At 48.4% G+C, this 230,686-nt stretch carries 183 protein-coding genes, 4 tRNA genes, 1 other RNA gene and 4 pseudogenes (2 of these 192 only partly in view); 94 read left to right on the forward strand and 98 right to left on the reverse strand.

Annotated features, from left to right (window positions below; translation table 11 throughout):
* Window positions 1-336 carry the 3' portion of a 5-(carboxyamino)imidazole ribonucleotide mutase gene (purE, locus tag ACJJIV_RS14455; RefSeq protein WP_286036982.1) on the forward strand. 156 nt of this gene lie to the left of the window's left edge, so only the last 336 of its 492 coding nucleotides appear in the window; its start codon lies off the left edge, out of view; its stop codon occupies window positions 334-336.
* A 5-nt stretch (window positions 337-341) separates the two neighbouring features.
* A complete protein-coding gene (locus ACJJIV_RS14460; RefSeq protein ID WP_444889423.1) occupies window positions 342-1,442 on the forward strand; it encodes a 5-(carboxyamino)imidazole ribonucleotide synthase in 1,101 nt (366 codons plus the stop codon).
* Window positions 1,443-1,462: 20 nt separating this feature from the next.
* Here the strand turns inward: ACJJIV_RS14460 and mnhG are convergent, their stop codons facing one another.
* From mnhG to mbhE, 7 genes are read right to left on the reverse strand one after another with little or no spacing between them, the layout of a single operon-like run.
* Window positions 1,463-1,807, reverse strand: a complete 345-nt coding sequence (mnhG, locus tag ACJJIV_RS14465) for a monovalent cation/H(+) antiporter subunit G (RefSeq protein WP_252083287.1) — start codon at window positions 1,805-1,807, stop codon at window positions 1,463-1,465.
* Window positions 1,794-2,129: a cation:proton antiporter gene (locus tag ACJJIV_RS14470; RefSeq protein WP_444889424.1), complete on the reverse strand. Its 336-nt coding sequence runs from the start codon at window positions 2,127-2,129 to the stop codon at window positions 1,794-1,796. The genes mnhG and ACJJIV_RS14470 overlap by 14 nt, the downstream gene beginning before the upstream one ends.
* Complete coding sequence (locus ACJJIV_RS14475) at window positions 2,129-2,602, reverse strand: Na+/H+ antiporter subunit E (RefSeq protein WP_252083285.1); 474 nt, start codon at window positions 2,600-2,602, stop codon at window positions 2,129-2,131. Before ACJJIV_RS14475 ends, ACJJIV_RS14470 begins: the two co-directional genes overlap by 1 nt.
* A gap of 2 nt (window positions 2,603-2,604) precedes the next feature.
* The gene (locus tag ACJJIV_RS14480) at window positions 2,605-4,125 is read right to left on the reverse strand and encodes a Na+/H+ antiporter subunit D (RefSeq protein WP_444889425.1); all 1,521 of its coding nucleotides are present in this window, start codon (window positions 4,123-4,125) and stop codon (window positions 2,605-2,607) included.
* The gene (locus ACJJIV_RS14485) at window positions 4,122-4,496 is read right to left on the reverse strand and encodes a Na+/H+ antiporter subunit C (protein WP_252083283.1); all 375 of its coding nucleotides are present in this window, start codon (window positions 4,494-4,496) and stop codon (window positions 4,122-4,124) included. The genes ACJJIV_RS14480 and ACJJIV_RS14485 overlap by 4 nt, the downstream gene beginning before the upstream one ends.
* A gap of 1 nt (window position 4,497) precedes the next feature.
* A complete protein-coding gene (locus ACJJIV_RS14490) occupies window positions 4,498-4,917 on the reverse strand; it encodes a Na+/H+ antiporter subunit B (protein ID WP_252083282.1) in 420 nt (139 codons plus the stop codon).
* Window positions 4,914-7,199, reverse strand: a complete 2,286-nt coding sequence (gene mbhE / locus ACJJIV_RS14495) for a hydrogen gas-evolving membrane-bound hydrogenase subunit E (RefSeq protein WP_444889426.1) — start codon at window positions 7,197-7,199, stop codon at window positions 4,914-4,916. The genes ACJJIV_RS14490 and mbhE overlap by 4 nt, the downstream gene beginning before the upstream one ends.
* 504 nt (window positions 7,200-7,703) lie before the next feature.
* Between mbhE and ACJJIV_RS14500 the strand changes: the two genes are divergently transcribed.
* Window positions 7,704-8,846 (forward strand): flavohemoglobin expression-modulating QEGLA motif protein, encoded by a 1,143-nt coding sequence (locus ACJJIV_RS14500; protein ID WP_444889427.1) that lies wholly within the window; start codon window positions 7,704-7,706, stop codon window positions 8,844-8,846.
* 24 nt (window positions 8,847-8,870) lie between these two features.
* Here ACJJIV_RS14500 and ACJJIV_RS14505 read toward each other — a convergent pair whose 3' ends face one another.
* From ACJJIV_RS14505 to ACJJIV_RS14540, 8 genes are all read right to left on the reverse strand, one after another.
* Complete coding sequence (locus ACJJIV_RS14505) at window positions 8,871-9,566, reverse strand: pirin family protein (RefSeq protein ID WP_444889428.1); 696 nt, start codon at window positions 9,564-9,566, stop codon at window positions 8,871-8,873.
* Window positions 9,567-9,796: 230 nt separating this feature from the next.
* Window positions 9,797-10,693 (reverse strand): LysR family transcriptional regulator, encoded by an 897-nt coding sequence (locus ACJJIV_RS14510; RefSeq protein WP_444889429.1) that lies wholly within the window; start codon window positions 10,691-10,693, stop codon window positions 9,797-9,799.
* 636 nt (window positions 10,694-11,329) lie between these two features.
* Entirely contained in the window at window positions 11,330-12,301 is a 972-nt protein-coding gene (locus tag ACJJIV_RS14515; protein WP_444889430.1) for a glutathione S-transferase family protein, read from the reverse strand.
* Window positions 12,302-12,379: 78 nt separating this feature from the next.
* Window positions 12,380-12,811, reverse strand: a complete 432-nt coding sequence (locus tag ACJJIV_RS14520) for a DoxX family protein (protein WP_444889431.1) — start codon at window positions 12,809-12,811, stop codon at window positions 12,380-12,382.
* A 165-nt stretch (window positions 12,812-12,976) separates the two neighbouring features.
* Window positions 12,977-13,714, reverse strand: a complete 738-nt coding sequence (locus ACJJIV_RS14525) for an OmpW/AlkL family protein (protein ID WP_444889432.1) — start codon at window positions 13,712-13,714, stop codon at window positions 12,977-12,979.
* A gap of 291 nt (window positions 13,715-14,005) precedes the next feature.
* Window positions 14,006-17,026, reverse strand: a complete 3,021-nt coding sequence (locus ACJJIV_RS14530; protein WP_444889433.1) for a DUF2339 domain-containing protein — start codon at window positions 17,024-17,026, stop codon at window positions 14,006-14,008.
* A 219-nt stretch (window positions 17,027-17,245) separates the two neighbouring features.
* Window positions 17,246-17,809, reverse strand: a complete 564-nt coding sequence (locus ACJJIV_RS14535; RefSeq protein WP_444889434.1) for a DUF4166 domain-containing protein — start codon at window positions 17,807-17,809, stop codon at window positions 17,246-17,248.
* Between the two features lie 49 nt (window positions 17,810-17,858).
* The gene (locus ACJJIV_RS14540; RefSeq protein ID WP_444889435.1) at window positions 17,859-18,218 is read right to left on the reverse strand and encodes a hypothetical protein; all 360 of its coding nucleotides are present in this window, start codon (window positions 18,216-18,218) and stop codon (window positions 17,859-17,861) included.
* Between the two features lie 337 nt (window positions 18,219-18,555).
* Between ACJJIV_RS14540 and ACJJIV_RS14545 the strand changes: the two genes are divergently transcribed.
* Window positions 18,556-18,957 carry a thioredoxin domain-containing protein gene (locus tag ACJJIV_RS14545; protein ID WP_444889436.1) on the forward strand — a complete coding sequence of 134 codons (402 nt, stop codon included), beginning with the start codon at window positions 18,556-18,558 and terminating at the stop codon, window positions 18,955-18,957.
* Window positions 18,950-19,651 (forward strand): cytochrome c biogenesis CcdA family protein, encoded by a 702-nt coding sequence (locus ACJJIV_RS14550; RefSeq protein ID WP_444889437.1) that lies wholly within the window; start codon window positions 18,950-18,952, stop codon window positions 19,649-19,651. Before ACJJIV_RS14545 ends, ACJJIV_RS14550 begins: the two co-directional genes overlap by 8 nt.
* Window positions 19,652-19,835: 184 nt before the next feature.
* On the opposite strand, the gene ACJJIV_RS14555 is transcribed toward ACJJIV_RS14550, so the two are convergent.
* Both ACJJIV_RS14555 and ACJJIV_RS14560 read right to left on the reverse strand, forming a co-directional pair.
* Window positions 19,836-20,960 carry an alkene reductase gene (locus tag ACJJIV_RS14555; protein ID WP_444889438.1) on the reverse strand — a complete coding sequence of 375 codons (1,125 nt, stop codon included), beginning with the start codon at window positions 20,958-20,960 and terminating at the stop codon, window positions 19,836-19,838.
* A gap of 36 nt (window positions 20,961-20,996) precedes the next feature.
* The gene (locus ACJJIV_RS14560; RefSeq protein ID WP_444889439.1) at window positions 20,997-22,487 is read right to left on the reverse strand and encodes an aldehyde dehydrogenase family protein; all 1,491 of its coding nucleotides are present in this window, start codon (window positions 22,485-22,487) and stop codon (window positions 20,997-20,999) included.
* A gap of 142 nt (window positions 22,488-22,629) precedes the next feature.
* Between ACJJIV_RS14560 and ACJJIV_RS14565 the strand changes: the two genes are divergently transcribed.
* The gene (locus tag ACJJIV_RS14565) at window positions 22,630-23,529 is read left to right on the forward strand and encodes a LysR family transcriptional regulator (RefSeq protein WP_444889440.1); all 900 of its coding nucleotides are present in this window, start codon (window positions 22,630-22,632) and stop codon (window positions 23,527-23,529) included.
* A 202-nt stretch (window positions 23,530-23,731) separates the two neighbouring features.
* Here ACJJIV_RS14565 and ACJJIV_RS14570 read toward each other — a convergent pair whose 3' ends face one another.
* Window positions 23,732-24,550 (reverse strand): hypothetical protein, encoded by an 819-nt coding sequence (locus ACJJIV_RS14570; protein ID WP_444889441.1) that lies wholly within the window; start codon window positions 24,548-24,550, stop codon window positions 23,732-23,734.
* Window positions 24,551-25,000: 450 nt separating this feature from the next.
* On the opposite strand from ACJJIV_RS14570, the gene ACJJIV_RS14575 reads away from it, so the two are divergent.
* Window positions 25,001-27,823, forward strand: coding sequence for an Ig-like domain-containing protein (locus tag ACJJIV_RS14575; protein WP_444889442.1), 2,823 nt, complete (start codon window positions 25,001-25,003; stop codon window positions 27,821-27,823).
* Window positions 27,824-28,041: 218 nt separating this feature from the next.
* Here ACJJIV_RS14575 and ACJJIV_RS14580 read toward each other — a convergent pair whose 3' ends face one another.
* A complete protein-coding gene (locus ACJJIV_RS14580) occupies window positions 28,042-30,210 on the reverse strand; it encodes a winged helix-turn-helix domain-containing protein (protein ID WP_444889443.1) in 2,169 nt (722 codons plus the stop codon).
* Between the two features lie 220 nt (window positions 30,211-30,430).
* Between ACJJIV_RS14580 and ACJJIV_RS14585 the strand changes: the two genes are divergently transcribed.
* A complete protein-coding gene (locus ACJJIV_RS14585; RefSeq protein ID WP_444889444.1) occupies window positions 30,431-31,276 on the forward strand; it encodes an alpha/beta hydrolase in 846 nt (281 codons plus the stop codon).
* A 57-nt stretch (window positions 31,277-31,333) separates the two neighbouring features.
* Window positions 31,334-32,383 (forward strand): serine hydrolase domain-containing protein, encoded by a 1,050-nt coding sequence (locus ACJJIV_RS14590; protein WP_444889445.1) that lies wholly within the window; start codon window positions 31,334-31,336, stop codon window positions 32,381-32,383.
* On the opposite strand, the gene ACJJIV_RS14595 is transcribed toward ACJJIV_RS14590, so the two are convergent.
* Window positions 32,373-32,756 carry a transposase gene (locus ACJJIV_RS14595; protein WP_444889446.1) on the reverse strand — a complete coding sequence of 128 codons (384 nt, stop codon included), beginning with the start codon at window positions 32,754-32,756 and terminating at the stop codon, window positions 32,373-32,375. The genes ACJJIV_RS14590 and ACJJIV_RS14595 overlap by 11 nt on opposite strands.
* Window positions 32,757-33,865: 1,109 nt before the next feature.
* On the opposite strand from ACJJIV_RS14595, the gene ACJJIV_RS14600 reads away from it, so the two are divergent.
* The 3 genes from ACJJIV_RS14600 to ACJJIV_RS14610 all read left to right on the forward strand — a co-directional run bounded on the left by ACJJIV_RS14600 (window position 33,866) and on the right by ACJJIV_RS14610 (window position 47,313).
* Window positions 33,866-36,298, forward strand: a complete 2,433-nt coding sequence (locus ACJJIV_RS14600) for a BamB-related PQQ repeat family beta-propellar protein (protein WP_444889447.1) — start codon at window positions 33,866-33,868, stop codon at window positions 36,296-36,298.
* A 685-nt stretch (window positions 36,299-36,983) separates the two neighbouring features.
* The gene (locus ACJJIV_RS14605) at window positions 36,984-46,658 is read left to right on the forward strand and encodes an RHS repeat-associated core domain-containing protein (RefSeq protein ID WP_444889448.1); all 9,675 of its coding nucleotides are present in this window, start codon (window positions 36,984-36,986) and stop codon (window positions 46,656-46,658) included.
* Window positions 46,648-47,313, forward strand: coding sequence for a hypothetical protein (locus tag ACJJIV_RS14610; RefSeq protein WP_444889449.1), 666 nt, complete (start codon window positions 46,648-46,650; stop codon window positions 47,311-47,313). The genes ACJJIV_RS14605 and ACJJIV_RS14610 overlap by 11 nt, the downstream gene beginning before the upstream one ends.
* A gap of 802 nt (window positions 47,314-48,115) precedes the next feature.
* Here ACJJIV_RS14610 and ACJJIV_RS14615 read toward each other — a convergent pair.
* The 6 genes from ACJJIV_RS14615 to ACJJIV_RS14640 form a co-directional block, all read right to left on the reverse strand.
* A complete protein-coding gene (locus ACJJIV_RS14615; RefSeq protein WP_444889450.1) occupies window positions 48,116-49,312 on the reverse strand; it encodes a hypothetical protein in 1,197 nt (398 codons plus the stop codon).
* Window positions 49,313-49,337: 25 nt separating this feature from the next.
* Window positions 49,338-50,129 (reverse strand): hypothetical protein, encoded by a 792-nt coding sequence (locus ACJJIV_RS14620; RefSeq protein ID WP_444889451.1) that lies wholly within the window; start codon window positions 50,127-50,129, stop codon window positions 49,338-49,340.
* 438 nt (window positions 50,130-50,567) lie between these two features.
* Window positions 50,568-50,771, reverse strand: coding sequence for a hypothetical protein (locus ACJJIV_RS14625; RefSeq protein WP_444889452.1), 204 nt, complete (start codon window positions 50,769-50,771; stop codon window positions 50,568-50,570).
* Between the two features lie 365 nt (window positions 50,772-51,136).
* On the reverse strand, window positions 51,137-51,421 hold the full coding sequence (locus ACJJIV_RS14630) for a hypothetical protein (RefSeq protein WP_444889453.1): 285 nt from the start codon (window positions 51,419-51,421) through the stop codon (window positions 51,137-51,139).
* A gap of 380 nt (window positions 51,422-51,801) precedes the next feature.
* Window positions 51,802-52,395 (reverse strand): hypothetical protein, encoded by a 594-nt coding sequence (locus tag ACJJIV_RS14635; protein ID WP_444889454.1) that lies wholly within the window; start codon window positions 52,393-52,395, stop codon window positions 51,802-51,804.
* Window positions 52,396-52,500: 105 nt separating this feature from the next.
* Window positions 52,501-52,962: a tyrosine-type recombinase/integrase gene (locus tag ACJJIV_RS14640; RefSeq protein ID WP_444889455.1), complete on the reverse strand. Its 462-nt coding sequence runs from the start codon at window positions 52,960-52,962 to the stop codon at window positions 52,501-52,503.
* A gap of 342 nt (window positions 52,963-53,304) precedes the next feature.
* On the opposite strand from ACJJIV_RS14640, the gene ACJJIV_RS14645 reads away from it, so the two are divergent.
* On the forward strand, window positions 53,305-53,841 hold the full coding sequence (locus tag ACJJIV_RS14645; protein ID WP_444889456.1) for a hypothetical protein: 537 nt from the start codon (window positions 53,305-53,307) through the stop codon (window positions 53,839-53,841).
* 477 nt (window positions 53,842-54,318) lie between these two features.
* Here the strand turns inward: ACJJIV_RS14645 and ACJJIV_RS14650 are convergent, their stop codons facing one another.
* The 5 genes from ACJJIV_RS14650 to ACJJIV_RS14670 form a co-directional block, all read right to left on the reverse strand.
* A complete protein-coding gene (locus ACJJIV_RS14650; protein ID WP_252083249.1) occupies window positions 54,319-54,771 on the reverse strand; it encodes a nucleoside deaminase in 453 nt (150 codons plus the stop codon).
* Between the two features lie 601 nt (window positions 54,772-55,372).
* Window positions 55,373-55,762, reverse strand: a transfer-messenger RNA (tmRNA) gene (gene ssrA, locus ACJJIV_RS14655).
* 155 nt (window positions 55,763-55,917) lie between these two features.
* Window positions 55,918-57,264, reverse strand: a complete 1,347-nt coding sequence (locus tag ACJJIV_RS14660) for a sodium-dependent transporter (RefSeq protein ID WP_444889457.1) — start codon at window positions 57,262-57,264, stop codon at window positions 55,918-55,920.
* Between the two features lie 39 nt (window positions 57,265-57,303).
* Window positions 57,304-57,783 carry an SsrA-binding protein SmpB gene (gene smpB / locus ACJJIV_RS14665; RefSeq protein ID WP_152454820.1) on the reverse strand — a complete coding sequence of 160 codons (480 nt, stop codon included), beginning with the start codon at window positions 57,781-57,783 and terminating at the stop codon, window positions 57,304-57,306.
* Between the two features lie 15 nt (window positions 57,784-57,798).
* A complete protein-coding gene (locus ACJJIV_RS14670) occupies window positions 57,799-59,217 on the reverse strand; it encodes a sodium-dependent transporter (protein ID WP_444889458.1) in 1,419 nt (472 codons plus the stop codon).
* A gap of 193 nt (window positions 59,218-59,410) precedes the next feature.
* Between ACJJIV_RS14670 and ACJJIV_RS14675 the strand changes: the two genes are divergently transcribed.
* Together ACJJIV_RS14675 and ACJJIV_RS14680 are read left to right on the forward strand one after the other, a co-directional pair.
* Complete coding sequence (locus ACJJIV_RS14675) at window positions 59,411-59,851, forward strand: type II toxin-antitoxin system RatA family toxin (RefSeq protein WP_252083246.1); 441 nt, start codon at window positions 59,411-59,413, stop codon at window positions 59,849-59,851.
* On the forward strand, window positions 59,848-60,195 hold the full coding sequence (locus ACJJIV_RS14680; RefSeq protein ID WP_252083245.1) for an RnfH family protein: 348 nt from the start codon (window positions 59,848-59,850) through the stop codon (window positions 60,193-60,195). The genes ACJJIV_RS14675 and ACJJIV_RS14680 overlap by 4 nt, the downstream gene beginning before the upstream one ends.
* A gap of 2 nt (window positions 60,196-60,197) precedes the next feature.
* Here ACJJIV_RS14680 and ACJJIV_RS14685 read toward each other — a convergent pair whose 3' ends face one another.
* Window positions 60,198-60,542, reverse strand: coding sequence for an outer membrane protein assembly factor BamE (locus ACJJIV_RS14685; RefSeq protein ID WP_444882694.1), 345 nt, complete (start codon window positions 60,540-60,542; stop codon window positions 60,198-60,200).
* A 277-nt stretch (window positions 60,543-60,819) separates the two neighbouring features.
* Here ACJJIV_RS14685 and fur point away from each other — a divergent pair, with 277 nt between their 5' ends.
* Window positions 60,820-61,230, forward strand: a complete 411-nt coding sequence (fur, locus tag ACJJIV_RS14690) for a ferric iron uptake transcriptional regulator (protein ID WP_252083243.1) — start codon at window positions 60,820-60,822, stop codon at window positions 61,228-61,230.
* A gap of 42 nt (window positions 61,231-61,272) precedes the next feature.
* Here the strand turns inward: fur and ACJJIV_RS14695 are convergent, their stop codons facing one another.
* Together ACJJIV_RS14695 and recN are read right to left on the reverse strand one after the other, a co-directional pair.
* Window positions 61,273-61,878, reverse strand: a complete 606-nt coding sequence (locus tag ACJJIV_RS14695; protein ID WP_444882693.1) for a 1-acyl-sn-glycerol-3-phosphate acyltransferase — start codon at window positions 61,876-61,878, stop codon at window positions 61,273-61,275.
* 265 nt (window positions 61,879-62,143) lie between these two features.
* Window positions 62,144-63,814: a DNA repair protein RecN gene (recN, locus tag ACJJIV_RS14700; protein ID WP_444889459.1), complete on the reverse strand. Its 1,671-nt coding sequence runs from the start codon at window positions 63,812-63,814 to the stop codon at window positions 62,144-62,146.
* Between the two features lie 232 nt (window positions 63,815-64,046).
* Here recN and grpE point away from each other — a divergent pair, with 232 nt between their 5' ends.
* The 3 genes from grpE to dnaJ all read left to right on the forward strand — a co-directional run bounded on the left by grpE (window position 64,047) and on the right by dnaJ (window position 68,114).
* Entirely contained in the window at window positions 64,047-64,688 is a 642-nt protein-coding gene (gene grpE, locus ACJJIV_RS14705) for a nucleotide exchange factor GrpE (protein ID WP_252083240.1), read from the forward strand.
* A gap of 123 nt (window positions 64,689-64,811) precedes the next feature.
* Window positions 64,812-66,764, forward strand: coding sequence for a molecular chaperone DnaK (gene dnaK / locus ACJJIV_RS14710; RefSeq protein ID WP_444889460.1), 1,953 nt, complete (start codon window positions 64,812-64,814; stop codon window positions 66,762-66,764).
* Between the two features lie 225 nt (window positions 66,765-66,989).
* Window positions 66,990-68,114 carry a molecular chaperone DnaJ gene (dnaJ, locus tag ACJJIV_RS14715; RefSeq protein ID WP_252083238.1) on the forward strand — a complete coding sequence of 375 codons (1,125 nt, stop codon included), beginning with the start codon at window positions 66,990-66,992 and terminating at the stop codon, window positions 68,112-68,114.
* 132 nt (window positions 68,115-68,246) lie between these two features.
* Here dnaJ and ACJJIV_RS14720 read toward each other — a convergent pair whose 3' ends face one another.
* Window positions 68,247-68,702, reverse strand: a complete 456-nt coding sequence (locus ACJJIV_RS14720) for a hypothetical protein (protein WP_252083237.1) — start codon at window positions 68,700-68,702, stop codon at window positions 68,247-68,249.
* Between the two features lie 237 nt (window positions 68,703-68,939).
* Here ACJJIV_RS14720 and dapB point away from each other — a divergent pair, with 237 nt between their 5' ends.
* The 7 genes and pseudogenes from dapB to greA all read left to right on the forward strand — a co-directional run bounded on the left by dapB (window position 68,940) and on the right by greA (window position 77,497).
* A complete protein-coding gene (gene dapB / locus ACJJIV_RS14725) occupies window positions 68,940-69,755 on the forward strand; it encodes a 4-hydroxy-tetrahydrodipicolinate reductase (RefSeq protein ID WP_444889461.1) in 816 nt (271 codons plus the stop codon).
* A gap of 236 nt (window positions 69,756-69,991) precedes the next feature.
* A pseudogene (locus ACJJIV_RS14730) lies at window positions 69,992-70,276 on the forward strand (ATP-dependent zinc protease family protein); the annotation flags it as partial.
* A gap of 129 nt (window positions 70,277-70,405) precedes the next feature.
* A complete protein-coding gene (gene rimK / locus ACJJIV_RS14735) occupies window positions 70,406-71,344 on the forward strand; it encodes a 30S ribosomal protein S6--L-glutamate ligase (protein WP_252086023.1) in 939 nt (312 codons plus the stop codon).
* Window positions 71,345-71,398: 54 nt separating this feature from the next.
* On the forward strand, window positions 71,399-72,112 hold the full coding sequence (locus ACJJIV_RS14740; RefSeq protein WP_252083235.1) for a YfiR family protein: 714 nt from the start codon (window positions 71,399-71,401) through the stop codon (window positions 72,110-72,112).
* Window positions 72,113-72,445: 333 nt separating this feature from the next.
* Window positions 72,446-73,594 carry a glutamine-hydrolyzing carbamoyl-phosphate synthase small subunit gene (gene carA / locus ACJJIV_RS14745; RefSeq protein ID WP_444889462.1) on the forward strand — a complete coding sequence of 383 codons (1,149 nt, stop codon included), beginning with the start codon at window positions 72,446-72,448 and terminating at the stop codon, window positions 73,592-73,594.
* Between the two features lie 112 nt (window positions 73,595-73,706).
* Window positions 73,707-76,934, forward strand: coding sequence for a carbamoyl-phosphate synthase large subunit (gene carB, locus ACJJIV_RS14750; protein ID WP_444889463.1), 3,228 nt, complete (start codon window positions 73,707-73,709; stop codon window positions 76,932-76,934).
* 86 nt (window positions 76,935-77,020) lie between these two features.
* Window positions 77,021-77,497, forward strand: coding sequence for a transcription elongation factor GreA (greA, locus tag ACJJIV_RS14755; RefSeq protein WP_444889464.1), 477 nt, complete (start codon window positions 77,021-77,023; stop codon window positions 77,495-77,497).
* 64 nt (window positions 77,498-77,561) lie between these two features.
* Here the strand turns inward: greA and ACJJIV_RS14760 are convergent, their stop codons facing one another.
* The 9 genes from ACJJIV_RS14760 to ACJJIV_RS14800 all read right to left on the reverse strand — a co-directional run bounded on the left by ACJJIV_RS14760 (window position 77,562) and on the right by ACJJIV_RS14800 (window position 89,947).
* The gene (locus tag ACJJIV_RS14760) at window positions 77,562-78,440 is read right to left on the reverse strand and encodes a hypothetical protein (protein ID WP_444889465.1); all 879 of its coding nucleotides are present in this window, start codon (window positions 78,438-78,440) and stop codon (window positions 77,562-77,564) included.
* A 502-nt stretch (window positions 78,441-78,942) separates the two neighbouring features.
* Entirely contained in the window at window positions 78,943-79,833 is an 891-nt protein-coding gene (locus tag ACJJIV_RS14765) for a hypothetical protein (protein ID WP_444889466.1), read from the reverse strand.
* 1,945 nt (window positions 79,834-81,778) lie between these two features.
* Window positions 81,779-82,798: a hypothetical protein gene (locus ACJJIV_RS14770; RefSeq protein WP_444889467.1), complete on the reverse strand. Its 1,020-nt coding sequence runs from the start codon at window positions 82,796-82,798 to the stop codon at window positions 81,779-81,781.
* 2,109 nt (window positions 82,799-84,907) lie between these two features.
* Complete coding sequence (locus ACJJIV_RS14775) at window positions 84,908-86,320, reverse strand: beta strand repeat-containing protein (RefSeq protein ID WP_444889468.1); 1,413 nt, start codon at window positions 86,318-86,320, stop codon at window positions 84,908-84,910.
* 692 nt (window positions 86,321-87,012) lie between these two features.
* Window positions 87,013-87,564 (reverse strand): hypothetical protein, encoded by a 552-nt coding sequence (locus ACJJIV_RS14780; RefSeq protein ID WP_252083225.1) that lies wholly within the window; start codon window positions 87,562-87,564, stop codon window positions 87,013-87,015.
* A 42-nt stretch (window positions 87,565-87,606) separates the two neighbouring features.
* Entirely contained in the window at window positions 87,607-88,479 is an 873-nt protein-coding gene (locus ACJJIV_RS14785) for a CsgG/HfaB family protein (RefSeq protein ID WP_252083224.1), read from the reverse strand.
* A gap of 30 nt (window positions 88,480-88,509) precedes the next feature.
* Window positions 88,510-88,929: a curli assembly protein CsgF gene (locus tag ACJJIV_RS14790; protein WP_444889469.1), complete on the reverse strand. Its 420-nt coding sequence runs from the start codon at window positions 88,927-88,929 to the stop codon at window positions 88,510-88,512.
* The gene (locus ACJJIV_RS14795; RefSeq protein WP_444889470.1) at window positions 88,929-89,357 is read right to left on the reverse strand and encodes a CsgE family curli-type amyloid fiber assembly protein; all 429 of its coding nucleotides are present in this window, start codon (window positions 89,355-89,357) and stop codon (window positions 88,929-88,931) included. Before ACJJIV_RS14795 ends, ACJJIV_RS14790 begins: the two co-directional genes overlap by 1 nt.
* Window positions 89,354-89,947 carry a helix-turn-helix transcriptional regulator gene (locus ACJJIV_RS14800; protein WP_444889471.1) on the reverse strand — a complete coding sequence of 198 codons (594 nt, stop codon included), beginning with the start codon at window positions 89,945-89,947 and terminating at the stop codon, window positions 89,354-89,356. Before ACJJIV_RS14800 ends, ACJJIV_RS14795 begins: the two co-directional genes overlap by 4 nt.
* Before the next feature lie 802 nt (window positions 89,948-90,749).
* Here ACJJIV_RS14800 and ACJJIV_RS14805 point away from each other — a divergent pair.
* The 3 genes from ACJJIV_RS14805 (at window position 90,750) to ACJJIV_RS14815 (ending at window position 94,181) form a co-directional block, all read left to right on the forward strand.
* Window positions 90,750-92,231 carry a hypothetical protein gene (locus tag ACJJIV_RS14805; protein WP_444889472.1) on the forward strand — a complete coding sequence of 494 codons (1,482 nt, stop codon included), beginning with the start codon at window positions 90,750-90,752 and terminating at the stop codon, window positions 92,229-92,231.
* Between the two features lie 184 nt (window positions 92,232-92,415).
* Window positions 92,416-93,219, forward strand: a complete 804-nt coding sequence (locus tag ACJJIV_RS14810; RefSeq protein ID WP_444889473.1) for a glycerophosphodiester phosphodiesterase family protein — start codon at window positions 92,416-92,418, stop codon at window positions 93,217-93,219.
* 50 nt (window positions 93,220-93,269) lie between these two features.
* Window positions 93,270-94,181, forward strand: a complete 912-nt coding sequence (locus ACJJIV_RS14815; RefSeq protein ID WP_444882671.1) for an MBL fold metallo-hydrolase — start codon at window positions 93,270-93,272, stop codon at window positions 94,179-94,181.
* Between the two features lie 105 nt (window positions 94,182-94,286).
* Here the strand turns inward: ACJJIV_RS14815 and ACJJIV_RS14820 are convergent, their stop codons facing one another.
* Window positions 94,287-97,397 carry an efflux RND transporter permease subunit gene (locus ACJJIV_RS14820; RefSeq protein ID WP_444889474.1) on the reverse strand — a complete coding sequence of 1,037 codons (3,111 nt, stop codon included), beginning with the start codon at window positions 97,395-97,397 and terminating at the stop codon, window positions 94,287-94,289.
* 111 nt (window positions 97,398-97,508) lie between these two features.
* Window positions 97,509-98,627 carry an efflux RND transporter periplasmic adaptor subunit gene (locus tag ACJJIV_RS14825; RefSeq protein WP_444889475.1) on the reverse strand — a complete coding sequence of 373 codons (1,119 nt, stop codon included), beginning with the start codon at window positions 98,625-98,627 and terminating at the stop codon, window positions 97,509-97,511.
* Window positions 98,628-98,761: 134 nt separating this feature from the next.
* Between ACJJIV_RS14825 and ACJJIV_RS14830 the strand changes: the two genes are divergently transcribed.
* A complete protein-coding gene (locus ACJJIV_RS14830) occupies window positions 98,762-99,394 on the forward strand; it encodes a TetR/AcrR family transcriptional regulator (protein ID WP_252083215.1) in 633 nt (210 codons plus the stop codon).
* Window positions 99,395-99,398: 4 nt separating this feature from the next.
* Here ACJJIV_RS14830 and ACJJIV_RS14835 read toward each other — a convergent pair whose 3' ends face one another.
* The 5 genes from ACJJIV_RS14835 to ACJJIV_RS14855 all read right to left on the reverse strand — a co-directional run bounded on the left by ACJJIV_RS14835 (window position 99,399) and on the right by ACJJIV_RS14855 (window position 103,033).
* Window positions 99,399-99,824, reverse strand: a complete 426-nt coding sequence (locus ACJJIV_RS14835; RefSeq protein ID WP_444889476.1) for a GFA family protein — start codon at window positions 99,822-99,824, stop codon at window positions 99,399-99,401.
* Window positions 99,825-99,841: 17 nt separating this feature from the next.
* Window positions 99,842-100,603 (reverse strand): ABC transporter permease, encoded by a 762-nt coding sequence (locus ACJJIV_RS14840; RefSeq protein ID WP_252083213.1) that lies wholly within the window; start codon window positions 100,601-100,603, stop codon window positions 99,842-99,844.
* Window positions 100,603-101,565 carry an ABC transporter ATP-binding protein gene (locus tag ACJJIV_RS14845; protein WP_444882667.1) on the reverse strand — a complete coding sequence of 321 codons (963 nt, stop codon included), beginning with the start codon at window positions 101,563-101,565 and terminating at the stop codon, window positions 100,603-100,605. Before ACJJIV_RS14845 ends, ACJJIV_RS14840 begins: the two co-directional genes overlap by 1 nt.
* Window positions 101,566-101,627: 62 nt before the next feature.
* A complete protein-coding gene (locus ACJJIV_RS14850) occupies window positions 101,628-102,857 on the reverse strand; it encodes an MFS transporter (protein ID WP_444889477.1) in 1,230 nt (409 codons plus the stop codon).
* Entirely contained in the window at window positions 102,854-103,033 is a 180-nt protein-coding gene (locus tag ACJJIV_RS14855) for a hypothetical protein (RefSeq protein ID WP_444889478.1), read from the reverse strand. The genes ACJJIV_RS14850 and ACJJIV_RS14855 overlap by 4 nt, the downstream gene beginning before the upstream one ends.
* An 86-nt stretch (window positions 103,034-103,119) precedes the next feature.
* On the opposite strand from ACJJIV_RS14855, the gene soxR reads away from it, so the two are divergent.
* Window positions 103,120-103,608 carry a redox-sensitive transcriptional activator SoxR gene (soxR, locus tag ACJJIV_RS14860; protein ID WP_444889479.1) on the forward strand — a complete coding sequence of 163 codons (489 nt, stop codon included), beginning with the start codon at window positions 103,120-103,122 and terminating at the stop codon, window positions 103,606-103,608.
* Window positions 103,609-103,660: 52 nt separating this feature from the next.
* Here the strand turns inward: soxR and ACJJIV_RS14865 are convergent, their stop codons facing one another.
* From ACJJIV_RS14865 to ACJJIV_RS14905, 9 genes are all read right to left on the reverse strand, one after another.
* Window positions 103,661-104,386 (reverse strand): dienelactone hydrolase family protein, encoded by a 726-nt coding sequence (locus ACJJIV_RS14865; protein ID WP_444889480.1) that lies wholly within the window; start codon window positions 104,384-104,386, stop codon window positions 103,661-103,663.
* Window positions 104,387-104,420: 34 nt separating this feature from the next.
* Window positions 104,421-104,834, reverse strand: a complete 414-nt coding sequence (locus ACJJIV_RS14870) for a VOC family protein (protein ID WP_444889481.1) — start codon at window positions 104,832-104,834, stop codon at window positions 104,421-104,423.
* A gap of 275 nt (window positions 104,835-105,109) precedes the next feature.
* On the reverse strand, window positions 105,110-107,872 hold the full coding sequence (locus tag ACJJIV_RS14875) for a nitrate reductase (protein WP_444889482.1): 2,763 nt from the start codon (window positions 107,870-107,872) through the stop codon (window positions 105,110-105,112).
* A 12-nt stretch (window positions 107,873-107,884) separates the two neighbouring features.
* Window positions 107,885-108,313, reverse strand: a complete 429-nt coding sequence (gene nirD / locus ACJJIV_RS14880; RefSeq protein ID WP_252083207.1) for a nitrite reductase small subunit NirD — start codon at window positions 108,311-108,313, stop codon at window positions 107,885-107,887.
* A 78-nt stretch (window positions 108,314-108,391) separates the two neighbouring features.
* Window positions 108,392-110,929 (reverse strand): nitrite reductase large subunit NirB, encoded by a 2,538-nt coding sequence (nirB, locus tag ACJJIV_RS14885; RefSeq protein WP_444889483.1) that lies wholly within the window; start codon window positions 110,927-110,929, stop codon window positions 108,392-108,394.
* 331 nt (window positions 110,930-111,260) lie between these two features.
* Entirely contained in the window at window positions 111,261-113,039 is a 1,779-nt protein-coding gene (locus ACJJIV_RS14890; protein WP_444889484.1) for a bifunctional protein-serine/threonine kinase/phosphatase, read from the reverse strand.
* The gene (locus ACJJIV_RS14895; protein WP_252083204.1) at window positions 113,029-114,492 is read right to left on the reverse strand and encodes a NarK family nitrate/nitrite MFS transporter; all 1,464 of its coding nucleotides are present in this window, start codon (window positions 114,490-114,492) and stop codon (window positions 113,029-113,031) included. The genes ACJJIV_RS14890 and ACJJIV_RS14895 overlap by 11 nt, the downstream gene beginning before the upstream one ends.
* 180 nt (window positions 114,493-114,672) lie before the next feature.
* Window positions 114,673-115,737, reverse strand: a complete 1,065-nt coding sequence (locus ACJJIV_RS14900) for a CmpA/NrtA family ABC transporter substrate-binding protein (RefSeq protein ID WP_444889485.1) — start codon at window positions 115,735-115,737, stop codon at window positions 114,673-114,675.
* 7 nt (window positions 115,738-115,744) lie between these two features.
* Window positions 115,745-116,332, reverse strand: a complete 588-nt coding sequence (locus ACJJIV_RS14905) for an ANTAR domain-containing response regulator (RefSeq protein ID WP_444887113.1) — start codon at window positions 116,330-116,332, stop codon at window positions 115,745-115,747.
* A 705-nt stretch (window positions 116,333-117,037) separates the two neighbouring features.
* On the opposite strand from ACJJIV_RS14905, the gene ACJJIV_RS14910 reads away from it, so the two are divergent.
* The 4 genes from ACJJIV_RS14910 to ACJJIV_RS14925 all read left to right on the forward strand — a co-directional run bounded on the left by ACJJIV_RS14910 (window position 117,038) and on the right by ACJJIV_RS14925 (window position 122,219).
* Window positions 117,038-118,588: a Re/Si-specific NAD(P)(+) transhydrogenase subunit alpha gene (locus ACJJIV_RS14910; protein ID WP_444889486.1), complete on the forward strand. Its 1,551-nt coding sequence runs from the start codon at window positions 117,038-117,040 to the stop codon at window positions 118,586-118,588.
* A gap of 15 nt (window positions 118,589-118,603) precedes the next feature.
* Complete coding sequence (gene pntB, locus ACJJIV_RS14915) at window positions 118,604-119,995, forward strand: Re/Si-specific NAD(P)(+) transhydrogenase subunit beta (protein WP_444882653.1); 1,392 nt, start codon at window positions 118,604-118,606, stop codon at window positions 119,993-119,995.
* A gap of 210 nt (window positions 119,996-120,205) precedes the next feature.
* Complete coding sequence (locus ACJJIV_RS14920) at window positions 120,206-121,837, forward strand: S41 family peptidase (protein ID WP_444889487.1); 1,632 nt, start codon at window positions 120,206-120,208, stop codon at window positions 121,835-121,837.
* Window position 121,838: 1 nt separating this feature from the next.
* A complete protein-coding gene (locus tag ACJJIV_RS14925; protein ID WP_444889488.1) occupies window positions 121,839-122,219 on the forward strand; it encodes a hypothetical protein in 381 nt (126 codons plus the stop codon).
* 44 nt (window positions 122,220-122,263) lie between these two features.
* Here ACJJIV_RS14925 and yhbY read toward each other — a convergent pair whose 3' ends face one another.
* Entirely contained in the window at window positions 122,264-122,566 is a 303-nt protein-coding gene (gene yhbY / locus ACJJIV_RS14930; RefSeq protein WP_252083197.1) for a ribosome assembly RNA-binding protein YhbY, read from the reverse strand.
* A 143-nt stretch (window positions 122,567-122,709) separates the two neighbouring features.
* Here yhbY and rlmE point away from each other — a divergent pair, with 143 nt between their 5' ends.
* From rlmE to ACJJIV_RS14995, 13 genes are all read left to right on the forward strand, one after another.
* Window positions 122,710-123,333 (forward strand): 23S rRNA (uridine(2552)-2'-O)-methyltransferase RlmE, encoded by a 624-nt coding sequence (gene rlmE / locus ACJJIV_RS14935; protein ID WP_252083196.1) that lies wholly within the window; start codon window positions 122,710-122,712, stop codon window positions 123,331-123,333.
* A gap of 175 nt (window positions 123,334-123,508) precedes the next feature.
* Window positions 123,509-125,437 (forward strand): ATP-dependent zinc metalloprotease FtsH, encoded by a 1,929-nt coding sequence (gene ftsH / locus ACJJIV_RS14940; RefSeq protein ID WP_252083195.1) that lies wholly within the window; start codon window positions 123,509-123,511, stop codon window positions 125,435-125,437.
* A 64-nt stretch (window positions 125,438-125,501) separates the two neighbouring features.
* Complete coding sequence (folP, locus tag ACJJIV_RS14945; RefSeq protein ID WP_353505442.1) at window positions 125,502-126,380, forward strand: dihydropteroate synthase; 879 nt, start codon at window positions 125,502-125,504, stop codon at window positions 126,378-126,380.
* A gap of 93 nt (window positions 126,381-126,473) precedes the next feature.
* The gene (gene glmM / locus ACJJIV_RS14950; protein ID WP_252083194.1) at window positions 126,474-127,826 is read left to right on the forward strand and encodes a phosphoglucosamine mutase; all 1,353 of its coding nucleotides are present in this window, start codon (window positions 126,474-126,476) and stop codon (window positions 127,824-127,826) included.
* Window positions 127,827-127,952: 126 nt separating this feature from the next.
* A complete protein-coding gene (tpiA, locus tag ACJJIV_RS14955) occupies window positions 127,953-128,687 on the forward strand; it encodes a triose-phosphate isomerase (RefSeq protein WP_252083193.1) in 735 nt (244 codons plus the stop codon).
* A 68-nt stretch (window positions 128,688-128,755) separates the two neighbouring features.
* Window positions 128,756-129,196: a preprotein translocase subunit SecG gene (gene secG / locus ACJJIV_RS14960; protein WP_252083192.1), complete on the forward strand. Its 441-nt coding sequence runs from the start codon at window positions 128,756-128,758 to the stop codon at window positions 129,194-129,196.
* 8 nt (window positions 129,197-129,204) lie between these two features.
* A tRNA-Leu gene (locus tag ACJJIV_RS14965) sits at window positions 129,205-129,290 on the forward strand.
* 167 nt (window positions 129,291-129,457) lie between these two features.
* Window positions 129,458-130,696: a tyrosine-type recombinase/integrase gene (locus ACJJIV_RS14970; protein WP_444889489.1), complete on the forward strand. Its 1,239-nt coding sequence runs from the start codon at window positions 129,458-129,460 to the stop codon at window positions 130,694-130,696.
* 16 nt (window positions 130,697-130,712) lie between these two features.
* Window positions 130,713-131,723 (forward strand): DUF6387 family protein, encoded by a 1,011-nt coding sequence (locus ACJJIV_RS14975; protein ID WP_444889490.1) that lies wholly within the window; start codon window positions 130,713-130,715, stop codon window positions 131,721-131,723.
* 133 nt (window positions 131,724-131,856) lie between these two features.
* Entirely contained in the window at window positions 131,857-132,105 is a 249-nt protein-coding gene (locus ACJJIV_RS14980) for a helix-turn-helix transcriptional regulator (protein WP_444889491.1), read from the forward strand.
* On the forward strand, window positions 132,105-132,593 hold the full coding sequence (locus tag ACJJIV_RS14985; RefSeq protein WP_444889492.1) for a hypothetical protein: 489 nt from the start codon (window positions 132,105-132,107) through the stop codon (window positions 132,591-132,593). Before ACJJIV_RS14980 ends, ACJJIV_RS14985 begins: the two co-directional genes overlap by 1 nt.
* Window positions 132,583-133,023, forward strand: coding sequence for a hypothetical protein (locus ACJJIV_RS14990; protein WP_444889493.1), 441 nt, complete (start codon window positions 132,583-132,585; stop codon window positions 133,021-133,023). Before ACJJIV_RS14985 ends, ACJJIV_RS14990 begins: the two co-directional genes overlap by 11 nt.
* Window positions 133,024-133,255: 232 nt before the next feature.
* Window positions 133,256-136,084 (forward strand): DUF927 domain-containing protein, encoded by a 2,829-nt coding sequence (locus ACJJIV_RS14995; protein ID WP_444889494.1) that lies wholly within the window; start codon window positions 133,256-133,258, stop codon window positions 136,082-136,084.
* 71 nt (window positions 136,085-136,155) lie between these two features.
* On the opposite strand, the gene ACJJIV_RS15000 is transcribed toward ACJJIV_RS14995, so the two are convergent.
* Complete coding sequence (locus tag ACJJIV_RS15000) at window positions 136,156-136,407, reverse strand: phage integrase N-terminal SAM-like domain-containing protein (RefSeq protein WP_444891719.1); 252 nt, start codon at window positions 136,405-136,407, stop codon at window positions 136,156-136,158.
* Window positions 136,408-136,579: 172 nt separating this feature from the next.
* Between ACJJIV_RS15000 and ACJJIV_RS15005 the strand changes: the two genes are divergently transcribed.
* The 6 genes from ACJJIV_RS15005 to ACJJIV_RS15030 all read left to right on the forward strand — a co-directional run bounded on the left by ACJJIV_RS15005 (window position 136,580) and on the right by ACJJIV_RS15030 (window position 147,100).
* Window positions 136,580-137,335: a hypothetical protein gene (locus tag ACJJIV_RS15005; protein WP_444889495.1), complete on the forward strand. Its 756-nt coding sequence runs from the start codon at window positions 136,580-136,582 to the stop codon at window positions 137,333-137,335.
* 121 nt (window positions 137,336-137,456) lie between these two features.
* Window positions 137,457-139,013 (forward strand): transposase, encoded by a 1,557-nt coding sequence (locus ACJJIV_RS15010; protein ID WP_444889496.1) that lies wholly within the window; start codon window positions 137,457-137,459, stop codon window positions 139,011-139,013.
* Between the two features lie 1,453 nt (window positions 139,014-140,466).
* Window positions 140,467-140,949, forward strand: coding sequence for an SF0329 family protein (locus ACJJIV_RS15015; protein WP_444889497.1), 483 nt, complete (start codon window positions 140,467-140,469; stop codon window positions 140,947-140,949).
* A gap of 83 nt (window positions 140,950-141,032) precedes the next feature.
* Window positions 141,033-142,079 (forward strand): tetratricopeptide repeat protein, encoded by a 1,047-nt coding sequence (locus ACJJIV_RS15020; RefSeq protein WP_444889498.1) that lies wholly within the window; start codon window positions 141,033-141,035, stop codon window positions 142,077-142,079.
* Window positions 142,080-142,109: 30 nt separating this feature from the next.
* Window positions 142,110-143,045 carry a hypothetical protein gene (locus tag ACJJIV_RS15025; RefSeq protein ID WP_444889499.1) on the forward strand — a complete coding sequence of 312 codons (936 nt, stop codon included), beginning with the start codon at window positions 142,110-142,112 and terminating at the stop codon, window positions 143,043-143,045.
* Window positions 143,046-143,200: 155 nt separating this feature from the next.
* A complete protein-coding gene (locus ACJJIV_RS15030) occupies window positions 143,201-147,100 on the forward strand; it encodes an esterase/lipase family protein (RefSeq protein WP_444889500.1) in 3,900 nt (1,299 codons plus the stop codon).
* A gap of 61 nt (window positions 147,101-147,161) precedes the next feature.
* Here ACJJIV_RS15030 and ACJJIV_RS15035 read toward each other — a convergent pair whose 3' ends face one another.
* Together ACJJIV_RS15035 and ACJJIV_RS15040 are read right to left on the reverse strand one after the other, a co-directional pair.
* The gene (locus tag ACJJIV_RS15035; protein WP_252082793.1) at window positions 147,162-148,103 is read right to left on the reverse strand and encodes an IS110 family RNA-guided transposase; all 942 of its coding nucleotides are present in this window, start codon (window positions 148,101-148,103) and stop codon (window positions 147,162-147,164) included.
* A gap of 806 nt (window positions 148,104-148,909) precedes the next feature.
* Window positions 148,910-149,134, reverse strand: coding sequence for a hypothetical protein (locus tag ACJJIV_RS15040; RefSeq protein ID WP_444889501.1), 225 nt, complete (start codon window positions 149,132-149,134; stop codon window positions 148,910-148,912).
* Between the two features lie 134 nt (window positions 149,135-149,268).
* On the opposite strand from ACJJIV_RS15040, the gene ACJJIV_RS15045 reads away from it, so the two are divergent.
* The 4 genes from ACJJIV_RS15045 (at window position 149,269) to ACJJIV_RS15060 (ending at window position 152,846) form a co-directional block, all read left to right on the forward strand.
* Complete coding sequence (locus ACJJIV_RS15045; RefSeq protein WP_143730616.1) at window positions 149,269-149,514, forward strand: helix-turn-helix domain-containing protein; 246 nt, start codon at window positions 149,269-149,271, stop codon at window positions 149,512-149,514.
* 162 nt (window positions 149,515-149,676) lie between these two features.
* Window positions 149,677-150,192: a hypothetical protein gene (locus ACJJIV_RS15050; RefSeq protein ID WP_444889502.1), complete on the forward strand. Its 516-nt coding sequence runs from the start codon at window positions 149,677-149,679 to the stop codon at window positions 150,190-150,192.
* The gene (locus tag ACJJIV_RS15055; RefSeq protein WP_444889503.1) at window positions 150,192-150,428 is read left to right on the forward strand and encodes a hypothetical protein; all 237 of its coding nucleotides are present in this window, start codon (window positions 150,192-150,194) and stop codon (window positions 150,426-150,428) included. The genes ACJJIV_RS15050 and ACJJIV_RS15055 overlap by 1 nt, the downstream gene beginning before the upstream one ends.
* 1,911 nt (window positions 150,429-152,339) lie before the next feature.
* Window positions 152,340-152,846: a tyrosine-type recombinase/integrase gene (locus tag ACJJIV_RS15060; protein WP_444889504.1), complete on the forward strand. Its 507-nt coding sequence runs from the start codon at window positions 152,340-152,342 to the stop codon at window positions 152,844-152,846.
* A gap of 282 nt (window positions 152,847-153,128) precedes the next feature.
* Here ACJJIV_RS15060 and ACJJIV_RS15065 read toward each other — a convergent pair.
* Window positions 153,129-153,452, reverse strand: a pseudogene (locus tag ACJJIV_RS15065) (transposase); the annotation flags it as partial.
* Window positions 153,449-153,574, reverse strand: a complete 126-nt coding sequence (locus tag ACJJIV_RS15070) for a hypothetical protein (RefSeq protein WP_286036980.1) — start codon at window positions 153,572-153,574, stop codon at window positions 153,449-153,451. The pseudogene ACJJIV_RS15065 and the gene ACJJIV_RS15070, both read right to left, overlap by 4 nt.
* Before the next feature lie 639 nt (window positions 153,575-154,213).
* Between ACJJIV_RS15070 and ACJJIV_RS15075 the strand changes: the two genes are divergently transcribed.
* Window positions 154,214-154,597 (forward strand): lysozyme inhibitor LprI family protein, encoded by a 384-nt coding sequence (locus ACJJIV_RS15075; RefSeq protein WP_252083190.1) that lies wholly within the window; start codon window positions 154,214-154,216, stop codon window positions 154,595-154,597.
* A 169-nt stretch (window positions 154,598-154,766) separates the two neighbouring features.
* On the opposite strand, the pseudogene ACJJIV_RS15080 reads toward ACJJIV_RS15075, so the two are convergent.
* A pseudogene (locus ACJJIV_RS15080) lies at window positions 154,767-155,615 on the reverse strand (IS3 family transposase).
* Window positions 155,616-155,748: 133 nt separating this feature from the next.
* Complete coding sequence (locus ACJJIV_RS15085; RefSeq protein ID WP_444889505.1) at window positions 155,749-157,104, reverse strand: hypothetical protein; 1,356 nt, start codon at window positions 157,102-157,104, stop codon at window positions 155,749-155,751.
* A gap of 814 nt (window positions 157,105-157,918) precedes the next feature.
* On the opposite strand from ACJJIV_RS15085, the gene cueO reads away from it, so the two are divergent.
* Window positions 157,919-159,490: a multicopper oxidase CueO gene (gene cueO, locus ACJJIV_RS15090; protein WP_444889506.1), complete on the forward strand. Its 1,572-nt coding sequence runs from the start codon at window positions 157,919-157,921 to the stop codon at window positions 159,488-159,490.
* Between the two features lie 31 nt (window positions 159,491-159,521).
* On the opposite strand, the gene ACJJIV_RS15095 is transcribed toward cueO, so the two are convergent.
* Both ACJJIV_RS15095 and ACJJIV_RS15100 read right to left on the reverse strand, forming a co-directional pair.
* Window positions 159,522-160,583: an FAD-dependent oxidoreductase gene (locus ACJJIV_RS15095; protein ID WP_444889507.1), complete on the reverse strand. Its 1,062-nt coding sequence runs from the start codon at window positions 160,581-160,583 to the stop codon at window positions 159,522-159,524.
* 336 nt (window positions 160,584-160,919) lie between these two features.
* Entirely contained in the window at window positions 160,920-161,381 is a 462-nt protein-coding gene (locus ACJJIV_RS15100) for a helix-turn-helix domain-containing protein (RefSeq protein ID WP_444889508.1), read from the reverse strand.
* Between the two features lie 1,227 nt (window positions 161,382-162,608).
* Between ACJJIV_RS15100 and ACJJIV_RS15105 the strand changes: the two genes are divergently transcribed.
* Window positions 162,609-164,999: a chitinase gene (locus ACJJIV_RS15105; protein ID WP_444889509.1), complete on the forward strand. Its 2,391-nt coding sequence runs from the start codon at window positions 162,609-162,611 to the stop codon at window positions 164,997-164,999.
* A gap of 150 nt (window positions 165,000-165,149) precedes the next feature.
* Here ACJJIV_RS15105 and ACJJIV_RS15110 read toward each other — a convergent pair whose 3' ends face one another.
* Complete coding sequence (locus ACJJIV_RS15110) at window positions 165,150-165,545, reverse strand: nuclear transport factor 2 family protein (protein WP_444889510.1); 396 nt, start codon at window positions 165,543-165,545, stop codon at window positions 165,150-165,152.
* Window positions 165,546-166,471: 926 nt separating this feature from the next.
* Between ACJJIV_RS15110 and ACJJIV_RS15115 the strand changes: the two genes are divergently transcribed.
* The gene (locus ACJJIV_RS15115) at window positions 166,472-167,857 is read left to right on the forward strand and encodes an MFS transporter (RefSeq protein WP_444889511.1); all 1,386 of its coding nucleotides are present in this window, start codon (window positions 166,472-166,474) and stop codon (window positions 167,855-167,857) included.
* Between the two features lie 524 nt (window positions 167,858-168,381).
* Entirely contained in the window at window positions 168,382-169,542 is a 1,161-nt protein-coding gene (locus tag ACJJIV_RS15120) for an NnrS family protein (RefSeq protein ID WP_444889512.1), read from the forward strand.
* A 60-nt stretch (window positions 169,543-169,602) separates the two neighbouring features.
* On the opposite strand, the gene ACJJIV_RS15125 is transcribed toward ACJJIV_RS15120, so the two are convergent.
* Together ACJJIV_RS15125 and ACJJIV_RS15130 are read right to left on the reverse strand one after the other, a co-directional pair.
* On the reverse strand, window positions 169,603-170,025 hold the full coding sequence (locus tag ACJJIV_RS15125) for a GFA family protein (RefSeq protein WP_444883896.1): 423 nt from the start codon (window positions 170,023-170,025) through the stop codon (window positions 169,603-169,605).
* Window positions 170,026-170,100: 75 nt separating this feature from the next.
* Window positions 170,101-170,907, reverse strand: coding sequence for a PhzF family protein (locus tag ACJJIV_RS15130; protein ID WP_444889513.1), 807 nt, complete (start codon window positions 170,905-170,907; stop codon window positions 170,101-170,103).
* A gap of 167 nt (window positions 170,908-171,074) precedes the next feature.
* Between ACJJIV_RS15130 and ubiM the strand changes: the two genes are divergently transcribed.
* The 14 genes from ubiM (at window position 171,075) to ACJJIV_RS15200 (ending at window position 184,424) form a co-directional block, all read left to right on the forward strand.
* Window positions 171,075-172,241, forward strand: a complete 1,167-nt coding sequence (gene ubiM / locus ACJJIV_RS15135; RefSeq protein WP_444889514.1) for a 5-demethoxyubiquinol-8 5-hydroxylase UbiM — start codon at window positions 171,075-171,077, stop codon at window positions 172,239-172,241.
* A 274-nt stretch (window positions 172,242-172,515) separates the two neighbouring features.
* Window positions 172,516-172,592 (forward strand) — tRNA-Met (locus tag ACJJIV_RS15140).
* A gap of 39 nt (window positions 172,593-172,631) precedes the next feature.
* A tRNA-Met gene (locus tag ACJJIV_RS15145) sits at window positions 172,632-172,708 on the forward strand.
* 40 nt (window positions 172,709-172,748) lie between these two features.
* Window positions 172,749-172,825: transfer RNA gene (locus ACJJIV_RS15150), tRNA-Met, on the forward strand.
* A gap of 136 nt (window positions 172,826-172,961) precedes the next feature.
* On the forward strand, window positions 172,962-173,426 hold the full coding sequence (rimP, locus tag ACJJIV_RS15155; RefSeq protein WP_444889515.1) for a ribosome maturation factor RimP: 465 nt from the start codon (window positions 172,962-172,964) through the stop codon (window positions 173,424-173,426).
* Between the two features lie 42 nt (window positions 173,427-173,468).
* On the forward strand, window positions 173,469-174,971 hold the full coding sequence (gene nusA / locus ACJJIV_RS15160) for a transcription termination factor NusA (protein ID WP_252083178.1): 1,503 nt from the start codon (window positions 173,469-173,471) through the stop codon (window positions 174,969-174,971).
* Window positions 174,972-175,035: 64 nt separating this feature from the next.
* On the forward strand, window positions 175,036-177,909 hold the full coding sequence (gene infB, locus ACJJIV_RS15165) for a translation initiation factor IF-2 (protein WP_444889516.1): 2,874 nt from the start codon (window positions 175,036-175,038) through the stop codon (window positions 177,907-177,909).
* A gap of 90 nt (window positions 177,910-177,999) precedes the next feature.
* Complete coding sequence (rbfA, locus tag ACJJIV_RS15170) at window positions 178,000-178,395, forward strand: 30S ribosome-binding factor RbfA (protein WP_252083176.1); 396 nt, start codon at window positions 178,000-178,002, stop codon at window positions 178,393-178,395.
* A gap of 3 nt (window positions 178,396-178,398) precedes the next feature.
* On the forward strand, window positions 178,399-179,340 hold the full coding sequence (gene truB, locus ACJJIV_RS15175; protein WP_252083175.1) for a tRNA pseudouridine(55) synthase TruB: 942 nt from the start codon (window positions 178,399-178,401) through the stop codon (window positions 179,338-179,340).
* Between the two features lie 144 nt (window positions 179,341-179,484).
* Window positions 179,485-179,754, forward strand: a complete 270-nt coding sequence (gene rpsO, locus ACJJIV_RS15180) for a 30S ribosomal protein S15 (protein ID WP_252083174.1) — start codon at window positions 179,485-179,487, stop codon at window positions 179,752-179,754.
* A gap of 263 nt (window positions 179,755-180,017) precedes the next feature.
* Window positions 180,018-182,141, forward strand: a complete 2,124-nt coding sequence (gene pnp, locus ACJJIV_RS15185) for a polyribonucleotide nucleotidyltransferase (RefSeq protein ID WP_252083173.1) — start codon at window positions 180,018-180,020, stop codon at window positions 182,139-182,141.
* A gap of 139 nt (window positions 182,142-182,280) precedes the next feature.
* Complete coding sequence (locus tag ACJJIV_RS15190) at window positions 182,281-182,931, forward strand: hypothetical protein (protein ID WP_252083172.1); 651 nt, start codon at window positions 182,281-182,283, stop codon at window positions 182,929-182,931.
* Window positions 182,924-183,334: a GFA family protein gene (locus ACJJIV_RS15195; protein WP_252083171.1), complete on the forward strand. Its 411-nt coding sequence runs from the start codon at window positions 182,924-182,926 to the stop codon at window positions 183,332-183,334. The genes ACJJIV_RS15190 and ACJJIV_RS15195 overlap by 8 nt, the downstream gene beginning before the upstream one ends.
* Window positions 183,335-183,455: 121 nt before the next feature.
* Complete coding sequence (locus ACJJIV_RS15200) at window positions 183,456-184,424, forward strand: zinc transporter ZntB (RefSeq protein ID WP_444889517.1); 969 nt, start codon at window positions 183,456-183,458, stop codon at window positions 184,422-184,424.
* Window positions 184,425-184,464: 40 nt separating this feature from the next.
* On the opposite strand, the gene ACJJIV_RS15205 is transcribed toward ACJJIV_RS15200, so the two are convergent.
* The 11 genes from ACJJIV_RS15205 to dksA form a co-directional block, all read right to left on the reverse strand.
* Window positions 184,465-185,502 (reverse strand): endonuclease/exonuclease/phosphatase family protein, encoded by a 1,038-nt coding sequence (locus tag ACJJIV_RS15205; RefSeq protein WP_252083169.1) that lies wholly within the window; start codon window positions 185,500-185,502, stop codon window positions 184,465-184,467.
* Between the two features lie 432 nt (window positions 185,503-185,934).
* On the reverse strand, window positions 185,935-186,726 hold the full coding sequence (locus tag ACJJIV_RS15210) for an acyl-CoA thioesterase (protein ID WP_444887086.1): 792 nt from the start codon (window positions 186,724-186,726) through the stop codon (window positions 185,935-185,937).
* Between the two features lie 89 nt (window positions 186,727-186,815).
* Window positions 186,816-187,628 carry a 3-methyl-2-oxobutanoate hydroxymethyltransferase gene (gene panB, locus ACJJIV_RS15215; RefSeq protein WP_252083167.1) on the reverse strand — a complete coding sequence of 271 codons (813 nt, stop codon included), beginning with the start codon at window positions 187,626-187,628 and terminating at the stop codon, window positions 186,816-186,818.
* A gap of 5 nt (window positions 187,629-187,633) precedes the next feature.
* Window positions 187,634-188,320 (reverse strand): deoxynucleoside kinase, encoded by a 687-nt coding sequence (locus ACJJIV_RS15220; protein WP_252083166.1) that lies wholly within the window; start codon window positions 188,318-188,320, stop codon window positions 187,634-187,636.
* Between the two features lie 108 nt (window positions 188,321-188,428).
* Window positions 188,429-188,905: a 2-amino-4-hydroxy-6-hydroxymethyldihydropteridine diphosphokinase gene (folK, locus tag ACJJIV_RS15225; RefSeq protein ID WP_252083165.1), complete on the reverse strand. Its 477-nt coding sequence runs from the start codon at window positions 188,903-188,905 to the stop codon at window positions 188,429-188,431.
* On the reverse strand, window positions 188,905-190,284 hold the full coding sequence (gene pcnB, locus ACJJIV_RS15230; protein WP_252083164.1) for a polynucleotide adenylyltransferase PcnB: 1,380 nt from the start codon (window positions 190,282-190,284) through the stop codon (window positions 188,905-188,907). The genes folK and pcnB overlap by 1 nt, the downstream gene beginning before the upstream one ends.
* An 856-nt stretch (window positions 190,285-191,140) precedes the next feature.
* Window positions 191,141-192,532 carry a sigma-54-dependent transcriptional regulator gene (locus tag ACJJIV_RS15235; RefSeq protein ID WP_252083163.1) on the reverse strand — a complete coding sequence of 464 codons (1,392 nt, stop codon included), beginning with the start codon at window positions 192,530-192,532 and terminating at the stop codon, window positions 191,141-191,143.
* A gap of 127 nt (window positions 192,533-192,659) precedes the next feature.
* Window positions 192,660-195,620, reverse strand: coding sequence for an ATP-binding protein (locus ACJJIV_RS15240; RefSeq protein ID WP_444889518.1), 2,961 nt, complete (start codon window positions 195,618-195,620; stop codon window positions 192,660-192,662).
* Entirely contained in the window at window positions 195,610-195,786 is a 177-nt protein-coding gene (locus tag ACJJIV_RS15245; protein ID WP_252083161.1) for a hypothetical protein, read from the reverse strand. The genes ACJJIV_RS15240 and ACJJIV_RS15245 overlap by 11 nt, the downstream gene beginning before the upstream one ends.
* 86 nt (window positions 195,787-195,872) lie before the next feature.
* Complete coding sequence (gene gluQRS / locus ACJJIV_RS15250) at window positions 195,873-196,745, reverse strand: tRNA glutamyl-Q(34) synthetase GluQRS (RefSeq protein ID WP_444889519.1); 873 nt, start codon at window positions 196,743-196,745, stop codon at window positions 195,873-195,875.
* A 78-nt stretch (window positions 196,746-196,823) separates the two neighbouring features.
* Entirely contained in the window at window positions 196,824-197,261 is a 438-nt protein-coding gene (gene dksA, locus ACJJIV_RS15255; protein ID WP_152454721.1) for an RNA polymerase-binding protein DksA, read from the reverse strand.
* Window positions 197,262-197,515: 254 nt separating this feature from the next.
* On the opposite strand from dksA, the gene sfsA reads away from it, so the two are divergent.
* Entirely contained in the window at window positions 197,516-198,214 is a 699-nt protein-coding gene (gene sfsA, locus ACJJIV_RS15260) for a DNA/RNA nuclease SfsA (RefSeq protein ID WP_444889520.1), read from the forward strand.
* 49 nt (window positions 198,215-198,263) lie between these two features.
* On the opposite strand, the gene ACJJIV_RS15265 is transcribed toward sfsA, so the two are convergent.
* The 4 genes from ACJJIV_RS15265 to ACJJIV_RS15280 all read right to left on the reverse strand — a co-directional run bounded on the left by ACJJIV_RS15265 (window position 198,264) and on the right by ACJJIV_RS15280 (window position 201,260).
* Window positions 198,264-198,608 carry a Rieske (2Fe-2S) protein gene (locus tag ACJJIV_RS15265; protein ID WP_444889521.1) on the reverse strand — a complete coding sequence of 115 codons (345 nt, stop codon included), beginning with the start codon at window positions 198,606-198,608 and terminating at the stop codon, window positions 198,264-198,266.
* A 97-nt stretch (window positions 198,609-198,705) separates the two neighbouring features.
* The gene (locus tag ACJJIV_RS15270; RefSeq protein ID WP_444889522.1) at window positions 198,706-199,761 is read right to left on the reverse strand and encodes a S1C family serine protease; all 1,056 of its coding nucleotides are present in this window, start codon (window positions 199,759-199,761) and stop codon (window positions 198,706-198,708) included.
* A gap of 124 nt (window positions 199,762-199,885) precedes the next feature.
* Window positions 199,886-200,770: a protease HtpX gene (gene htpX, locus ACJJIV_RS15275; protein ID WP_252083156.1), complete on the reverse strand. Its 885-nt coding sequence runs from the start codon at window positions 200,768-200,770 to the stop codon at window positions 199,886-199,888.
* Between the two features lie 205 nt (window positions 200,771-200,975).
* Complete coding sequence (locus ACJJIV_RS15280) at window positions 200,976-201,260, reverse strand: TfoX/Sxy family protein (RefSeq protein ID WP_252083155.1); 285 nt, start codon at window positions 201,258-201,260, stop codon at window positions 200,976-200,978.
* A 243-nt stretch (window positions 201,261-201,503) separates the two neighbouring features.
* Here ACJJIV_RS15280 and ACJJIV_RS15285 point away from each other — a divergent pair, with 243 nt between their 5' ends.
* The 3 genes from ACJJIV_RS15285 (at window position 201,504) to ACJJIV_RS15295 (ending at window position 203,727) form a co-directional block, all read left to right on the forward strand.
* Window positions 201,504-202,220 (forward strand): M15 family metallopeptidase, encoded by a 717-nt coding sequence (locus ACJJIV_RS15285; protein ID WP_444883911.1) that lies wholly within the window; start codon window positions 201,504-201,506, stop codon window positions 202,218-202,220.
* A gap of 142 nt (window positions 202,221-202,362) precedes the next feature.
* A complete protein-coding gene (gene cysE, locus ACJJIV_RS15290) occupies window positions 202,363-203,187 on the forward strand; it encodes a serine O-acetyltransferase (RefSeq protein ID WP_444889523.1) in 825 nt (274 codons plus the stop codon).
* 51 nt (window positions 203,188-203,238) lie between these two features.
* Complete coding sequence (locus ACJJIV_RS15295) at window positions 203,239-203,727, forward strand: hypothetical protein (RefSeq protein ID WP_444889524.1); 489 nt, start codon at window positions 203,239-203,241, stop codon at window positions 203,725-203,727.
* Between the two features lie 121 nt (window positions 203,728-203,848).
* On the opposite strand, the gene ppa is transcribed toward ACJJIV_RS15295, so the two are convergent.
* Window positions 203,849-204,385, reverse strand: a complete 537-nt coding sequence (gene ppa, locus ACJJIV_RS15300; protein WP_020412430.1) for an inorganic diphosphatase — start codon at window positions 204,383-204,385, stop codon at window positions 203,849-203,851.
* Window positions 204,386-204,547: 162 nt separating this feature from the next.
* Between ppa and ACJJIV_RS15305 the strand changes: the two genes are divergently transcribed.
* The 6 genes from ACJJIV_RS15305 to ACJJIV_RS15330 all read left to right on the forward strand — a co-directional run bounded on the left by ACJJIV_RS15305 (window position 204,548) and on the right by ACJJIV_RS15330 (window position 211,103).
* The gene (locus ACJJIV_RS15305) at window positions 204,548-205,921 is read left to right on the forward strand and encodes a glutamine synthetase family protein (RefSeq protein ID WP_444889525.1); all 1,374 of its coding nucleotides are present in this window, start codon (window positions 204,548-204,550) and stop codon (window positions 205,919-205,921) included.
* An 81-nt stretch (window positions 205,922-206,002) separates the two neighbouring features.
* Window positions 206,003-207,391 carry an aldehyde dehydrogenase family protein gene (locus ACJJIV_RS15310; RefSeq protein WP_444889526.1) on the forward strand — a complete coding sequence of 463 codons (1,389 nt, stop codon included), beginning with the start codon at window positions 206,003-206,005 and terminating at the stop codon, window positions 207,389-207,391.
* A 24-nt stretch (window positions 207,392-207,415) separates the two neighbouring features.
* Window positions 207,416-207,877: a hypothetical protein gene (locus ACJJIV_RS15315; RefSeq protein ID WP_444889527.1), complete on the forward strand. Its 462-nt coding sequence runs from the start codon at window positions 207,416-207,418 to the stop codon at window positions 207,875-207,877.
* Between the two features lie 232 nt (window positions 207,878-208,109).
* Window positions 208,110-209,294, forward strand: coding sequence for an iron-containing alcohol dehydrogenase (locus ACJJIV_RS15320; protein WP_444889528.1), 1,185 nt, complete (start codon window positions 208,110-208,112; stop codon window positions 209,292-209,294).
* Between the two features lie 63 nt (window positions 209,295-209,357).
* Complete coding sequence (gene msrA, locus ACJJIV_RS15325; RefSeq protein ID WP_252083147.1) at window positions 209,358-209,960, forward strand: peptide-methionine (S)-S-oxide reductase MsrA; 603 nt, start codon at window positions 209,358-209,360, stop codon at window positions 209,958-209,960.
* A gap of 132 nt (window positions 209,961-210,092) precedes the next feature.
* Window positions 210,093-211,103, forward strand: coding sequence for a lipase family protein (locus tag ACJJIV_RS15330; protein WP_444889529.1), 1,011 nt, complete (start codon window positions 210,093-210,095; stop codon window positions 211,101-211,103).
* A 115-nt stretch (window positions 211,104-211,218) separates the two neighbouring features.
* Here ACJJIV_RS15330 and pdxR (ACJJIV_RS15335) read toward each other — a convergent pair whose 3' ends face one another.
* Window positions 211,219-212,700 carry a MocR-like pyridoxine biosynthesis transcription factor PdxR gene (pdxR, locus tag ACJJIV_RS15335; RefSeq protein ID WP_444889530.1) on the reverse strand — a complete coding sequence of 494 codons (1,482 nt, stop codon included), beginning with the start codon at window positions 212,698-212,700 and terminating at the stop codon, window positions 211,219-211,221.
* A gap of 345 nt (window positions 212,701-213,045) precedes the next feature.
* On the opposite strand from pdxR (ACJJIV_RS15335), the gene ACJJIV_RS15340 reads away from it, so the two are divergent.
* Window positions 213,046-215,466, forward strand: coding sequence for a ricin-type beta-trefoil lectin domain protein (locus tag ACJJIV_RS15340; RefSeq protein ID WP_444889531.1), 2,421 nt, complete (start codon window positions 213,046-213,048; stop codon window positions 215,464-215,466).
* Window positions 215,467-216,150: 684 nt separating this feature from the next.
* Here ACJJIV_RS15340 and ACJJIV_RS15345 read toward each other — a convergent pair.
* Together ACJJIV_RS15345 and ACJJIV_RS15350 are read right to left on the reverse strand one after the other, a co-directional pair.
* Window positions 216,151-216,581 (reverse strand): annotated as a pseudogene (locus tag ACJJIV_RS15345) (IS30 family transposase); the annotation flags it as partial.
* A 344-nt stretch (window positions 216,582-216,925) separates the two neighbouring features.
* Window positions 216,926-217,171 carry a hypothetical protein gene (locus ACJJIV_RS15350; RefSeq protein WP_444889532.1) on the reverse strand — a complete coding sequence of 82 codons (246 nt, stop codon included), beginning with the start codon at window positions 217,169-217,171 and terminating at the stop codon, window positions 216,926-216,928.
* Window positions 217,172-217,545: 374 nt separating this feature from the next.
* Here ACJJIV_RS15350 and ACJJIV_RS15355 point away from each other — a divergent pair, with 374 nt between their 5' ends.
* Window positions 217,546-217,923 carry a YybH family protein gene (locus ACJJIV_RS15355; RefSeq protein WP_444889533.1) on the forward strand — a complete coding sequence of 126 codons (378 nt, stop codon included), beginning with the start codon at window positions 217,546-217,548 and terminating at the stop codon, window positions 217,921-217,923.
* Between the two features lie 11 nt (window positions 217,924-217,934).
* Complete coding sequence (locus ACJJIV_RS15360) at window positions 217,935-218,846, forward strand: alpha/beta hydrolase (protein WP_444889534.1); 912 nt, start codon at window positions 217,935-217,937, stop codon at window positions 218,844-218,846.
* Between the two features lie 403 nt (window positions 218,847-219,249).
* Here ACJJIV_RS15360 and ACJJIV_RS15365 read toward each other — a convergent pair whose 3' ends face one another.
* The gene (locus ACJJIV_RS15365) at window positions 219,250-220,590 is read right to left on the reverse strand and encodes a hypothetical protein (protein ID WP_444889535.1); all 1,341 of its coding nucleotides are present in this window, start codon (window positions 220,588-220,590) and stop codon (window positions 219,250-219,252) included.
* Between the two features lie 314 nt (window positions 220,591-220,904).
* Complete coding sequence (gene pdxR, locus ACJJIV_RS15370) at window positions 220,905-222,377, reverse strand: MocR-like pyridoxine biosynthesis transcription factor PdxR (RefSeq protein ID WP_444889536.1); 1,473 nt, start codon at window positions 222,375-222,377, stop codon at window positions 220,905-220,907.
* A gap of 103 nt (window positions 222,378-222,480) precedes the next feature.
* Between pdxR (ACJJIV_RS15370) and ACJJIV_RS15375 the strand changes: the two genes are divergently transcribed.
* Window positions 222,481-223,080: a pyridoxamine 5'-phosphate oxidase family protein gene (locus ACJJIV_RS15375; RefSeq protein ID WP_444889537.1), complete on the forward strand. Its 600-nt coding sequence runs from the start codon at window positions 222,481-222,483 to the stop codon at window positions 223,078-223,080.
* On the opposite strand, the gene ACJJIV_RS15380 is transcribed toward ACJJIV_RS15375, so the two are convergent.
* Genes ACJJIV_RS15380 through ACJJIV_RS15390 form a run of 3 tightly spaced genes read right to left on the reverse strand, consistent with a single transcriptional unit; the run spans window position 223,073 to window position 225,091 of the window.
* Complete coding sequence (locus ACJJIV_RS15380) at window positions 223,073-223,543, reverse strand: GNAT family N-acetyltransferase (RefSeq protein ID WP_444889538.1); 471 nt, start codon at window positions 223,541-223,543, stop codon at window positions 223,073-223,075. The genes ACJJIV_RS15375 and ACJJIV_RS15380 overlap by 8 nt on opposite strands.
* Window positions 223,544-223,598: 55 nt before the next feature.
* Window positions 223,599-224,555, reverse strand: a complete 957-nt coding sequence (locus ACJJIV_RS15385; RefSeq protein ID WP_444889539.1) for a S41 family peptidase — start codon at window positions 224,553-224,555, stop codon at window positions 223,599-223,601.
* The gene (locus ACJJIV_RS15390; protein WP_444889540.1) at window positions 224,552-225,091 is read right to left on the reverse strand and encodes a MarR family winged helix-turn-helix transcriptional regulator; all 540 of its coding nucleotides are present in this window, start codon (window positions 225,089-225,091) and stop codon (window positions 224,552-224,554) included. Before ACJJIV_RS15390 ends, ACJJIV_RS15385 begins: the two co-directional genes overlap by 4 nt.
* Window positions 225,092-225,286: 195 nt before the next feature.
* On the opposite strand from ACJJIV_RS15390, the gene ACJJIV_RS15395 reads away from it, so the two are divergent.
* The 3 genes from ACJJIV_RS15395 (at window position 225,287) to ACJJIV_RS15405 (ending at window position 229,180) form a co-directional block, all read left to right on the forward strand.
* Window positions 225,287-228,139, forward strand: coding sequence for an ExeM/NucH family extracellular endonuclease (locus ACJJIV_RS15395; protein ID WP_444889541.1), 2,853 nt, complete (start codon window positions 225,287-225,289; stop codon window positions 228,137-228,139).
* A 265-nt stretch (window positions 228,140-228,404) separates the two neighbouring features.
* A complete protein-coding gene (locus tag ACJJIV_RS15400; RefSeq protein ID WP_444889542.1) occupies window positions 228,405-228,779 on the forward strand; it encodes a hypothetical protein in 375 nt (124 codons plus the stop codon).
* Window positions 228,780-228,814: 35 nt separating this feature from the next.
* Window positions 228,815-229,180: a VOC family protein gene (locus ACJJIV_RS15405; RefSeq protein ID WP_444887058.1), complete on the forward strand. Its 366-nt coding sequence runs from the start codon at window positions 228,815-228,817 to the stop codon at window positions 229,178-229,180.
* Between the two features lie 117 nt (window positions 229,181-229,297).
* On the opposite strand, the gene ACJJIV_RS15410 is transcribed toward ACJJIV_RS15405, so the two are convergent.
* Window positions 229,298-230,686 carry the 3' portion of a hypothetical protein gene (locus tag ACJJIV_RS15410; RefSeq protein WP_444889543.1) on the reverse strand. The gene runs 423 nt beyond the window's last position, so the window shows 1,389 of its 1,812 coding nt (coding positions 424-1,812); its start codon lies off the right edge, out of view; it ends in the stop codon at window positions 229,298-229,300.

Genomic DNA, 230,686 nt, shown 5'->3' on the forward strand with positions numbered 1-230,686 from the left:
TTTGCCAGTGAAGCCCACAAAAACGGCACCCAGGTGATTATCGCCGGAGCTGGTGGCTCTGCCCACCTGCCGGGAATGATTGCCGCTATGAGCCCGCTGCCAGTGATTGCTGTGCCTGTTGAAAGCCGTTTTATGACCGGAATGGATAGCCTTCTTTCCATCGTGCAGATGCCCAAAGGTATCGCCGTGGCTACCCAGGCGGTAGGTGCCTCTGGGGCTTATAACGCGGGCCTGATGGCGGCACAGATGCTCTCCCTGGGCGATGCTGAACTACAGGAGCGACTGATCGCTTGGCGCGAGCGTCAAACTGACCAGGTTCCGCTAACGGTGGAGTGAAGTCAGTGAGTGAAGTAACCAGACATATCGCTATTGTCGGCTGCGGGCAGCTGGCGCAGATGATGGCACAAGAGGGTAAGCCCCTCGGTATAACATTTAGTTTCCTGGCGGAGAAGGACGAGGACGCGGGTTGCGTTGAAGGTCTCGGCACAATAGTCAGGCTGGATGAGGCGGGCAGTGGCGAGGATTTATTTCAGGCACTTGGCTGCCCTGAGGTGATTACCGCCGAGCGTGAGCAGGTGGATGTGGCGCTGTTGAGAGCGTTGCAACGCTTCTGTCCCGTTTACCCAGACCCCCATGTTTTTGAGAAAGCCCAACACCGCTTGAGAGAGAAGCGGGCTCTTACTGAGAGTGGTCTTCCGGTTGCGCCTTTTATGCCGGCGCAGGGGCGCGATGAATTAATGAACGCCTTGGATAAGCTCGGTTATCCAGCGTTTATCAAGAGCTGTGAAAATGGCTATGACGGTAAGAACCAGTGGCGGGTGAAAGATGCAGCAGAGCTGCAGAAAGCCATAGAAGAGGCCAAAGATCTGCCCTGCGTGGTGGAAGCCTCGGTAGATTTTTCCTGTGAGGTTTCCCTGATCGGTGCCCGCTCTGTTTCAGGGGAAGTAAAGACTTACCCACTAACTGAGAACCTGCATCGCCAAGGTACGCTGTTATTCTCCAAGGCGCCTTATCAGGATGAGCAATTATTGGCCAGTGCCCGTGCCTATTTGCAAAAGCTGATGGATGACTGGGACTATGTGGGCGTACTCTCAGTGGAGTGCTTTGTCACCAGTGAAGGCTTGCTAGTGAATGAAATTGCGCCACGGGTCCACAACAGTGGTCACTGGACTTTAGTGGGTGCGGGCACCAGCCAATTTGCCAATCATTTGCGTGCGATATTGGATATGCCACTGGGTGACACCGACTGCCCGCGGCCCGCTGCCATGGTCAATATGCTTGGTGTGGATCGAGCGCCAACAGGCAAGAATGAGGGAGTTTGGCTCTATGGGAAGACGCTCCGTCCCGGGCGTAAGATGGGCCATGTGCTCTTAGTGGATGACAGTTCAGCAGAGCTGGCTCAGCGCTGTGAGGTGATGATTGCCGATCTCTATCAGCAGTAACTGATTCACCTGGGCAGGATCTACTTTAAGTCCCTCTTCGGGTTTTTGAAGCGGGGACTGGCGGTCCTGCCTCGCCACATAGGGGTGCCTACCCGATAGGCTGCTCGCGCAATCATATGCACCCCGATGGGCACAGTGAAGAGCAAAAATAGCAGCGCCGCCACTGCGCGTGCGGTTACCTGGGTATCGTGGAACATTGCGGCAACGCCCCCCAGTAACAATCCGCAGCACAGGGTGGCGGCTTTGCCCGAAGTGCTCATGCGAGTGTAGAAATCCGGCATCCGTAACAAACCCAAAGCCGCACTAAAACCGAATAGGCTGCCCACTAGCAAAAGGGTAGCGATAAAAACCTCATCGAATACCACTGCCACCTCCCTCTTGTAATACGGTCTTTTTTCCGCTTTTCTCGATAAAGCGGGCGAAGGCGACACTCACCAGGAAGGCTACCAGCGCCAGGGCAATGGCCGCACTCAGATAGGCTGGCTCTCCCGAGGCAATCGCCAACAGGGCGCAATAGGCCACTGCAAGAATATTCAGCACATCGAGGGCTACAACCCTGTCTGCCAGTGTTGGACCAAGAAAAATTCGCATAAAACACATGGCCAGAGCCAGCAATAAAATGAGCGATGAGACATTAATGGCTGCTATGATTAGCGGCGCGTTGATATCAACGATAGTACTGTGCATCAGGAAAACGCCTCCCGCACGCGTTTCTCAAATCCGAGATGAATTTCCTCACGAAAAATATCTGGGTCATCAACGAACATAGTGTGTACCAAAAATTCAGAGTTATCCGGAGTGATTTCCAGAACTACCGTTCCCGGTGTGAGTGATATTAAATTCGCCAGTATAAAAATCTGGGTTTGATCGGTTATTTCTAGAGGTAGCCGCACTACCTGTGGACGGCTTTGTAATTTTGGTGAGAACACCTCCAAGACTGCACGTAAACTTGAAAGTACCAGTTCTTGTAGAAAAAAACTGCCTAGGCGGATTAGACGAGGTAGACGCTGGAAGTACTTGGTTCCCTCAGGGATCTTGGGCGAAACCCGCAATGCCAGATAACCGACAAAATAACCAAAACAAAAGTTTGTCAGTGTCGCATTACCGGTAAGGGCCGACCAGCTAATGGCCAATATTAAATTGAGTAAAAATACGCGCATAATTAGTGGTTCCCCGCGTATTGTGTTTCCATCCCCAGTACCGCCTCAATGTAATCACTTGGATTCAACAATTCCCCTGCCGCGGCCAGTGAGTAGTCAATAAAAGGGCCCGGTACCAGCCCGAGCACTAGAGTGATTAGGGCCAGTAATGCCACCGGCAGCAGGCGCTGGTAGCGCTCCTGCAGGGGAATATTCCTTAAACTCTGACAATAGTCCTTCGGGTGATCCTTTAAAAAAGCTTCCGCCCAAATTTTGCTCATGGAAAACAGAGTCAGGGCCCCGGTAATTAAGGCCACAGCCACAACCCAGTAAGCGTCCAGATCTAGGCTTGCCTTCAATAACAACAGTTTGGCCCAGAAACCCGACAACGGTGGAAAACCGGCCAGGCCGAAGGCGGCGATAAAGAAAAAAACAGAAAGTAGTGGACTGGCTCGATAGAGGCCTCCAATCTGGCTTAATTCGTAACTGCCTGTCAGGCGTTTGGCAGTACCACTGATAAGAAATAAATTGGTTTTGGCGACGATATTATGAATGGTATAAAAGATCGCTCCGGCCAATGCCAGTGGCGTATCGAGTGCCAAGCCCAGTACCAAGAAGCCAATCTGGCTGATGATATGGAATGCGAGAATTTTACGAAATTCATAGTGTGCCGCTGCGCCCAATACACCGGTGAGCATGGTCAATAATGCAGTGCCCAGCAAAATAGTGTGGGGGAACTCCAGTTCACTGGGGAAAATCAGAGTGAAGGTGCGGATTAAAGCGTAAACTCCTACCTTTGTAAGCAGGCCAGCAAAAACTGCGGTCACTGTAACAGGTGGTGCATGATAAGAGGCGGGCAGCCAAAAAAATAATGGAAAAATGGCAGCTTTAATACCAAAGGCACAGATAAATAACACCGCCAGAGCAGAAACAGCAGTGGGGTTATCCACAGTGGCTAAAGAGACATGCAGCTGGGCCATGTTCAAAGTGCCTGTCAGCCCATAGGTCATACCGATAGAGGTCAGCATTAGCAATGTGGAAACTAGGTTAAGTGCTACATATTTAATTCCGCCATCCAGTTGAATACGATCTCCACCAAGCACCAGTAATGCGAAAGAGGCAATTAGCATTACCTCAAACCAGACATACAGATTAAATAAATCTCCAGTAATAAAACTACCGCAAACTCCGGCCAGTAATAATTGGAAGAAACTATGAAAGCCTAGTTTAACCCGGTATTTCCTGATATCGGAAAGGGAAAAGACCGATACACAGAATCCAACGATACCGCTAATTAGTAGCATAATGGCGCTCAGCCGATCTGCGACTAAGGTGATACCGAATGGCGCAGCCCAATCTCCCATCTGTGCCGCACGGGTGCCGCCTGTTTCCACCAAGTACAGAATGATAAAGGTCACACCGAGTAGAAGTGAGCAGCCAAAGACAGAAATAGCACCACACAGGCGCTTTCGTCCTCGCGCCGGAAAAGTGGCGAGTGCGGTAAGGATTGGTACTAAAAAGGGTAGGGCCAGTAACCAGCTCAAGGGGATTTATCCCTCTTGGGCAAAACCGGCTCGGCAATACGCATCGAATCCACATCCAGGGTGCCGAGTACTTTATAGGCCTGAGCAATCAGGGCCAGAGCAAAGGCCAGTAGGCCAAAGCCAATCACAATGGCGGTAAGGATTAATGCCTGAGGCAAGGGGTTGGAAATTGGCCCAGGAGCAACTTCCATGCCTTTTGGAATTAAGGGAGGGGCGGCGCGAGTGACGCGCCCCGCGACAAATATTGCCAAGTTGGCGGCATTACTAATGAGTATCAGCCCAAAAAGATAATGTAGTAAATTTCTGGCCAGCATCAGGTAGACACCGGTAGCGATCAGAATGCCAACAACGAGAGCGAGTGGACCTTCCATCTTAGTTGGACTCCTCCAGGGCAAAAATCAGGGTCAACACAGCACCGAGCACTGCGAAATAAACCCCGATATCAAAAATCAGTACATTGCTAATAGTGATTCCGCCAGTATTTTTACCACCTGTAATCTGCAGCCACTGTCCTGAGAATGGCGCTTCACCAGAAAAAAGGCCCAGCATTCCGGAAACTGCGGCGATGAGTACACCGCTCGCAGCCAAAGTGCTCGGGGGAATCTTTAGGGCACTCTGTGCGGACTCCATACCCCAAGCGATGGCAAATAAGGCAAATGCGGAGGCGGCGATCAACCCAGCAATAAATCCTCCTCCTGGATAATTGTGCCCACGCAGTAACATATAGATAGAGAACAATAGAATCAGAGCTACCAGTACTCGGGTTGCGGTTTGAAGTATCAGCGAATTCATTGCTTACCTCGCCGCAATTGATGGCCGAGTAGGGTGACTGCAGCCACAGCCGCAGTAAAGACCACAATAATTTCTCCAAATGTGTCCAGTGCTCGAAAGTCCACCAAAATGACGTTGACGATATTGCGGCCATGGGCTTCCGGCACCGATGCCTTCTCAAAAAACTCGGTGGTTGGGCTCTCTAGAGGTGTCTGTAGTACCGCCAGTAGGCTGAAGGTGACCAGTAGACCTAAAACCGCGCCGAGGGTGGCATCTCGTGGGCGGAACAATACCTTGCGACCGGGATTAAATACCGGTAGGCGCGGCAGTATTGCCGCAACCAATACCAGGTAAAGGGTTTCCACTAGCAGTTGGGTGATCGCCACATCCGGTGCGCCAAGAAATAAGTAGATCAGGGCAATTCCCACTCCTAGGGCTCCCAGGGCACAGATGGCAATAAGTGGCTTTCGCGCCGAGCCCGCCATATAGGCCCCTCCCACGGTCAATAGCAGGGCGGCCCATTCCTTTAGATTGAGGCGTGGCCAAGCGTATTCCATAGGAAATTGTCCACTGCGTATCAGAGCATAAGCGAGGGCCAGGGACACAGTGACAAAAATTACTGTTAGGTAACGCCGCATAATACCGTTTTGTAGTATACGGGTTTGTAGTGCGGCAAAGGCTTTGAGTAAATCCAGAGATTTATCCCACAACTGATCGGCATTGGTGGGCGCATATTTGAAATCCCAGGCCAACCAAGCACGCATGCGCCGTAAGCCCAGATACATGGTGACTCCTAAAACAAAAGTGAGAATACTCATCAGCAGGGGAATATTAATGCCGTGCCATAACTTAAGTTTAATGGTCTCTGGGATTCCCAGAACTGCGCTCAGTGCCGGTTCTACCAAGCCGCCACCAACAAGATCTGGTGCCATACCGAAAGTAAGGCCCAAGCCACTCAAAATTAACGGGCTAATCCACATGCCCAGTGGTGCTTCTTGAACATTGGATATATGTTGCGGCTTTTTTTTCCAGAACGGTTTGATCGCCACCATTCCCGCTACGGTTACCGTGACGGCATTGACAAAAACCGCCACTGTGGCAACCAGCGCCGGTTCTGAGGCCACTGCTAAAGCGCCTTCATATTTAAGCTCTTTGCCGATAAAGCCTAAAAAAGGTGGAAACCCGGCCATGGAGAGAGCCGCCGCTGAAGCCGCAATCACAGTAATATGCATTGAGTGGCCGAGCCCGCCCAGTTTGTTGAGATTGCGTGTGCCCGCCTGTTTGTCGATAATGCCCACCACCATAAATAGCGCCGCTTTGTAAAAAGAGTGCACGATAAGAAAGGTAATGGCAGCGGCCACAGCAGCCGAGGCATCGGAGCCCAGGAACATCGTCAGGGTACCTAGCGCAATCAGGGTGGTATACGCCAGGGCCAACTTCAGATCGGTTTGTCGTAGCGCCGCCAAGGCCGCTACCGCAGCCGTTGCGGCACCCGTGCAGGTTAAAATCCATTCCCAATACTCGGTATGTGCTAACACTGGATGCATACGCGCGAGCAAGTAAATACCAGCTTTTACCATGGTGGCTGAGTGAAGATAGGCACTTACTGGAGTAGGGGCGGCCATAGCATTGGGCAGCCAGAAATGAAAGGGCAGCTGTGCAGACTTACAAAAGGCGCCTATTAATATCAGTATTAAGATCGGTAAATAAAGAGGGCTTGCTCGTACAGTTTCACCGGTAGCCAATACCTGGACTAAATCGAAACTCTCTGCCAGAGAGGCGAGTAGTAGTAACCCAACGAGTAGGCACAACCCACCTAGTGTGGTGACCAGCAAGGCTTGTAAAGCAGAGCGACGTGCAATGGCGCTGGTGTTGTTATAGCTAATTAGTAGATAGCTGGAAATGGTTGTTATTTCCCAAAATACAAATAGGGTAATTAAGTCTCCTGCCAGAACCAAACCCAGCATCCCTACCATAAAAAGGTAGAGGTAAAAGTAAAATCGGCGCAAATCGATGTCGCCGCGCATATAAGCGGCAGCATAGATGGTAACAAAAATTCCAATGCCACTAATTAACAGGGCAAAAAGGAAACTCAGGCCATCAACATAAAAACGCAGGTCAATTCCCAGTACTTCAACCCAGGTAACACCAAAAGAGAATTCCTTACCGGCTGAAATATCCGGCATATGCACCATTAAGATAATGGTGAAAATAGTCGGAAGCACAGGTGAGAGTAGGGATATCCATCTCCCTGGCGTAGCCTGATCGATTTTGCGACCTTCCGTGTCGCCCACTGCGCCCATCAATACATCCCCGATTGCCTCGATCTATTTTAGGAGGGAATTGGCAATAGAGCTGGCGCGGAATCTTAGTATCGAGATTATTATGTTTCTGTCGATTGGAATGCTTTGCAATTGACACGTATCGAGTTGAATGGAAATTGCGACTAGCTGCTTCTATATATGCTTTTCAGATGAGCCTTTTAAAAAGTAATTTTCAATCAGATAGTTGGAAATAATTCTTATTAGAATTGTTTAAAAGCCTGGAGAGGGTATCCGTCAATTACAGAATCTGAGGTATTTAGGGGCTCAAGTTGAATATCTCGGTGAGTGGCGGTTTATTCGACCAAGAAATTTATCTTACTTAGAGTCAGGTGCTCTTCTTAGGGTATGACTTTGCGCCATATTGCATAAGAAGTAGGGTAATAATTTGATGGTGGAATACCTGCTATTTAGAGGCTCCCTGGGTAGTTGAGCAAGATAAGAATTTCACTAATCTCATAAATATTATGGTTGAAGGATGTAACTATGCATCAGTCACTTAACGAACATCCTGTACTAAAGGTCTTAGATAAAGATTTATTTGAGTTGGTACGTGGGGTGGAAATTCTTGCGGCAATTGAGCCAAGAAATTTTCGGGCAATGAAAGAAGAGTTTTTCTCGAAGAAGTTTTCCATTAATCCTCAGTTTGTATACCGTGAACAAAAAATGGACATATTTCAGCGCAAACGGCTGCTTTATGCCCTTCCAGTAGAATCCCTGCCAGATGAGGATCTGACTCAGCTATATAGCGATATCATCGAATCTTATGTCGATAAATTGGATCAGTTTCGCTCTGTGGGAACGGATGATTTTGTTTATAACTCCTTGCGTTACTTTGGAGAGCCCACAGATAAGGATGTAAATAATGCCAATTTTATTCTGCACTTGCCTGATGATTTGGAATCTAGTGATGATCGGTTTCTGAATGCTAATGAGATGATGCAGTATCTCAGTGACTTCGCTAATAGACTGGGCTATAGCTACGATATTTGCATCGATGATCATATGATCGCCAATGCTTTGGTGGCTGGTAGTACGATTAAAATCAACTCTCATGCCAATATTTCGGAGACTGAGGTCTCTGCGCTGGCTCACCACGAGCTGGGGGTTCACCTGGTCACCACTCTTAACGCCCGTAGCCAGACACTGAAAATTCTAGAGTTGGGTTGCCCAGTCAATACAACTACTCAGGAAGGCTTGGCTATTCTGTGTGAGTACCTGGCTGGATACCTCACTCTGCCAAGACTAAAAGTATTGGCCTTGCGGGTGGTTGCGGTGCAATCCATGTTACAAGAGAGGGATTTTAAACGTACTTTTATCCTGCTCAAAGAAAAATATCAGGTGGAGGAAAATCTGGCCTTTACGATTACTACCAGAGTCTATCGAGGTGGCGGCTTCACCAAGGATTATCTTTATCTACAAGGTTTTCATCTGATGTTAAATGCCCTGGAAAACTGTAAGGATTTTAATAACCTTATGACCGGTAAGGTATCAGTCGAATATCTGCCTCTTGTTTCTCGGTTGATTGATAAAGGCTATCTGCATGCACCACATTTTATCAGCCCTGCGATAAAAGAACCGCAGTCTATTGATCCCGTGAAGCGGTTTATTGCCCATGCGATTAAATAATTTTTTAGAGAATCTTACCTAGATTCAGTTGGCTGGTAGGTCAAACCACAGGGCCGTGATGCTATTCTTTATCGCTTTCAGTTGTACTTGTTTCTTGAATAAACCCAGGCTGTCCCCTGAGGCCAGTATAGATTTATCATTTATACTGGCCTCACCTTCAATGACATGTAAGTAGCCGGGCCGCTCATGGGTTTGTATTGTAATGCTTTCTCCGGTATTTAATTGCAAACGGTATAGACTGGTATCCTGATGTATGGAGAGTGTGTTTCCGCTTCCATCGGGGGTGATAAGCGCGGTCAGCTTATCCCGTTGTGGGATTGATTGTTGCTCGTAACTGGGTTTTATGCCTCGGCGATTCGGTTCAATCCAGATTTGCAAAAATTTAAGCTGCTCCGTTTGTGAGTGGTTGTATTCCGAGTGAGTGATACCGGTTCCCGCACTCATCCTCTGAATCTCTCCAGCTGATACGACCAAACGATTACCCTCACTGTCTCTATGTTCAATCGTACCCTGCAAAATGTAGGATATAATCTCCATATCCCGATGGCCATGAGTATCAAATCCTGCACCAGGTATGACAGTGTCATCATTGATAACACGCAGTACAGAAAACCCCATATGATTAGGGTCGTAATAATGCCCAAAAGAAAAGCTATGTCTACTGTCTAGCCAGCCAAAACAGGCTCTACCACGTGCTTGTGAGGGTCTGTAATAATACATAGCCTGATCCCTATTAATAAGATTGGTTTTGATGATAGGGCTATGATAGATAATGGTTACGAAAACAAATATTGGATAAAAACGAACAAGTAATTCGCCTTAATCGAATGAATGGCCTCCAACTGAACATTCGTCTATCCCGTCTCCCCATGCTAAAAAAGAGAAAGCGATAAAGAAATATAGATCTATGGAGAAGAAAAGAAGCAGGAAAAAATGAAGAATAAGCACTATTACTCAGAGGCTGGCATCTCCAGAGTTAGTAGGCGCAGTTCTCCAATAAATTCCCGAGCCACAGGTCCAAGCTTATCCTGGTCTTTGAAGTTTATATAAAAACTGGTGGAACGTGTCCCGCCTTTTTTTAAGCGAAGCAGTTTCAGAGTCCCATCATTGAGTGAGTCAGCCACCAGTGGCATAGGCAGCCAGGCAAACCCCATGCCCTGGGTGATTAAATCTAGAGATGCACGCAAACTACCCACCTTCCAGCGTTGCTCTGCTCCCAGCCAGCCTGAATCCCGGTTTGTTTGAATCGCCGAATCCCGCACAATAATCTGCCGATAGGATTTTAGATCTTCAAATGTTAACTCACAGTCAAACTGGAGTAGTGGATGTGCATTGTGAGCCACGGCCACAAATTTGATACGGCAGATTTCATCGTTGAGGCTGTCATCCATGGTAAAGGCCGAAAGGCCCAAGTCTACGAGTCCTTCCTGAATTAATTCGTTGGTACCGGATAAAACAGTATCCACAATATCAATATTGACCTGAGGGTAGATTCCAGACACTTTCTCTAAAGCCTGGAAGACTACCTTCTGTGGAAAGGCTCCATCTACCGCAATGCGTAACTCCGATTCCACCCCTTCACTCAGGCTATCAGCAATAGCCTCAATACGAGATACCTCTTCCAGTAGGAACTTGCCACGACGCAGCATTAATCGACCAGCTTCAGTAAGTACTACCTTACGCCCCGATACTTCAAACAGCTTAACACCGAGTGCGGCTTCCAAGTTCGTTACCGCATGGTGAATACTGGATTGGCTCTTGTGAACCACCGAGGCTGCCTGATTAAAACCGCCAGCATCTACAACGGCCTTGAACATCCGCCATTGCTCAAGGGTGGTCTTTTGCATGAGTTTTCCCTCTCCTGAGAGCCATTTCAGAAAGGCTACTTTATTCCTTGACTACACAGAATGATAGTGAAAATTATAGGCGGTACTCCTGTGAAGATTTTAAAGTAATTGTTTCTCCCGCTTGATAAGGCGCTATAGAAGGAGAAAAATGTCGGTATCTCCTTGTATTGTATTTTTACACTTGTTGTCCAGGGGAGGAGATAATGAGTGAATTAGCGGTTTTGTTTTTGAATGCATCAAAGTCAGTCGGATGAGAAAAAAGATAAGCTCTGAATTGAGTATGGTATTGCTCGTGCCACTTTTGAAACAGATATAGATAAAAATATGAATGCGCTTCTATTGATATTAAAAAAGTTAGTTGCTTTACCGTAATGGTCTTGGCTAAATCTCAACGTCTTATATTCTCTGTTCAGAGATGTATATATATTCCTTGGTATATTAATCTTTGTATTCCGTACATGGAAAATCTCGAAATTATTTTACTCAGTAATTACCACTGTGATTTGTAAACTACCGTGGCGCGATTTATCTGTGAACAGATTCACGCTTTAAGACCTCAAGGTAAAAAGGAGGCCGCGTTGCGGCCACTGTAATGATATGTGGATAAGCGTGCAGTAACGGCCTTTTGGGCTAGGCCTATCCCCGATTGTGAGGCTTGGTGTAATCGATATCCGGTCCCACTGGAACTATCTGAGTTGGATTAATCATGGTATGACTAAAATAGTAATGTCGCTTGATATGATGAAAGTTCACGGTCTCTGCAACTCCGGGCCACTGGTATAGTTCGCGTACATAATTGCTGAGATTGGGGTAATCCTCAAGACGTTGGCGATTACACTTGAAGTGTCCGTGATAGACGGAATCAAAGCGTATTAGGGTAGTAAATAACCGCCAGTCGGCCTCAGTGATTTTCTCTCCTACTAGATAGCGCTGTTGGCCTAAAATATTCTCTACCCGATCCAGGGCATCAAATAAATTTGTATAGGCTTCTTCATAGGCTTCCTGAGTGGTGGCAAAACCGCTTCGGTATACGCCGTTGTTGATGTTTTCGTAAACTAGTTCATTAATAGTCTCAATTTCCGTTTGTTTTTCCTTAGGGAAAAAGTCCTGAGTATCACCGCTAATTTCATTAAACGATTGATTAAGCATACGGATAATTTCTGAGGACTCATTACTGACAATACAATTTTGCAGCTTATCCCAAAGCACTGGCACGGTAACGCGACCAGTGTAATCAGCTTTATTATGTGTATATAACTGATGCAAGAACTGATAGCCAAATAGCGAATCACCACTGCTGTCCTCATCGGTATTAAAACTCCAGCCATGTTCAAGCATATCCGGGCTGACTACAGAAACACTGATGTGCTCCTCCAGTTTTTTTAACTTGCGGAAAATTAAGGTTCGATGGGCCCAGGGGCAAGCCAGAGATACATATAAATGGTAACGTCCGGATTCCGCCTTAAAGCCACCTCTACCACTGGGGCCTGCGCTGCCATCACGGGTAATCCAATTGCGCAGTTGAGCAGCTTCTCGCTTAAACGATCCGAGGGAATCTTTGGTGTCATACCACTGGTCTTTCCATTGGCCGTTGACTAATAGTCCCATGTTTCTCTCCTGAATCAGTGTTTGTGCTAATCGGCCCTGAGGTAGCCAAGGCGAGATAAAAGTATGTTGGCTAAATTATCAAATGGTATTTTTACGCTTATCGATGCTTAAGCGCCCGGCGCCATGAGCGGCCAGTACCAGGAAGCCGCCAGCCATGGCCATGTTTTTAAAGAACATCAAAAATTGCATCTGATCGGCTAAGTTATGGTGATACAAGGCCGCGGTTAGCAGGCTGAATGCCGCAAATGCCAGGGCGGTAAGACGAACATGGAAGCCGACGATCAATGCCAGGGCCCCGCCAATCTCAAATAAGATAACCAGTGGCATAAGGAATTCTGGCAAGCCGCCCATAGCCAAGTACTGGGCGTTACCCTCATAGTTTTGAAGCTTATTCACTCCCGCTAGTATAAAGATTGCTGCCAGGCCGATACGCCCACTGAGGTCGGCGATGTCTGCAAACAGATTCGGGTTTGTACTTTTCTGGGCTGTGGATAGAGTAGAAGTGGTCATAGGGATGCTCCTCAAAATGTGAATAAGTGGATAACACTGGGTTTTGGCTAAGTAGTCGATGTCTTTAAGGAGCAGTTTAGGGATATTTAATAGAATGAAAATTGGTATAAATAGGCTTATTCGTTCTAATAAATTGAATGAATGGGCTGTGATGTGCTGAACACCTCAGAAGTGGTAACCGATACCCAGGGAGTAAACAAATGGGTCTATATCCACATTCACCCGAATGTGAGAGCTGTCATCAGCTCCAGAGCGAAAATGGATCTTTGCCTTGGTATCAATATCCAGATACCAAATAGCCGCGTTAAACAACCAGCGACTCTCCCTGCCAAAGGCGACATCTATACCAACCTCCCCGGCAAGTCCCCAGGAGTTGTCCAGCTTGAGTCTTGCCCGTGATTCGGCTTCGAGTACTGTCTCAAAGTAGTTCTGGGCTACACGGTTGATATGCTCGCTGAAAAAATGGGTGTAATTTACTCCAACACCAATATATGGCTGCACCCAGGACTCTGTACATACCGGGTACCACTGCAACGTGAGGGTAGGAGGTAGGTGTTTGATATCCCCCAGGCGAACCCTGCCCAGAGGTTCCCCGGTATTCGGGTCTGGCAGGCCACTCACCTTAAGGTCGTGTTTGAATGGCAGTGCAGCCAACAGCTCCAGCCCCCAGTGATCGGCGAATAACCAGGTGCCTGTAAAGCTCACGGAGTAACCAGTATCCACGTAAACTCGTGTATCAGGCAGTATGGTGCCATTTAGGCGCAGATTGTCGGAATCGTCGTTGGGAGCTACAGCAGCGGCGCCAACACGAACTATAAAGTCTCCTTTTTGATATTCTGCCAAAGCTTGGTTACTAGTGAGTAAGGCGGCAAAAAGCGTTATTGCCAACTGAAGCCGTTTCATTTCTTGCTTCCCTGCGCATTTTTTCGAAATGGAGTTACGCATTCAGTGTAGTTGGCCGGCAAATGGGCGGTTTGGGTAAGGCGTTCTTTGATGTGATAAGACGTCTTTAGCTGGAATATATAGAGGGTGATCTGTGCCAGGCCTTTGTAAGTATTGCTTCAAAAGATAGAGGACATGGAGTTCTTGTATAACCCCACACAAATCATAACTAATTTAACAACCGTAAATAGTAATGGGCCTAAAAAGGCCCATTACATTATTGAGATAAGCTGATCAGTATTTTTGGTATTTTCAATTTCTGGGGGTCAGAAATTTCTGATACTGGAATGCAGCCCCCAGCATGCACAGTCCTACCAACATACAGACCACAATCTTTTGTATCAGAGAAAAGTCCTGCATATCCCAAAGAACAATTTTTAGTGCGGCAATGCCGAATAACATGAGTGAGAGCTTCAGTAACTTTTGGGTATCAGGCCTTAGAGTCTGGAACAGTAGCAATGTTGCATGCACCACCAAGGCAAATGATATCGCTGGCAGCCACATGGTTTCCAGCACTTGGGCCAGCAGCGCAATATAAGCTGGGATGGCTGTAAGGTGCAGCACCCACAGGTTAAACAGCCTGCGGCCGGGCCATACGGCTCTATTGGCGAAAAAGCGCTGATAAACCAACAGTGAAGCGATTCCCAGGGCCACCAGGTTATACAGTCCCAACACTGGCGCCTTGGCGGAATTGGCAATGACCGCTGCAACTTGCAACAAGGTAATAAACTCAAACAGGCGCAGACTCAGCATATAAAGCGGGGTCAACTGGTTGCGCAGCGGCGCTAATTGGGGTTTAAAAATATACAGACCGGCGAAGTACAGCTGGCATAGTAAAAGTGCCAGTGCAAAGTCACGGCTTAGCGCGTAGCTAATAATAAGTAGCGTTGCGGCAAGATAGTAAAAGGCCAATGGAAAGAGTGGCTTAAGTGCCCGATACAGGGCCAACCGCCAATCCTGGCCGACTGGCTTCCGCCGCAATCCCTGGCCGATCCACACCAGTGCCGCCATTGATACCAGCCCCAACAGCAACCCACTCAAGGCAAACCCTTGCCAGTTGGCGAACTCCTGCAGAGCACAACTGATTATTGCTACAAAGCTTGCGCCTGCGATCAATATGCGCAGTTCCTGTTTTAATACCTCCAGTTTCAGGCGTGTATAAAGTGCCAGGGCGATAGCGCCAGACAGCCAAACGGCGATGGGGAAGTAGTCATTGGCCTTATAAAGTACTGTTGGTAGGAAAAATATTGGCACCAGAGCGTAAAACAGCTTGCGCAAATTGAGTGCCAGAGAGAAGCCAGTGGATTGCATATCCAGGTGTTTATACAGAGCTGCAATGATCCACAAGCTAAGGAAGGCCTCTACACTAGCGATCTTTCCGTAAGGTATTTGATCGTAGAAATGCAAGTTACCCACAATCGATGCACTCGCTAGTAGTGGGATAAACAGCAGTAAGTAATGGCTGAGTCCAAACCATTCACTAAATGCTGAGCCAGTGCGCTTGCCGTGCAAGATTAAAAAGCCCATCGGTAACAAGGCAAGCAGCCACATACCCTGGGGCCAGAGGATGCCAACAGATAGCAGAAAGCTTGCGGATAAAAACACCACAAAAGCGTTATCTGCGAAAGAGGTTAAATGGTGCTCTCTAGGAGTAATCCGATCTGCGCAGTGCTGCAACAGTCGGGTTAATGCAAAGGCAGCCGCACAGAGCGCCAACCAGTTACCCCAACCAGCATCTGCGCTTAATGACAGCAACATTGGTGCGGGAACAACTCCGCCGGCTACCCAGGTCAGAGCTTGCCACAGCATGGTAACGCCAGCTGCAGATAGGGCGATGTAACCCTCGCTTCTTACACTGATAAAACCAAAACGGGCACCGAGAAAAATCAGCAACAATCCCTCTAGACACCAGACAATCCCCAATAAAGCGGGACTGCACAACGCAAGGATCGCCAAGCCTGCCAGTAATCCACCGTGTAGCAGAGCCATATTCTGTACAACACGGGCGGAAATGCTGGTGGCGTTGTAGCCAAACAGCCAGCGTGAATAAATGGCCAGAGCTATCCAGGGTAGAAGGTTCAGCAGCCACACAATGCCCAGTGCGTTACTGTTGGGTGCCAGCGACCAGCTGATGTGGATAAACAGCACCAGGTTTGCGGCAATAATAATCAGGCGCCTTCGCTCCAGCCCTTTGGACTCTATCAATTCAGCGCTTAGTCCTCGCAGAGCGTAGTGGGCAAAACCATAAAAGAAGCCGTGTAGTATTAGTAATGGCCCCCAGGTAGATGTAGCCTCATCCAGATTTGAGACGGAAAACTCCAGCATGCCTGCGCTCAGTACCATGGTTACGATCGCAAGCTGTGGCCAGCGTATTTGCCTGGACAAATGCAGCATCGCCAGGGCGAGAGCCAATAAATAGCTGAGATAAACAAGTGCGGAAGGATCAAAATGATTCGCCACCAAAGGCATGGTGGCGCCGCCCAGCAGTGTGACCATGGATACCACGCGTGTCTCAAACAATAAAGCCAGTAAGTAAGAGAGCCCCGTTGTCACCACCAACAGGCCGACCCCAACAGCAATAGGTACTAATTGATAGTAGGGCCCGGCAAAGTACCCGCAGAGGTAGAGAAGAATCACCCCAAGCGCTATCAGCCCAGAGCCGTAGTCGGCCATATGTGGCATGCGCCGGCTGAAAGTTACACCGCCAATAGTTGTGGCTGCCGCGACCACAAAGCCCAGGGTAACCTTGCCAGCCGGGCCCAAATAGTTATTGAAAGAGAACTGCAGCAAGTAAGCAAAGCCAAAGACCAGTGCCAGTATGCCGGCAGCGGTCATAAAGAATACCGGGGCCTTACCCTGGCGCTGGTAATGGCGATAAAAGTTTGCAAGGGGCTCCCACACGCGATTCAGTGGTTCCAGAGCTGGTGCCACTAGGCTAGCTAATCCCTCCTGCAACCAGGGTGTGACTACTGATACTTTTTTGTTTTCTTGTGGAATTGATTTGGATTCAGCAGACGCGGTTGTAAGGGGTATGTTTGCTGGCTGGGTTGGCTCAATGGTTTGCCGGGACTCCGAGGGGGAGCCCATAAGTAGGGCTAAATCATCCTCTAACCCAGTAGTGTTTTCTGACAAGGCATCTTTGTTTTCTGTATTGCCTCGCTTGAGTTGTGCCTCAAGGGCGGAGAGTCGCCTTTCGAAGGTCTCCAGCCGACGCCGGTTGTCACGTTCCAGAAGGGCTAGTTCAGCCCGGAGCGACAGCAGTTCACTTTCCATAACTTGCTCTTATCGTTTTGGTCGAGACTATCCCGTGTCTGTTTTTACAACAAGTCCCGGGGGAGCCTCTGAAAACCCTGTAGGCGGGTCTTGAAGACTACAGCTGCCTTGCAAAGGGCTATGGCCATTCGCTGCAAGCTGTGCCTAACACCTGCAGTCTTCAAAATCTGCAGAGATATTACGGAGTTATTCAAGGGCTCCCTAGTGAACTGCACGGGTTTAATCGATCATTTTTCCATCGTCTTTCTTTGATGTACCTGAGTAGCCAAAGATAAGGCCCAGCACCGGCAAGGAGATTTTTACTTCAAATTGGTAGGGCCCATTCACAACGGCTTTTCCAGCGGAAACCCTTGGCCTGAATATTGTTGGAATAGGAATACGAAAAAGTGATACAGATTGCTGTAGCCATTGCCAGTTGCCACCCTCTGTTGAGACCCCTAGATGTATTTTGACCGGGCCTGTGGATTCCACCCAGTAACCACCTTGTTGGTAGGTCTTTACTGGCTGGAACTCTGAGGTAACAGTATGGGTTCTAGCAAAAGTGCGGGACCAAGTCAGTTTTTCTGGGGAGTGATGGATGTCTACAGAAAAAGGCACTTTGCCAGCTGTCGTTGGAGCCCCTAGCTTGTGCGCCATTCGCCGACCAATCCAGCCGGCGACGCCGGAACCAAAACGGATATCCACTTCCCCATACAGCTTGGCACCTTGCATATACAGGTGCTGCAAAAGTGGATTCAACTCACTAAAACTGGGCCCAAACCAGTTGATGACGGCAGTATTCACTGGTTAATACTTAAAGAAATCACTAGAACTCTTTTGTTTTCTGCAGTGTTCAAGCTTTAGGGCGAACCACGGCTCGCATTGCGCAGTAAATGGTTTTATCACCATCCTTAACCAGCACTTCAGAAGACTCAGAAATCACTTGGGATAAAACGAGGTCTGAAACACTAACCACCTCCATTAGCTCTTCCTTGCAGCCTGCAATATTGGCGGCATTAGAAATGGCAGAATCGTAACTGGTTTTGTGGGAGAAACCTCTCTCTTCCTCACCGCGGCGGCTGCGTTGAATACTTTGATAAGCCTCTTTGCCCGCATCCACGGTATCGCCAATAACACGGCCCGGTTTGACTTCGAGTTGCATGCAGGAAGCGGTGGCAAGAGTAATGGCTATAAGGGCAAAAAGTTTGTTCATTTTTCGATCTGAATCCATTTGACATTGAATACTGACGTAGAGCTTTGAGACATGCTTGTTACGGTCGCAAAAATTACCCGCGGGATCTTATAGGGATATTATCAGCAATCAAGTGACTTAGTGGGTAGATAGGCCCAACAGATGGTTAAGAACAGCCAGTCAATAAGTGAAGCCTGAGATTTGTCACAGTTCTCAGATTTTCCGGAACAGGTGAGGTTGCTTATATTTAAAGCTACCGAGTGTAAGAAATTTACTAGCTAGTACGACAAATCTAGGTAAGCAGCCAAACTTGCCTATTTATTGAAATTTTCAACTCTTCACTTGGGATATCATTAGCATGAAAGTATTTCACCGCACCCTGTTCTTAGCTATCTTACTGTTCTCTATGCCTTTCGCATCAGCGGGAGATCCCTTCTCCGAAGAGCGCTTCAAAGAGCTGCAAGCTGCCAAGCAACCCGTATTGATTGATGTACGGGCAGACTGGTGCCCTACCTGCAAGAAGCAGGGCATAATTCTTGCGCAGTTCCAGAAAGATAACCCCCAGTGTGGCCTCACAATCCTTAATGTGAATTTCGACAAGCAAAAAGAGTGGGTAAAGCATTTCCGTGCGCCCAGGCAATCAACCCTGCTGCTCTATCGTGGGGACAAGCAGGTATGGTTCAGTGTTGCTGAAACACGCGCTGATGTTATTCGCCAGAATATCTTTAACTCAGTTAAGGCCTGCGGCGAAAATGCTTGAAGTCAGCGCCATCCCCCTGGCCTTGATTGCGGGCACACTTAGTATTCTCTCCCCCTGTGTTTGGCCGCTGGTGCCAATGGTGGTTGGCGCCTCCAGCAGTGCTGGGCGCTGGGGACCTTATGCGCTCGCCGTAGGGCTCAGCTTGTCATTTGCCCTGGCTGGAACTGTACTCAGTTTCCTGTTGGTTTCTTTAGGGCTGGACCCAGAGCTATTTCGCTATATTGCTGCAATCCTGCTTGTGGCCGTTGCCCTTATTCTGCTGATCAAACCCCTTTCCGACTGGGTGACTCTGCGTTTGTCGAAAGTTACCGCAGGGGCGAGCATTACTGGTGATGGCGCCTGGGCCGGACAGTTTGGTATCGGCTTTCTCACAGGAATTATCTGGTTGCCCTGCGTAGGTCCCACGCTAGGTGCAGCAATCGCGCTTGCTTCCATGGGCCAGCAACTAGGCCAGTCATTTATGGTGATGTTTTCTTTTGGGCTTGGTACCGGCGCTGCGCTACTGGTGGCAGGCGGGCTATCACGGAAAATTTATAGCCGCTTATCACCATCAGTTGGCGCTTTTGCTGTTGGTGGCAAAGTAGCACTTGGTGCCATACTTTTGTTGCTTGGGATTATGGTGTTGAGTGGCGTTGATAAAGTCCTGGAAACCTGGGCTTTGAACTGGATGCCCGAGTGGACTTTTAGTTTTTAATAATCATCTCGAAGTAAATCACTATTTAGTCGAGGTGTCCAAAGGGATTAATAGTTATTTTAGTGTCTGGAAAAACACTGAAAATTACCTCAATAATTCAATAAGTTTTACGAGTAAGTTTAAAGCCCCAATAATCTTCAATTACTGGGGCTTTTTTTATGTCCTGTTAAGGAACTGTTAAAAATTATGGCTGGTAAGAAGGGTAATCGGTATAGCCTTCATCGGTACCGCCATACATGGTTTCCGGGTCAACCTTATTAAGAGGCCAATCATTGCGAATACGTGTGGGAAGGTCCGGATTGGCAATGAAAGGGCGGCCAAAACCAAAGATATCTCCGTTACCCGCCTGCAGCACCCGCAAAGCCTTCTCTGGGGAATACTTGCCGGCATACATGATGCGCCCGCCAAAGATATCTCGTACTTCCTGGTAGAAATTCTCAGGTAAATCCGGTGCATTATCCCAATCCGCTTCTGCTAAAGATAGGTAAGCAATTCCCGCCTCGTTCAATAGTTTGATAGCTTCGATATAGGTTGTGTGTGGGTCACTCTCCACCAGGCCAAGATAAACACGGTCCTCATCGGTACTTTCAAACAGCGGAGCAAATCGAACGCCGAGACGATCATTACCTACCTCTGCTGATACCGCTGCAACAATCTCTTTGAGGAAACGCAGTCGGTTCTCCAGGCTACCGCCATACTCGTCATCGCGTTGGTTGGTATGCTCAGAAATAAACTGGTTTACAAGATAACCATTGGCACAATGCAGCTCAACACCGTCGAAGCCTGCTTCCAAAGCATTGCGTGCTGCCTGGGCATAGAGCTGCACCAGTTCTTTAACTTCTTCTGTTGTCAGTGCACGAGGCTCACTGGGTTCAGCCAAAGCACCTTGCCCTGGCCCTGTCTCAATAAATACCTTTACCGCATCTGCTCGGATTGCAGATGGCGCAACGGGAGCCCCTCCACCCGGTTGTAGTGATGTGTGGGATACACGCCCCACATGCCAAAGCTGGGCAAAAATAATACCGCCTTGATCGTGTACGGCTTTGGTCACTTTTTTCCAGCCTTCGACCTGGTCCTGTGAATAAATTCCGGGGGTCCAGGCGTAGCCCTGCCCCCTGGGTTCGATTTGCGTGCCCTCGGTGACCATAAAGCCCGCACCGGCACGCTGAGCGTAGTAGTTGGCCATTAAGTCATTAGCGATGTTACCGGGCTGTGAACTACGCGAGCGGGTAAGCGGCGGCAGAACAATACGGTTTTTCAGGGTGTAAGGGCCCAGGTTGATTTCACTGAACAGTGCTTCGTTTTTCATAACTACTTTCCTGCTAAAAGCTTATTGCAGTGAGGTTTAAAAAAGACCGTAGGGCTTTTCATTAAGGCTGATAAAGATATTCTTCTTTTGGGTGTAGGCATCAATCATCGATTTATGGGTTTCACGCCCGATACCTGATTTCTTGTAACCGCCGAACGGTGCATGGGCAGGGAGTTCGTGGTAGGTATTCACCCACATGCGGCCAGTTTCTACCGCTCGTGCAACGCGCAGTGCACGGTTGATATCCTGGGTCCATACAGCACCTGCCAAGCCGTAATCGGATTGGTTGGCCATCGCTATAACTTCCTCCTCAGAGGAGAAAGGAATCACTACCACCACAGGGCCAAAGATTTCTTCCTGTGCGACTTTCATAGCGTTGTCGGCATGGGTAATTATTGTAGGTTCAATGTAAAAACCCTTTTCCAATCCCGGTTTTTGTAGCCGCTTACCGCCGGTAAGGATCTTCGCACCTTCTTCTTTGGCAATATCTATGTAGCCAAGAATACGGTTCATTTGCGCTTCACTGATCTGGCTTCCCATCTGTGTATTAGGGTCCATCGGATCGCCGACATTTACAGATTCAAACTTGGCTTTTAATTCAGTGGTAAAACGCTCAACAATATCTTCGTGCACAAAAAGACGGGCACCAGACTCACAGACTTGTCCCTGGTTCAGCAGGATAGACAGGGCTCCGCCCTCCAGTGCTTTTTCCCAGTTTGTGTCGGGGAATACGATATTGGCTGACTTGCCACCCAGCTCCAATGTAGCTGGTACCAATTTATCAGCCGCAGCTTTGGCCACGTTATAGCCGATGCCGGTAGACCCGGTGAAGGCCAGCTTCGCGACTTTAGGGTGATCCAGTAAAGCCTGGCCCGCTTCTGGGCCTACGCCGGTGACAACGTTCACCACACCATCTGGTAATACTTCCTTGAAAATCTTGGTCAGCTCCAGCAGGGTGGATGAAGTCATCTCGGATGGCTTAATCACTACGGTGTTACCGGTTGCGATAGCGGGTGCAATCTTCCAGGCGGCCATCAGCAGAGGGTAGTTCCATGGGATTACCTGACCGACTACACCCATTGGCTCGCTGAATACCAAGCTCATGGTTTGATCATCAATCATCACCGCTTCGTCGCTGTGAGAGCGGATAACCCCTGCAAAGTAGCGAAAGTGGTCTATGGCCAGTGGGATATCAATATTTGAAGTTTCGCGAATTGGCTTACCGGTTTCCAATGCCTCAAGGTGGGCAAAAAATGCTTTCTTTTCTGCAAGCATGTCTGCAATTTTGAGCAGTGCATCCTGTCGTTCAATAGCGGAGGTAAGTTTCCAGGTGGGGAACGCCTTTTCTGCCGCAATGACAGCAGCATCGACATCACTTGAATCGGCCAGCGGTATGCGAGTCAGTAATTCGCCTGTAGCAGGATTGAGGCTGTCTATCGTACGCCCTGAGTTGCTATTAACCCATTCACCACCAATAAATAATTTATAAGATTCCTGAGGAGCAAAGCGCTTAGTGGGTCGGCTCATATCTATCTCCAGATAATTAGAAGAGTAACTACTTGGGCTATTAAATAGCCCCAGCCAGATGTGGCTGTGCCTTACGATGGTGGGAATAATAGATAGGCAAAGATACAATTAGAAACAACTACTCTTTGTCCTGGTTACAAATATGAATGGTATAAGTCGGTTAGACCTGAAACAGCTACGTATATTGGAAGCGCTACTGCAAGAGAGAAACCTATCGCGGGTAGCGGAAAAGGTAGGGTTAACTCAGCAAGCAATCAGTGAACAGCTGCGTAAGTTGAGGGAAGTATTTGATGACCGTCTGTTCATTAGGCAAGGCAACGGCATGGTGCCCACTCCTATTGCCGAACAACTGGGCGGCAGGATCAGCAGCATTTTAAAGGATGTAGAGTCACTGCTGACCCCAATAGCTTTTGACCCGGCAACCTATAAGGGGGTTTTTAGCATTAGCGCCACAGACTATGCGATTCAATCGGTACTACCCCAACTACTAGAGGTTGTCCGTAAATCTGCTCCAGAGCTTAAAGTTATTGTTAGGGATTTTGAAACAGATAACCTAAATCAATTAATGGTTGCCGGCGAGATCGATCTAGCGCTCACTTTCCCTGATTTCATCCCGGATGACCTGCCTTACAAACTGTTATTTGAAGAGCAACATGTTTGTATTGCAGGAAAAAAATCTCCTCTAAAGGGCAGGTCATTGACTTTGGCTGACGTAGCCGAGCTTCCACAATTGATTATTTCGCCTTCTCGCCCGAACTTGAGAGGGTCTCACGATGAATGGTTTGCTATGCAAGGACTAAAGCGCAATATCGTAATGTCAGTACCTTGCTTTTCAGCCGCACCAGATATTATTGCTGCCACTGACACAATTGCTTTTTACCCCTCAAGATTGCTGCCTAATAAGAAAGTGATTCCTCTTAATTTGGATACACAAACCCCAAAATTTGAAGTCATTGCAGCATGGCATAGCCGATCTAATCACAGCCAGCTCCATATGTGGGTAGTTGATCAGCTTATGAGATTGTTTAAAAGTGAGGTTTAACAATAAGTGGCAATATTCTGGAATTATCGACTCCAGGATAAGGTGTCGATTTCTCGATTTAGGGAGCAGCTCTCCGGAATGAAGAGCTGCTCACTGTAGTAGTAGATAAAAGCCTTGAGCTCTCAGTTGGCTCTAGAAAGTTCTCTACAATTTTGCGTGGGACTGGTTATAAATCGTTACTCGCTTTTCTATATAGCCACTCTCAAACAGAATTATTTGATTCTTTAAGCTCCAGCTGATTTTGTTCAGTCTTTTTGTTTTGGCCAATCAAACTGCGACGTTTGAACCAGAAAATTATGGCGCCTAATGGGAATCCTGCGGTAAGAATTAATGGAGCATGCTCACTTGCGGATACCGCCCCGCCACCAAAAAGCTGGAAACTGAGGAGTTTTACTTGGTAAGCCCCAGTGGTCCAGTTAAGCTTGATTGCCCCGACACTAAATAGGATAAATAGTATCCATAACCATTTGCGCTTTTGTAGTGGTGTTCTAATACAGACTACTAGCGTTATAAGGATAAATATTGGGGAAATAATGGTCATCGCCAGCACTAAATAGTGCAAATGGGATTTGTCGGATAAGGTAAAACGGTTCAATTCCTTTTGTGATGCCAATGTTTTATAAACATTAAGCCCTATAATGGTAGTCTTTCCCTCCGATCGCTTAATTGCTGCATTTGCCAAGGCCCAGCCACCTTCAAAGTGATACTCGAAGATGAAATTTCCAATCCAAGTGTCATTGGTGGCTTGTGCTTCTGAACCAATTAGCTCAGTGGAAAGCAGGTTCCCCTCTGGAAGGTGGCTGAGCATTTTTTCAAGTAATTCAGGTGTGAGTTCATCAGCCAGCTCTGGATCGACAAGACTTATCACATAGTCGGAATCCTTTTGCATAAATCTGCCAATATAATTTTGGGCGAAGTTTGCATCTTCCTGTGATATCAAGCTGTTCTCCGAAAGCTCGGCAGAGGTCAGTTGAGAATAGATTAATATGGTGAATACGAGGAGTTTCAGAATGCACTTCATTGTTACTTCTTAATAGTACGAGGGTTATAAAACTAATGGTTATCGCCAAATGGTAAATTCCTAGGGGCTGCCATGCAGAGGTGAGCTTTCAGCAGTACATAGTGGGTAAAGGTGATATCCAATAGGAATGTGCTCATGATAAAGCTGGTATTCAATCATGCCAACTGGCTACAGCTTAAGGGATAACTTAATTAGTGGCGGAACCTATATTCACTAAACCTGTGTCGTCACCTTCTAACGGAAATCAGTAAAGAGTTCGTTGTGATAGATAAAGTGGCACTTCTGTACAGCTTACGAAACTTACCGATCGCGAGATTACTACAGCAATATAAATCTTAAATGGCTTGATGCGTCGAAAGCATCTAAGAGGAGTAGGATTAGAGGTTACATCGCTTTTGGCATTCAAGGCATCATAAGAATTATAATGATCCTTTAAATAGGGAGCCGAATATGAAGCAGTTTTTCGGAAAAACATTGACAACAATTTTACCACTAATTTTTTTGTCAGCCTGTAGCGGAGGTGGTGGAAGCGGTTCGAGCGACGCTAGTTCGAACGATAGTGGTGCGAACAGTGGCAGCCCCAATAGTCCATCCAATCGTACGCCCGTGTTCTTATCCGCAAGCGAAATAGCCTTCCGGGAAGATGGTTCCGGTGCTCTACTCACACTATCGGCTAGTGACGCTGATGGAGACAGTATCAGTTACAGTATTATCGGTGGTGAAGATCAGTCCCGTTTTTTAATCGAGAATGGAAACCAGTTACGCTTTGGCTCTGCACCGGATTTCGAAAATCCTGCCGACTCAAATGGAGATAACGTCTACCGGGTAACGGTCGAGGCCAGCGATGGTAACGGCGGCCAATCAACCCAGGAAATTGTAATTACCGTTGTTGATGTTAATTCTGGCGCTCCAGAATTTTCTTCTGCAGCTGAGATCACAGTCAAAGAAGGTGTTAGCGGTATTTTTTACACCGCTACGGCTAAGGACCCAGATAAGGACGAGGTTACCTATTCTTTGAGCGGTGGTGCTGATGTTGCGTTGTTTTCTATTGATTCAACTAGTGGAGAGCTGCGTTTCAACACGGCCCCAGATTTTGAGTCGCCTGCGGATAGTGACGAGGATAACAATTATCAGCTGTTCATCAGTGCCGCCGATAGTGAAGGGCTCGCGAAGCAGCTTTCGTTGCAGATCGCTGTAACTAATCTACCGACACCTTCGGCTCGCATCATTTTCCCGACCGGCGGTGCCAATATGGGTGGGAAGCTTTCCAGCATCGCTCTTACTGCCAGGGTGTTCAACCTGGAAAGTGGTGAGAATGCCTCTGAGCAATTGGTTAATATCCTTCTCGATGGACAGTCACCGACTACGGACACAGCTTCTCCTTTAACCTGGTATCTTGATACTCCAATTAGTGAAGGTAGACATTCTTACGCTCTCTCAAGCCAGTTCGTCACTGGTGAAACGGTTCAAGAATCAATCATCGTCAAGAACGAGCTGTCAATCTCGTACCCAATCGGTGTGTCTTATGACAACTTTTACGGAGGCTGGTATTTCGCCGACGCCTTTTTAGGAACGATATTTGAGGTAGGCAGTGCGCGTCGAGTGATTTCTGGGCCATCGGTTGGTTCAGGCCCGACATTCGATCCGATCGATATGGAACAAAACTTCCCTGAAATACGCAGCAATCCTGCCAATGACTACTTTATCGTATTAGATGATAACGGGAGTATCTACTCTGTCCAACGCGACAGCGGTGACCGCACGCAATTGACCAAATGGGTATCGGGAGACCTCACCTCACTGACCCTGACGGGCTCTGGAGGTGAAGCTTACACCACAAGAGCAGCGGGAACTTATGGAGAGATTATTAAATTTGATCTGTCGAGCGGGGATTACTCCGTGATATCCAGCTCAAACTCATCATCCCCGACGGGTACTGGCGCCGACATGGTGTACCCGAAGGGTGTTGCATTAGATGAGGCGAATGGACAGCTGTACGTGGGTGATGATAGTACCGACTCTATTCTTAGGATAGATATTGCCAGCGGCGATAGAACGACAATAAGCGGTAATGGTATTGGTAGTGGTGAACCTGTCTACCAGCCAATGGATTTAATCGTCGATTTTGATAGTAATCAAATTTATGTCGCCAACGGTAGCGCCCAGAATATTCTACAAGTGGATATTGCAACTGGTAATCGATCAGTTGTAACTAGTTGGACTAAAGGTAAAGGGTTGCGACTTGAAAACCCTTGGTCAATTGGCCGGGGGGCTGATAGCGATCGTTTGCTGGTTTCTGGAATTCTTATCGATCCGGTGCTCATGTCCGTTGACACCATTACTGGTGATCGTGCAGAAATTTCCTCCAACCATGTCGGGACGGGACCCAGCTACAGATGGCACGATGTGAGCTATAGTCGTTCGACCGACCGGTTATTGGTGGTCTCCCAAAGTAATCACGCAGCTGCGGAAATAGATTTGCAGAACGGCAACCGTACCATTGTGTCTTACTTTGATCCGAACGACTCGCCGCGCGTGGTAGCGTCTACAATCGTTTCCGGCGCGTCAGGCCGCAACGCCTATATATTCGATGAATACTCCGATCGATTGCTCAAGATTGATCTAGAAAGCGGTGAACCCGAGGTAGTCTCTGCTTCAGATATAGGTGAGGGTCCTGAGTTCTACGGTCTCGTAGGGGCTATGGAGTTGGATGCCACTAACAATCGTATGCTTTTATTACAGGCCTCAGGGCTGATGAGCGTCGACCTTGACAGCGGTGACAGGGAAATTATCTCCGATAACTACACTGGCTCCTCGCCCTTCTTTGACTCCGTCGAGGGCTTAGCACTGGATCTCGTTAACAACCGAGCCTTTGTCAGCGATTCTCGAGTCGGTGATATCGGAGGCATCTGGCAGGTGGATCTGGCTACTGGCGACAGGAAAATTATTGCTGCGCCAGTGCACGGTGGTACCACAGACCAGATTCCTACTGACGTTGTCTTGGATCCAACTGGTAACCGTCTTCTGGTAGGTACTGAAAGTGGAAGTCTGGTAGCCATCGACCTGGATGGGTTTTCACAATCAACCCTCTCCAGCGGTAAGGGGTGTGATAGCGACTGTCGAGGTGGTGGTGTTGCAGTGGCAAGTCTTGACTCTCTGACCATTGATGCAGATGGCCGCAGAATCTTTGCCTATGACAATGGTATGTTTGGTGTCAGAGGAGTCGTTGTTATCGACTTACGTTCTGGCCAACGTGCACTAGCTTCCAAATAACGAGCAACAGGGTCCCTGCTCTAAGGGGCCCTATTTCTCTATCCTGAAATGTGGATTTTAATTTTTCGCAGAGACTATAAAGTGGTTCTCAACCAATACTGTAATTTCTACTGGGATGGCAGTATGCCTATGTCGACTTTGTAAGCTTCCAAATAATTTAATTACTTCTCTGTATTCAATATTGGGTAGCCTAAATTCTCCTAAACTTTTTTCTTGGCTTATCTATTTTTTAAAAAAAGCTCAGCCACTTCCTTTTTAGCGGCAACAACATAGGTAATCATCAGGTTCTCTTGATTAACATCGGTCAAGTAATCGATATCCCTATGCATGTTCCCCAAAATGGAAAAGTTATCGGTGTCGAGATTGTATGACCACAGCTGGTCGTCTCGATTGATTGAGTAAATCACATTATCTTTGATAACAAATCTCTTTTCGCTACCTTGATCATCCAGCTTCTCAATTAGTTGGTCTTCAGCAGGGCCGGGCTGCCAGAAGCGGTTCATATGGTCCATATAGATCAACCGGCCATCTTTAGCTCTTTGGGCCCAGCTAACTGGTTTTTCATTGATAAACCTGGTCTCAAGGCTATCTAAATCGACTTCTGCAAACTGTGTAATCCCTTTAACCGTCAAGGATAGTAACGCTGAATTATCGATACTGTCCCACTGGAAGAGCTGATCAACAGGCGCATTCAGGGGCAAGCCATCTACACGGCCATCCAAGAAAATTTTATTGAGCTTGTTATTGGCATTTACCAGAATACTTTTTCCATCGGTAGACCAATGGATACCGTCGATATTGGTATCGATTGGAAACTGAGATACCTGCCGTAAATCACTACCATCAGTCACCCACACCTGGTCTTCACCAGAGCGCCTGGAGGTAAACGCAATCAAGTTGCCATTGGGTTGGAAAATGCCGTCATCCTCCCCGGAAATCGACCGTGTGGTGCTCGGGTAAATTGTGCTGACATCTTCTTCTGAAGGTGTGGTGCTAGCCCCAGGCAGGTTTAGCGGTATCGAGGCAATATCACTATCGTATTGCCCTTTAATAACCAGTGCTCTATGTCCACCTGGATGAAAGTCTGGAGAGCTGGCAGACTGGTCCAGAGGTAACTGAATTCTACTGACCTTGCCATCATAGGTGAGAGAGAAGAGTCTTCGCCCTGTACTAAAGATTAGCTCATCCTCTCTCGGTGAAAAGTTAGGGGAAATGGCTCTGTGTTCAGATATCTCATCTGGATAGTCAATCGGATGGCTGGTTAAAAGCGCCCCCTTAGAATCCAGCATATCGATATAAAGCTGGCCATCTTGATGATAGCTGGTGACGGCTAGTAAATCGTCATCGATTGAATAATCAAAGTGAGCTAGGTTTCCCTCTTCCAGGTCATAAAGTATCTGACTGCTGTTATCACTCACTGAATATTTGATTAACCGCCAACGAGCAGACTCTTTATGCAAAATAGCGAGGTCATTGTTGTTTAACCATGCCGGATTCTTAATGGCCGAGTTTTTACAGCGCATTAATACACTTGGCTGTTGCGGACTTACTAATGCCTCTTGGAAATCCAGGCTTACCAGGTTGTAACAGGTATTCTGGGTTAGCGGTATGGTGCAGTCTTCTTCGGAAATAAATGCCAGTTTCTTGCCATCTGGTGATAGTGTATGGCGGCCATAAGTACCCCATTCTGGAGTTAACTCCGTTTCCTTCTGGGTATGAATATTCCTGGCCCAAATTTTGTTAACGCAGAGCTTATCTAAATAACGATTAAAAACAATATATTCACCATCAGGCGAATATGAGGGGCCAAATTCTTTGTGATCCGTAGCCGTTACTGCCTGTAATCGATCAAATATAAGCTGAGCGTTTTGCTTGGGTGAAGAGTAATTAAATCCAACAAATACAAGCAATACCATCCCGATAAGCGCAAATATTGGGAATCTATTTGGTTTAACTGGCTGGGTTTGATAATTCGGATTGCTTGGTTGTTTATCTATTACAGGCTCAGGGGGAGTAGGAGAGGGGGCGTCTTCTTCCGGTGCTGTCTTATCCTGTAGAATAGAACTACCATCTTGCCAAACAATATCACATTCCAGGCTATAACCCTGTTTGGCATGGGTTCTAATATAAGACTGCTGCTTGCGATCCTCCCCAAAGGCTTTTCTAAGTTGCGCAATACTTCTTTGCAGCGTATTCGGTGTGACTATTGTATCGGGCCAGACCTTAGACAGTAGCTCATCCTGGCTCACCACCTTTCGCTGATGCTTTGCCAAGTGGGTTAAGACGGCAAGAGCTTTTGGGGGGATCGTTTGCGATTGCTCATGTCGGGTGATCTGGTTTCTGGATAAATCAATAAAGAACTCACCCACCCAATATTGTGAAGCCATTGATGTATCTACCTGAGCAAAATTTGAGCTACATTTTTGCTATCGATACTAGCATAAACCCTGATTACATCTAAAGCGCGCCTTGTAACCTATTGATAAACAAGCACTTTATACCAGCAGTAGAAAGTCATCGAAAAATCAGGAGCACTTCAGGTGTTTCACAGGCTTCTTGCTTAGATTGAGCGCTTCTCCGATCACATGTAACGGTATAAATACTGATATGAAAAAGCGTTTACTTGTCGCCTTTCTCCTGTTGCTACCTATGGCTGCCCTTGAAGCAAATGAGCACAAAGCTCTGGAGTTATCCACAATCCAAGTAATACCTATTCAGGACTCCAGCAATAACAGGGAATACGAGCTGTTTATTAAGCTGCCTGAGAAATACGAGGAGAGTGATACTAAAAAGCATCCGGTTATTTACTATACAGATGCTTTATGGGCAGTTGAAATACTATCAGCCACCACAGAGTACGCACTGGAAGATGCCATTTTGGTGGGTATTAGTTGGCAGAAAGATATGACAGGTGCTGAAAAAGAATGGTCGAGTCGATATCGGGACTTTAAACCGGAAGTTCTCTCTAATAAAAAGGATAAAAAATCACACAAAGGTGAGGCCCATCAGTATCTCGCCTTTATAAGAAATGACGTTATAAAGTATATCGAAAGCAATTACCGCGCGAAGCCAGATAACCGCACTTATTTCGGTTACTCATTCGGGGGGCTCTTTGGGGTTTACGCCTTAATAAGCCAACCGGATACTTTTCAAAACTATATTATCGGTAGTCCATCAAGATTGATAGGCACTTATATGGATTTTCGTCTTGAATCAGAGCTTAACAAACCTTTGATCGATATACCCAAGCGAACAAACGTATTTATTGCTTACGGAGAATTAGAGAAGGAGCTGGGTGCTACGGTAGAGAGGTTCGTTAGGGAGTTAAAGGACCAAAAATTGGCTAACTTAACTCTGGAGCCGGTGGTTATCGAATCGGCGAATCACACTACAGCTTTCCCGAAGACTTCAGTGCGCAGTATCTATTGGCTTGCCGAGAAGCTGAAAAATTAATCGATAGCATATCGAGTCATATTAATAAAAACTTCAAAGTTAAATTAAGGATATAAGATGATTTTTAAGAAGCTAATCACAATCGGCCTATTGTACGGCATAAGCGCCACTGCAGGCGCGGGAGACTTACAGGCACCAGAAATAAATATGGCCGACTATCGTAGTGACCTCCCAAGCCTAGAGAGATCCACGCCAAAGCTAAAAAAAGCATTTATTGATACAGCTCCAACGGATAGAGAAGATGGTATCCCAGTCGGTGAGATAGATAAAATCAAAGAGAGCTTGCAACAGCTGGCCCAGGAAATAGCGGATAACCAACACACCCCCTACGATAGCCTGCTTATCGCCCAAAATAACAAACTGGTTTTTGAATCCTACTATTCCCTTGGACGTGTAAACTTGCCTTACCCGCAAGCATCTGCCACCAAGGCCTATACAGCCCTGGCAATTGGTCGGGCGATACAGTTAGGTTATTTGACCATGGCAGACTTGGACAAGCCTGTCATTTCCTTTCTAAAAGGGTTGGATCGGAAGCAGCTTGTTAAAGGCGCAGAGCTTGTTACATTGAATCATACCATGAGCATTCAGTCAGGAATTCGTATTAAAGAGGAAAAACTGAGCGCCTTACTGGAAAACAAAGAGCAGTTAACAGGGAAAAAGCTGGCTCAAATCTATTTGAGCCATAGCAAACCGATAACCTCAGAATCGCAAACCTATTTATACCAAGGCTCTGACCCAATGATTGCAATGCTGGTTCTGGATGCCGTAGTCCCTGGTTCAGCGAGTGACTTTATTAAAAAAGAGCTACTGGAAAAGATGGGGATCGACATCTATCACTGGAAGGAGGCCGTAAGCGGCGTGCCCCAGGCTGGGTCAAGAGCCATGATGACATCTCGCAGTATGGTTAAGTGGGGTACTTTGGTACTTAATAAGGGAAAATGGAATGGCCACCAGTTAATACCGGAGGCGTATATTGCCAAGGCTACTGGTAAAGTGGCTGTTCCTACAGATGATGAATTTGACTACACCAATTTCTCCTATGGTTATTTCTTCTGGCGAACCCCTCTGAAGGTTGGCAACAAGAAATACTTAGAAGCTATTTCATAACTTCTTTAAGGTAATTAACATGCATGCAATAAAGGAAAGTAACGATAAGTGGACAAATATCGCTCCCATCTAACAACCAAATGGCGGTAATTTCCCAACCAGTAAAAGTCCGCTCAACTTTCCAACAGCGAGTATACCTTCTAAGCTTTCTACCATCTTGCCTCGAGGCTTTTTTCCTATTTCTCCTGTGTGGACAGATAAGGTCGATTCCACGACTCAACAGACTATCTCTAAGAGGATCAGAGTCCGCTGCTTTATCATAAACTAAGCGATGAATCTTTCTATTTAATGGGTGTAATAACTTTACTTCTGCTGGTGAGGCCGAAGTAATGGTGCCTCCCAGTAGAATACCTTCGCCATCGACCACCACCATCCAATTTTAACCCTTGCCCCTCTTGGTTTTCCCGACCTCGAAGCCCCCTTTTTTTCTGGTGCAAAGCCGCCATCAGAAAAGATCTCCTCCCAGTTAAGCAAAGACTGTTGATCCAACGGCTCCAAGAATCTTCTCCATGCCTGTAACCAAGCTCCTTGATTTTCCCAAAACTGAAGCCTAGCAGGTACTCGGTGATGGGTAAGATTGGGGAAGATCTTTCCATCGTGCTCCTGAGCGCAAAATCCACAAGATACGCATGGTTATCAATGAGTTTGGGACCACCTTTTCCACGTTTTAGCTGGCGAAGGCAAGACTCAATCAATTTCCATTGAGCGTCGGTTAATTCTGACTTAAATCTACTTACACTTACTTGTCTTATCATTCCTTGAGGTCGAAAGAATAACTGATTTCAAATTATGAAACAGCTTCTAGTATTTTTGCTTGCAGTTAAAGGTTTTTTTGAATGTGTTAGGTGGGGTGTAAATGTGAAGTCAAAAATTTTTGGCGTTTTTTATATGAGCTCGTTAGCTAGTTATATGTGCTTTTTTATTTTGAGGTTGGTTTGACACATTTAACTCACTCCCAGTTTTATGTCAGATGTGAATGTGGGTTGTGAAGATTTTTCGGTTTTAAGTATTAGTGGTTTCGCATAATTAGGGGTCGACTAATTCTAGTATTATGAGTTTATCCTGATATTAGTTAGTCAGTTGGTTGGATAGAGGGATTAAATATGAGCTATACGAAGTCGCTATTCTTATAGATGGGAGGTGGAAAAAATTACAGGAGGTAATATTGTCATGCTTTACACATGTGGTCTGTAAGGGAGATTTTTCTAAAGGTTTGAATTTTCTGTCAAGTGTTTTTTGCTTGTGGATAGGTTAAGTATAAACGATGGTGCCATTATTATACCCTTACTTCAATAACCTTATATTTTACGCGTGTTTGTTTTTTCTCGGTTTAATTACTATATTTTTGTTGATGTTTATATGTGCGCCAAAAAGTGCTTAGGAATTGACTTTTGATGTTGCTTGAAAAGGCCAGGCGTGTGAATAATTTAAAAAATAGTCAGGGCTGTAGGGTTCTGTGAATTATAACTCTAGGAATTGATGATGCTACGAGCTCGCATAAGTGGTACGAAATTGCTTTTTTTAAGTGTACGTAGTCTTTTGGGGGTGAGTAAAATTTTGCGGTTTCTCTCTATTTTTTTTGTTTTTTTATTTGCTTCCTTCTCAAAGGTTAATGCTAAAGAATTACGTGTATATGAACACAAGATAATCGCCGACTCTCAAGAACCAAAAAATGAACAGTTTTCCTTTGAGGCTCCCATTGCAGGTAACTATGAGCTTATTGTATATCGTGATGGGTCTACCCATCATCTAGGGCAGTCTCCAAGCGGATCAATTGAAGTTAATGGCGTAGAAGTGCTTAGCTGGGAGGAAGGTGACCCTAGGTATATGATAAAAATTGGTATGGTTCCATTGTTAAAAGAAAATTCAATAGAGCTAGATATATCAGCATATGAAAATGGGATGTACATCGTACAGTTTGAGCTTGTGGATTCTATAGCTCCAACCGTTGAAGCATCAGCTAACCCAATTGCCAATGATTATGGATGGAACAATACTCCAGTTACAGTTTCATTTTCTTGTGCTGACGATATCGGTGTGCAGAGTTGCTCTGAACCAATAATCATAGCGGAAGATGGGGGCGGTCAGGCAATAGTAGGAACTGCTGTCGATTACGTTGGAAATACAAGTAGTACAGAAGTAACCATTAATCTCGATACCACTGTACCCACTATCGATAAAACAATTATACCTTCTGCAAATTCAAAGGGTTGGCATAATACCGATGTAACTTTGAGTTTTGATTGTACGGATCAGCTCAGTGGAGTAGATAAATGTAATGAGAAAATCTATGTTACGAGTGAGGGGGATAGTCAAATATTCAATGCTGTAGCCCAGGATAAGGCCGGAAATGAAACAGTATCTACCACTATATTAAGTACTGATAAAACTCCTCCGGTTATAAGTAGTCAAGCTTCCGCACAAATAAATGAAGCTGGATGGTATAAGTCTCCGGTTACGTTTACCTATAGCTGTCAAGATAATCTAAGCGGAGTGGTATCCTGTCCTGAGGAAGAAACTGTTTTCGCAGATGGACAGGGCCAGGTAATCAGTGTAGTTATTGAAGATGAAGCTGGTAATACCACTCAGTGGAACAATATTGTCAATGTTGACCAGACTGCACCAGAAGTAGCATTTGTATCACCTAGTAGTAGCGATGCACTGCTTACTGATGTTCTCCCTCAAGTCCGCCTTCTACTAAGTGATAATTTGGGTTTAGATGAGAGCAGCCTGGAGGTATTGGTTAATGGTGTAAGTATTTCTGGTTGTGAGCTAGACGGAGAAACGGCTTTATGTAGCTTGGTTTCACCTTTACCAACTTCCGCTGCCGTACCCATAGAGGCAAAAATACTTGATCTAGCGGGAAATGAGCAGCAGGTTGCTATTAATGTCAGCGTGGATACTGATGGTGACGGTATTGCTGATTATTTGGATCTTTGTACTGATACTCCTATTAACGAAGAATCTAATAACAACGGTTGTGCTTTATCACAACTGGATAGTGATAGTGATGGTGTCAGCGATAGTGAAGAGCTAAAAGTTGGTACCGACCCAAATGATGATACAAGCTACCCTAAAATTGTAATAAATCAATTTGAAGCATCTCCGTCCAGTATAAATGAGATAGGCCAGAAAATTGAACTGCGTTGGCAAGTGCAAGGGGCTGAATCAATTTCACTGGAAACAAATACGGGTATGGATCCCATTGATAATTTACCGGAAAGCGGCAGTTTAGAGTTTTCCCTATCCTTGAATACCCAATTTATATTAACGGCTAGTGGTCCAGCTGGTGAGCAAAGTAAATCAGTCGATGTAGCTATTGATACAAAATCCCCGCCAGTACTTTGGGAAAGTGACGTAAGGCCAATTCAGGATAAAATTATAAGTTCCCTATCTGTGGATGATAATGGAAATTCCTACGTTGGGGCCTTTGATGGCAAGTTTTATAAGATCGCTGCCAGTGGTCAAGTTATTTGGAAAGTTGAAGAGGTTGGTGTGGTTGTTGGTAAGGCTAGCATCCTTAATAACAAGATTCTTGTTGGATCTAATAGGGGGGGTGGTAAAGGTATGGTATACGCTTTATCCCCGGATAGCACTATTCTGTGGGCTCATGAGACTTCGGGCGCGGTGATTGCTCCACCTTTGGTAAGTGATGATAAAAGATATGTATATGTGGCGACTCTGACAGGGGAGATTTATTCTCTAGATATTAATTCTGGTGATCTTCTATGGGGTGCGACTTTGCCAAATAAGCCAGAGATAGTGTCTAAGCCAGTTATTATAAATGAAAAAATAATTCTATATACGACAGGTGGGATTCTGTTTGCACTGGAAGTATCAACTGGGATTCCCTCCTTTTCTTTTGATGATAGTAATTTGGGAAGTAGGGTGCTTTGGAGTAAAGCGTTGAAATAATTTTCAAGCGGTAAACTACTTAATAAATAATTAACCGTCTTGAGCAATGGTTATGAAAAAGAAAGTTCCTTTAGTGGTATGCATAAAATTTTTTATTGCCAGTTTTCTGATTTTGTTTTCAGTATATAGTTTAGCCGCAGATTCTATAGTGATTGACGATGGTGCAGAAAGTATTGATGGAAGTTATTCAGTTACAATTACATCACCAACAATGCCTTCACAAGCTCCTTGCCTTCAAGCCTTTAATTGCAGATGGGAGAACACAATAGAACTCTTTGAGAGCAAAAATGGAAGTGGAGAACAGCCAATTGATAGTACCATTAGAACCAAATCTAGCTATGGTAGTACGGTTGCAACTTTTGATATTCAAAGAAATGATGGGTCATATAGTTATCGGGCCGAGATTTCAAGGCGTGTTTATGCTGTACCCTTCGGAAATAATCCACCGCCTTGGCAAGTTCAGGGGGGCACAACAACAACAACAATAGCCTCTGTTATTGTTGATATTCTAGTAAGACCGGGTACGCCCGTAGTCAATAAGCCATCGGCTAATTTTGACCTTGATGGTGTTTATATAGTCGAGTGGGGACTTCCTTCTGGTGATGTTTCCTACTATAGGGTTGAAGAGCGTATTAAAGATGAAGATGGATCGATTACTAGAAATTGGTTGCAGGTGCAAGGGGAGGTGTCGGGTGAAATACGGCAATTTACTACTAATGGAGATACACGAGATCAAGGATTTACTTACGAATATAGAGTTATAGCTTGTAATAAATTGGAGTGCGGCACTGGCTGGAGTAATATAAAGACCATTCATGTACCTCTAAATGTTGCAGCTGCTGGGCAGTTCCTAGATCCAACACAAGCTATAACAATTAGGCCTGGTACGATTAGAACCCTGCGGGCTACAGCTACAGATCCTAACGGTATTAGTTCGGCAAATTTTTACTATGGCACTACCGATCTCGGCCAGGCCGATGCTGGTGCAGGGGATTGTTCTGGAGACTCCTCATGTTTTTATTTAAACCCGTCATTTAATGCAGTAGGGTCGGGTACGCTGAAATTAAAGGTTAGGGATATTTATGGTTATGTCTCGGAGATTACTGGACACACGCTAACTGTTGCTGAAAATTCTGATCCGATTGTACTGATCGATGAAGTGGCACTTCCCTCTGAAATCATTGAGGGTAACCCTTTAACTCTACGTGCTTTGGTGCAAGATCCAGACGGTAACGAGGATATTACCGAAGTAACCTTTCTGATTGATGGCGCAGAAGTTGGTAATGGAGTTTATGTTGGCGATCAAGGCCAGTTTCAGATTTGGGAGCGCCCACAGCCTTGGAATGTTCCGATACCGTCGGGAGATTCAATTATTTTTGGTGTCCGTGCCAAGGATAATGAAGGTGGTGAGGCTGAAAGTTATCTCCAACCGAAATCAGTTACTCACTTAAATCCCCCCGAGCCACCTACAAGCTTATCTGTCACAGGTATGACTCTGGAAGGAGACACCTTCCCTGTCAATAATGGAGATGCCATCACTGGTGCCAGTTTTAGCATCACTTGGAGCCCGGTCGCGGATGCCGATTATTACGTATTACAAGAAGGCGTGAATGGTAGCTTTACTGACTCAACCTGGCACAACCCCCCTGAATCTCTCTCAGTTTTGATTCCTCCATTACTTCATGGGTCCTATCAATATAGAGTGGGTGCCTGTAGATATGAAGTTGGATGCAGTGGTGATGATAATAACTGGAGTCCAGTATTTACAATTCAGTGGGTACAGTATTCACCTTTAACTCCAGAGAATTTTTCAATTACTCCAAAGCTGACCAGCTTTGATTTCACTGGCAGTCATACACTGAAATGGGATCCGGTAGTCACAGGCTACAAACCACAGGATTATCGAGTATTTGGTAAGGCTGGAGGCATTGAATCTTCTAGTCCATGGACTGAGCTAGGGCGAATCACGCATTCTGAAGACTCTGGATTTGAACCTAAATTTTCGTTACAAACTCTCGACCCGGGTACTTATAGTTATCAGGTTCAAGCTTGTAATGCCGAGCACAGCTGTAGTAACGGAGAATATGTCAGCATAGATGTGTTATCGCCGGTACTGTATAACGGTATACCTAATGGTAACACTATAAAATTACAAGGTAGTGGTATTGACCTCGATACGATAATTACTCTGACTGATCGTAAAAACGGAGATCAACAAGTCTATCCAGCCGGCAGTTCGCAAATTACTTGGCACCCCCCCACTGATCAGGATCCAGCAACATACGCCACTATTGTTCTCAGCGACTTGATGGAGATGGCTCTTTCAGACCGGGGCATCCGTGTGTCCGCCGAGAATGCAAATAGCGCGCGCGCGGGCGTTGATGTTTTTGCTAATGATAAAGTAGAGCGATTAAGCAGAATCGAGTCGGGGCCAACTGTGGGTCCCAATGGCATTATTTATGTTGGTTCGGGTAATAAAGTATTTGCCATCAATCCAGAAGATGGCTCGACTGTACCCGGCTGGCCCTTTGCTACCGAAGATTTGGTTAAAGCAACTCCTGCCGTAGATGCTATTAGTGGCCACATCTATGTGGGTTCACTTGATGACAGCCTCTATGCATTGAGTTCCTCTGGTCTGCAAAAGTGGCGCTTAGCAACTGGCGGAGACATATATGCTTCTGTGGTACAAGATGAGGATCGGAATATTTATCTCGGTAGCATGGATGGTTTTATTTACTCCGTGCAAGCCGAAAACGGTGCAATTCGTTGGACTTATAATGCCGGTGCAGGTGTTGCAGAAACGCCTGTGTTGGCGGGTAACGGTATCCTTTATTACACTACTGTTGGTAGTGATCAAGTTTATGCTCTGGGGCGTGGAATACTGGGGGTCGATCAGCTGAGTTGGGAAAGTATGGATAATTCCTTACTCAAGGATACTATTGAAGATCTCAACTGGCAGCCGGCAGATATCAACGAACCAGAATACCTGATTACCGCGAGACTGTACCGGTTACTGTTACAACCACCACTGTCATTGTCTCGGGATGTACTCACTTTTTGGACTTACGCCTTATTGAATGGAGCCAGTCCACAGGAAGTGGCCAGTGCCTTCCTGGAATCCGATACTGGAAAATCAAACTTTCCTCCACTTATAACCAATGAAGCCTTTGTGGATGCACTTTATGGCCGTGCATTTCCGGGCATGGATCAGCCCGCATTCGTATATAACGGAACTTCTTATACTCGCGGCAGTTTACTTGATGCAATGAATGGGGGCATGACCCCAGCTGAAGTGGCAATAGCATTTGCTCAGTCCGAAGCTTATGTACAAGCTACTTACTCGGTATTGCGAAATTCCTTTGATTACTTTTATACCCAGGATTATTCCTGGGCAGTTTTCGCATGTGATGATCCAGAAGGAACGCCTGAGACTACAGACTGTGATCAAGATGGTTTACCGGATTACTGGGAAATTCTCTTTTTCGGTGATATCTCGACTGAGAGTGGAGATACAGATGCAGATGGTGATGGCATTACCAATCAGCAGGCTTTCAATGCCAATATCGATCCCTGCGCTAATCTTTGCTACTACGGAGTAACTAATACTCCTCCGGAACCTGCGGGTAAACCCACGGTGCCTGCTGGTGACATCGTTAACTCCGGAAAAATTGGCAGTCTTCCTGGGCAGTTCCGTGTAAATGAATCTGGCGCAGCTACGTATCAAATTCCACTGAGCTTGCCTCCAGGTACTGCGGGAGTTTCTCCTGATTTATCACTCAATTACTCAAGCCAGAATGGTAATGGACTGCTTGGCCATGGCTGGACTCTTACGGGGCTCTCCGCCATTAGCCGCTGCCGCCAAACATTGACTCAGGATGGCCAGGCAAAACCTATCACTTGGAGTAATCAGGACCGTTTCTGTCTGGATGGCCAGAGACTACTGGTGGTATCGGGTAGCTATGGTGCTCCAGAAAGCGTCTATCAAACCGAAATAGACAGTTTTATTCGGGTGGTTGCGCGTGGTGGCTCTCTTGGTCATCCGGCCTACTTCACAGTGGAGCGTAAGGATGGATCTATTAGTTATTACGGGCGTGGCAATAAATCACAACAGCAACTTGGCTCGAATACCCTCTCCTGGAATATCAGCCGCAGGGAAGATAGCGCAGGTAACCTTATAGAATTTGCCTACGAACTAGGTGGTGGACACCGCATTCGCGAAATTTCTTATGGCTATACCGGCTCTGGCAGTAGCGCTGGTGCCAAGGTAGAGTTCGAGTATATAAACCGCACGGACACTATAAGTGGATATCTGGCTGGATATTTACTTGAAAATACCCAGTTAATGACTCGCATTAATGTCTACAACCGTATAGATAGCAATTTACAGGGAGTACATAGTTACGAATTTGATTATCTGGATGACCCCAGGGACCTGGCCAGTCGCTTGGAAAAAATTCGACTTTGTAGTTACAGTGTTTGCCAGCCATACACCAAGTTTGATTGGCGATTGCCAGTGCCTGGCAGTATTGCAAGCAGCCCGACAGATTTAGTAGTACTCAGCTCCCAATCAGATCGCACAGCCGTAGGAGCAAGACCTGCCGATATCAATGGAGACGGGCGCAAGGATATTATTTGGTTGGAACCAGACTGGGATGAAGATGGAAAAATTGATTATCAAATCTTCAAGTATGTACTTGCTAGCGAAGATGGGTTTGGGGAAGAAAAAACAATTTTACAAAATAATGCAGATGTACGTAATCCCTTCCGTTGGGAAATATTGGACTTTAACTTAGATGGCCGTGCGGACTTGGCTTACTATGCGAGCAATGTTGATCAGTGGCGTGTTGTGCTGGCTGCACCAGATGCGAGTGGTAATTGGAATCTGAGCGGTGCAGCTATAGACCTGCAAGGTTTAACCGATGAAGATCTGCGCTTTCTTGATATTAATAGTGATGGTCTCACGGATGCAGTATCGTCCAATGGTTTTTACCCATTAAAATACGATCCAGATAAATCTCCTTCATCTAATAACTATTATCACTTTGGCTCTTTTCAATCTTTTACTCTTCAAGGACTAGAAAGCTGGGATGATCAAACTTCAGGAGGTGTTGAATTTTATTTAGACCCCAATGCTGCTGGAGATTTTGATAACGATGGTCGCGTGGATCTAATTCTATGGCATACAAAGGTAGTACGTAGTGGATTTGGCTCAGTCCTGTTAAAGCAGTATAGCCGTGCCTATAAAGTAACCCTTGATGGAGATGATGATTCTGGATACTCACTAGTTAATCAAGGCAAGGTGCTGGATTACCAGCAAGAAGATAGTGATTTTAAATCTAAAAACCGCGAAGGTGATGCTACCGCTCTAGACCGTCACAATGATTTACTACATAAACTTCATATAGCCGACATCAATGGAGATGGTTTAGCTGATGTATTACTTGAAGGTAGATTAGGTAATATTGATGATGAAGTTTCAGAATATAGCTATAGCTTGAGCACTGGCCAGGGCCTTACAGAAGAGGTACAGCTTGGTAAAATGCCAGCAAAGGCGCAACTACAGTGGTTTGATTACGATAATGACGGTGCACTTGACTTAGTATGGCATGATAAAGATATAGCCAGGTTGTATGTACGTCGTTGGCGTAGCATTGATCAGCAATTTAGTGCTCCGAATTATTTTCTACAGACCACGGGTAGTGCCCATGCTGCGCACATATTTGTAGATATGAACGGTGATGGTGTTACTGATTATCTGCGTATTGAGGAGGATATGGCTTATCTTTATCCAGCGACCGACTTCCGAGTGCCGGTCAATGTTATTGAAAAGATAACCAATGGCCTGGGTGCAGAAACTGATATTAATTATGGATCATTAAGTAATAGTGGCCACTATGCTCGCTTAGCCGTGGGCTCTACCGTTGAGGATCGCTGCTTTTATGAAACAGAAGTTGATTTGAAATGGTGTGGGCAGTTTACAGTGGCAGATACCGCAAGCTTCTATGCGGCTCTGAATGATCAATGGCAGGGTGATCAGCGTCTGGGCAAGCTCTCACCGACTCTTGAATTAATGGGGCCCATGTTTGTGGTCACCCACGTTAATAGTGATGCTCCTATAGGTAATAACATCAATGCTCAGAGTAGTATTAGTTATTACTACGCACAGGCTAAAATGCAGGCTGGGGGACGTGGTCTGCTTGGCTTTGCTCAATTGCGCACCGTGGATGACCAAACAGGTGTAGAAACTACCACCTATTACGAGCAGGATTTTCCCTTTACCGGATATCCAAAGCGTACTGAAGTTAAAGTACCGAATGGTGGCAACGGTATTCTTATCAGTGAGTCCTATAACAACTGGCAGCTTAAAAATTGGCAGGGTAGCTGGGGAGATTTTGCACGCGAAAATGGTACAGCTGAATTAGGACCATTACAGCCTATCCTTGCAACAAGTGTGGAAAGATCTTATGAGATAGAGAATGAGGGTAATAGCCAGGGGGCACTACTTAAAACCGTTACTACGAATAATAGCTATGATGATTATGGCAACCCATTACAAATCAATGTGACCACTGAGGCAGCTAATGGAGATCGCTTCGTCACCGCTACCACCAATGAGTATGGTCCAGGGACATTTAGCTTCCCAAATACTAACCGTATTTTGAATGGCTTTGCTGAGTTGGGTCGCTTAACGAAAACCACGGTGGAGCACTCAAGATCAATAGCCGGGATGGGGTCGGATACTGAAACACGTATTAGTAGTTTTAACTACTACGAGTCTTCGGACCATCGAACAGGTCTACTTAAAGATGAATTCATTGAGCCTGGTGATCCAGTTTTTGAGGTGGCCACCCACTATGACTATGACAATTTTGGTAATAAAATTATTGTCGAGCAGAGTGTTGTCGATGAACCTAAACGCAGCACTCGCTTGTATTATCGCGATAATCGTGGTCGTTACCTTGATCGTGAAGAAAACAGCTTAGGCCAAATTACTTCTAAAGTACTTGCCCGAAATCAATTGGGTCTACCAACTGAAGTACAGGGAATGGCTCTGATTGGTAGTGACCATAAGAATATTCTGGAATACGATCCTTTTGGTCGACAATACCTCGACCATAGTCCCACAGGTGCGAATACCATTACTCTCCTATCGGCAGCCTCACAACATTGTCCAACCGGTAGTATGTACCAACAGAATGTTACCAAAGGGGGGGGAGCCAGCTCAATTATTTGCTTCGATAAGTTAGCGCGGGAAACACGTAGTGGCACCGTCGGCTTTGATGGGCAATGGGTTTATAGTGACACGGAATATAATGCCCGTGGTTTGGTAGAACGCAAATCAGAGCCATACAAAGCTGGAAGTGGCACAAAATACTGGACCAAGATGACTTACGATTTGATCGGTCGGTTAGTCGGTACAGATCTTCCAGGTATTAACAATAACAATGGAACCAGTTACGACCTTTATATCGACTACCAGGGCTTCACTACCGTCTCCCTTAATCCAGAGGGACAAAGCAAAACTGAAACCAAGAACGCTATTGGTGAACTGATCACAGTAGTGGATAATCTGGGTGGGCGATTGGAGTATCAGTATGATGCCCAGGGGAACCTGCGCTATGTACACAAGTTGGGGTCTCCGTCTGATCCCCATAATCTGATTACTGAAATTAAGTATGACTTGTTGGGCCGCAAGACTGAAATGCGAGATCCAGATAAGGGTTACTGGCAGTATGGGTACAATGGGTTTGGTGAGCTGATTTGGCAAAAGGATGCTAAAGGTCAGCTGACAGTTAATACATACGATCTCCTGGGCCGCCAAACTAGTCGTAAAGATTACCTCAATGATTCCTGCAATGATGTTTCTTGCATAGAAGGGGAAATAATCTGGACCTATAACAATAGTTCTGGCTGGAGTAATGTTCCCCCAGGTGCTCTTGAGTATGTCATAGACAGTATTTCCGGCTTTGCAAAAATCCATGGGTATGATCAATATGGCCGCCCCAGCGATCAGGTGACGACTTTTGATATCCTTAATACCGGGGATGATCACTATGAAAAAATCACCTACGATGCCTATAGCCGGTCCTTCCAGCAATTTGATGCTGGTGGTGACGGAACCTGGCGCTCCAGTGCTATCGAAAATCGTTATAACGACTTCGGTTACCTGAAAGAAGTTGTCGATGGTGAAAATATTAACCTGGCAGCTGCACAGAAATTCTACTCAGTGCAGGAAATGGATGAGCGGGGCAACGTTACTAGGTATCAAAATGGCAATGGAGTGGAAACCTCACGAACCTATGACCCTGCGACAGGGCGGCTTCTGCATCAAGGTGCTTTATCGGGTGGTGTATTCGAGATCCAGAATCAAACCTACGCCTGGGATAGCCTGGGGAACTTAGATTACCGCCATGACCAATCAGGAACCAAAGATTTGTTTGAGGACTTCGATTACGACGACCTCAACCGATTAAAAAGTGCTCAGGTTACCGGCCGCACTGCGCAAGCAGTACAGTACGATATCCTCGGAAATATCACCTATAAGTCTGACGTGGGTAACTACTATTATGGCGATGATTCCCGTTGTGCAAAGGCCGCTGGTCCTCACGCACTATGCCAGACCAGCCGAGACGGAATTCAAACCAATTATACTTATGATGCCAATGGAAATATGCAAACTGGTGATGGCAGAACCATTCGCTACACCACGTTCGATAAACCTAAATATATTGCCAAAGATGGCCACAGTATTGAATTCAAATATGGTCCCAGCCGCAGTCGCTATTTTCGTATAGATACTGACAATAGTGGTGGTGTGACAGAAACCCGGTATATCGGTAGTGTAGAAAAAATAACAAAGCCCAATGGCGATAGGGAAATCAAGCGCTACTTACCCGGTGGTACGCTGGTTACTATGAGTGTGGAATCCTCTGGAGGGGGTACCAGTCGAGAAACACAGTACCTTCATAAGGATCACTTAGGGTCTTTAGATGTAATTACCAATTCCCAGGGTGAAATCTCCGGGTCCTCTGTTGGTAACCAACACCTGTACAGCTTTGATGTTTGGGGTCAGCGAAGAAACGGTCTTGATTGGAGTGTGTTATTAGAGCAGGAGTTGAGTGGCTTCGATACCGGTATTACTACCCGGGGCTATACCGGTCATGAAATGTTGGATCAAGTCGGACTGATTCATATGAATGGACGGATTTATGATCCGAAACTTGGCCGTTTTTTACAGGCAGACCCATTTATACAAGCGGCAACAGACTCACAAATATTTAACCGCTACAGCTACGTACGAAATAATCCCTTAAATGCAACTGACCCCAGTGGATATTTTGTATTTACTCTGGGGGCAATGCTATATATTGCTGTAGCAGAAGGTATTAAGTGGTACGCGGTTGGGCTAATAATGGGGGCAGCGGGCTTCGTAGATGCCATGATGCAGGGGGCCAGCTTTAAGGATGCCCTTAAAGCCGGATTTATTCAGGGAGTATCTGCCGCTGCATTTGCAGCTATTGTACAAGGGGTTATCCCTGGTATTGATAGTGCTGGGGTACAAGTACTCGCCTCAGGGGTTGTTGGAGGGATAACAAGTGTGCTCCAAGGTGGAAAATTTGGGCATGGCTTTGTTAGTGCGGGTATTGGTGCAGCTGTTGCACCTGGATTAAAGCTGGAAGCAAACGGGGGTTGGGCAAATGTAGGAAAAGCAGTTGCACGGATTACTATTGCGGGTACCGTTTCGAAAGCGACGGGTGGAAAGTTTGCAAGTGGAGCAGCTTATGCTGCGTTCTCTGTCGCAATAGAGGCTTCGAACTTGAAGAGTCCTCCCAATGCTGGTCGTGGTCCAGCTAAAGATATTAATGAAGAAGAAATGATAAAAAATAGAAGGTTGGCATCTAGGATATCGCATACAGAGATTGCAGATAAAAATGGCAATATTGTAGAAGTTAGAACTGAAGGTGATATCGAAGTATCAATGTCTTGGGATTTAAGCAAGTATGGGGATACTGCTGTGGAAAGTTTAGAGAATATTTACCAAGGCTCATATGTAGATGAGAATGGAGTGAAGCATACATTGGATATTGATTTCACTCTTACTGATTCTAGAGGTGACGTACATATTAAAAGAGGGCAATGCAGCCTGGATTATGCATGTGGAACTCTTGGAGGAAGTACTATCTTTATTGATGATGTCAGTGCATTTTGGGATCCGTATGCAATACCTCATGAGTTTGGTCACAATCTTGGTTTCCACCATTTCAACCCTGGCAATAATGCATTAATGAGTTATGACAATATTGGAGTTCTTCAGAAAAAACATATCCAGTTGATTGAGAAATATTATTATGCGGAGTGATAGATCTATTAAGACCTTTCTAAAATACTTATCAATAATAGCAATTGTTATGGTTGGGCAGAGTAGCAGTGCTCTGTCTAATTTTGATAATTTGAGTTGTGGTAAGATCGACTCATATGTAAGACAAAGTTTAGAGATGAATGATGTTATTGTTGTGAGGTGTGGCGCCCTAAGCGGAAAAAATTTAGAGGTAAAAGCAGCTGTATTTCCACCAAGGAAATTAAAGGGGTCTAGAGTTTGTTATGGGAGAGTTGAAAAAAGAATTTACGACCAAAAGAAAGATGAATTTTTCTTTGGGTTGTTGGATGTTTCAGGCTATGCATTTGAATCAAATGATTGCGGCCATTTTTCTATGGCGAGTAATCTTATCTATATTGCAAATCTTATGAGCGATCAAATAATCGTTAAATTATTTGACGGAAAAAAAGAAATAAAAAACAGAGTTGGTAAGCAGGGAAGGTTTTGTGGTCAGTCAGGTATGCTAATTCTCAAAAAAGTTGAGTTGGGTGACTTGTCGGAAAGGAATGATCTAAAATACTTAATGTATTTCTCACTATCTAATGAAAAAAGCTCTAATTATAGATGTGTTGCTGTTCTTGAGATTGATGAGATTTCTGGATTTATGGTTGAAAGTGTTGAGGTGCTAATGGATTAAAAGTGAGGTGGATAAAGGAATTCTTTATCTTTAAATGATATAAAAGTTTGTTTTTTTTTGAGTGTTTATTTGTGTTAAATTATCAAAGGATTGTTCAGTGCTATAAATCTTGGTTTCGGATAATAAGTGCAATTGGTAAAGGTGTAGTAGTTCAGACTTGATCTGGCAGTTTCCGGTTTTTCAGAAAGTGCTCTGTCAGGTCAAATTCAGTTTACGTGCTTTTCCTTCGAGATTTATGCCCTGATAAGTGCGATTATTATTGTGTTATGTGAGCCATTCGCTCAGATTCTTTTGAGGCTCATCTATAGATCTTGCGGTGCAATGAAGGTTAGTGGAATTCTTGAAAAATGGTTTTATGAAAGCGCTCACAGATACTGATTGTTTGTGGACGTTTGATTTTTATCTTTATATGTTCTATCTCGTTCACACTCAGCTATAACTAATAATTTTGCCTAATTCTATCCGGGGAAAAACATATATTTATTAACTTAGGATATCGCTTAGTTTACGCGTTCATTATACTTGCCGATACTTAGTTTTGTAAGCTTGCTCAAGGCGAGAACTTTGTTATCTATTATAATATACAGTTCCCTATTTTTTGCCGATGGGAGTTCCTTTGGCAGCCCCGCAATTGCCTCTAGCAGTGATCAGCCTTCTCAGGTTGTAAATCTGGTTTCGTTCGTTCTTTCTCACTTAGTAGGTAGTAGCATGTTAAGGCCAATCGCTTGGTTGGGAGAGATGCCGAATTTGCCAGCTAAGCTCTCCCTTTCCAATTGAACTTATTATCCGAAAACAAGAAAATTTATCCAGCCCAGTGTTTATGTCCATTGCCCCAGGTGTTTTCTTTAACACCGAACACATTTCGGATATAGGAGCTGGTGTGCTTTTTGGCGTCCTTCCCCACTATATAGCCCAAAAGACCAAATCCACTAATAATTGCTATGTTCGCTGCTAAGTTTGGTGAAAGAAGATCAACAGTTTTGTGTACAGAGGCTATCGCTTTCTCCACTTTATCGAATCCGGTAGCTGCAAGAAGGCCACCTGTTATACCACCGCCGACAGTAAATTTAGATCCAACTACCATAGCTCCATCTATCGCAGCTTGTCTTGCATCGGGGTTTTTTAAATCCATTCTATTATGTTTTGATCCTAACCAGCGTATACCCGCAGCTTCACATAGCTCTTTGAGTTTTTCCTCTTTTGTGTTTTTCCCTCGGGGATTAGAAAAGAAAACGCTTTGATTCTCCAGGGTATTTTGCATAGCAACCAATCTAGAAACGCTTGGCTGCTCAATCAGGTGCTGTAGAGCTTGAGCAAATGTGCCAGCGCCTTCGCCGTGTACTAGCCAGTTGATGGTGGCATTATTTGCCTGTGCCTGTTGGATAAGTGCAGCAAGTTTTCTACTATTGGATTTGGTCGAATGATCACGGTTTTGCCAAAATAGAGAGTAGTGTTTATTCCCTATATTTAGATCCTTGGGGTTTAGGGCGGCTTTGTAGGCAGGCACTATATGTTTAATAAGTAATCGGCCTGCCTCTTCCTTATCATCAAACGAACCACTAACTGCAGCGTAATGGGCATTATTCCAACGGTGATTGTAATCCATCAATCGCAATCGCCTAGAGTCAGTTGTCCATTCTTGCGTTATTCTATCTATTCTCACCCGGTAAAGCCCCGAGCTTTGATCTGTGTTATCTAAGGTATTGTCGCTGGTGACAGCAAGGAAGTGAATGCGAACATCACCTTGCGGAGTAATCAGGTAATTAATTTTTGCTCCGTCTATCTCTAAGTTTTTAGTACTTAGACTTCTACCTCCGGGGGTCGTTGCTAAACTATAGATAGCTCTTATTAAATTGGTTTTATAGTAGTTGCCAATATACTCATTCTTAATTGTCATCCAAGTGTCGTACAATTGTGAAGATACGAATACATTGCGGTTGATATTAGGACTCTCACCGCTGTTGACAACGGCAATCCAACGAAGTGTATTGTTTTTCATAGCTTGTCCTTGCTTAATGTAAAAATTAATCCAACCAAGCTGGCGGTGGGCTACCGGGCTTGGTAATAATTATATCTTCATCAAACTCACCACCTCTGTGCCACTCTGGATAAACCCAGGGCTCAAGTTCACGTTTAGTACTAGCTTTGTCGTTGGGTCGGTGTCGTTGTACTTCAGCAAGTTGTTTTTTTATGTCTATACCAAGCTGTAAGCTAACGCTATTACAAACTGCATCGCGAATACTATTCATAGCAACTAAGCAGTGTTTAACTGGGGCATAGCCTAGATACCTAAAATTGAGCGTTAGATAGTGGGCTCTATCCAGGGGAATAAAGAAACTACTGGTAAAGTAGGTTTCATGATGGGGGTTTTTTTTTAGAACTTCTGGAGGGTTAAGGCGATGCCTCTCAAGAAAGATTGCTGTAGCCTCACCTAATTTATAGAGTTTCCAATTAACAGGAGCTTTTTGTACATGATCGTTAGGGTTGCCAGGGCCCCAGTAATATAAGCAGCGCATAACAACCTGTTCAAAGTGCTTAGGATTTAAGCAGCTCATACTGTAGGGTAGGGTGTCGTGACGATTTAAGATTAGTTTAAAATCAATAGTTCCAATGGGACGGCTGCGCCAGATAGGTCCAAAAATTTCCCAGCTTCGTTCCATTAAGCACTGCCTGGCAACACCTTCACGCTCCATGTCTTCGCAATCACTATCATCATTATAATCACTACGGTCAAAAATATTGATTTTTTCAGGATGGTTCAATTTGAATTCTGCAAAGCTATCGTGACAAGTATGGGGAGGGAGAAAAAATTCCACGCGGTTTCCTGAGAGATCAATGGAAATCTTCTCCCGCTCATTGCGATGTGGTATATAGGGGTGTCGACGGGAAGCAAACAAACGCTCTAGCATTTTGGAAGAAATCCTTTGGGTACTTGCTAAGCAATATTCTAATCGACGAATATTTTAGATACATTAAAAATCTATCATTAAATTGAGATATTAGTCACATGGAAGTGCCGGTAATGAGAAATTTTTTGTACGATCGTTTTAATAATCCCTAATTGCTACTCTTATTAAGTTATAATTAGCTGTATATAAATGTAGTTACATCGTTGAGGTGGACCAACTTTTCTACATTCTTGTTCAGTCTACCGCTCCTGATTTTACCTAAAATTGCTTAATATTTTGGACCTATGAACTCTCGTACTTACTGCTTCCTCTCCCGGCGCTCCAGGTCTTCCCGCCCGCAGTCGATTAGGTTTGCCCATTCATCGGCAAGGTAAGCCCCAATAACTGCAGCTCTTGGCAGGTGGTATTCTTTTCGCATATCTGGCTGATGCTTTGGAAGAGAGTGCGCAGCTTGTTAAGTGATTCCAGGCTGAGATTTGCGATATCGATTAAACGACCAAGGAAGTTATCTGCTTGAGGGATAGATACGACTGGGGCTTGGTTTGCCATGGCTTGGGCTCCTGATATTGGGTGAGCCGCTGCCCTTGAGGTTCCAATCTCAATTGGGTGGCTGGCTGTATGGGTTGGAACTACCGCTACAAGGGAACGGCGGGCACAAGGTCCCCCAAACAGCCCACCATAGAAGGGTGAGAATAGGTGAGGTCTCGGGGCACTAAAAACCGCATACGGGGGTAGGCGGCTTCGGGTCGTCTTGTAGTTTCGGGGTTCCAATCCCGGTTACGGATTTTGCCGCAACGCCTTCAGTATGCTTGCCTTATGTAAAGCCTTTCAATGCTAGGCATCGAATGGTCTGTCAATATTTTACATTGATGTTTGGTTGTCCAATTTTGGGTGGAGTGAATACATAATTGATGTCAACGAGAGACCACTTCTTTTAGGTCCCAGTCATCCGCCTGTTGCTTGTGTATAAACAGCACAATATGGTAGTGATTGCTCAGTACTGTATAGGCACAAACGTCTAAGTCGAATATATCCGCGAGTTCCAGACTACGATTTTCTATCCACTGCCGGCAATGCTCAAAGCACTGTCCGGTACGCTCGTCGCGTCCACACAGGAAAGCGCGGCGTACACAACGAGAAGCGCAGTGGTAGTAGGGCGTTGTGCATGGATCGATCAGGCTTGAACTTGGCGGACTCATGTCTACGTCGTGGCTGTATATATAAACAGAATTTGGTATAGGGTGATGAGATATGCAATTGTGTGGCATAGGATACTTTACCTTCTATGGGTGTCCCATTACGCCTTTTATGTGTGTTACTTCAATCGGGAGTATCGGTGCTCGAGAACTCTGTGATAGGGGCGCTGCAAATCCTGTCTGGTTCAATCTATCGAGGAACAGTTTGCCCGACGAGTGACGGTAATGCTGCTGGGCCGCCCGCGTATGGCTTTACCATAAATGTGTGCACCCCTAACACAATATTTATCTGCTCCCACTTATTTAGAAGACTCCGACAGGCATTGAGCCTGCCGGATGAAAAGCGTTCAGCGCCTAGCAAGCAGCTAATAGGGAAATCGAGACTATCTATTGCCAGTCACTCTTTTAGAACCGACGTACATTGCAAATATCCGAAGGCCGATGGAAATTAAGACAAGCATACTTGGCGCTGTATGAGCGGGCATTGCCTTTAATTGCGTGATTTCTCTTTGAAGGGTCATCGTTTGATGTGGATTGGACTGGTGCTTTGGAACCTGAATGACGTTTTTCTTAAGTAATTTATCGAACGACTCGATTTCTCCCGCAAGCATATCCAGGAGTTCCAATTCGGTCTTGCCGTCCCATGGTAGCTGTTTCCTATATGCGTCAACTGCTTTACCAAGCTTGTTCCATTCTTCTACGAGGAAGGCTTCAAGTGATGAGAGGGTCCTAAGCTTCGAGTTCATGGATTGATTGGCTCGGTAGGCGTTTTGTCCATGAGCGCCGCTCGCCATAATTCCACCAAAGTGCTGTACGTTATGTTTGGCAGTATTCAGGTTCCGGCTGATTAAGCTGAGTTGATCCAAGGTGTGGACCAGAGTCTGATCAAGTCTCGGATCTTTATCCTTAATCGCTGCCAGAGCGGTATTAACCAGTCGACTCACCTGTATCTTGGTTGCATGTTCGTTGATAGACATACTCTTTTATCCTCGTAAATCCATTGAAGAATGTGTTCCGCCTCTCTGATTTGAGATGCATGTGCCACATTCAATTTTTTCCTTGATGAATCTGCGAATTCTAAATCAAATCTGCCGAGTGTCGTGGTCGAATAGAGTACGGGCCATTGCATGGAAGCCGTGGGCGGTCATGGTTTGATTGTCATCGCCCAGTGACCTGAGTGCAGTCCTCACACCTTTATCAGACAGTGGACGGCTCTGGCCTCGAGCTGATGGGAAAACATATTTGCCATGACCAGTTAGCAACTCCAGTTCTTTCAGTTCAGCAAGAGGAATAATGTATGGTTGGCCCATTTTCATCTTTTCGCTGGGCAGTTCTATGTGCTTGGCATCCCAATTGATTACCGTCCACTCAAGTTTTCGCAACTCTCCAGGGCGGCGGAATAGGAGAGGGGATAGTTTTAGGGCCGCTCTTACTACTGGGGTGCCCTGATATTCATCTATGGCAATTAGTGGATACCCAACTTCAGTAGAGTCTGTAATTGCTGCCAGGTGCTTTTTCTTGGTGGCGGTGAGTGCGCCAGCCAAGTCTGTGGTGGAATCACAGTCGGCCCTTCCGGTATTTGTAGAATCATTATGTACGATGGTGCAAGATACGGCTGTCAGTTCCTATTCCAGACATGCCAGTAACAATGCCCTCGTAACACGGTGTACTTTATGCTGTCAGGTAAATTGGCCTCTTATGATTTTTCAGATGCACTCCAGTAACCTAAAACTTTACGAATAACTTCGAATGGCTTTGAACTAAGTTTGTCCCATTTCTTTGAAATTAGGTGGCAATAACTAAGCGCTCAGATAAGTTCATTGGCAACTTTAAAACTTCAGGATTCTGGTGCAGAAAGTGCACCTGAGCCCAACAAAAGAGGTTAGATGGAAACTGTAGACCCAACAAAAGCTTCGGGAGTAGCCCGCTCTCTTTGCAAAAATTACTTGGCCGAGGTTGAGAGTTTTTCTTCGGAATACTCATATACCGTAGAGCAATTCAGCGAACTAATAGCTGAATGCTACAAGAGAAGTGATAAATTCTCAGCTCATGGTAAGAAAGTGGAACAAGAAAAATTATCAGTAGCATTTCTTGACCTTGCTATTAGCAACCTTTTTTCATCTATGCAGCTCTTAATAATTGAGCACATAATACCTTCCGGCAATATGTATAGGCAGGCGATAGAAGCTGCTTGTCTATCTATACTGCTCTCTCATCAAGGAAAACTTACACCTAACTCAAACAAGCTTGATGACTTCTATTTTAAAGATATCTTTAAAGCAGATAAGCAGTACCAGAAACCCTATCAGTTCGCACTCCTCATAGAAAAAAACCAAACAGTTCTTGGGATAGGTGATGAATTTCTAAAGTTTTTGGGAAGTCGAAAAAAATATTCAATAAATATAGTCATGCAAGTAAGCTAACTGTAGATCTAAGCCAAACAGGTGGGAATAAATCAAGTATTTTTTTGGGTGGGGGAATCGGGCGCCCAGAGTTAAAAATATTAGAAGTAGAGCTCGGCTCCAGGTTTATCTTTGCAAAGATGATGGTATCTGTTATTGATGGCGTGTATAACAAATTCCATTAATAGTTTATAGGGGCTAGCTTTTTAGTCTATAAATTGAGTTGAAATTTTGATCCAGGTTAGTTGTGTACCTCAGGTTAGGGCCCATATCTGGTGGCTGTTGCAACCTTCACCGATTGGGCCTACTTAGCAATTATCAGGTTGACTAGTAGTGTGTCAGATTGGTACCGAGTAGAGGGCCGTGGAGCTTCTCAAGCAGAGTTGAATTTTTGAAAGCCACAGTGTAAACATCAAAAGTATCAATAAAATCTCAATCTATTCTAGTAATTTGGTTTATTGGTGGGCCATTATAAATATACTTTGTAGTTAATGGTTTCTACTGGCCAATATCTTCATGCCAGATTTCAGGATGTTGCTGAATAAATTGATTCATAAGACCAATACATTCAAGATTATTAAGAACAACCAAGCTTACACCTTCAGATTTGAGTAATGATTCATCACCTAGGAATGTTTTATTTTCACCGATAACAATATTCTTAATTCCGAATAGACGTATGGCCCCACTGCACATTGGGCAGGGTGATAAAGTCGTGTAAACAGTGCACTTTTGGTAATCGGTAGAACATAATTTTCCCATATTTTCCAGTGCGCTCATTTCAGCATGCTTGATAACACTGTTTTGCTGGACGTGCTGATTGTAACCTCTGCCGATAATTTCACCATTCAGCACTATTACACAACCGACAGGAATTCCTCCCGTTGCTAAACCTTTTCGTGCCTCATTAATGGCTTCTTGCATGTAAGCGTCATGGTTAGCTTCACTCATTACAGCTCTCTGTTTTAGGTATTAAGAATATTTTAATCAAAGAATGTAGAGCATATTATTAATACATGACTGCATTAGTGAGCTACCGACTAGAATCAGTGTAAACAGGCGCTAAGTTGAGCTATGTCGGCGATATTTGGGGGGGCTGAAAGGGGACTCAGTGAATTGGCGATATGTTTCATAACTTGATTCTTCATCGCTGTGAGTTGCTAGCATGTGTCTTCCTTACTGCTAATGATCACGCCTTTTTGCAGATGATTTAAATAACTTATTTTTAAACAGATGTTTGGATTTTAGGGGCTGATTTTAGAGACTATAGAAAGATAGGCCGGTAAATTTACGTGTCATTAAAGAGACTGGAGTGATCGGCCTAGATTTGTGAGCTGGCCGGTAACCCAGTGGTTTTTAGTTGTTTTGTTTAGTTCTATTAATGGGATTTTTGAATTGTTAGTAACCTAAATAAACGCTAATGGTGAGCTTTTTGAGACCGTTAATGTTCGCCATCAATAAGCTATGCCAAAAATTTTCGTCGGAGGAAGATTGAGTAGGGAGTCGACCAAGCAATAAAAAAGGCCAACCTTGCGGTTGGCCTTTTTCGATTTGGTGGAGATGGCGGGAGTCGAACCCGCGTCCGTCAGCACTCTGCCAGAGGCTCTACATGCTTAGCTCCGTCTATTGATTTAACCCATTACAGCCCGGCGGTCAGGACGTATAGGGCGATCCCGTAAAGTGTTTAACCGCTTGCCCACGAGTATGGCTTGCGGCGATCCAGTTCTGTATAACAGTCTACAGCGCGATACTGGAACCTTGCTGAAGACTGCTAAGGGACGAACCCTTAGTTAGTGCTTCACAAGCTGCTTACGCAGCGAGTTGGGCACCGTAGTTGTCGTCGTTGGCAACTAATAAAATACAGCTTTGGATTAACGTGATTCGCTGCCATCACGGCATGCACCCAAGGTTTCGTCACCGGCGTCGAATCCAAGTCATCCCCGATAAGAAACACTCTCGTGTGTCATCTAAGTATACCTCAAACTCGGGCATTGCAATAAATTTTTATGCGCCAGGAATTTTTGGGAACTTTGATCAGGGGCAGGGGGAAAGCGGAGTGCCCCGGCAGCGGTGGCCGCCGGGGGAGTTAGAAAAGGCTTACAGTATCGATTGGGCGAAGGCTACCAGAATCAGCAGTGGGCACACGATGCGCACATACCAGGGCCAGATCTTCCAGAACAGGGTGTGCTCAATATCTTCGTGGCCTTTCTTCAGCTCACTCAGCAGCTGGTCGCGGCGCCAGATCCAGCCGGCAAAGATACACAGCGCAATACCCAGCAGGGGCTGGCCATATTCAGTACTGATGCTGACTGCCAGTCCAAACAGGCTGTCGAAGTTGTAAATAATGGTGCTGCTGATGGCAAAGATCACCAGACCCACCCCTGGGGTGGCAATACGGCGGGGGATGCCTAGGTTCTCAATAGAGAAAGCCACCGGTACTTCCAGCATAGAGATAGAGGAGGTGAGGGAGGCGATCACCATCAGGGCAAAGAAGGCAATGGCGACGAACACGCCGGCTTCGCCCATGGTATCGAACAGTGCTGGTAACACCTGCAGGATCAGGTTGGGCCCGGCAATCAGGGCGCCGTCAGCAGCGAAGATCTGGGTGCCGGCTTCCTGGGCCACATACATGGCGGGCAAGATCAATAAGCCGGCGGTGAAGGCGATTCCCACGTCGATCAGAGTGACCAGAGCGCCGAGACGCGGCAAGCTCTCTTGCTGGCTCAGGTAAGAGCCGTAGATCAGCATGGTGCCCACACCCAGAGACAGGGAGAAGAAGGCCTGGCCCATAGCAGAGATCAGTAGCTTCGGGGTGAAGTGACTGAAGTCTGGCATCAGGTACACCTCCAGGCCGGTAAAGGCACCGGGCTGGGTGAGTACATAGGCGATTAAAAGCAGCAGCAGAATAATCAGCGAGGGCATCAACAGGGTGGACCAGCGCTCAATGCCCTTCTCCACACCACTGGCAATAATCAGCATGGTGAGACCACTGAAGATCGCAGTAAAGATCAGGTTGCGCTGGGTACTGTTTTCAGTGAGCCATTGGACGGCTTCCTGGGCGCCAAACAGGGCGGCGAAAGGCTCGGCCAGGTGGGCCACCATCCAGCCGGCCACAATAGCGTAAAAACTCAGAATCAAAGAAGCTACCAGGATGCCGCCAAAGCCGGTGAGGCCACCGAAGAAGCGGCTCACGGGGCCAATAGAAATAGCCCGCAGTGCCTGTACCATATTACGCCTCGCATAACGGCCAATGGTAAGTTCGGCCATCAGCGCCGGGTAGGCGAGGGCGAAGGCCAAAAACAGATAGGCCACTACAAAGGCGGCGCCGCCGTTGCTGGCGGCCTTGGTGGGGAAGCCCCAAATGTTGCCGAGACCAACGGCGGACCCGGCGGCGGCCATCAAAAAGCCAATATTCGAGCTGAACTGTCCTCGCGGTGCACTCATAGTAAATCCCGTAATTATTCTTCTAGTTGTCTCTGTGCACTACTTGTGCGTAGCGCGCATCAGGCGCTGCTTTTCACGGTTCCAATCCCGTTTTTTCTCGGTTTCGCGTTTGTCGTGCATAGCCTTACCCTTGGCCAGGCAGATTTCGCATTTGACCAAATGGCCTTTCCAATACAGCGCGGTGGCAACCACGGTGTGCCCCTTTTGCTCCACGGCGGCGATCAGCTTGGACAGCTCGCGCTTGGTGAGCAGCAGGCGACGGGTGCGGTCGGGCTCGGTCACATAATGGGTGGAGGCGCTGGCAAGCGGCTGGATATTGGAACCCAGCAGCCAGGCTTCGCCATTTTTAAAAATGACATAGCTGTCGGTGAGCTGGGCCTTGCCCTCACGACAGCTTTTCACTTCCCAGCCCTGCATCTCAACGCCCGCCTCAAACTTCTCCTCTATGAAGTAGTCGTGACGGGCCTTCTTGTTGAGGGCGATGGTATTGGATGTTTGCGCTTTCTTTTTCTTGGCCATGAAAACTTCTAGTGACTAGATAAAACTGTGTCCAAAAAACTTCAGGGCCACGGTGTTGATAAAGATCAACAGCAGTATCAGAGGGATAAAGGTGCCCAGGGAGAAGTTTACGTATTTTTGTGAAAAAGAGCCGGCAAAGGCGGAGTCGCCTTCCTGCAGCTCTTTGTCAAAGTTGGCTTTCTTCCATTTGTAGATCACAAACAGACACACCAGCAGGCCGTTTAAGGGCAGGATGGTGTCGTAGAAAATGATCTCTACCAGATCGAAGAAGGACTTGTTAATGCCGGCCAACTGTACAAATTCAGTGAACCAGTTGACCATGCCAAAGGAGACGGCGCAAGCGATGGCCAGTACAAACTGAACTCCGGCAACCCAGTAAATGGCTGTTTTACGCTCCATATCGCGCTCGTCGCGCAGGGTGGCGATAGGTACTTCAATAATGGAAACCAGGGAAGTGATCGCTGCTACCAGAACCAGGAAGAAGAAGATCGCAGCCACGGCACTTGCGCCGGCATAGCCGATGCTGTCCTGCAGGGCAAGGAAGATCTTCGGCAGGAACAGGAAGATCATTCCGGCAGAGGACTCGCTTAATTCGGAGGGATCAATCTGCGGGTTGAAGTGGAAAATACTCGGCAGAATCAGCAGGCCCGCAGTAAAGGCCACCATGGTATCGGTAATGGCAACGGCGCGGGAGGAACCGGGGATAGAGTCCCGCTTCTTCATATAAGAACCGTAGGTGATCATGATGCCCATACCCAGAGACAGCGAGAAGAAGGCCTGGGCCATGGCTTTGCTCACCACGTTGCCATCAATCTTGCTGAAGTCTGGCACTAGGTAATACTTCACACCGAGGATGGCGTTATCCAGGGTCAGGACAAAAATCACCAGGCCCAGCAGCATTACAAACAGCATCGGCATCAGGGTTTTTGCCGCACGCTCAATACCGTCTTTAACCCCCATAGCGAGGATGGCGTTAATAATCAGCATCAGTACCACCAGGTAAATAAATACCTTGGGTGTATTGATAAAGTGGATAAAGAAATCCTGGGTGGCGAGCAGGTTGAGATTACCGGTGACGGTTTCAATCAGGTACCCGAGTACCCACACAGTAACCACTAAATAAAATACCGCGATCATAAAAGGCGTGATCAAGGCTAGCCAGCCGGGGATACGCCACAGATGTGAACCGTTGGAGAGTTGACGATAGGCACCTACCGGGTCTTTATCGGAGCGGCGCCCCAGAGCCAATTCCGCCATCATAACCGGCAGGCAGATCAGAAAAACAAAGAGGGCATAGACCAGTAGGAAAGCACCGCCTCCGCTCTTGGTGGCCGCTACCGGGAATGCCACCAGATTGCCAATACCAACTGCGGAACCAGCTGCGGCCAGGATAAAGCCCAGCCTTGACCCAAAATGCTCTCTCACTGCGGTCATAGTACTCTCGCTATTATTTTTTATCAGATACAGCTTTCGTTTTTGTTATTCCAGCGGGGCCGGGTATGTCCCGCCGGCAAAAAATGCGATTGTTGCAGGAATTCTCTTGCTTGAGTAGCGCCGACTGGCAAAATTAGCGGCCGAACGACAATCCCAGGCGATTTCGCCTGGCGGACTGGATTTGACAACAGGAATGACTGAAATAGAGCGCAGCGCGCTGGTGATGTACAGCGCGGAACAAATGTTTGATCTGGTCAATGATGTGGCCAGCTACCCACAATTTTTACCGGGGTGTCGCGGGGCTGAAATTCTGCATCGGGACGAAGAAACCCTGGAGGCACGGTTGGATTTATCGCGCGCGGGTATTCGTCAAAGTTTTACCACGCGCAATCAACTGGTGCGCCCGACCAGCATGACCCTGACCCTGGTAGACGGTCCCTTCGAAAATTTTACCGGGCATTGGATGTTTACTCCCTTGGCTGAGAGCGCCTGTAAGGTGACTTTTTCACTGTCGTTCTCCATGAAGAGCCGTTTGATTGCCGCCGCCGCGGGTAAGCTTTTTAGTGATCTGGCCAATCAAATGGTGGCGGTAATGTGTGAGCGTGCCGAGGACATTTACGGGAAGCCGCAATGACAGAAGAAAAAATGATTTCGGTAGAGGTGGTTTACGCACTGCCCCATGAACAGCGGTTGATGCGGCTACTGGTAAAACCTGGCACTACGGCAAGGGAGGCCCTGATTCGTTCGGGTATTCCAAAAGAGTATCCGGAAGTGGACCCCGATAGTGCCAAGATGGGTATCTTTGGCCAGGTTCTGGGGAGCAAAGGATTGGCGCCGGCAGAGAGCTACGAGTTGCAGCCGGGCGATCGGGTGGAGGTTTACCGCCCGCTGATCGCCGACCCGAAAGAGGCGCGCAAACAACGCGCCGAGAAGGCCAAGCGTATGGCCGAGAAAAAGAAAGGTGCCGAAGACGCTTAGGCTTAGGGCCAGTCAGCTGGCTGCAAGTCACCGCTGGTGGATACCAGGGAGTCTTCGTCAAAATAAACGCTAAAGCGCTCCTGGCTGATATCACCCTTCTTGTCGCGAATGCGGTTAACGTAGTCCCAGCGGTTGGGATTGTAAGTGTCTTCCAGCAGCGGGGTGCCGAGAACAAACTGTACTTGGCGGCGGGTCATACCGGGTTTCAGCTGGTCGATCATCTCTTGGGTAATGATATTGCCCTGCTGTACCTCAATGCGGTGCACACCGGGAAACTTAACCAGCGTACAAGCGCCGAGAAGGGCGCAGAGGCTGGCGATGGCGATAAATTTCAGGCTAGGCGGCATTCATTGCTCCATTATGTTCTTTCACACGGCACCTCTCGTACAAATTTTAAACGGTTGCCCGGAATAGGACCCTATGCGTAGGGAAAGTTCCCTTCCTCTGCGATTTCCCTCTCTCATGGTGCCTGGGGTTCCGCTGACTCCGTTCGGCATGGGATAATACCCGAAGAGCCGGCTCGCTGACAGGCGGGAATCTGTGGTCTTATTCGGGTATAGACCTTTTCAGTGAGCTGATGCAAGTAAAGACAATTCATAAAATCCTGTCGGGAAATATTTATTCATGTCGAACGAAAACCAGGAATTGCGCAAGGCTGGCCTGAAGGTCACCCTGCCGCGGGTTAAGATTTTGCAATTGCTTGAAAGCACCAGCGAGCAGCACTTGAGTGCTGAAGATGTGTATAAGCTACTGCTGGAAGCGGGGGAAGATGTCGGTCTGGCTACCGTCTACCGGGTACTGACCCAGTTTGAGAGCGCGGGTCTGGTTGTTCGCCACAACTTCGATGGCGGCCACTCCGTATTCGAGCTGGATCGTGGTGATCATCACGACCACATGGTGTGTACCGATACCGGCAAGGTGATCGAGTTTCACAATGAGGAAATTGAGGAACTGCAGCGCCAGATCGCCGATGAGCACGGCTACGAGCTGACAGGCCACAGTTTAGTGCTGTACGTGAAGGAAAAAGAGAAGTAATCCAGTCGGGTGCGGCGTCCGCCGCACCCATCTTATGCCCGCTTACTGCTGTGGCTGACAGGGCGGCGTGTACAGCTCTGGGAATTTACCGATCTTATCCGCGTAAAACTCCCTTAATTTATTCAATTCTGCCTCCAGGTTTTCCCCCAGCTGGGCGATAGGGCCAATGCCCACTTCTTTCTTGGAGAAATTGATAAAGCCCAATACCAGCGGCACCTTGGCACTGCGTGCAATATGGTAGAAACCGGACTTCCAGCGCTCACCCAAACCGCGGGTGCCCTCCGGTGGGATGGCAATAACCAGCTCTTTGCGCAGCTTAAACTGGCGCACGGTGGCATCTACCAAGTTGTTAGCCTTGCTGCGGTCTACGGCGATACCGCCAAACCAGCGCATGGGGCCGCCCAGGGGGAACTGGAACAGTTTGTCTTTGCCCATCCACTGCGGAGTCATCTTTAATTTGAGTGCGGCGAGAATAAAGTAGTAGCCGTCCCAGTTAGTGGTGTGGGGAGCCCCGATCAATACATATTTTTTCAGTTTTAATGATTGCTGATCGCCGTTAACGCGCCAGCCGTGAAACTTCAGCAGCAGCTTGGCAACTTGGCGCAGCAGCGGCGTGATAATCGGGGTATTAAAAATCGTTCTCTGCATAAACTCGGCCGATACTACTCAAACAAAGTTAAACAAGCGGCTCAGTATATGGTGACTTCTGCCGCCAGACCCAGTCATATTTGGTCTATTTGTCCTAAAACGGCATATATCACCGGCAGGCCGGCTATTTTGCCGGATTGTTGGCGGTTATTTATTGATCTGCGAGATATGATTGCCCACCGCTCCATTGAAAGTGATGGGCTGTCCTGTTGGTCAGCTTTGAAACTCGGCTGAAGGGCTGTTCTGAGATTGCCCTGGGGGCAGCTCAAAGGGTCCTGGTCAACATCTCTTCCGCATGGGCCAGTGACTGCGGGCTGGGTTGCCCTCCGAGCATGCGTGCGATCTCTTCACGGCGCTCGCCGTTTTTCAATTCACGCAAAGCCACAAACGCCTGCTCACCATCACTGTGCTTCTCCACCAGATATTGGCGGTGGGCTCGCGCAGCCACCTGGGCCAGGTGGGTGACGCAGATCACTTGGCCGCTACAGCCATTGCGGGTCTCTCCCAGCTGGCGCAGCAGGCGGCCTACCACGTCTCCAGTGGCGCCGCCGATACCGACGTCCACTTCATCAAAGACCAGGGTGGGGGTGCGTGAAGTCTGTGCCGTGACCACCTGTACGGCGAGGCTTACCCGAGAAAGCTCACCGCCGGAGGCGATCCTGCCCAGTGGGCGCGGTGGCTGGCCGGGGTTGGTGGAAATTAAAATTTCCACTTCCTCCAGGCCGTGGCTGCAAGGCTTGTCGAGAGCTTGTAAGGCAAGTTCGACCTTGGCGTGCGGCATGGCCAAATCCACCAGTTGCCGATTGACCGATTCGGCGAGTGTGATCGCTGCCCCACGCCGTAGCTCGCTTAATTTTGCTGCGACTGCCCGAAACTCTTTTTCCAGTTTGCTGCAGGTTTCGGCGAGGCGCTCCAAGGTATCTTCCGTGCCGATATCTTCCAGTTCCTCCTGCAGTTGTCGCTGCAGGGCCGGTAGCTCACCGGGTTGTACACGGTGTCTGCGCGCCGCCTGGTAAATAGCACTGAGGCGCTCCTCAACTTCACTGAGCCGCTCAGGGTCCATCTCGAAGCGATCGATATGTCGCGACAAAGTACCGGCCGCTTCGTCGATCTGAATTCGCGCACTATCGAGCATCTGCGCCACCTCGACCAGGGCCGGCGCCTGTTCGGGCATGGCGGAAAGCAGTTGCAGGGCGCGGTGCAGTTGTTCGGCGATATCGCCCTCACCGCCGGACAGCAGCGCGGCCAGCTGATAGCTGCCGTTAAGAATATCGCCGGCATTGGCCAGCTGACGCTGCTCGCTCTCCAGGGCCTCTATCTCACCTTCGCTCAAATCCAGTTGTTCCAGCTCGCGCAGCTGGTACTGCAGTAGGTTGCGGCGCGCCTCGGCCTCCTCAACGCTGTCGGCCAGATTGCGGTAGCGGCGGTATTGGTCCTGCCAGGTCTTGTAGCGACTGCGGGTTTCGGCGGCCAGTTCCTGGGCTTGGGCGTACTCATCGAGCAGGCGGCGGTGGGTTTCCTTCTTCAGCAGGGACTGGTGCTCGTGCTGGCTGTGGATATCAATCAGTTGCTCACCCAGGGCGCGCTGCTGCAGCAGCGTCACCGGCTGGCCGTTGATATAGGCCCGTGAGCGGCCATCGGCGCCGATGGTGCGGCGCAGTATCACTTCCTGCCCGCTATCTAGCTCCTGGGATTTAAGCCAATCGCTGGCGTTGGGGTAGCCGGAGATATCGAAGGTGGCACTGATATCGGCGCGGTTGGCTCCAGCGCGTACCAGTTCGGCACTGCCGCGACCACCCAGGGCGAGCCCGAGTGCATCTAGGGTGATGGATTTGCCCGCGCCGGTCTCGCCGGTGAGGGTGCTGGTACCTGGGCCGAACTCCAACTCCAGTTGGTCCACCAGGGTGAATTGGCTGATAGACAGGTGCAGCAACATATAGAGATCGCTTCTGTGTCCTTTTCTTATGGGTGGGTCTGAATACCCAATCAGTGGTTATTTATACAGTATTCCTTTCTGGTTAGCTATAGCGTCAAGCGCAGATTCTCCAGCTATTGCGCGCTAGCGCAAAAAACCACTTGAACTGTGCGGGGATGGCCCCATATAGCCCCCAGAGCCCGCAGGACGGGCCCAACTCATTACTGACAGAGTCGACGCGACGGAGAAAGCAGTGGCCAGAGAGCGCAGCGAAGAAGATCAGATTACAGAGGGGGTGCAGCCGGAAGCACTGGCTGATGAGCACCTGACAGCGACAGACGAGGCGGCTTCCGCGGAGATTGAAGATCCCACCGCGACCGAGCGCGAGCAGGCTGAGCAAGCATTGCACGAAGAAGCCGAGAGTGCCGATGCGCTGCACGATGAAATTATCAAGCTGCAAGAGCAGTTAGTGGTGCAGAAAGACCTCGCTCTGCGCGCCCAGGCTGAAGAGCAGAATGCCCGTCGCCGCGCCCAGCAGGATGTGGATCGCGCACGCAAATTTGCAGTGGAAAAACTGCTGCAGGATTTGTTGCCGGTTGTGGACAACCTGGAGCGCGCCCTCGCCACCATTGATAGCGCTGATGAAAGCAATAAAGCATTGGTGGAAGGTATCGAGCTTACTCACAAATCTTTCGTCGACACCCTGACGAAAAATTCTGTGGAAGTTGTCGATCCAGCTGGTGAGCCCTTCGACCCAGAGTTGCACCAGGCCATGACCCAGGTGCCGAATGGGGAGGTGGAGCCGAACACGGTTCTAGAGGTATTTCAAAAAGGCTATCGCCTCAATGGTCGCCTGGTTCGCCCGGCCATGGTTGTGGTTAGTAAGGCCCCGTAACGGCAAATGCGTGAAACGGCCTTGAATTTCGCTGGCCGGCACCAATATAGCTGACATCAAGAATTATTCGCGCGCTGCATACAGAACAGAGCTGGCAGCGCGTAACAAATGAGGATTTTACAGATGGGAAAAATTATCGGCATCGACCTGGGTACCACCAACAGCTGTGTGGCGGTACTGGATGGTGACAAAGCGCGTGTAATCGAGAACGCAGAAGGCGATCGTACTACACCTTCTATTGTTGCCTTCACTGACGACAACGAAATCCTGGTAGGCCAGTCTGCCAAGCGTCAGGCGGTGACCAATCCCCAGAATACTCTGTTTGCGGTTAAGCGTTTGATCGGCCGTAAATTCAAAGACGACGTTGTACAGAAAGATATCAAGATGGTGCCTTACACCATCACTGAAGCCGACAACGGCGACGCTTGGGTAGAAGTGAAAGGCGATAAAAAAGCTCCGCCGCAGATCTCTGCCGAAGTTCTGAAGAAAATGAAAAAGACTGCAGAAGACTTCCTCGGCGAGAAAGTTGACGCTGCAGTAATTACTGTACCGGCTTACTTCAACGACTCGCAGCGCCAGGCCACTAAAGACGCCGGCCGTATCGCGGGCCTGGACGTTAAACGTATTATCAACGAGCCGACTGCTGCTGCTCTGGCCTACGGCCTGGACAAGCAGGGCGGTGACCGCACTGTAGCGGTATACGACCTGGGTGGTGGTACCTTCGATATCTCCATTATCGAAATTGCCGATGTAGATGGTGAGAAGCAGTTCGAAGTACTGTCCACCAACGGTGACACTTTCCTCGGCGGTGAGGACTTCGACCTGCGTCTAATCGAATATCTCGCAGACGAGTTTAAGAAAGACCAAGGCATCGACCTGAAAGGCGATCCCCTGGCGATGCAGCGCCTGAAAGAAGCTGCAGAAAAAGCCAAGATCGAGCTGTCCTCCAGCCAGCAGACTGAAGTCAACCTGCCGTATATCACTGCAGATGCCACCGGTCCCAAGCACTTGGTGGTTAAGCTGACCCGCGCCAAGCTGGAAAGCCTGGTAGAAGATCTGGTTACTCGTTCCTTGGAGCCGGTAAAAATTGCTCTGCAAGATGCCGACTTGTCCGCTTCTGGCGTCGACGAAGTAATTCTGGTTGGTGGTCAGACCCGCATGCCGCTGGTACAGCAGAAAGTTACCGAGTTCTTCGGTAAAGAGCCGCGCAAAGACGTTAACCCCGACGAAGCCGTTGCCATGGGTGCCGCTATCCAGGGAGCTGTTCTGTCCGGAGATGTTAAAGACGTACTGCTGCTGGACGTAACCCCGCTGACCCTGGGTATCGAAACCATGGGTGGCGTTGCAACTCCGCTGATCGACAAAAACACCACTATCCCCACTAAGAAGTCCCAGGTGTTCTCCACTGCGGAAGATAACCAGACTGCGGTAACCATTCACGTGGTACAGGGTGAGCGCAAGCAGGCTTCCCAGAACAAATCCCTGGGTCGTTTTGACCTGGCCGATATCCCGCCGTCCCCCCGCGGTGTACCGCAGATCGAAGTGACCTTCGATATCGATGCCAACGGTATCCTGCACGTACACGCGAAAGACAAGGCGACTGGTAAAGAGCAGTCCATCGTGATCAAAGCTTCCTCCGGTCTGTCCGAGGACGAGATCGATAAGATGGTTCAAGACGCAGAGGCGAATGCCGAAGCGGATAAGCAGTTCGAGGAGCTGGTGCAAACCCGCAATACCCTCGACGGTCTGATCTCTGCTACCAAGAAGACCTTGGAAGAAGCTGGCGACAAAGCCACCGCTGAAGAGAAGTCTGCAATCGAAGCGGCTATCAAAGAAGCGGAAGAGGCGGTGAAAGGCAACGACAAGGCGGCTATGGAAGCTGCCACCACCAAGCTGACCGAAGCTTCTGGCCCGGTTGCACAGAAGATGTATGCCGAGCAGGCCCAGGCCGCTGGCGCTGAAGGTGCCGCTGGTGCAGGCGCTCAACAGGGCGAGCAGCAGCAATCTTCCGCTAGCGACGATGCGGTAGATGCAGAGTTCGAAGAAGTAAAGGACGACAAGAAAGAAGGTAAGTAAGCGTTCGCTTGCATTTCCGGTGGCAGCTTTTAAAGTGGCCGCCGGAGAACTTCAGGGGCGCGGCGCCTTCTTTTTAGGCCCCGCGCCCTGTGTTGTTTCAGGTATCCATCAAAGTTTGTACAGAGTTCGTAGTTTGGTGGTGCTCCGCAATGCGGGGCTTGGTTAGTAACCGAGAAGTAGAAAGAGTTTGGCCGTTCTTGATGCCGGACCAGAGAACATAGTTTTATGTCGAAACGCGATTATTACGAAGTCCTCGGCGTCGAGCGCGGCGCTTCGGATGCAGAGCTGAAGAAAGCCTACCGCCGGGTGGCGATGAAGTTTCACCCGGACCGCAATCCCGATGATGCGGAAGCAGAAAACAAATTCAAGGAAGCCAACGAGGCCTACGAAATACTGTCCGATTCGCAGAAACGCGCGGCTTATGATCAATTTGGTCACGCCGGTGTAGAAGGGCAAATGGGTGGTGGCGGCGCCGGTGGCTTCGGCGGTTTCTCCGATATCTTCGGCGATGTATTTGGCGATATCTTCGGTGGGGGCGGTGGCGGCCGTCGGGGTGGCCCCGCGCGCGGTTCAGACCTGCGTTACGACTTGGAACTGGACCTGGAAGACGCAGTACGCGGTACCACGGTCAAGATCCGTGTGCCAACGCTCGCTTCCTGTAATACCTGCCACGGTTCAGGCGCCAAGCCAGGTTCCTCTCCGCAGACCTGTAGCACCTGTGGTGGTGCCGGTCAGGTGCGTATGCAACAGGGCTTCTTCTCTGTTCAGCAAACCTGCCCCAACTGTCGCGGTCGCGGTACCACTATCTCCGATCCCTGTGGCAGCTGCCACGGTCGCGGTCGGGTTGAAGAGACCAAGACTCTGTCCGTTAAGGTTCCGCCTGGTGTGGATACTGGCGATCGTATCCGCTTGTCCGGAGAGGGTGAAGCTGGCCCCGATGGCGGTCCCGCTGGTGATTTGTATGTACAGGTGGTGGTGAAGGAACACGAGCTGTTCCAGCGCGATGGCAAGAACTTGTATTGCGAGGTGCCCATCAGTTTTGCTGCTGCAGCACTGGGGGGCGAACTGGAAGTGCCGACCCTCGATGGTAAGGTGAAGCTAAAGATTCCCGCAGAGAGTCAAACTGGCAAGCTGTTCCGCCTGCGTGGTAAAGGTGTCACTCCGGTGCGTGGCGGCGCTACCGGCGATTTGCTGTGTCGGGTTGTCGTGGAAACACCGGTAAACCTTTCTGGTAAACAGAAAGAGTTACTGCAGGAATTTGCCAATACCCTCAGCGAAAAGAAAAATGCACCACGCCAGACCGGTTGGTTTGAAGGGGTGAAAAACTTCTTTGGGGATATGAAGCTTTAACGCTAAGCGAGCGCTCTCAATCGCTATTCGACCATCGGTAATTTAGGGTTTATATGGTTGCTTAACTGATGAACTCTTTGAAAAGGTTAAAAGTAGGAAGAATAGCGAAACTGGCCCGGTATCTCTGCCGGGTTAGTTGCCCTGGGCAGAGCGGGCCCTCAGACGGGCAGCCAGTGCCATCAATAATTCGTGTTGAATCTTACCTAACTCCCTCATCTGTTGTTTTTTTAGTATCCCTTCCAGTTCTTTGTTTACCTGCGCGCTGATCGTGGCCAATTGCGCACCGATTTCCCCGCGCTGCTTAGGCGTCAAAGTCAGTTTAGGGTTGTCCAAAATGCCATAGCGATCCAGTACGGCTTTTTTCTCTGCAAGGCTCTTTTGCAAGATGGGCAGTACTACTTTTTCCTGGCCAGGGGTGAGCTGCAGACGCAGCGTCACCCAATCTGTAATGTCGTCATATTTCTCCCAGAAGTCTGGGTTTGTGGTTTGCTGTTGTGCGGATACGGGCGCACTGCCAAAGGCCAGGGTTAAAGAAATAACCACCACCAATAAATGTGGCAGGTGGTTTGATCGAATCATTAGTCGCATGTTGGCGCTCCATTTACCCTCTGGCTTAAGCCTAGCATCGTGATTTGTCATTGCTTTCACTCAATTTCAGTTAGTTGGTAATAAAAATATGTTTTGTTATTTCCTCTATGGCTGGAAGTTTTATGGTCAGTTTGGTCCCCAAAAATGATCACTTTTTAAGACTGAGTTTTTGTAGCTGCTTTCTGGTAGGGCGAGGTAAGATTCGCAGCAATATTGGGCGTAGACAGGAGTGTTGTTGTGGCAGTAAGAGTTGCGATCACCGGGTTTGGCGGGCGTATGGGAAGGGCCTTGGCGGAGGCACTGCTTTTAAGTGATGAGGCTGAGCTCAGCGCGGCAGTTGTACGGCCGGGCTCCAGCTTGGTGGGGGCCGATGCCGGTGAAGTTGCGGGCCTCGGGCGCAACGGCATCGCCATTGTCGATAGCCTGGATAAAGCCGACTTCGATGTACTGATCGACTTTACCGCACCACAGGCAACTGTGGATAACTCTGCTTATTGTGCAGCCCATGGACACCCCATTGTTATTGGCACTACTGGCTTTGACTCTGAGCAGAAAAATCAGGTGCTGGCTAATGCGGGTAAGGTAGCGTTGTGCCTGGCCAGTAACTTTTCCACCGGTGTAAATCTGTGCTTCAAGTTATTGGAGACCGCTGCACGGGTAATGGGTGAAGATGCCGACATAGAAATTGTTGAAGCACATCACCGCCACAAAGTGGATGCGCCTTCTGGCACTGCGTTAAGCATGGGAGAAGTCGTCGCCGAGACCCTGGGGCGGGATCTAGAGAAAGTGGCGATTTATGGACGCGAGGGCCAGACAGGTGCCCGTGAGCGCGACACCATCGGTTTTGCCACTGTGCGCGGTGGCGATGTGGTCGGTGAGCACTCTGTGATGTTCCTGGCCGAAGGGGAGCGCGTAGAAATCAGTCACCGCGCCAGCAGTCGTCTTTCTTTTGCCCGCGGTGCGGTACGCGCAGCGATATGGTTGATGGGAAATAAGCAATCGGTGCGTGCGCCGGGCCACTACGATATGCGCGATGTGCTGGGGTTAAATTAATCAGATCACACAAAAAAAATCGGTAAAGGGCGGCCTTTATTCAATAGTTCTAAGGCAGTAGTTATACGGTTGATCGATAGGCGAGCCTTATTTTTATAGTGAAAGTCAATACTTCGGGTTTTCGACCCTTTAGGTAAACCAAAAATTTTTTGAGGATTTTTTGTTTGGAAAAAAAGCTGATTGTCGGCAGCGAAGAGTGGTGCGGGCTTCCCGCACTCAGCGTCCCGGCGATTAAGGTGCGTGTGGACTCCGGAGCTAAAACTTCCTGCCTACACGCATACAACATCCATACCTTTAAGCGCGATGGCGAACCCTGGGTGAGTTTTGAGGCGCATCCATTACAGCACCAGCGCCGCCCATCAGTGCGTTGTGAGGCGCGGCTTTTGGATAAGAGGCTGGTGCGTAGCTCCTCTGGAGAGAGTGAAAAGCGCCCAGTAATCCGTACCTCCATTTCTATTGGTGGCAGTGTATGGGATATCGAACTGACCCTGACCAATCGGGACAGCATGGGCTATCGCATGTTGCTGGGACGCGAAGCCATGATTGGGCGAATGCTGGTGGACCCGGCAGAGAGCTTCTGTATTGGCGATATCCCGAAAAGCCAGTTGGATGAATATTATCGGGATGAGCACCATATTGCCGGTACCGGCCTGCGCATCGGACTGCTGGCATCGAACCCGGATCTCTATAGCAACCGGCGCATTATGGAAGCGGGGGCCGAGCGCGGACATCGCATGAGTTTTCTCGATATCCGCCAGTGCTACATGAAGCTCGATCCTGACGAGCCGGAAGTGCACTACCGGGATGGCCGAATACTCAATAGCCTAGATGCGGTTATTCCCCGTATTCGCCCCAGCCAGACTTTTTACGGTTGTGCACTGACGCGGCACTTTGAGAGTCTGGATATTTTTGCCCTGAATGGCTCCGCCGCGATCAGCCAGTCGCGGGATAAGCTATTTTCCCTGCAGTTGTTACAGCAGAGTGGTTTGAGTATACCCACTTCAGGCTTTGCCAACTCGCCGGTAGATACCAATGAGTTGATTGACATGGTGGGTGGGGCACCATTGATTGTGAAGTTGCTGGAGGGAACTCAGGGGCGCGGAGTGGTGTTGGCAGAAACCCGCAAAGCTGGCGAATCGGTGATTAATGCGTTTAAGTCACTTAAAGCCAATTTGCTAGTGCAGGAGTTTATCCGTGAGGCCCAGGGCAAGGACCTGCGCCTGTTTGTGATTGATGGCCGCGTGGTGGCCTCGATCCAGCGAGAGGCGGCGCCGGGAGAGTTCCGCGCCAATATTCACCAGGGCGGCACCGCTTCGGTGGTTAAAGTCACAGCAGATGAAAAGCGTATAGCCATTAAAGCAGCTAAAGCGCTCGGGTTGAAAGTGGCTGGTGTGGATATTATTCGTTCGCGTAAAGGGCCGCTGTTGCTTGAGGTGAACTCCTCCCCCGGTCTCGAGGGTATTGAGAGTGCCACGCGCAAGGATGTGGCCGGTGCGATGATTATGTCGATCGAGAAGGCGCTCAAATGGCGCCCCGCAACAAAAACCCAGGAGGGTAGTGCCGACTTGGATAGCAGTGTACCCGAGTAATCGACGGTGAACGGGGCGCCGGCGGTGCAAAGCTCGGTGGGCTAACCTTCAAAGGTGGCCGGGCTTTTCGCTGGCGCGCCGTTCGAGCCTCGGCAGTGGTTGATTGCCCAGGTATCCGCCGATAGACACTTTCTGCCGGAACCGCGCCTTCCGCCGGCAGAAGGTGTGAACTCCAGGGTATCAATGACCGTGAAGACACTCTTTGCCAGACTTTCTATCACCCGCCCATTCCTGACGATTTCCCTGATATTGAGCCTGTTGCTTGCTCCCTTGGTACAGGCCGCAGTACACCTTTCGGATACCCCCCTGGGGCGGCGTGTCATGGTGGATTACATCGTGCACTTCGCCTACAACCTGCAGTGGCCGGTCAACGCATTTGATAATTACAGTGCCCCCTTTAAGGTGTGTTTGATGGGGGGGGATTCCCTCGGCGAGCAGCTGGCTCTGCGTTTCAAGAATCAGCGTATTGATGGGCGCCGGGTGGCACTGGAGAAAATTGGCTTCAAAGATATACTGCGCGCGCGCAAATGCCAGATTGTGGTTCTTGGCTCTATGGATCGCTCGAGCCTGCTAAAGACGCTGGTTACAGTGGAGTTCTTCCCCGTTCTTACGGTGAGCGATGCCGAGCGCTTTGCCGCAACTGGCGGCATGATTGAATTTGCCGATAAAGGCGGCGAAGTGGCGCTGCGCATGAACAAAACCATGCTGGAAAAGGCCGAGCTAAAAATGGGCAATAGCCTCTTTCGCCTCGGGCAGAAGCTGGAGTAAAGAGAAGTTTTTCGTCAGGTTTGGCGTATTTTTGCACTAGCGTCTAGAAGCGAATTCGCGTAGAATCTGCGCCCGAATTTGGGCCGGTGTCGCGAAGCTGAATCGCGCAGCGCGAGCCCACCAAAAAAAGCCGGTGGCAAGCATCGGCCAATATGTGAGAGCCGCGCGTGAATAGATTTTTAAAGCGAGATGAAGCTGCGATGTTTCATCTCGCTTTTTTATGCGCGCGCCAGTCAGGAGCCGCGTGCTCCGAAGCCCACAAACCCCGCCCGGAAGCAGTTCTGAAGATTGGAGTTCAATTTGACTAAAGCTGTCCCTACGTCGGAGGCCTTCATGCCCCACAACTTTATGCAGAGTACAACTCCCGCGCTGCTGGTGCTCGCTGATGGTAGCGTCTTTGAAGGACGCGCAATCGGTGCCCATGGCAGTTCTGTTGGCGAGGTCGTGTTCAACACATCCATGACCGGCTACCAAGAGATCCTCACCGATCCCTCCTACGCCCGCCAGATTGTGACTCTGACCTACCCACACATCGGCAACACTGGCACCAACCAGGAAGACGAAGAGTGCGCTGATATCTGGGCTGCCGGCCTGGTAATCCGCGACCTGCCGCTGCTGGCCAGCAGCTTCCGCAACGAGCAGTCCCTGGAAGACTACCTGCGCGAGCGCAATATCGTTGGTATCGCCGATATCGACACTCGTCGCCTGACCCGCCTGCTGCGCGACAAGGGTGCACAGAGCGGTTGCATCGTTGCCGGTGACAATATCGACCGCGAAGAAGCCCTGGCTAAGGCCAAGGAATTTGCCGGTCTGAAAGGGATGGACCTGGCCAAGGTAGTGAGCACCAAGGAAGCCTACCCCTTTAGCGAAGGTACCTGGGAGCTGGGGGAAGGCCACAAGGCCGCGCCGGAGCAGCCCTTCAAAGTAGTGGCTTACGACTTCGGTGTGAAGCGCAATATCCTGCGTATGCTGGTGGATCGCGGCTGTGACATCACCGTAGTACCGGCGGAGACTCCGGCTTCCGAAGTATTGGCGATGAATCCCAACGGTGTATTCCTGTCCAATGGCCCCGGTGACCCCGAGCCCTGTGAATACGCGATCACCGCTATTCGCGAAATCCTGGACGCTGGCATCCCCACCTACGGCATCTGCCTGGGCCACCAGCTGTTGGGCCTGGCGGTGGGCGGTAAAACTGCCAAGATGAAGTTCGGTCACCACGGCGGTAACCACCCGGTACAGGACCTGAACAGCACCAAGGTGATGATCACCGCGCAGAACCACGGTTTCGAAGTGGATGCCGACAGCCTGCCGAACAATGTGGAAGTTACCCACAAGTCCCTGTTCGACGGTACCTTGCAGGGTATTCACCTGAAGGACAAGCCGGCCTTCAGCTTCCAGGGACACCCGGAAGCGAGCCCCGGCCCACACGATGTGGCGCCGTTGTTCGACCACTTTATCGATTTGATGAAAGAACGCGCCTAAGGGCGTAGCCGCCCAGGGTAGGGCAATTAACCGCCGCTTTTGCGGCGGTTTTAACAAGAAACGAATGAAATTTAGCGCAGCCGGCCTTTGCCGGTAGTAGAACGGAAGAAAGATGCCAAAACGCACAGATATCCAAAGCATTCTGATTATCGGCGCAGGCCCCATCGTGATCGGCCAGGCGTGCGAATTTGACTACTCCGGCGCCCAGGCCTGTAAGGCGCTGCGCGAAGAGGGTTACCGGGTGATCCTGGTGAACTCCAACCCGGCCACCATCATGACCGACCCGTCCATGGCCGATGCCACTTACATCGAGCCGGTGGAGTGGCGTACCGTTGCCAAGATTATTGAGCAAGAGCGTCCCGACGCCATCCTGCCTACCATGGGTGGCCAGACAGCACTGAACTGCGCCCTGGACCTGGATAAGCACGGTGTCCTGAAGGAATTCAATGTCGAGCTGATCGGTGCGGACAAAGACGCTATCGAGAAAGCGGAAGACCGCGACCTGTTCGACAAGGCGATGAAGGCCATCGGCCTGGAAACTCCGCGCGCCAAGATCGTCCACTCCATGGAAGAGGCGAAGAAAGTACCGGAAGAGTTCGGCTTCCCGGTAATTATCCGCCCGTCCTTCACCATGGGTGGTTCCGGTGGTGGTGTGGCCTATAACTGGCCGGAGTTTGAAGAGATCTGTAAGCGCGGACTCGACCTCTCCCCCACCAACGAACTGTTGATTGACGAATCCCTGCTCGGCTGGAAAGAGTACGAGATGGAAGTGGTTCGCGATAAGAACGACAACTGCATCATCGTATGTTCCATCGAGAACTTCGACCCGATGGGTGTACACACCGGAGACTCCATCACCGTTGCTCCGGCGCAGACGCTGACCGACAAGGAATACCAGCTGATGCGCAACGCCTCTATCGCGGTACTGCGCGAGATCGGCGTTGAGACCGGCGGCTCCAACGTACAGTTCGGCGTTTGTCCGAAGACTGGCCGCGTGGTTGTGATCGAGATGAACCCGCGCGTATCCCGCTCCTCCGCACTGGCCTCCAAGGCCACCGGCTTCCCGATTGCCAAGGTCGCAGCCAAGCTGGCAGTGGGTTACACCCTGGACGAACTGCAAAACGATATCACCGGTGGTGCTACCCCGGCGTCCTTTGAGCCGTCCATTGATTACGTTGTCACCAAGATTCCGCGCTTCACCTTCGAGAAATTCGGTGAAGCCGATGCGCGCCTGACCACCCAGATGAAGTCTGTGGGTGAAGTGATGGCGATCGGCCGCACATTCCAGGAGTCCATGCAGAAAGCCCTGCGTGGCCTGGAAGTGGGCAGCTTCGGCCTGGAAAGTAAAATTGACCCGAGCAAAGACGGCGCTGAGACCCGTCTGCGCAGCGAACTCTCCGTGCCCGGTGCCGAGCGCATCTGGTATGTGGGCGACGCCTTCCGTATGGGCATGAGCGTCGGTGAAGTTTACGACCTGTCCGGTATCGATCCCTGGTTCCTGGTACAGATTGAAGAGCTGATCAAAATCGAAGAGCCGCTCAAGTCCCTGCCCACCTCGGCGCTGACCACTGAGCATATGCGTTTCCTGAAGCGCAAAGGCTTCTCCGATCGCCGCCTGGCGGACCTGCTGGGGGTGAGCCAGAAGACTGTGCGCGAATTCCGCCACAAGCTGGGTGTATTCCCGTCTTATAAGCGCGTGGATACCTGTGCTGCTGAGTTCAGCACCTCCACTGCGTACATGTACTCCACCTACGATGAGGAGTGCGAAGCGCAGCCGTCCGACAAGAAGAAAATCATGGTACTCGGCGGTGGCCCCAACCGTATCGGCCAGGGCATCGAGTTCGACTACTGCTGTGTACATGCCGCTCTGGCGATGCGCGAAGACGGTTACGAGACCATCATGGTCAACTGTAACCCGGAGACTGTTTCCACCGACTACGACACTTCCGACCGCCTCTACTTCGAGCCGGTAACCCTGGAAGACGTGCTGGAAATCGTTGCCAAAGAGAAGCCGGAAGGCGTGATCGTACAGTTCGGCGGCCAGACCCCGCTGAACCTGGCGCGCTACCTGGCCAACGAAGGTGTGCCGATTATTGGTACCACCCCAGAGCAGATCGACCGCGCCGAAGACCGCGAGCGCTTCCAGCAGATGATCATGCGTCTCGGCCTCAAGCAGCCGAAGAACGCTATCGTACGCTCTGTTTCCGAAGCCATCCAGGCGGCGAAAGACGTGGGCTACCCGCTGGTTGTGCGCCCGTCATACGTACTGGGCGGCCGCGCGATGGAGATCGTCTACAAAGAAGACGAGCTGCTCACTTATATGAAAGAAGCGGTACAGGTTTCCGACGAAGCGCCGGTGCTGCTGGATCACTTCCTCAACGCCGCCATTGAGGTGGATATCGATGCGGTATCCGATGGCCAGGACGTTGTGATCGGCGCCATCATGCAGCATATCGAACAGTGTGGTGTTCACTCCGGTGACTCCGCTTGCTCCCTGCCGCCTTACAGCCTGCCGGCGGATGTGCAGGACCGTATGCGCGAAGAAGTGAAAGCCATGGCTCGCGAGCTGGGCGTAGTTGGCTTGATGAACACCCAGCTGGCCTACCAGGACGGCGAGATCTACGTGATTGAGGTGAACCCGCGCGCTTCCCGTACCGTACCTTTCGTCTCCAAGTGCATCGGTACTTCACTGGCGAAAGTGGCTGCGCGCTGTCAGGCGGGTATCAGCCTGCAGGAACAGGGCTTTACCGAAGAGATCGTACCGGACTACTACTCCGTTAAAGAGTCTGTATTCCCGTTCAACAAGTTCCCGAAAGTGGACCCGATTCTCGGCCCCGAGATGAAATCCACCGGCGAAGTAATGGGCGTAGGCGCTACCTTCGCAGAGGCTTTCGACAAGGGTCTGGTTGCCGCTGGCGACCGCCTGCCGGAGTCCGGACGCGCGTTTATCTCTGTGCGCGATTTCGACAAGGCCGACGCAGTGGGCGTAGCTCGCGATCTGGTAGAGCTTGGCTTCGAAGTAATTGCCAGCCGCGGCACCGCCAAGTTCTTGCAAGAAAACGAAATTCCCGTTACAACCGTCAACAAGATGAGTGAAGGTCGCCCGCATATCGTCGATATGATTAAAAACGACGAGATTGCACTGGTGGTGAATACCACCGAAGGACGCCAGGCGATTCGCGACTCTGCGGATATCCGTCGCAGTGCTGAGAACCACCAGGTGTGTTACACCACCACCCTGGCTGCGGCACAGGCCATGGCGATGGCCATGCGTCAGGAGCAGCCGCTACAGGTTCGCCGCCTGCAAGACCTTCACCAGCGTGTGGTAAAGCTGTCTTAATCATCTAAAAACAATCTGTCATTTCCGACCGGGCCTTGTGGCAACACAGGGCCCGGTTGCGTAGTAACAATAATGGAGGTCCCACAGTGAACCGGGTACCAATGACCGTTGAAGGCGCTGAAGCGCTGCGTTCAGAGCTGGATAATCTGAAAAAAGTCGAGCGCCCTGCGGTGGTAGAGGCCATTGCCGAAGCACGCGAACACGGTGATTTGAAGGAGAATGCCGAATACCATGCGGCGCGGGAAAAGCAGGGCTTTATTGAGGGGCGTATTCAAGAGATTGAAGCCAAGCTGTCTCACGCTCAAGTGATCGATGTGAAGTCGATTGAGCCCAGCGATAAGGTGATTTTTGGCACCACGGTAACGATTATTCACCTGGATGACGATGCTGAAGTGACTTATAAAATCGTGGGTGATGACGAAGCGGATGTGAAGAAGCAAAAAATCTCAGTGAACTCGCCGATTGCCCGCGCACTGATTGGTAAGGAAGTGGGGGAGGTTGTTGTTGTGCATACGCCTTCCGGCGTAGTGGAATATGAAATCGATACTGTAGAGCATCTATAAGAGGTCTCTTAGTAAGGAAAAGGGCGGCCAAAGGCCGCCCTTTTCCTTTGGGGCAGGAGCAGTTTTACTGGCGAACGAAACTGTTGTTGTTTTGGCCATACTGAAGAACCTTGGCGGTTTCATTGTGGCCAAATTGAGCAACAAGACTGTTGTTACTAGTACCGTACTGGGCGACTTCGGCGTGGTGCTTTTCACCTATTTGCCCCACGTAGACATCATTGCTGTAGCCTACTTGGATGGTTTTACCGAAGTGGTGGCTGCCGGCTTGAGAAATATCCCCTTCGTTGTTCCAACCATCTTGGTACATATGGGCTTCATGGCCATAGCCGATTTGACGAGAATCAAGATCGTTGTGACCGCCCCCTGCCTGAATAAGGTGAGTCCTGTGAGATTTACCTGTTTGGAAGGTATCAGCATGATTCATTTCGCCAGCCTGTGAGACCATGGCTTCACTGTCATAGCTATTTACCTGAGTTACAGAAGCATAGCTATAGTCGCTATTTTGTAGAATGGTGGCATGGTTACCGCTGCCAGACAGTTGGTAAGTTCTTGCTTTATTTCCATGGCCATCCTGGAAATGGTAGGAGAAACTGTCGTATTCATCAAACTGGAAGGTTAGGCTGCTATTGTCGATGCCCATTTGCTCGCTCATAGCTGTATTGCCTGCCCCCCCTTTTTGGTAGGCATTGGCGTAATTGCTGTAGCCCTCCTGATGCTGAAGAACCGTACTGTGATGTTCATGCTCCTGAATACTAACGGCCGTATTGTATCCCCCGTGTTGCTCCTGTTTAACATAATTGTGATGACTACCTGGGCCGGCTTGATCGATATAACCCAGGTGACCCATACCATGTTGATCCTGGTAAGCGGTATTGTCATCGGCCATGGCTGCACCACTGATCACGAAAGCAATAGCGGCAGCGATTGGGGTTAAAGTCTTCATGAGTATCTCCATTACTACTTGAAAAGAGCATCGTATTTTGGGTTCAGCATTTACCGGCTGAGCGGGCGCACAGAATAATTCACCCGAGTATTTTGCAGTAAGTCGCTAGACTGTGATTAGCGGCAATACTATAAATTACTCAGATATACACTCGCTGTAAGTGCCTGTACAAAAAGGTAGAATCGAAGGGAAATCAAAGATAGGAAATAGCTGTTTCATTCTGGTTGGCATCCCTGTTACTGCTTAGGAGTCCATAAGTTCGTTCCGTCTTTATTATTGTTGCTTCAGTAGCTTAGAAAAACCATAGGATAGAAGTATTAATTGTTTAGGAGGTTAGTTTTAGCCAGGAAAGCGATAAAATAAAAAGACTTTCCTGAGTAAGGTATTTAATTTAAAGAATAAAGCCTGTAGAGGCTAGTAAAAAAGAATACTCTGCAGCGAGCATGGGTTCAAAAATACCAAAGACCGATAAAAGTCTTTGGTATAATGGGGGAAACAATATCTACTGGTTTACTACGGCGGTATTGCCGTAACCGGTTTGGGTAATATTTACTGACCCAGAGAATCCATTCTGGATAACTGTGGCCTCATTCATGCCGCCTGATTGATTGACAATAGCCAAGTGTCCACCACCCATAGCCCCGCCTCCAGATTGCATAATTGTCGCCTGGTTCATATAGCCATCTTGAGTGACGTATGCGCTGTTATACCAGGAGACCTGAACAATTGTAGTGTTATTGGTTTCACCCCTTTGGATGATATCGGCCTCATTATGCATATCGGCTTGAGTTATTTCAGCATGGTGAGATATTCCTGTTTGAGAAATAGTGGCGTAATGTCTCACCCCTTCTTGCTTGATAATTGCCTTGTGATGAGAGCCATCCTGGAATATACGGGCTTCTGAGTTGAAGCTCGCATACTGTCCAACCATAGCGCCGTGAACAGTACCGATTTGCTCTATAACAGAAATGTTGTCACTTCCAAGGTGTTGTTGAATTTCGGCTTCGTTCCCAGCGCCATTTTGACGGAGAGTAGCTTGGTTGTTTTTAGTGGCAATCTGATAAGTATTAGAGCGGTTGTCCATGCCTGACTGGTAGATCAGAGTTTCATTTCTAGATCCATCCATCTGTAGGCTGTAGGCATGATTTAATTTACCTTCTTGAACTTGGTGTATTAAGCTGTCGATTACATCAGTTTGAACAGACTTTGTATTATTTAGGCTGCCATTCTGGGAGATTTTCACATGGTTATCGGTGGCGCTATTATCTGATTGATCAATCACGGCATGATTGATATTACCAATTTGATCGAGTGTGGATGAATTCTCTGCTGCATATGTTAGTCCGCTGTAAGATATCAGTAATGCGAGCGATGCAATAGGAAACTTGCTCACTTTCAACTCCTGTTTACTGCTTTATCCATTTTGGTTCAGTGTATTTCTGGACGAGCTATGCATTCACCATTTTGAAATTAATAGCTTGTTGTTTTAACTTTAGCCTAGCTGGTATGGAAAAATGGCTGTTGGCGTAGGGAGCTTTGATTTGTGAGTATTGCTTTAAAGAAGGAGGGGGGGTTAGACTTGTAAAAAAAGCAGAGTGAAATGAGTTTGATGTCGCCTTTAAGGCTGGCTCAAATGAGGCTAAATTTTAGCTTATCCTATAGAGCAAGCATAAAGACATTGGCGTCATCAATTTGAGAGGAGGCTATGTTATTGTCGTTAGTTTATTGTGCTGTAGAAATAAGGTTTGAACCTCACAGTCTGTGTCGTATCAATTGTAGTACTGCTAACGATTTGAGTTGCAAGCGCCATATCCATGTTACTACCGGACTGGGATATGGTTAACATGTTAATATTGCTAGATTGATCAGTTGCAGCATAATTATCTATGATCTGCTGATTGGTAATGGAGCGGTTGATATTTCCTATTTTATTGATAGTCATAATATTATTCTCCGAATAATGTGTTGTCACTTACATTTTTGTTTCCAGATTGAACAACGTGAATTTGGTTTTACAGCGTTTTTGATTAGAGTGAGAGGTATTACCTGGATCTACAATTTGAAAAATTAATACGCTGCTCGTGCCGCCGTATTGGGTGGCGTTGATAGTATTTAAATTACTGATAAACTGTATAGCGGCTAAGGTAGTTCCTCCAAGAGCACCTCCTGTATGGGTGATAGCTGCTTAGTTTGTGTTTCCGTCAGTCTGATTTATGCGAGAAATGTTGGAACCTTTACTTTGAGTTATGGTTGCATAGCTTAAGTTGATGTTAGTTTGATTTATCGTTGCTAACTGCGGCGCAAAGCCACTCTGAAAAATTTCAGCTGCTGAATTGTTGGCGGATATTTTTCTTGTGGCTGTTTCATTCATATTGTCTATTTGGCGAATTACGCTAAAAGAATTGAGAGCATTATCCTGTAAGGGTTCTGCCTTATTTACATTGTCTGTCTATGACTGATAACGCTATTGTTACTGTGATTTATCTGTTGATAAGAAGATTAACAAAATCGACCATTCTGATTGAGAAAGACATTGTTTGATATCAGTACAAAGGCTATTAATACTCTAGCTTTAATCGAAGTATATTTCTTGATGGATTACTCCTAAGAGACATCAAATCCAAATTGTGGGAGAGGTGACTTACAATATGGCTATAAAAAAATTGTCATCTTTATAATGAAAAATAATTTGTATTAGCTTTAGAGTAGGGCACATCTCTCGATTTTAAGCAATAACTTCAATTTCCTTATGTTGAAAGCAGATTTCCCAGCTAAAGATCATATTCTATCCTGGGTCGTTCAGCATACATTTGCAATCCTGTATTATATACATCTTTAGATCTCTCAATGAGGGATACCTCACCAGTAATTCTGCAATCCCTTTCTGAGAGTGTGCGACTATTCTCAGTCTGTAAATCTGGCATCGTTCGTTCTCACTCAATTGGTAGTAGTTAATCAGTGTCTTTATCTTGGCCAGGAAAGATGCCGACTCTATCAGCTGAGCCCTCCCTTACCTATTACACCTATTATCAGAAATAAAGTGTAACTGTTAGATTGGTTGTAGAATTTTTAATTGTTGTGAGCAGGTTGATTGGTTTAATAGGCCTCAAGTGAAATCGCAAGTTTCTGCGATAAAAGTGAGTGTTTGTGTTTAGCTCCTGATTTTATTTCATTATAAGTTGTACTTAGTGGCGTATGGTTTTTATGTGGAAGATTGGGGTTCTTAATGTTTGGTGTTTGTCTTACGTAAAGACTAGTATTTCGCGTTATAAATTTTTTCAGTAAATTAAAAGCTGACCCAATATGGGTCAGCTTGTTTAAGGCTTTAAATGATAGTTCTAAGGGAAGATAAAGGAATTATTGTTACCAATTTGGTTTACTCCCATTATCAAGCCGCCATTTTGTACTACAGAAATAAAGTTTGAGCTTCCGTTCTGTGTTGCATAGAATTCGTTAGAGTCTCCAGTCTGGGTGATATAGTATTGATTCATGTTACCGCCAAGCTGAGATATGCTGGACACATTCATGTCACCAGTTTGAACTGTTTGAGCAATATTGTCTTGAGTTAATTGTTCTGTAAAAGCGTGGTTGTCGTCGCCAGACTGAAAATGTACAGCTAGGTTAGACTCCCAGTATTGCTCGACATGACTGTGGTTGTCATCTCCTGACTGTGCAACATTTAGTTCATTATATTTGCCAAACTGGTAAGAGAAGGAGTGATTTCCTGATCCTCCGATCTGTGAAACGAATCCAGTTTGGGCATTGCCAACCTGAGTGGCATCAATAGTGTTATAATCGCCACTCGCTTGTGTTGTTTGCATTTCATTGTTTCCTATGAAATGCCCTTCCTGGTTAACAGTAGTAACGTTTCCTGTTCCGTTAAACTGCCAAACTGTAGCAGTATTTGAGTTTTTAGTTTGGTTTATTGTGGCAAAGTTTGAGTTGACGCTATTCTGATTGATCCATGCCATCTGGCCGCCCCACCCACTCTGCGAAATTGCTGCGGATGAGCCGTTTGTTGACCATTGATTCGTAGTGGCACTGTTACTGTGAGAGGTTTGGGTGATGAAAGCGAATGAACCTGAGGCCCCATCTTGTAATGATGCAGCACTATTTGAGTCTCCGACTTGAGTGTGACTAATCATGCTACTATCGGTGTTACTCTGCTGTTGAGGGACAGAGGAATTAAAGTCGCCATTCTGATTAATAAGAATAACACTACCAGTAACAGTGGCATCTACAGCCGGAAGTGCGCTATTTCCATTACCCATTTGATTGACGATAACTGTCTGGGATAAGGCGCCACCGGCGGCAATTGCCAAGAAAATTCCTGTGGCAATTGGGGTGTACTTTTTCATTGGTTACTCCTTAGAGATATCAAGTTCTGCTAGAAAACAATTTTTTACTAAAGAAAATATCTAAACAGCATCGAAAGCAAGTGAACATTGTTTTTCCTGGTGTAGGAGAAGTTCTTCAAGATATCCACCCCAAAAAATTAAAAGAGACGCCAGGCCTCCTTGGATCCTCTGGTGAAGCATTTCTACCTCTTAAATATGAATATCAGCTTGATGCTGAGTAGAGTTTTGTAGTGAATAAGAAAAACTGCTATAGGATAAAATTCTCTATAGATTGGGAAGAAAGTGTGTTTCTAATAGATAGGAGGGTTCAACTGCCATTATCGTAGGTCTATGGTCAGATTTTTCTTGATTTTAAAAATTATCTGTAATTTACATGCGTGACACATTTTAAATTATGATCTGTGGGGAATGTAAGAGATTATTCTCAGTAAGTGTTTAAGCTTGGGTGATTGCTCATTCTTTACGTGTTTAATCGTGAATCAGAATAAATTAAAGTGACAAAAAAATAAGGTCAGACTACTACTCTGTTTTGATTGTAATTTAATTTTCCATTATGATTTATGATCTTAGGTGTTAGGTAATTATTTTGCTGCTATAGTTTTATAGCTCTGGTATTGTCTGAAAAATCCAGAGATGGGCAGGAAAAATTTTCTTTATCGAGAGTTAAATGGGGGGTGTTTTTTGGTATATCCAATAGGGGGTGGCTCTGTTCTCTTGGAGGGTTGTATTTATTTTTAGCTTGCTTATCTTTTTTAGTGATTGGTTGCCAGGTCTGTCTGTGGAAAATGAAATTATTTAGAGTTTATGAGTGTTCCTTTATTCTTCTTAATTAGAATATGGAAGGCCAGTCTAGTTAGAGGTGGCCCTGTTATGAGCGATTTAACCTGCTTTATTGCCATCCGGTAGTTGTATTATTTTGCTAAAGTTATTTTTACCTCCCACATGTGAAATTTTAGCATCATTATTTCTGCCTTTCTGGTGGACAATAGATTTGTCGCCAGGCGAAAATATCTGAGAGGCCGCAGTTAGATTGGAGCTGCCTCTTTGAATTGCTTCTATAGAGTTAAAGTTAACTGCTGACTGAAATGCGGCTATAACATAATTCCCAAAATCCAATCCTTCTTGGCTGATAGTAATAGAGTTTGCATTAAAACCTAATTGGTTAACCGTAGCTTGGTTGGGGCCACCTTTTTGGGGTACTACTTTAGTACTTTTTGAAGCTCCAAATTGAAAAATAAATATATCTTGAGTTCCAAAACAACTTTGAGTAATTTCAGTGGATGAGTTAGCGCTTTATCGTTGTACGCTTTCAGAGTAATTATTATCACCAGTCTGGGTAATAACAGAATCAAAAAAGGGAATTATGAATTGATCTACCAGTATTATTGTTGCCATGTTGTGTCTGTTTGATCGACAAGTTGTCCATACTTTTATCTTGTAAGGTATATGCGGAGTTATTATCACCAATTTGAACTTGTCTAACATGGCCGTCTGCTTCTGGGGGATTTCTATCGATACCTGTTGACATATTTCCAGTGCCCTTCTGGAAAAGGATGTAGGTGTCAGCTATGGCTCCACTGTTAGTGATGGCAATAATTACGCCAGCAGCGATTGAGGTGTGCCTGTTTACCTGTTGCTCCTTTGGGGAGTCAGGTTTGGCTAAAAACGATTTTTCGGATGAAATGTTTAGGAGAAATTAAAATTATTGAGGATTAACTTTTTCCTTAAATGGAAAACTCCTGAGGTATTAAATTGAAGTGATTATTAGGGGGGTAAGTTGTAAATTTCTTTTTTAGGCATGGCGGCCTCGTGAATATCAACTTTGCCTTAGTTAAAGTTTTGTAGAAAAAAAAGAAGCTGTCATAGGTTGTAAGTATTGATAAGCTGAGAAGAAAGTATGTTATTTTCATCAGTAAATTAATGGGAGTCAGTTTATTTGGAGTTCCGTGCTTGTAGTGCTACAATCGTTTTTTATCTTTTAAATATTCTTGTTAAGGCTGTTATCTTATAGATATTTAAGAATATTCTTTGTTACTTTTCTTTAATAAAAAAGGCGATCAAATAATGACCGCCAAATGATATTTTCTCTCTAAGGAACTACAGTAGTTACTACTGCAAAATGGTGCCGACGTTTCCTACTCCATTTTGAATAGCTAAAGCCATTTCATTAGAGCCAAATTGAGCTGTGGAGTGGAAGTTGGCGATACCAGTCTGCGTGGTTGACGCATGATGGCCGGAACCAAATTGTGCCTGCAGAGAGGCGTTCAATAAACCGTTTTGGTCAGTCAGTGAGGTATGACCAATGCCATCTTGAAGAACGGCGGAGCCATTCAAAATACCGGTTTGCACGGTTGATACTAAGTTGAGAGCGCCATCCTGAAAAACGGCGGAACCATTTAGTATGCCTGATTGCACAGTTGATACGGCGTTGAAAGCGCCATCCTGAAGAACAGCAGAGCCATTTAAAATACCGGTTTGTATAGTTGATACGGCGTTTAAAGCGCCATCTTGAAGAACAGCAGAGCCATTTAAAATGCCGGTTTGTATGGTTGATACGGCGTTGAAAGCGCCATCCTGAAGAACGGCGGAGCCATTTAGTATGCCTGCTTGCACGTTTGACACCAAATTGAAAGCGCCATCCTGAAGAACGGCAGTGCCATTAAGCAAGCCGATTTGCGTATTTGCTACACCATTGAAGGCGCCATCCTGAAAAACGGCGGAACCATTTAGTGTACCTACTTGTGTAGTAATTACACCGTTGAAGGCACCATCCTGAGCAACTGCCGTACCATTTAGTGTGCCAGCTTGCGTAGTCAATATAGAATTATTATTACCGCCTTGGAGATGCAAAGCACCATTTAAGGTTCCTATTTGCGTAGATGTTGAGTTATTTGATGAACCGGTTTGGGTATGGGTGGCAATGTTCACGGTGCCAACTTGATTCGCAACAGCAGTATTGTGATCCCCGAGAAATTGGGTCATTGTTGCAATATTTGCCGTGCCAAACTGGTTTGCTGTAGCATGATTATTAGAACTCAGAAATTGAGTGACTGTGGCAAAGTTCGCATCACCTACTTGGTTAATTGCTGCTTTATCATTTACTGAAGCGGTTTGCGATATAAAGCCAAAGTTTGCTTCCCCAGCCTGATTAATAGATGCTTCTGACATAAATGCTGGGGCGGCTTGTGAAGTAATACCGACGTTTCCACTACCTTGCTGAACAACTGAAGCTGAATTTTGAAGCCCGCCGGTTTGAGTGGATGATGCACTGTTGCCAGTTCCAGTTTGATTGTGGTGGATATTATTACTTTGGCTGCCACCAGTCTGCGTTGCATCAGAGTCGTTAAAGAATCCGTTTTGAGTTTGATTTACATAATTGTTATCGTTGCCCGGTCCTATTTGCGTTGACGTGGCGCTATTGCCAATGCCAGTTTGAGATTGATGGGTGATATTACCTGATGCTAAAACAGCACCACTGGCGCTGAGTAGAATAGCGGCTGCGATGGGGGTTAACGCCTTCATGCGATACTCCTTTACTCTTGACGTTTTGATCCAGCACACACAGTACTGGAATTACTGACATCTTCCAGATGTCATGGATTCACAATACAGGTTTCCTAAACTCCTGGAATAGCTGCATCGTAGAATTCTGGCTGAAACAATAAATCAGAAATTAGTACTTCAATTTACTAATTTACTAGGTTTGCTTAACAGATTTTCTGTCACTGTGGAGGCGTGTTGTCTCCCAGATACTGCATTGGGGACCACTCTTGAGAGAGGGCCAGTTTGGCTTTGAGAAATTGATCTCTAAACAACCTAAAGTCTGCATGACAAAATGTCCAAGAGGTGTAAAACAACATTTGATCAGATATGTATTGAGTTTTGTCTGTAAAGCGAAGGTACGCTATAGGACATAAGTCACTAATAGATAGGAATATAGTTCTTTTGTTGTGGCTTTATTTTTAATGTGTGATTTGGCTCTCAAATAACATCAGTTTTCATAAAGGGATTTTCTGCTCAAATGGCCACTACTTATGTTTTTACGCAGCTAGATTGCTCTGGATCACAAGGTTGAAGAATTTAATAAGAAAAATAGGTTGTTATTCTTTAGCATTACTTTTGTTGTTAAGATGTTTTTATGGGAATCTGTCAGGCTGCTAATTCTGACAGATATTTGAGATGTTAGGTTTAAGGGGGCTCAGAGTTGCGTAATTTCAGTCAAATTGGCGGATAGAGGTAGTGGTCGCGGTGCCTATTACAGTTACAGAAGTATGTAGGCCATGGCCACTTTGATAGATATTAACTTTGTGTAGCATGCCAATTTCTTCCACTTGAGCACTGTTTTGTGTGCCGAATTGGGATATACCTGCGGAGTTAGCTGTACCATATTGCTCTATATTAATCAGATTTTCATAGCCCACCTGGATTAATCCGCTCAGGTTTTGTTCACCTATTTGACGTGAAAGTACAATATTATTCTCTCCTGCCTGTGTTACAGAAAGACTGTTTCTATTACCATCTTGGTGAGCAGAAGTATAATTGGTTCGGCCCGATTGCCGTACGTTAACATTGTTCACGCCACCTTCTTGGTTGATTACTGTGAGATTGGAGACTGATAGAAGGTTAGCTGTGCTCAATTCGCTGCTTAAAGCGAGTTCACTGCTGGCATCCAAATCAGACGCTGTACAACTTTTTGTATATCCCCCGGTACACAATCCGATGACTATTGGAAGGAATAAGAGGTGATTTTTCTGACTGCCAAACATAATTTACTCTACTTCGTTGTACTGCCTGATCCCAGTTCACCGTCACATAATAACGGTGCTGTCGTTTAAATAGTATTGCAGTATGGGATTGTTAATTTCATCGGGATTCGCTAAGGCCCAAGAATTATGCACAATCCCCTCACTGATCAAGTGAATCACCGCAGATTCCATAGCTGAAAGCATAGCAAGTTGTGCTGGCTCGTTATATGTTACCCCGGCTTCCAACTCCAGTAAGCGTCGGAATTTAACATAACGAAATACATCGGCACTGATTGCTTTGGAGTAAACAGTTTTTGATGTCAATACAGAGTGCAATATTCTGCCCGAGCGTATATCGATTGCTCTTAGATTGACCGTCACCTGATCGACGCGGTATTGCTCATTGGCACCGATGCCAAAGTATCTTGCTCCGGCACCACCGGTTTGAATATTTTGATCGTAGGCGACAATTCCGCCTTCAAGCAGTACGTTAGCTGCAATTAGAGTTGGTAGAGGAATATTATTATTGGCTGGAGCATCGGGTTTGCTGAGCCCGGCACGTATAATTTTTCGCTCGGTTAAAAGGTTTTGTAAGCCTTCACGCTCCAATGCGATAAACCAACCGGATTCATTGAGTACATCGGTCAACATAGCGGCTCCACCCTGAGTAACCGCAGTAGAGAAGCTGCTGTTTGGTGCTGGCTTGTATTGTCCGGTTTGATCGCGGAAACTATATACAGCAGCCAATATCTTCCCTTTAGGTTCAGGAAGATTTACCAAATCCCGATAGGTATTCATTCGTGGAGTCAGCATGGCATCAGTCCGCCCAGGGCCAAATAGGGCATCACCAAGGCTTTTAAATGCTGAGCATCCGCTTAGTGTGAGAGTAAACGCCAGTGCGGGCAAGGCTAAGGCTTTTGTTATTGCATTGCGCATTGCCAGTTTTCCTTCAGTGTTGATTCTTATCTAATTTGTGGGATTGAGACCACTGACAACGATCTCACTTTTGTCCCCAGTACTTCTGTCTGTGATTAGTACCGTAAGAACGCCATCGTTATCGACAATCTGTACGATAAAATCGTCGGTAATTAACTCACCACTATTGCCGTCACCGACATCCGTTAGCAGTTGATTGAGTAGTCTTGTTTCCAATGAGTCAGTAAAGCGATCCAGGGCACTTGGTTGTTCGTAGAGACTGTCATGCTTGTCGGGGTCTTCGTGGCTATCCTGAGATTGCGCGCTTTGCAGCAAGTAGGTTCCATTAAGAGGATTGCCGCCAAAATTCGGGTTTACTGGCTCATAAATTAATTCAGTCGCGATCACAGAGCTACACGAGAATAGGGCAGCTGCCAGGCTAGCTGGATAAACAAGGTGATTTTTGTTCATTAGAATTCGTCCTTTCCCAAATCAAAATTATCTATTAGGGCACTGCTCACGCGATCCTTTAGGACCGCTTGATGAATATATTGGGCTGCTTCGTCTGCAAGGCGATGAATATTGTTGGTACTTGGGCTGATAAATCGTCGAAATACAATTTTGTCGTTGTAGGTAACCCATATTAAGTTTCCCCAACGAGCTGAGGGTCGCTCGTAAACTGTTAAATTGTAAGTGGCATCGGGATAATTCAGATTTCTATATTCACTAAGGTATCTGGCAAAGTCGTGGCCTGTTCGGGTAATTGTTCTGTCGATATTAAACCCGCTGATTTCATCCTCAAGTCTTCCTGAGTCAGTGTCTGCAGGAGGAACTCTGGTGTCATCCTGAGCAAAGCCTACAGTTGTGAGAAGAATGAAAATCAGCGGGGTTAATCTCATATTCTCTCTTCCTGGAGATTGAGTTTTGCCCAGTTGCTAGCTTGTAAGCGATTCTTCACGCCGATTTTCCGAAAAATGTTATACATGTGATTTTTAACGGTGTGTTCGCTCAGGTGTAGTTTCGTAGCGATGACGCTATTGGGTTCTCCCGTTGTTAGTTGCCCTAGGATTTCCTGTTCTCTACGAGTGAGAGGAAGGGGGGATTGCGAATTATCAGCGTGACTGCTTTCACAGCTATGAATGGCTGTACTGAGTCTTTGAATAAGTTTTTCCTGGCTAATGTTATTATCACACAACAAATAAAAACCACTTTGCCGCAGTTTTTCTGAGATGTGGGTTGGTAAGTTAGCAGGAAAGTTAATAAGAATTGCTTTTGAGTGTCTGATTTTCTTTAAGTCAGAAAGAAAATCCTTAGAGTAGCTGTTTGTTCCAATCTGCCAGCAATCAATAATTATCGCCTCGTAGTGTTGTAAACAGTGCCTTTGCTTTCCTATACAGGCTTTTTCCCATGGCATGGGAATAGACTGAGAAAACAGTGAAAATAAAAGATCGCCCTGAAGGCCGGAATTGCTAAAAAAAAGAACCGGCATATACCTCGTACCTCTCCTTGAAACAAATGGAATCCTCTCAATTCGAAGAGCGGAATCCGTTGTCGACTCCTGTCGTTTAAGTTTCCTGGTTGATCTTTGAAGACCTCAAAAAAATATTGCTGTTAACGCTAAGTACCTCTTTGTTTAGGGAAAATAACTCATTTCGTGAGAATTTAGTTTGGAGTGTAGTCGTGGGTGTAAGGTGTTCTGGAAAATATGATGCCTGTTTTTGTTTCACGGTAAGGGAGCAGTGAATGATGTCGTCAGTAATTTTTATTGGTTGAATTTTATGTGATTGATTAAGTTTTGCTTTTTGTTTTTGAGTTTGTCTCTATTTTGAATGGGAAAGTTGGCAGGGGGTTGTTGGTTAGGAATAGTCAGTTGGGTGCTAGCGTTGATTTCTAAGATTCTTTCTTTCTAAGGCTTGCTTGTGAATATATGGCAAATTTAACTCTGAAGTTAAAATATACGTATGAGGGTAGTTACTTAGTGATTGTTTTTTAAGTGACCTGTGGAATATGTCACTGATGTAGTCTTTAGATGAGGTTGGGGGTTTTTGACGGGCGGGAAAGTGCTGGTATGAGCTCTGGATTATGGTGTTTCCAGGAGGGATATTGTGAGTAGTGATGCTGGGATGACTGTGGTCCAATTTTTACCATTAGGAAGCAATAAATAGATAGTGAATCATGCCTGCTAGCAAGTGACGCAATATAGCAACACAAAGTGTGACATTTTGGGCGATTGTCAAAGCTTCAGCTGTTAGGATGTGATATCGCTTGGTTCCACAGGGAAAAGTAACGTCATGAGTCACCTATTTGAGACACTACCATCCTGGCTATGGGTGAGTTTGGCAGTTATTACATTTTTCTTAGCTAGAGGGCCTATTCATAGAAGTATTTATTCCCTGGCAAGACTATTTCATCGCTCATTATTGTTTTCTGCAAACGCTGTTGAGCTTGCGGGGCAGGGCCTCCGTGAACGCAATCGAGAGGTACTGCTGGCTAGAGGTCGTGAGGTAACAGAGTGGCAAATTGAAAGGGAGTTTGAGCGAATAGAAAGTAGTTTAAAGCGGGATATGGCACAATATCCTACGTTGCATCGTCATTTGTGTGAGCAGATGACAACCATAGATGATGATTATGTGCGTAGCGCAGAGGTTCCTCCAGAGCCATCAAGCTGGGCCCGGGCAATCCGCTCTGTGGCGGAAATTCCTACTCCAGATGATACAGTTGTGGCAGATGTGTTGGAGACTATTAATCACTCTATGCGCAAGGCTGAAAATAAAGCTCTGGAGTCTTATCGGGAGTCTATAAGGGAGCGTCATCAGCTACTAAAGCGCATGATGCCTGGTTGGCGTTCCATATTGAAAACTCTGGGAAGAATGAATAAGAGTGTGGAATCTGTAATTTACCGTAGCAAAGTATTGGATGAGCATATGACACGCTACGAGGAGGTATTACAGGAGAGTGATCGCAGTTTACGTCTTCTATCAACCTCTTTTTTTAGTCGTTTTTTTATCTCTTTACTGGTATTGCTGTTGATAATGGCAGGGGTTTGGTTGAATCACCAATTAATTGCCAGGCCTGTGGCGGAAATCATTGGAAGTAACAGCTTTCTGGGGGGATATGGGACAGCGGATATTGCAGCTTTGATTTTAATCTTCGTACAAATTGTCACTGGTATTGTGGTTATGGAGTGTTTGCGGATTACGCGATTATTTCCTTCGATCTCCGCATTAACTGATTCAGTACGGAAGCGTTTGCTGTGGATTGGGGTACTTCTACTCTTGTGTTTGGCCTCTATTGAGGCGGGGCTATCACTCTCAAGGGAGTTACTATTGCAACAGGATCAGTTGCTTACGGGGTTATCTGAAACGAGCGGTTCTGCTGTTACTGAGGTAAACGCTTATTGGACTCTCGGGCTTGTACAAATGATGTTGGGTTTTACGCTCCCTTTGGTCCTGGCCTTTATCGCAATACCCTTGGAGCAATTTGTATCATCTGCCCGCACGGTGTTTGGTAGTGTCTTAGTATTTTTCTTGAATGTGTTATCAGTGGGCTTACGTCTTCTGGCGGTTATTGCAATAAATTGTGGCACACTCCTTAATCGTATCTATGACCTAATAATATTTCTGCCTCTTTGGTTGCAGCATACTTATTGGCAGTTTCGTAAAGCTTCAGAATTAGATGTTGCGTCGGATAAGTCGAAATCACCAGTAAGCCAATCCAAGTCAGAAATAAATATTGAGAAAGAAGTGTCTACAGGAGGAGCCGCTAGTGTCTGACTGCTGTTTAAGTAATGATTGCTGCCCAGATAAATCAATTTAGCGTCTTTTTATTGATCTTAGGTTTTTGAAATAGATGTCAATGTTACTTATTTTTTTCTTTCTTTTGCTTGTGTTGTTCTTATATGCCCGCTCGGGCATTGCGCCAAAATCAGCATTAAAGCTACCCTCATGCAAAGGGCCTATGGTTATCGCACATGGCAATGATTGTGGCAATGGGCTTTTCCCGGGGAATACTCAGGAATTTCTGCAAAATATGGTGATGCAGGGGGTGGATGCTATTGAAATAGATGTTTGGCTTAGTGCTGACGGGCATTTGGTTTTACATCATGATCCTGATCTGGAAGATTCAACCAATGGTAGTGGGTTTATAGAGGACTTTACCCTGGCTCAACTGCGTAACTTAAATGCAGCTTACCACTGGAGTCGTGATCAAGAATCTTACCCCTATCGACATAAATCTTTGAAAATAATTACCCTGGAAGAGACTTTACAGATAGTGGGTCAGACGCCACTAATATTGGATATAAAAAGTAAACAGTTACGGGCCGCACGACAGTTGAGCGCTTTGCTCGAGCGTACTGGCAAGAACAGTCAGGTTATCGTCTCCTCATTTAATCACAAGGTTCTACTGGAATTTCGACGATTGAGCCCGGAGACGGCGACGGGTTCTACAAGCTGGGAGGCGACCCTTCTATTTTTTGCTCAGTTACTGCGCGCGGAAAGCCTGCTAGCCCCCTGTTATCAAACTATGCAATTGCCCATGCAATTTTGGGGGCTCAATGTGGTTTCCAGGGGCACTATGCGTGCGGCACGTAAGCTTAACCTGCACGTCTCTGTGTGGACTGTAAATGGGCGGGCCGATCTACAGCGCTATATCGATATGGGAGTGAATGGTATTGTTACCGACCGCCCGGATATATTGATGAGTATGTTGCCCAGTCGGGAGCCGAAGGTAGAACCAAAGCTACTTGAACGGGCTTCCTAAATTGAGCAACATCGCAAAAACAATATGACAATAACAACAGAGAAATGTTTATGAAGCAGATTGCAGGTATTGGGGTGCTGTTAGCGTCTCTAATCAGCACCCCGGTATTGGCGGAAGACCGCTTTGCCAAAGTAGAAATTAGTAGTGAGCCGGTGGCAGGAAATGTTTATATGCTCCAGGGGGCTGGCGGCAATATTGCAGTACTGGTCGGAGAGGACGGCACCTTTATGGTGGATGACCAATATGCGCCACTTACTGCAAAAATACAGAAAGCGGTGGCGGGTTTGGCAGATCAGCCGCTGCGCTTTGTGATCAATACCCATTGGCATGGCGATCATACCGGCGGCAATGAAAACCTGGGTAAAAGCGGCGCCCTGATTGTTGCCCATGAGAATGTGCGTAAACGTGTGAGTACCGAACAGTTTATTGAGGCTTTTAAGCGTAAGGTTGAGCCCTCACCGCCGGCAGCACTGCCGGTAATCACCTTTACCGATGCCACTACTTTTCACTGGAATGGCGATGAGGTGAAGGTGCAGCATGTCGGTCCAGCCCATACTGATGGTGACTCTATTGTGCATTTCGCCAAAGCCGATGTGATTCATATGGGTGACATCTATTTTAATGGCACCTATCCATTTATTGATCTTTCATCTGGTGGTTCGGTGGATGGCATGATTGAAGCGATGGACACCGCATTGGCGCTTTCTGGCGAAAACACCAAAATCATTCCAGGACATGGCCCTCTGAGTAGTCCTGCGGAGTTAAAAGTGCAACGGGATATGTTGGAGACCCTGAGGGATCGTATCCAGAAGCTGGTCGATAATGGCCAAAGCCGTGACCAAGTGATTGCTGCCAAACCCACCAAAGATTTTGACGAACAGTATGGACAGGGTTTTATGACACCAGATATTTGGACTGGTATTGTGTATGACTCCCTGGCTGCAAAATCCAAGAAGTCTTGACCCTATATTATAAAAGTTGCTGAAATAAAAAGGCCCGGATACTGCTATCAGGGCCTTTTTGTTTAGGGGCTTTCTTGAGCCAGTCTATTAAAGCATCTGTAGTTATCAGGATGCTTGGGGTTCAGCACCATTTAACTCCGTTGGCGTTTCTACTGCTATCTCTGTTTTCTCCTCTCGCACTCGGAACCAAGCTGCATACAGGGCTGGCAGGAAGATCAGGGTCAAGCCAGTAGCAACGATCAGTCCCCCCATAATGGCGACAGCCATGGGGCCGAAGAAGTCACTGCGCGACAGTGGAATCATCGCCAATACCGCAGTCAGAGCGGTTAAAACGATCGGGCGGAAACGCCGCACAGTGGACTCAATAATTGCCTCCCAGGTACTCAAGCCCTGGCTGATATCCTGCTGTATTTGATCCACCAGAATGACGGAGTTGCGCATAATCATACCGGCCAGGGCAATGGTGCCGAGCATGGCGACAAAACCGAAGGGTTTGCCGAACAGCAGCAGGAACAAGGTAACCCCGATCAGTCCCAAAGGCGCGGTGAGGAAGACCATGGTGGACAGGGACATGCTGCGCAGCTGCAGCATCAATAGGGTGAATACCACCAAGACAAATAGCGGCATACCGGCATTCACTGATTTTTGTCCACGCTCGGATTCCTCCACACTGCCACCAACTTCCAGAAGGTAGCCCGGTGGCAGTTGCTCTCGAATGTTCTGCAGGCGGGGCCAGACTTCATTCACCACGGTTGCGGGCAGTTCTTCACCATAAATATCGGCACGTACTGTGACCGTGGGCAGGCGATCGCGGTGCCAGATAATCCCTTCCTCGAAGCCGTACTCCAGGGTGGCAATTTGGTTCAGGGGGACACTGCGGCTGCTGTCGGTTTGCACCGCCAGGTTACCCAGTTGGCTGAGGGCGTAGCGTTCCTGCTCGTCGCCGCGCACACGCACGTCAATCAGCTCATTGTCTTCGCGGTATTGGCTAACGGTAATACCGGTGAGTGAGCTTTGCAGGGCGCGGGAGAGAGAGGCACTGTTCACGCCCATAGCGCGGGCGCGGTCCTGATCGATATTCAGGTTGACGGTTTTACTGGGTTCCTCCCAATCCAGGTGGACGTTGGTGACCTTGGCATTTTCCCGCAAGCGCTCGGCAACCTGACGGGCCAGGCTGCGCACTTCACCAATATGCTCACCAGAGACGCGGAACTGCACCGGATAGCCAACCGGTGGGCCATTTTCCAGGCGGGATACCCGGCTGCGAAGAGTGGGGAATTCCTTCTCCATGGTTTCGATCAGCCAGCTGCGTACCTGTTCGCGCTCCTCTACGTTACGGGTCATCACTACAAACTGGGCAAAGCTGGCTGCGGGTAACTGCTGGTCCAATGGCAGATAGAAACGCGGCGAACCGGTGCCCACATACACCACATAGTTTTCCACCAGGTCGTTTTTATCCAGCAGGGTTTCCAGTCGCTTGGCCTGGTACTCGGTGGACTTCAGCGAAGCGCCTTCGGCCAGCTTGAGATCTACTAACAGTTCCAAGCGCCCGGAAGAAGGGAAGAACTGCTGGGGCACCAGGCGGAAAAGTGCCAGGGAACCAATAAAGATCGCCAGGGTTGCCACTATGACAGTTTTGCGGTGGCGCAGGCACCAGGTAATCAGGCGGCGGAAGCGCTGGTAAAAGGGCTTCTGGTAGGGGTCTTGAACCTCGCCACTGTGATTGTGGCGAGCCAGATTGGGTAAAAGGTAATGGCCCAGGTAGGGCACGAATATGACTGCGGCAATCCAGGAGACAACCAGGGAAAGTGTGACCACCTGGAAGATTGAGCGGGTGTATTCCCCGGTGCCGGATTCCGCCGTGGCGATGGGTAGGAAACCGGCGGCGGTGATTAAGGTACCGGTGAGCATGGGGAAGGCAGTACTGGTCCAGGCGAAGCCGGCGGCTTTCAGGCGACTGAGCCCCTGCTCCATTTTAATGGCCATCATTTCCACGGCGATAATGGCGTCGTCCACCATCAGGCCAAGGGCGAGTACCAGGGCGCCCAGAGAAATCTTGTGCAGGCCGATATTGAAGTAATTCATCAGTGCGAAAGTCATGGCCAGCACCAATGGTATCGATAGCGCCACGATTAAGCCGGGGCGGCTGCCGAGAGAGAAAAAACTCACCAGCAGGACAATGCCCAGTGCCTCCGCCAATACTTGCAGGAATTCCCCCACACCGCGTTTCACCGCCGCAGGTTGGTCGGACACCTTGCGTAACTGCATGCCGATCGGCAGATCTTCCTGCAATTCGGCAAAGGTGGCGTCCAACTGTTTGCCCAGCTTGAGGATATCACCGCCTTCTTTCATGGAAACGGCCAGGCCGATAGCGTCCTCGCCCATAAAGCGCATGCGAGGTTGTGCAGGATCGCTGAAACCGCGGTGTACTTCGGCAATATCACCCAGCCTCTGGGTACGCCCGCCGGCAGTGATGGGAAAGCGGCGTATTTCATCGACCGAATGAAATTGACCGCTAACGCGAATTCGTACGCGGTCGCTCACCGTATCTACAAAGCCCGCATCGGCGACCTGATTTTGCGACTGCAGTGCACTTTGCACTGCACTGAGGGGAATGCCCAGAGAGGCGAGCTTTGTGTTGGAAATTTCCACCCAGATTTTTTCATCTTGCAGCCCCAGTAATTCCACCTTGCCCACATTCTTGACCCGCTGCAGTGCCAACTGCAGGCGCTCGGCATAGTCTTTCATCAGGGCGTAATCGAAACCGCTGCCGGTTAGCGCATAAATATTGCCGAAAGTAGTGCCGAATTCGTCATTAAAAAACGGGCCCTGGATATCCGGTGGTAGGGTGTGGCGGATATCCCTGACCTTTTTGCGTACCTGATACCAGAGATCGGGAATGTAGCGCGAGTGCATATCGTCGCGGGCGACAAACAACACCTGGGATTGGCCGGGACGGGAGAAAGAGGAGATGCGCTGGTAGTCACCAGTCTCCAGCAGTTTTTTCTCCACCCGCTCGGTAATTTGACGGGACACCTCCTCGGCACTGGCGCCGGGCCAAAGGGTATTGATCACCATTACCTTGAAAGTGAAGGGGGGGTCTTCGCTTTGCCCAAGTTGTGTGTAGGAGGCAGCGCCCAGCAATCCCAGTACGATCATGGCGTAGAGTACCAGCGGACGGTTTTTCAGCGCCCATTCGGAAAGGTTAAAGCCCATGGATATTTCTCTGTATGGAAGCACGGATTGATCGAACTAACAGTGCTTCGGCAATTTCATCGGAGCGCGTTTTAGCGTTCAGTCCAGTTGTTATTTTGGGGTGGTGCTTAGTTAGTCCTGCTGGGCAAGCGCGCGGTCCGGATCGATCGGGCGATTCATACGGTCCACGGGGCGAATCTGTTGTCCCTCCAATAACAAGTGCGTACCAGCGGCAACGATCCAATCATCGGTGCGCAGGCCGGAGAAAATCGGTACAAATTCCTGGCCATAGGCACCCACGGTGACTTCGGTTTTATGCAGGGTTTGCTGTTCGCGGTTCAGTACCCAGACAAAGGCTTTGCCGTTATCGGCGCTCACTGCCGACATGGGTACTTGTAAAACATCGGTGGCCACTGCTTTGGGAACGAATACTCGGGCGCTCTGACCTATTTCAATGCCGGTGGTCTTATTGGTAAAAGCCACGCGTGCTTCAAAGGTGCGGGATACCGGATCTGCGGCGGGGGAGAGTTCCCTCACCTGGGCGGGGAAGGATTTACCGGGCTGCGACCAGAGTTCTACGGTCAAAGGTTGGCCGACACGGAAATGGCTAATTGCCTGCTCCGGTAAATCGATGCGCACTTCGCGTTCGCCGTCGGCGGCAAGTTCGAAAATCCCCTGACCAGCGGCGACAACCTGGCCAGCCTCGGCCATGCGGCGGGCAATAACGCCGCTCTCTGGAGCTTTTAGTTCCGCATAGGCGGCTTGATTACGCGCTACGTCTAATTGCGCCTTGGCTTGTTGCAGGCGCGCATCGCTGGCTTCGAAACGGGTCTCCACCGCATCGAACTGTGATTGGCTGACCAGCTGGCGCTCCAATAGTTTGCGGTGGCGCCCCAGCTCACTGCTGGCCAGGCGCTGGTCTGCCACGGCGGAGGTGAGGCGTGCGCGTGCGGAATCCAGTTGTAGGAGCAGGTCTTCGGTATCCAGTTCGGCCAGCGGTTGGCCCTGCTCAACACGGTCGCCTACATTAACCAGGCGCCGCTGTAATTTGCCACTGATGCGAAAGGCCAAAGCGGGTTCGAAGCGGGCTCGCACCTCGCCGGGATAAAAATCCTGTTGGGCACTGGCCACTTGTGGCTGGACCATCACCGCTGGGCGGGGTTTTTCTAATTGTTCGGTGGACTCTGATGGCGCGCAGGCGGACAACAGCAGGCTGAACGACAAGGCAGCGAAGAGTAGCGATCGGTACATAGGGGCTCCCTTCCTCGGCGGCGAGGCGACAAGGTAAGTCCGGAAGTGGACGAGTCATGGCCGGGCGGCCGGTAATGTTATACTAGCGAGTATAGTAAATTTATTAAACTGGCGAGTCCAGTATATGGAGTGCTATGTCTGAACAGACTCAGACGGCCGCCCAGCGCGGGCGTCCCAAGGATCTGGCCAAACGCCAGGCTATTCTCGATGCAGCCAAAGAGCTGTTTCTGACCAAAGGCTTTGCCGCTACCAGTGTGGATGCGGTGGCCTCTGCTGCGGGCGTATCGAAACTGACGGTATACAGCCATTTCTCCGATAAAGAGACGCTGTTCAGTGCTGCGATTACCTCCCGCTGCGAGATGATGATGCCCCTGCCCATTTTCGATCTGAAAGAGGGGGATTCGGTGGCAGAGGTACTGGAGCGTATTGGTCAGGCTTTTCTAAGCATGGTGGATAGCGAGGATAGTATCCGCCTGTTACGGCTTTTATGTGCTCTGGCGGCGCAGGAATCAAAACTTGCTCAGTTGTTTTTCGATGCGGGCCCCCAGCGCATCCTCCGAGATATTGAGCAATTGCTGCGTCGCGCTACCGAGATGGGCAAGCTGCAGGTGGCAGATCCGGCCGAGGCCGCCGAGGACTTTATGGGCATACTGCTGGGTTGCCGGCACATGCGGGTATTGATCGGTTGTTGTGAGGTACAGGCGGAGGATGAGCGGCGCGAGCGGGTGCGCAAGGCAGTAGCGCTTTTTATGCGGGGTTACCGCTGACAGGCTACTGGTTGGGGTTTTCCGGCATCGCTGGGCAACGGTTGATATCGCCGCTTATTTCCAGCCAGCCCGGCTTGTTTTGGTAGTAGACGTAACGCTCTGGTCGGATAAATACCGGGTCGTCGAAGGCGCCTCCAGCTAGGCCGCGAAACTCTGGGAGAAATTCCAGTGTCCAGCTGAGGGCGCTGCCGCATTGCCCACAGAATTGGCATTCTATCCAACGGCCTGCATCGGACATTAACCGGTGACTTTTCAGCCCGCCTCGAATGAACTCTACATTGTTTTTTTCGAAATACACCGATACGCCTATTAAGCTACCGGTGCGTTCCCTACACCAGCTACAGGAACAGAGGCTCACTCGGCGCGGCTGGCCAGTGGCGCGAAATCGTACGAGGCCACAGGCACAGCCACCTTCGTGAAATTCCTCCATCCCTAAACTCTCACCGATCAGGTTTTAATGCGGTAACCGGTGCGGAAAATCCACCAGACTGTTACCAGGCATAGGAAAAGGAAGAGTAATGTCATTCCCACGCTGAGGCCCAGGTTTACATCGGCCACACCGTAGAATGCCCAGCGGAAACCACTGATCAGATAAACCACCGGATTAAACAAAGTCACTTTTTGCCAGAACTCCGGCAGCATACTGATGGAATAAAAAGCCCCACCGAGAAAGGTTAAGGGGGTAATAATCATTAGCGGAATAATTTGCAGTTTTTGGAAGTCATCGGCCCAGATGCCGATAATAAAGCCGAATAAGCTAAAACTAACGGCGGTTAGCACCAGAAATGTGACCATCCAGAATGGATGAAGGATTTCATAGTCCACAAAAAATCGCGCGGTGAGAAGGATTAGTAGCCCGAGCAGAATTGACTTGCTGGCCGCAGCGCCGACATAGCCGGCGACAATTTCAAAGGGGGATACCGGTGCCGATAGCACTTCATAAATAGTGCCTGAAAATTTCGGGAAAAAGATGCCGAAGGCGGCGTTGGCAATACTTTCTCCCAAAAGCGCCAACATCAATAAGCCTGGGATAATAAAGGCCCCGTAGCTCACACCTTCGATGTCTCCCATACGCGAGCCGATAGCGGCACCAAAAACAATAAAGTACAGGGATGTGGAGAGTACCGGAGAAGCGACACTTTGTATCAATGTGCGCCAAGTCCGTGACATTTCAAATTTGTAAATTGCCGCAATACCATACCAGTTCATTATTGTGCCTCCCCACTGAGTTGCTCCTCGCCTTGGTGCTGTGCAGAGTGCACCAGATTGACAAATATTTCTTCGAGAGAACTCTCCCTGGTATATAAATCGCGAAATTCAATATTTGCAGAGGTGAGGCGGCGAAGGAATTCCGTAATACCGGTATTTTCACTCTTGATATCGAAGCGATAGATGAGTTCACTACCATCTCCATTGAGGCGCAGTGGCAGGTCGGAGAGGCTGTCAGGAATAGTTTCCAGAGGCGTGGGTAATTGTAGGCTGAGCTCTTTTTCCCCCATTTTTTGCATCAAAGTTTTTTTATCTTCAACCAGTACTAATTCACCGCGATTAATAACACCGACCCGGTCGGCCATCTCCTCCGCCTCTTCAATATAGTGCGTGGTGAGAATAACGGTTACGCCTGAGTCGCGCAGGTCGCGCACCATCCCCCACATATCCTGGCGCAGTTCCACATCGACCCCGGCGGTGGGTTCGTCCAGGAAGAGTACGCTGGGCTCATGAGATAAGGCCTTTGCGATCATCAGGCGTCGTTTCATACCGCCGGACAAGGTGACAATTTTGTTGTCTCTTTTTTCCCATAGGGAAAGCTGTCGAAGGATTTTCTCCAGGTAAGCGGGGTTGGGCGGCTTGCCAAACAAGCCGCGGCTAAATTGAATTGCGCCAAGCACGCTCTCAAAGGAATCTGTGGCAATTTCCTGGGGGACCAAGCCAATTTCGCGCCGTGCGTGGCGGTAATCACGCTGGATATCGTAACCATTGACTGTAACGTTGCCCTGACCAGGATTGACGATGCCACAGATTATACTGATCAGAGTCGTTTTGCCGGCACCATTGGGGCCGAGCAGTGCGAAGATCTCACCCCGTTGAATATCCAAGTCAATACTTTTTAGGGCGTTAAACCCACCACTATATGTCTTGTCGAGACCTCTAACAGAAATTATCGGTTTCACTTTCTCTCCTAAGCGTGGCCTTACAGGCGGCTCGGCCAAAATATTTTTAGTGTGTATAGATCCTACTGCAAAAACATTTTTGCGGAGGGCTTCGGTTTTAACCAATGCAGGAGCAGTGCCAGGGAGGCTAAAAATAGCAGCGTAGTGCTGGCTGCAGAAAAGCCACTGGCGAGGCCAAAACGTTCTATCCAGGGCTGGCTGATAAATGGTGAGATAAATTGTCCGATAAAAACACTGGCGGCGAGAGCTCCAGATATTCGCCCACGAATATTGGGAGTGGCAGATTCCAGCCCGGTGGCGAAAATATGGGGGATCAATGTCCCCATACCGCAGCCGTAAATCGCGGTGGCCATTATTATCGCATTAAATGAATCTGCCTCGGCGATCAGCCCCATACCACAGGCCATAACAGTAAAACCTAACACAAAAACGCCACTTTTTCCCAAGTAGTTACGTGCCAGAGGGTAGAAAACCAGTGAAGCCAGGGCACCCATTAAATTGCTGGCAGCAATGGCAATGCCCGCGAGGCTGGGGGTGTCTGCTCCAATCTCTTTTAGCAGGAATGGGAGCTGTGTGGGAATCAGGAAAAAGATAAGGCTGTTTAGTAGGGCTGCACCCAGCAACAAGGCGAATGCTGGCCAATCGGGATTTCCATTCGTGACATTGTTGGGGAGTGGTTCAATGCGATTGCGTGTAGGTTCTGGCAGAAAACGCAACACGGCAGGGATTAGTAGTAGTGCCACTGCATAAATAGCAAAGGGCGCGCGCCAATGTAAATCTGCCAAGAGTCCACCGGCCAAAAGGAAGACAACTCCGCCGAGGCTGATAAAGGCGCCCTGCTGACTCATATAGGTTTGCCTTTGAATGGGGCTGAAATAGTCACCTACCAGGGCGGTGACTGAAGTCATTGTGCCCGCCACTGCAATTCCCAGAAGGATGCGACTGGCCAAAAGTCCCACCAAGCTTTCCTGTAACAGTGCAGAGATGCCGGCCAGGGCGTAAACAGTGACCGCCAGTAACAGCAATTTCCTGCGACCATAACGGTCGGATATAAACCCGGCGATAGGTGCAAATAGAGCGATCATTAATGCCGGTAGGCTCAAAATCAGGCGACTGAGCAGGGCAATATCTTCATGCTGGGCAAAATGTGCCTCCAGCGCCGGTAAGGATGGCGCTATGGTGGCACCAGACATAATTGTGAGCGCCGCCAGGCACAGCAATGTGAATCGCATCGGCACCGGTATAGCTGATTCCGCCATTTCGCGGGTTGGTGCTGCGCTGTTAAGTATCACCGGCGCCCTCCGCTATCGGTTTCTCTATTCTCTACGCTCATGGAGGTGATTGGTTGGCATAGCCCCTCTTGCACCGCCAGGCTGATACTTTGACTTTGTGCTGCCACTAAAAGGGAAGTGGCAGTTGTAGCCGGTACTTCTATGACTGGGTAGGTTTGTTTACTGTTACGGTTCATCATGATTCTCCCTGGGCTTGCAATGGAATGCTGCGCAGTGTAAAACCTCAAGTAATATTGAGGTCAATAGTTGTCGGAGACATCTGATGTCTGATACCAGTGAAAAGAAAGAGTCGGTTTGTGGAAACAAGAAATGCCGTCGTGAGATGACCGTAGGTGAGGTTGCAGAGCGTAGTGATGTGGCGGTGAGTGCGCTGCATTTTTATGAAAGTAAAGGGCTGATCAGCAGCTGGCGCACCAGCGGCAATCAGCGGCGTTACTCGCGGGACGTATTGCGACGTGTGGCCATTATCAAGGTGGCACAGAGCACTGGTATTCCCCTCGCCGAAATTCGCGAGGCCCTGTCTAATCTTCCTGATGGGCGTACACCCACCGCGAAGGATTGGGCCAAACTTTCCGCCGGCTGGCGTGAGGAACTGGACCAACGCATTCGCCAGCTGACCCAGCTGCGCGACCGTTTGGAAGGCTGTATCGGCTGCGGCTGTCTTTCCATGGAGAGCTGCCCGCTCCGCAATCCAGGGGACCAAGCTGCAGAGCAGGGGGCTGGGGCGCGCTATCTGGATATTGGCAAGTAACGGGGTATTTTTGCGGGGTGAACTATTCGGCCCCTGAGATATTTGATTGAAACTACTGGAAAATTTTCCGATAAAAATCCAGAGTGCCCAGCCATGCGTCCTGCGCGGCTTCCTGGTTATAGGCCAGCGGCAGGCCAAATTTCTGCCCGCGCTCAGTTGCAGCAGGATTGGTGAAGCCGTGCAATACGCCGGGGTAGCTCACCAGGGTAAATTTGGCCTCGGCCTCCTGCATCTCCGCCACAAAAGCGCCAACCTGTTGCGGTGGGATCATGCTATCGGCACCACCGGTGTAAACCAATAATTCCGCTTGGACTCCCCCTTTTTTGGTACGAACCTCGCTGGCCAGGGCTCCGTGGTAGCTGACCACGCCACGAAGTTCCACACCGAGGCGTGCCATGGTCAAGGCTACGCCACCACCAAAGCAATAGCCCTGAGCAGCGACTTGAGTTTCCTCGACAACTTTATGCTGCTGAAGCAGGGTGAGGGCGGTGCGGAAACATGCCTCGAGGGATACAGGATTCTCAAGTGCCTCATCGCGATACTGCTGGGCTTCAGCGGGATCATCAGTTTGCTTGCCACTACCAAACATATCCACCGCAAATGCACAGTAACCCTGTCCGGCGAGCCTTTCCGCCTGCTCGCGTACAAAGGCATTGTGACCCCACCATTCGTGAACCAGCATAACGCCGGGACGTTTTTTTTGAGTTGTGTCGTCCCAGGCGAGATAGCCGCTATAGGACTTGCCATCTACCGCATATTCGATCACTTCGGTTTTCATCGTTGCATGTCTCTCTGGCGAATGATAGATACTGTTATTTCAATAATTTGGGGGGGCCTTTGAGTTCCACTAAATTTTGCTCGGGATCATAAATATAAATTGATGGGCCCATGCCTTCGGCACCGTAGCGCTGTTGTGGCGCGGAGGGTTCAATATTCTTCCCCTTCAAATAAGCAATGATTTTATCGGCTTCGAAAGTGTCTATACGTAAACAGAAATGATGTAAATTACGCCCCTCTATGCCTGGGGCTGTACCACCCTCGCGACCGATGCCTTGATCAACTGGAACCAGATCGATCAATGAGTGCCCTGCGCGCAACTGATAGAGACCCAATTCCTTATTCTCTCGCTCCATGGTGCAGCCGAGGGCTCCTTCATAAAAATCGCGCATTGCAGCCAGGGATTTAACCCTCAGCACTACATGGTCAATATGTTGAATTTTGAACACTGGAATTCCTTATAATTGTGGTGGGCGCTAATCTGGCGAATAAAAAATAATACAAATAACCGCCACCGCTGCTAAAAGCCAATAATGGCTGTGGTTGAAACCTTTGATCCAAATATCTGCGCCAGTGTATTAACGGCTCTAAGTGTAGGGGGTGTGAGGCTTTATGGGCCAGGTGGGGCGTGTATTGCGACTAGTGCTATGCCTTTGCGCGGAGTGCTGGTTGAGAAAACCGCAATCCGCGCATTTGGATATGAATTTATCGAACAATATTGGTCTTAAGCGCTATAAACCTTATCAAATTTCTCACGCAGGCTTTTTGCCGATCTGACAATCTCTGTTTCCAGCACCGCCGCAACTGCGTGGTTCTGTGCATTATGCTGCAGTCTCGTGCGCAACAGCTGGGAAATCTCTGGCTTGCAGGAACCACAGCGGGTCCCGCAACCCAAGGCGTCACCCAGCGCATCAATGGAATCGGCCCCCTGGTTGATTGCTTTTTCAATCTGTGGACGTGAAACCTGCATACAGGTGCATACTATGCGCTCACCTGGTGGAATTGCCTGGAGAAACTGGGCAGGGTTTTCAGGTAATTCCAGTTGTAGGTAGCGTTCCAGGGTGCGTCGATCAGGAAGTGTCTGCCAATCATTACTGGAAAAAATAAGAAGCTCTATTTGTTCGCTATAAGCAAGCCAACGCTGGCTATTTAAGGTCTCTATTTGCTGCCAGCGTATATCTGGATTTTTTTGTAGTAATTGGGCACCCAGTTGGCGGCCATTCAAGGGGGTGCTGAGCGCCAACTCAAAGCGATATCCATTTTGACAGGGCACTCGATACCAGTGCAGTAGATTTTCTTCCATATGGGTCTGTAGCCAGCGCCAAAGGTTTTGTGCCAGTGGTTCCGGGCAAATAAGGGTGATAAAGCTCTTACAGGCGAGGGCTTTCAGCTGAACCGGTACCTGTTTGAATTCGGGCTGACCGGAAATTGGGTCTACCTCTGCCCCGGCAAGAGCGCTGACCTTAGACTCTTGGGCCAAGGTCTGGCTCCAATGAATAGGAGCGAATAGCTCACCGGGTTTTTGGCCACTGTTTAATACCGCACGTCCGCACATTCTACCCTGGGCACTGTGTAACTCTACCAACACGCCCTCGTCTATACCGTATTTACGCGCGTCTCTGGGGTTTATCTGAATTTCGGCAATCTCACTGTGATCCAGCAATTTCCGCGAGCGGCCGGTACGGGTCATGGTGTGCCATTGGTCACGTATGCGGCCGCTGTTTAGCCATAGGGGATAACTAGGGCTTATTTGTTGCCGGGGTGTACGCGGCTTGACAGCAATAAAATTGGCTCGACCAGTTTCAGTGAAAAATTTTCCGTTGCCAAATAATCGTGCACTACCCTGGGGATTTTCCCGATTTACCGGCCACTGTACTGGCTGAAGCGCATCGTATTCATTTTGCTCGATATTACTAAAGAGTGAGATATCAAAGGCGCGACTGCCGTTATTTTCGAAACCGGACAATTGTGCATGTTCTCGAAAGATATCTGCGGGATGGGCAAAGTTAAACTGCTCGCGGAACCCTAGGCGGCTGGCCAAATCACAGATAGCCTGCCAGTCGTGACGCGCCTCTCCAGTGGGATCGATAAAAGTGCGCTGCCGGGAAATACGCCGCTCTGCATTGGTAACTGTGCCGTTTTTCTCTCCCCAGCCAGTGGCCGGCAGTAGTACATCGGCACAGCGGGCGGTATCGGTATCGGCGATGCAATCGGAAACAATCACCAGTGGACATTTACGTAGTGCCTCAGTCACCCTCTCTGCTTCAGGCATACTCACCGCGGGATTAGTGGCCATAATCCAGATTGCTTTGATCTGGCCGGTCTCCACTGCATGGAACATATCCACCGCTTTTAGTCCGGGGGCCATTGCCATATTGGGAGCATCCCAGAAGCGTCGCACCCGATCGATATCACTCTCTTTAAACTCCATATGGGCGGCGAGCATATTGGCCAGGCCGCCTACTTCACGCCCCCCCATCGCGTTGGGTTGGCCGGTAATAGAGAAAGGACCAGCTCCAATCTTGCCAATGCGACCTGTTGCCAGGTGGCAGTTAATGATTGCATTGTTTTTGTCTGTGCCGCTACTGGATTGATTAACCCCCTGTGAGTAAAAGCTAAGTGTTTTTTCTGTTTCGGCAAACAAACGGAAGAAAGCTAATAACTTTTCTGCAGGTACACCACAACTCAGTGCAGTTTGCTGAAGGGACCAGTGCTGGGCCGCTTCCAGTGCCAGCTCAAAGCCTTGGGTATGATGCTGAATATAGTGGTGATTGAGGCGGTTGTGCTGGGCGAGGAAATTAAGCAGACCATTAAACAGTGCTGCGTCGCTGCCGGGATTTATCGCCAAGTGCAGATCGGCCATCTCGCTGGTAGCGCTAGCCCGCGGATCAACGACTACAATTTTGGCCTTGCCTGCCTGCATACGCTGGAACAGTATCGGGTGGGTCCAAGCGGCGTTAGAGCCTATTAAAACAATAAGATCTGCCTCTTCCAGATCCTCATAACAACAGGGCACGGCATCTGCACCCAGAGCGCGCTTGTATCCAGCTACGGCTGAGGACATGCAAAGGCGTGAATTGGTATCAATATTGGCGCTGCCAATAAACCCCTTCATTAATTTATTAGCAACATAATAGTCTTCAGTAAGGAGTTGCCCGGAAAGGTAAAAAGCTACTGAATTCGGGCCATGCTCGTGAATATTGCGGGCGAATTCATTGGCCACATAAGACATAGCGGTATCCCAGTCACAGGCTTCGCCATGCAAATGTGGGCGTAAGAGTCTCCCATGCTCACCGAGTGTCTCCCCAAGGGATGAGCCCTTAACACACAAACGGCCAAAATTAGAGGGGTGCTGTTTATCACCTGTGGCGGAAATTACAGAAGTACTTTGCCGCTTTTCCTTGTTAATAGTTACTCCACAGCCCACCCCACAATAGGGGCAGGTAGTACAGGAACGCTGGGTGCTTAGGTATTCCTTTACTGCCATTATTATTCTTGCTTATTTATCACAACCGATATAAACGGTATTTCCATTAAATGCTAAAGGGTAAGTGGCAAGCTGGATATTACCGTCCTCCATACAAACGCCATCTTCAAGGCGAAAGTGATGTTTATATAGTGGTGAGGCAATAGTTAATTCACCATCCAGTTCTGCGATTATTCCCCGTGAAATAATGCCAGCTTGTGCGATCGGGTCCCAGTTGTCAACGGCGTAAAGTTGTCGCTCTTGCCCCGGTAAAAAAAATAGGGCGATACCTTTCCTCTCAGGTTTTGCTAGATAGTCCGTTTTTTCTGAGGAGGTATCGCCCCAAAGGGCACACACCCCGGAGTTGCTGACTAAATCTGATCTTTGGCAGATCGGCAGCCAATGGGGGTGGGTTATGGCATTGGATGTATGTGAGCTTTGTCTGGCGCTGGCTTGGTGCATAACAATTTCCTTGCGGGATTAAGAGAAAAATCAGCAATTGAAATTAAATTTTCATAAATTAAATGTATAGGATTGTCTCTATGCAGATTCAGCAGTTTCTATTATTTCTTCAATAGTTGCGGGACGGGGCTGGCCGCGTTCCTTGACGAAAATAATATTGTCATCACTCTCATTGCTGTTAACAAACTGACGAAATCGTTTAAGTTTTTCCGGATCGTTGATTGCGGACTTCCATTCACACTGATAACTATCGACAACGCGTTCCATCTGGATTTCCAGTTCGGTACAGATTCCCAATTTGTCATCGATAATGACTTCACGTAGATAGTCGAGTCCGCCATCAAGGCTTTCCAGCCATACCGAGGTGCGCTGCAATTTATCGGCAGTACGCACATAGAACATCAGGAAACGATCGATATAGCGAATCAGGGTTTCATCATCCAGGTCGGTAGCGAATAGATCGGCGTGGCGCGGGCGCATGCCGCCATTGCCGGCAACAAATAAGTTCCAGCCTTTTTCTGTGGCGATAACGCCCACATCCTTGCTCTGCGCCTCGGCGCACTCGCGTGTACAGCCCGATACAGCCATCTTTATTTTGTGTGGGGAGCGAAGCCCCTTGTAACGGTTTTCTACACGCAGGGCCATGGAAACACTGTCCTGCACACCAAAGCGGCACCAAGTACTACCTACACAGGACTTTACCGTGCGCAGAGATTTGCCATAGGCATGGCCGGTTTCAAATCCCGCATCAATGAGTTCCCGCCAAATTTCCGGTAGTTGTTCCAGGCGTGCGCCAAACAAATCGATACGCTGGCCACCGGTAATTTTGGTGTAGAGGTTATAGCGTTTGGCAACATCGCCAATCACGATGAGTTTCTCTGGTGTGATTTCTCCACCGGGAATACGCGGTACTACAGAGTAGCTACCATTTTTCTGCATATTCGCCATAAACGTATCATTGGTATCCTGCAGGCCAACGTGGGCTTGCTCCAGGATATGTTCATTCCATAGGGAGGCGAAAATAGAGGCGGCGGTGGGTTTACATACTTCGCAGCCCTTGCCGCTACCATGCTTTTGAAGGAGATCATCGAAGGTTTTAATTTCCTCCACCTGAATAATGTGGAACAACTCTTGGCGACTATAGGGGAAGTGTGTACAGAGATGATTGTTGACCTCCATTCCCAGAGCGGCTAATTCACTATCGACGATATCCTTCAGCAATGCGGCACAACCACCACAACCCGTGGAGGCCTTGGTGGCATCCTTCACTTCAGCCAAGGTATGACAGCCGCCATGTACAACATCCAGAATTTGCCCTTTACTCACGTTATAACAGGAGCACACGGTAGCATTAGTGGGGAGAGCGGAAGCACCAAGGAGTGATTCCGCTCCGTCAGTTGAGGGAAGAATCAGTTGTTCCGGGTGCTCTGGCAGGCCGATATCATTGAGATGATATTGCAGAAGAGTATCGTAATCCCCAGTATCACCAACCAGTACAGCGCCGAGCAGTTTCTGGCCTGTAGCATCGGTTATCATACGCTTGTACACGCCGCTCTGCTCATCGACAAAAGTAATTGCTGCAGCGCCTTCGCTGCGGCCGTGAGCATCGCCAATAGAGCCAACCTGCACACCGAGAAGTTTTAATTTAGTGCTCATATCGGCACCATTAAAAAACGTCTCCATACCGGTGAGCTGTGCGACGGTGGTGCGAGCCATACTGTAGCCTGGAGCCACCAGGCCAAAAATTTGCCCCTCATAGAGAGCGCACTCACCGATGGCAAAAATGTTGGGGTCTGATGTACGACAGCGGTTGTCGATGACAATACCTCCTCGCTCACCGACTTGCAGTCCTGAGGATTTTGCCAGCTCATCTTGAGGGCGAATTCCTGCAGAGAACACGATCATATCGGTAATCAGTTCGTCCCCCCCTTTAAATTGCATACGCAAGCGGCCGTCAGCGTCTGTAATAAGTTCGGTAGCTCGGCTGGTATGTACAGTAACGCCAAGGGCCTCGATTTTTTTTCGCAGTAAATTGGAGCCGCCCTCATCAAGCTGAGTGGACATCAGTCCTGGAGCAAATTCCACCACATGGGCGTCAAGCCCCAGGGTTTTCAAGGCGTTTGCCGCTTCCAAACCGAGCAGGCCACCACCGACAACGACGCCACTTTGCGCGTTAGACGCAGCTGCGCGAATCGCATTCAAATCTTCGATGGTGCGGTAGACAAAGCAGCGCTCGTGTTGATGCCCTGGGATGGGGGGCACAAAAGGATAGGAGCCAGTAGCGAGGACCAATTGATCATATCTATGTAAGCTTCCAGTCTGGGTGGTAACAGTTTGCTTTTCGCGATCGATGGAAGCTATCGGATTATTGAGCTCTAGCTCAAAACCCCATTGTCGATATTGCTCAATATGACCCATCGCCAAATCTTCCGCACTGCACCCAGCGAAGTATTCGGATAGATGTACTCGATCATAAGCAGGTCTGTTTTCCGCACAAAAGACTGTGACGGTAAAACCGATGCTTTCATTTTTTTCTGCCAGCTGCTCAAGAAAGTGGTGCCCGACCATGCCGTTACCAATCACAACCAGCTTTTGCTTTTTTGTCTTTTCCGTCATTGATATTCCTGCCATCTAGAAGCGATTCTCTTGGCAGGAGGGGCGGATGATATGACAAGGGCGCCTCCTCTTCTGCCGAAGAGTACAGGCGCCGTTGCCTCGAATTGGGGGATAATTTTGTTGGTCATTAAATACATTCAATCTTCATGCCAGTATTTATCCCAGGGATGGCGCCTATCCGCTCCTATTGTCCACAATTTTTGCGATATGTTGGTGCAGAAAACCTTTTTTCTGCTCTGAATTGGTGCTTAGTTAAATTTTGTGGATTATTAAGCGGGAAATGTCATCTTAAGTTACTGAGAGACAAATGAGGGATTAACCAAGAGGGGCTTTAGAAAACATACAGAAGGTGGGAAAGTAGTAGGATCAGCGCTATGAGCTGCCAGAATAAAATTGGATTTTTTTCCAGTAGAGGATGGCTCTGGGCAGGTTTGAAGGTTGGATTGGGATGCTGCAGGTCCTGGATAAATTCGGATAGGCTATCGTATCTATGTTTAGGATTGGGAGCACAGGCTTTTTGCAAGGCACTATCTATCCAGTGGGGGATATCCTTGCGGTGCACATATGCATTTGTATAACGCAATTGTTGATAACTTTTGAGGTGATAGTGCAGATTGCCGAGGCGCTCAGGGTAGGGATATTTTCCTGTGAGTAATTCATAGGCAATTACTCCGAGAGAAAAAATATCCGAACGATGGCTGGCGCTATCGCCATAAAAGAATTCAGGAGCCGCATAATTCTTACTGCCTGGAGTATCAATTTCTGTGAAATGTAATTGCTCTCTAAGGCCTGGCCCATCGACCCCTCCGAGGTCAATGATCACTAGGCGACCATTGTTGCGGATCATAATATTCTCCGGCTTCAGATCGCCGTGCACAATCTCTAATCGCTGCAGGCTGCGCAGGGCACTTACCAGCTGAGAAAGTAATTCCCTTACCTGGGATACTTCTGGCTGAGGGTTAAGTTGCATCCACTGTCGCAGCGTCTGCCCCTCAATATATTCGAGAACATGATATAGGCAAGCGCGTTCGGCTCTTGGAGCGTATAGCTTGATAACCCCTGGATGATTTATTCGCCTGCCGGTCCATTCTTCGGCGATAAAACGCTCGATATAGTTTGGATCATCACAGTAATTTACCGATGGAGTTTTCAACGCGCGAAGCTCTCCAGTCACATGATCTTGGGCCAGGTATAGGTGGCTACGTTTGCTGGCATATAGCTCCTGCAAAATAAGAAAGCCATCGAGTTTTTGTCCCGGGCTCAGATCGGGAGTGAAGGGAAGCGTTCGGCTGTGCATTGCCAATTCGTCGCATTGAGGAAAGTCCAGATTATTAACCCTGGCGACGACTGCACTCAGGTTATCTTTGGAACCTGATTTTAGGGCCGCATCAATGAGTTGTTGTGGTGTAGTTTTGTCAAACTCAGAAAGTCTTTTCTGGATAGAAGTCTCTGGCAAAAAATCGTGAATGCCATCGCTACTCAGTAAATAAATATCACCGGTTTGCAGTGCTTCACAACGGTAGTCCACTTCAATATGGACATCCATTCCCAGGGCTCTACTGAGAAAAGTTCGCCCAGGAGACAGCTGGTGGCTGTGATCACGCGTGAGACACTCAAGCTTGCCAGCACGCAGGCGGTAGATACGTGTATCGCCGATATGCACCATGTGGGCGCTGGTACCTTTAAAAATCAGGGCTGAGAAAGTGGTCAGCCAACCCCGCTGGATTTCCACACTGCCTCCACTTTGCCGGTATAGCCAGCTGTTGAGGGAGTGAAGTACTCGTGCAACAGCATGGCGAGTAGACCAGGTTTCCGGGGTGCTGTAATAGTCCGAGAAAAAACCGTTGATGGCTGCACGAGCAGCTTCGCCGCCGGCCTCGGCGCTGGCGACGCCATCCGCTACTGCGGCGAGTGCGCCATAGCGCTTTAACTCTAGCCTCTCGGGTAGCCGTACGGCACAAGCATCATCATTGTGTTGGCGATGACCGGAACAGGTAGCACTGAAAATTTGCAGAGCATGCAACTCTTTACTCTGCAAATTTTTAGAAGCTCCATGGGCGTTTTGTATCCCTACCGGAGTTTTTGTGTGCTGTTCTTTATCAGGCGACATCGATCATCGACACGCTGCCATCTGGGTGTACCTCAGCCATTTGACCCTCGGGTTCCTCCAATAATAACAGTGCTGTAAAGCCCAGAAGAGCGGTGATGCCGATAACCATAAAAAATGTTTGGTAGGAAACCAGGCTTAACACGGTGAGATAAAAAACTGCTCCGACATTGCCGTAGGCCCCAGTCATACCTGCGATCTGCCCGGTAAGACGGCGCTTGATTAGAGGGACTACAGCAAATACAGCCCCTTCACCGGCTTGCACAAAGAAAGAGCAGGCCATGGCAGCGGCTACCGCCAAGTAGAGTGGCCATTCGGCATCAATCAGGCTCATGGTGAAGTAACCCAGTGCCAGGCCTGCAGTTAGTATCAGCAAGGTGGGTTTGCGTCCCCAGCGATCACTGATTAAGCCGCCTGCTGGACGAGACATCAAGTTCATGAAGGCATAAGCTGAGGCAAGTAATCCCGCTTTTACAGGGTCTAGGGTAAAAGTCTCAGAGAAAAACAGTGGCAACATGGATACTACTGCGAGTTCTGAACCAAATGTAGCAAAGTAAAGAAGGTTGAGTACCGCTACCTGCTTAAATTTGTAACGATGTACGGGAGCCGGTGGATTAGTGAAAATCTCCCGGTTGATGCTATATGTCTTGCGTGCATCCAGTAGGTAAAGTAAGCCGAGCCCACAATAAATCAAGGTGGCAGCGAGGCTGGAAATCAAGTTTACACCGCTTGAAAGTTTCCAGGTCAACAACGCCAGTGCGGCATACATTGGTACCTTCATAATCAGTAACAGTACAAAGTCTCCTGAACTAGTGACCTCCATAGCCCCTATTTTTTTGGGTTTGAAATAAGTGGAGCCCTTGGGGGTATCGGTAACGGAGAAGTAGTAAATCACACTATATACCAGTGCAATAACTCCGGTGATTCCAATCGCATAGCGCCAGCCATTGTCGCCACCAAAAAATAGAGCGATGGTCGGTAAGCTCATAGCGGCAGCGGCAGAGCCAAAATTACCCCAACCGCCGTAAATTCCCTCAGCAGTGCCCAGTTGACGGGCGGGGAACCACTCGGAAACCATGCGGATACCAACGACAAAACCAGCGCCAATAAAACCGAGCAGAAAGCGACCTATTGCCGCCTGCATAAAGTTATCCGCTAAGGCAAAAATAAAGCAGGGTACACTGCCGATAGCAAGCAGCAGGGAGTAGGTAAGCCTGGGGCCGTATTTATCGGTGAGCATCCCGATTACTACTCGTGCTGGAATGGTTAGAGCTACATTTAAGATCAGTAGCGTTTTTACCTGATCAGGAGTCAATGACAGGCTTTTCGATATTGCCATCAATAATGGGGCATGGTTAAACCAGGCAAAAAACGTAATAAAGAAGGCCACCCAGGTTAGGTGAAGAATCTTTATCCTTCCTCGAAATGAAAAAAGATTGAGGGATTCACTAGACATGCGCATTTCCTTTATTTGCATACTTCACAGGCATAAAAAAAGCCCACCACCGCGCCCCTTTGGTCGCAGTCAATGGACTCCATTGCCCGATATTTTTGTTGAAAGAGCGATTGACTGTGCGAATGCGCCTAGCGGCAAGCCATTGCACCATCGATATATACTCATTCAATTAATGTGCCATTATTTCTTGGAATTGAGGAAATCCACAGTTTGATGGTATAGCTCTGGCCTGAAGTTTTGACTGTTTATCGTTGCTATTTCACTAAACCCCCTGCACATCTCTATTAACTGCCGGGCTTTTGTCTCACAGGTACGACCGTTGTCATTATCGATATGGGCAAACAGGTGCCAGCCTGGGTTGGCTATGATATTGGTGTTGCGGCGGTAGAGAATCTGATCATTCAGGGAGCGCTGCAACAGTGACTCTGGTAAATTCAGATAGTGTTTCTGTGATAATAGTCCGGCGGCTTCGCAGCGATTTTCTCTTGCTATTAACCAGGAGCAGGCTTTCAGTAATGCTGCACGCAAAGCCAGGTGGCTGACCGGGTTGGCCTTATGCCAGCTTTGGGTCACAGCTAATACTTTTTCCGGCATTGCCGGCAATAGTGTATTGCAGGCCGTAACAACCACTCCAGTACCCTTTTGGGCTGCAAGGCTATTCCATGGTTCGCCAACACAGTAACCATCAATAATGCCGCTGAGAAGGCTTTCCAGCATTTGTTCGGGGGGTAATATAATAAGCTGTATATCCCGATCCGGATTCACACCTGCGGCCTGTAACCAATGGCGCAACTGTAGTGTGTGACTGGAGAATGGGTAAACCGTGGCCAGTCTTATCGGTGAGATGCCAGTGTTTTTCTGCAGGTACTGTTTTAGTGCTACACCAATATCAGTTTTCGTTTCTTCTTTTGTGTAGTGCTGGAGGCGTTGATAGAGATCCTCAGATAGGGTAATGGCGTTGCCATTACAACTGAGAATCAAACCACTGATAAGTCGCTCTTTACAGTCAGGTAGAGTTTCTGGGAGCGTTAATGGCATAGGGGCCAGCATGGCTGCGGCATCGGCCCTACGCCCGATCAATTTATCGCGCAGAGTTGCCCAGGAAGTCTCCCGCTTTAACTCCACCTCAAGGCCAAATTGACTAAAGTAACCTTTCTCCTTGGCAACGATTAGGGGGGCGCTGTCGGTGAGTCTCAGATACAGCAGCTTGATTGATTTCTTTTCCGGGTACAGTAAGGAAGACATTAGGGATTCAGTGCTCGCTCTGAAAATATTGAATAAGCTGTTCGGCTACCGCGTGCATGGTGGCATTACTACTCATAGCAAGATTACGCAAAATCTTATGCGCATCCTCCTCGTTGAGTTTTTTCTTGGCCATTAGTAATCCTTTGGCTCTTTCAATGGTTTTTCTATCACTGAGTTGCTGTTGGGTTTTCTCAAGTGATTGTCGCAACAGCTGAAAGCTCTTGAATTGAGCCATGGCAATTTCTATTGCCGGGGCAACTCTTTCGGTAGTGATCCCCTCGGCCATATATGCGCTGACCCCAGACTCAACTGCGCGACTGATAAAGTCCGCACTGTTGTGGCTGGAGAACATAGCTACTGGTGTGGGTGCCTCACGATTAACGATGGCAAGGCTCTCTAGGATGTCTCTATCAGGGGATTCAATGTCGATCAACACCACATCGGGGCGATATTTCTCTACTTGGAATAGAAGCCCTTCGGCACTGCTGATTTGCGCAACAATAGTGTATCCGGCAGATTTTAAACACTCACAGACAAGGTGAGCGCGTTCTTGATTATCATCAACCAACATGATGGCAGGGCTAATATTCGTCACGACTTGAAGTGGCACTCGTTTGTGGCTAGATAGACGGCTTACCAAAGTACAATCAAAACTTGTGCCAAAATCGTGAGAGAGGGGCAAATAAAATAAATTCTTCTAATTCCATGAAGTACAGTATGAGATATCCGTTGTTTCTTATTACGCCATTTTGGAACTATTGATCTTTTAGTACAAGAGGAGTTTTTGAGAGTAAATCTGGCCAGGTCACTTTGAAATGAAGATGCTAAAGAAGTTTTTTGAAACCATTTCCAGGTGGGTATATGAAAAGAATTTACATCATTATCAATTTCTGATGGGTGAAAGATCCTATTACCAGGTTTTTTTTGTGATGATTAGCCTAATGAGAAAGAACTTTTAGGGAATTAACAAACCCATTGTTTGGCCAGTGTGAAACCAAAGAGTATTTGTATTATTTAAGTTGGCCCGATTCCTTTGTTGCTTCTCACGGGTGATAGAAAGTTCCTTTTCACAGTTTATTATTTTTTTATCGCTGTGACCTTATGATGTGCTTGAATTAATGTTGCAGCTGTAACTTATTAATAGCCTTATAAATTTCACCAATTGTGGCTATTAGATAGCTTCTCTTTCAATCCCAGTTTGCTGAGTTTACACTCGGCCTGACTATAAAATGGGCAAACTAGTCCTTTTTGAGGTGGATGTAGTTGTAAATTCATAATATTAAATATGAGGGGCACGGCGGTGATAATAGCCATACCTAGAGAGACCGTAGAGGGGGAGGCGCGTGTTGCGGCAACTCCGGAGAGCGTAAAGCGATTAATTGACTTGGGTTTTTCTGTTGTTGTACAAGCCGGGGCTGGTGAAAAGGCTAGCTTTGCCGATGAGTTATATCGACAAGCTGGTGCTGAGATCCGTGGGGATATAGTGGCTTGCCTAAAGGGGGCGGAAGTTGTTCTTAAAGTGCAACCGCCAACGGATGAAGAGTTGGCTTTAATCCCTAAGGGGGCAACATTGATTGCCTTCTTAAAGCCAGCACAAAATGCCGAGCTCCTACAAAAGCTTGCCGATAATGATATTAACGCACTTGCCGTAGAGTCCATCCCCAGGATTTCCCGGGCCCAGAAAATGGATGCGCTCAGCTCCATGGCTAATATTGCCGGCTATCGTGCCGTCATCGAAGCCGCACATAATTTTGGTCGTTTTTTTACCGGGCAAATCACCGCGGCGGGAAAAATCCCTCCAGCCAAAGTTCTCGTTATTGGTGCCGGTGTTGCCGGACTCTCGGCAATAGGTACCGCTAAAGGTATGGGAGCCATCGTTCGGGCATTTGATACCCGAGCCGAGGTGCGCGAACAAGTAGAATCCATGGGGGCCGAGTTTCTCACAGTAGAGGTGGAAGAGGAGGGCTCGGGTTCTGGCGGATATGCCAAGGAGATGTCGAAGGAATTTATTGAAGCGGAAATGGCGTTGTTTCGCGAACAGGCCAAGGATGTGGATATTGTTATTACGACGGCATTGATACCCGGTAAACCAGCACCAAAACTATGGCTTGCCGATATGGTTGACAGCATGGCGCCTGGCTCTGTGGTGGTGGATCTGGCGGCAGAAATGGGGGGGAACTGTGATTACACTGTCCCTCATCAGAAAACTGTACATAGCGATGTGACAATCATTGGCTACACCAATTTACCCAGCCGTGCAGCGGCACAATCTTCCCGGTTGTACTCCACCAATCTCGCCCATTTACTCAGTGAACTCACTCCGAAAAAGGATGGTGAAATAGATCTTAATTTTGAGGATGAGGTTATTCGTGGGGCAACTGTGGTGAAGTCCGGGGAAACTACCTGGCCGCCTCCCGCCCCTAAGATCTCTGCGCAGCCCCAGAAGCCAACTAAAGTGGCTGAGGAAGCCAAGGTTTCCGTAGAAGATAAAATTGAAAAACGTAAATCACCCCTATCCATTTTTGTTTTCTGGGCAATCGCTGGAATATTACTTCTTTGGCTTGGCCGGGTAGCTCCATCAGACTTCGTTTCACACTTTACCGTTTTTGTGCTGGCCATTTTTGTCGGTTGGCAGGTAATTTGGAATGTCACCCATGCCCTGCATACCCCATTGATGAGTGTTACTAATGCGATTTCTGGGATTGTTGTGGTGGGGGCATTGTTGCAATTGGGAGCTACTGGTTCTGGGCTTGTAACCTTGCTGGCCTTTGTTGGTGTACTTGTAGCTAGTATCAATATATTCGGTGGTTTTTTTGTTACCTACCGGATGCTGAAGATGTTTCGTCGTTAAGAAAGGAGATAAGTGATGAACGGTATGATTGCAATGGCTTATCTTTTTTCCGCGGTAATGTTTATTTTAAGTCTGGGCGGTTTGTCCAGTCATGAAACTGCGCGCCGGGGGAATATCTACGGAATGGTTGGTATGGCGGTTGCCATAATAGCCACTATTTCCGGTATTGCCTCCGGCGCTTACTGGATGGTGATTATTGCCATGGTGGTGGGGGCTGTAATAGGCCTGTCACTCGCAAAACGCGTGGCTATGACGCAGATGCCGCAGATGGTAGCCCTTCTGCACAGCTTCGTTGGCCTTGCGGCAGTTTTAATTGGTTGGGGGGGCTTTCTCGATCCTCGAGTCAATCTCCATGGTTCTGCACATGTTGTGCACAGCACAGAAATTTATCTTGGGGTGTTTATTGGGGCTATCACCTTAACGGGGTCACTCGTTGCTTTTTGTAAGCTACAGGGCATAGTTTCCGGTAAGCCCTTGATGTTGCCGGCTCGGCACTGGCTTAACCTAATTGCTATCCTGGCCTGTATCGTATTAGGTGTGCTCTTTGTGCCTGCAGAAGTGAGTGGACCTACGGTTATCAATCTACTAGTGATGACCGCTATTGCTTTATTGTTAGGTATCCACTTAGTGGCTGCTATCGGTGGGGCTGATATGCCGGTGGTTATCTCCATGCTGAACAGTTACTCAGGATGGGCCGCAGCGGCTACTGGATTTATGCTAGGCAATGACCTGCTTATCGTAGTTGGTGCACTCGTTGGTTCTTCCGGTGCGATCCTCAGCTATATTATGTGCCGCGGTATGAATCGCTCTTTTATCAGTGTGATTCTCGGTGGTTTTGGCTCTGACGGTGGGGAAGTCTCCGATGAGGAAGTCGAGGGTGAGGTGATTGCCATTGACCAGCAGGAACTTGTCGATGACCTCAAGAGCGCCGATAGCATCATTATCGTGCCTGGGTTCGGAATGGCTGTTGCCCATGCGCAACAAGCCGTCAGCGACTTGACCGATCGCCTGCGCGGTATGGGTAAAACAGTGCGTTTTGGTATCCATCCTGTTGCAGGGCGACTGCCGGGCCATATGAATGTCTTACTGGCCGAAGCCAATGTGCCTTACGACATAGTGTTAGAGATGGATGAAATTAATCCCGACTTCCCCAGCACCGACTTGGTACTGGTGATCGGAGCCAACGACACTGTTAACCCCGATGCCGTAGAAAAACCCGGCTCTCCAATTGCTGGAATGCCTGTAGTGGAAGTTTGGAAAGCGCGCAAAGTGGTGGTGCTTAAACGTTCTATGGCCTCTGGTTATGCGGGTGTGGCAAATCCCCTGTTCTATAAAGAGAATACTCGTATGTTGTTTGGCGATGCCAAAGACAGTCTGCAGGGTGTAATTGGGAGGGTTTGCGACTAATAAAATAGCGCCTGATGTTTAATCATTAGGTGGCCATTACCCAATGGGGCTGAGACACTGATACCAGATTAGTATTGGATGTTTCAGCTCCATTTGTTTTTTCAGAGTGAAATTATTCTTAAATTTCTTTGACTATCGCTGGCTTTGATTAATAGTGATAACCTCCCCTACTTTAATAGTATTAGACAAAAATATTAAAGGAGCTGGGGGATGGGGACCCGTTTTCGTAAACTTGCCTTGCAAGGAATGATGGCGTTTGGAACGCTTGCTCTGATTGCTTGTGGTAGTGGCGGCGGCAGCGGAGATGATACGCCTGAAAGAACGAATGCTACGGGTACTGCTGGTAATGCAGAGCTTCCTACCTCGGCTGGAGAATCTTGGGTAGAGAATAACTTTTTGCCATCCTCGACTTTTGTAGCTAGATGCGTCTCACCAAGAACTGGTACCGACCCAGCAACTGGCTACGAATATATCGATCAGCTGGGAACACGCGTCGACGAAAACAACTGGCTTCGTTCCATGAGTAATGAAGTCTACCTTTGGTACGATGAAATTACAGATAAGGATCCGGCAAGCTTTGATGACTCTTTGGCTTACTTTGATCAGCTGAAAACTTTTAAGAAGACGCCCTCCGGCCGAGATAAGGATCGTTTTCACTACACGATTCCGACCAGCGAATGGTTATCGCAAACCGAGTCCGGAGTCTATGTTGGCTATGGACTTCAGTGGGCACTTCTATCGAGTGAGCCACCACGAAAGGCAGTAGTCGCCTACCTAGATGAAGAAGGCAATGAAAGTTTGCCAGGTATTATTACTCGGGGTGCTGAGGTGATCAGTGTGGATGGAGTCGACTTGGCCAATGGTGAAGATATAGATACGCTAAATAATGGCCTGTGGCCTGAGAGTGAAGGTGAATCCCACACTTTTGAATTTAGGCAAGTGGGTTCTTCCTTGATTGAAAAGGTTACTCTAGTTGCCTCAGCAGTGAAGTCTGATCCAGTTCAGTTTGTAAAGACCGAGGTGACGGGCTCCGGTCGCAGAGTGGGCTATATACTTTTCAATGATCATATTGCAACAGCTGAGGCGGAATTAATTAATGCAGTTACCCAGTTAGATACTGCTTCTGTTGAAGATTTAGTGTTGGATTTACGCTATAACGGCGGTGGGTATTTAGATATTGCCGCAGAGCTAGCCTATATGATTGCTGGTACAGTAACAATTGGCCAGCCCTTTGAGCGGACCAAGTTTAATAATAAGCATCCAGAGACAAACCCAATCACAGGGAAACCAATTGACTCGACCCCGTTCCATACCTCTGCGCTTGGGCTTATAGATGAGGGATTGAAAGGAGCCCCTTTGCCTACATTGAACCTTCCACGTGTATTTGTTTTGACCAGTGAGAATACTTGCTCGGCCAGTGAAGCTATTATTAATGGCTTGCGCGGAGTAGATATAGAGGTTATTCAGATTGGTGAAACTACTTGTGGCAAGCCCTATGGTTTTTATCCGTTGGATAATTGTGGTACTACTTATTTCACAATTCAGTTTTCTGGTGTGAATGCTAAAGGCTTTGGCGATTATTCAGATGGGTTTGCCCCTAATGGTACCGATAATACAGCTGCTGATTTGCCGGGTTGTCATATCGGCGATGACTTTTATCATCTTTTAGGTGATTCCAATGAGGCTCGTTTTGCGGCAGCCCTAAACTATATTGAAACAGGGGAGTGTGGTGATATAGCCGTTAGTGCATTTTCTGAGTCTGGTATCAATTCACGCATTCCAGTATCAAATGTTCAAGTGCCAAAAGAAGCTTCTCGTAGCAATCGGATAATGGTGAGATAAAATGAAAATTGCAGCCCTGATAGGTTACTGCTGTCTTGCCGTTATATGCTTGGGATGTGCCTCTCAGTCAAATATTCAGAGTGTCCAACCGGCGCTTTTGAAAAAGGTTAGCCCAGAAGTTACTGCGGAGATACAAGTGCTGGTTTCAGAAGCCTTGGGTGGGGTTAAAGTTACTCTGGGCTCTGAAGTGTTTGTAGATAAAAGTATTCTGGTCGTTGAACGTAATCGGCAGCATATGGCATTAATTGGTCGAGATATGGCGAAGCCCATCAAATTCCAGTTACTTACGGATGGGCGGAAGTGTTGGCTTGCTCGACTTTCTAGCGATGAGATGTGGGAACTGTCTGTACCCTGTGAGCTTGCTGTTGATGAAGATACTTGATGGAGATTATCAAGAAACGGCAGAGGCCGCTTCTTGATAAAACATCAGCGCAGCAAGTTAGACTTGCGTACATCCGGCTTCTTCGCAGCTCGATAGATTAAAGCGATTTTACCAATCTCCTGGATCAGTTCAGCAGAGGATTTCTGGCAGAGCTCCCCTACAATCTGATGTCGGACTTCACGGTCAGCGATCATCAGCTTTACCTTGATCAGCTCGTGATCTTCCAGTGCACGTTCCAGTTCTTCCATCACGCCCTCGCTGAGCCCATTGCCCGCTACAGTCACGACAGGTTTGAGATTGTGACCGAGAGAGCGCAGTGCTTTTTTGCGGTCGGCGGTTAAAGGCATACAATACTCCATTACCACTTTGTGGATATCGATATGGGAGTGACCAAAAGCCTCGATCTTCGTCAGCAGTTGTTTGGCTGACCCGATCGCGGCTTATGACCGCTCTTACTAATAAGCTGTAGTGATTGTAGGCATTGTACCCGATGGGCCGATCTAAGAGCAGCCACCGCTGGCTGCGTGAACATTTTAATGACCATTACGTCAAACAGTCCCAGAAAGAGGGCTATCGCTCCCGTGCCAGCTACAAGCTGCAGGAGTTACAGGATAAGGACCGCCTGTTCAAGCCAGGCATGACGGTTGTTGACCTGGGCGCTGCACCGGGAGGGTGGTCTCAGGTGGCGATGGAGCTAGTGGGGCACAAAGGCCGGGTTTTGGCGTCTGATATATTGCCGATGGACCCCCTGGCCGGTGTGGACTTTGTGCAAGGTGACTTTACTGAGGAGTCAGTGCTCAACGAGCTGCTGCAACATCTTGGCGATGAGATGGCAGACCTTGTGATTTCCGATATGGCCCCCAATATGAGTGGGATACGCGATGTTGATCAGCCCGCCTCCATGTATTTGGTAGAGTTGGCAGTAGATATGGCCCGGCAGGTATTAAAGCCCGGCGGTGCTTTTGTTGCCAAAGTCTTCCAGGGTGAGGGTTTTGATGAGCTGATCCGCGACTTGCGCGCGAGCTACAACAGTGTTGTGACTCGTAAGCCTGGCGCCTCCAGGCCTCGCTCTCGCGAAGTCTATTTGGTGGCCAGGGGCTTTAAGGGCAATTAGGCGCGAAGGCGTATTTCTAGTCTGCCTGCTCGATATGGTATAAGCATTATTCCTATTGGGCGGCAGGGCTGTTGTCTCCTACACCTATACTGATTTGATGGGTATAGATAGGATCGGCACAGCAAAATGAACGGATTTTGAGTGCGAAAGCGAGAGGGCTATCCCTTTGAATGATATGGCAAAGAACCTTGTACTGTGGTTGATCATCGCGGCGGTGCTGCTGATGGTATTTCAGAATTTTAAGCCGCAGACACGGGATGAGGCTCTCAGTTATTCCGACTTTGTTCAGGATGTGCAGTCGGGACAGGTGAAAAGCGTCGTTGTGGATGGTCTGGTGATTACTGGCGAAAAAGCCGACGGCAGTCGCTTCAAGACTATCCAGCCACAGATTATTGACGATGAACTCACCAATGAGTTGGTGCGCAGTAATACCCAGTTCGTTGGCCGTGAACCTGAATCTCCCAGTATCTGGCAGCAACTCTTGGTAGCGAGCTTCCCGATCCTCATTATTATTGCCGTCTTTATGTTCTTCATGCGCCAGATGCAGGGCGGTGCTGGTGGCCGTTCCGGGCCTATGGCTTTTGGTAAAAGTAAAGCGCGCCTATTAGGCGAAGATCAGATCAAGACCACCTTCGCCGATGTTGCGGGTGTGGATGAAGCAAAGGAAGAAGTACAGGAGCTGGTAGAGTTTCTACGAGACCCCACTAAATTCCAGCGCCTGGGCGGTAATATCCCCCGTGGTGTACTGATGTGTGGTCCTCCCGGAACCGGTAAGACCCTGCTGGCTAAGGCCATTGCCGGTGAGGCAAAAGTGCCCTTCTTCTCTATTTCCGGTTCCGACTTCGTAGAAATGTTTGTAGGCGTGGGTGCTTCCCGCGTCCGTGACATGTTCGATCAGGCCAAGAAGCAAGCTCCCTGCATTATCTTTATTGATGAAATCGACGCCGTAGGCCGCCATCGTGGCGCCGGTGTTGGCGGTGGTCATGACGAGCGTGAACAGACACTCAACCAGCTACTGGTAGAGATGGATGGCTTTGAAGGCAATGAAGGGGTGATCGTGATTGCCGCCACTAACCGCCCGGACGTACTCGACCATGCTCTGTTGCGCCCCGGTCGATTCGACCGTCAGGTATTTGTCGGCCTACCGGATATCCGCGGCCGCGAGCAGATTCTGACTGTGCATATGCGCAAGGTACCACTGGATGACAAGGTCAATGCTCAGACTATTGCGCGGGGTACACCCGGTTTCTCCGGTGCCGATTTAGCCAACTTGGTGAATGAAGCTGCACTTTTTGCTGCTCGCGCTAATAAGCGTACGGTGACCATGGAGGAGTTTGAGCGTGCCCGTGACAAAATCATGATGGGTGCCGAGCGCAAGTCCATGGTGATGAATGAGAAAGAGAAAGTGAATACTGCTTATCATGAAGCGGGTCATGCGATTATTGGTCGCCTGGTCCCAGAACATGATCCAGTACACAAAGTCACCATTATCCCTCGCGGCCGTGCACTGGGTGTTACCCAGTTCTTGCCTGAGGAGGATAAGTACAGCCTCTCCAAACGTGCGATTGAATCCCAGTTGTGTTCACTGTTTGGTGGTCGTATTGCCGAAGAGATGACCCTGGGTATAGATGGTGTGACAACCGGCGCGTCCAACGATATCGAGCGCGCTACCGACCTGGCACGTAGTATGGTGACCAAATGGGGACTCTCTGAGAAACTTGGTCCCTTGCACTATGGAGAAGATGAAAGCGGCCAGCCGGGGCAGGGTAACCCGGTTTCCGGCAAGACCTCTAATGATATTGATGAAGAAGTTCGCCGTATCATTGATAGCTGCTATGAACGTGCCAGCCAGTTGCTAGAGGAAAATCGAGATATCCTTGAAGCCATGAAAGATGCCCTGATGGAGTATGAAACCCTAGATGCAGAACAAGTGGACGACCTGATGGCTCGTCGCAAAGTGCGTCCACCTAAAGACTGGGAAGATAACAATTTTGGTTCCGGCGGCAACAGCTCAACCGATGAAGTAGATAAAACGGATACATCTGAGGCCTCTACTGAGGCAGACAAGAGTAATCCAGTTGGTGGCCCGTTAAACGAGCACTGATTCTCAGCGAAACATTCAAATGGCATAAGCGGAATGTAGGTCGGGATGGCATCAGCCCAACCCGATGAGACATTCCGTTTTTTTATCTCTGTATATGAAAATCACCTGTGGAAAACACACACTAAACCTCTCCTCACCTGTGGTGATGGGGATTCTCAATACCACCCCAGATTCTTTTTCCGATGGCGGCAGTTACTATCAGGCTGGCATGCTAGACCTGTCTCTTGTGTTGTGTCGGGCCGAGCAAATGCTAGACGAGGGGGCCGCAATTATTGATGTGGGTGGGGAGTCCACTCGGCCTGGAGCCGCTCCTATTTCTGAGCAGGAGGAGCTCGACAGGGTGCTCCCCGTGGTAGATGCGATTTGTACGAGGCTGGATGTCGTCGTCTCGGTAGATACCAGTACACCGACAGTGATGCGCGAAGCCGCTAAAGTGGGAGCCGGGCTTATCAATGATGTTCGTGCGCTTGAGCGAGAAGGTGCACTTGCGGCTGCCGCGCAAACAGATTTACCTGTATGTCTTATGCATATGCAAGGACAGCCGAATAGCATGCAAACTTCCCCCAATTATAGAGATGTAGTAACGGAAGTCGCCCATTACCTTGCGGACCGTATTGAGGCCTGTTGTGCTGTGGGAATTAACCGAGAGCGCCTCCTATTGGACCCAGGCTTTGGCTTTGGCAAGACCGACGCTCATAACCTGGCTTTATTAGGTGCCTTGTCGCAATTGGGGCCAGCGGATGTCCCTATACTGGCTGGCTTGTCGCGTAAGTCGATGATCGGGCGCCTGTTGCAGCGAGAGGTGGAGGATCGGCTTCCAGGTAGCCTTGCACTTGCTATGCTGGCAGCCCAGCGAGGGGCAAAGATTTTACGGGTGCACGATGTTGCAGAGACAGTTGATGTTTTGCGATTACAGCAAGTGGTCGAGGGGTTTAAAGCCTAATTCCTACAAACATTAGCCTCCTAAAATTGTGGAGGCATTTTTATAACTTTTACAAATTAAATGCGGCGTAGTTAGCTGCAGTAGAGAACAGAAATGGAAAGAAAGTACTTTGGCACTGACGGAATTCGTGGACATGTGGGGAAGGGGGCAATAACCCCGGACTTTATGCTGAGATTAGGGTACGCCACTGGTAAGGTGCTGGGTAAGATGTCCGCGGGTAAGAGGTCCAGTCGCCCCTATATTTTGATTGGCAAGGATACGCGAGTGTCCGGCTATATGTTTGAAGCTGCCCTGGAGGCGGGTTTAATCTACTCTGGAGTTGATGTGGGCCTATTGGGGCCCATGCCTACCCCTGCTATTGCCTACCTCACTCGCACTTTTCACGCTCGAGCGGGAATCGTAATCAGCGCCTCGCATAACCCTTTTCACGATAACGGCATCAAGTTCTTCTGTGCCGAAGGCTACAAATTGCCCGACGAAGTAGAGCGCGAGATCGAAGCGGCACTCGAGCTTCCCATGGAGGCGGCGGAAAATCTAGGCAAGGCATATCGAGTAGATGATGCGGCCTCGCGTTATATCGAATTCAGCAAAGCATCCACACCTTGGAACTTTTCTCTGGATGGTCTCAAAATCGTTCTTGATTGCGCAAACGGGGCCACTTATCACATAGCACCAAAGGTCTTTCGAGAGCTGGGAGCAGAAGTGACTGCCTTAAGTGCTAGCCCGGATGGACTAAATATCAATCTGGAGTGTGGCTCTACCAAACCCAAGCAGTTACAGAGCGCAGTAGTGGAGCAAGGTGCAGATCTCGGGATCGCTTTCGATGGTGATGGCGACAGGGTTTTGTTTGTTGATCGCAATGGTGATCTTGTCGATGGGGATCAGCTGCTCTTTATTATCGGCCTTTACCAGCAGGAGCATCTTGGGGGCTGTAAGGGCATTGTCGGTACCCTGATGAGTAATTACGGCTTTGAGTTGGCCCTGCGGGAGCGCAGTATCCCGTTTGAGCGCGCTAAAGTTGGCGACCGCTATGTGCTCGAAAAAATGAAGGCCAATGGCTGGATGCTGGGTGGTGAATCTTCTGGCCATATCATCTGCGCCGATGCTTCAACAACCGGAGACGGTATTGTTGCTGCTCTTCAGGTGCTTCGAGCCCTTTCTGAATTTGGCCTACCTCTGCACCAGCTCAAGGCGCGCATGCAGATGCTTCCCCAGCACATGATTAATGTGCGACTTGGACATCGCGATGGTATACTCGACCATCCGGAAGTTATGGCAGCGGTCAGTGATGCGGAGCTTCAACTCGCTGACAATGGTCGTGTTCTGCTGCGTCCCTCTGGTACTGAGCCCCTTATCCGGGTAATGGTGGAGGGCCGTGATAGCACTCAGGTAGAGCAACTGGCACAGCAGATCTCCGCTGTAGTACAAAGGGTTGGGGGCGGCTGAGCCCTTCATTAGGGGGCTCCTGAGGCGTTCTATAGGGCGCCATCAGTGAGATAGGTAAACTCGTATATTTTTGGTTGTATGTTGGCGGCAATGTCGCTAAGATTTGCGCCCCTTAAAGGAGCACACATGCGAATACCGCTGGTAGCAGCTAACTGGAAAATGAACGGCAATAAAGCTTTTGCCGAACGTTTTTTTTCTGACTTCGACTTGCAGGCTATTGCCGCTCACGTTGTTGTTTGCCCGCCATTTCCTTATATTCCCCTGGTATCCCAGGTAGCAGAAGATAGGGAGCGCTTTAGTGTTGGTGCGCAAAACCTCAGTCAGGAATCCAGTGGCGCATATACCGGTGAAATATCCGCTGAAATGCTGCTCGACTGGAATGCTCGCTATGTCATTATTGGGCACTCCGAGCGTCGCAGTCTCTATGGGGAGACAAGCGAGCTGGTAGCCAAGAAGTTTGTGGTTGCCCAGCAGGCTGGTTTGATCCCGATCCTTTGTGTCGGGGAAACCCTGCAAGAGCGCGAGCAGGAGCGTACCCTCGAGGTGATCGCAAACCAGCTTAAAGCTGTTAGCGACATCATCGAAAGTGATACCTGGAAGCATTCAGTTGTGGCTTATGAACCTGTTTGGGCAATAGGCACAGGTAAAACTGCAACGCCTGAAGAAGCGCAGGACGTTCACCAATTTATTCGGGGTGAGCTCGGTAATGTAGGTGAGCAGATACAGATTTTATATGGCGGTAGTGTAAAATCCGCTAATGCCAGTGCCTTGTTTGCGCAGGCTGATATTGACGGCGCCCTTGTGGGTGGCGCTTCGCTTGATGCGAAAGAGTTCGCCGCAATTTGTCGTGCTGCTGAATAATATTCAGCGAGCGGGTTAGGGAATACTAAAAACGGGTTAGCACAACCCCGGTAGAGAGTTTCCATAAAATGGAAGAAATTGTTTTAGGTATACACGTTCTGGTTGCATTGGGTATTATCGGCCTGATTTTATTGCAGCAAGGTAAAGGTGCCGAGGCCGGTGCCTCCTTTGGTGCAGGTGCATCTCAGACAGTTTTTGGTAGTCAGGGTGGCGGAAATTTCTTTTCCCGCTTGACAGCAATTCTTGCTACTGTATTCTTCGTCACCAGTTTGGGGCTGGCCTTTTTGGCTCGTCAAAACGCAGATGCCGATGTCGATGCAAATCTGCCGCAAATACCCGCTGCAGTTGAGCAAGTTGGACCGGCCAACGAGTTGCCAGAAATCGAAAGCGATATCCCGCAACTTGAATCAGATCTGGAAGCCGGTGATGTTCCTCAGGCTCCGACTGAAAGCAGCGATTCGCAAGAGCCAGCTGTAAATCAGGAAACTGATTCAGAGGAACAACAGTAAAGATTTTTGCCCAGGTGGTGGAATTGGTAGACACGCTATCTTGAGGGGGTAGTGAGCTATGCTCGTGCGGGTTCAAGTCCCGCCCTGGGCACCACATCAAGATCCGAAGAAGTTCGGAATCATCCAGAAAGCCCCGTAAATCGGGGCTTTTTGCTATCTGGAGGTTACACAGTCCTCCGCTCTAGTTCATTGTCATCCGGTGCTATCTGGTGCTACATTTGGTGCTACCTCGGTTCAATTTAGAAACAGGTAGCACCACCAATGGCCCTTACAGATACACAAATCAAACAGGCCAAACCAAGCGACAAGGATCAGTGGCTTACAGATCAGCAGGGATTACGCCTATTGGTCAAACCCAATGGTTCCAAGTATTGGCGGCTAAAGTACCGATTCAAAGGAAGGCAGAAAACACTGGCCTTGGGAGTTTACCCCTCTGTCAGTCTCAAGCAGGCGAGACAGAAGTTAGCTGAAGCAAAGCAGTTGTTGGAGGAGGGCCGCGACCCTTCAGTACAAAAGCGAGTTGAGAAACACCAAACTAGAGTCAATATTGACCAAAGCTTTGCTGCTGTTGCTGAAGAGTGGTGGAACCACCAGAAAGGAACCTGGACAGAGGACCATGCCAACCGTGTATGGACTAGGTTGCGAGATAATACCTTCCTTCGAATTGGCCAAAGGCCCATTGCCGATCTTCATCCTCAAGATGTAATAGCCATTGTCCGCGATATTGAGGAGCGGGATGCTATGGATGTTGCGCAGCGGGTTTTACAGGATATTCGCCGCGTTTGTCGCTATGCCGTTCAGGTTGGCAAACTTACTCACAATCCAGCGATTGAGTTAACGGGTATTTTGCGTGGCCGAAAAAGTAACCACCGGGCTTCCCTCCCACGAGAAGAGTTACCTGGTTTCCTGAAAGAGTTAGACCTCTACCAAAAGCGGGGCCGGATATTAACCAAGCTTGCTATTCAGTTACTGATACTCACCTTTGTTAGACCTGGCGAATTGCGTTGTGCACGCTGGGAAGAGTTCGACTTTGAATCTGCACTATGGCGTATCCCTGGTGATCGCATGAAGATGGGCACGGATCATATTGTGCCGCTGTCTTCACAAGCTCTTGCTGCACTTGAAGAGTTGAAGTCTTTAACTGGCCAGTACTCTCTGCTTTTCCCCTCCGAGCGCGAAAGAGCTAAACCCATGTCCGATAACACTATGCGCAGGGCTATTTTTAAAATGGGCTGGGATGGCTCCCAAGAGGGAAAAAGTAAAGCAAATCCCCATGGTTTCCGCGCTACAGCTTCCTCAATCCTGAATGAGACCGGCTTTAATCCTGACGCCATTGAACGGCAGCTTTCACATATGGAAAGGAATGGGGTACGGGCTGCGTATACCCACCATGCTCGTTATATGGATGAGCGAAAAGAGATGATGCAGTGGTGGGCAAATTACCTTGATGAGATGCGGGGAAGTGGGAAGGTTGTCCCAATCTTTGCAAAGCAGAGCTAACAATAGAGAGATTGGTATGACATCTTCTTTCCTGAAAGCTAGGGAGCGGTTTCGAATTGATGACTATAAAAAACTTAATAAGCAGTCAGACAGGGCCCTATTTGAGTTTCTGGCATCTCGATCAAATACTTGCTCTTGGTTATCACATTTGACCAGAGGCAACTTATTTAAGCTGAACGTTTGTGACTTAGAAATTCCAGAAGAGATGGAATCCCCTTTCCTTGCTTTTAGAGAGGATGATACCGAGTATAAGAAACTTAAATCCTTTGATATAAGTGAGTATCTCTCTCCTGACCAAGATGTTGAAGAGACAATTGATTCTTCAACATGGACTCCCACTTGGTTAAGGTCCCAGCAGTATGTTTGCTCTTCAGTCAGACCTATGGGGGTTGGGGACGTAATTCGGATGTTCGATGATCTTGGAGATGGAGCACCAGAAGGTTTCTCTGAAGAGGAGTTTGCTGAGGATGTAGCTGAATCGAGAGCTAGGTATCGACAGAATGAAGAAATCTATCCTGAGCTAGAAAAGACCTCAATTGATCAATATTACCGGGAAGCTTTTGGCTACCATGATGGCCTTACAGCTCTGACTATTGATTTGGCAGCAAGAGATGATCAGATAATTGGAGAGCTTAAAGAGCTACTACCAAGACTAAGAGAGTTAATACAGCTAGAGCCCGACCGTGCCTACTCTGCCAATCGTAAAGAACAGTTATTTTTAGGCCCTTCGCTACAGAAACGCGATACCCGCCGAATTGATATGGATAAGGTAAGAGACTACCGTGTTCCTGCATTAATTGATCTGTATATCTGGTCTATTGTTGAGGGGGAGCACTTATCTAATGCAGATTTTTTGAGGCTAGTATTTCCAGGTGACACAAGAGCCGATGAGCTGGTTAACGAAGATAAGATTAAAAAGGTTTGCTTGCCATACGCTTTCCGCTGTATGAAAACTGAGCTGCTATCTACTCTCCATAGATCCTTAGACTGGGAAGAAAAAAAGAATTGGAAAAATAGCATTTCTTAAACTTCCGAAAAGTGGCGCCGCTTAAACTTCTGAAAAGTGGCGTTGCTTAAACTTCCGGTAAGCCCCGTTTGCAATTGATTCAATCTCCTCACCGCCACAGACGTTCACTGTGGTTTGTTAAAGGAGACTGAATATGACCCTCTCAAATACTCATCCCCAAATGCCGGATGTTTTACCTAGCCCGCCGAGCGACCCTATTTTGCGTCTACCAGAGGTAGAGCGTCAGACTGGGCTCAAGAAGACTTATATCTATGCTCTGGTGAAAAAAGGCGAATTCCCCACCCCTATCAAACTTGGTGAGCGCGCCAGTGGTTGGCTCTCTTCTGAGGTCTGCCAGTGGGTGCAAGATCGAGTTGCTATTTCTCGTGCGGGAGGCAAGTAATGACTCTTCGTGCCTACTCTCCCTACACACACCAGCAAGTAGCTGAATTTGCTCGAAGCTATCGGAAAACAGAAAGCGCTGAGTTTGAGCAGAAAATACTTCTCTCAAATTCAAACCTGAGCCCTGAAGATCGGAAACTCTTCCTCAGCTCTATCATGGAGACATTTGATATGGGCTGTCCTATCCCTGGTTATGAGTTGCTTTTGTTCCTATGGCCAACGGGTGAAGCAGCGTTTCTAGCGGTAGGTTCTGATTCATTTCACCCTATTGTTGATCAGCAACATGGCCGGGCCCATTGGTATCTCTCCTCCCCTAATACAATAGCACTAGGCCTTCCTGATACTGAGGTGGTGAACCTTTACCGCCTTAGAGGAGGTCTCTCTCTGGGAGGTTGGTTAGTTTGGGATGGTATCCAACTCGAATACCACCCATCAGAGGAAGCTGATGCCCTAGAGCTTCGTAATGGAGGGCTTAAAAATGTCAGCTAATATACGTGCCCTCGCCATGCCATATTGCCTAGATTTGCAGCCATGCGGTCGCTACGCACTACTCAATCGAAACTACAAGCCAGTTGGTTTTAGCAGCAGATCATTTGTCTACTATGAAGAGTACCCTGTACTTTTCAATATCCGAATTACACCCAAAAAAGCGGCAGCAATCTCCTTTAAAGGTGATCCTGATCCGAGGCGAATTATTCTTTATAACGATGGTTGTATCCCTACCGCCAACTCGGAAACCTGGCTTTTCTATCAGGCTAAATTAGCGATCTTGGCGCGATTACATCATTACAGTGATGATGAATATCACGAACAGGACAAAGCAAAACGCATCCGTCTGGCCAACTTACGCGATGCAAAACGGTTTACGGAACCTAAGGGCGTAGCGGTTTCCCTACCGCCAAATTTATCAACACAATAAATGAGACTAATGCCCCTATTCGGGGCGATCTTACCCCCTCTTTAAAAAAGGTGTTACAAGTGTGCAGGTGTTACAGCATGGCTGAAAGCCCCGTATTTACTGGCTTTCCGCTGTCACACCTTTCTGTTACCCCAAAAGTGTTACAGCAAAAAGGTGTAACAGGGATAAGGCCCGCAGTTCTGTTGGAAGCCTTATGGGGCGGGGGTTAATGCTAAAAATATAAGGAAAGCTAATGGCACGCTTTGATATTAAACGAGTGGCAGATTTCGCCCTTGATCGGGCTGATGAAGTATTGGCGCACTGGGCTCCAGATGGCTCATATCAGGGAGCTGAATATATTGCTCTTAACCCAACTCGATCTGATAGCAGTAAGGGGTCCTTCTCAGTAAATCGTAATACCGGTGCATGGGCGGATTTTGCAGCGGATGAAAAAGGTGGGGACCTCGTATCGCTGGTTGCCTATCTTGAGGGGGTAAACAATGGAGAGGCAGCACAAAGGCTTGCTGCATTTCTGGGGCTCTCTGAAGGGGAGTCTATACCGCCTAGCTCAACCTATAAGTCGAAACCCAAAAAGCCAGCCGGTAACTCCTGGGAAGCCGTATTGCCGGTACCTTTAGAAGCAGAGCAGTCTTGCCCAACAACCCATCCCCATAACGGTAAACCCTCTAAAGTTTGGGAGTACCGGGGACAGTGCGGCTCACTGTTAATGAAGGTAATGCGTTTTGACATTCAGAAAGGCGATACAAGATCAAAAGACTATCGCCCCTTAACCTATTGCCGGGATTCGAAGGGTCGCAATTCTTGGAGATGGAAGCAGCCGGTAAAAACGCGGCCACTCTATAAACTGGATCTATTGGCAAAGCGCTCTAAAGCTCCGGTATTGCTAACCGAAGGTGAAAAGGCTGCGGATGCAGCTACTAGCCTGCTGCCGGGTTATGTCTCCATGACCTGGCCCGGTGGTAGTAAAGCGCTGGGCAAAGCAGATTTTAAGCCCCTACATGGAAGGGAAGTACTTCTCTGGCCCGATAATGATGCAGCAGGCAAAGACTGTATGCTAAAGCTGGCTGCGATGCTACACACTATGGAGTGTAAGGTTTCTATGGTGTGTTTGGAGTCCTTAGGACCTAAGTGGCCAGCAAAAGGCGATGCGGCTGATGTGGAAGCTGCCGGTATTACAAAAGAGCAGCTTGCAGCCTTAATTACAGAGGGAAAGTTATTAACGTCCTATCAACCTGTGGCAACGGAACATCAAGACCAAAATAAGGGAGGAAGTAATAAAGGGGCCGAGTCTGGGCAATTTGTAGTAAATAATCGTGGGGTTTTCTTCCCGGTTCAGGGGGCAGATGATGAGCCTTCACTAATGAGAATATGTGATCGCCTGGATGTGCTTGCTTTAACTCGTGACCCCCAAGGAAGAAACTGGGGCACCTTGGTTCGCTTCCTTGACCCCGATGGCATTGTTAAAGAGTGGAATATACCTAGTGAATACCTAGCGACTGAGGGTGGTGCGGAAGTACTCAAGCAGCTGTACAGCATGGGCCTTCGCGCTGAGGCGGGGCAGCAACCAAGACGCAGAATTATTCAATACCTGCAAACCGCAAAAAGCCCTAATCGCTATGTGTTGGTGAATAAACTTGGTTGGCATGGTGATGCCTACTTACTACCAAATGAAACCCTGGGAACTCCTATAGAGCCTCTGTATTTTTACTCCACTAGCCCGGATCTCAATAAGATAAAGTTTAGTGGAGAGCTTCAGCAATGGCGTGAGCATGTAGCGAGCTATTGTAAAAACAATACCCGGTTGTTATTTGCGGTTTCAGCAGCGTTTGCAGGGCCTCTACTAAATCTCATTGGCATGGAAACGACCGGCTTTCACTTCTTTGGTGATAGCTCCCAGGGAAAAACGACGTTACTTAAAGTGGCTGCCTCTGTTTATGGCGGGCCTGATTTTGTTCGTACCTGGCGTAGTACTGATAACGCGCTAGAAAGTATTGCTGCCTCCCACTCAGACGGCCTTTTAATTCTTGATGAGATCAGCCAATGCGATCCCCGTATTGTCGGAGATATTGCCTATATGCTGGGAAATGGCACTGGCAAAGCAAGGGCTAATGATCGCGGGGGAGTACGCGGGAATGCATTTGAATGGAGGCTTGTCTTCCTCTCAACCGGCGAGCGCACACTTGATCAACAGATGGCTGAAGTGGGCAAGAAAGCAAAAGCCGGGCAAGAAGTGCGCCTACTGGCTATTCCCTCGGATACAGGGAGCGGAGCGGGTATCTTTGATGAATTGCATGGGTTTGCAGGGGGCGCTGCGTTATCGCGCTATATGGTTGAGAAAGCGTCCTTATTCCATGGAGTGGCCCTTTATACGTTTATCAGAGAGCTTTGCGCAAGCAACTTGGAAAAGCTGGCAACCCAGATTCGCCGTGAGCTGGTGAACTTTGCTGCAGAGCTGTCTGATGATGTGAGTGGCCAAGTACGCAGAGCAGCAGAGAAGTTTGCCCTAGTTGGTTTTGCCGGGGAGCTGGCTTCCACTGCGGGAATTACAGATTGGCCAAAAGGCATGGCGATGGAAGCGGCTAAATCCTGTTTTAGCGCTTGGGTATCGGCCCGTGGCGGTGTTGGAAACCTGGAGGACCGGCAGACCTTGGCAGCACTGAGATTATTCTTTGATCTCTATGGAGAGTCCCACTTTACCCGCTGGGATCGAGAAGACTTCACAGCCGATGATCACACTGTTCGCACCCTAAAGCGTTGCGGCTACCGGAAAACGCTACAGGACAGTAATGCCCTTGAGGGGCAGGCTTGCTCTGAGACTGTTTACTACGTTTACCCAGCCACTTTTAAAGCGGAGGTTTGCAAAGGGCTTAGTGATCGGAAGGCAAAGCAACTATTGGCCGCCTGTGGTGCTTTGGAGCGTGACAAAAACGGAAAGTACTCGATTCCAACGCGTTTACCGAACAGTGGGCGTAACCCAGAACGGGTGCTAATCATTCGACCTCACTTGATTCCTGTTGAAGATGATGGAGAAAAGGGACTACTTAAGAAAAAGGCCGCATAGCCCATGCTGTTTACAGGTAGTTTGTAGGGGGAGAACTCGAAGCTTGCTGGTGGCTTTAGTTGGTCAATTTCCTAATGCATTCTATTTGCAGCTTTGCGGAAGATGTTAACCGAACAATGAAGATTGACCGACAGATAGTTTAGTAACGTCTCAACCTCGACAATAACGACCTCACAAAAGTATCGTAGTTTATAAAAGTGAATAAAGCGCTTTATCCAGTAAACGTATGCCTGTTCCGTCCGATAGGCTAGACCTGCCTCGCGTATTTGGTGTCGAACGTTGGAGATGAACTTGGTTGAATGTTTGGGTAACCTGTTGCGAATATCATTACAGGTGTAAGCCCCGAATTATAGAGCCATAGGCAATATCCGCAGAAAGTTTCCCCTAACTTATTGATTTAATTGTGGGTAAAATGTGTTCAAGAGCGGGAAGCTGAACCAGGCGGCTTGAGCCGATGGCTGTTTAATAAACTGTTAAATGTAATCGGAGATCACATTGTCAAAAAAGGAAGTAGTTCCAGCATTCATCAAAAAGGGAACTGAAATCGCCGGGGGAGCCACGGGAGCAGCTTTGGGGTTTCTTGCTGGTGGTCCGGCTGGAGCAGCAGCGGGTGGTGCCGCTGGTGTGATAGTCTCACAGACAGGCGGTGTTGTTGCTGACTTCGTTGAGCGTACTTTGTCTCATCGAGAAGTTGTTAGAGCGGCTGGTGCAACATCATTATCACTAGAAAAAATTCAAGAAAAATTTGATGCTGGCTTGGAACCTAGAGATGATGACTTCTTCAGATTGAGAGTTGGCTATAGGCCAAAAGCTGAAGATCTATTTGAAGCAATGATGCTCAAATCCAAGAATCAATATGAAGAGCATAAAGTTTTCTTTTACGCTAACCTCTTTGCCAACGCTTGCTTTGATGAGGCATTATCCGCAGACACTATATCTTGGTTTATGCTTGTCTTAGATAAGTTGACATTCTCCCACATAGAAACTCTAAATGAATTTGTTCAATTAGGCGGTAATTCCAAGTGGGAATGGGGACATCTAAACGCAATTGGTGAGAAATCTCATGTAGTTGCGGCACAACTAGAAGAATTAAAAGGAATGAGGTTGTTGTCATTAGATCACTGGGGAGACACCCCAATTAAAGCCACACCTATAGCGGTGCAGTTCATCCAGGCCATTGGGTTTAGTAATCCATTTGATAGTCAGTTCGATCACGTCATTAGATCCAATAATGGCGCGTCAAACATTTAACAAGTTTAGGCAGGCGGACCGGCATACTGCCGGCCGCTGCTAAAGGCGTTCAGGCTGTAGAAAAACTCTTAAAAGGTAGCTTTTTTGTTAAAATGGAGGTCTTGATGTCGAGATTATCCATATGCCCAACTTCAAACGTTACGATTACAACCAAGATGCAATGGTCGTCATCAATTTCGAAGAACAATTACAACCTGAAACCTTTGAGTTTACACTTCATCATCTGATTGATGATCATATCGACCTCTCTGCCTTCCATAAAAAATATCAAAATGATAGCGGCGGGCGAACCGCTTATGATCCAGCTATCCTCCTGAAAATCATATTGTTTGCTTACTCAAAAGGCATTACCTCAAGTCGTGAAATTCAATGGCAATGTGAGAACAATATCCTCTTCAAAGCACTGTCATGCGATACCGTTCCGCATTTTACTAGTATTGCAAGTTTCGTAAGCAGTTATCCTGATGCGATTGAGTCGGTGTTTGAGCAAGTGTTACTGGTCTGCGATCAGCAGGGACTGCTTGGAAACGAACTTTTCGCAATAGATGGATGCAAGATGCCATCCAATGCCAGCAAAGAACATTCGGGGACTTTTAGAGAGCTAGCACAGAAGCAGGAAAAAATTCGCAAGAAGATCAAATATTTCCTCAAAGAGCACAAGAGGCTGGATGGCAGGAAGCCTAAAGAAAAAGAGCGAAAGCAAGCGGTAGCTAAAGCGGCGGATACGCTGCAGAAACACTTTGATAAAATTGATCAGTTCTTAAAGAATCATTCCCCCAGGATGGGGCAAGGTAAAAAACCTAAAGAAGTGAAAAGTAATATCACGGACAATGAATCAGCTAAGATGACTACCAGCAAGGGAACCATCCAGGGCTATAACGGTGTTGCCGCAGTTGATAGGAAGCATCAGATAGTTGTTGAGGCCCAGGCCTTTGGAGAGGGCCAGGAGCATCATACATTGAAACCTATTCTTGATGGCATCAGTTGCCATTATCAGAATATAGGAATAGATGAAGACATCTTGGCCAAACAGGTCATCATTACTGCTGATACTGGATTCTCCAACGACGCTAACTACAACTACCTGCGAGAGAACGGCATCAATGCCTACATACCTGATAATAAATTCCGTTCACGTGATAAAGCTTTTACAACGCAAAAAACCAAGTATGGCAAGCGCAATCAAAAAGGTAGGGCTAATGTCCAGAAGACTACCCCAGCTAGTGAATTTACATTCAACAAGAAAAAGAAAACCTGTATCTGTCCTGCAGGAAAAGCCATGCTCTTGTTAAAAGAAGAGCATGTCAGTGAAGGTAAGAAGAAACTACTGTTCGAAGGGCGCCTCACCGACTGCAGGGCATGCAGCCTTAAAAGTCAGTGTATGCGAAACCCAGACTCTGCTGACTCTCGAAAAGGACACGGAAGGCAAGTATCCCTTACGTGGACAAACGGACGGACAGCCACCGACTGGATGAAGAAGAGGGTTGATAGTATCGAGGGCAAGACCATTTATGGACATCGAATGTCTGCTGTCGAACCGGTATTTGGAAACATTGGTACCAATAAACGATTGAATCGCTTCTCGCTACGAGGAAAAAGTAAGGTTCAAGGACAATGGCAGATGTTCTGCTTGGTACATAACATTGAAAAGTTGATGAGATATGGCAGTATCCACTGATTGAGTATAAATTAAGGGCATCAAGATGCCTAAATTTAATACAATGAATGAAATTTGGTGGTATAGATAAAATTTGGCCGAAATTTCAATTGGAGGAATCTGGGAAATGGCAGATTTTTCTAAAACTGTTTTTCTACAGTCTCGTTAAGCATCCAATATGAAGTACTTAAATAGACATCAGATTACTCTCTATGTAACCGAGGAACTTCTGTCTTGGGTTAAGTTGGTTCAACCTGACCTTCACAGATGGCCCCTTGAAACGATCAATCATCGGCCAACTGCATACTTAATTGAAGAGGAAGATCAGAATTGTCACGGTTTAGCATTAGAGAATAATTATAAGAAGATCGTGGAACACGAATTATCTTATCTCTATATAGATAGAGAGCTTTGGCCCAAAGAAATAACATATAAGCTGTTTTCGTCATGGTTTACTTATCAATACCATGAAAAGATATGTGACCTAAGCTCTGAAAAGCTAGAGAGCTTCGATGGATAGTCCAATGCTTAACAAAGCCAAGCACATTCGCCAGCAATGCTGGCTGGACCTACATTCCGCAGCTTCGCTTCTCTATTTAGGCCTGTGCTGGCAACGTTAGGAGGCCCACAAATGCAGAGAAAGCACAGAATATTCGCCTACTTAACTCTGGGGATTGCTTCACTCTATATAGCTGGGTTCTTCTGCTTATACCCTCTGATAGCCAGATATACAGTTGGTGTAGAACCAGGTTATACAATCGCACGAACTGCGACTTTTCTACATAGTGCTTTTTATCAGCCATTACTTTCTTATGCAGGCCCTGAGAGCCGCATCAGCAAATTGTGGTACAAGAATTCTCTTTACTGGTGTAAAAGAGTTCACGAGAGAGAGTTTTGCGAATCAAGCTCCTAACAAGCGGCTGTAGTTGCCATGCTTCGCATGGCTGGGACGGCTTTTCCGCAGCTTCGCTGCTACAAGTCCGCCCCTAGGCCGGGCGTTAAGGCATCATGAGAACTACATTGAAGCTAGTCGCAATAATTTCAGTGTTTTTAGCTTTGACCTGTGCTGTATTTCTTGGTTTCTACCAATGTGGTGGTTACATTTGGGTTCGGCAAGCTGTTACTGCGGTAGCTGGAGTAAGTCTTGTATTATCTGTGGTTAGCAGTTATCGGGTCTCTGGTAGCTCTCGAAAAATCGCAGTGGGTGTGACTGCTGTACTTATAGTTTTATTTGTCATGGCTTGGTACAGTGGTCAGGCACTGTATATTACACCCAATAGTATTTCTGAGTTTTTCGGCCCTGGCTGCTAGCAAGCCTTAACAAATACAGGCAGTTTGCTACGGCCCTTCGGGCCTTCGCGGGGCGGCTTACTTTGTGCACATTCTGCGCGGTCGCTTTGCTCCCATTTTCGCGAAAAATTCGCACAAAGTAAGCCGCCCCCGCTGTGGGCGTTAGCTGGTGAAAAGACTCATTATGAAGTGGTCTAAATTGAAAAAAAGAGTAGAAGAGAATTTCGCTGATTCTGTTAAAGGTAGAATTGAAATTTTCACTACTGCCTACAGGCGACAAGATGAAATCTCTAGAACCTGGATGGTTATAGACGGTAAGGAGAAAGTGAGCTTCACAGATTGTGCTTCGTGGAGAAACCTAAGAGCTTATTTTCATGAGCTGACGCCAACAAACTGTCTGAGACATAGAAAGATAGATGAATCAGAGCGACAAGAAGACAGCTTGTTCGAGCCCGGAGAGTTCAGCAGTTATGACTTTAAGATAATGGCATTTGAGTCTCTGAACACTTCAGCTCATAATTGCTTATCTTCAGAGCACCCGATTTTAAGGTGTTTAGGTGTTCTTCATCAAAAAACAGGTAAGACGAGGGTGAAGGCAATGCGAGAGGATAAGCATCCCTTGGTCGCGTTTTTGGCAGAATTTAGGTATATGGCAGAATGCAGCTAACAAAGCTTCGCAGCTACAGCCAATTATGCGCTGGAAGCGGCGTTAGCTTTACCTTTAATGAGATAATTAAATGAGACAATTAAATGAGATGGAAAGAAATAATAATTGGAGCGATTATTACCCTTATAATTACAATCATAGGAGGTATTACTGTCTGGAAATTCACAAAAGAACCTTCTAAACCAGAACCAAAGTCAATAGTGGTTGCCGAGGCGGATTCTCCTGCAAAGTTCAAGTCAGACTCTAAAAGCTTAATATTTAATACCATCCGAATTGGAAATCTTGGTGATAAGGTCGCTCAAAGCGTTATCTTGTCAATTGAGTTTCCCGAAGATACACACGTTACTGACTTCTCTATTTCCAGTTCGTCGGGAGCAGCAGCCAGAAAGAATCTAAAAGAGATTGGAGAAAAGAAGTACGAAAAAATAATTGCAATAGATTCTTTGCTTCCGGAGGAAACAGTAACTATATCAATACTCACAAATGAGTACACAGAAAATGAGTTACACATTTCAGGAAGATATAGTGAAGGCTTAGTCCAAAAAGGTTCCCTTTCAAAGAGAGTGGCTTTAGATGATCTATTAAAAGAAAGGCCTCAAGCTGGAAAGGCAGCGCTGACAGCGCTTGTGCTAGGAATCTTATTAGCATATATGACTTTTCGAATTAAAAATGAACTGGGAGCACCTAGAAATGTGAATAACACGGCTTTTATGCTCCTCCATAATGGGCTGGTTGAAGAGGCTGCAACGGTACTAGAAACAAATATGACCAATCGAGGTTCTAATTCCTACGAAATGGCCAATCTAGGGCTATGCAAAGCGCTAATGGGTAGCAAGGACGCTTCCGAAAAATATTTTTCGGTGGCGGAGCTTTACTCTACATCAAAGCAAATAAAAGCACTTGTTGCCTTCAATCGAGCTATTGTAAGTTTTGAATCTGATGAGTTTGATGATGCTAGACGCTACTTCGAAAGTGCAGTTACTCTAGCAAGTCGTAGAATTAAGCTGTACGTGAAATGCAGCAAGTTTGGCACTAGGCTTGCTGAACATTTTCCAGAATTTTCCGAGCATCACTACCAAACGCTAACAAATCAAAGCACTCGGTCACAGCATAGCTGCGCCGGTCTTTGAGACGTTGGCGTAAACGAATTAGGCTGATACATGGAAGAAATATACAATTTATTCTTTTATTCGGACGACAAAAGGGTATCAGATATAGGGTGCGTGGTTCATCGTATTGATGGTTCGGATGAAGAAAAGCTCAAATTCCTTCAAGCCCACCTGGAAAATGATTCGGCAAATAGCAAGAGGTATGAAATACCTCATCAATATCTCAATGAAAAGAATGAATTTACTAATGCTGAAATGCGTTCGCTCATGAGGTTGGGGAGGGCAGCAGGAGTATTTGAAAAAATATTTCTTGAGCATGGTGCCCCAGCCTCACCGCTTATGATTATAACTCCAGTTTTAAACGGAGCTGTGCACTATGATATCCAAGCCGGCCTAGAGGCTTTACCTATTGCTAAATTTCAAGACCACCCTTTGACTGGAGCTGGAACGATGCCAGATTATCTTGAGGAATATATGAATGATGGTGCGCTTGATATTGGTACGTTGATTCATAATGATCACTACATTGCCGTAAAGCAACTGTTTAACTCTAAACACTATTTATCTGCAATGAAGCTGATGGTGTCTTTTATTGATACATTGGGTTACTTGGATAGTGGCGATGTTAAAGATAACGTATTCGTTCTTTGGCTCAAGAATTATGGTAAGTCATTCGAAACTCTCGGCATAACAGCTGAAGAATTTTGGGAATTTAGAAACTCGATACTCCATATGACCAATCTTGACTCTAGGCGCGTAAAGCAAGGGAAGGTTAAGCGTGTCAGTTTCATGGTAGGTCCAAGGGGTACACCTACACAAAGTGATCACGAGACAACCTATTTCAATTTTGCGGATTTGATATTTGTAGTTCAGAACGCAATTGAAAATTGGCTAAAGACGTATGTTATTGACCCACACAAGCTTTCGGACTTTGTAAAACGTTATGATCGAGTAATATCTGATAGTAGAATGGCTAAAATGCCCTAACAAACGCATGCATAGGACCTCCGCTTCGCTCCGGCTGCATACCCAGGACGTTATATACCTTTAGCACCATGGGTATCGAATATGGTGGCCAAGAAGTATGCAGGAAAACACAGAGCGATATTGTTTTATAACGGCTCAATAAATTAGAGTTAAAAATGGGAAAAAAAATAATACTCGTCCACGGGTTAAGCGGTTCAGCCGACGGGACATGGGGGAAATTTCCAGAATTCCTGGAAAAGGATACAGATCTTGACTACAGCATTGTATCATATGGCTATCAGTCGCCCCATTTTATTAAACAGTTTTATCAGCGTGCTCCCAGTATTCTGAATATAGCAAATGGCCTACTTACCGACATAAAAGCTCGGTGTGACTTGGATAATGATGAAATCATTCTTGCTGGCCATAGCTTGGGTGGCTTAGTGGTTAAAAAACTTCTCCTTCGCATGAAGGATAAGAAAATAAACCATAAAATCAGAAAAATATGCTTTTTTGACGTTCCACATGATGGCTCTGCGCTCGCAAATATTGGCAAATATATTTCATTTAGAAATCGACACCTTAAAAGTCTATGCCGCGATTCCAGTGAGCTCGATGATTTAAATGATCAGTGGGTAGATAGTGAGTTGAACAATGCTCTGGAAATTATAAGTATTGTCGCTGCCAATGACGATATTGTATCTACATCTAGTTCAAAGAGTATTTTCAGGGATCGTCAAGTCGAAACAATTAACGGTGTTAATCACAGTACAATTGTTAAACCAGAAAGTATGGAATCATCCTCATATATTGTTTTTAAAAATTTTATTTTGGAGAAGAATACAGTAAATAGCTATAAAAATACTGCTTCACGAGACCTTGAAGACTGGAAGAGTGTAGAAAGAAATCATAGCTACCATTATGCGACTGATGAAAAGCGAACAAATGACTTTAAGTCACTTGTTGCTGCTATGGAACTAGATCGAGCTGTGATAAGACTAACAGGCGCATCCGGATTAGGTAAAACACGCTTGATATTAGAGGCTATTGATGCATCTACTTCTATCGATGATTCCTGTGTTCTTGTTTTTAATGCACCTGGTTATGACTCCACCATTAAAGAAAGTATTCGGGCAATGGTTGAAGATCGTGTTCATGGTCTTGTAGTGATTGAAAATTGTAATATTGATTTGCACAACCATCTGGCGAAAGAGGTTAATAAAACAGAGTGCTCACTAAAACTTATTTCTGTTGGTTATTCAGGTGAACAGGTTGATGAATCTATTCATATTCAGCTTTCCCCAATATCAGATGAGGCCATAAAGCAGGTCCTGTCCCCAATATTAGTGGGTATGAATTCGGGTGACGTTGATCGCGTAGCTCGGTTTGCCCAGGGTTATCCTCTAATGGCTACTCTAATCGCAGAGCAGTATCAGAAAGAGGGCCGATTGCTTGGTTCGATAGAAAGTAGCTCTGTTGTAAGAAAGTTGATCGATGGTGACGGTGGTATAACAGATGCAGAGAAGGAAATGCTATCTGCTTGTTCCTTGTTCGATGTCTTTGGTACCGCCGAGGGTACAGCCGGAGAAGAGGCAAAATATATTGCAGAAGATGTTGCTGGATCGGACCTGAAAATATTTGACAGGGTATTAAAAATATTTACCAGTCGGCAAATCATAAATCGCGCGGGGCGGTATGCAAGGCTGGTACCTAAGCCGCTAGCACTGACACTAGCGTCAGAGTGGTGGGAAGAAACTTCATATGATCGTCAAAAACAGCTAATTGATACCCTTCCCGACACCTTAATGCAGAGTTTTTGTACCCAGGCTTCATATCTTGATGATCAGTCGAGTGTTCAGCGATTTTCAGATCGACTATTTGGGGGGCAAAGCCCTTTTGTCCGAGCGGAGGAGCTGCTTACAGAAAGGGGTTCGAAACTCTTCCGCGCATTTGTTGAGGTGAACCCCGAATCAACAAGCGATGCTTTATACAGAGTTTTGTCAGAGTGCAGTCATGATCAACTTCAGTCTATAAATGGTGATACACGAAGAAATCTAGTTTGGGGCCTGGAAAAGCTATGTTTTCATGCTGATGTATTTGAAAAATCAGCATGGTGTATGTTGCTGCTAGCATCAGCTGAAAATGAAAGTTGGAACAACAATGCAACGGGTATGTTTGCTCAGTTATTTCGAGTGAATCTATCTGGAACGCAAGCGAAGCCTAACATTCGCTTTGATATCTTAAAGCGGGCTATTGCGGTCGATCAGGCCAATATAGATATGGTGGTTCTTGAGGCTTTACATCAAGCAATCAGTACTTCTGGAGGCACACGAACAGTTGGTGCTGAGTATCAGGGCACTAAAGCCCCGCTTAAAGAGTGGCGGCCAGAATTACGGCAAGAGATTTTTGATTTCTGGCAACAGGCTTTTGATTTAATGCTGGTTCTTTTTGAGCGGGGCGATGCTCAAAAAGAAAAAGTCTTGTCAGATATAGGTCACTCGATTCGGGGATTTGTTGCTCATGGCCGGATTGAAATGTTAGATTCGGCGATTAGGGAGGTGGTGAAGATCAATGGTCGCTATTGGCCTGCAGCCCTAGACAGTATCAAAAACGCTTTTGAGTATGATTCAAAAGATATCAAACAAGAAGCGACTGATGCACTGAAGAACTGGTTAGAGCTGCTAAGCCCCGATGAAGCAGAACTACCTGAGAAGTTGAAGATTCTGGTTACCAACCCTCCCTGGGAAAACCATAAAGGTGTGGATGGTCATTACGTTGATGTGGCAGCGGAGAATGCGAAAGTACTTGCGACAGAACTCTCCCATAATATTGAAGAGCTACTCCCTCACCTCGACTTATTGTTGCAGGGAGAGCAGAAGCAGTCCTATGCTTTTGGCCGCCAACTAGCTCATGACTTAACTGATGTTTTGCCATTACTTGATTTGGCTCTGGAGTGCTTAGTAACCATTGAACAGCCTGACTCTCGGTTAGTTTTGGGTTTATATCGCGGTATGTTTGAGCAGTCGCCAGAGCTTTGGCAAGAGAATATCGATCGGTTAGTAGCGGATGAGCAGTTGGTCCATCTTTATCCATATTTTATACGAACGGGTGATATTCAAAAGGCACATTTAGATAATCTACTAGAGTTGATTCAGCGAGGTGTATTATCGCCAAATAGCGCGAATACATTGAGTTATGGCAATGTGACTGACAGCATTGAACCGAATGAGATGGCCGGCTTTTGCTTACAGTTAGCTGAGCTGGGGGGTCAGGCAAGCTGGTCCGCGCTCAATGTGATTTATATGTATTGCTTTAGTAATAAAGGCAGTATCGAAAAGCTTCGTGGTCCGCTTAAGCAATTAGTTGCGACAGTACCATTACATAGAGAACAAGGCGGCACTCATACGGATGTTCATCACTGGCACGATCTAGCCCGTAAATTATTGAAGGTACAAGATAGTGAATTCGCTGCTGCACTTACGATCCAGCTAATTGCGGCGACTAAACATAGTTTAAATCACGGTGATATCTGGTCATATATCAAGCCTTTAATGCTGGATCTAATGCGTGATTATAACTCTACACTCTGGCCTATATTTGCTGATGCTATCGTCCAGGCAGAAGGTATGGAGCGGTATTGGCTACAGGAGCTCTTAGATCGGGAAGACGGTCTGGCTAGTAATATGCAAAGTGTGCTCTCTGTAATCCCCGTGACCAGTATCATAGATTGGTGTAACGAACAGCCTGATATAGGGCCAACTTTTGTCGCTGGCTGTTTAAATGTGCTGGAAACAGTTGATGAAACGCCACGCCCAACGGCACTGTTTGTAGCATTGCTTGAGCATTTTGGTGACGATCAGGGGGTAACGAATGCACTGGGTGCCAACATGGACTCAGGCGGATGGACGGGGTCACGTGTACCAAATCTGGAGTCTGATAAGACAGCCCTCAGCCCCCTGCTCGATCACAAGAATATCCGTGTAAGGCACTGGGTCAAAGATTATATTACTTATATAAATCGGCAAATAACTGAAGAGTCAAAGCGAGATGAAGAACAAGGCTTTGGACTTTATTAATAAGTACGGAAGGCGTGGTCAGATGCCATATAACAAGTGACTATGGTCCTTTGTCAAGTATTTAAGCCATTTTCTCATCCCAGTAAGTGTTGTTTTTTACCATCGTATTTAGAATGGTAAGTTGCTTCCTCATACATGCGATAAGGGCTACTTTCTTTGGTTTACCAGCAGCGACCAGGCGCTCATACATTGGCTTTAATTTAGGGTGGCATTGTATTGCCGACATCATAGAAACAAACAAAACCGTGCGTACACGATGTCGCCCACCTCGAATATAGCGCTTACCCTGGAAGCTGCCGCTATCACGATTCATCGGGGCGATACCCACAAGTGCCGCAATCTCTTTGCGGTTCAACTTGCCCAGCTCAGGAAGTTCGCTCATTAGCGTGTAAGCCAGTACATTGCCAACTCCTTTAGCACTTAATAAGAGATCGCGTTTTTGTCGCCACTCGGCAACACTGTTAACAAGTTTATCAAGTTGCTTATCGACCCCTTCTAGCTCTTTCTTGATGGCTTTTAAGATAGCCTGAATGGGCTTGTGAACAGATTTGGGCATTCTCTTGAGGCGATTCTTTTGCATTGTGCTCATTTCTAAGCACTGGTTCCTGACCGTCAGTAAATCACTAATATTTCTAAGTTTTTCTGGTTTGATTGATGACAATCTTGGCTTCATTGCTTCACCAAAATGTGCGATATCAATTGCATCTAGCTTATCTGTTTTGGCGAGTCGCCCCGCTGACTTTGCAAAGTTTCTTACTTGTAAAGGATTGCAAACAACTATCGGCAGTCCCGCTTTATAAGCAGCACAGACGAATTCTAATTCTAGTCTTCCTGTGGACTCGATTAATACTCTTTGCGGTTTAAGCGGTTGTAGTTGTTTAATGGCGTCTTTAATACCCTCTTTGTTATTGGTAACACTAAAGAACTGGCCATTAGGTCTCACATATATATCGAGTTGTTTACTGCTGGTATCGATACCGACATTGATCTCTTGAGGTTCCATAAGATAAGCTATCTCCGCCTTGCTATTCGGGCTCGAGGCCCACATGACTATTCGAGTTATGCCTAGTGAGTGTCTGTCACGTTCATACTTGTTAACGGTCTTTATGAACCGGCGCAGCAACGAACTGTGACAAACAAGGCCTTCGGTGGCCGCCGAAGGTGGGTCTCAATTTACCCGTTAGCGAAAAGGATTTTCAACATCAGAATTGGACAAGAACAACCATACAAGTTGCTGCACTTGGACAAAGTACTCACTACGCTCCCATTTTTCCGGTGAGAAAACGTTAAGTTTAGAGAAACACTATGGACTTAAGCTGGAACCCATTTCCTGAGTATCGAAACTTCTCTTTTAATGCGATCCATGACGACTCGGAAGGTTTTCGAATACTTTTAGAGGCTAACTGTGACAGGTTCTCTAATAAGCAAGTATTACGTATAAGGTTTCCGCTGGCTGGCCCTATGTACTACCACCGATCAGATGAAAGCTTTTTATTATCGCCTGAAAGTACGATAGGTAATCCAGGCGTTACATTTCAGCGAACAAGAGCATCAGATTTAATTGAGCGATTTCACATGTTTAGCTGCAATATTTATCGAGAAGATTCTATTGTTCATTATTGTATTTATACTGATAATGAGTGTATTGAGGTTCTATCAGTAGTTGAACCCATCTGTGAAAATTTGTGGCACCAGAAAACTTAACAACTAGGCGGTGTCTGCTGGTGATTCAATTTTGATAATTGACTCATTTTCTTGTTTGATGTTTCCCATTAGCCTTCCTGTATACATCTTCCTCTTAGTATTGAGCTAGGATGATTCATTTTCCTGTAGAGAGCGTTTAAGTGGAAAGATTAGCCCTGGGAGGATGGCCTTTTCCTCCTCGGTGATAGCCTTAAGGGCTACTTCACGGGGTCCTGGTTGGGGCCACTCCATGATTAACTCTCGGGCAAGGCAGAGTGCCTCCAACTCTTGTAATTGAGATAGAAAAACTTGAGTAGGTACTGTTGAATAATCCGCTAGAAGATTTCCCATAGCTCCCCCTGAATCCATCGAAAGTAATAATTTTTGTTAACTTTATAATAGTATTGGTTGCTTATATTATAATGTCAACAAAAATTATTAACTTGTTAACTTTTATTGTTACCATCTTGGAATCATGAGACAGGATGAATAAACAAGTGATTACGGGAATACAGGTACGGATGGCTAGAAGTGGCCTGAAATGGAGCGCCCAAGATCTAGCAGAAAAAAGTGGAGTGGGTCTTTCGACAGTTAACAAGATTGATCGAGAGGATGGAATCCCTTCTGTGCGTATTCAGAATCTTGTAGCTATTGAGCGGGCTCTACTTGCTACTGGTCGTGTTCGCTTTGAAGGGGAAACTGGTGTGTTTGTTCAGCCTTTTGAAGGCTGACATCTATTGGGAGTAATAGTAATTTTCCTACCAATACGGGCTTGCCGAATACATGAAATCACAAGATGATTCACTACCCAGCGCAAGGCCCACTGAGTCGTACGGCAAGCCTGTGGTATCGTGGAAAAAAGGATTAACAGCTTCAAGGAGTGAGGTAACACAATGTCACTACCCTCAAGGATCGAGGCAGAGCAGCGCTACGAAAAACTGCGCGCACTCGCTTTGGAAGTTACACAGAATTCACTAACGGGTAATTTGAAACTAACTCAGATAACCCCTCGGGCCCTAGAGGCCACCCAAAGCTGGGAATCCTCAAGGCTTCGGCAGTACAACTGGGACTGGCCGCAAAACTACAGCTACTACAAGAAGAGCTACCCCAAGCGTTTTGAGATAGCACTATGGGAAAACAGCACCTTAATCGCTATCTCCATAGGCCGCCCCACCTACCACGCCACAGGGATGCGCCTGAACGTAGTGGAAGCCATGCCGCGCGACCTAGGCGAACGCTCCAATGTATTCGATACAATTATCCTAGCGTATGAAATCTATGCGCGGATGATCAATGCCAATCATATTAGGATCATGAATCCGGTTAATGAAACGGTGAGAGCCTTCTACGAGAGATACGGATATCAGTACATCGCCAAGGGCAACTACCTGACAAGAGATATATTGTGATGACTGATAAAGATAAAGTGAAACGCCTGGCTGAGGCCAGACAAAAGAAAGTGAAACGCCTGGCTGAGGCCAGACAAAAGAAAGGCTGGACGCAAAAGGAGATCGAAGAATTTGCCAAGCGCCGCAGCCATGAACTAAAGAAAATTTCCGAGGATACTGAGGAGCCTGATCACCTCGCCTCTGGCACCCAAAAAACCATCGAAGAGATATGCAAGGATGACGACAAAGACGACTAAGCCTCTGTCTGATACGGAGAAGCAGTTCACCCCCCAAAAGGGGGAAGTATCCCCGGAAGATGCCCGTACTAAGGCTACTATCTTTGCGGCTCAGATTAAGGGCCGGATGAAAAGTAAAGGGGCTAAGTTGAAATGAAGGGGGTACCCCCTTGTTGAGTGTCAAGATTGCAGTAAAGGTATGTATTGTGGTCAACCTGCGCAGAACAAGTCATTTCATCCATTGCATATTGCTTTCAGTATTGCTGTCGGGCTGGCAATTATTGCGGTCATGCAGCTACTGGGATCATGGACTCGCTTCGCGTGGATTCTTACTCTCCTTTCTTAATTTGGCCCTGCTCAAATCTGCCTGCCTCAGTGGTTTGGCCATAGTGAGGGCTGGCTTGCCTCAAGTACTCTGTTTTCTATTGATTGATTTGCTGTAAGACGCTATCGCGTGCCTAGATGTTTGGTCAAAAGATTACTAGTTGTACGTAGCCACAATTGCCGCACTTTAGAAGTATGTTGTAACACCTTTGGGCTGTGAAACATTAGGGGTAACAGAAAGGTGTGACAGTACAAAGCCAATAACCATGCGGCTTACAGCGAATCTGTAACACCTGTACACCTGTAACACCTTTATTTTAAGTGGTGGAAGTTCACCCTCCCCTCGCCCCATTGACTGGGCTGAGACTGCGGACCAGGGGGATATCATCAACGTGTGAGATGTGGGGGCGGTATATCTCAGCAGAATATTGAGAGGACATTACTGAATTGTTTCATGGTCTCTATCCGTGACGGCGTGGGGAATCTATTCGACTGTGCTTACTTCTCGTTTAGAGTACGCAGATTGTGCGTACCCTGGACGGTAAAGGTATGGGTTTAATTCACTTCCATACATGGTGGCTCAGGCTGTGAATATCTACCTGGCGTAATGGGGTAGCTCCCGTTTATGGCTGAGTCTTTGGCGGGCCAGGGCATCCGATATCTCTACTTCTGGGACAGCGTGTAGATTAACCGCCCACTAGTTGGCTTGATGGCTATGGCTGAACTCTAAGCCAAGCTTGGAGTTCAACGGGTCCTCCTGAGAGGCTAACACACGGGTAATTCGGACCCCGCTCTGTTAACAGATATCTGATTTTTCCTAGGGGGGTTATACCCTCCTTAGAGCCAGTTAGGGGCAAACCCCTAGTTCGGGGTTTGGTGTTCTGACCAGCTGAACCCACGGGGGGTAGGTTGGATATCTGGCAGCCTTGTATCCGGCACTGCCGTCCTAGCTTAGATTTCACAATGGCTTAATTCAGGTAGGGGGGAGTGATAATTAGGTAGTTGTTCTGGGCGTTTCAAACCGACAAAGCGTCGGTTTTGGTCTGGCAGTGAAAACCGGTGATTTGCCGGTTTTGGTTTAACTCTCAAAACCACCAGCCCTGTGGTTTTGGAGGTGATGAAACATAGGCGACCTGAATGCTGAGGTGACGTCGCGATTCGCGGCTCCATCTTATGCGCTCAAGAAGCCGTTCCTGCTCAAGCCGATCCCCTGTCGAATGCTAGCCAAACCGCCAGATTCGCGGTTTGAGGTATATGGAAACAGGCTAAGGCTAGGGTCAAATTCAGGTGGTACGGCAAGATGTGTATAGAGGCTTCAGTGGTACGTACTGCTGTTAAACCCCTCTAGTTGGGGGTAGGAATTCAAAGTGGTGCTACATATGGTGCTATTTTTCTGTTGAAGCTCCATGTGTATCCCGCGATTACTGGCCTTCAGGTTATTTTTCAAGTCCCGCCCTGACCACATCAAGATCCGAAGAAGTTCGGAATCATCCAAAAAGCCCGGTAAATCTGGGTTTTTTGCTATCTGGGGGGGGGTACGCAGCCCTCCGCTCTCGTTTGTTGTCATCTGGTGCTACCTAGTTCAATTTAGAAACTGGTAGCACCACCATGGCTCTGGCAGATACTCAAATCAAGCAGGCCAAACCAAGCGACAAGGATCAGTGGCTTAGGGATGGACAGGGACTGCGCCTGTTGATCAAACCTACTGGCTCCAAGTATTGGCGGCTTAAATATCGATTCCAAGGAAAGCAAAAGACGTTGGCCTTGGGCGTTTGCCCCTCTGTATGTCTCAAACAGGCGAGGCAAAAAGTAGCTGGAGCAAAACAGCTGCTAGCAGAGGATCATGCCCCTTCAGCACAGAAACGAGTTGAGAAGTACCAAGCCAGAGTCAGTATTGACCGGAGTTTTGCTGCTGTTGCTGAAGAGTGGTGGAACCACCAGAAAGGAACCTGGACAGAGGGCCATGCCAACCGTGTATGGACTAGGCTACGAGATAATACCTTCCCTCGAATTGGCCAAAGGCCTATAGCTGATCTTCAGCCCCAAGATGTAATAGCCATTGTCCGCGATATTGAGGATTTGAAGGAAATACTTGGGCACCGGGAGAAAACTTAAAAGATTTCCTTGCCCTTCTCAGGAGTCAGATTTCCTCCTCTCTTCAAAGTGAGGGTTTAATTGCTAATGAGGAGAAAGCAAGCACTTTAGCCCCAAATTCATTTTTCGAGCTTGTTAATCTAGTCAAAAAGGATAATGCAGCGAATGAAGTAGACTCGCTTCTTAGGGTGCTTCAAATACTTGCTATTGGGGCGTGTTTTGAAGCGGCCTTTGAGGATCGTGACTACGAGGAAGCGATATTCTAAGCAATGGAGCTCAGGGCGACCCTTACTCATAGAGCTCCTGCTCACTCAATCGGTCTATCAGCGCGGACGATTCATCTCGTCGGACATCAAGAGAGCCGTAGCCTTTTTTAGTATCTCTTTCTCCCTTTCCAGGCGATTGATACGGGCTTCAAGCTCCTGAATTTTCTGCTGCTCAGTGGTAAGCGCTTTACTTGCAGGCGTCTCTCCACTCTGCCTCTAGTTGCTTCACCCAATGGCGGATAGTCGTTGTGCCAACATCCAGCGATCGGGCTGCTTCAGCAATTGAATAGCCCTGCTCTACTACCAAGCGGGCAGCGTCTAATTTAAATTCAGGAGAAAAGGATCGACGCTGTTTATTCATTTAACACCTCTATTTTCGAAGATAACTTTATCATCTAAATTGGTGCCCGGATTTGGTAGACCACTACAGCCATCAAAGGCTATGTCTCCTGATGGTACATTAGAATTACCTTTTTCGTTCATAGGAAAGTCCTCCCTTCCAGGGATACCCTTTCAAAGCTTTTAATTTTCTTTCTTTAGGTTGTTGGTAGTGATCGTTACTTAAAGACCCTTATAAGCCCTTTAAAGTGCCCCATATAACCTTAAAAAAAACTAGCACACCGGCGAAATATTACCTTAGGGCAACAAAACTTCAAGCCCAGTAGCCATGCGATTTTCAGAGTATGTGGAGTGGGGCTGTAAGAATTGGAATTGGCGCATAAGAGAACGTTACTGGGCTCAGGATTTTTGGATAGACCAAAGGAGTATATGAACCGAAGTATTTTATAAAGTATGAAGTTTTTGTACCGCTTGCTAAATTCCGAAAAATTCTTGCTAAACACAAGATACCCCAAAGCATGAGCCGGAAATGGGATTGTTGGAATAATGCCTATGTTGAGAGCTTTTTCCGCTCTCTGAAGATAGAAGCCATCTGCCATGATTCACTACTGAATAGAGAAAATGCCCGTCAAGCAGTGTTTGAATAAATTGAAGGCTACTACAATAAAAACGGTGAAAACACTTTGGGTTATATCAGCCTGGTACAGTACGAGTCACAAAAAAATACACTGGAGTGTGTCCGCTTATAGTGTACTAGATCAAGCTTTGTTCTAAGGAGTATCTATGAAGACAATATTACTACTAATATCCATCGTTATATCTCTCCCCTTGTTTGCGATAGAGTATAACTGGAGTAAGTGGGAAGAGCAGTGTGGAAGGGAGCGTACTCAACTTGAGCTGAATCAATGTGCATATCAGCAATTCCTATCTAGTAATAATCAGTTAAATGCAGTCTATGAAAAAACTATAAATTCTCTAACCCTACAGAAGCAAAAAAAGCTACGTACTGAACAGCGTTTATGGCTTAATAAACGTGATTCTAGTTGTCTTACACAAACAAATGAAGAAGCAGCTGGAGGATCAATCTGGCCAATGCTTTATCAATTATGTAGAGCAGGCGAAACTGATCGTCGAATAAAGCAATTGCGCAAATTGATTTCACACTAGCTTTACGAATAGTTCGTGGACCCTTGCACAAAAGGAATCGTGAGGCTTCACATAAATTGGACTGGCCACTACAGCCAATCCAAAGCGAGTTGTCAGATATATCCCGCGGAGCAGCAGTAAGAAAGCACTTTATCATGCATCATTGAGTAGCTAGGCTTACTTAAATTTCTCAAGGGCCGCCTCGGTAGTGGTCAATTATTTTCGGACAGTAGGTTAACTTCTCTTCTGCTTTCACGGGCGGTATTCCGTTATTGTATTGGTGGGGACGCTCCCAATTGTAGTAAGTCATCAGGTAATCTCTGATGTCTCGCCTTACTCCTGTGATGGATGTGTAATCAAGAGACGGTATCCATACATTTGGTTGGGTTTATCTATATTAAACTTGTGGTCAAATTTATTTGGTATACTTAAGTGCTCTACGATTGCTCTCTTATACTTATGATGATCAGGTTACTTACACACCAAACCCGCTTCTCTCATGAGTCTTCGGACTTTAAAGCGCCCTATTGGTACTCCCTGCGCATAAAGTAAACCTATGATTGTACGGCTTCCTGCAGAGCTACGGCAGCGCTCGAAGAGTTCAATGACCTTGAAGCGAAGGTGCATTCTGGGTACATCAGCGGAGCTCTTCTTTTTCCTATATTCGTGGTAGCATGATCGAGGTGTTTCAAAAGCTTTACAGACCAGTTCCACGGACTCCTGCTCACTCAATCGGTCTATAAACGCGTATGATTTATCTCGTCGGACGTCAAGAGAGCGGTAGTCTTTTTTAGTATTCCTTTCTCCCTTTCCAGACGATTGATACGGGCTTCAAGCTCCTTAATTTTATTGCTCAATGGTAAGCGCTTTACTTGTAGGTATCTCTCCACCACGCTCTGTCTCTAGTTGCTCGTGGGATAGCCGTTGTGTCAACATCCAGTGACCGGGCTGATTTAGGGGTTGAATAGCCTTGATCTACTGCTAGGTGGGCAGCATCTAGTTTAAATTCGGGGCAAAAGGATCGATGCTGTCTACTTATTAAACACCTCTATCTGCGGTGGCAACTTTACTTCCTAAATTGGTGTTCGGGTTTAGTAGAACACTACAAACTAAGCAAGACAGGGAGTAGTTGATACAAAATATAGGCTTAAGTGATCAGTAATAGCTGGCCATCATTGATATACCCGACTAGTATTACCTTGCCCTACTTGATGCAAAGAGGCCCGGCTACTAGAGTTGCTTTGCACTATTTTTTGTCGGTTCCCATTTCCAATCTGGACACTTTCAATAACGCTAAAATTACTTTTCTGAATAATTGAAAGGCTATTTCTATCGCCAAGCTGCTTGGCAATTATGTTTAGGTCACTTCCCATTTGATGAAAGGTTGACTGATTTTCATTGCCAATCTGGCGAGTAAGGATGGTGAGGTTCTCTCCAGCTTGATCAATGCCTGTAACATTTTTATTGCCTTGTTGTTCATTAGAAGTGTTAATGTTTTGACCGCTCTGGTTAATGGTGAGTTGGTTAGCTAAGCCAAACTGATTGGAGTTAATGCTGCTTAACTCAGTACCTTGCTGATTGACAATTACTTGATTGTTGGAATTGGTTAGTTGTATGTCTTTGCTTTTTTCAATGGATTTCTGGCTTGGGTTATCAGATGTGTGGTCTCCACTCTGGCGTAAGACAATAGTGTTGTTGCTACCATTTTGTGTAATTGAAGTCTGGTTGTTATCCCCTTTCTGAAATATACTGGAAGTGTTGTCAGAACTGCTAGCCTGACTGATTAAGACCGCATTAGAGTTCCCAATCTGTCGAATTTGTAAGCTATTCCTAGCAGATAAGCTTTGTAAGATTCCTGCATGATTTTTGGCTCCCTGCTGAAATATATCGACATTACTTTTATTTGTTGTAACTAAATTAATAAATGTAGAATTTTTTTGGTTCAGTTGAGTAATGGAGATAGTATTGAAAAAGCTAGATTTGCTTTCCTCTACAGCGGTATGCTGAACATTGCCTTCTTGATGTACTTTTATAGTACTGGATATGCTCCCTTCTTGTTTGGCAATGAAATAATTTGAACCTCCTATCTGAGTATTGATGACTCTATTTTTGTCTCCAGAAATTTGGTTTGTGTTTGAATAGTTTTGGTTGCCCTGTTGATTAATGAAGATGTTGCTGTTAATGCTGTTAGTCTGGGTGACAGATAAAATATTTTTACTGCCAAGTTGGCGATTAATAATGGATGAGGTTATGGTTCCTGGCTGAGAAATATTTGCCTGATTTAAGTCTCCTAATTGAATGAATTGTATGCTACCTCCAGGTGTTTCGTTAATTTGCTGGGTGTCCACAATATTTTTATTGCCATTTTGAATGCTCCTCCTGAAATTATCGTTATTTCTTTCAGTTTGATCGCTGCTGGAGCTGAAGTCTGTTTGTAAGTGATTTTGAGGTTCATGATTCCCTGCGGCAAAGGCTGCAATGCTTATAAATGTAATTATCCCTTTAAATAAGTTGCAATATGGCTTCATGTGTGACTCCTTTACTGCATGAGTCTGAAATAAATGGCAGGTCTATATTGAGGTCTAATTATTTTTTTGATTCTTTAAGTGGAAAATAAGATTTAAATGATCTCCTTCGTGGATTTAGAGGGAGTCCCGTTTATACGAGAGTGTTCTATTTAGTGATGGGGTTAGTCTTTTGGAGTTGGTTCCCTTTCTAAGTAAATCTTCTCATAAAAGTATCAATAGGTGTCAGATTCTCCGCCATGGGAAATAAGTGTTGAAATTATGAGAAAAAAGTATGGGTTTGGCGTATGTTACCTTTTTGGTGATTCTATATATGCCTAGAGTGAAGGCCTGAAAAAAAATTGGCAATTTATTCTACGGATTGTTTTATAGTTTTAGGCGCTTTATTGATTATTTGAGTTAACTGTATAGGAATATTTTCTTAGATTTATTGAGTGTCTATTTCTATATGTACACTGGCGGATTTATTATATTGAGGCGCTATTGAGAGGCCATGCTTTTGATTGTGTCAACCCAGCTTTTTTCGGTTAAATGATAAAGCTAGTGGTTCTAATATGCATTGGCTTCTGGATGTGGATATTACTATGCTGAGGAAAAATAAGAGTACAGCCTGTATCTCAAATGACAGTAATGCTGTTGGAATATAAATATAGATAAATGTAAGGCCACCTAACCCCAACTCTTGTAACCATTTATTGCTGATGCCACCGCAGTCTATGCTGCTTTGGGGCTTATTAGAGGTGTGTAGTTAGCGAGAGGTTTAAGCCGCCAGAATATTACCAGATTTTAACGTTAAGATTATGAGGAGGGATTCTTCTTGTCTCGTTTATCACGTCGAGATTTCTGTCTTGGTACCTTGGCGGCATCTCTATTGGCTAGTTCTAATATGAGGGCGCAAACCAATGGCACCTGGGATTACTCTACAAGGCCTGTACTGCCAATTCCTTCGGAGTTGAGGGCGGACTCAGCCGGAGAAATCAATCTAGTAGCCAAGCCAGCAGAGAAAGTATTTCTCAAGGGAGTAACAACGCCGACCTATGGCTTTAATGGCCCCTTTTTAGGCCCGGCTTTGCGCTTGCGCAAGGGTGAAACGGTAACGGCCAACGTACATAATCAGTTGACCCAGAATGTAACTGCACACTGGCATGGCCTGATTGTGCCGGGTCATGCCGATGGTGGTCCCTATATGCCCATTAAACCGGGTCATACATGGACTGCAAAATTACCGATTATCCAGCCGGCGGCGACACTTTGGTTTCATCCGCATCTCTATCCCACCACTGCCGAGTTGGTACTTAAGGGGCTGGCAGGGCTGATTATCATTGATGATGAAAATAGTGATGCCTTGCCTCTGCCCAAGCGCTGGGGGGTGGATGATATCCCTGTGATTATCCAGGATAGGCGCTTTAACAAAGACGGCAGCTTCTTTCATCGCTTTAATGAGATTACGGTTGCAGCGGGCTATTGTGGGGATATCTTGCTTACCAATGGCGTGGTCAACCCGGTGGTTAATCCCCCAAGAGGATGGGTGCGCTTCAGGATTCTGGACGGATCAAACGCTCGTAACTACCGACTCTCCACTAGTGATCAGCGGCCCATCTATGTGATTGCCACAGACGGTGGATTTTTACCGGAACCCGTAGAGGTTAAAGAATTACCCATAGCTGCCGGGGAGCGTTACGAGGTAATGGTGGACGCTCGCAATGGCCAGCCCTTTGATTTTATAACTCTACCAGTGTCCCAGCAGGTGATGCGGTTGCCCCCATTCGATGGGCCTGTAGTGTTTCTTAGTGTGGTGCCCACTAATGAGGAGGGGCGGGGTTCTTTACCTGAGCGGCTGGTATCAGTGCCTGAAATACCGGCTAAGCTGCCGCCGATCAGCCAGAAGTTGGTAATGCAGATGAATCGCTCGCAGATCGCAGACAAACTTATTGATGCGAGCGGGCTGGAAAAAATGGTAGCCTCGGGAAAAACAGATCCTGCTGTGGTAACCAGGGTGCTCAAACTCATCACTGAGGCGCCAGCGTTGCCCTTGAAAGCACAATTGACCGCTAATGCGGTTAATGGTGTTTCATTTTCCTTCACTGAACCTGGGTTCAAGGCCCCGATTAATACAGACTTGCACTGGCGAATTTCTGAGGGCAAAGACACTATGCTGCACCCGGTCCATATTCACGGTTGCCAGTTTCGCCTGGTTAAATTTAACGATGCTACGCCACCGGCCTATATGCGTGGCTGGAAGGATACGGTGCCTATATCCAATGCCGGTAGTGCAGAAATCTATGTACGTTTTCCTTTGGAGGCGATGCCGGATATGCCCTACATGGTGCATTGCCATGTTCTGGAGCACGAGGACTCTGGCATGATGACAGAGTTTAGTGTGGCTTAGTAAAGAGGGCCGCGCGGTATTATTGCTCTCTTTAAAACTCAACCACAAACCTACTGAGTCTTCTTTTAACAAATGGTAGATGATTGGCTGCGGCTAATAAGACAGAAAATTCGAGCCTGGTTAGAAATGATTGTGAAGTGACAATTTTTCTTCCTCGCTCTGTGATATCTATTACCTTCTTATCTTCCCGACGGCGTAGCGACGAGTAATTATCCAGCTGGCCTTCTGCAATACATTTGGCTAGCTCGGCTGCATCGGCGATACCCAAATTCATACCTCGTCCGCCAACTGGAGAGTGACAATGTGCAGCATCACCGGCTAGATGTATTCTGCCCTTGGAGTAGCTCTGTGCCTGACGGATAGATATCTTGAAGACCCCTTCCTGCCTCACCTTGTGAATTCTTAGCGGCAGCGGAAAAACTTCCAAAACCTTCTCGCAGTTACCAACAAAGCGATAGCGATTTTTACCGATGGGGACTGACACTGCCACTATTCCCGGCTTGGTCTGTGTGAGGGTGAACATTTGTGGATGAGGCCAATCATCCAGTTCCACATCGGCGATTGACCAGTCTTCGTTTAAATCAAATCCGGGATAGGGGATATTGGCACTTTGTCGAACTGCGCTGCGAACACCATCTGCGCCGATAATAAGATCGAAGCTACTCTCCTCTCCACTGGATAATTGAGCTGTAACGGATTGCGCTTCCTCATGAAGCTCATTGAGTGCGAGTTTATACTCGACTTCCACACCCATGGAGGCCAGAGACTCCGCTAAGATTGTTTCGGTGCGGTCTTGGGGTAACCCCAATATGGTAGGAAAATAAGAGGTACTTGAATGCAGCGGCAAGGTCAAAGCAAGGTGGTTATCTTGATAGATACAAGCTTTTTGAATGGGCACCCCCTCTTCAATCAGCCTTTTAGATACACCGGAGTGTGATAGTAGCTCTAAACTTTTAGAGGTAATACCAACGGCCCTACTCAGAGTAGAGGCACTATCACGTTTATCTATAATCCTGGCAAATATATTCCGGCGTGCTAATTCCACGGCAAGAGTAAGACCAGTTGGTCCCGCACCGACAATCAGTACCTTCATAATAGCAAGCTGTTGTTTTCCTTATCACAACGATAGTACAGCTCTCAAGGGAAGTATCTGGTTGGTAAATTACAAAATGGGTGGCTGTGAATCGATATCTTCATGACTTTTTTAAAGGTACCGGTCATTAATCGTTTTATTTGTAGATTGCTTTTCTTGTTTTCAGAACTGGCGGCATCCTCAATAAGATCTTGGGCTGCCAGTATTGATTTCTTTGGGAGGTGCATTTATAGGTATCACAATATGTAGTGATTCATTTAGCTCTCTAATAAACCTTTAACCGTTTACAAGTTTCCCCACAGGTTAGTGGGGTGGCATCTTTAAGAGAACAACAGATTATTGGCTGTGACTTAGCTTGTTCTGAGTCGTTTCGGTAGAGTCATCACTAGGCTCTTGCTGTAATTTCATTGCTCTTTTCACAAGGTTTTGGAAGTTTGAACACTCCAGCTGATTGTCCTCTGGGCAATTTGCCACATGCCTCAAACCATCGCGCATAGCTTCCAGGCGGCGGATATTCTTATCCACTGCATCGGCCTTTTCGAGCAATTGCTCCCGATCAATATTGGGTTTTCCGTTGTATGTAAACAAACTAGCGATCTCATCGAGAGAGAAGCCCGCATAGCGTGCCAGAGCTATTAGAGAGAGCTGCTCCAGCACACTGATATGGAAGACTCTGGCAATACCTCGTCTACTGATAGATTGGATCAGACCCTTCTCCTCATAATATCTAAGGGTAGAGGAGGGAAGCCCACTGCGTTTTGCGACTTCGCGAATATCTATATCCTGTTGACCACTCATCTGTATTGACCTCAAGCAGACTTGAAGTTGTATCCTAGTTTTCACTGACCCCGCTGGCAACCCTTCATTACTTAGTGGGTAGAGCCTGGAAGAGAAATAGAAGTTGTGATACATCCGATGCCTTATTGGCTCGTGTCTTTATCTTTATATCGATTAGATTCCAAATAAGTTTCTTAATGCTGCTTTATTTTAATGATTGCTAATCTCAGAGTCATCAGAGGTTGCTCTAATTACGGGGGGTCATTGATGCTAAGCTTGGCATTATGACTTAATGCCTTGAGTGCGATAAGCACCAATATCTTGCTCTTTGATCTATTAGTTTTTTTCTCTGTGTTTTTTTCTATTTTTTCATATGGTGGGGAAACAGTTGCTAGGTAATCCTGGATGTCCTTTAAGGGTAATTCGGATGAGGCTCAAGCTGGGCTGCAGGTTGAAGGGATAAGTTCGATAGCCGATTCAATTGTAAAGCTGGAGTTGAGGCTGAATGGGAATTGATAGTTTTACCAGAGATTTTCTATTGAGGCTCTAGCCCACTCATAGGGAAAAGGAGGGCTGTTAAGCTGGATTGTTGGAAGTATGAGAGAAATTGCTCTGGAGAATGACATTGGCTCGTTTAGTTTTTTTACATTTGCCGACAGCCTGAAATATATAAATATGGAAGAAATATGCAAAAGATTATCTATGGAATGATATTTATGTGCTTTTTGTGTATTGATTTGTCTGTTTTATTAAAAATTAAATTTCTATTTAAGATAGGCTGAGTTGAATCTAGGCAGAGGTGTTTTCGATATGCTTTGGAATAGCTTTCCTATTTGCTTCCGCTTCCTAGTACTTTATGTGTGTTTTGAGGTGGCTGTTTTGTAAAGAATTGTTTTTTATGGTGGGAACCATTCTGAGAAGGTTCTATCGAATTTGCAGTGTATGTATGGGGTTTTGGCTATAAAGCGCAGAAAAATTTTAAGTGTTTGTTGAAGGTATCATATGGCTCAGTTTATCTGTGCCGAAATAAGAGTCTAATTGGATGGGAATATTATTCCTCTAAATGCCTGGGGCTAAAGTCAGATGGTTTATAAATTCTGACCACATAATTAGAAATTGAAAACCCACTATAGAGTTTAACGATAAAATCTTAGCCCGCACTTCTTGTAATAACACTAGCGTGCTGCACTACCTCCTTGCATACATCCATTTTTGAATAGAACCCTAAAAATGAATAGTGGAGACTCCATGAGCCACCTTTTTATTCGTACAGCGATTGCTTCGGCATTGATCATTGGTGCCCAGGCTGTGGCAGCCGATCAGCCCGCAGAAGACTATGTGGAAGGCCAGCATTACCGGGGAGGTAGCCAAGTTTGCTATGGCGGCGATCTTTTTAAAGCGCAGTGGTGGGCTACTGCAGAACAGCGTCCAGCTGAGGCCCTGACTGCGCAGAACACCTGGGACTCCCCCTGGATTGTGCAAGAAATGGGAGCCTGCGACGCCTCTGATGATAGTAGTGATGGTGATCATTCCGGCAATCACAATCACAATGACAATTCTGATTCCGGAAATTCTGCTGGTTCAGATAATTCCGGTAGTGATAGATCCAGTGACGTAGCCGCTTACCAATCCGGGCAAAGCTACCGCAAGGGCAGTGAAGTTTGCTATGCCGGCGATATTTTTGTTGCGCAATGGTGGGCAAATGGCAGTGACTTACCCTCTGATGCACTGACAGCGGAAAATACTTGGGATTCACCTTGGGTTCGCAAAGAGGCCGATGGATGTAGCGTTAACGATGAAAACAATGGAAGCGAAAACGGCGGAGACTCTGGTGGTAATAACGGCGGTAATAGTGGAGGAGATACTGGTAACAGCGGTGATACCGGCAATACTCCGATCTCTCTCAACCTGTCTACTTCACAAACGCAAGTGACTGGTGGTGGTACGGTGCAGCTCAGCGCTAGTGCTTCCGGCGGTGATGGCGCGCTCAGTTATAGTTGGGCACAGCTCTCACCGAGCGCTCCTAAAGCGGATATCGCTTCAGCGACAAGCGCCTCGACTTCTGTGACTCTGCCGGCCACAACCTATGATGTGAACTTTGTTTTTAGTCTGATTGTCAGCGATGGTGAAACCAGTGAGGAGGCGCAGGTTACAGTGCAAAACCTCGCCATTGACGCTGGTAACGGTGATGACGCCAATGATAATGGCAACTCAGGTGGTGCAGTGAATGCGGTGATCTCCGCTTCTGCCAATAGTGTGGGATGTACTGGCAGCATTACTCTGGATGGTTCTGACTCTACTGGTGGTAGCGGTATGCGCTATATCTGGAGCCAGACAGGTGGCCCTTCCATCAAGCTCTCAAACTACGTGGGCAGCTCCACTCAGGCGGTATTGTCTGAGGTTTACAGCAATGTGACCTACACCTTCCAGCTGACGGCTACCGATTCCTCTGCGGCCAGTGACGTTGCAGAGGTAAGTATCAATCAAACGGGTTGTTCCTCCGCAAGTGGTCATGTCATGGGCTTGAGTGAACTGAAGGCGGAGGAGAGTGCCCGTACCACTGATTCGCTTCTGCAAGAAGTGAAAAATACTGTTGAGACCCGAGATAACGCGATTGTGGAAGCGGTTCAACCCGGTCGCAGTGCTAACCCGACAAATGTTCAGCGTGTTGAGAGTATTATTTCTGAGGATACCTGGGGCTATTTGTTCCCCCTGCGGGCCGATGCATACACTTACACCAATTTCCTGCGCGCAGTGGCCAAGTTTCCGGCTTTTTGCGGTGACTACACCGATGGTCGCAATTCCGATGCTATTTGCCGTAAAGCGCTGGCAGTAATGTTTGCCCATTTTGGCCAGGAAACCGGTGCCCATGCGGCGGCCTGGGATGAGCCGGAATGGCGTCAGGGTCTCTACTGGATTCGTGAGATTGGTTGGACTGAGGAAACTTCCGGTGGCTATGGCGCCTGCGAATCCAGCAGCAGCTGGGCGGCGGATGTATGGCCCTGTGCCATCAATGCCGATGGCGGTTACAAGAGTTATTTTGGCCGCGGTGCCAAGCAGTTGAGCTGGAACTATAACTATGGGCCTTTCTCTCAGGCTATGTACGGTGATATTTATACACTGCTGGAAAATCCGGAGCTGGTTGCGGATACCTGGTTGAACTTGGCGAGCGCTATTTTCTTCTTCGTGTATCCACAGCCGCCCAAGCCGAGCATGTTGCATGTGGTTGATGGGACCTGGGAGCCCAATAGTGTTGACCGGGCCAATAACCTGAGTTCCGGTTTTGGTGTCACTACCAATATTGTGAACGGCGCTATCGAGTGTAGTAAGGGTTCAGAGGACGCTCGCTCTCAGAATCGCATGGACTACTACAAAAGTTTCACCGACTATTTGGGCGTGAATATTCCTGAGGATGAAGAGTTGGGATGTGCCAATATGGGTCAGTTTGAGACAGGTGGTGCTGCCTCCCTGAGTATCTATTGGGATAAGGATTGGGGCTGGTCTGCTGACAATCCCAATAATGAGAGTTTTGCCTGTCAGTTGGTGAACTATCAAACCGCCTACTCCGCACTGAATCAAGGCGATTACGCTAAATGTGTAGAGGGTAATTTTGATATGACTATCGATTACCAAAACTAACTAATAGTGGCGACTTAAAATCTGGGGCCGTAAATATGCGGCTCTTTACTGATCAGTGGGCTCGGTAGCAAGTATTGCTACCGGGCTTTGTACAGATAATTTTTATATAGTCTGAAGCCAAAGCAAGTTTTTCGGCAATAAAAAATTGGGTTAAGAGTTTTCCTCCAAGACCTGCTGTACCAGTGCAGAATCCACATAGGCAGTGCCTTCAGTAATTAAGCCATTCTCAAATTTAACAATCCAACAGTAGGTATTGTTGTATCTTCTACCATTTAATGCGATGCAGGTGCTTTCCATTTCAACCACCGCATAGTCCCCGTCGATTAGTATTCGCTTGACCTCCATCATTACCTTACCCCCTTGGAGTACCTTGCCAATTCCATGAAAGGCACGCTCGACCAATTCTTTCTTGGAGTAATATTCACCAGCCATAGCATGGGTCCCCTTTATAACCCAGTGCACATTGTCCGCAACGCGCTCTAAAAATGGTTGGGGGTCGGTACGGAGAACGTTGAATACCTCTTCGACAGTTTTCCGTTCGAGCATAGCGGTAGCTCTCCACTAGATTAAAATTAATAGTGTTTTCGATAAAGTGCTGGTATATATGAATATAGCGCACGGGGATTGTATATGGTGTAACAGTAAATGGTGAGTAAAAAAGACAGCTAGGGTGGTTGCTATAGATTAACAGCTCCATTACTTTTGCCTGGCTACAACTGTAAGTGTAGTCTGGCCTAAATCTTTAACTATGACGGTAAATCGCTTTAAGTAAGCGGGGTTATATCGTAAGTGTGAGTCATTGTAGTTACAGTGTGTACACTGGATGTTATTCACAGCTGGCACTGAGATCTATATATTATTTTTTGTTCGTTCGTAAAAGTCCGACTTCAGGCGCAGGCGACTACTTTCCGCCTCTGCCTAGCGCTGAAGTCGGTTTACTGCATTGGATCGGCTTTAGCGGCGGATCAGTTCCAGAACAGCTTAATAGAACTCTTCCCAAACCACTGTTAATGGCACTACTGCTTGTCTTTACCTAGGTGCCGGTCGATGGCGGAGTTTGAATCAGGATGGATTTCACTATTCTCATCCTGATGAATTAAATTCATGGCGCATATGATTAAAATCCGAATTATACTGGCTCGTTCTCACTGTGCCGTGAGATACCCTAATTCATTTCTGAGAGTAACTTTCCGGACTCACCTTGTTACATGGGTAAGTGTTGGTGATAAAACGGGAAGGCGGTATGAGAGAGAAGTGTAGAAATCCTGGGAAGAAAGTAGGAGGCTATTGGTTGTCTACAGTTTATAAGGGGATTTTCTCAGTAATATAGGACTTTGTTATCAGTAATTAGATTCCAGCTCTTAAAATGTCAAATTGAACCCTCTCCTTTAAAGTTTGAGATCAACTTTTTACTTCTAAAATTGTGAATAGATTGAGCCGATAAATTCAGCTATTGGCAGCCTGGAGTACCTATGGCAGCGGCAAAAGAGGCACTTTCAAAAAAGCAGATCATTGCTCTAACCGCATTAACCTTTGCGATTTTTCTAATCGCCAATGACTTTACAGCTTTCTCTGTGGCAATACCGGCTATGCAGAGACATTTCCAGGCAGATATTTCTACGATGCAGTGGGTAATTAACGGTTATGCACTGGTATTCGGTGTGTTGATTGTCACCGGAGGTCGCCTGGCTGATATGTTTGGGCGCCGCCGTCTGTTTTTTATTGGCAGCAGTATTTTTATTCTGTTTTCTCTATTGGGTGGCTTTGCGGTTAATGTCTGGATGCTATTGGGCAGCCGGGCGCTGATGGGGGTGGGTGGGGCCTTGATGTGGCCGGCAATTCTTGGGATGACCTATCAGATTATGCCGGAGGATCGCGCTGGACAGGCTGGTGGTTTGATTATGACAGTTTGCGGGTTTGCCAATTCGGTTGGGCCGCTACTCGGAGGCTTGCTTACTGATTTCCTTAGTTGGCGTTGGATATTTCTTATTAATTTCCCTATTGCGCTTATCGCTATGTTGATTAGCTGGCGAGTAATTGATGATGACAGCCCAGAAAAATCTGGTGAGCAGGTGGATTATGCAGGAATTATTTTCCTGTCGATTTCTTTATTAACACTCTTGCTGGCTCTGGATTTTGTTGTGGATATGGGCTTGAGTAGCTCCTTGGTTTTGGGGTTGCTTATCGTTTCTGTTATTACATTTTGTTCTTTTTCCTGGGTGGAGGCTCATGCGAGGGTAAGCCCACTCATCCCTGCGGATGTGGCAACAAATGGGCGATTTTTTACTGTGGGCATTACAACGCTGTTACTTTCCGTGATTTTTGTCTCGATGTTGCTTTATGTACCACAATTTTTAATAAAAGAATTAAAATTCTCCGCTGTCTGGTCTGGTGCCGGCTTGCTGCCAGTTATGATTACTTATGGAGTTGTTTCCTATGTTGCTGGCAGGCTCTATGCCATGCTTGGGGCCAAAGTGATTTTGTCAGCGGCAGCTATCTTTCTTGGCGGAGGGATGTTTTTGTTATCAAACCTCTTGGAGCACACTCGTTACATTCATTTAGTGCCAGGCTTAATTTCTCTGGGAATTGGACTGGGTCTATTTTTTCCCACCATTACCACTGCTGCTGTTACTGCAGTGGGCCCTGATCGAGCTAGCCTTGCTGCAGCCCTGATTTTTATGTTCCAGATTATTGGTGGGGCGATAGGGTTGGCAATGAATACCACCATAGTATCCTTGGCCCCGAGTTTATCCACAGGTATTGATCGTGCGTTTGTGGTCAATGCTTACTTGGCTTTATTGGCGCTGCTGGTATGTGTTTTGTTTGTACGAGGGAAGCTTGCAGATAACAAAATGTAAAATATAAATCCTAGTTGTTTAATTGTTGATATTTCGGTGTTTATAAATTTTATCGATAGGCAGTGAGGATTCTTTGAATAAAGTTGTTGGCTTACTAACTTAAAGTTGAACTTTAAGTCAGCGGTTTTTTTGGCGAGGTTGCTTTTTTGTCAATCATTATTTGATTTTTTTATGGGGAAAATGCCCGCTTTTTGTATAGGGTTATAAATTTTAAAAACTATGCCCCTTGCCTATTAACTAATAGGGTTGATTGGGGGAAAATAAGCGGAGTGCTCAATTCTTAGAATGGACTCTCAGGTGTTAATTCACATTGTGGTGAATCATCAGGCTGGCATTACATTGGGCATTGAGTAGAAACGGGACTTATTGGTGCTGACCCCTTTCTTGGCTCCTGCGTTTAAATTGCTGATTTCGAAACAGTGATAATGGCGCTGTGCAGTGCGTGTTAACTGTGAATGGAGGCTTGTGAAGGCAAATACCTGCCCCGGGAGAACTAACCTCCCTTTGTTTAAGGAGAAAAGATTGTGATACCCATTGTCGACCGCGCGAGCGCGGAATCCATCGCCCCTTTCTGGCGCATGCCTTTTCGACCTTTCTTTTGGGGTGGTGCCCTGTGGAGCATGATCGCATTACTGATCTGGCAGGCCTCTCTGTCCGGTTGGCAGCTGCCCGCCCTACGTGTGGGGGTTGCCTGGCATTCCCATGAAATGTTGTTTGGCTTTGCCGCGGCAGTAGTGGTGGGCTTTTTGGGTACCGCCATGCAAACCTGGACCGGAATTCCCTCACCAAAGGGGACTCAGCTAATAAGCCTGGTGGGTTTATGGTTGCTGGCACGCCTGGGATATCTCTTTGCGGCAGTGCCTCTGTGGATGCCGGTCGTGGCCGAGGTGTCTTTCTTCCTGCTGGCTGCATTCTTGTTAGGGGCGCGTGTACTGCGCACCAAGCAATGGCGCAACTTATTTGTACTGCCGGCTATGTTGGCCTTTGCTGGACTGGCGGCCAGCCACTGGTTGTTACCCGCTGCGCAGAACCGGGTGGCGTTGATGGCTCTGCTCTTGGTGACGGCGATTATTTTGGTGATTGGTGGCAGGGTTATTCCTTTCTTTACTGCGCGGCGCTTCCATTTGAGCCCGCGTGAGAAGTTGCCCATTGTGGAATGGGGCACGCATATTGCGATCGTACTCCTACTGCTTAGTGTGGCCTTGGATCTGCCCAAGATAGTTTGGGCATTGCTGGCCATTACCCTGGGTGTTTTGCAGCTGGTAAGAGTGTTGCGCTGGCATCCCACCAAGATCTGGGCGGAGCCCATGGTTTGGTCCCTACACCTCAGTTATTGGTTGGTGATTTTGGGTTGTTTTCTCGCCGCTTTGGCCTGGAGTGGAATCGCACCCGCTTGGCAGAGCCCAGCGCTACATGCTTTTGCGGTGGGTGGCATTGGTGGTTTGATTCTGGCTATGACCAGCCGTGTGAGTTTGGGGCATACCGGCCGTATTTTACAGGCGCCGCGTCTTATGCCGTTGGCGTTTGCCGCACTGGCGTTATCCGCCCTGGCTCGTATTTTCTGGGCGCCGGCTCCCAGTGGCTTTCTCGCTGCTATTGTTGCCTGGGTGCTGGGTTACTCACTTTTCCTGATTTACTACACCCCAGTTCTATTTCAACCCAGAGTAGATGGTCACCCAGGCTAAAACTTACAAAAGGTTGTGAGGTGCTGCTTTGCTTATTTGCAAGCGGCACCGTTGTTCCTTTCAGGGGGTGTCGGCTTTATCAACCTGGGGGAAACCATCGAGTTCTGGTACTTTGCCAAGGTCCTTGTCCCAATCGGCTTTACTGGCCATAAAGATATGTGCATTGGGTCTAATGGTTATAGGGCTGTTAAGGCTGCCAGCGGGCACTGCCAGTAATCCTGCTTCTTTGTCGGCAAAGGGCAGGGCGGATCCGCATTGACCGCAGAAGCTTTTTACGTGTCGGGTTGAGGGGAGTTTAAAGACCTTGATGAGTTCTTCCCCGTGGTTCCAGTGGAGCTTGGCCGAGGTGGAAAAGAGGCTGGCGGCATGGGCGGAACCAGTGTCTTTACGGCAGTGGTCGCAGTGGCAAAGGAAGAAGCTTTCAAAAGCCCCTTCCACTGTGAACTGGACTTCATTACAGAGGCATGAACCTTTGTGATTCATTTTTTTCTCCATTTATTTTTTTGTGGCAAAGGATTTTTTGCGCGTGAAATCTGACGATCGTGCAGTGACTAAGAACTACTTGTCCTTTTCGACTACATCAATCAAGCCGCTAAGGTATGGCACCGCGTTGCCGGAGATGATCACTCGCTCTCCATCAAGCTGGCAGTGTAGCAGGCCTCCGCGTTTTGAGGCTTGGAAGGCTATCAGGTTTGATTTTCCCAGTTTTTCTCCCCAGTAGGGTGCCAGTCCGGTGTGAATGGAGCCGGTTACTGGGTCTTCAGCACCGCCATTGGTGGGCCAAAAATACCTGGAGATAAAATCGTATTGCCTAGATTGTGCGGTGACTACCACATCATAGGGAGCGAGTTTTGCCAGCCTGGCGGGGTCCTGCTGCAGTTGCAGAACATTCTCTTCTTCAGCGTAAATGGCAAAGTAGGCTTGATTGTTGCGCAGAACTTCTCTCGGTGTGATCGATAGCCCTTCGAGCAGGTCACAGGGAATGTTAGCTAATGGCTGTGGGGTGCGGGAGGGAAAATTCATAGCGATCAGGCCGTCCCCTCTGTGAGTGATATGCATCTCACCGACTGCCTCAGCAAATAAATCCAAAACCTTTAAATGTGGGTGCTTTCGAAAGACTACAAAAGCAGAGGCCAGGGTGGCGTGGCCACAAAAGTCGATTTCGGTTAACGGAGAAAACCAGCGGATATGATATTCGCTGTCGCTACGCTTGAGTAGGAATGCTGTTTCCGAGAGATTGTTTTGTGCGGCGATGGATTGCATCAAGGGTTCGCTGAGCCACTTTTCAGTAATGATTACCGCTGCAGAGTTGCCTCCAAATTGGGCGCTGGTGAAAGCGTCGACGATATCGATTTCTACCTGCATATACGATCCTTTGTATGTGTCTATTCTCTTGTTGTGCCTGCCTTGAGATTTTCTGATTTGTATCAGTTGCCCCGCTGTTACTCCAGCATAAAGTGAGCTTCGATCGGTCGATAACAAAAGTTATTTATCACAATCAGAAATTGAAGTGGGATGTTCTAGGGGGGAGGATGCTGCACACAGATGTCGCGATTGTAGGGGCGGGTCCTGCGGGTCTGGCTTTGGCGCTTATGCTGGCTGCTCGGGATTGCAGGGTAACGTTGCTGGAGCGCCAGGATGATGAAATGCTGGCGTGTCCAGCGAACGATGGGCGGGAAATTGCGCTCACTCACAAATCCGTAAGATTGTTGCAGTCTCTAGGAGCCTGGCAGCGGCTGAAGCCCGAGGAGCAGAGCTCGCTGCAGTCTGCGCAGGTGGTCGATGGCGATTCCCCCTCTAGTCTGGACTTCGATACTCGGGGGCGAGGTCCACTGGGCTTTATTGTACCCAATGCTGCAATTCGGCGGGTACTTTATGAGGCAGTGCGTGAGGATAGCAATATACAGCTGCTGCCTAATAGCAAGGTGATTGGCACACGTTGCGAGACGAGTCGGCGACTGGTACAGCTTGAAGGGGGGCAGGTTGTTACTGCGGCCTTGTTGGTGGCGGCGGATAGCCGCTTTTCTGAGGTTCGTCGTATGGCTGGGATTGGCGCAGATATGCGCGATTTCGGTAGGGTTGCGGTGCTAGGTCCGGTGCGCACAGAGCGGGAGCATGGTGGCGTTGCCCGGGAGTGTTTTCGTTACGGTTCAACCCTTGCTCTACTGCCAATGTCCGATGCGCAAACCTGTTCGGCGGTAGTGACGGTATCCGCCAATTGTGCCGAGGAAGTGATGGCCTACAGCGATAGGGAATTTGCGGCCCATGTTCAGAGAGAGAGCGCTGGGGCTCTTGGGACTGTTGAGGCGTTTAGTAGGCGCCATTGTTACCCGTTAGTGGCAGTTTATGCCCATCGATTTCTTGCTGAGCGCTTTGCCCTGGTGGGAGATGCTGCGGTGGGGATGCACCCCGTTACGGCGCACGGTTTTAACCTGGGCTTGGCCGGCGCGAATACTCTGGCTAGCCAATTGCATAATGTAACGCGGTTGTATCAGCCGGCGGGGCTCTCCCTTGCATTGTCTCGCTATCAGGCTCAGCACCGTTTGGATTCGCACCCTATTTATACCGGTACTAACCGGGTTGTGGACCTTTTCACCGATGATCGACTGCCAGCGAAATTATTACGCAGAGCGATATTGCGTATCAGTGAACATTTTCCACCAGTACGGCGTGCCATAGTGCACCAGCTCACCCGCTAAACAGCAAGGCTTGATGTGATGAATACACACAGGGCCGTGGCATTGGAAGTAAGAATCGGCATATGCAGTGGGCTGTATTTGCGGGATTTTCTTCCTTTTCTATACTGATCAGCGAGGTATATTCGAGGCTGTTCCCGACTGAAGGGGAAAACAAATGCCAATTGTGGCTTGACTCATGGGGACGCTAACCATAGAATGCGCAGCCTCTTGAGTGGTTGGGCTGGTCCCGCCGCAGGGAAACAAAGGTCAACCAGGCTTTGTTTCTCGGAGTTGTTGCGGGGTGGAGCAGCCTGGTAGCTCGTCGGGCTCATAACCCGAAGGTCGTAGGTTCAAATCCTGCCCCCGCTACCAATTTTGCTTTTAGCAAAAACTTTGATGTGCATTTGTTGTTGCGGGGTGGAGCAGCCTGGTAGCTCGTCGGGCTCATAACCCGAAGGTCGTAGGTTCAAATCCTGCCCCCGCTACCAATTTTGCTTTTCTATAAAAGCTTTGATGCGCATGTGTTGTTGCGGGGTGGAGCAGCCTGGTAGCTCGTCGGGCTCATAACCCGAAGGTCGTAGGTTCAAATCCTGCCCCCGCTACCAAATTTTGCATTCATGCATACTGGCTGCGTGAATGTGCGGTCAAAGCCCCGTCAGGGGCTTTTTCGTATCTGCAAGAAAAGTTGCAGATAATTTTCGAAGTGGGCCGCAGGCCCATTTTTTGTATGTGGTGACGTAAATGGCGAGCAAACGCGAATTGCTGGAAGAACTTCTGGCGCCGGTGGTGGCATCGCTGGGGTGTGAACTGTGGGGGATCGATTATCAGACCCATGGTCGCAACGCGCTGCTGCGCATCTATATCGATTCTGAAAATGGCATAGGTGTGGAGGACTGCGAGAAAGTCAGTCGCCAGGCCAGTGCCGTACTGGATGTGGAAGACCCCATTAGCGGTAGATATACCCTGGAGGTCTCCTCCCCAGGACTAGACCGTCCCCTGTATAAGCTGGAGCAGTACGAGCGTTTTGCCGGTGCCCAAATCGAGGTGCGCCTGCGTATGCCGCTCGACGGTCAGCGCAAGTGGCGCGGCCTGCTGGCCAGTGTGGAAGGGGATGAAGTCGTTCTGCGCGTGGACAGTGAAAATGAATACCTGCTGCCGATCGACAGCATCGAGAAAGCAAATATTATTCCCCAATTTACCAAGTAACCTGTAGGAGCCTGAGCTCAGGCGATTTTGAGGCACAGTTGCATGAACAAAGAGATCTTGCTGGTAGCCGAGGCGGTATCCAACGAGAAGGGCGTTGACCAGGAGATTATTTTCCAGGCCATCGAAGCGGCATTGGCAACGGCCACGAAGAAGCGCTACGACGAAGATTCAACCATTGAGGTTATCATTGATCGTCGTTCGGGCGATTACGAGACTTTCCGCAGCTGGGAAGTAGTCGGTGATGAAGTCCTGGCGGAGCTGGGTACCCAGTTCACCCTGGAAGAAGCTCACGAAAAAGATGCTGACCTGAAAGCAGGTGACGTTTTCCGCGAGCAGGTGGAAAATGTAGAATTTGGCCGCATCGCTGCACAGACCGCCAAGCAGGTTATCGTGCAAAAAGTACGTGAAGCCGAGCGCGCCAAAGTTGTAGACGAGTACCGCGATCGCGTCGGAGAGATGGTCAGCGGCACTGTGAAGAAGGTGACCCGCGACTTTATCGCTGTAGACCTGGGGAATAACGCCGAAGCGCGCCTGCCCCGCGATCAGCTGGTTGGCCGCGAAATTTTCCGCCTCGGTGATCGTGTGCGCGCAATTCTGTTGGAAATCCAGCCGGAAGCCCGCGGCCCTCAGTTAATGCTGAGCCGCTCCTGCCCGGAAATGATTATCGAATTGTTCCGCATTGAAGTGCCGGAAATCTCCGAGCAGGTAATCGAAATTAAAGGCGCGGCCCGCGATCCCGGCCTGCGTGCAAAAATCGCAGTAAACACCAACGACGGTCGCATCGATCCTGTCGGTGCTTGTGTGGGCATGCGCGGTGCGCGTGTTCAGGCAGTTTCCAATGAGCTGTCTGGTGAGCGTGTGGATATCGTGCTGTGGGACGAAAATCCGGCCCAGTTTGTAATCAACGCCATGGCGCCGGCGGAAATTGAATCCATCGTTGTCGACGAAGACACCGGTTCTATGGATGTGGCGGTAGCTGAGGAAAATCTCGCTATGGCTATCGGCCGCAGTGGCCAGAATGTTCGCTTGGCTTCAGAGCTGACTCAGTGGCAAATCAATGTCATGAGTTCCGACGAGTGGCAGAATAAGCAGGAGGCTGAATCCAGCTCCATCATGCAGGTGTTTATCGACCGCCTGGATATTGATGAAGATGTCGCCGCTGTACTGGTGGAAGAGGGCTTTACCTCCCTAGAGGAAGTGGCTTACGTGCCCATTGAAGAGATGCTCGGAATCGAGGGCTTCGATGAGGATATCGCCGAAGAGTTACGCGCCCGAGCCAAGGATTCCCTGCTCACCCAGGCCCTGGCCTCTGAAGAAAAGCTGGATGCTTCTGAGCCCCAGGAAGATCTGTTGAATATGGATGGTATGGAGCGCCAGCTGGCTTTCCAGCTAGCCAGCCGCGGTATTGCCTCTATGGAAGACCTGGCGGAACAAGCAGTGGATGACCTGCTCGATATCGAGGGTCTCGATCAGGAGCGCGCCGCAGCGCTGATTATGAAGGCGCGTGAGCCCTGGTTTGCCGATGATGATGGCGAGCAGGCTTAAACACACCGCAATAAGTATTACGTATAAGTAACCCCCTCCGACCAAGTGACTTTTAGGAGAGAGAATGGCCGAAGTAACAGTTAGCGAACTCGCCAAATCGGTTGGTGCCACCGAAGACCGTCTGCTCAAGCAGATGAAAGAAGCGGGTTTGCCTCACACCTCTGCGAATGCAGTGGTGTCAGATGAGGAAAAGCAGGTCCTGCTCAGTTTCCTGAAAAGCAGTCACGGGGAGCAGGGCGCTAGCCCACGCAAGATCACCTTGAAGCGCAAGACCACAACCACGCTGAAAACCGGCTCTGGCACCGGCCGTAAAACTGTAAACGTGGAAGTGCGCAAGAAGCGCACTTATGTGAAGCGTCCACAGGCTGAGCTTGAAACAGGAGCTGGTACCGAGAGCGCTGCCGAGGTGGAAGAGGCTCTTCAGGGCGCGGATGCTACTGCTATCACAGAAGCGGAAGCCAAAGCAGCCGCTGAAGCTAAAGCAGCAGCGGAAGCCAAGGCTGCCGCTGAAGCTGAGGCCGCTCGTCGCGCTGCTGAGGAAGAGGAAGCACGTTTGAAGGCTGAGGCAGAGGCGAAGGCCGCTGCCGAGGCAGAAGAGAAGGCTCGCGCGGAAGCTGCCGCAGCGGAAGCCGCTAAAGAAGCACAGAAAGCCGATAATAAGGCAGAGGGTAAACCCGTAGATAATGTAGCGAAAAAGGCGGAACCCGCCGCACCCATCCGCTCAACGTATGTAGACGATATTGAGGCGATGCGTATCGCCGCGATGGAGCGTCGCAAGCAGCAGGCTGAGCAAGAGAAGCGCGAGCTAGAAGAGAAGAAGGCGAAAGTAGAAGCCGACCGACGCGCCGCCCAAGAGAAAAAAGAGAAGGCTGCTCAGGCCTCTCAGGCTGCTAAGGCGAAGCCCACCAAAGCTACGGAAAAAACCGAAGAGGTTAAACCCTCTTTGCGCCGCAAGCTAGAAGCCGCCCCAAGCGAAGCTGCTCGTGCTGAGGACGAGCCCCGCAAGCGTCGAGGTCGTCGCTCCAAGTCCGGCCCGAAGAAGTCCAGCAAAACCTCTCTGTACGAGCAGGCACTGGAAGTATTTGAGGAAGATGAAGCCAGCAAGCGCAGCACGCGCTCCCTGTCTCGTCCGAATCTGAAAATTAAACCGACTCATGGGTTTAAACGGCCCACGGAGAAGCAGGTGTACGAAGTACAGTTGGGCGATACCATCACCGTCGCAGAACTGGCCAAGCAGATGAATGTGAAGGCTGGGGAGCTGATCAAGCGCCTGATGAAAATGGGCGAGATGGCTACCATCAACCAGAGCCTGGACCGTGAGACTGCACAGTTGATCATCGAGGAAATGGGCCACAAAGTCGTAATGCGCTCCGAGACCGAGCTGGAAGACAGCTTGATGGCGCAATCTAAGGCCCAAGAGGGCACCGAGGTTACCCGCGCACCGGTAGTAACCGTAATGGGGCACGTCGACCACGGTAAAACCTCTTTGCTCGACTATATCCGCAAGACCAAGGTGGCTTCTGGTGAGGCTGGTGGTATTACCCAGCATATCGGTGCCTACCGAGTGAAAACCAGCCAGGGCGAGATCGCCTTCCTGGATACTCCGGGACACGCCGCCTTTACTGCCATGCGTGCCCGCGGTGCTCAGGCCACCGACGTGGTAATCCTGGTAGTGGCCGCCGATGATGGCGTTATGCCGCAGACCGAGGAAGCCGTGAATCACGCCCGCGCCGCCGGTGTACCGCTGGTTGTTGCCGTGAACAAGTGCGACAAAGAAGCCGCGGATCCCGATCGCGTGAAAAATGAGTTGGCCGCAAAAGACGTAATCCCAGAAGACTGGGGCGGCGATACCCAGTTCATCAACGTATCCGCGCATACTGGCCAGGGTATTGATGACCTCCTGGAAGCGGTGTCCCTACAAGCGGAAATGCTGGAGCTGAAGGCCAAGGTAAATGTACCGGCCACTGGCGTTGTGATTGAGTCCCGCCTGGAAAAAGGCCGCGGTGTTGTTGCTACCCTGCTGGTGCAGAATGGCGAATTGAAGCGCGGCGACATTATCTTGGCTGGTCAGAGCTATGGTCGCGTACGTGCCATGACCAACGAGCACGGCAAGCAGGTGAAGGAAGCTGGTCCGTCCACCCCAGTAGAGCTGCTGGGTCTGGATTCCACCCCGAATGCCGGTGACGAGTTCATGGTGGTTGCCGATGAGCGCAAGGCCCGTGAGGTGGCTGAACAGCGCGCTGACAGCGAGCGACGCGATCGTATGCAGCGCCAGCAGGCAGCCAAGCTGGAAAACATGTTTGCGGATATGGAAGCTGGCGAGCGCAAGGTGCTGCCGGTTGTCATCAAGGCCGACGTGCGTGGTTCCCTGGAAGCTATTCTGGGTGCACTGGCGGATATCGGTAACGAAGAAGTTTCCGTAAATGTAGTCTCCAGTGGTGTGGGTGGTATCGCCGAGAACGATATCAACCTGGCACTGACTTCCGGCGCTATCGTACTGGGCTTTAACACCCGTGCCGATGTTGCAGCGCGTAAAACTGCAGAGACCGAAGGCGTAGAGATTCGCTACTACAGCGTGATCTACAACCTGCTCGACGAAGTGAAGCAGGCACTGTCTGGTATGCTGGAGCCGGAAGTTCGCGAAGAGATCGTGGGTATTGCCCAGGTTCGCGATGTATTCCGCTCACCGAAGTTTGGCGCGATTGCCGGTTGTATGGTTACCGAGGGTACCGTTTACCGCAACAAGCCGATCCGCGTGCTGCGCGACAACGTTGTAATCTACCAGGGTGAGCTGGAATCCCTGCGCCGCTTCAAAGACGATGTGCAGGACGTGCGCAACGGTATGGAGTGTGGTATCGGGGTGAAGGACTACAACGACGTTAAGTCCGGTGACCAGATCGAAGTTTACGATATCGTCAAGGTTGCCCGCGAACTGTAAAGCGTTCCGGCACCTGGTGAAGGAAAACCCGCGCGGCTTTGGCCGTGCGGGTTTTCCTGTCTTTAAACCGCCATTCTCAATAGGTAAACAATGGCAAGAGAATTCCAACGCGCCGACCGTGTCGCCGATGCTATGCGTCGCGAACTGGCCCAGCTGATTCAGCAGGAAGTGCGCGACCCGCGTCTGGGCATGGTCAATATCAACGATGTTGAAGTCAGCCGTGATCTGACCACCGCAAAAGTGTTTGTCACCTTTGTGGGTGAGGACGACCGCAGTAAGATCAATACCTCGATGGAAGTGCTTAACAAGGCCGCAGGTTTTCTGCGCAGCCAGTTGGCGCGCGCCATCCAGATACGCACCATCCCGCGTCTGTATTTCCGCTACGACGAGACCTCGGTGCGTGGCCAGGAGCTCTCCGCTCTGATCGACAAGGCGGTGCGCGCCGATCGCAAGCACCAAGACGACAGCGACTCTAACGAAGATTGATCCATGGGCCGCAGACCAAAATGGGGCCGGCCGGTTCACGGCGTGCTGTTATTAAACAAGCCCGCCGGCATTACCGCCAATGATGCCCTTCAAAAAGCTAAACGACTCTTTTTTGCCAATCGCGCCGGTCATACCGGGGCCTTAGATCCACTGGCAACCGGTGTGCTGCCGATCTGTCTCGGCGAAGCCACCAAGTTTTCCCAGTACCTACTCGATGCTGACAAACGCTACCGCAGCACTTTTGTCTTCGGTATGACCACTGCCAGTGGCGATGCCGATGGCGATGTACTGGAAACCAAAGATGCTTCCGGTTTAACCGAAAAAGCAGTGCTCAAGGCCATGGAAGCCTTTCGCGGCAGCATCAAGCAGGTGCCCTCCATGTACTCTGCTCTTAAGCACAAGGGTCAGCCCCTATATAAGCTGGCGCGCCAGGGCTTGGAAGTGGAACGCGAAGCGCGGGAAGTGGAAATTTTTGAGTTTGAACTGCTGAGCTTTACGCCGGGCGCACAGCCTCGTGCGGAAGTTGAGGTGCACTGTTCCAAGGGAACCTATATTCGCAGTATTGCCGAGGACCTGGGTCAAGCTCTGGGTGTAGGCGCCTATGTGGAAGTACTGCACCGCAGTGCCGCCGGCCCCTTCGATGAAGCCGACGCAGTGACCCTGGATGAGCTTACAGAAGAACGCGGTGAAGATAAGGCAGAAGTGCTCGATCACCACTTGTTGCCGATGGATTCTCCAGCGTCTTCACTGCCCAAACTCGTCCTGCCGGACGACTCTGGTTACTATGTGCGTCAGGGGCAACCGGTAATGGATTTGCAGGTCTACCGTATCGGTACAGAAGGTGATATGGTGCGCCTCTTCCTGGAAAACGGTGATTTTCTGGGCGTAGGAGAAATTACCGACGAAGGGTGCGTGGCACCACGACGTCTGGTAAGTGGCACCTGAATGGAAGCTGCTTTTTGGTGAAAGCCAACATTCAGTAACCCGCAAGGTGCCCTCGCGGCGCAGCCGCATTCACGATTAGCTGGTCTGTAAATATGCACGGGCCAGCCGAATCTTTTAAAGCATATTACGACGAGGTAATTCGTTATGGCACTGTCTGCAGTTGAAAAAGCAGCCATCCTGAAAGAGCACGGCCAATCTGAAGGCGATACCGGTTCTCCGGAAGTCCAGGTAGCCCTGCTGACCGCTAACATCAACAAACTGCAGGGTCACTTCTCTGCGCACAAGCAGGATCACCACTCTCGTCGTGGTCTGATCCGCATGGTAAACCAGCGCCGTAAGCTGCTGGACTACCTGAAGCGCAAGGATCTGAATCGTTACGCACAGCTGATCGCCAAGCTCGGCCTGCGTCGCTAAGACCCTAGAATGCCCGCCTCTGGCGGGCATTCTTTTTTAATGCTTGCTGAAAAGTGGCCTTACTGTCATTTTTCAGAAGTCGCACTGCACAGGCCAGCGGAAAACAACCCGAGCTGGATGTGTAGTGTTTGCACCGGCCACCCCAGGTCGGTGGTGGCACATCCCCGTGCCGCCTCGGGTGAGGCTTTCGGAACTCTCTCCCGGGCAACTATGTAGGGGTTACTGGAATGGGCCAGTAACCGTAAGGAAATAGGAAAAAACTAGTGAATCCAGTAAGCAAAACTTTCCAATACGGACAACACCAAGTCACCATCGAGACCGGCCGCATCGCGCGCCAGGCAACCGGTGCTGCCCTGGTTAGCATGGGTGAGACCGTCGTCCTGTGTACTGTTGTTGGCGCTAAAGAAGCCAAGCCAGATCAGGGCTTCTTCCCGTTGTCCGTGCATTATCAAGAAAAAGCCTACGCGGCTGGCAAAATTCCCGGTGGTTTCTTCAAGCGTGAAGGCCGTCCGTCTGAAAAAGAAACCCTGACTTCCCGTCTGATCGATCGCCCGATCCGCCCGCTGTTCCCGAACGGCTTTATGAACGAAGTTCAGGTGATGTGTACCGTTCTCTCCGCTGAGAAGGACATGGATCCGGATATCGCTGCCATGATCGGCACTTCTGCAGCGCTGTCTGTTTCCGGTATTCCTTTCGCAGGCCCAATCGGTGCTGCGCGCGTGGGTTACACCCAGCAAGACGGCTACCTGTTAAACCCGGGTTATGAAGCTCTGAAGACCTCCGAGCTGGATATGGTCGTTGCCGGTACCAAAGACGCTGTGTTGATGGTGGAATCTGAAGCGCAAGAGCTGCCGGAAGACATCATGCTCGGTGCCGTACTCTACGCACACCAAGAGATGCAGGCCATCATCAAGGTTTGTGAAGAACTGAAAGCGGAAGCGGGCAAGCCCCAATGGAACTGGCAGGCACCTGCAGAAAATACCGAGCTGAAAACTGCCCTGGAAGGTCAGTTCGGCGAGAAGGTTGCCGAAGCCTACCGCATCACCAACAAGCAAGAGCGCAGCACCCGCCTGGCGGAACTGCGCAGCGAAGCCGCTGAAGCCCTGGCTACTGAAGAAATTAGCGCCGATTTGGTAAAAAGCTACTTCGGCAAGCTGGAGAAGAAACTGGTGCGCGGCGCTGTAGTGCGCGGCGAGCCCCGTATCGACGGTCGCGACAGCAAAACTGTACGCTCGATCGCAGTGGAAGTTGGTGCTCTGCCCAAGTCCCACGGCTCTGCGTTGTTCACCCGTGGTGAGACCCAGGCTCTGGTAGTGGCTACCCTCGGTTCCACTGGCGATGCACAGATCATCGACGCCCTGGAAGGTGAGCGCAAAGACTACTTTATGCTGCACTACAACTTCCCTCCCTACTCTGTAGGTGAAGCGGGTCGTGTAGGTGCTACCGGTCGTCGCGAAATCGGTCACGGCCGCCTCGCTCGTCGCGGTATCGCTGCAGTTCTGCCGAGCCCGGACAGCTTCCCCTACACCGTGCGTGTGGTTTCCGAGATCACTGAATCCAACGGTTCCAGCTCCATGGCTTCCGTATGTGGTTCCAGCCTGGCGCTGATGGATGCGGGTGTTCCGCTGAAGGCACCGGTAGCCGGCATCGCTATGGGTCTGGTGAAGGAAGACGAAGGCTATGCGGTTCTGACCGATATCCTCGGTGACGAAGACCACCTCGGCGATATGGACTTCAAAGTAGCGGGTACCGCTTCTGGTGTAACCGCGCTGCAGATGGACATCAAGATCGAAGGTATTACCGAAGAGATCATGGAAACCGCTCTGGAGCAGGCCCTGCACGCACGTCTGCACATCCTCGCGGAAATGAACAAGGTGATCGACTCTTCCCGCACCACCGTGAATGAGAACGCACCGCGCTACGCGACCCTGAAGATCCATCCGGACAAGATCCGCGACGTGATCGGTAAGGGTGGTGCGACTATCCGCTCCATCACTGAAGAGACCGGCGCCTCCATCGATATCGAAGATGACGGCACTATCAAAGTCTTCGGTGAAGACGGTGAAAGCCTGGAAGCGGCGGTAACCCGCATCGAGGAGATCACTGCGGAAGCTGAGATTGGCGCTATCTACGAAGGTACCGTGGTACGCATCGTAGACTTCGGTGCATTCGTTAACTTCCTGCCGGGCAAAGACGGTCTGGTGCATATCTCCCAGATCGCTGAAGAGCGTGTAAATGCCGTAACTGATTACCTGAGTGAAGGTGAGAAGATTAAGGTTAAGGTGCTCGACGTTGACCAGCGAGGACGTATCAAGCTGTCCATCAAGGAAGCAAAGGCTGACCAAGCCGCTTCCGAAGAGGCGAAACAGGGTTCCGAAGAGGCATAAACCTCTCGAGCTGATGAAGCCTGAAAAAACCCGGCCCAGTGCCGGGTTTTTTTGTAGCTGTTCAAAGTGGCTTCACACGGAATAAAGGCACTTGCCCCAGGGGTTTTTCGGTTAGAATTTGTCGAAAAAGGGGAAAATTTTGCACAACTACTGGCTTCTCGATGCACTCCTTGGTCTCGCTAGCCTGCTGGTTGCCAACCAGTATTGGTATCTCACCCGCGCGCGCTTTCAATCGGCAGCTCTGATAATCGTGGCCGCCCTGATGATTATGGCCCTGGCCGCCCTGGTGGGCGCTTATCGCTATGGCATTGATCCTGGAGTGACAGAGCTGCATCGGGCACTTGCGCAGATCTCAGGTTTTGCCTCCTTCCTGTTGATCGGCATAGGTCTTGCCTGGGCACGTCTGGAAATATCTTGGGGCCGAGATACTCGCGCACCGGCTTATCTGGTAATGGTTTTGATATTGGCTGGGGCAATTGGTCTCGCGCAAAGTACCAGCATGTCAGCCCTTACAGTGATCGACCTATTTTCTACTGTGGGGCTGGTACTGTGGTTATTGGTAGCATTATTGGAGCTGATAGCGCCGCGCCGGCTCAAGCGCAACCAAGCCCTGGTAATTGGCGCTGGTGCACTGTTAGTAGTGTTCAATGGGCTCTTTATTGGCACCGGAGCTTCACGACTGTTGGGCCTTGCCCGTACTAATTGGTTCCACCTACTTCTTGCTCTCTCAATTTTATCTCTATTGTGGGCACGTCCATTATTTAATCTGGATCAATCTAATAATGAGTGAAGTTATCTTGCCGCTGCAGGGCGGTTGCCACTGTGATGCTGTGCGCTTTCGTGCGATACATCGTCGCCAAAATGGAGAGCCGCTGGTGGCGCACGCCTGTAATTGCTCTATGTGCGAAAAGGTGGGTTACTTACATCTGATCGTACCTGCGGCAAACTTCCAGCTGGAGCGGGGAGAGGAAGCCCTCACTTGTTACACTTTTAATACGGGTGTGGCAAAACACTATTTTTGCCGTCATTGCGGTGTAAAACCCTTTTACATACCGCGCTCCAATCCCGATGGTTACAGCCTCAATGCGCGTTGTCTCGATATTGTGCCGCAGGAATTAGAAGTCGAGCCATTTGATGGGCAAAACTGGGAACAGAATGCTGCGGGATTAGCGCACTTGAGTCAGGCCGAGTAATCCGTATGCGTTATGCCTGGATGTTCTTGTAACTTAATTTTGTTTGTTGGGTGAGGTTTAAGAGCGCTCCTATGGGGTGCAATTTTTTAAATGAAAGTTCAGTAAATGGAAGTCTATGTCCATGGAATCTGAGTACGTTCGTGCAACCTTGCTCGATCGAAATGGATCGGGCCGAGAAGTGGCTTGGCCGGAGGTGGAGTCTTGGCATCCCCGCCAGGGGGTGTTGTGGCTCCATTTTGATAGTGCTTGCGAAGAGGTTTTAGCTTGGGTAAGCGATAGTAGTGAATTGCCTACTGTGGTTAAAGAAGCATTACTGGCCAAAGAGGTGCGACCGCGTACCCTGGCTGTAGGTGATGGATTATTTCTAGCTTTGTGTGGAGTCGATCCAAAGCATAAAGCACGGAGAGAGAGCCGGGTCTCTATTCGAATATGGGTGGAAGAGAATCGTGTCATCAGTATTGGTAAGAGACGCCTGTTGGCTGAGGAGGATTTGATCTCCCGGTTGAGCAGTGGTTGTGGGCCACGGGGGACAGCGGCATTGGTAGTGTCCCTGGCAGATTTACTAGTGCTGCGTATGGGAGACCGGGTTGATGACTTTGAGGAAAAGGTCGATGAACTTGAGGATCAATTACTCGAATGGTCGGTGAAAGATCTGGGGGCGAATCTGGTTCAGTTTCGTAAGAGGACAATAGCATTGCGCCGATACCTCTGCCTACAGAGGGAGGTTTTAACTCGTATGCAGCAGGAGTCGGCTCCCTGGTTTGATGAAGGGAGCCATATCCTACTAGCGGATATTAATGAGCGCCTGCAGCGGCATATCGATGATATAGATACAATTCGTGAACGGGCGGCAATTGCTCAGGAGGAACTACTAAGCCGTAGCTCCGAACAGCTGAATAGTCGTATGTATGTATTGTCGATGGTTGCAGCAATTTTCCTGCCTCTGAGCTTTTTAACTGGATTGTTTGGAATTAATGTTGGTGGGATTCCATGGGCTCAAGCTCGAGAGGGATTCTTGGTATTTTGTATTTTGTTAGTAGCTGCACTTGCCGGACAAATCGCCTTTTTTTATTGGAAAAAATGGCTCTAAGGCTCCCTCCACGTTGCAGTGGAAGGAGCCCTTTTAGGGATTAGTTTTTAACCCAGGAAAAATCTACAAAAACTGGGTCGTGGTCGCTTAACCCAGAATAGGTTGCAGAACCGATAAAATAATCAGTGACTTCCAGTGTGTAGTTGGGATTATTGTTGATGATTACTACATGGTCTGTGTCATTTTGTAGCTCATCGGAGCAGGCTTCTAGGCTGGTGTCATTGCCAGAGAGCATATATTGGCAGGCGTGCTTACCGCCGGTTTTTTCGAAAAAGGCCTTCCAGGTTTGGTAGTTAACGCCGCGCCAGCCATCATCATTTTCATCGAATGCCATATTGAAGTCCCCTGCCAAAATAACAGTGGCATTATTTGAGTGGGAGACAATCATATCGGCGATTTGATCAAGTTGCTTTGCCTTGGCGTTTAGGTCGGCATCTTGATGGCCCGCATCCATGTGGGTGTTATAAATATGCACATGATAGTTCTCCGTCACTTCAACGTTGGCCACGGTGAAACCTTTCTCGGTATCACAATCGTTGCCTGAGCATTTATCAAAAGTTTCCTCTTCATAAGTGGCAAAGGAATAATCGTTATCGTCGCGATTGTCCCGGTCAAAGGGGAATTTGGAAAAAGTCAGCAAGCCGTTACCAAAAGAGGTGCCGCCACCTTTCCAGTGTTTTGAACGATAGGGAACCGTATCGTTGCTCAGCTTGTCATCGTCATCCAGGTAGTTGGCTTTGGTTTTACTCCACACCTCCTGCATTAACCAGAGATCCTTGGGGTCGTCATTAAAAGTGCGGATAATTTGTTTGAAATCTGACTTACTGTTGCCACCAATACATTGTAAAAAACCATCCATGTTATACACCATCATGTCAAAGTTGCCTGAGTTGGCATCTTTGAAGCTGGTGTCACCATACTCGTAGCCATCCAGATCTTTTGTGCCCGTGTCATCCACATCATCGATAAATTCGAACCAGTTGCATGAGGTGATCGCATCCCATACATCTTCAAAATCTGCTGCGCTAGCGGGATAGCTGATCAGTAGAGCAAGGGATATACAGATTTTTCTTATCATTTTTTATTCTCCATGGTTCTTATCGCCGGTGGACTGAAATTAAAAAGGCGAGGCCTTTTTTTCTCGGTCTTTGATTTTTCGAGGGTGGGATGATGGATAGCGTAGATTACAAATTGGAGTAAGGAAGGTTTTTTTTATTTTATTTTTTACTTTAATTGACGTTAATTTGTACGCTTTGCCAGGAAAATACCCAGCGTCAGAAAAGTTAGACACTAACAGGCCGGTCAGTTGAGATTATCCTGACAATAAAGCGGCGCCAGCTACACGATTGCTCACAGGTTTTTCTGCGTCAGTATTTTCTGGTTGGCAATTAAGTAAAGAACTTAGTCGCAGAGCACTTTCTTTAACTTTATTAGAATATGGCCCTGCGTGGTATTGGGTGTGGTTTCTATATGGCGCGCCTAAAAGAAGGGAAGTCAGTAGTGAGTTTGCTTAAGCAAAAATAGTCACCATTTGCCGGGATAAAGCGACGAGTCTGCCCGCGTTATCCCAAAGGCGCGCCTGGATCACCGCATAGCCATCTTCAGCCTGCTCCACCTCTGCCAAATATTGCCACCAATCCGATGCGCTGCGTTGTGGTAGCGGTTCCATCAGCTCCAGCGTCCAGGTGAGCGAGCTGGCCGGTGCTGGAACTTTTAGCATCGGTAGAGTGGCTGGTGGCCAGGCGTCGATGAGTGTGAGTAGATGGCTAATACCTATAGTAGATTCGCTGCCGTCTTTAAAACGCACCCAACCGCCCAGTTGCCGCTCCGTGGTGCCGCTGAAGGGGAGTTGGCCACGAGCGATGCGATAGTCATATTTCTGAGTGAATTCTGGCACCACACCCTCGATATAAGGTAGGGCGATACATTTATCCGGGCTGGCAAACTCAGGAGCGGCAGGGGTGTCGACTTTAACGGAGGATTCCCTGCCGCTGCCAAAACTGGCAAGTCCAGCGAGTACAGTCGCGTTATTTTGCTGTAATTGGCCCTGCACCTGGGTGACAGAGCGGCCTGCGCGCAGTAGCTGCGCTTCGACTTTTACCGCATCCGCGCTAACCGGGCTGACGAAGGAGAAGGTGAGTGAGCGTAAACTGCTTTCTGCAATCACCTCCGCTGCCATTTTCTCATAGAGCATGGCAGCAACCAGGCCGCCAAAAGTAGCGCGGCCCTGGCTCCAGCCTGTCGGTACCACATTGGCGCCATGTTTATCGCGCCAATCAAGGAGAAGTTCATCAAAAGTCATAGTGTTACCGCTGGGAGAGCGGGCTTTGTGCAGTCCACGGGAGGAGGTGTCTGGGCCACTGCACTGTCGTTAAGTGGCCCCGTAGAAACTTAATTGAAAGTGTGGCTGTCTTCTGGGAATACGCCGAGTTTAACGTCCCCTGCATACTTGCGCAGGGCACCGGGGATATCGCCGGCCTCCACTAAAAAGTTCTTGGAAAATTTCGGCGGCTGTTCGGTAAGGCCGAGGATATCGTTGATAACCAGGACTTGGGCATCGGTATCGCGCCCAGCGCCGATGCCGATTGTGGGCATGGAAACTGATTCTGTGATGCGCTTGGCCAGGGCGCTGGGCACGCATTCGAGCACGAGCAGATCGGCGCCAGCCTGATCTAGGAGGATCGCATCTTCCAACATTTGTTCGGCGTGTTTTTCGTCGCGCCCCTGAACCCTATAGCCGCCCAGCTTGTGAACGGACTGAGGAGTGAGCCCCAGGTGAGCACAAACAGGGATACCGCGGTCTGTCAGCATTTTGACTGTGTCAGCAAGCCAGGCACCACCCTCAATCTTCACCATATGGGCGCCAGCCTGCATGATACGGGTGGCGTTTGTGAGCGCTTGCTCCGGTGTGGCATATGTCATAAATGGCATATCACCCATGATCAGGGATTTTTTATTGCCCCTTGCCACTGCTTCCACGTGGTAGATCATCTGTTCCATGGTGACCGGCACTGTGCTGTCGTAGCCCAGTACGGTCATACCGAGGGAGTCGCCTACCAGCACGGTTTCCACGCCGGTTTTCTGCGCCATGGCCGCCATGGGCGCGTCGTAGAGGGCGACGGTAATAAATTTCTCGCCGTTCGCTTTCATTTTGCGCAGGGTTTGCACGGTAACGAGCTTTTCTAATTCTGAAGGTGCATACATAGCGGTTAACTTCCCGGGTTGTAGTAATGACGGCCCTTGGTGACGGTGAGCATATACTCCACCAGTTGTTGGTAATCCTCGGGGCTATCGACGATATCGATTTCCTCACTGTTGACAATCAACAGCGGTGAGCTGTCGTAAAAGTGGAAAAATTGCGTGTAGGCGTCGTTGAGTGTGGCCAGATATTCGGTGCTGATAACGCGTTCAGCTGGGACGCCTCGATTGCGGATACGAGCCTGCAGGACTTCCAGTGGGGCCTGTAAATAAATAACCAAGTCGGGCTTGGGGGCCTCTAGTGTGAGGTGCTGAAATACCTGTTGGTAGAGCGCGAGTTCATCCGCGTCCAGCGTGACTTGGGCAAACAGTTGGTCTTTCTCGATAAGAAAGTCTGCCACCCGCACGGGTTCAAACAAATCATCCTGGCGCAGGGCCTGAATCTGTTGAGAGCGTTGCAGCAAAAAATGTAACTGGGTGGGTAGTGCGGCGTTTTTGGGGTCGCGATAGAAGCGTTCGAGAAAGGGGTTTTCCTCGGGTAGCTCCAACAGAGTGTCGTAATTGAAGGTACAGGCCAGTTTTTTGGCGAGGGTAGTTTTGCCCACTCCGATATTACCCTCAACGGCAATAAATTTCGGTGGCGTTCTCTCCGGCTGGCCAAACTCACACGAACTGGTTTCGCTGTTGTCGATAACCACGTGTTCGACTCCTCTGGTTGGGGCGTCTTCCCTGATGGGTTACAGGCGCCAAAATACTATCAAGCGGGGCGGCCAGTCGAGTACTTTTAGCGCTGTATTTGAGGCTGTCTAGAATTTCTCCAGGCGGTTTTGTGGGCAATCCTGCAGCAACTGTTGCAATAGCTCCCCCGATGGCAGTTGCAGTTGTGGATCGAGCTCAGCGAGTGGCTGCAAAACAAAATTACGCTCAGCCATACGCGGGTGCGGTACCTGCAGACGCGTCTCGTCTAGTTGCTGTTCGCCAAACAATAAAACATCCAAATCGAGGGTTCGCGCTCCCCAGCGCACCGAGCGCTCGCGCCCGTGAGCCTGCTCAATCGTTTGCAGCTGGTCGAGTAACTCAATGGGCGTTAGTGCGCACTCCAGCTCAACCACGGCGTTGACATAATCTGGTTGCTCGCCAGGGCCTATGGGCGCACTGTGATAAAAGCTGGAACAGCGCAGCAGGCGGCAGTCGGGGATTTCCTCCATGGCCGCCAGGGCACTGCGCAGCTGCTTCTGTGGCTCAGATAGATTACTGCCGAGCCCGATAAAAACCTTTTCCATTATTCGGCAGCCTTTGGCTTGCGTCGGCGTCCGCCACGGGAATTGCGGCCACGTCGATTGTTGCCGCCGCTGCGCTGGAGTTTGCGTACCATTTGCTGGCGTTGTTCATCATCGGCTTGCTGAAAGTCGGTCCACCAGTTGCCCAGACCGGGTTCAATTTCTCCACACTCTTCGCGCAATAGCAGGAAGTCGTAAGCGGCGCGGAAGCGGGGGTGCTCCAGCTGGCGCTGGGCGCGACTGCCGCCGCGTTGTGGCAGACGATGCTGGAGATCCCATATCTCGCGCATGGGGATAGAGAAGCGCTTGGGAATAGCGGTGTGGGCCAGTTGGTTACTGGTAATTTTTTGAGCCGCCTGGGCCAGTGCCGGCGCCGGTGGAATCCCTTTCTCGATGAGCTTTTTCTGCTCCTCGTCCACAGCCGGCCACAACAGGGCAGCGTATAGGAAGGCGGGGGTCACGCGCATATCAGCCTGGATGCGCTGGTCGGTATTACGAAGGGCGCGCTTTGTTAGCTCCAGTGCTGCGGGGTTCTTTTCAATTTGGGCTGCATTATCTGGGAACAGGTGCTGCCACAGATGATAGCGGCGCAATAGTTCGAAAGTGCGCTCGCCCTGGCCGCTCATCAGCAGTTTGAGGATCTCGTCAAACAAGCGCGCGGGGGCGATATTGCGCAGTAGAGGAGCCAGCTCTTTTAGCGGGGCCTCGGTAGCGGGTTCGATGGCAAAATCCAGTTTGGCTGCGAAGCGCACCGCACGCAGCATCCGCACAGGGTCTTCTTTATAGCGGGTAGCGGGAGCCCCGATCATGCGGATCAGGCGATTATTAATGTCCTCAACACCCCCGGTGTAGTCGTGAACAGCGAAGCCATCGGTGGTGTAATAGAGAGCATTGACTGTAAAGTCGCGGCGCATGGCATCGCTTTCCAGGTCGCCGTAGACGTTGTCGCGCAGCAACATACCGTGTTCGGATTGTTTTGCTTCGTGCGTCTCGCCATCGCTGTGGTGGCCCCGAAAAGTGGTGACCTCAATAACCTCGCGGCCAATACGCGCGTGCAGGATTCGAAAGCGCCGACCGACAATGCGTGCGCCGCGAAACAGTACTTTAGCCTGTTCTGGTGTAGCGTCAGTGGCAACATCGAAGTCTTTGGGGTGGCCGCCGAGCATTAGATCCCGCACGCCGCCCCCGACAATGTACGCTTGGTAACCTGCTTCCTGTAGGCGTTTCATGACCGTTAGGGCTGCGCGGCTGATATCCCGGCGGGAGATATTGTGGTCGTTGCGGGCGATAACCCTGGGGCCTTTCTTGGCCGGCTTGCGCCAGCGTTTGATACTACTAATCAAATTATTGAGCATACGGCTGTCTGTCTTGACTGCTGCCATCTGTTGGTGACCGAAAATGCCCTGTTGGTGCTGAGGCCACATCTCCGGTGGCGACAGGCATTACACCTGCACTTTCCTCCCCAACGGAGTTGGGGCATGTTGTTGCACTACTGGGGCCTCTGTACCTGGGCGGGCCCAGGGGGCGAAGTCCAAAACAGGGGGCGGCAATGGCATCTGCTGTCAGTGTGGAGGACTCGCTGGCGCGATTCTAACACACGCAAAGCAATGCGCCCGCAATCTGCGGGTGCCGGAAAGTTGGGGAAAAGTTTGGGAATTATTATTACAGGTATGAAGGCAGCGGCTTCCTTGCGCTCTTAATTTGCTATCAAGCAAACACCCTCTCCCAGGTATAAATCAGTCAGTTTGCAACGCGCTTGTTGTTATTTTTATTCTTCTTTCGAAATTATTGTTATTGTTTATTGTTGTTCTTGCGGTTTTGGCCACTCATTGCTTTTGTTATCGGCCGCCCCATTATTTTTATTGTGTTTCGCCCACTTATTTTGAGTAGTTATAGGGCTTTTAACGGTCATTTATTTTTATTGTTGGCCGTTTTTAATTTTTGTACTAAGAGTAAAGCATTTAGTGTGCCAACTTTTAAAAATCCTTATAAATCAACAAGTTACAATCTTTACGAAAATTGATGGAACTTTTCTGGGTGGCATTGCGTTACGTAAGGTGCGGCAACTGTTACTTGAGGTAGGTCTTGGGTAACACTTCCCTCTGTTACCAGTGATGTAACAAAGTGGGACAGCGGTCATGGACGCGGCTAAAGCCTGTTGAAGAGTAGTTTAAGGGGCTACTTGTTGAGGAAGAGTGGCGTAGGTGAGGGAGGGGGCTCAGCCCCCAAGAAAGTTGATCAGGCTTCGGCAACCGCGCTGCGGCGGGTTTTCTTGCGGGGAATGCCCAGTTTTTGGCGACGCTCCCACAGGCACTTGCGGCTGACCCCCAGCTTTTTCGCCAGCTCGGTCTCGCTCATGGTGTCCTGGTGCTCGATTACGAAGCGAGCGAAGTAGTCCTCCAGCGAGAGATCCTCGCGAGGATCGGTATGCAGGCTGCGCGGACGAGGCTCGCCGATGGCCTCCTCCACGGGGACCAGGTCCAAGTCTATATCTAGGGTTTTGTGGTCGATTTCCCGGCTGTCACGGTCGGTGAGGATGACCGCGCGTTGTATGGCGTTCTCCAGCTCGCGAACGTTACCAGGCCAAGTGTACGTGGTGACTGCCTGAACTGCCTCGGGAGAGAGGCGCAGCAGTGGGCGCTCAATTTTGGTGCAGAACTTTTCGAGAAGGTGCTCTGCCAGTGCAAGGACATCGCGGCCGCGCTCGCGCAGCGGTGCCAGAGTCATCTGCACCACGTTGATGCGGTAGTAGAGGTCTTCGCGGAACTTGCGTTCAGCGGCAAGTTGACGCAGGTTACGGTGGGTGGCGGTAACCAGGCGCACATCCACTTTGTGCGACTCGATAGAGCCAATTGGGCGCACCTCACCCTCTTGTATCACTCGCAATAGCCGTGCTTGAGCCTCTAGCGGGAGTTCACCGATTTCATCGAGAAACAGGGTGCCGCCATCAGCGGCGGCAACCAATCCCTCGCGGGCACTCTGGGCGCCGGTAAAAGCGCCCTTTTCGTAACCAAACAGCTCCGATTCGATCAATGTCTCGGGAATGGCGGCACAGTTGACCGAGATCAACGGCTTGCCAGCGCGGCGGCTCTCTTCATGGATAGCTTTGGCCACCAGCTCTTTACCGGTGCCGGTTTCTCCATGCACCAGTACGGTGGCGTCTGTGGGTGCCACTTTGTGAATGCGCCTATAGAGTTCGCGCATAGCCATGCTGTCGCCGATCATTCCGGCGATAGTGCCTGGGTTACTTTTATCCAAAGGCGCTTGGGCGCGACTTTGTTCGGCCTTGCCGATGACGCGGCGCACGGTGGCGAGCATCTCGTCGTGGTCGAATGGCTTGGCGATATAGTCCGCGGCGCCCATGCGCATGGAGTCCACAGCGGAGCGCAGGCTGGCGTAACTGGTCATGATCAATACCGGTACTTCACCGGCATGTTTGAGCAAGTCGGTGCCCGGTGCACCGGGTAGGCGCAGGTCTGAGATAACCAGGTCCACTTCATTGACCCGGTGCTTACTAAGGGCCTCCCTAACTGAGCCCGCCTCACTGACCTTATATCGGTGCCGCTCTAACAGTTTGCGCAGCGCCGTTCGAATAATGGCTTCATCTTCGACGATCAGGATGTGGCTCATATGTTACGCCTGGTTACAAAATGCTCAATAAACGCCTAGTTTTACCCGGCCGCCGTTTCGATGCAACTCAAAAACGGATAACCGGGTTATTTTTGCCCAGTTCCTGGCCGGTTTGCCGGCTGGAGTCTTAGCCTGCCAAGGGCAGCTGTACAGTAAATCTGGCGCCGCGGCCGGTCTCCGGATTGGCCGGGCTCTCTAGCTCTAGCTGCCCTCCGTGCTCCTCAACAATGCTGTACACCATGGCCAAGCCCAGGCCTGTACCTTCTCCAGGTTCCTTGGTCGTGAAGAAGGGTTCCAGAATACGCTCGCGGTGTTGGGCAGAGATACCGGGGCCGTCGTCGGTGACTGACACACAGGCACAACCCTTGGCCTCTTGACCTTCAATGCTGATGAGACCGCCATCCGGGCTGGCGTCGCGGGCATTGCTGAGCAGGTTGATAAATACCTGGATCAGACGCTGGTTATCCCCGGGGGCGATTAGATCTGCTGGGACTGCATTTTCGAAGCGCACCTCGGTTTTATCCCGTTGCAGGGATAGCAGGTGTACCGCTTCCTGCACACAGGCGTAGAGGTCTACCGGAGCCCGCTCGCTCTCTTGGCTGCCACTGTGTGAGAAATTCACCAGTGAGTGTACGATGCGGCTGATGCGCTGGGTCTGGCTGAGGATTTGGTCGGCGGTTTCCAGCACTTCCGGGTTGTCGCAATCGAACTGGAGGTTCTGTGCCAGGCAGGCGATACCGGTCACTGGGTTGCCCACCTCATGGGCGACACCGGCGGCGAGGCGTCCCACCGAGGCCAGGCGTTCGCTGTGAATCAGCTCCTGCTCCAGTGTCTGGGTCTCGGTGATGTCCTCGAGCAGTAGCATCTGCCCATCGCCACGCTGGTTGCGGGCCCGCCCGCTGCGGCTGCGTTTCTGCCGGGTTTTGTGCAGGTTGAGCCAGTGGCTATTGCCGCCGAGACTGACTTGCTGCTTGAAGCGGCTGGCATCGCTGGATTCGGCAAACTCCGCTAGCAGACTGCGCCAGGGTTCGGCCAGATATTCCAGCTTGGAGCCAATTACCTCAACGGCGGCAATCCCGGTGAGATCCTGCATGGCGTAATTCCACAACAGTATCTCGCCGTCGCGCCCCAGGGAGCAGGCGGCCATGGGTAGCTCCTCCAGCATTTGCCGGTGGTACAGCCGCAAATTGTTCAGCTCTGCCGCCAGACCGGTCAGCTGGTGCTTGTAACGCCCCAGGCGTGTCTCGATCAGGTGGATATCCTTGTTGGCCGGCTGATCGCTGTTCTGAAAGGGAAAGTGGCGATCGATAATCTGGCCGGCCAGTACCCGTCCGAGCAGCCCGGACAGGTTGGATTCAATGCGATTGCGAAGCTGGCGCAGGGCATAGGGGCGGCGCTCGTTATCGGGCAGGTTGAGCTGATTGAGGGCGCGCTTCACTTCGGTGTTGGCGGTGGCCGCCCCTAGGCTCTCCGCCAGGCGCAGGCGAAAGTCCGCTGCGGACTGTACATCGAGCCCCAGGCGCAGAGCCTGGGCGATGGTGTCGTCACTGCATAGGTCGGCGGCGTATTGCTCCAGGCTGCTCGTTGAAGTGAACAGTGAGAGGCTGACGAATAGGATTATGTTGACACCGAGAGACAGGGTAGTGACCTGGGTCCAGATGGACATGCCCAGGGGTATCTGCAGAGAAGTACCCGGTAGGGTGATACCGGTTAGTTCGAACACCGATGGCAGCAACAGGCCGCAACCCCAGATCAACATCCCCGCCAGAAGTCCGCCAATCAGGCCACGTCGATTGCCTCGCGGCCAGTGAATAACGGCGAAGATACCCGGTAGAAACTGCAGGGAACCGATAAAGGCCAGCAGGGCTAAATCCGACAGGGAAAGGCGATTGTCCAGCAGCAGATAAAAGGCAAAACCCGCGATAAACAATGCAGCGATTAAAGCGCGGCGCAGCCACACCAACTGGCGGTACATATTGTCTTCGGAGTCCCAGCGGGTGCCCGGTAGCAGCCAGTGATTCATGACCATGGTAGACAGTGCCAGGGTGATCATAATCAGTGCGCCTGTTGCGGCGGACAGCCCGCCGATAAAGGCCAGTGTTGTGAGCAGGGCTGAGCCACTGGCACGCGGCACCGCCAGCGAGAAGTACTGTACCGGTTCAGCCACATCCAGGGCGAAGCCCGCCCACATAATCGGAAAGATCGGCAGCGCCATTAGCAACAGGAAAAGCGGAAAACCCCAGCTGGCGGTGCGCAGGGCCTGGCCGGTGGGGCGCTCGGCGATGCTGAGGTAAAAGATATGTGGCATGGCCACGGCGGTAGCGATAAAGACTAACAGCAGCGTATGCGAGGAGCCCTGTTCAATGGGGGTGTAAAGCAGCTGTTGCATATCATTGTTTTCCAGCAGCCACTGGTCGAGCCCCGAGAAACCGCCGAACACACCGTAAACGGCATAACCACCGACCGCGGTCAGAGCCACCAGTTTAACCAGGGATTCCAGTGCCATGGCACTGGCGAGGCCCTCACCGCGCTCACGGGTGGCGCCGTACATACTGGTGAAGACTGCCAACAGCACACAGTAGAAAAAGGCGATCAGGTTTTTACTGGAAACACCGCTGTCGGGTAGGCCGAGGGCGGCGACGCTGTCTCGTGACAGCAGTGCCAAGGTTTCCGACACCGCCTGGATCTGTAGGGCGACCAATGGTAATAGCGCCAATAGCATAAACAGGGTGGCCAGAGTGCCCACCTGGCGGCTGTGGTAGCGGAAAACCAGCAGATCTGCGGGGGAGTAGAGCTGATAGCGTTGGGCCAGGCGCGCGAGGGGCTCCAGTGCCACAGGCGCAAATAAAAACATGGCACCGGTGCCCAGGTAGTAGGCAAGCACCCCGTAGCCGTACTGCCAGGCGAGGTCGACAATGCCATAGAACGTCCAGGCGGATAGAGAGACCCCCAGCGAGAGTACGTACACCAGTGGATGGCGCACCCAGCGTGCGGGCAGCCAGCCCTTGGAAGTGGCGAAAGCGACAAAGAACAAGGTAGCGATGTAGGCAACCCCGATCAGGGCAATATGGGCGATCTCAAAGCTCATTTGAGTTGCGCCTCCACTGGATAAAAATCGCCAGCAGGATCAAAACGAACCAGAGGATAAAGGGCCGGTACCAGGCGCCAACGGGGTTGATCATCCAGGTAAATATGGTGGGGGAGAACACATAGCCCACCAGCACGAGCAGGATTAGCAGGGTGCGGTTGCTCATAGGTTGTTATGTAAATCCGCGTGGAGGGTGAAAAGTTAAATGGCGAGCCTGTCGGCTGGCGCAAAAATGTTAATTGCCTCCAACGATCAGTGCAATTGTCGGTCGCGTTTATCGATCTGGTGACGCTGCCAGCGTGCAGCAGCCCACTTGAGAATATGTTCTGGCGCCTCGCCCTCCAGCCCATCCGCGACATGAAAGCCGAGAAAATCCAGTGCGGTGCAGAGATTGCTAGCGGCTCGGTTGTCGTCGATGGCCGGTGCGTGGTTTTGTTTGCTGAGTTTTTGCGCCCCCCCCGGTCCCATGACCAGCGGCAGGTGGCCGAAGATCGGTGCTCTGTTATCGAGCAGGTGAAACAGGCGAATTTGTGCAGCGGTGGTGTCGAGCAGGTCCGTTCCGCGCACGATATGAGTAATGCCCTGGGCAATATCATCGACCACTACCGCCAGCTGATAGGCGTAGAGGCCATCGCGGCGCTTGAGAATGGTGTCTTCACGCACTGGCTGGGATTGGGGCCCGCGCCAGATATCTTCGAAGTGCTCCTCGCCTCCGGCACAGGATAGGCGCAGGGCGCAGGCACCTGTGCCCCCGTCTTTTATCCGGCAGGCTTGATTGTCGTGCCCACCATTTTGACGGATCTGGCTGCGTGAGCAATGACATGGATATAGGAGTCCGCGTTGGCGTAACTGTGACAGGACTGCCTCGTACTGGGCGTGGCGCTTACTTTGCCACACCACGGGGCCGTGCCAGTGCAGCCCATGGGATTCCAGGGATTTCAGTATTCGAGTGGCTGCGCCGGGCTCCTCGCGCGGGGGGTCGAGATCTTCCATACGCACGAGCCAGTGCCCGCCATGCGCAAGGGCGTCCAGATAGCTGCCGAGTGCGCACACTAGCGAGCCGAAATGCAGAGGACCGCTCGGCGAAGGCGCGAAGCGACCGAAATAGGGCGTTTTACTATTCAAAGTGATAGGGGCGGTCCCGTCGACCGCCCTGTCGAGCCGGGCGATCAAGGGTGATCGCCGCAATACGATGGGAAAAAATCAGCCGGAAAGCTGTTTTTCTTTGATTTCCGCCAGGGTTTTGCAGTCCACACACAGGGTTGCGGTGGGGCGCGCTTCAAGACGGCGGATACCAATATCGACCCCACAAGCTTCACAGAAACCGTAATCATCCTGGTCGATCAGTTCCAGGGTGGCGTCGATTTTCTTAATCAGCTTGCGCTCGCGATCGCGGGTGCGAAGTTCAAGGCTGAACTCCTCTTCCTGGCTCGCACGATCAGCGGGATCGGGAAAGTTTGCAGCCTCGTCTTTCATGTGGGAAACGGTGCGGTCCACTTCCGCCATCAGTTCGGCCTTCCAGGCCAACAGCAAGTTGCGGAAATGCTCCTGCTGCTTCTCATTCATGTACTCTTCGCCCTTAGTCTCCTTGTAGGGCTCAAAGCCGTGCAGAGAATCGGTGCTCGCAGCAGTTTTGGGCATAGTCGTTGCCTCTCTTTCTTTACGGGCCCCCGATAATGGGGGCGATACCACCAAATTCAATCTAGCCTAGACCGGAATCTTTTTGGGTGATGCTTTTTTCACCTATCAAATCAGTTGCGGTGGCAGGCTAATCCTTGCCCCGATTGCCGGTACCCCGGCGACCGAGAGCGAGGAAGCTATCAAATCTGCGCGATTCGCGCCACAAATAGTTGTCTGCTATTTTGTGGCGCTGAAATGTACAAGAGTGCCAGCCAGTGAAGTTTTCCCCTGAGTTACAAAAGGCCACCCTGTTGCGCCGCTACAAACGTTTCCTCGCTGATGTGGAGACGGCTGATGGCGAGAAATTTACCATCCACTGCCCAAATACCGGTTCTATGAAAAATTGCTGGATCGAAGGCGGCGCCTGTTGGTATTCGGACTCGGGCAATCCCAAGCGCAAGTACCGCCACACGCTGGAAATTTGTACAACACCGGATGGATCTCTGGCCGGCGTTAATACTGGGCGCGCGAATGCCCTGGTGGAAGAGGCAATAAATTCCGGTGTGGTTAGTGAGTTGCAAGGGTATGAATCCCTGCGTCGGGAAGTGCGTTATGGCGAAGAAAACAGCCGCATCGATTTTCTGTTGTCTGGCGATGCTGGCGACTGCTATGTGGAAGTTAAGAATGTCACCCTGGCGGATGGTGCGCGGGGTTATTTTCCCGATGCGGTGAGTGCTCGCGGTGCTAAGCACCTGCGTGAGTTACAGAAGTTGGCTGAGAGTGGTGTGCGTGCAGTGCTTTTTTACTGTGTACAGCACAGTGGCATAGATAGCGTAGAGGCAGCGCGAGAAATTGACCCGGCTTATGCTAAAGCTCTCGACAGTGCTATCTCAGCCGGTGTGCAGGTGCTCGCTTACCGTGCGCGGATGAGCGCCGATGAAATCGTTTTAGGCGAAGCTCTGCCGTTTCGCTGAGGGAATTTAGAGTAACTGGCCGGGTGGGGGCCACCCAGCCAGTAAAATCTTATTCAGGCAGCAGGGCGTAGAGGCCGTCTTGGGCGTATTCGACGGGTATGGGAGTAAGTGAATCGCCGGTGCAGGGCCCGGCAATACACTCGCCGGTTTCAATGGTGAACAGCGCCCCATGGGAGGCGCATTGGATCAGTGCGCCATCGGGATCGAGGAACTGGTCTTCCTGCCAGTCGAGATTGATACCGCGATGAGGGCAGGTGTTTTTATAGGCGAAAACCTCGCCCCCTTTCATTACCGCAAACACATTGTTGGTGCCGGCGGCGGTGTCACCGAGGGAGAAGCCCTTGGATTGCCCTTCCGCTAATTCCTCGTAACGGCACAGGAAGTATTTCTGCATAACTGGTCGGCCTTAGGCGCAATGATTTATTCGTTATTGCGGCGCCTTCTCTCCAGATAGGTTGATTTGGGGAAGCTGCGCCAGATTCTGCCCCGATTTATTTGGGCGCTGCGAGTGTAATCGAGGTGTAGCGGATTGTCCCGTTGCGCATTATCCCCAAAGTGATCTGGTCGCCGGCGCGGTACTTCTCCAGTGCGTTGAGCAGGTCGTCGTAGCTGCGGACGGGTTGCTGCTCGACTTCCACGATAACGTCTCCGAGCTGCCAGCCCCCTTGGCGTGTGCGATAAATGCCTTGCAACCCGGCTTTTTCCGCCGGCATACCAGGGGCTGTGCGCAGCACCGCCACACCTTCAAAACCGTAGCGGCTGCTCCACTGATCCGGTGCGGATTCAATGCCGAGAATCGGTCGCACCAGGCGGCCGTAGTTAATCAGTTGCGGCACTATTTTCTTTACAGTATCCACAGGAATAGCAAAACCGATGCCCACACTGGCACCGCTGGGGCTATAGATGGCGGTATTTACCCCGATCAGACGGCCGAGGGAATCGAGCAGAGGACCGCCAGAGTTGCCGGGATTAATGGCGGCATCAGTTTGAATCACATTGCGAATGGTGCGGTTGTTGGCGGCCTCGATTTCACGACCCAACGCGCTGACCACTCCGGTGGTTAGGGTGGTATCGAGGCCAAAGGGGTTGCCGATGGCGAGTACTTTTCGGCCCACAGAGAGTTCACTGGAAGTACCGGCAACCAGTGGTTTAAGTAATTTTTTCGGAGCCTCGATTTTTAATACCGCCAAATCTTTTTCTGGAGCGGAACCCACTACAGTGGCGGGCCACTCACTGCGGTCCTGCAGGGTGATTGTGACTTTACGCGCGCCCTCGATAACATGGAAATTGGTCACAACGTGACCCTGTTCATCCCAGATAAATCCACTGCCGGCGCCTTTGGGTACTGCGTGCAGGCGCAGGGTTCTGCGATCGCGAACCAGGGTTTCATTGGTGACATACACCACAGAGGGGCTGGCAAAATTAAACACCTGCATGGTGTTGCGTTCATCATCTGTGGCGAACTCCTGTACCTCTGCGTACAGGGGAGCACTGAGAATGAATAAAAGGATCGACAGAGTAATGGGCAGAGTTTTAAGCGGTGTCATGGTCGCTGTCTTCGCTTTAGCACTTTAATGAAAAGTTTACTTTGCTCGTTGTGAGGGAGTGAAGATGGGGGCGCGGCAAAGAATTAAAACCCGCCCCTAAAACGTGCCAACAGCAATCTGGGTATTACTTACGGAAGTTTTGCAGGGCCAGGATACGATCATCCAAGGGTGGATGGGTGGCTAATAGTGCGCCCATATTGCCGAAAATACCGAAGGCTTTCATATTGCCCGGCAGCGGCTCCTCGTGACCCCGTTCAGATTCCACTTTGAGCCGTTGCAGTGCGGCGATCATTGAATTGGGACTGGCGAGGGTGGCACCGGCGTGGTCTGCGCGATACTCCCGGCGGCGGCTGAACCAAGCGATGATAAACATGGCGAGGAAGCCAAAAATAATATCCATCACGATAGAGGTAACGTAGTAGCCGATGCCAAGGCCCTGCTCATTGCGCAGTATCACCCGGTCGACAAAGAAACCGACCAGCCGTGCGAAGAACATCACAAAGGTATTCACCACTCCCTGAATCAACGCCAGAGTTACCATATCGCCGTTGGCCACGTGACCGATCTCATGGCCGATCACCGCGCGGGCCTCTTCCCGGCTAAAGCGTTGCAATAGCCCGGCACTCACAGAGACCAGAGCGTTGTTGCGATTCCAGCCGGTGGCAAAGGCATTGGCTTGGGGCATGGGAAAAATACCCACATCCGGCATACCGATATTGGCCTTGCGCGAAAGCTCCCGCACAGTCTCCACCAGCCATTGCTCATCGGCGCTGCGCGGCTCGGTGATAATCTGGGTGCGGGTACTCATGCGGGCGATGGTCTTGGAGAGAAACAGGGATATAAACGAACCACCAAACCCAAAAAGAGCGCAGAGGAGTAACAGTGCCCCCAGATTCAGATCGACCCCGTTGGCCTGAAGGATGCCCCCGATGCCAAAAATATTGAAGATGATGCCAACCAGAACTAATACCGCAAGGTTGGTCAGCAGGAATAGCCCAATGCGCAACATCGGCTCTCTCCGTCTCTTTGCCCTTAGACAAGTTTAGATAGGTTGTGGTGGTTTGTGTGACAAAAGCTCGAGTTATTGGGTAGCTGTGGCATGGGGTAAGGCATTAAGGGCCTGTGCGAACGTCTCGGTACATCTTGCGCAGGCACTCAGATGCGCAAGGGCCCCAGCGTAGCTTTTCCCTTTCTAAAATTGTTGGTGACAGGCTTTAGTTTGAGTTCTGTGTAGCCAGCAGGCGGTCGGCTTCAGTGACCAATTGCTGTTTAAGATCTGGGTCCAGATCGTTCCAGTGCACATCAAGTAGAGCACCTTGCAGTGCATAAAGCATGACGCGCGATGCGTTGATCCCGCGGTTGCGAATACTGATAAAGGCCTCAACCGGGCCAATACGGTGGAGGTCTTCGTAGGTGCGAATACCAATGGAGTGAAGGATGTTAACGGAGGCGAGCCCCAAATTTTTCAGCTTAAGTAGTTCTGATTGACTTGGGTGCATTCAGTTTTCCCTGCAAGGTTTTCCGTCCAGTAGTCACGATCAATCCCCAATCGCGGGGCTGAACTTAACATAAATTAGCAAGCTGCCAACAAAGATAACCGCCGCATGGCCTAAGACAGCGCCTATTACTTTGCCTAGCATTTCCATTGGCCACTTATTCCATACCGCTCTTTGGTAGAGTAATAGCTGGGGGTTTACTCACTTTAGCCCGCCTTTTGAAAATCGCCTGTCTATAGGAGCCAAATGTTATCCACACCGCTTAAGAGTATGCTCTTCGGGCTAACCGATATGCACGTTATCCTCGATCCACCCTCAGGACAGCTGCTGCACCCTGAGGCACTGGTGGCATTTCAGCGCCTGCGGCGCGATGCGCGAGATGCCGGTTTTGACCCCAAGGTGGTCTCAGGTTTCCGCAGCTTTGAGCGCCAGCGCACCATCTGGAATAACAAGGCACAAGGTCTGCGTCCAGTGCTGAACACCGATGGCGAAGAGCTTGAAGTCTCTGAGCTGCCACCGCAGGAGTTAGTGCTGGCCATACTGCGTTGGTCGGCACTGCCCGGTGCCTCGCGCCACCATTGGGGTACTGATTTCGATATTATCGATGCCGCCGCTGTAGCCGAGGACTACCAGGTACAGCTCACCCCACAGGAAGTGGCCGATGATGGGGTTTTCGGCGCTTTTCACCAATGGCTGGATCAGCGTATAGCCGCGGGGCAGAGTTATGGCCTGTTTCGTCCCTATGCCGAAGATCTCGGTGGCGTTGCACCTGAGCGCTGGCATTTGAGTTATGCACCGCGAGCCCTGGAGCTACAGCACCTGTTGACACCCGAACGCCTGGAGGCACAGTTGCGCTCCTGCGACTTGGCGTTGTGTGACACAGTTTGCGAGCAGCTGGAGCAAATCTATACGCGCTTTGTATGGATTCCGGATCACTGTTATCCGACAGATATGCCGCTCTGAGCAAAACTTATGCAAATCTGTACGCTTTATTTTCACCGCCGGATGGCGCTTGAAAGGCCCTGGTATTCCTGCGAAGCTGCGCGGGCCCAATGGCGCAAAGTTGTGTGAGACAAATCAAATACAGTAGGAAAGCGCCGGGAAAATGAGTACGACAGGTGAGGAACTGAATATCGACAGCCAAACTGAGCCCAGAGACGTATGGAGTGCTATGCGCGCAGAGGCTGCCGCAGCTGCCAGGGATGAACCAATTCTGGCGAGTTATTTTCACAATACGGTGCTGCGCCACAAGTCGGCGGAGCACGCAATCGCCGACCAGTTAGCCTCAGTCCTGGATCACAATGCACTCACCTCCACCGCTTTGCAGGAGGTGATCGCTTCGGCCTTACAAGCAGATACAGGGATATCCCGCAGTATGCTGGCGGATATCTGTGCCTGGTACGATCGCGATCCCGCTTGTGATCAGTACCTCACCCCCTTTCTCTACTTCAAGGGCTTTCATGCACTGCAGTCGCACCGAATTGCCCACTGGCTGTGGAAGCAGGGCCGCACGACGCTCGCGCTGTACTTCCAGAGCCGTGTGTCGGAACAGTTTTCTGTGGACATCCATCCCGCAGCTCAATTTGGCAGCGGCATTATGATTGACCACGCTACGGGCCTGGTCGTGGGAGAGACCTCGGTGGTGGGCGATAATGTCTCTATTTTGCATTCGGTGACTCTGGGCGGCAGCGGTCGCGGTTCCGGGGATCGCCACCCGAAGATTGGTCACGGGGTTATGATCGGTGCCGGCGCCAAGATATTGGGGCCTGTGCGGGTGGGTGAGGATGTGAAGATTGCTGCGGGTAGCCTGGTTCTACAGGACGTCCCCGACCACATCACAGTGGCCGGTGTCCCCGCGCGTCAAGTCGGTGGCCGGATAGAAAAGGCCCCCGCCTTTACCATGGATCAAACCCTAGATTCCGAAGAATAAACTGGCTACAGCAAGTATTATCCAACCAGCATTACACATAGGGATTGAGTGATGACCCAAGCCACCTATAGCCTGATTTTCCGCGGCGACCTGATTGCCGGGTTTACCGCCGGTGATGTGAAGGCCAATTTGGCGCGCTTGTTTAAGAGCAGCCCGCAGGCAGTGGAAAAACTGTTTAGTGGTCGACCGCTGGTGCTGCGCAAGGGGTTGAGTCGCGCCCAGGCGGAGCAATTTCAAGCGACCCTGGCCAAGGTTGGGGCTCAGGTCAACCTGAAAAGCGAGGGTGGCCCTGAAAACATCCCTCCGGTGCCCGAGCCGAGTCAAACAACTCAGCCAGAGGGCCCTCGCGTTCCAAACTGGACGCTCGCGCCAATGGAGGGCAATCTGATTAAGGACCACGAACGCGAGTCGATAGCGGAGGTGCAGGTGCCCATCGAACATATCAGCCTGCGCGCGGCGGAAGGGTTGTTACTGGATGAGAGCGAGCGGGCCGAAACAGTTGCTGCACCAGTCAATATTCCCCAATGGGATCTCAATTAGATCTTCTGCGATTCGCGTTGATTACAGCGCCCAGGCATAAAAAAACCGGCTAGATGCCGGTTTTTTTATGCCTGTCAGCCCGGCCAATACAAAATCGTGCCGGGCTTAAGAGAAGCTGTGATTAGCCTTCTTCTTTCAGGTAGCGCTCGCGAGAGGAAAGCACTTCTTTGCGCGCTTCTTCAGCGTCGGCCCAGCCTTCCACTTTCACCCACTTGCCAGCTTCCAGAGCCTTGTAGTTCTCGAAGTAGTGTTCGATCTGCTTGAGCAGCAGCTCGGGCAGGTCGCCAATTTCCTGAACATGATCGTACAGCTTGGTCAGCTTGGTGTGAGGTACCGCCAGCAGCTTGGCGTCAACACCGGATTCGTCGGTCATTTTCAGAACGCCGATCACGCGAGAGCGGATCACGGAGCCAACCATTACCGGGTAGGGTGCCACTACCAGTACATCCAGGGGGTCGCCGTCTTCGGACAGAGTCTGGGGTACATAACCGTAGTTGGCTGGGTAGAACATGGGAGTGGCAACGAAACGATCCACAAATACGGCGTCTGAGTCCTTGTCCACCTCATATTTGATGGGGTCGGAGTTGGCAGGGATCTCGATGATTACGTTGATATCGCTGGGCAGGTCTTTACCTGCGGGGATCTTGTCGAAGCTCATTGCTGGTCCTGAACTGGGTAAAACGAAAAATTTGGAGCGCGGATTATATATGCAGTTCGGCACGGCTGAAAGTCACGCCCTTAAAGGAAATATGGGGCGTCAAGGCTCGGCTGGCGGGTCTATCCTGTAGGACATTGATAACAACAATGGGCAGGGATGGCCATGATCAAAGCGCGGGAGGTAAAAACCGTTCAGGAGGCTCGTGCCATCGTTGAGGGGCGCGGTCTCAGTCATGTGAAAGTGGGCCTGTTTGATTTGGATGGGGTCATGCGCGGCAAATATATGAGCCGTGAAAAATTCTTCTCTGCCCTGGAGCAGGGGTTTTCCTTCTGTGATGTGGTGCTGGGCTGGGATGTCAAAGACCAGCTCTATGACAATACCCGTTATACCGGCTGGCACACGGGCTACCCAGACGCGCCGGTGCGTATCCTGCCGCACAGCTGTCGCGATATTCCCTTTGAAGACAATATGCTGTTATTCCTGGCGGAGTTTGATGAACGGGCTCAGGTCGTGTGTCCGCGTGCGGCTCTGCAGCGGGTGGTAGACCGTTGTCGGGCTATTGGATTTGAGCCCTTCGCGGCTTTGGAATACGAGTTCTTTTTATTTGATGAAACACCCGAGTCGGTACGGGAAAAGGGCTTTCGCAATCTGAAGCCTTTCACGCCGGACTGGTTTGGCTATTCAATGCTGCGCAATTCGGTTCATGCCGAACTCTACCGGGAAATCCTCGAAATGGGTGAGTGTATGGACTTCCCTTTGGAGGGGCTTCATACAGAAACCGGCCCGGGGGTTCTCGAAGCGGCAATCGCCGTGGATAGGGTCGAGGCTGCTGGGGATAAAGCCGCACTGTTTAAAACCTTTATGAAAGTGCTGGCCCAGCGTATGGGCCTGATGGCGACTTTTATGTCGCGCTGGTCCAGCGATCTTCCCGGGCAGAGTGGCCATATTCATTTATCGCTGCGCGATTTGAATAACGGCAATGCCGCGTTTTTCGATGGCTCTCAGCCCCAGGGAATCAGTGAGACCATGCGTTACTTTATCGCCGGCCAACAGCGCCTGATGCCAGAATTCCTGGCTCTGTTCGCGCCAACTATCAACAGCTACCGTCGCCTGGTTCCGGGTTTTTGGGCGCCTACCGGTGCGAACTGGGGCGTGGAAAATCGCACCACGGCCTTGCGTGCCATCCCCGGCGGGGAAAAATCACAGCGGGTGGAATACCGCCTGGGCGCTGCAGATGCCAACCCCTATCTGGCGCTGGCCGCCGCCCTGGGCTCCGGCCTTTACGGGATCATGCAGCAGTGGCAGCCCAGTACCCCCATCGAGGGTAATGCCTATACCCTGACACAAGAGGCACAGCAGGCGTTGCCTACCACTTTATGGGATGCCACCCAGCGTCTAAAAAATTCCGAGACGGCTCATGAATTATTCGGCAGTGAATTTATTGAGCATTTCGCCGCCAGCCGGGAATGGGAGGAGCGCGAGTATCGCCGCCATGTTACTGACTGGGAGCTGGATAGGTATTTTGAAATTATTTAAATGGCCCTTTTAAAAGCCCGCTTTTGTGATTTTTTGGATGGTAAGGAAATCAAAATAAGCCGCGGATAAGGAATATTTAATATGCACCACCTGCGCTGTATTTCCCCTGTCGATAACAGTGTATATCTGGAGCGGGCCCTGGCCGGCGAGGCTGAAATTCGTGTAGCCCTGGATCGGGCGGCGGCTTCACAAAAAGCCTGGCGATTGACCCCTTTGGTGGAGCGAATCGCCATTGTCCACCGTGCAGTGGAGTTTTTTACCGAGCGCAAGCATCGCCTGGCTGAGGAACTCTGTTGGATGATGGGCAGACCCATTCGTTTTGCACCGGGCGAAATAGACGGCTTTGCAGAGCGCGCTACGGCCATGGCAAATCTGGCAGAGGAGGCCCTTGTAGATATCCATTTGCCAATTAAACCGGGATTTTCCCGCTTTATACGCCGTGAACCGCTGGGGGTTTCCCTGGTGATCGCCCCCTGGAACTACCCCTATTTAACCGCGGTAAATGCACTGGTGCCATCTTTGCTGGCCGGCAATGCGGTCATATTAAAACACTCGGCACAAACGCCCTTGTGCGCCGAGCGTATGGTGGAGGCTTTCAGGGAAGCGGGTCTGCCCTACGGAGTATTTCAATATTTGCACCTCAATCATTCCAATACGCAACGTTTAGCCTGTGCCGAAGAAATCCAGCATATTGCTTTTACCGGATCTGTGGATGCCGGGGCCAATATAGAGCGTATTGTTGCCGGCCGATTTATCCAGTTGGGACTGGAGCTGGGTGGTAAGGACCCCGCTTATGTGCGTGAAGATGCGGACCTTGAACTGGCGGTAGAGGCTGTAGTAGATGGTGCTTTTTTTAATTCCGGTCAGTCTTGCTGTGGTATTGAACGTGCCTATGTGCAGGAAAATCTATTCGAAGAATTTGTCGAACGCGCCGTGGCACTAGTGGGTGATTACCAATTGGGGCGCCCCGATGATCCTCAAACAACCCTGGGTCCGTTAGTCAATGCAGAGGCTGCCGACAAAGTGCGCACTCAAATTGACGAAGCTGTGGCCCAGGGCGCCCAGCCCCACCTGCACAGCAGTAAATTTTTCATGGACAGGCGCGGTACTCAGTATATGGCACCACAATTACTTACTGGTGTGCGGCAAAAAATGCGGGTAATGCGCGATGAATCTTTTGGCCCGGTTTTGGGGGTGCAAAAAGTCCATGACGATGGTGAGGCTCTAGAATTAATGAATAACAGCCCTTTCGGTTTGACGGCAGCTATTTTTTCACAAGATGAAGAAACTGCCCTGGCAATTGGCGATCACTTGCGAGTGGGCACAGTGTTTCTCAATCGCTGCGACTATTTAGACCCGGAATTGGCCTGGAGCGGCGTTAAACAATCTGGCAGGGGGTGTACTTTGTCCAGAGTCGGGTTTGAGCAGCTAACCAGGCCCAAATCATTTCACTTTAAAGTTGGGGGCTAGTAAACCAGTAAAGAGGGAAATGTTGTGAGGTGGATTGCTTGTTGTATTTATGGTGTGTTCTTAACTTATCCCCTAGTGCTAAACGCGGAGTCCTATGTTTATAGAGATATTGCTCTAGAGGTCCCCGATGGTTGGTCGATACGCAGAGAATATAATGACTATGTGGGAATAGAATTTTGCCAGAATGATACAGGTAATGTGATGGGGTTTTTTCTGAGGAAAGGGTTGTTGGTTAATGGAGGAGACCCCAGTGCGTTCTTAAAAATGCACCCATTGGAGCATCCAGTTTCTTCGGTACAGATTGGCAAATATTCAGGTTACTTTGTCACTTTTACATCGGAAGGGAAGTGTTCGGCAAATTGGTTTTTGGGGGATGGGAGCGATCTACTGATTGCGTCCTATCAAGGTGACTGTCATTCAGTGGACTTTACTCCAGTGATTAAGTTGGTTGAATCTGTCGAGTCCTTAGAAGATGTAGTCGATTAATGATGCTTCTGCTGGTTTTACAGATCCAATTACTAAAATGACAATCGCGCTTTTTTCAGCTCTAGTTTCGCCTATGGATAATAACCCCGAGCTTTTACAGGTGGGATATCCAGATAGCGGTGAGGTCATAAACAGAAGTTTGTTTTTAACCTTATCCTATCGGTTAAACGCATAGAGACTGTGGATAATTAGAAAATTTAAATGGTTAGGCGGTAAAGGCAGAGAGGATAATGTGGATAAATACCGGGTAAACTGGAATTTTCCTACCAATATTTGGGTTGGTCCCGGCCGGATATCAGATCTTGCCAAAGCCTGCTCTGATCTCAATATGCAGCACCCCTTACTGGTAACGGATCCCGGTATTGCAGGCATACCACTGCTTCAACGCGCATTGGTGCCTTGTAAGGAATACGGCCTGGAGGTGGAGATTTTCTCCTCAATCAAGGGGAATCCCAATGGTGAGAATATTGACAGTGGTGTCGAGCTGTTACGAGATAAAAATTGCGACGGCGTAATCGCCTTCGGTGGTGGTTCAGCTATAGATGCCGGTAAGGCGATTGCCCTAATGGCCGGGCAGCGTCGTCCCATTTGGGATTTTGAAGATATTGGCGATAACTATAAGCGGGTTGACCTCGACGGCATGCTCCCGGTAATTGCCGTGCCTACAACCGCGGGCACTGGCTCGGAAGTTGGGCGGGTGGCGGTCATAACCGATGAGCAGGCGAAGGTAAAACGCCTGATATTTCACCCCAAACTATTGCCGGATATCGTTATACTGGATGCTGAGCTGACTCTGGATCTTCCCCCCCAGATTACTGCAGCCACTGGCATGGATGCACTCTCGCATAACCTGGAAGCTTATTATTCCCCCATTTACCACCCCATGGCAGAGGGCATCGCACTACAGGGGATGCGTCTGATTAAGAACTATCTGCCCCGTGCTTACATGATTGGCACTGAGTTGAAAGCTCGCCAACAGATGTTGGTAGCCTCCTGTATGGGAGCCACCGCATTTCAGCGTGGCTTGGGAGCTATTCATGCCCTGGCACATCCGCTCGGTGCCCTATATGACAAGCACCACGGTTTACTCAACGCCATATTGATGCCCTATGTGCTTGTAGCCAACCGGCCTGCTATAGAGGTTCCCATGGGGCAGTTGGCCCTCTCACTGCAATTGACCGGCAAAGATAGGTTCGAGAGCGGTTTCGATGCCGTACTGAATTGGATTCTCGGTCTGCGTCAGCAATTAAATATTCCCCACACCCTGGTTGAAATCGGTATTAAAGCCGAAGACGCCGATAGAATCGCTCATATGGCTGCGGCAGATCCCTCGGCAGCCAGTAATCCTATGTCGTTTAGTGCAGTGAAATATCGCGATATTTTCCTGCGTGCTTGCCAGGGTAGTGTCACACTGTAAGAGTTTCCCTCTATGAGTCGACAGAAGAGTAACCATCAATAGAACATTCCATAGGAATTCGTTATGCGCGGTATTTTTACTCTGTTTATTCTTCTGGCAGCCACCCTCGGATATGCCCAGGATTCTCCTGATATACGAACCGCTATTTTTGCTGGAGGCTGTTTCTGGTGTATGGAACCGCCGTATGACAAAGTGAATGGCGTGCTGGAAACCACCTCAGGTTACAGCGGTGGTCATGTAAAGAACCCCTCCTATGATCAGGTCTCTGCTGGTGGCACCGGCCATGCCGAGGTGGTGCAAGTTAAATATGATGCAAACAAAGTGAGTTATTCCGAGTTACTCAATATTTTTTGGCACAACGTGGACCCCTTTGATGCCGGTGGCCAGTTTTGTGACCGGGGCGACCAGTACCGTGCTGAGATCTTTTACGGTAATGAAGAAGAGAAGAAGCTGGCCGAAGAGAGTAAGAAGAAAGTAGAGGCCGAGCTGGGTAAGAAAGTTGTCACCCAGATAAAGCCTGCCGCTACTTTCTATCCGGCAGAGGCTTACCACCAGGATTATTATCAGCGCAATCCCCTACGCTATAAATACTACCGCTTTCGCTGCGGGCGGGATCAGCGGCTTGAGGAAGTTTGGGGTAAAGGAAAAGGTAAGAGCAAGAGCTGAAGAGTTTGGGGTGTTTTTTAATCTCTTAAATAGAGGTGCCCTTAAGCGAATAAGCCTGCTGACTAGGACAATTCAGATGTGGTAAACGGCATGGGGAACACCGAATCTGGCAGGTTGCAAGAAGGGGAGGTAATGAGCACTGCAGCAGGATTCCCCGTTCTTTATCGCTATATGGCTGCAGATAAATCCAAACCTCTAATAGTATTTGTGCCGGGTAACTCTCACTTGGCACGTATCTTTTATGGCTGCCCTGAGGCCAGGGAAGAAGACTTTATCAGTTATTGGGTACATCGTTCAGGTCACCCTTTTCTCGCGATATCCTTCCCCATCGCCAATAAGGCCTTTGATGGATATTATCCCAATTTCACCATCGCAGATTGGGGTAAGCAGGTCGCGGAAGTAATTGACAAGATTGTCTCTGAGAATAGCTTGCAGCAAGAGGTGATCGTCTGTGGCTGGAGTATGGGATGCAAGATTGCAGGAGCTCTTGGGAAGGAGGCGATTGGTAAGAGCTTCTCAATAGTGATGTTTGTTGCCATGTCGGGAGATCCCGCTGTTCCGGGCTTCTTACCAAAAGCAAATGCTGAAAATATCGCTATGACACCAGAAGGGCTGGCAAACCGGGAGAGCTTATACCCCTGGTTTTTTCAAGCGCTGGAAGATCAAAGTACCTATAACGGCCATACTATTCTCCCAAAAGATATTTATCGGCAGAGGATCCTGGGGGCCACCCCTGTGGGATTGATTGGCGCGGGCCTGATGTATAAGAATGGCCAATTTGTGGAAGACTTAGAATGGAGCCTTAAGTCCGCGAACACTTTCAATTATGACGACTATCCTTTTCCTGTAATTATTCATGGTAATTCGATATCTGATGCGGAAAATGTATTACTGAATACCTCTAACTGGGCGTTTATTAGAAATAGAGTGCTTATTAAGAGGGTGCTTGGGGATAATGCATTGAAGGACCTGTCTCCTGCTCAGTGGGAGCGTCTTCAAGAACTAGTTGAATGCTCTGGTAGCCATTTTTCGCAATCCCTTCCCGGGGGGCACTTCTTTTTTTGGGGAGAAGTTAGTGCGAGGGATGTAGTCAGAAAGTTATTAATGTTATTGTCGCGCGTCAAAAATTTGATAAGATTTTAATGGGTGATTTTTATTCGACATTTATACTTTGATGATATTGTTTAATGGATTTGCGGAGTTTAATTCGATAAGTGAGCGCAAATCCATAAGGGTCTTTCTAAGAATGACCATTAATTCAACTGGTGGGGCGTTTGTCACTGTTTAATAGGTGTGCCAAATAATCTACAAAGTTTTCACGTTGAGAAGAATTTGTATTTGCGCAACCTAAAATCAAACCAGATATTTTTTTTTCATTAGCATCAGATAGTGAAAGAGGGGCGTTGCCAAATCCTTTTTTGTGTAGTTTTTCTGAAAGCCATTTATCATCGTGATGTGGCGTAGAAAGAACAGCAAACATAATCCCACTACCTGTAATCAAATTTACATTAGGTTCAAGTCGGTTTTGTGTTAATCTGTGAAAGTGTTCCCATTTTTTTTGGTATTTTTTTTGCATTCTACGAGTGTGTCGAACAAAGTGCCCTTCATTCATAAAATCAGCGATGATTGCTTGAGGGAGTAGCGTGGATGGCCCTGAAATAACAGACTTCACACTTACAAAGCTAGAAACTACAGGTTTTGGTACTACTAGATATCCTAATCTCAGGCTAGGTAATAAAGCCCTATTAAAGCTTCCAATGAATATTACTGGAGTGTTATTTCTCATCCCTTGTAGCGCCGCATATGGGTTCCCATTGAATGAAAATATACTGTTAGATTCATCCTCAATGATCCAGCATTGATTTTTATCGGCCCAATCTAATAGCTTATTCCTTTCTAAAGGTGGAAGAATCCCACCCATAGGGTATTGATAAGTTGGAGTTGTATAGAGGAGCTTTTCACTTACATTAATTTGTGGTAATAAATCAACGTCTAGATGATTATTTTTCAAACCAACTAAGTTGATTTTTGCATTCATCGATTCAAATGCTAATTTTGCTCCCCAAAAACCAGGGTTTTCCATTAAGATTGAATCATTTTGCTCTAAGATGACTTTGGCGCATATATTTAAGGCTTCTTGTCTGCCATTGGTAATAATGATTTGATCTGGAGCACATCTTACGCCTCGAGTGATCAGTAAGTACTCTGCCAGCCATTCTCTTAAAGGTAAATATCCAATAGGATTCCCATATCCATTAATTGGTATTCTATCTTGATGCTGTCGGTAAAGTTTGTTCCAGATAGAAAAAGGGAAAGCTTTTAAATCTGGTACACCTGGTGAGAAGGGTAGGAGAGTAGGCCACTGTGACATAAAACGAGGATAAGAATTTAGCATTTGGCTGTAGACCGACAAACTCGGTAAAGGTGTTGCACTATTAAGCGTGTCATTGTGGGGGTGACGTTCATCTGGATAATTTGCGAAGGACGGTAAATTTTTAGAAACAAAAACTCCTTTTCCTACCCTGCTGGTTAAAAATCCTTCATTTTTAAGTTGCTCTATTGTTTGTGTAACCGTATTACGGCTGATGTCCAAACACTCAGACATTCTTCTGGAAGAAGGTAGTTTTACTCCCGCTAATAACCGTCCATTGATAATTCGTTCAATTAAGGCTTTATAGAGTTGTTTCTGGAGAGGCTTGTTTCGATTTATAGATAAATCAGATAAGTCTGGGGCGTTCACCGCTGGTACCATATAATATAAAAGCTGAATCTTACTTATTTTGACATTACTATCAATATGGTGTCACCAAAGAGTTAGATCTAGAAAATGAAAATTCATTTTTAAAATGTAATTATCTAAAATAAATCACGCTTTCCCAAGCAAGGCTGGTAGATGGTTTCATTTGTAATCATTTCGTTGTTGCTTAAAAAAATATATTGTGAATTTTACAGCCTTTTCTGTTGATATGTATGCTGGCACCATGGTTTTTTCAAAACTGGACCTAACTCTTTAATACTTTTTCCAGCTATATTTCTAGGGTCAATTTTGACTTTATTTAAATGCAGATTTTCTAGGAGTAAAGATATGAAAATTATGAAGAGGGTTACCTTGTGTGCAGGTATCTCCCTGGTAGCCGCTAATGCATCTGCGAATGAGCTTAGCGGTGCTTGTTATGATTATGCTTCAAGAGAGGCCAGCTCTGCTGTCTCTTACGATGGTCAAAGTGTAGGAATTTTACTTGCAAATAATGTGATATCTACGGCACTCGGTGTGCCGGAATCCTTCTCTCTTATTTCAAAAGCGTACCCTTTTATTTATAGTGCTGTAAAAGGTGGAGTTGTTGAAAAAATGACTCCGGGGGCTGATCCTCAATTGGTAAGTTGCTTGGAAGAATTTAATAGCCGCATTTCAAATTTAGAAGGAGCTTACCTTGGTCAAGATCTAACAGATCTCACCGGCTTGGTTAGTCTTATTCAGCAAGAAATTGTGGATAATGGAATTTTATCTAGCCATGCTAATATTGCTTCCAAACTACAGTTGTTAGCAGTAAGCCTTGGGGAGAAAATAGATAAGGAATTGGATGCCGATACACCAACATCAGCTAAATATAAAGCTCTGATTGATGAAGTTATACCAGGATATATAGCGATCATTCAGATGGAGTTTATGCACAGAAAAGAATGGAATCGCTATTGTTATAATAGAGGCTCCTATGCGTCCTGGAAGAATGTGGAGGATGATGAGTTAATTTCTCCCTCGATATTGAATTCAATTAAACACGATGATGAAGTTGTACTTACAGACTACTTAATTGAGCCAGAAGATGCCCTGGATGCATGCAGGGGCGGTAATGATACTTACTTGACGTATAACCGGGTTAAGGATGTCAATGAAATTGGCTCTTATAAAAAAATATTAGATGATGTTGGTATTAAAGTTAACGAGAATAATTTATTTCCGGGGCTAGTTTCAGTAGAATTAGATTTTCGTGAATCTCGACTAGGAGCTTATAGGGAATCCTTCGTAAGAGAGTGCTCTGGTGGTGGTGTTAGATATTCATATATAGATAATTATAACAACTTTACTTCACAAGCTGTCCCTGAGAGTCAATGTAATCAGTGGCGTGATGAGTATATTGATGACCTTTATAGCAATAGTCAATTCGCAAGTGAATCGAAAAGAAACTCTATCTTTCATAGCCTTGCATTTATTGTGGATTCCTGGGATTGGTATAACCACGCTTTAAAAATAACTGACGCCCAGGCTGATGAAGATCTAATCGAGATAAAGGATGTCTTTGATCTAGAAACTTACAGGGGAGTAAGGCTTAAATATAAGTCTACTGACAAATGTGCCAGTATGGATGGTACAGTAAAGCTAAATTGTGATGTTGGTGCCAGCCAATTTATGATCAGGCCCTATCAGGATGGTTATACGATCTCTAGGCTTGCTGATAATCGTAACTTTAAAGATAAAGGTGAAGATTCAGATGGCTTTGTTATCCGGTCTAGTGTTGGGAGTGACTCTGTTTGGCAGTTTAAGAAAAGACATTTTTTGGACACTGAGTACCAGATTGTGAATTCAAATACAGAAAGGTGTCTAATTGTTGATGAAAACGACAGGCTCATTATGGGAGGGTGCGAGAACGATGACAGGTGGGAAATCGATGGTACAGATATCCCCGAGGGGACCTATATTCGCTTGCGTCATGTGCCCGATAACACCTGTTTTGGTCGCTTTGGGGCAATTAATTGCGATGAAGAATCCTATGTTTTTGAAGTTGCGAAATATCAAGATGGGTATCGGATAACGGTTGATAGCAGGAGCTTAAAGCAAAAAGATGATGGCCTTGGATTTTATAGTGGGCTTGGAGATGATGCCGTCTGGGTTATAAATGATTTTGATGGTGATGGTCTTTTCCGGTTAGCAAACTATACTACCGGTCATTGCTTGAGCAATGAAAATGGAGTGCTGACTACCGTTGCTTGTGGAATTGCGCCATCTGATATCGAGATTTTTGCACTGGAATTTATAGAACTCCCTACAGCAGCGAGTGGTAATCACACAATAATTGCCCCAGAAGGATTAACAGGATTTAATGGTTGCATCAGTTCATTTCACAGCGCAAGTTCAACTTTACCTGCAGGATATCGTGGTAGCAATTTATCGTGTCAAATAGCCTTATTACCACATAATGGTGGATATTTGATTTGGGACACTGAGGCAAATAATGAATCTTATGTGAGTGATATAGATTTGGGCATTGGCCATCATAGCATACGTCCTGATACGGAAAAAACTGATGCAACAACTTGGGACTTTATTGGTCCTTATCGTTTTTCCGATGATAGTAGTTTTTATCAAATTAAAAACAGACTCACAGGCCATTGCTTGGCTCCACAGTTCCAAAATGCTCCTAACTGGTTGGTTGGAAAAGTTGACTGTGAAGATAACTCTTCAAAAGTTTGGACCATTAAAGAAGATTCGTTTTCAGATGGCGAATAGGATTAATTGACCTCCTTGAGGTTCTTTAAGGGGCTTAATTTAAGCCCCTTCACTACACTAAATGACTATTCGATACCTAATCAAGATTGTAAGATGATGGTAAAGAAGTAAAGAAGTAAAGAAGTAAAGAAGTAAAGAAGTAAAGAAATTGGTCAACATCATTTTTGTTATAGGTAAAATCACTAGTGCACAAAATAGTTTTTCTCTGAGTTCGTCTTGCACAGCTAATGAAGGTCAATTGATTATTTTTTCTAAAAATATAGATCACCATATGTTGAACATGGTGTTGTTAGGTTTGAATTTAATCCATAAAAGAGTAAATTGTATTTGTAGTAGTCGTTGGGTGTTAGGTAGATTGTTGTCTGGTGATTCTAGGTGATGTCAATTCATAAATATATCCTTTTGGGCTAGGAATCATTTTTTAATTTGATTGCGTTCTTTCTCAATAGTGATATTTAATGTGTCAATCTTCTAGGTCATTTTTCAGAAGGTTTATATTGGTGTTGTCGGGTTTAATGATGGAGTTGGGGGTGCTGGTAGCTCTAGGCTATATAGTTTGTGAATCAGCTTGATACTTGTCCGACCATGTTATTATTAGGGTGTTTGAAAGGTTGTTGCTAAATACTATTTGCTTCTTGGTTTCAAGTAATAGCTGCAATACTTCCATGCTGCAAGAAGATTATCTTACAGCCCCATAAATTGCTCATTCGGAGACCCTCCACCCAGACTCGCTTTTGATCTACTGTTTAGGTGATCTATTACAAATTGAATCTGCTCCTCTGTTACTTTATTGAAGTAGGTATTCTTTGGGAAATACTGCCGAATGAGGCCGTTAATGTTTTCATTAATTTCCCTCTCCCAAGATGAATATGGGTGAGCAAAATAAATATCAGCTTCCAAGCCTTCTGCAATCGTTGTATGGCCAGCGAATTCAAGACCATTGTCAAATGGTAATTGTTTTTATTTTTCCGTGTCGATCATACTTACCGTAGCACTTACGATGGTGCTTTGATGCACTCCTAAGATACTTGTATAAGTCCTCACCATAAGTAAATTAGCTGGTAGATCATCTCATGATGTAGCGTTACACCCGTGTGTTCCTTTAAATGGCTTGCAGCCTACTTAATGCTTTTAACGAAGTACTGAACATTCGCAGGAGGTCTTTTGGTGAAAAGATACATATAGTGTATTGGTGTCAAGGCTACTGTTGTTACTGTTTCCAGAACCCCCTCTTTGACAAGCTTAGCTGCCGTAATATCCGCGTGCCTCTCAATCTTCAAGCCCATTTCTGTTATTTGAAAAAAACTGCGCAAAGAGTTACCGCGGACTTTGGTGTGACTCGTATTGTATCTGTATTAGGCAACTTATATTTAACCAGAATTCACTGCTAGCCACTGGCGATATGACTCCACTGGCGTAAATAATAGAGATTCTCTAATAAATTACCTTGCCTATCTATTTACTCTCTATTCGGATTAAGGCTTTCACGGAGCACACCTAGATCGGATACTTTGGTTGACTGCAAATCCAGGCTGACCAGGCGAATTGCAATATCTACCTGTAATTCAATCAGGTCGATAGGGGTATTGTTAGCGAGTAATCGAACACTAAGCTGTGTATGCTGCTCTGTGAGCTGGCTGGAACAATAACCGGCTCGAAAAGTGCGTGAGGCGCAGTAATTGTCAGTGTCCCGAGAGTTTTTCACTGGTGCTTTTTAAGTCTGCCAGGGCAGTGCAATAAATATCTCTGATTTTATGGCAAGTAATGTAGAACTGCGTGCCTGCTTACATTAACGAGAGCGCTCGGGTACTTCGGTATAGTAGCCTCATTCCCAGACCTCTTTCCAGTTGGGTTACCGTCTGGCTTTGCCACTCTAGTACGTGCCAGGCTATTAGCCACTGCCGTAAAACTGCACACTTTAACAACAGCTAGAAATACTTGCATATCTTCTAGATAGGGTTTCATTGTTTAATTCTTCTAAACACTAATTTAACTTTATGGCTGTTTATCAAAAGGCGGTGTCTGGGGCACTATGCTTGCAGAAAGTTAATACTTAATTATCGTGAAGAGGAATCTGATTTGAATAAGGCATTAATTGAAAAAACTGTAATAGCCAGCGAGCGTTGGAAGTCATTTTTCAACCAAGGAAATGCAGAAGGCTGCGCTTCTATGTACGAAAAGGATGCGCAAATGATGGCCAAGCCATTTGGGCTATTCCAGGGGCGGGAGCAGATACAGGCTTTTTGGGAAAACCTTGTGGCTCAGGGGTTCTCGGATGTGACTTACCTGGATACAAAAATCGAGGCAGTAGATGACACTTCAACCGTACTTTCCAGCAACTGGAGAATGAATAACGCGCAAGGGGTAATTACACGAGAGCTCTGGGTTCTCCAGGAGGACGGCACTATGCGCCTGCGTGAGGACCATTTTGAAGCCTTGGACAAAAATGCGAAGTGAAAGGATATAACATGAACGAATATTGGAATAGTTTTACTCGGGAAAAAACTGACGAACAGTACAATCCGACTCTGTGGAATCATCGTTTGCCGCCAGAAAAATTGTTACCAGCTCATGTAGAATTCACAGAGAGTCACAGCTCCAATTACCGACAGGCGATCAAAGGTGGACTGCAAACAGTTAGTTTTGGGGAAGGGGAATTATCAGGCTCAATGGATGTTTTTAGGCCTGAGAATGTTGCTGAAGATGCACCCATAGTCATTTATATCCATGGAGGTTGGTGGCAATGGTTCTCAAAAGAGCAGTTTTCCTTTCTGGCTGAGCCTTTTAATAGAAAAGGGATTGCTGTTTATATGCCTGGTTATCGTATGGCCCAGGATTGGAATAATGGCGTGCCTATGGAGTCCATAGTAAAACAGACACAGTATGCAATGGCTAAGGTACTTAAGGAGGCAGAGCAAAGAGGTACGCCTGCAGTTTACCTGGTGGGGCACTCGGCAGGTGGTCAGTTAGTAGGGATGTTACATCAGACAGATTGGAGCCAGTTTGATATTTCAAAATCTACGCAGGATAAGTTCAAAGGCGCATTTTCTCTGGCTGGGCTTTTCGATATCCGTCCACTGGTGAATAGCTTTGTCAATGACACGATTAATATGTCAATGGAGTCGGCGGAGAAGGTAAGCCCACAGTTAATGCCGCTAAGAGAAGGTAGAAAGCTCTGTCCACTACATTTGATAGTACCTGAATTTGATACCCCTGAGTTTTTTCGTCAGACAAAGGAGTATCAAGAAAAGCTATTAAAGTCCGGAAATCCCTGTCATTTTATCATTGCAAATAATCGTGATCATCTTGATGTGCTTGAAAGATTAGTTGTCGAAGATGATGAGGTGCTAAGTTATCTCTTGAATCATATTTTGGTTTAGTTCTAAAACTAGGGCATGACAAGTAATGACCATGTCTTCCTGTCTAAACAGTATTTAAAATTTTAAAATAACTTGTAGGGAAGTCCTTAGCGGGGACTTTCAAATAAATGGCTTAATTTTTCTAACTTGGTTTTAAGTAGTAAAGATAAGCCTCTATTGACAACCAAGTTGTATATCTCAGGGTATGTCTGTTTTTTTAATATAGAAATGCTGTGCTCAGCTTTAATAAGCTTTTAATTCTTTAGTAAACTGTTTTTGGTATTGAATTTTTATCCAAGCCTTTGATTGGGGTTTTTCTTATTTCTGTGCCAAATTTTTTGTGTGAGTAAATTATATGGATAAAAGAGTAGAGAGCCGCGAATGGACGCTTATCATTTTAGCCAAGATTAAGTCTGATTGATGATTAGTGTTTTGTGTTCTCTTTTCTATAAATATCTACAAGTATCAATATATAAAATAAAGGAATCAGTGCAAGTGCTGCCAAGTGCAATGCTATTATATCGTTTTCTTTGCTGGTTGGGCTCACTGAAAATACAATTATCTCCAGGACAAAAAACAAAATAAACAATAGACGTTTATCCAGCTTAGATATAGATTCAAACACCTTGGAACCAAGCAGCCAGTAACGCCAGGATTTGCATTTCAAAGCATCAAAAAGATAGTAAAGGCCACAAGTTAAGCTCACCAAAGTTGTGAGTAGTAGCTCAAACACCCAGGCCGGGGGCTTGCCAGGGGCTGGGGGCCAAACATTGGTTACTCCAAATTCGGTAAAGGAGAGAATGGCGAATAGTCCGGTAGTTAATAGAACAATAGGGAACCGAAAAACTAATATGACCATACAGATTGCGGCAGAGACTTCGAAAACCCTTTGAATGGGCATAAAAATATTGGCATGCTCTGCAACCCAGGCTAATGCGTTGCGAAACCATAGCGGGGTGTTTCCGTATTCTACATAGGAGTTCACCAGCCCTCTATAGCCCTCTACGGTAAACCAGTTCAGTAAGCTGTCTTCATAAACCTGGAAAATCAACATAACACCAATGGTGATGGTGAACAGGTTAATCCAACGCCCTACCAGCAGATTGGATTGTTCTGTCTGTAAGACTATGCGATATCGGTCTAAAAATTTTGAAAGTATTGCTAGGGCGGCAATGGTGATACTGGATAAAAGGCTGGCTAGAAGTATGTGATTGCCGCCGTTGCGCGACATCAAAAATATCGCAAACAACACGCTAGATGCCACAATCACCCAGAGGCACCAGGACAAAAAGCTTATATCGGGTGCCAGAATACTGCCCAATAGACGCAGGTGATAGGGCGTAGGATGAGATGAGGCTTGATCGGATGGTTTCTGAATATTTGGGGTGAGGTTATAGTTACTTACCGCTAAGACTAATGCATATAAAGCCGGTGATAAAAACTCAAAGAACCAGCTATTTTCGCCCATATAAGTAAAGCCCCATAATACTATGAAGCTCACAAACATGAGTAGGGCGCCTAGGGTCATTAATACCCGCAATATTAAGAGTACCCCGGCAAGTAGAATGACAAAATGCAGTGAGTAAGTCAGGCTGGTGATGTGCGGGGTGAAAAAAATGGCTAAAGATTTAAGGGCTGCGGGGACTTCTTCTGTTCGAATAAGCTGCTCTAATACGGCTGCAAAGGCCTGCGGAGCCATCTCGCCATTCAGGTAGCGCATAATGACCAGTTGGATACAAGCGGCGCCTAAAAAAAGGCTTATCATGGCTAGCCATGCAGTTGGCGAGGTTGCCGCTTTTGTTTGGCTAGTATCTAAAGTTTGGCTGGAATTGTGCATAAACCCAGCCTAGTTGAATTCGACCCCCATAGATCAATCCTTGTGCCAAAAAAAGTTCGCTATTTTAGCGTGTATCCATCCAAGTTGTTGTCTTTATCGGCAATAGGAAAGTGTGGATAACTTCAGGCTAGGGCTGGCCAGGCATATGCAGGGTGAGTGTATATAAGAAATACACTAACAATATTTTCTACTGACCATGGCATAGAAATGCTGTTGCCAATAATAATGATATTGAAAGTTTGCTAGCTGAATGAGTGTGTTAAAAAACTCTGCAGAAGATCTATACAGTCCTCTCGTTGTTGTTTACTGGTATTGGCAAACCCTAATACCAGGCCATGGTTCAATGATTTATCGGGGTAGAAAAAAGAAAGTGGAGTGCTACCGAAGCGGTGCTGGGCTAATTGCTTTGACAGTTCTAGGTCATTCCGGCCGGGCGTGGCGAGTACCAAGTGCATTCCGGCACTACTTGCGATGAGTTGCGCCTGGGGTTCCAGTTTATCTCGTGCCAAGTCGCAAAAATGCAGCCATTTTTCCCGATAGTTGATGCGCATTTTGCGCAGGTGTCGTACGAAGTGCCCCTCGTCAATAAAGTCGGCAACAACCGCCTGGGCAAGTAGGGGGGAGTGGCCGGAGAGTATTTCCTTTGCCCGAGCAAATGCCTGTACAAAGGGCTTGGGAACGATCATGTAACCTAAACGCAGGCCGGGCTGCAGGCTTTTACTGAAGCTGCCCATGTAGATAACCGGGGTATGCTCTGCCATTCCCTGGAGAGCGGCGACAGGTTTGTGCTTAAAGGAAAATTCGCTGTCATAGTCATCCTCTAAAATCCAGCATTGCGTCTTGCTGGCCCAGTCCAACAGCTTTAGCCGTTCACTGGCAGGCATGACTCCGCCCATGGGGTATTGATGGGTTGGCGTGGTGTAGAGGACTTTGCCGTGCAGTTGGCTTTTAATCAGTGCATCCACGTCTAAATAGCCGCTTTGCAATTCGGCCAATGCCAACTTGGCGCCGCAGGCTTGAAACACCCAGCGGGCGCGGCGGTAGCCAGGGTTTTCCATGATGGCGGTATCTCCGGGGCCAAGTAGCACTTGTGCGCACAGGCTCAAGGCTTCCTGGGCGCCATTGGTTATGATGATCTGGTCTTCATCACAGAGCACTCCGCGGCAGCTGCGCAGGTATTCTGCCAGTGCCTGGCGTAAGGGTGGATGGCCCTGGCTGTGCCCATAGCCAAGCAGTGGAAACCTATCTTTATGGCGCCTGTAGAGTCTGGACCAAATAGCTAAAGGAAAGGCATTGAGATCCGGTATACCCGGTGAAAAAGGTAGAGATTCGCCGCTGTCGGTTTTAAATGCCGTTGCAGTCTGCAGCTTTTGGCCAAGGGCTGAGAGCCCTGGTAAGGGAGCTGTACTATCGGAGCCTTGGGAATGCCATGCCTGGTGTTGTGGTTTCTGTACGTAAGCGGGCAGGGCGCTAGATACAAAAACGCCCTGTCCGACACGGCTGGTAACAAAGCCCTCTGCTTTGAGCTGCTCTAACACCAGTGTGACCGTATTGCGGCTGATATTCAGGGTGGAGGATAGTCTACGAGAGGAGGGGAGCTTGCTCCCTGCTGCGAGACGGCCGCTGCAAATCCACTCCACCAGGCTGCGGTATAACTGGCTTTGTAACGGTTGCCTGGGGTCCAGGGTTAAGTCGGCAAAATCGGGGCTGCTCAAACTGGCACCATTAACTGATTAAAACTGGATCTAATCAGAGTACCAGTAACTCCCTATATTGGCGATATCTGTTGTTGATAAATCGTTGTGGGAGTTTTTAAGAATGGTAGTTTTAGATTCCGCAAAGAGTGAACTGCCGGTAACTGCGAAAAGCCGGGTGCGCCGTGCTGACAAGAGGGCCAGTTATCGCCGCGAGGATATTTATCGTTTGGTCGATGAACTGAAGCTGGGGCATATAGGTTTTACTCAGGATGGTGAAGTGATTGTTATTCCCATGACGGTATGGCGCTATGGGGACTTTTTGTATTTTCATGTGCTCAATAAAAGCCGCCTGCAGAAATTACTGGATTCGGGGCAGCAGGTGTGTATTTCCTTTGCCCACTATGACGAATGGGTCCTGGCTAAATCCGCCTTTCATCACAGTGCCAACTATCGTTCGGCAGTTTTGTTTTGCCGCGGTGCGCGGGTACAGGACCCAGAGGAGTTTGATGCGGTTTTCAAGTCTATTATCGAAGATATCGAGCCCGGCCGCTGGAACCAGGTGCGCGCTCCAAACCCTCAGGAGCGCAAGGGTACGGCCCTGATGCGCCTGACCATAGAGGAAGGTTCTTTTAAGAGTCGCACAGGGGCGCCATCAGACAATAAAGAAGATCTCGATTTACCGGTTTGGAGTGGCACTAAGCCCGCCTGCCCGTTTAGATAGCATCAGCCTCTTCAGGAGTTTTATTGGTGAGGTTGATAATGGCAAGCATATCTTCGTTGTCCTTATCCATACCCACTTCAGTAAAACCAAAATTGGAATAAAAGTCTTTAGCCACTGGGTTTTTAGGGTTGTAGCAGATTTCTATTTGCTCGATATTGGGTGTTTGCCGGATTTCTTGTAGGGCTAGCTGAAGCGCAGCCCTACCTATCCCCTTCCCCTGCTGCTTCTGGTCAACCATAAATCTCCAAATGGAAATTTTTTCACGGCTCTCTTTCACCCACATAAGAAAACCAACGGGCTTTTCTCCCGTATAAATCGCACGAGTTTCATATCCTGAATTGAACTGTGCCTCCACCAGTGACCACATATTGCAGGCGACGTATTCTTGCTGTGCTTCGGCGACATCCAGATCGCAGACCGCCTCATAGTTATTCTGGGTTATAGGTTGTAAAGAGGTACGCATTGTTGATTTCTACAATTCCATTGCTTTAATGTTTGGGTGTGTTTTAAAACGCAGTTTATTTTTTAAGAACCTCTAACGCCACCTGTAAAATTTCTTGCTCGCTGCTTTCAATATTCGGCCTCACCCCCTGACCCTCCCAGTTAACCAGCTCCTTAGATAAAGTCGAAACCGGGCGACTAGAGGGAATTCCAATTTCAAAGCTAAATGGCAGGGTCTGAGGCGCATCCATCATATGGGCTCCGCCGGCGCTGGCACTACCGATAATAGTGGCTCTACCCAGTTGTTGCAGCGAGAAGGCGATGCTTTCTGATGCGGAGAAGGAGCGTCCATTGATCAGTACTACCATGGGTCTCTGGGTGCCATAGGCTGGCCAGGGAAGTTCTTTGATGCGTTCAGGGGAATGTTGCTTCTCTCTGGTTTCAATGACATATGGCAGGGGGTTAGTGGGGTCCACAAAGGATTCGAGGATGGCAGTGGCTGTATCACTATCACCACCGCCATTATTGCGCAGGTCCAATATCAGACCGTCACTGTGTTGCAACAGGGTAAATGCCGCTGCCAGGCTTTGCCGGGCATTTTCAAAAGTGTGGAATGAAGAGAGTTTGAAGTAGGCAATATTACCGGGCAATAACTCTAGTTTCTTTACACCATAGTTGTTCTTGGGCGCCTCGGCCCGCCACTGTGCTATCCAGTTGTTGGAATCTTCGTTAGGGCTTACCGGCTCCAAATAGAAATGCTTGTCTCCGGACAGTGTTCGGATTTTCTCGGTAATTAGCTTGGCAAAACTTTGGGAGTCCCGACAAAGGCGCAAAGCTTCAGGGCTACTGGCCATCTCAAACAACGCCAGGGAAACGCTTTGGGCTTTGTTTGCGAGTACATAAGTTTCTGCAATAGCGCTGGCGGCGGATTGGATAACTACGGTGGGATTAAACTGGCAATCCTCATCGCTTGCGTAAGTCGCTGAAGAGATGGTGTGGCACAGGACCAGGCTGAAGGCGGCAATCAGTTTCATGGCTTTTTATTCTCCTTGGCAATGCACTGCTGAATGCGATCGAGATAGGGGTGTTCCTGCAGAGCGGTAATCGCCTCTTCGACGAGTGCTGTTAGAGGTGTAGACAGTTGCCGATTTAATGAACGTTCCGCTTCAACGGTGGCTTGCCAGTGGACTTCAAGCTTTGGTAGTAAGCGCTGGCCTTTACGGCTGAGGCGGACCTTGCGCTGGCGTGCATCCTCCCCGGTGAGGATTTCTAACAATCCCTGCTGGACCATATCTCTGACCGTCTGGCTGACCGCCGGCTGGGAGATTGCGGCACTGGCCGCGATTTCATTGATGGTGACCGGGCTCTTGTGGATAAGGGCTCGCATCACCGGTGTATAACGCGGCTTGTAGTTTTTAATACCGCAGGTGCGGTAACTATCTGCGACATCACCGTCCAGTAATTCGATTAAATGCCTGAGGCGAGTACCCAGCTGGCTGTATTTCATAGTGTTGAATTTATATAAGTGCTTATATAAATGATTGTAGAGTATCTCCCTATGCTGTGGCATTTCCTCAACCTCCTGTGAACCCGTTAACCCTTCGCTTGATCGCGGACACATGGTTTTAGGTTGCTGGCAAATGCCAACCCTTCCCAATCACTACACATTGAAACCGAAATTTAACATTTGTTTCATCGAAATTTAGGAATTCCCCGCCACTCTTTGCGCCGCTTAATCCGTATCAGGCAACTGGGAATAACGACGATGAAACAATTTGGCTTGGCTGCTCTGGCAGCCCTGGGTCTTCCACTGATGGCTGCAGAGGTCCAAGCCAGCGACCTCATTATCTCGGAGTACATTGAGGGCAGTGGTAACAATAAAGCGCTGGAAATTTTTAATGGCGGTGAAACTACGATTGATCTGAGTGATTACGCCATCCAGCTTTTTTTCAATGGTTCCAATAGCGCCTCCGCGAACATTGCTTTGAGTGGCACCCTGCAGGGCGGTGCGGTATTTGTTTTGACCCATGGCAGTGCCGATACGGTGTTGCTGGATCAGGCCGACCAGATTTACACCAGTGGCCTGTTTAATGGTGACGATGTAGTAGCACTTGTAGGTCCTAATGGTTTTGTTGATGTGATCGGCCAAATTGGTACTGACCCCGGCAGCCAGTGGGGCAATAGCAGCCTCGGCACACAAAACCAAACCCTGGTACGCAATCTGGATGTGCAGACAGGCCGCTCCGATGGCAACAGCACCTTCGATCCCGCTCTGGAGTGGTCCAGTGAGGGGTTGAATAATTTTGATCACCTGGGCTGGCACGGCGCCGATGGTGGCAATGGCAATGGTGACGGTGACGGTAATGGCGGTATCGAGCTGGGGGCCTGTGGCGATGCGTCAACCTTAATCAGCCAGATACAGGGCAGCGGTAGCGCGAGTGCGCTTGAAGGCGAGCGCCACGAAATTGAGGCGGTGGTTGTCGGCAATTTCCAAGATCCCAATACCGGCTTGGCCGGTTTCTTCCTACAGGAAGAGGACAGCGATCAGGATGGCGTGGATGCGACTTCAGAAGGACTGTTTGTACACGACAATGGCTTCGGTGTGAGTGTGCAAGTTGGTGACCTGGTGCGCGTGGGGGGTATCGTCGATGAGTTTTTTGATTTCACAGAGTTGAATCAGATCGATGGTGTCAGCATTTGTGGAAGCGGCTATCAGGTAACGGCGGCTAATGTACAGATGCCGTTTGGCTCAGTAGAAGAGCAGGAGCAGCTCGAAGGGATGTTGGTTGAATTCCCACAGAGCCTCACCGTTAACGGTCATTACAACCTGGGCCGCTATGGCGAAGTGATCCTGTCCAACGGCCGCCTGTATATCCCCACCCACAATAATATGCCGGGCGCCGCAGCGGCGGCTCAAGTGGAAGCCAACGCACTCAACCAGATTATTCTGGACGATGGTTCCACAGTGCAAAACCCCGAGACAATGCCTTATCCGGCCTCGGGTCTCAGCGCTTCTAACACCTTGCGCAGTGGCGATACTCTGGAGGGGCTTACCGGAGTGATGGGGTACGGCTTTGGTGCCTACCGTGTTCACCCTGTGGAAGTTCCCCAATTTACCCCGGTCAATCTACGCGATGAAGCGCCCATCTTACCGGGTGATGGCAGCCTGCGTGTTGCCAGCTTTAACGTGCTGAATTACTTCAATGGTGACGGCAACGGAGGTGGCTTCCCCACTTCACGCGGTGCCGATACTTTGGAAGAGTTTGAGCGCCAAAGAAAGAAAATTATTTCTGCAATCCTGCGTATGGAAGCCGATATTGTCGGATTGATGGAACTGGAAAACGACGGCTACGGTGTCGATAGTGCCATCCAGGATCTGGTCAATGGGCTCAATGCTGCAGCATCAGGACAGAGCTACCAGTTTGTGCAGCCGGACCTCACGCAGCTGGGCAGTGATGAAATCGCCGTGGGCATGATTTACCGCAGCGACCGCGTTATGCCGATTGGCAGCGCCGTTACTCTGCAGGATTATCCTTTTGATGACGGTAACCGCCAGCCGCTGTTACAGGCATTTGCCGAACTCTCCTCTGGTGAGCGTCTCGCCGTGGTGGTGAACCACTTTAAATCCAAGGGAAGTTGTCCAAATGATGGCAGCCTGAACAGCGATCAGGGGGATGGTCAGGGCTGCTGGAATGCTCTGCGTACTCAGGCTGCCGATGCCCTGGTGAGTTGGGTTGAGAATGACCCCACCGGAACTGGAATTGACCGTGTTTTAGTGCTGGGCGACCTCAACAGCTACGCCATGGAAAATCCAATTACGGCTCTTGAAGGGGCGGGTTATACCGACCTGCTGGAATGGTACGGAGCGGGACAGGCTTATTCCTATGTCTATGACGGCCAGTCTGGCTACCTGGATCATGCGCTGGCCAGCCCTTCACTGGCTCCGTTGGTTACTGCCGCCGTGGACTGGCATATTAATGCCGATGAACCGCGAGTGTTGGATTACAACCTTGAACACAAGAGCCTAGAGCAGCAGGAAAACCTCTATTCTACAGGCCCCTTCCGTGCATCCGATCACGATCCCTTAATTGTTGAGCTGGATCTGAGTGCAGATAACCTAGCGCCCACGGCAGAATTCAGCTGGGGGTCTGAAGGGTTGTTGATTAATTTTATCGATAACAGCAGTGATGCAGATGGTGAGCTGTTGAGCTGGTCCTGGGATTTCGGCGACGGTGTAACCAGTAGCGAGCAAAACCCCAGCCACACTTTCGATGTGCCGGGTAATTACTTGGTACGTTTGCAGGTAAAAGACGATCGCGGTGCGGTATCCACGCAGGAGCAGATTGTTGAAGTGATGGATGATGCGATTTCATTGCAGGCCAACTTTAAACTCCATCGCTTTTTCCGTTGGGTATGGGTAGAAGATCGCAGCCAATACAGCGGTGATAATAAACTGCAATACCACTGGGATTTTGGGGATGGAGTGCAGCGCAACGGCCGTTGGGCGTTACATCGCTACGCACAAACGGGTAATTACGAAATTACCCTCACAGTGACTGATGGTGAGGACGCTGAAGACAGCGCCTCTCAAGTAGTAAAAATTTCCTGGCCACGATGATATATGTCAATTTTTGATTAATAATAAATATTCTGGTTGCCCTGGCGCTGGGGTTTTGAATTCCCTGTCGTCGCTTCACCAGGATTCTTTGAGTTGATAGCTTTTCCCTAGAAGCGAATGGCCGCACCCTGGTGGTGCGGTCTTTTTTATTTCGCTCTCCTTAAAAAATTAATTGCCCCCATTTGTTTTTAAGCTGATGACCCCCTTTGGGAGAAAGAAGGACCATACTAGGTTCTGTCTTGTTGGGTTACAGGGGCGCCCCTTTATGTCGTGTGCATTCAAAAGTCTCGTAGGTTTAAGCCTGGAGTGGACTGGCACCCATTATTCCGAGGTGGGGGATTTCCCTGATCTCTCCACCTATATTGTCAGTTATGAGTCAGAATCCAACTGCTATATCACTGCCGGTGGCAAGCTGGTATGTGAAGCCAGTTACTCGTACGCGCCTATGGGAGTACGCATGGCAGCACTGGTTTATCGGCCGAATATCTACCAGGGCCGACGTGGAGTTGTTCTTTACGCCATGTTAGATTTTGACCTGATGATGGATCGCGCCGTTATTATGCATAACGATCAACCCCTCGCGCTGGCCAATGGCAGTTTTCGGGTGGTGGAAACGCCGGAAAAACCCGTCGTTGGTTAGGGGAGAATTAAATTAAAATATCGGGAGAGCTTGGTATGGATAATCATGAAAAAATTAATTATGTAGAGTTCCCATCTAAGAGTCTGGCAAAGACCAAGGCTTTTTTCACTGAGGCCTTTGGCTGGGAATTTACAGATTATGGCCCCGAGTACTCCGCTTTCTCCGGCGCAGGCTTGGACGGTGGCTTTTTCCAGGCGGATATGCACAGCTCAACAGTGAATGGTGCCGCGTTGGTAGTACTCTATAGTTCTGACCTGGAAGATACGTTACAAAAAGTCGAGCGGTGCGGTGCTAAGGTGGTCAAACCTATTTTTTCTTTCCCCGGAGGAAGGCGCTTTCATTTTGCCGAGCCCAGCGGCAATGAATTTGCGGTTTGGTCAGATATCGGAGAGAAACAGTAATTTTTAGGTTGCACCAATCAATAAGCCCCCGAGGGGGCTTATTGATTTTGTGCTAAGAAATTTTCACTGAGCCCTCAAGCTGATAATTCAGTTTGCTTCTCATCGGCTAATTAAGCGCTAATAGATATATACTGCTCCGCTAGAGTATGCCGAATTATCTTGCTGATTGCCGCCGATGCCCGTGGCGCCACTATCTTCATGAAAGGCCCCTACCGCCAAGGTCTGGCCATCTGCGCTGAGGCTGATATTACCAAAACCAAAATAGTCTCCCTTTTCGGTATTACTGGCTTTTAGATAGGCCTTCTGTTGCCAGTTGTTCTCACTTCGAGCGAAGATATACACGGCACCAGACCAATCTGCACTATTATTGCCTTCATCGCCATTAATGCCAATGGCACTGCTACCCTCCCGAATGGCTCCTACCGCTAGGGACTGGCCATCGGCGCTAAGACTGAGAGATCCACCAAATCGGTCATAAGAATTTGTATTACTTGCCTTAATATAAGCCTGTTGCTGCCAATTATCGTTGTTGCGAATAAAAATATAAGCTGCGCCAGCACCCGTTGCCTGGTTGTTATTTGCATCGCCATTAATACCGGAAGCATTGCTACTCTCAGCTGTAGCTCCTATCGCCAGGACCTTGCCGTCTGCGCTTAAGCTGAGTGAAGAACCAAAATAATCGCCTTCATCAGTGTTACTAGCTTTTATGTAAGCCTGTTGTTGCCAGTCGGTGTCACTGCGGGCAAAGATATACACCGCACCAGAATTATATGTACGATTGTTACTTTGATCGTTGTTAATACCGGTAGCACTGCTATTTTCATTTGGTGCGCCCACTCCGAGTATCTGGCCATCGGCACTGAGGCCGACAGTATAACCAAAAAGGTCATTTTCATCGCTATTGCTAGCCTTTATGTAGGCCTGCTGTTGCCAGGTGCCTTTATCTCGGGTGAAGATATAGACTGCTCCGCTATCCTCTCTTGAAGCCCCAACAGCTAAAGTTTGGCCATCGCTACTAAAGCTGAGTGAATCACCGAAGTTTTCAGAGGCATCTGTATCACTGGCCTTAAGGTAGGCTTGTTGCTGCCAGTCATCTTCATTGCGGGCGAAGATATAAACACCACTATCAGTACCTACTGCGAGAGTCTGGCCATCGGCATTCAGACTTAGTTCTGAACCAAAATACTCCCACTTTCTATTGTTGTTGGCTTTAAGGTAGGCCTGCTGTTGCCAGCCGCTTTCACTGCGAGTAAATATATACACCGCACCGGATTCATCTGCATCATTATTGCTTCCATCTCCATTAACACCTGTGGTGTTACTATCCTCTCGAGGTGCCCCTATTGCTAGGGTCTGGCCATCAGCACTAAGGCTGATTGCTTTGCCGAAATCATCGTGGGCATCTGTATTACTCGCTTTGAAATAGCCAATGCTTCCGGTCAGTAAAAAATCGTCAACAGAAAGTATCGTTGAATCACTACATCTTTCTTGAGATCCCTCACCGTT

This window comes from Microbulbifer mixtoriginis (SeqCode), assembly GCF_052466765.1.

Excerpts from the sequence above, each read along its gene's own strand:
- nusA (WP_252083178.1), top strand. The coding sequence starts at position 173,469 with ATGAACAAAGAGATCTTGCTGGTAGCCGAGGCGGTATCCAACGAGAAG.
- ACJJIV_RS14565 (WP_444889440.1), top strand. The coding sequence starts at position 22,630 with ATGAATGGTATAAGTCGGTTAGACCTGAAACAGCTACGTATATTGGAA.
- ACJJIV_RS15110 (WP_444889510.1), bottom strand. The coding sequence starts at position 165,545 with ATGCTCGAACGGAAAACTGTCGAAGAGGTATTCAACGTTCTCCGTACC.
- ftsH (WP_252083195.1), top strand. The coding sequence starts at position 123,509 with ATGGCAAAGAACCTTGTACTGTGGTTGATCATCGCGGCGGTGCTGCTG.
- secG (WP_252083192.1), top strand. The coding sequence starts at position 128,756 with ATGGAAGAAATTGTTTTAGGTATACACGTTCTGGTTGCATTGGGTATT.
- ACJJIV_RS14810 (WP_444889473.1), top strand. The coding sequence starts at position 92,416 with ATGGTTATCGCACATGGCAATGATTGTGGCAATGGGCTTTTCCCGGGG.
- yhbY (WP_252083197.1), bottom strand. The coding sequence starts at position 122,566 with ATGCCTTTAACCGCCGACCGCAAAAAAGCACTGCGCTCTCTCGGTCAC.
- ACJJIV_RS15200 (WP_444889517.1), top strand. The coding sequence starts at position 183,456 with ATGGAATCTGAGTACGTTCGTGCAACCTTGCTCGATCGAAATGGATCG.
- ACJJIV_RS14825 (WP_444889475.1), bottom strand. The coding sequence starts at position 98,627 with ATGTACCGATCGCTACTCTTCGCTGCCTTGTCGTTCAGCCTGCTGTTG.
- folP (WP_353505442.1), top strand. The coding sequence starts at position 125,502 with ATGAGACATTCCGTTTTTTTATCTCTGTATATGAAAATCACCTGTGGA.
- ACJJIV_RS14830 (WP_252083215.1), top strand. The coding sequence starts at position 98,762 with ATGTCTGAACAGACTCAGACGGCCGCCCAGCGCGGGCGTCCCAAGGAT.
- ACJJIV_RS14585 (WP_444889444.1), top strand. The coding sequence starts at position 30,431 with ATGAAAAAGCGTTTACTTGTCGCCTTTCTCCTGTTGCTACCTATGGCT.
- ACJJIV_RS15085 (WP_444889505.1), bottom strand. The coding sequence starts at position 157,104 with ATGAAGCCATATTGCAACTTATTTAAAGGGATAATTACATTTATAAGC.
- ACJJIV_RS15305 (WP_444889525.1), top strand. The coding sequence starts at position 204,548 with ATGATCAAAGCGCGGGAGGTAAAAACCGTTCAGGAGGCTCGTGCCATC.
- ACJJIV_RS14545 (WP_444889436.1), top strand. The coding sequence starts at position 18,556 with ATGAAAGTATTTCACCGCACCCTGTTCTTAGCTATCTTACTGTTCTCT.
- ACJJIV_RS14470 (WP_444889424.1), bottom strand. The coding sequence starts at position 2,129 with ATGCACAGTACTATCGTTGATATCAACGCGCCGCTAATCATAGCAGCC.
- ACJJIV_RS14865 (WP_444889480.1), bottom strand. The coding sequence starts at position 104,386 with ATGAAAACCGAAGTGATCGAATATGCGGTAGATGGCAAGTCCTATAGC.
- ACJJIV_RS14695 (WP_444882693.1), bottom strand. The coding sequence starts at position 61,878 with ATGCAGAGAACGATTTTTAATACCCCGATTATCACGCCGCTGCTGCGC.
- ACJJIV_RS15240 (WP_444889518.1), bottom strand. The coding sequence starts at position 195,620 with ATGAGCTTTGAGATCGCCCATATTGCCCTGATCGGGGTTGCCTACATC.
- smpB (WP_152454820.1), bottom strand. The coding sequence starts at position 57,783 with ATGGCCAAGAAAAAGAAAGCGCAAACATCCAATACCATCGCCCTCAAC.
- ACJJIV_RS15070 (WP_286036980.1), bottom strand. The coding sequence starts at position 153,574 with ATGAACGAAAAAGGTAATTCTAATGTACCATCAGGAGACATAGCCTTT.
- ACJJIV_RS14570 (WP_444889441.1), bottom strand. The coding sequence starts at position 24,550 with ATGAAGTGCATTCTGAAACTCCTCGTATTCACCATATTAATCTATTCT.
- ACJJIV_RS15040 (WP_444889501.1), bottom strand. The coding sequence starts at position 149,134 with ATGGGAAATCTTCTAGCGGATTATTCAACAGTACCTACTCAAGTTTTT.
- ACJJIV_RS15125 (WP_444883896.1), bottom strand. The coding sequence starts at position 170,025 with ATGAATCACAAAGGTTCATGCCTCTGTAATGAAGTCCAGTTCACAGTG.
- ACJJIV_RS15295 (WP_444889524.1), top strand. The coding sequence starts at position 203,239 with ATGACCCAAGCCACCTATAGCCTGATTTTCCGCGGCGACCTGATTGCC.
- ACJJIV_RS14575 (WP_444889442.1), top strand. The coding sequence starts at position 25,001 with ATGAAGCAGTTTTTCGGAAAAACATTGACAACAATTTTACCACTAATT.
- ACJJIV_RS15365 (WP_444889535.1), bottom strand. The coding sequence starts at position 220,590 with ATGATAAGCCTTTTTTTAGGCGCCGCTTGTATCCAACTGGTCATTATG.
- ACJJIV_RS14875 (WP_444889482.1), bottom strand. The coding sequence starts at position 107,872 with ATGGCAGTAAAGGAATACCTAAGCACCCAGCGTTCCTGTACTACCTGC.
- htpX (WP_252083156.1), bottom strand. The coding sequence starts at position 200,770 with ATGTTGCGCATTGGGCTATTCCTGCTGACCAACCTTGCGGTATTAGTT.
- folK (WP_252083165.1), bottom strand. The coding sequence starts at position 188,905 with ATGGAAAAGGTTTTTATCGGGCTCGGCAGTAATCTATCTGAGCCACAG.
- ACJJIV_RS15105 (WP_444889509.1), top strand. The coding sequence starts at position 162,609 with ATGAGCCACCTTTTTATTCGTACAGCGATTGCTTCGGCATTGATCATT.
- ACJJIV_RS15270 (WP_444889522.1), bottom strand. The coding sequence starts at position 199,761 with ATGACACCGCTTAAAACTCTGCCCATTACTCTGTCGATCCTTTTATTC.
- ACJJIV_RS15010 (WP_444889496.1), top strand. The coding sequence starts at position 137,457 with ATGCCCAACTTCAAACGTTACGATTACAACCAAGATGCAATGGTCGTC.
- ACJJIV_RS15025 (WP_444889499.1), top strand. The coding sequence starts at position 142,110 with ATGGAAGAAATATACAATTTATTCTTTTATTCGGACGACAAAAGGGTA.
- ACJJIV_RS14760 (WP_444889465.1), bottom strand. The coding sequence starts at position 78,440 with ATGAAGACTTTAACCCCAATCGCTGCCGCTATTGCTTTCGTGATCAGT.
- ACJJIV_RS14625 (WP_444889452.1), bottom strand. The coding sequence starts at position 50,771 with ATGGCAAACCAAGCCCCAGTCGTATCTATCCCTCAAGCAGATAACTTC.
- glmM (WP_252083194.1), top strand. The coding sequence starts at position 126,474 with ATGGAAAGAAAGTACTTTGGCACTGACGGAATTCGTGGACATGTGGGG.
- ACJJIV_RS14600 (WP_444889447.1), top strand. The coding sequence starts at position 33,866 with ATGCTACGAGCTCGCATAAGTGGTACGAAATTGCTTTTTTTAAGTGTA.
- ACJJIV_RS14680 (WP_252083245.1), top strand. The coding sequence starts at position 59,848 with ATGACAGAAGAAAAAATGATTTCGGTAGAGGTGGTTTACGCACTGCCC.
- ACJJIV_RS15245 (WP_252083161.1), bottom strand. The coding sequence starts at position 195,786 with ATGAGCAACCGCACCCTGCTAATCCTGCTCGTGCTGGTGGGCTATGTG.
- ACJJIV_RS14790 (WP_444889469.1), bottom strand. The coding sequence starts at position 88,929 with ATGAACAAAAATCACCTTGTTTATCCAGCTAGCCTGGCAGCTGCCCTA.
- nirB (WP_444889483.1), bottom strand. The coding sequence starts at position 110,929 with ATGACGGAAAAGACAAAAAAGCAAAAGCTGGTTGTGATTGGTAACGGC.
- infB (WP_444889516.1), top strand. The coding sequence starts at position 175,036 with ATGGCCGAAGTAACAGTTAGCGAACTCGCCAAATCGGTTGGTGCCACC.
- ACJJIV_RS14525 (WP_444889432.1), bottom strand. The coding sequence starts at position 13,714 with ATGAAACGGCTTCAGTTGGCAATAACGCTTTTTGCCGCCTTACTCACT.
- ACJJIV_RS14970 (WP_444889489.1), top strand. The coding sequence starts at position 129,458 with ATGGCCCTTACAGATACACAAATCAAACAGGCCAAACCAAGCGACAAG.
- ACJJIV_RS14980 (WP_444889491.1), top strand. The coding sequence starts at position 131,857 with ATGACCCTCTCAAATACTCATCCCCAAATGCCGGATGTTTTACCTAGC.
- ACJJIV_RS15095 (WP_444889507.1), bottom strand. The coding sequence starts at position 160,583 with ATGAAGGTACTGATTGTCGGTGCGGGACCAACTGGTCTTACTCTTGCC.
- ACJJIV_RS14500 (WP_444889427.1), top strand. The coding sequence starts at position 7,704 with ATGCATCAGTCACTTAACGAACATCCTGTACTAAAGGTCTTAGATAAA.
- ACJJIV_RS14770 (WP_444889467.1), bottom strand. The coding sequence starts at position 82,798 with ATGAAAAAGTACACCCCAATTGCCACAGGAATTTTCTTGGCAATTGCC.
- ACJJIV_RS14820 (WP_444889474.1), bottom strand. The coding sequence starts at position 97,397 with ATGGGCTTTAACCTTTCCGAATGGGCGCTGAAAAACCGTCCGCTGGTA.
- ACJJIV_RS15020 (WP_444889498.1), top strand. The coding sequence starts at position 141,033 with ATGAGATGGAAAGAAATAATAATTGGAGCGATTATTACCCTTATAATT.
- ppa (WP_020412430.1), bottom strand. The coding sequence starts at position 204,385 with ATGAGCTTCGACAAGATCCCCGCAGGTAAAGACCTGCCCAGCGATATC.
- ACJJIV_RS15015 (WP_444889497.1), top strand. The coding sequence starts at position 140,467 with ATGAAGTGGTCTAAATTGAAAAAAAGAGTAGAAGAGAATTTCGCTGAT.
- ACJJIV_RS14490 (WP_252083282.1), bottom strand. The coding sequence starts at position 4,917 with ATGAATTCGCTGATACTTCAAACCGCAACCCGAGTACTGGTAGCTCTG.
- ACJJIV_RS15030 (WP_444889500.1), top strand. The coding sequence starts at position 143,201 with ATGGGAAAAAAAATAATACTCGTCCACGGGTTAAGCGGTTCAGCCGAC.
- ACJJIV_RS15340 (WP_444889531.1), top strand. The coding sequence starts at position 213,046 with ATGAAAATTATGAAGAGGGTTACCTTGTGTGCAGGTATCTCCCTGGTA.
- ubiM (WP_444889514.1), top strand. The coding sequence starts at position 171,075 with ATGCTGCACACAGATGTCGCGATTGTAGGGGCGGGTCCTGCGGGTCTG.
- ACJJIV_RS15235 (WP_252083163.1), bottom strand. The coding sequence starts at position 192,532 with ATGAGCCACATCCTGATCGTCGAAGATGAAGCCATTATTCGAACGGCG.
- ACJJIV_RS14635 (WP_444889454.1), bottom strand. The coding sequence starts at position 52,395 with ATGTCTATCAACGAACATGCAACCAAGATACAGGTGAGTCGACTGGTT.
- ACJJIV_RS14520 (WP_444889431.1), bottom strand. The coding sequence starts at position 12,811 with ATGACCACTTCTACTCTATCCACAGCCCAGAAAAGTACAAACCCGAAT.
- dnaJ (WP_252083238.1), top strand. The coding sequence starts at position 66,990 with ATGTCGAAACGCGATTATTACGAAGTCCTCGGCGTCGAGCGCGGCGCT.
- ACJJIV_RS14855 (WP_444889478.1), bottom strand. The coding sequence starts at position 103,033 with ATGAACCGTAACAGTAAACAAACCTACCCAGTCATAGAAGTACCGGCT.
- ACJJIV_RS14610 (WP_444889449.1), top strand. The coding sequence starts at position 46,648 with ATGCGGAGTGATAGATCTATTAAGACCTTTCTAAAATACTTATCAATA.
- ACJJIV_RS14835 (WP_444889476.1), bottom strand. The coding sequence starts at position 99,824 with ATGGAGGAATTTCACGAAGGTGGCTGTGCCTGTGGCCTCGTACGATTT.
- ACJJIV_RS14540 (WP_444889435.1), bottom strand. The coding sequence starts at position 18,218 with ATGAACAAACTTTTTGCCCTTATAGCCATTACTCTTGCCACCGCTTCC.
- ACJJIV_RS15310 (WP_444889526.1), top strand. The coding sequence starts at position 206,003 with ATGCACCACCTGCGCTGTATTTCCCCTGTCGATAACAGTGTATATCTG.
- ACJJIV_RS15075 (WP_252083190.1), top strand. The coding sequence starts at position 154,214 with ATGAAGACAATATTACTACTAATATCCATCGTTATATCTCTCCCCTTG.
- ACJJIV_RS14590 (WP_444889445.1), top strand. The coding sequence starts at position 31,334 with ATGATTTTTAAGAAGCTAATCACAATCGGCCTATTGTACGGCATAAGC.
- ACJJIV_RS14670 (WP_444889458.1), bottom strand. The coding sequence starts at position 59,217 with ATGACCGCAGTGAGAGAGCATTTTGGGTCAAGGCTGGGCTTTATCCTG.
- ACJJIV_RS14890 (WP_444889484.1), bottom strand. The coding sequence starts at position 113,039 with ATGTCGCCTGATAAAGAACAGCACACAAAAACTCCGGTAGGGATACAA.
- ACJJIV_RS14920 (WP_444889487.1), top strand. The coding sequence starts at position 120,206 with ATGGGGACCCGTTTTCGTAAACTTGCCTTGCAAGGAATGATGGCGTTT.
- ACJJIV_RS14975 (WP_444889490.1), top strand. The coding sequence starts at position 130,713 with ATGACATCTTCTTTCCTGAAAGCTAGGGAGCGGTTTCGAATTGATGAC.
- ACJJIV_RS14775 (WP_444889468.1), bottom strand. The coding sequence starts at position 86,320 with ATGAAGGCGTTAACCCCCATCGCAGCCGCTATTCTACTCAGCGCCAGT.
- ACJJIV_RS15265 (WP_444889521.1), bottom strand. The coding sequence starts at position 198,608 with ATGCAGAAATACTTCCTGTGCCGTTACGAGGAATTAGCGGAAGGGCAA.
- ACJJIV_RS14660 (WP_444889457.1), bottom strand. The coding sequence starts at position 57,264 with ATGAGTGCACCGCGAGGACAGTTCAGCTCGAATATTGGCTTTTTGATG.
- truB (WP_252083175.1), top strand. The coding sequence starts at position 178,399 with ATGGGCCGCAGACCAAAATGGGGCCGGCCGGTTCACGGCGTGCTGTTA.
- ACJJIV_RS14720 (WP_252083237.1), bottom strand. The coding sequence starts at position 68,702 with ATGCGACTAATGATTCGATCAAACCACCTGCCACATTTATTGGTGGTG.
- ACJJIV_RS14675 (WP_252083246.1), top strand. The coding sequence starts at position 59,411 with ATGACTGAAATAGAGCGCAGCGCGCTGGTGATGTACAGCGCGGAACAA.
- ACJJIV_RS15360 (WP_444889534.1), top strand. The coding sequence starts at position 217,935 with ATGAACGAATATTGGAATAGTTTTACTCGGGAAAAAACTGACGAACAG.
- ACJJIV_RS14995 (WP_444889494.1), top strand. The coding sequence starts at position 133,256 with ATGGCACGCTTTGATATTAAACGAGTGGCAGATTTCGCCCTTGATCGG.
- ACJJIV_RS15405 (WP_444887058.1), top strand. The coding sequence starts at position 228,815 with ATGGATAATCATGAAAAAATTAATTATGTAGAGTTCCCATCTAAGAGT.
- rbfA (WP_252083176.1), top strand. The coding sequence starts at position 178,000 with ATGGCAAGAGAATTCCAACGCGCCGACCGTGTCGCCGATGCTATGCGT.
- cysE (WP_444889523.1), top strand. The coding sequence starts at position 202,363 with ATGAGTACGACAGGTGAGGAACTGAATATCGACAGCCAAACTGAGCCC.
- ACJJIV_RS14650 (WP_252083249.1), bottom strand. The coding sequence starts at position 54,771 with ATGAGTGAAGCTAACCATGACGCTTACATGCAAGAAGCCATTAATGAG.
- carA (WP_444889462.1), top strand. The coding sequence starts at position 72,446 with ATGCCCCACAACTTTATGCAGAGTACAACTCCCGCGCTGCTGGTGCTC.
- pcnB (WP_252083164.1), bottom strand. The coding sequence starts at position 190,284 with ATGGCAGCAGTCAAGACAGACAGCCGTATGCTCAATAATTTGATTAGT.
- ACJJIV_RS15195 (WP_252083171.1), top strand. The coding sequence starts at position 182,924 with ATGAGTGAAGTTATCTTGCCGCTGCAGGGCGGTTGCCACTGTGATGCT.
- ACJJIV_RS14785 (WP_252083224.1), bottom strand. The coding sequence starts at position 88,479 with ATGCGCAATGCAATAACAAAAGCCTTAGCCTTGCCCGCACTGGCGTTT.
- ACJJIV_RS15100 (WP_444889508.1), bottom strand. The coding sequence starts at position 161,381 with ATGAGTGGTCAACAGGATATAGATATTCGCGAAGTCGCAAAACGCAGT.
- ACJJIV_RS14615 (WP_444889450.1), bottom strand. The coding sequence starts at position 49,312 with ATGAAAAACAATACACTTCGTTGGATTGCCGTTGTCAACAGCGGTGAG.
- ACJJIV_RS14795 (WP_444889470.1), bottom strand. The coding sequence starts at position 89,357 with ATGAGATTAACCCCGCTGATTTTCATTCTTCTCACAACTGTAGGCTTT.
- ACJJIV_RS14515 (WP_444889430.1), bottom strand. The coding sequence starts at position 12,301 with ATGGGACTATTAGTCAACGGCCAATGGAAAGACCAGTGGTATGACACC.
- ACJJIV_RS14815 (WP_444882671.1), top strand. The coding sequence starts at position 93,270 with ATGAAGCAGATTGCAGGTATTGGGGTGCTGTTAGCGTCTCTAATCAGC.
- rpsO (WP_252083174.1), top strand. The coding sequence starts at position 179,485 with ATGGCACTGTCTGCAGTTGAAAAAGCAGCCATCCTGAAAGAGCACGGC.
- ACJJIV_RS15045 (WP_143730616.1), top strand. The coding sequence starts at position 149,269 with ATGAATAAACAAGTGATTACGGGAATACAGGTACGGATGGCTAGAAGT.
- rlmE (WP_252083196.1), top strand. The coding sequence starts at position 122,710 with ATGGGCCGATCTAAGAGCAGCCACCGCTGGCTGCGTGAACATTTTAAT.
- ACJJIV_RS14895 (WP_252083204.1), bottom strand. The coding sequence starts at position 114,492 with ATGTCTAGTGAATCCCTCAATCTTTTTTCATTTCGAGGAAGGATAAAG.
- ACJJIV_RS14510 (WP_444889429.1), bottom strand. The coding sequence starts at position 10,693 with ATGCAAAAGACCACCCTTGAGCAATGGCGGATGTTCAAGGCCGTTGTA.
- ACJJIV_RS14595 (WP_444889446.1), bottom strand. The coding sequence starts at position 32,756 with ATGGTGGTGGTCGATGGCGAAGGTATTCTACTGGGAGGCACCATTACT.
- ACJJIV_RS15115 (WP_444889511.1), top strand. The coding sequence starts at position 166,472 with ATGGCAGCGGCAAAAGAGGCACTTTCAAAAAAGCAGATCATTGCTCTA.
- ACJJIV_RS15205 (WP_252083169.1), bottom strand. The coding sequence starts at position 185,502 with ATGATAAGAAAAATCTGTATATCCCTTGCTCTACTGATCAGCTATCCC.
- ACJJIV_RS15280 (WP_252083155.1), bottom strand. The coding sequence starts at position 201,260 with ATGCACCCAAGTCAATCAGAACTACTTAAGCTGAAAAATTTGGGGCTC.
- ACJJIV_RS14800 (WP_444889471.1), bottom strand. The coding sequence starts at position 89,947 with ATGCCGGTTCTTTTTTTTAGCAATTCCGGCCTTCAGGGCGATCTTTTA.
- ACJJIV_RS14685 (WP_444882694.1), bottom strand. The coding sequence starts at position 60,542 with ATGCCGCCTAGCCTGAAATTTATCGCCATCGCCAGCCTCTGCGCCCTT.
- recN (WP_444889459.1), bottom strand. The coding sequence starts at position 63,814 with ATGTTGCTGCACCTGTCTATCAGCCAATTCACCCTGGTGGACCAACTG.
- panB (WP_252083167.1), bottom strand. The coding sequence starts at position 187,628 with ATGTATGCACCTTCAGAATTAGAAAAGCTCGTTACCGTGCAAACCCTG.
- ACJJIV_RS15385 (WP_444889539.1), bottom strand. The coding sequence starts at position 224,555 with ATGAAACTGATTGCCGCCTTCAGCCTGGTCCTGTGCCACACCATCTCT.
- tpiA (WP_252083193.1), top strand. The coding sequence starts at position 127,953 with ATGCGAATACCGCTGGTAGCAGCTAACTGGAAAATGAACGGCAATAAA.
- soxR (WP_444889479.1), top strand. The coding sequence starts at position 103,120 with ATGTCTGATACCAGTGAAAAGAAAGAGTCGGTTTGTGGAAACAAGAAA.
- ACJJIV_RS14580 (WP_444889443.1), bottom strand. The coding sequence starts at position 30,210 with ATGGCTTCACAATATTGGGTGGGTGAGTTCTTTATTGATTTATCCAGA.
- ACJJIV_RS14555 (WP_444889438.1), bottom strand. The coding sequence starts at position 20,960 with ATGAAAAACGAAGCACTGTTCAGTGAAATCAACCTGGGCCCTTACACC.
- ACJJIV_RS14780 (WP_252083225.1), bottom strand. The coding sequence starts at position 87,564 with ATGTTTGGCAGTCAGAAAAATCACCTCTTATTCCTTCCAATAGTCATC.
- ACJJIV_RS14985 (WP_444889492.1), top strand. The coding sequence starts at position 132,105 with ATGACTCTTCGTGCCTACTCTCCCTACACACACCAGCAAGTAGCTGAA.
- ACJJIV_RS14900 (WP_444889485.1), bottom strand. The coding sequence starts at position 115,737 with ATGTCTTCCTTACTGTACCCGGAAAAGAAATCAATCAAGCTGCTGTAT.
- ACJJIV_RS14645 (WP_444889456.1), top strand. The coding sequence starts at position 53,305 with ATGGAAACTGTAGACCCAACAAAAGCTTCGGGAGTAGCCCGCTCTCTT.
- ACJJIV_RS14505 (WP_444889428.1), bottom strand. The coding sequence starts at position 9,566 with ATGTATTATTACAGACCCTCACAAGCACGTGGTAGAGCCTGTTTTGGC.
- pntB (WP_444882653.1), top strand. The coding sequence starts at position 118,604 with ATGAACGGTATGATTGCAATGGCTTATCTTTTTTCCGCGGTAATGTTT.
- ACJJIV_RS14630 (WP_444889453.1), bottom strand. The coding sequence starts at position 51,421 with ATGAGTCCGCCAAGTTCAAGCCTGATCGATCCATGCACAACGCCCTAC.
- ACJJIV_RS15130 (WP_444889513.1), bottom strand. The coding sequence starts at position 170,907 with ATGCAGGTAGAAATCGATATCGTCGACGCTTTCACCAGCGCCCAATTT.
- dksA (WP_152454721.1), bottom strand. The coding sequence starts at position 197,261 with ATGCCCAAAACTGCTGCGAGCACCGATTCTCTGCACGGCTTTGAGCCC.
- fur (WP_252083243.1), top strand. The coding sequence starts at position 60,820 with ATGTCGAACGAAAACCAGGAATTGCGCAAGGCTGGCCTGAAGGTCACC.
- ACJJIV_RS15210 (WP_444887086.1), bottom strand. The coding sequence starts at position 186,726 with ATGACTTTTGATGAACTTCTCCTTGATTGGCGCGATAAACATGGCGCC.
- ACJJIV_RS14805 (WP_444889472.1), top strand. The coding sequence starts at position 90,750 with ATGAGTCACCTATTTGAGACACTACCATCCTGGCTATGGGTGAGTTTG.
- ACJJIV_RS14550 (WP_444889437.1), top strand. The coding sequence starts at position 18,950 with ATGCTTGAAGTCAGCGCCATCCCCCTGGCCTTGATTGCGGGCACACTT.
- ACJJIV_RS15395 (WP_444889541.1), top strand. The coding sequence starts at position 225,287 with ATGAAACAATTTGGCTTGGCTGCTCTGGCAGCCCTGGGTCTTCCACTG.
- mbhE (WP_444889426.1), bottom strand. The coding sequence starts at position 7,199 with ATGGGCGCAGTGGGCGACACGGAAGGTCGCAAAATCGATCAGGCTACG.
- carB (WP_444889463.1), top strand. The coding sequence starts at position 73,707 with ATGCCAAAACGCACAGATATCCAAAGCATTCTGATTATCGGCGCAGGC.
- dnaK (WP_444889460.1), top strand. The coding sequence starts at position 64,812 with ATGGGAAAAATTATCGGCATCGACCTGGGTACCACCAACAGCTGTGTG.
- rimP (WP_444889515.1), top strand. The coding sequence starts at position 172,962 with ATGGCGAGCAAACGCGAATTGCTGGAAGAACTTCTGGCGCCGGTGGTG.
- ACJJIV_RS15380 (WP_444889538.1), bottom strand. The coding sequence starts at position 223,543 with ATGCGTACCTCTTTACAACCTATAACCCAGAATAACTATGAGGCGGTC.
- ACJJIV_RS14840 (WP_252083213.1), bottom strand. The coding sequence starts at position 100,603 with ATGAACTGGTATGGTATTGCGGCAATTTACAAATTTGAAATGTCACGG.
- nirD (WP_252083207.1), bottom strand. The coding sequence starts at position 108,313 with ATGCACCAAGCCAGCGCCAGACAAAGCTCACATACATCCAATGCCATA.
- ACJJIV_RS14530 (WP_444889433.1), bottom strand. The coding sequence starts at position 17,026 with ATGGAAAGTGAACTGCTGTCGCTCCGGGCTGAACTAGCCCTTCTGGAA.
- ACJJIV_RS15050 (WP_444889502.1), top strand. The coding sequence starts at position 149,677 with ATGTCACTACCCTCAAGGATCGAGGCAGAGCAGCGCTACGAAAAACTG.
- ACJJIV_RS15060 (WP_444889504.1), top strand. The coding sequence starts at position 152,340 with ATGGCTCTGGCAGATACTCAAATCAAGCAGGCCAAACCAAGCGACAAG.
- ACJJIV_RS15285 (WP_444883911.1), top strand. The coding sequence starts at position 201,504 with ATGTTATCCACACCGCTTAAGAGTATGCTCTTCGGGCTAACCGATATG.
- ACJJIV_RS14560 (WP_444889439.1), bottom strand. The coding sequence starts at position 22,487 with ATGAGCCGACCCACTAAGCGCTTTGCTCCTCAGGAATCTTATAAATTA.
- ACJJIV_RS15390 (WP_444889540.1), bottom strand. The coding sequence starts at position 225,091 with ATGCCACAGCATAGGGAGATACTCTACAATCATTTATATAAGCACTTA.
- ACJJIV_RS14475 (WP_252083285.1), bottom strand. The coding sequence starts at position 2,602 with ATGCGCGTATTTTTACTCAATTTAATATTGGCCATTAGCTGGTCGGCC.
- msrA (WP_252083147.1), top strand. The coding sequence starts at position 209,358 with ATGCGCGGTATTTTTACTCTGTTTATTCTTCTGGCAGCCACCCTCGGA.
- ACJJIV_RS15035 (WP_252082793.1), bottom strand. The coding sequence starts at position 148,103 with ATGGAACCTCAAGAGATCAATGTCGGTATCGATACCAGCAGTAAACAA.
- ACJJIV_RS14925 (WP_444889488.1), top strand. The coding sequence starts at position 121,839 with ATGAAAATTGCAGCCCTGATAGGTTACTGCTGTCTTGCCGTTATATGC.
- ACJJIV_RS14485 (WP_252083283.1), bottom strand. The coding sequence starts at position 4,496 with ATGGAAGGTCCACTCGCTCTCGTTGTTGGCATTCTGATCGCTACCGGT.
- ACJJIV_RS15055 (WP_444889503.1), top strand. The coding sequence starts at position 150,192 with ATGACTGATAAAGATAAAGTGAAACGCCTGGCTGAGGCCAGACAAAAG.
- ACJJIV_RS15400 (WP_444889542.1), top strand. The coding sequence starts at position 228,405 with ATGTCGTGTGCATTCAAAAGTCTCGTAGGTTTAAGCCTGGAGTGGACT.
- ACJJIV_RS15375 (WP_444889537.1), top strand. The coding sequence starts at position 222,481 with ATGGTAGTTTTAGATTCCGCAAAGAGTGAACTGCCGGTAACTGCGAAA.
- ACJJIV_RS15330 (WP_444889529.1), top strand. The coding sequence starts at position 210,093 with ATGAGCACTGCAGCAGGATTCCCCGTTCTTTATCGCTATATGGCTGCA.
- ACJJIV_RS14990 (WP_444889493.1), top strand. The coding sequence starts at position 132,583 with ATGTCAGCTAATATACGTGCCCTCGCCATGCCATATTGCCTAGATTTG.